Annotated in this window: 163 protein-coding genes and 3 pseudogenes; 65 read left to right on the top strand and 101 right to left on the bottom strand. The window is 73.7% G+C overall.

Features of this window, described 5'->3' with window-relative positions; translation table 11 throughout:
* The first annotated feature begins 209 nt into the window (after positions 1-209).
* Both ACZ51D_RS28850 and ACZ51D_RS28845 read left to right on the top strand, forming a co-directional pair.
* Positions 210-431 (top strand): type II toxin-antitoxin system VapB family antitoxin, encoded by a 222-nt coding sequence (locus ACZ51D_RS28850; protein WP_360499202.1) that lies wholly within the window; start codon positions 210-212, stop codon positions 429-431.
* On the top strand, positions 428-838 hold the full coding sequence (locus tag ACZ51D_RS28845; protein ID WP_465663858.1) for a PIN domain-containing protein: 411 nt from the start codon (positions 428-430) through the stop codon (positions 836-838). Before ACZ51D_RS28850 ends, ACZ51D_RS28845 begins: the two co-directional genes overlap by 4 nt.
* Positions 839-853: 15 nt before the next feature.
* On the opposite strand, the gene ACZ51D_RS28840 is transcribed toward ACZ51D_RS28845, so the two are convergent.
* From ACZ51D_RS28840 to ACZ51D_RS28790, 11 genes are all read right to left on the bottom strand, one after another.
* Entirely contained in the window at positions 854-1582 is a 729-nt protein-coding gene (locus ACZ51D_RS28840; RefSeq protein ID WP_465618508.1) for a sirohydrochlorin chelatase, read from the bottom strand.
* Positions 1583-1592: 10 nt separating this feature from the next.
* Positions 1593-2519, bottom strand: a complete 927-nt coding sequence (locus ACZ51D_RS28835; RefSeq protein ID WP_465618510.1) for an ABC transporter permease — start codon at positions 2517-2519, stop codon at positions 1593-1595.
* The gene (locus ACZ51D_RS28830) at positions 2506-3309 is read right to left on the bottom strand and encodes an ABC transporter ATP-binding protein (protein WP_465618512.1); all 804 of its coding nucleotides are present in this window, start codon (positions 3307-3309) and stop codon (positions 2506-2508) included. Before ACZ51D_RS28830 ends, ACZ51D_RS28835 begins: the two co-directional genes overlap by 14 nt.
* Positions 3310-3449: 140 nt before the next feature.
* Positions 3450-4610, bottom strand: coding sequence for an ABC transporter substrate-binding protein (locus ACZ51D_RS28825; RefSeq protein ID WP_465618514.1), 1161 nt, complete (start codon positions 4608-4610; stop codon positions 3450-3452).
* Between the two features lie 245 nt (positions 4611-4855).
* Positions 4856-6175: a sulfate adenylyltransferase subunit 1 gene (locus tag ACZ51D_RS28820; protein ID WP_465618516.1), complete on the bottom strand. Its 1320-nt coding sequence runs from the start codon at positions 6173-6175 to the stop codon at positions 4856-4858.
* Positions 6175-7113 carry a sulfate adenylyltransferase subunit CysD gene (gene cysD, locus ACZ51D_RS28815; protein WP_465618518.1) on the bottom strand — a complete coding sequence of 313 codons (939 nt, stop codon included), beginning with the start codon at positions 7111-7113 and terminating at the stop codon, positions 6175-6177. Before cysD ends, ACZ51D_RS28820 begins: the two co-directional genes overlap by 1 nt.
* On the bottom strand, positions 7110-7691 hold the full coding sequence (cysC, locus tag ACZ51D_RS28810; RefSeq protein WP_465618785.1) for an adenylyl-sulfate kinase: 582 nt from the start codon (positions 7689-7691) through the stop codon (positions 7110-7112). Before cysC ends, cysD begins: the two co-directional genes overlap by 4 nt.
* 78 nt (positions 7692-7769) lie before the next feature.
* Positions 7770-8471 carry a phosphoadenylyl-sulfate reductase gene (locus tag ACZ51D_RS28805; protein WP_465663857.1) on the bottom strand — a complete coding sequence of 234 codons (702 nt, stop codon included), beginning with the start codon at positions 8469-8471 and terminating at the stop codon, positions 7770-7772.
* Complete coding sequence (locus tag ACZ51D_RS28800) at positions 8452-8634, bottom strand: eL43 family ribosomal protein (RefSeq protein ID WP_360499220.1); 183 nt, start codon at positions 8632-8634, stop codon at positions 8452-8454. Before ACZ51D_RS28800 ends, ACZ51D_RS28805 begins: the two co-directional genes overlap by 20 nt.
* Complete coding sequence (locus ACZ51D_RS28795) at positions 8631-10355, bottom strand: nitrite/sulfite reductase (protein ID WP_465663856.1); 1725 nt, start codon at positions 10353-10355, stop codon at positions 8631-8633. The genes ACZ51D_RS28800 and ACZ51D_RS28795 overlap by 4 nt, the downstream gene beginning before the upstream one ends.
* A 198-nt stretch (positions 10356-10553) precedes the next feature.
* Positions 10554-10637, bottom strand: a complete 84-nt coding sequence (locus ACZ51D_RS28790) for a putative leader peptide (RefSeq protein WP_310593185.1) — start codon at positions 10635-10637, stop codon at positions 10554-10556.
* A 177-nt stretch (positions 10638-10814) separates the two neighbouring features.
* On the opposite strand from ACZ51D_RS28790, the gene ACZ51D_RS28785 reads away from it, so the two are divergent.
* Positions 10815-12164 carry a YihY/virulence factor BrkB family protein gene (locus tag ACZ51D_RS28785; protein ID WP_465618524.1) on the top strand — a complete coding sequence of 450 codons (1350 nt, stop codon included), beginning with the start codon at positions 10815-10817 and terminating at the stop codon, positions 12162-12164.
* A gap of 122 nt (positions 12165-12286) precedes the next feature.
* On the opposite strand, the gene ACZ51D_RS28780 is transcribed toward ACZ51D_RS28785, so the two are convergent.
* Positions 12287-13786 carry an FtsW/RodA/SpoVE family cell cycle protein gene (locus ACZ51D_RS28780; protein WP_465618526.1) on the bottom strand — a complete coding sequence of 500 codons (1500 nt, stop codon included), beginning with the start codon at positions 13784-13786 and terminating at the stop codon, positions 12287-12289.
* A 242-nt stretch (positions 13787-14028) separates the two neighbouring features.
* On the opposite strand from ACZ51D_RS28780, the gene ACZ51D_RS28775 reads away from it, so the two are divergent.
* Together ACZ51D_RS28775 and rsgA are read left to right on the top strand one after the other, a co-directional pair.
* Positions 14029-15102: a cytochrome c oxidase assembly protein gene (locus tag ACZ51D_RS28775; protein ID WP_465663855.1), complete on the top strand. Its 1074-nt coding sequence runs from the start codon at positions 14029-14031 to the stop codon at positions 15100-15102.
* 358 nt (positions 15103-15460) lie between these two features.
* Positions 15461-16579: a ribosome small subunit-dependent GTPase A gene (rsgA, locus tag ACZ51D_RS28770; RefSeq protein ID WP_465618787.1), complete on the top strand. Its 1119-nt coding sequence runs from the start codon at positions 15461-15463 to the stop codon at positions 16577-16579.
* Positions 16580-16662: 83 nt separating this feature from the next.
* Here rsgA and ACZ51D_RS28765 read toward each other — a convergent pair whose 3' ends face one another.
* Positions 16663-17157, bottom strand: a complete 495-nt coding sequence (locus tag ACZ51D_RS28765) for an ASCH domain-containing protein (RefSeq protein ID WP_465618530.1) — start codon at positions 17155-17157, stop codon at positions 16663-16665.
* 92 nt (positions 17158-17249) lie between these two features.
* Here ACZ51D_RS28765 and ACZ51D_RS28760 point away from each other — a divergent pair, with 92 nt between their 5' ends.
* Together ACZ51D_RS28760 and ACZ51D_RS28755 are read left to right on the top strand one after the other, a co-directional pair.
* Positions 17250-18818 (top strand): DNA-3-methyladenine glycosylase 2 family protein, encoded by a 1569-nt coding sequence (locus tag ACZ51D_RS28760; protein ID WP_465618532.1) that lies wholly within the window; start codon positions 17250-17252, stop codon positions 18816-18818.
* Positions 18815-19369 carry a methylated-DNA--[protein]-cysteine S-methyltransferase gene (locus ACZ51D_RS28755; protein WP_465663854.1) on the top strand — a complete coding sequence of 185 codons (555 nt, stop codon included), beginning with the start codon at positions 18815-18817 and terminating at the stop codon, positions 19367-19369. The genes ACZ51D_RS28760 and ACZ51D_RS28755 overlap by 4 nt, the downstream gene beginning before the upstream one ends.
* A 69-nt stretch (positions 19370-19438) precedes the next feature.
* Here ACZ51D_RS28755 and ACZ51D_RS28750 read toward each other — a convergent pair whose 3' ends face one another.
* On the bottom strand, positions 19439-19999 hold the full coding sequence (locus ACZ51D_RS28750; RefSeq protein ID WP_465618536.1) for a GNAT family N-acetyltransferase: 561 nt from the start codon (positions 19997-19999) through the stop codon (positions 19439-19441).
* A gap of 112 nt (positions 20000-20111) precedes the next feature.
* The gene (locus tag ACZ51D_RS28745) at positions 20112-20621 is read right to left on the bottom strand and encodes a MarR family winged helix-turn-helix transcriptional regulator (protein WP_465618538.1); all 510 of its coding nucleotides are present in this window, start codon (positions 20619-20621) and stop codon (positions 20112-20114) included.
* Positions 20622-20765: 144 nt separating this feature from the next.
* On the opposite strand from ACZ51D_RS28745, the gene ACZ51D_RS28740 reads away from it, so the two are divergent.
* The gene (locus tag ACZ51D_RS28740) at positions 20766-22451 is read left to right on the top strand and encodes an MFS transporter (protein WP_465663853.1); all 1686 of its coding nucleotides are present in this window, start codon (positions 20766-20768) and stop codon (positions 22449-22451) included.
* Here ACZ51D_RS28740 and ACZ51D_RS28735 read toward each other — a convergent pair.
* The 5 genes and pseudogenes from ACZ51D_RS28735 to ACZ51D_RS28715 all read right to left on the bottom strand — a co-directional run.
* A pseudogene (locus ACZ51D_RS28735) lies at positions 22409-22819 on the bottom strand (SMI1/KNR4 family protein); the annotation flags it as partial. The gene ACZ51D_RS28740 and the pseudogene ACZ51D_RS28735 sit on opposite strands and share 43 nt — an antisense overlap.
* The gene (gene pth / locus ACZ51D_RS28730; RefSeq protein WP_465663852.1) at positions 22806-23531 is read right to left on the bottom strand and encodes an aminoacyl-tRNA hydrolase; all 726 of its coding nucleotides are present in this window, start codon (positions 23529-23531) and stop codon (positions 22806-22808) included. The gene pth and the pseudogene ACZ51D_RS28735, both read right to left, overlap by 14 nt.
* A gap of 119 nt (positions 23532-23650) precedes the next feature.
* Complete coding sequence (locus ACZ51D_RS28725) at positions 23651-24280, bottom strand: DUF305 domain-containing protein (RefSeq protein WP_465663886.1); 630 nt, start codon at positions 24278-24280, stop codon at positions 23651-23653.
* A gap of 134 nt (positions 24281-24414) precedes the next feature.
* Positions 24415-25077, bottom strand: a complete 663-nt coding sequence (locus ACZ51D_RS28720) for a DUF3105 domain-containing protein (protein ID WP_360499241.1) — start codon at positions 25075-25077, stop codon at positions 24415-24417.
* Positions 25078-25180: 103 nt separating this feature from the next.
* On the bottom strand, positions 25181-25756 hold the full coding sequence (locus ACZ51D_RS28715; RefSeq protein WP_465618545.1) for a hypothetical protein: 576 nt from the start codon (positions 25754-25756) through the stop codon (positions 25181-25183).
* A gap of 329 nt (positions 25757-26085) precedes the next feature.
* On the opposite strand from ACZ51D_RS28715, the gene ACZ51D_RS28710 reads away from it, so the two are divergent.
* Positions 26086-27765 carry a hypothetical protein gene (locus ACZ51D_RS28710; protein ID WP_465663851.1) on the top strand — a complete coding sequence of 560 codons (1680 nt, stop codon included), beginning with the start codon at positions 26086-26088 and terminating at the stop codon, positions 27763-27765.
* 43 nt (positions 27766-27808) lie between these two features.
* Here the strand turns inward: ACZ51D_RS28710 and ACZ51D_RS28705 are convergent, their stop codons facing one another.
* The 4 genes from ACZ51D_RS28705 to ACZ51D_RS28690 form a co-directional block, all read right to left on the bottom strand.
* Positions 27809-28408 carry a TetR/AcrR family transcriptional regulator gene (locus ACZ51D_RS28705; protein ID WP_465663850.1) on the bottom strand — a complete coding sequence of 200 codons (600 nt, stop codon included), beginning with the start codon at positions 28406-28408 and terminating at the stop codon, positions 27809-27811.
* An 82-nt stretch (positions 28409-28490) separates the two neighbouring features.
* Positions 28491-29537 (bottom strand): agmatine deiminase family protein, encoded by a 1047-nt coding sequence (locus tag ACZ51D_RS28700; RefSeq protein WP_465663849.1) that lies wholly within the window; start codon positions 29535-29537, stop codon positions 28491-28493.
* A gap of 48 nt (positions 29538-29585) precedes the next feature.
* Positions 29586-31307, bottom strand: coding sequence for an urease subunit alpha (locus ACZ51D_RS28695; RefSeq protein ID WP_360499251.1), 1722 nt, complete (start codon positions 31305-31307; stop codon positions 29586-29588).
* Complete coding sequence (locus ACZ51D_RS28690) at positions 31304-32014, bottom strand: urease subunit gamma (protein WP_465618553.1); 711 nt, start codon at positions 32012-32014, stop codon at positions 31304-31306. The genes ACZ51D_RS28695 and ACZ51D_RS28690 overlap by 4 nt, the downstream gene beginning before the upstream one ends.
* 531 nt (positions 32015-32545) lie before the next feature.
* Between ACZ51D_RS28690 and ACZ51D_RS28685 the strand changes: the two genes are divergently transcribed.
* Positions 32546-33097, top strand: a complete 552-nt coding sequence (locus tag ACZ51D_RS28685; protein ID WP_465618555.1) for an ATP-binding protein — start codon at positions 32546-32548, stop codon at positions 33095-33097.
* 404 nt (positions 33098-33501) lie between these two features.
* Positions 33502-35790, top strand: a complete 2289-nt coding sequence (locus ACZ51D_RS28680) for an ATP-binding SpoIIE family protein phosphatase (RefSeq protein WP_465663848.1) — start codon at positions 33502-33504, stop codon at positions 35788-35790.
* A gap of 157 nt (positions 35791-35947) precedes the next feature.
* On the opposite strand, the gene ACZ51D_RS28675 is transcribed toward ACZ51D_RS28680, so the two are convergent.
* From ACZ51D_RS28675 to ACZ51D_RS28655, 5 genes are all read right to left on the bottom strand, one after another.
* On the bottom strand, positions 35948-37048 hold the full coding sequence (locus tag ACZ51D_RS28675; RefSeq protein ID WP_360499258.1) for a DUF2637 domain-containing protein: 1101 nt from the start codon (positions 37046-37048) through the stop codon (positions 35948-35950).
* 214 nt (positions 37049-37262) lie between these two features.
* Positions 37263-38258: a (2Fe-2S)-binding protein gene (locus tag ACZ51D_RS28670; RefSeq protein WP_465663847.1), complete on the bottom strand. Its 996-nt coding sequence runs from the start codon at positions 38256-38258 to the stop codon at positions 37263-37265.
* A gap of 166 nt (positions 38259-38424) precedes the next feature.
* Positions 38425-39267 (bottom strand): hypothetical protein, encoded by an 843-nt coding sequence (locus ACZ51D_RS28665; RefSeq protein WP_465663846.1) that lies wholly within the window; start codon positions 39265-39267, stop codon positions 38425-38427.
* Positions 39268-39492: 225 nt separating this feature from the next.
* Positions 39493-40347, bottom strand: a complete 855-nt coding sequence (locus ACZ51D_RS28660) for a hypothetical protein (protein ID WP_360499264.1) — start codon at positions 40345-40347, stop codon at positions 39493-39495.
* Between the two features lie 152 nt (positions 40348-40499).
* On the bottom strand, positions 40500-41132 hold the full coding sequence (locus ACZ51D_RS28655) for a nucleotidyltransferase family protein (protein ID WP_465618563.1): 633 nt from the start codon (positions 41130-41132) through the stop codon (positions 40500-40502).
* 129 nt (positions 41133-41261) lie between these two features.
* Between ACZ51D_RS28655 and moaA the strand changes: the two genes are divergently transcribed.
* Together moaA and ACZ51D_RS28645 are read left to right on the top strand one after the other, a co-directional pair.
* On the top strand, positions 41262-42257 hold the full coding sequence (gene moaA, locus ACZ51D_RS28650; protein ID WP_465618565.1) for a GTP 3',8-cyclase MoaA: 996 nt from the start codon (positions 41262-41264) through the stop codon (positions 42255-42257).
* Between the two features lie 165 nt (positions 42258-42422).
* Positions 42423-44000 (top strand): alpha/beta hydrolase, encoded by a 1578-nt coding sequence (locus tag ACZ51D_RS28645; RefSeq protein ID WP_360499270.1) that lies wholly within the window; start codon positions 42423-42425, stop codon positions 43998-44000.
* 99 nt (positions 44001-44099) lie between these two features.
* On the opposite strand, the gene ACZ51D_RS28640 is transcribed toward ACZ51D_RS28645, so the two are convergent.
* Both ACZ51D_RS28640 and ACZ51D_RS28635 read right to left on the bottom strand, forming a co-directional pair.
* Positions 44100-46403, bottom strand: coding sequence for a glycosyltransferase family 39 protein (locus ACZ51D_RS28640; RefSeq protein WP_465663845.1), 2304 nt, complete (start codon positions 46401-46403; stop codon positions 44100-44102).
* 310 nt (positions 46404-46713) lie between these two features.
* A complete protein-coding gene (locus ACZ51D_RS28635) occupies positions 46714-47835 on the bottom strand; it encodes an alpha/beta hydrolase (protein ID WP_465618569.1) in 1122 nt (373 codons plus the stop codon).
* A 170-nt stretch (positions 47836-48005) separates the two neighbouring features.
* Between ACZ51D_RS28635 and ACZ51D_RS28630 the strand changes: the two genes are divergently transcribed.
* From ACZ51D_RS28630 to ACZ51D_RS28620, 3 genes are all read left to right on the top strand, one after another.
* Positions 48006-48923 carry a hypothetical protein gene (locus ACZ51D_RS28630; RefSeq protein ID WP_465618571.1) on the top strand — a complete coding sequence of 306 codons (918 nt, stop codon included), beginning with the start codon at positions 48006-48008 and terminating at the stop codon, positions 48921-48923.
* A gap of 187 nt (positions 48924-49110) precedes the next feature.
* Positions 49111-50658, top strand: coding sequence for a putative Ig domain-containing protein (locus tag ACZ51D_RS28625; protein WP_465618573.1), 1548 nt, complete (start codon positions 49111-49113; stop codon positions 50656-50658).
* Positions 50659-50795: 137 nt separating this feature from the next.
* The gene (locus ACZ51D_RS28620; protein WP_465663844.1) at positions 50796-51461 is read left to right on the top strand and encodes an HAD family hydrolase; all 666 of its coding nucleotides are present in this window, start codon (positions 50796-50798) and stop codon (positions 51459-51461) included.
* 13 nt (positions 51462-51474) lie between these two features.
* On the opposite strand, the gene ACZ51D_RS28615 is transcribed toward ACZ51D_RS28620, so the two are convergent.
* The gene (locus tag ACZ51D_RS28615) at positions 51475-52209 is read right to left on the bottom strand and encodes an SDR family NAD(P)-dependent oxidoreductase (protein ID WP_360499282.1); all 735 of its coding nucleotides are present in this window, start codon (positions 52207-52209) and stop codon (positions 51475-51477) included.
* Between the two features lie 103 nt (positions 52210-52312).
* On the opposite strand from ACZ51D_RS28615, the gene ACZ51D_RS28610 reads away from it, so the two are divergent.
* The gene (locus tag ACZ51D_RS28610; protein WP_465663843.1) at positions 52313-53167 is read left to right on the top strand and encodes a helix-turn-helix transcriptional regulator; all 855 of its coding nucleotides are present in this window, start codon (positions 52313-52315) and stop codon (positions 53165-53167) included.
* Here ACZ51D_RS28610 and ACZ51D_RS28605 read toward each other — a convergent pair.
* A complete protein-coding gene (locus ACZ51D_RS28605) occupies positions 53143-53991 on the bottom strand; it encodes a LysR family transcriptional regulator (protein WP_360499286.1) in 849 nt (282 codons plus the stop codon). The genes ACZ51D_RS28610 and ACZ51D_RS28605 overlap by 25 nt on opposite strands.
* 123 nt (positions 53992-54114) lie before the next feature.
* On the opposite strand from ACZ51D_RS28605, the gene ACZ51D_RS28600 reads away from it, so the two are divergent.
* Complete coding sequence (locus ACZ51D_RS28600; protein ID WP_465663885.1) at positions 54115-54846, top strand: SDR family oxidoreductase; 732 nt, start codon at positions 54115-54117, stop codon at positions 54844-54846.
* A gap of 121 nt (positions 54847-54967) precedes the next feature.
* Positions 54968-55960, top strand: a complete 993-nt coding sequence (locus tag ACZ51D_RS28595) for an aminoglycoside phosphotransferase family protein (protein ID WP_465663842.1) — start codon at positions 54968-54970, stop codon at positions 55958-55960.
* Here ACZ51D_RS28595 and ACZ51D_RS28590 read toward each other — a convergent pair.
* Positions 55927-56733, bottom strand: coding sequence for a hypothetical protein (locus tag ACZ51D_RS28590; protein ID WP_465663841.1), 807 nt, complete (start codon positions 56731-56733; stop codon positions 55927-55929). The genes ACZ51D_RS28595 and ACZ51D_RS28590 overlap by 34 nt on opposite strands.
* Positions 56734-56804: 71 nt before the next feature.
* Here ACZ51D_RS28590 and ACZ51D_RS28585 point away from each other — a divergent pair, with 71 nt between their 5' ends.
* A complete protein-coding gene (locus ACZ51D_RS28585; RefSeq protein ID WP_360499292.1) occupies positions 56805-57113 on the top strand; it encodes a cupin domain-containing protein in 309 nt (102 codons plus the stop codon).
* 92 nt (positions 57114-57205) lie between these two features.
* On the opposite strand, the gene ACZ51D_RS28580 is transcribed toward ACZ51D_RS28585, so the two are convergent.
* The 4 genes from ACZ51D_RS28580 to ACZ51D_RS28565 all read right to left on the bottom strand — a co-directional run bounded on the left by ACZ51D_RS28580 (position 57206) and on the right by ACZ51D_RS28565 (position 61886).
* Positions 57206-57958, bottom strand: coding sequence for an alpha/beta hydrolase family protein (locus tag ACZ51D_RS28580; protein ID WP_465618585.1), 753 nt, complete (start codon positions 57956-57958; stop codon positions 57206-57208).
* Positions 57959-58172: 214 nt separating this feature from the next.
* Positions 58173-58868, bottom strand: coding sequence for an aspartate/glutamate racemase family protein (locus tag ACZ51D_RS28575; protein ID WP_465618587.1), 696 nt, complete (start codon positions 58866-58868; stop codon positions 58173-58175).
* Between the two features lie 54 nt (positions 58869-58922).
* Positions 58923-60785 (bottom strand): CocE/NonD family hydrolase, encoded by a 1863-nt coding sequence (locus ACZ51D_RS28570; protein WP_465618589.1) that lies wholly within the window; start codon positions 60783-60785, stop codon positions 58923-58925.
* A gap of 150 nt (positions 60786-60935) precedes the next feature.
* Complete coding sequence (locus ACZ51D_RS28565) at positions 60936-61886, bottom strand: hydrolase (RefSeq protein ID WP_465663840.1); 951 nt, start codon at positions 61884-61886, stop codon at positions 60936-60938.
* Positions 61887-62166: 280 nt separating this feature from the next.
* On the opposite strand from ACZ51D_RS28565, the gene nicT reads away from it, so the two are divergent.
* Positions 62167-63267 carry a Nickel transporter NicT gene (nicT, locus tag ACZ51D_RS28560; RefSeq protein ID WP_360499302.1) on the top strand — a complete coding sequence of 367 codons (1101 nt, stop codon included), beginning with the start codon at positions 62167-62169 and terminating at the stop codon, positions 63265-63267.
* 123 nt (positions 63268-63390) lie between these two features.
* Here the strand turns inward: nicT and ACZ51D_RS28555 are convergent, their stop codons facing one another.
* Positions 63391-64329 carry an SGNH/GDSL hydrolase family protein gene (locus ACZ51D_RS28555; RefSeq protein ID WP_465663839.1) on the bottom strand — a complete coding sequence of 313 codons (939 nt, stop codon included), beginning with the start codon at positions 64327-64329 and terminating at the stop codon, positions 63391-63393.
* Between the two features lie 335 nt (positions 64330-64664).
* On the opposite strand from ACZ51D_RS28555, the gene ACZ51D_RS28550 reads away from it, so the two are divergent.
* The 4 genes from ACZ51D_RS28550 to ACZ51D_RS28535 all read left to right on the top strand — a co-directional run bounded on the left by ACZ51D_RS28550 (position 64665) and on the right by ACZ51D_RS28535 (position 69090).
* Positions 64665-66320 carry an FAD-binding dehydrogenase gene (locus ACZ51D_RS28550; protein ID WP_360499306.1) on the top strand — a complete coding sequence of 552 codons (1656 nt, stop codon included), beginning with the start codon at positions 64665-64667 and terminating at the stop codon, positions 66318-66320.
* 97 nt (positions 66321-66417) lie between these two features.
* Positions 66418-66846 (top strand): (2Fe-2S) ferredoxin domain-containing protein, encoded by a 429-nt coding sequence (locus ACZ51D_RS28545; protein WP_465618597.1) that lies wholly within the window; start codon positions 66418-66420, stop codon positions 66844-66846.
* A 115-nt stretch (positions 66847-66961) separates the two neighbouring features.
* The gene (locus ACZ51D_RS28540) at positions 66962-67213 is read left to right on the top strand and encodes a hypothetical protein (protein WP_360499309.1); all 252 of its coding nucleotides are present in this window, start codon (positions 66962-66964) and stop codon (positions 67211-67213) included.
* Between the two features lie 209 nt (positions 67214-67422).
* Positions 67423-69090, top strand: coding sequence for a purple acid phosphatase family protein (locus tag ACZ51D_RS28535; protein ID WP_360499311.1), 1668 nt, complete (start codon positions 67423-67425; stop codon positions 69088-69090).
* Positions 69091-69162: 72 nt separating this feature from the next.
* On the opposite strand, the gene ACZ51D_RS28530 is transcribed toward ACZ51D_RS28535, so the two are convergent.
* Together ACZ51D_RS28530 and ACZ51D_RS28525 are read right to left on the bottom strand one after the other, a co-directional pair.
* On the bottom strand, positions 69163-69495 hold the full coding sequence (locus tag ACZ51D_RS28530) for a YnfA family protein (protein ID WP_360499313.1): 333 nt from the start codon (positions 69493-69495) through the stop codon (positions 69163-69165).
* A 21-nt stretch (positions 69496-69516) separates the two neighbouring features.
* Positions 69517-70731, bottom strand: coding sequence for a pyridoxal phosphate-dependent aminotransferase (locus tag ACZ51D_RS28525; protein WP_465663838.1), 1215 nt, complete (start codon positions 70729-70731; stop codon positions 69517-69519).
* A gap of 97 nt (positions 70732-70828) precedes the next feature.
* Here ACZ51D_RS28525 and ACZ51D_RS28520 point away from each other — a divergent pair.
* Together ACZ51D_RS28520 and ACZ51D_RS28515 are read left to right on the top strand one after the other, a co-directional pair.
* Positions 70829-71182: pseudogene (locus ACZ51D_RS28520) on the top strand (winged helix-turn-helix transcriptional regulator); the annotation flags it as partial.
* A gap of 324 nt (positions 71183-71506) precedes the next feature.
* Positions 71507-72292 carry an SGNH/GDSL hydrolase family protein gene (locus ACZ51D_RS28515; RefSeq protein ID WP_465618600.1) on the top strand — a complete coding sequence of 262 codons (786 nt, stop codon included), beginning with the start codon at positions 71507-71509 and terminating at the stop codon, positions 72290-72292.
* A 47-nt stretch (positions 72293-72339) separates the two neighbouring features.
* Here ACZ51D_RS28515 and ACZ51D_RS28510 read toward each other — a convergent pair whose 3' ends face one another.
* Positions 72340-72996 (bottom strand): GNAT family N-acetyltransferase, encoded by a 657-nt coding sequence (locus ACZ51D_RS28510; protein ID WP_465618602.1) that lies wholly within the window; start codon positions 72994-72996, stop codon positions 72340-72342.
* Between the two features lie 129 nt (positions 72997-73125).
* Here ACZ51D_RS28510 and ACZ51D_RS28505 point away from each other — a divergent pair.
* Positions 73126-73956, top strand: a pseudogene (locus tag ACZ51D_RS28505) (pentapeptide repeat-containing protein); the annotation flags it as partial.
* 163 nt (positions 73957-74119) lie between these two features.
* Here the strand turns inward: ACZ51D_RS28505 and ACZ51D_RS28500 are convergent.
* The 6 genes from ACZ51D_RS28500 to ACZ51D_RS28475 all read right to left on the bottom strand — a co-directional run bounded on the left by ACZ51D_RS28500 (position 74120) and on the right by ACZ51D_RS28475 (position 77603).
* Positions 74120-74680 (bottom strand): DinB family protein, encoded by a 561-nt coding sequence (locus tag ACZ51D_RS28500; RefSeq protein ID WP_465663837.1) that lies wholly within the window; start codon positions 74678-74680, stop codon positions 74120-74122.
* A gap of 103 nt (positions 74681-74783) precedes the next feature.
* Complete coding sequence (locus ACZ51D_RS28495) at positions 74784-75518, bottom strand: tyrosine-protein phosphatase (protein WP_465618606.1); 735 nt, start codon at positions 75516-75518, stop codon at positions 74784-74786.
* A 23-nt stretch (positions 75519-75541) separates the two neighbouring features.
* Positions 75542-76180 carry a TetR/AcrR family transcriptional regulator gene (locus tag ACZ51D_RS28490; protein WP_360499326.1) on the bottom strand — a complete coding sequence of 213 codons (639 nt, stop codon included), beginning with the start codon at positions 76178-76180 and terminating at the stop codon, positions 75542-75544.
* A gap of 69 nt (positions 76181-76249) precedes the next feature.
* Positions 76250-76573 carry a hypothetical protein gene (locus ACZ51D_RS28485; RefSeq protein WP_465618608.1) on the bottom strand — a complete coding sequence of 108 codons (324 nt, stop codon included), beginning with the start codon at positions 76571-76573 and terminating at the stop codon, positions 76250-76252.
* The gene (locus ACZ51D_RS28480) at positions 76570-77082 is read right to left on the bottom strand and encodes a DUF6232 family protein (protein WP_465663836.1); all 513 of its coding nucleotides are present in this window, start codon (positions 77080-77082) and stop codon (positions 76570-76572) included. Before ACZ51D_RS28480 ends, ACZ51D_RS28485 begins: the two co-directional genes overlap by 4 nt.
* 131 nt (positions 77083-77213) lie before the next feature.
* Positions 77214-77603: a RidA family protein gene (locus tag ACZ51D_RS28475; RefSeq protein ID WP_465663835.1), complete on the bottom strand. Its 390-nt coding sequence runs from the start codon at positions 77601-77603 to the stop codon at positions 77214-77216.
* Between the two features lie 72 nt (positions 77604-77675).
* On the opposite strand from ACZ51D_RS28475, the gene ACZ51D_RS28470 reads away from it, so the two are divergent.
* Positions 77676-78584, top strand: coding sequence for a LysR family transcriptional regulator (locus ACZ51D_RS28470; RefSeq protein ID WP_465663834.1), 909 nt, complete (start codon positions 77676-77678; stop codon positions 78582-78584).
* Positions 78585-78587: 3 nt separating this feature from the next.
* On the opposite strand, the gene ACZ51D_RS28465 is transcribed toward ACZ51D_RS28470, so the two are convergent.
* Positions 78588-79487, bottom strand: a complete 900-nt coding sequence (locus ACZ51D_RS28465) for an aminoglycoside phosphotransferase family protein (RefSeq protein WP_465618616.1) — start codon at positions 79485-79487, stop codon at positions 78588-78590.
* 74 nt (positions 79488-79561) lie between these two features.
* Between ACZ51D_RS28465 and ACZ51D_RS28460 the strand changes: the two genes are divergently transcribed.
* The gene (locus ACZ51D_RS28460; RefSeq protein WP_465618618.1) at positions 79562-80140 is read left to right on the top strand and encodes a hypothetical protein; all 579 of its coding nucleotides are present in this window, start codon (positions 79562-79564) and stop codon (positions 80138-80140) included.
* Here ACZ51D_RS28460 and ACZ51D_RS28455 read toward each other — a convergent pair.
* On the bottom strand, positions 80127-80519 hold the full coding sequence (locus ACZ51D_RS28455) for a PPOX class F420-dependent oxidoreductase (protein ID WP_360499340.1): 393 nt from the start codon (positions 80517-80519) through the stop codon (positions 80127-80129). The genes ACZ51D_RS28460 and ACZ51D_RS28455 overlap by 14 nt on opposite strands.
* Before the next feature lie 168 nt (positions 80520-80687).
* Here ACZ51D_RS28455 and ACZ51D_RS28450 point away from each other — a divergent pair, with 168 nt between their 5' ends.
* Complete coding sequence (locus ACZ51D_RS28450; protein ID WP_465618621.1) at positions 80688-83216, top strand: Tex family protein; 2529 nt, start codon at positions 80688-80690, stop codon at positions 83214-83216.
* A 140-nt stretch (positions 83217-83356) separates the two neighbouring features.
* On the opposite strand, the gene ACZ51D_RS28445 is transcribed toward ACZ51D_RS28450, so the two are convergent.
* The 6 genes from ACZ51D_RS28445 to ACZ51D_RS28420 form a co-directional block, all read right to left on the bottom strand.
* Positions 83357-83779 carry an SHOCT domain-containing protein gene (locus ACZ51D_RS28445; RefSeq protein WP_360499344.1) on the bottom strand — a complete coding sequence of 141 codons (423 nt, stop codon included), beginning with the start codon at positions 83777-83779 and terminating at the stop codon, positions 83357-83359.
* A 125-nt stretch (positions 83780-83904) separates the two neighbouring features.
* Complete coding sequence (locus ACZ51D_RS28440; protein ID WP_360499346.1) at positions 83905-84489, bottom strand: NUDIX hydrolase; 585 nt, start codon at positions 84487-84489, stop codon at positions 83905-83907.
* Positions 84486-85646 (bottom strand): type III polyketide synthase, encoded by a 1161-nt coding sequence (locus tag ACZ51D_RS28435; RefSeq protein ID WP_465663833.1) that lies wholly within the window; start codon positions 85644-85646, stop codon positions 84486-84488. Before ACZ51D_RS28435 ends, ACZ51D_RS28440 begins: the two co-directional genes overlap by 4 nt.
* A gap of 104 nt (positions 85647-85750) precedes the next feature.
* Complete coding sequence (locus ACZ51D_RS28430) at positions 85751-86956, bottom strand: cytochrome P450 (RefSeq protein ID WP_465663832.1); 1206 nt, start codon at positions 86954-86956, stop codon at positions 85751-85753.
* A gap of 185 nt (positions 86957-87141) precedes the next feature.
* Positions 87142-87843, bottom strand: a complete 702-nt coding sequence (locus tag ACZ51D_RS28425) for a response regulator (RefSeq protein ID WP_465618626.1) — start codon at positions 87841-87843, stop codon at positions 87142-87144.
* A gap of 71 nt (positions 87844-87914) precedes the next feature.
* On the bottom strand, positions 87915-88778 hold the full coding sequence (locus ACZ51D_RS28420) for a sensor histidine kinase (RefSeq protein ID WP_465618628.1): 864 nt from the start codon (positions 88776-88778) through the stop codon (positions 87915-87917).
* 118 nt (positions 88779-88896) lie between these two features.
* Between ACZ51D_RS28420 and ACZ51D_RS28415 the strand changes: the two genes are divergently transcribed.
* The 5 genes from ACZ51D_RS28415 (at position 88897) to ACZ51D_RS28395 (ending at position 94114) form a co-directional block, all read left to right on the top strand.
* Complete coding sequence (locus tag ACZ51D_RS28415; RefSeq protein WP_465618630.1) at positions 88897-89622, top strand: ABC transporter ATP-binding protein; 726 nt, start codon at positions 88897-88899, stop codon at positions 89620-89622.
* Between the two features lie 73 nt (positions 89623-89695).
* Positions 89696-92005, top strand: coding sequence for an ABC transporter permease (locus tag ACZ51D_RS28410; RefSeq protein ID WP_465663831.1), 2310 nt, complete (start codon positions 89696-89698; stop codon positions 92003-92005).
* A 107-nt stretch (positions 92006-92112) separates the two neighbouring features.
* Positions 92113-92355, top strand: a complete 243-nt coding sequence (locus ACZ51D_RS28405; RefSeq protein ID WP_465618634.1) for a hypothetical protein — start codon at positions 92113-92115, stop codon at positions 92353-92355.
* Positions 92356-92448: 93 nt separating this feature from the next.
* Positions 92449-93384 carry a hydroxymethylbilane synthase gene (gene hemC / locus ACZ51D_RS28400; RefSeq protein ID WP_465618636.1) on the top strand — a complete coding sequence of 312 codons (936 nt, stop codon included), beginning with the start codon at positions 92449-92451 and terminating at the stop codon, positions 93382-93384.
* A gap of 193 nt (positions 93385-93577) precedes the next feature.
* Positions 93578-94114: a hypothetical protein gene (locus tag ACZ51D_RS28395; protein WP_465663830.1), complete on the top strand. Its 537-nt coding sequence runs from the start codon at positions 93578-93580 to the stop codon at positions 94112-94114.
* A 58-nt stretch (positions 94115-94172) separates the two neighbouring features.
* Here ACZ51D_RS28395 and ACZ51D_RS28390 read toward each other — a convergent pair whose 3' ends face one another.
* Complete coding sequence (locus ACZ51D_RS28390) at positions 94173-94754, bottom strand: helix-turn-helix domain-containing protein (RefSeq protein WP_465618640.1); 582 nt, start codon at positions 94752-94754, stop codon at positions 94173-94175.
* 26 nt (positions 94755-94780) lie between these two features.
* On the opposite strand from ACZ51D_RS28390, the gene def reads away from it, so the two are divergent.
* Together def and ACZ51D_RS28380 are read left to right on the top strand one after the other, a co-directional pair.
* Positions 94781-95446, top strand: coding sequence for a peptide deformylase (def, locus tag ACZ51D_RS28385; RefSeq protein WP_465663884.1), 666 nt, complete (start codon positions 94781-94783; stop codon positions 95444-95446).
* 9 nt (positions 95447-95455) lie between these two features.
* On the top strand, positions 95456-96097 hold the full coding sequence (locus ACZ51D_RS28380) for a class I SAM-dependent methyltransferase (protein WP_465663829.1): 642 nt from the start codon (positions 95456-95458) through the stop codon (positions 96095-96097).
* Positions 96098-96333: 236 nt separating this feature from the next.
* Here ACZ51D_RS28380 and ACZ51D_RS28375 read toward each other — a convergent pair whose 3' ends face one another.
* On the bottom strand, positions 96334-97008 hold the full coding sequence (locus tag ACZ51D_RS28375) for a TetR/AcrR family transcriptional regulator (protein ID WP_465618644.1): 675 nt from the start codon (positions 97006-97008) through the stop codon (positions 96334-96336).
* Between the two features lie 110 nt (positions 97009-97118).
* On the opposite strand from ACZ51D_RS28375, the gene ACZ51D_RS28370 reads away from it, so the two are divergent.
* A complete protein-coding gene (locus ACZ51D_RS28370; protein ID WP_465663828.1) occupies positions 97119-97862 on the top strand; it encodes an SDR family oxidoreductase in 744 nt (247 codons plus the stop codon).
* A 108-nt stretch (positions 97863-97970) separates the two neighbouring features.
* On the opposite strand, the gene ACZ51D_RS28365 is transcribed toward ACZ51D_RS28370, so the two are convergent.
* From ACZ51D_RS28365 to ACZ51D_RS28355, 3 genes are all read right to left on the bottom strand, one after another.
* The gene (locus tag ACZ51D_RS28365) at positions 97971-99374 is read right to left on the bottom strand and encodes an SDR family NAD(P)-dependent oxidoreductase (RefSeq protein WP_465663827.1); all 1404 of its coding nucleotides are present in this window, start codon (positions 99372-99374) and stop codon (positions 97971-97973) included.
* 193 nt (positions 99375-99567) lie between these two features.
* Positions 99568-101094 (bottom strand): carbohydrate binding domain-containing protein, encoded by a 1527-nt coding sequence (locus ACZ51D_RS28360; protein ID WP_465663826.1) that lies wholly within the window; start codon positions 101092-101094, stop codon positions 99568-99570.
* 229 nt (positions 101095-101323) lie between these two features.
* Positions 101324-101920 (bottom strand): choice-of-anchor C family protein, encoded by a 597-nt coding sequence (locus tag ACZ51D_RS28355; RefSeq protein ID WP_465618652.1) that lies wholly within the window; start codon positions 101918-101920, stop codon positions 101324-101326.
* A gap of 429 nt (positions 101921-102349) precedes the next feature.
* Between ACZ51D_RS28355 and ACZ51D_RS28350 the strand changes: the two genes are divergently transcribed.
* Positions 102350-103303 carry an aldo/keto reductase gene (locus ACZ51D_RS28350; RefSeq protein WP_465663825.1) on the top strand — a complete coding sequence of 318 codons (954 nt, stop codon included), beginning with the start codon at positions 102350-102352 and terminating at the stop codon, positions 103301-103303.
* A 27-nt stretch (positions 103304-103330) separates the two neighbouring features.
* Here ACZ51D_RS28350 and ACZ51D_RS28345 read toward each other — a convergent pair whose 3' ends face one another.
* The 4 genes from ACZ51D_RS28345 to ACZ51D_RS28330 all read right to left on the bottom strand — a co-directional run bounded on the left by ACZ51D_RS28345 (position 103331) and on the right by ACZ51D_RS28330 (position 107926).
* Positions 103331-103990, bottom strand: a complete 660-nt coding sequence (locus tag ACZ51D_RS28345; RefSeq protein WP_465663824.1) for a GNAT family N-acetyltransferase — start codon at positions 103988-103990, stop codon at positions 103331-103333.
* A gap of 133 nt (positions 103991-104123) precedes the next feature.
* Positions 104124-104744, bottom strand: a complete 621-nt coding sequence (locus tag ACZ51D_RS28340) for a nitroreductase family protein (protein WP_465618792.1) — start codon at positions 104742-104744, stop codon at positions 104124-104126.
* 194 nt (positions 104745-104938) lie between these two features.
* The gene (locus ACZ51D_RS28335; protein WP_465663823.1) at positions 104939-106576 is read right to left on the bottom strand and encodes an ABC-F family ATP-binding cassette domain-containing protein; all 1638 of its coding nucleotides are present in this window, start codon (positions 106574-106576) and stop codon (positions 104939-104941) included.
* 126 nt (positions 106577-106702) lie between these two features.
* Positions 106703-107926: a trypsin-like serine peptidase gene (locus tag ACZ51D_RS28330; protein WP_465663822.1), complete on the bottom strand. Its 1224-nt coding sequence runs from the start codon at positions 107924-107926 to the stop codon at positions 106703-106705.
* A 484-nt stretch (positions 107927-108410) separates the two neighbouring features.
* On the opposite strand from ACZ51D_RS28330, the gene ACZ51D_RS28325 reads away from it, so the two are divergent.
* Complete coding sequence (locus tag ACZ51D_RS28325; RefSeq protein WP_465618662.1) at positions 108411-110018, top strand: ABC-F family ATP-binding cassette domain-containing protein; 1608 nt, start codon at positions 108411-108413, stop codon at positions 110016-110018.
* Between the two features lie 138 nt (positions 110019-110156).
* Here the strand turns inward: ACZ51D_RS28325 and ACZ51D_RS28320 are convergent, their stop codons facing one another.
* The 5 genes from ACZ51D_RS28320 to ACZ51D_RS28300 form a co-directional block, all read right to left on the bottom strand.
* On the bottom strand, positions 110157-110804 hold the full coding sequence (locus ACZ51D_RS28320) for a Pr6Pr family membrane protein (RefSeq protein WP_465618664.1): 648 nt from the start codon (positions 110802-110804) through the stop codon (positions 110157-110159).
* Between the two features lie 157 nt (positions 110805-110961).
* Positions 110962-111735: a response regulator transcription factor gene (locus ACZ51D_RS28315; protein WP_465663821.1), complete on the bottom strand. Its 774-nt coding sequence runs from the start codon at positions 111733-111735 to the stop codon at positions 110962-110964.
* Positions 111732-113003: a sensor histidine kinase gene (locus tag ACZ51D_RS28310; RefSeq protein WP_465618668.1), complete on the bottom strand. Its 1272-nt coding sequence runs from the start codon at positions 113001-113003 to the stop codon at positions 111732-111734. The genes ACZ51D_RS28315 and ACZ51D_RS28310 overlap by 4 nt, the downstream gene beginning before the upstream one ends.
* A complete protein-coding gene (locus ACZ51D_RS28305) occupies positions 113000-113980 on the bottom strand; it encodes a hypothetical protein (protein WP_465618670.1) in 981 nt (326 codons plus the stop codon). The genes ACZ51D_RS28310 and ACZ51D_RS28305 overlap by 4 nt, the downstream gene beginning before the upstream one ends.
* 160 nt (positions 113981-114140) lie before the next feature.
* Positions 114141-114698 (bottom strand): GNAT family N-acetyltransferase, encoded by a 558-nt coding sequence (locus tag ACZ51D_RS28300; protein WP_465663820.1) that lies wholly within the window; start codon positions 114696-114698, stop codon positions 114141-114143.
* Positions 114699-114994: 296 nt separating this feature from the next.
* Here ACZ51D_RS28300 and ACZ51D_RS28295 point away from each other — a divergent pair, with 296 nt between their 5' ends.
* From ACZ51D_RS28295 to ACZ51D_RS28280, 4 genes are all read left to right on the top strand, one after another.
* Complete coding sequence (locus ACZ51D_RS28295; RefSeq protein WP_465663883.1) at positions 114995-116197, top strand: CaiB/BaiF CoA transferase family protein; 1203 nt, start codon at positions 114995-114997, stop codon at positions 116195-116197.
* Between the two features lie 2 nt (positions 116198-116199).
* Positions 116200-117342, top strand: coding sequence for an acyl-CoA dehydrogenase family protein (locus ACZ51D_RS28290; protein WP_465618674.1), 1143 nt, complete (start codon positions 116200-116202; stop codon positions 117340-117342).
* 127 nt (positions 117343-117469) lie between these two features.
* Positions 117470-118684 (top strand): acetyl-CoA C-acetyltransferase, encoded by a 1215-nt coding sequence (locus tag ACZ51D_RS28285; protein WP_465663819.1) that lies wholly within the window; start codon positions 117470-117472, stop codon positions 118682-118684.
* 39 nt (positions 118685-118723) lie between these two features.
* Positions 118724-120925: a 3-hydroxyacyl-CoA dehydrogenase NAD-binding domain-containing protein gene (locus ACZ51D_RS28280; RefSeq protein WP_465663818.1), complete on the top strand. Its 2202-nt coding sequence runs from the start codon at positions 118724-118726 to the stop codon at positions 120923-120925.
* Positions 120926-120994: 69 nt separating this feature from the next.
* Here the strand turns inward: ACZ51D_RS28280 and ACZ51D_RS28275 are convergent, their stop codons facing one another.
* The 4 genes from ACZ51D_RS28275 to ACZ51D_RS28260 form a co-directional block, all read right to left on the bottom strand.
* Positions 120995-121762: a MerR family transcriptional regulator gene (locus ACZ51D_RS28275; protein WP_465663817.1), complete on the bottom strand. Its 768-nt coding sequence runs from the start codon at positions 121760-121762 to the stop codon at positions 120995-120997.
* A 556-nt stretch (positions 121763-122318) separates the two neighbouring features.
* Positions 122319-123362 carry an isopenicillin N synthase family dioxygenase gene (locus ACZ51D_RS28270; RefSeq protein WP_360509355.1) on the bottom strand — a complete coding sequence of 348 codons (1044 nt, stop codon included), beginning with the start codon at positions 123360-123362 and terminating at the stop codon, positions 122319-122321.
* 367 nt (positions 123363-123729) lie between these two features.
* On the bottom strand, positions 123730-124377 hold the full coding sequence (locus ACZ51D_RS28265) for a response regulator transcription factor (RefSeq protein WP_360509357.1): 648 nt from the start codon (positions 124375-124377) through the stop codon (positions 123730-123732).
* On the bottom strand, positions 124329-125780 hold the full coding sequence (locus tag ACZ51D_RS28260; RefSeq protein ID WP_465663816.1) for a sensor histidine kinase: 1452 nt from the start codon (positions 125778-125780) through the stop codon (positions 124329-124331). Before ACZ51D_RS28260 ends, ACZ51D_RS28265 begins: the two co-directional genes overlap by 49 nt.
* Positions 125781-126059: 279 nt before the next feature.
* Between ACZ51D_RS28260 and ACZ51D_RS28255 the strand changes: the two genes are divergently transcribed.
* The gene (locus tag ACZ51D_RS28255; RefSeq protein WP_465663815.1) at positions 126060-126773 is read left to right on the top strand and encodes an ABC transporter ATP-binding protein; all 714 of its coding nucleotides are present in this window, start codon (positions 126060-126062) and stop codon (positions 126771-126773) included.
* A 49-nt stretch (positions 126774-126822) separates the two neighbouring features.
* A complete protein-coding gene (locus tag ACZ51D_RS28250) occupies positions 126823-129216 on the top strand; it encodes an FtsX-like permease family protein (RefSeq protein WP_465663814.1) in 2394 nt (797 codons plus the stop codon).
* A 111-nt stretch (positions 129217-129327) separates the two neighbouring features.
* Here ACZ51D_RS28250 and ACZ51D_RS28245 read toward each other — a convergent pair whose 3' ends face one another.
* The 8 genes from ACZ51D_RS28245 to ACZ51D_RS28210 all read right to left on the bottom strand — a co-directional run bounded on the left by ACZ51D_RS28245 (position 129328) and on the right by ACZ51D_RS28210 (position 136540).
* Positions 129328-130086: a MerR family transcriptional regulator gene (locus ACZ51D_RS28245; protein WP_465663813.1), complete on the bottom strand. Its 759-nt coding sequence runs from the start codon at positions 130084-130086 to the stop codon at positions 129328-129330.
* 145 nt (positions 130087-130231) lie between these two features.
* Positions 130232-131236, bottom strand: coding sequence for a DUF2332 domain-containing protein (locus tag ACZ51D_RS28240; protein WP_465663812.1), 1005 nt, complete (start codon positions 131234-131236; stop codon positions 130232-130234).
* Positions 131237-131375: 139 nt separating this feature from the next.
* Complete coding sequence (locus ACZ51D_RS28235) at positions 131376-132497, bottom strand: SUKH-4 family immunity protein (protein WP_465618691.1); 1122 nt, start codon at positions 132495-132497, stop codon at positions 131376-131378.
* A 154-nt stretch (positions 132498-132651) separates the two neighbouring features.
* Positions 132652-133602, bottom strand: coding sequence for a hypothetical protein (locus ACZ51D_RS28230; RefSeq protein WP_465618693.1), 951 nt, complete (start codon positions 133600-133602; stop codon positions 132652-132654).
* A gap of 85 nt (positions 133603-133687) precedes the next feature.
* Positions 133688-134278: a DinB family protein gene (locus tag ACZ51D_RS28225; RefSeq protein ID WP_360508003.1), complete on the bottom strand. Its 591-nt coding sequence runs from the start codon at positions 134276-134278 to the stop codon at positions 133688-133690.
* A gap of 122 nt (positions 134279-134400) precedes the next feature.
* Entirely contained in the window at positions 134401-134973 is a 573-nt protein-coding gene (locus ACZ51D_RS28220) for a dihydrofolate reductase family protein (protein WP_360508005.1), read from the bottom strand.
* A 104-nt stretch (positions 134974-135077) separates the two neighbouring features.
* Complete coding sequence (locus tag ACZ51D_RS28215; protein WP_360508008.1) at positions 135078-135815, bottom strand: SRPBCC family protein; 738 nt, start codon at positions 135813-135815, stop codon at positions 135078-135080.
* Positions 135812-136540, bottom strand: a complete 729-nt coding sequence (locus ACZ51D_RS28210; protein WP_465663811.1) for an ArsR/SmtB family transcription factor — start codon at positions 136538-136540, stop codon at positions 135812-135814. The genes ACZ51D_RS28215 and ACZ51D_RS28210 overlap by 4 nt, the downstream gene beginning before the upstream one ends.
* A 269-nt stretch (positions 136541-136809) precedes the next feature.
* Here ACZ51D_RS28210 and ACZ51D_RS28205 point away from each other — a divergent pair, with 269 nt between their 5' ends.
* The 3 genes from ACZ51D_RS28205 to ACZ51D_RS28195 all read left to right on the top strand — a co-directional run bounded on the left by ACZ51D_RS28205 (position 136810) and on the right by ACZ51D_RS28195 (position 142730).
* Positions 136810-137580 carry a hypothetical protein gene (locus ACZ51D_RS28205; RefSeq protein ID WP_465663810.1) on the top strand — a complete coding sequence of 257 codons (771 nt, stop codon included), beginning with the start codon at positions 136810-136812 and terminating at the stop codon, positions 137578-137580.
* 1 nt (position 137581) lies between these two features.
* Positions 137582-139339, top strand: a complete 1758-nt coding sequence (locus tag ACZ51D_RS28200; protein ID WP_465618702.1) for a DNA polymerase Y family protein — start codon at positions 137582-137584, stop codon at positions 139337-139339.
* A gap of 91 nt (positions 139340-139430) precedes the next feature.
* On the top strand, positions 139431-142730 hold the full coding sequence (locus tag ACZ51D_RS28195) for an error-prone DNA polymerase (protein ID WP_465663809.1): 3300 nt from the start codon (positions 139431-139433) through the stop codon (positions 142728-142730).
* Between the two features lie 85 nt (positions 142731-142815).
* Here ACZ51D_RS28195 and ACZ51D_RS28190 read toward each other — a convergent pair whose 3' ends face one another.
* Together ACZ51D_RS28190 and ACZ51D_RS28185 are read right to left on the bottom strand one after the other, a co-directional pair.
* Positions 142816-143430, bottom strand: a complete 615-nt coding sequence (locus ACZ51D_RS28190; protein ID WP_465663808.1) for a hypothetical protein — start codon at positions 143428-143430, stop codon at positions 142816-142818.
* Between the two features lie 49 nt (positions 143431-143479).
* Positions 143480-144295, bottom strand: coding sequence for a TIGR03084 family metal-binding protein (locus ACZ51D_RS28185; RefSeq protein ID WP_360508025.1), 816 nt, complete (start codon positions 144293-144295; stop codon positions 143480-143482).
* A 147-nt stretch (positions 144296-144442) separates the two neighbouring features.
* On the opposite strand from ACZ51D_RS28185, the gene ACZ51D_RS28180 reads away from it, so the two are divergent.
* Positions 144443-145225 carry a helix-turn-helix transcriptional regulator gene (locus tag ACZ51D_RS28180; RefSeq protein ID WP_465618708.1) on the top strand — a complete coding sequence of 261 codons (783 nt, stop codon included), beginning with the start codon at positions 144443-144445 and terminating at the stop codon, positions 145223-145225.
* A gap of 76 nt (positions 145226-145301) precedes the next feature.
* On the opposite strand, the gene ACZ51D_RS28175 is transcribed toward ACZ51D_RS28180, so the two are convergent.
* From ACZ51D_RS28175 to ACZ51D_RS28165, 3 genes are all read right to left on the bottom strand, one after another.
* Positions 145302-146837 (bottom strand): AMP-binding protein, encoded by a 1536-nt coding sequence (locus ACZ51D_RS28175; RefSeq protein WP_465618710.1) that lies wholly within the window; start codon positions 146835-146837, stop codon positions 145302-145304.
* Positions 146838-146888: 51 nt separating this feature from the next.
* The gene (locus tag ACZ51D_RS28170; RefSeq protein ID WP_465618796.1) at positions 146889-147287 is read right to left on the bottom strand and encodes a MerR family transcriptional regulator; all 399 of its coding nucleotides are present in this window, start codon (positions 147285-147287) and stop codon (positions 146889-146891) included.
* Between the two features lie 62 nt (positions 147288-147349).
* On the bottom strand, positions 147350-148114 hold the full coding sequence (locus ACZ51D_RS28165) for an SDR family NAD(P)-dependent oxidoreductase (protein WP_465618712.1): 765 nt from the start codon (positions 148112-148114) through the stop codon (positions 147350-147352).
* Positions 148115-148189: 75 nt separating this feature from the next.
* On the opposite strand from ACZ51D_RS28165, the gene ACZ51D_RS28160 reads away from it, so the two are divergent.
* The 5 genes from ACZ51D_RS28160 to ACZ51D_RS28140 all read left to right on the top strand — a co-directional run bounded on the left by ACZ51D_RS28160 (position 148190) and on the right by ACZ51D_RS28140 (position 150768).
* The gene (locus tag ACZ51D_RS28160) at positions 148190-148438 is read left to right on the top strand and encodes a hypothetical protein (RefSeq protein ID WP_465663807.1); all 249 of its coding nucleotides are present in this window, start codon (positions 148190-148192) and stop codon (positions 148436-148438) included.
* 43 nt (positions 148439-148481) lie between these two features.
* Complete coding sequence (locus ACZ51D_RS28155) at positions 148482-148943, top strand: group II truncated hemoglobin (RefSeq protein WP_465618716.1); 462 nt, start codon at positions 148482-148484, stop codon at positions 148941-148943.
* Positions 148940-149491 (top strand): GNAT family N-acetyltransferase, encoded by a 552-nt coding sequence (locus ACZ51D_RS28150; RefSeq protein WP_360508042.1) that lies wholly within the window; start codon positions 148940-148942, stop codon positions 149489-149491. Before ACZ51D_RS28155 ends, ACZ51D_RS28150 begins: the two co-directional genes overlap by 4 nt.
* A 5-nt stretch (positions 149492-149496) precedes the next feature.
* Positions 149497-149883, top strand: a complete 387-nt coding sequence (locus ACZ51D_RS28145; RefSeq protein ID WP_465618718.1) for a VOC family protein — start codon at positions 149497-149499, stop codon at positions 149881-149883.
* A 237-nt stretch (positions 149884-150120) separates the two neighbouring features.
* Complete coding sequence (locus ACZ51D_RS28140; RefSeq protein WP_465663806.1) at positions 150121-150768, top strand: NAD(P)-dependent oxidoreductase; 648 nt, start codon at positions 150121-150123, stop codon at positions 150766-150768.
* Between the two features lie 34 nt (positions 150769-150802).
* Here ACZ51D_RS28140 and ACZ51D_RS28135 read toward each other — a convergent pair whose 3' ends face one another.
* A complete protein-coding gene (locus tag ACZ51D_RS28135) occupies positions 150803-151585 on the bottom strand; it encodes a dioxygenase family protein (protein ID WP_465618722.1) in 783 nt (260 codons plus the stop codon).
* Positions 151586-151711: 126 nt separating this feature from the next.
* On the opposite strand from ACZ51D_RS28135, the gene ACZ51D_RS28130 reads away from it, so the two are divergent.
* Positions 151712-152179, top strand: a complete 468-nt coding sequence (locus ACZ51D_RS28130) for a MarR family winged helix-turn-helix transcriptional regulator (protein ID WP_465618798.1) — start codon at positions 151712-151714, stop codon at positions 152177-152179.
* On the opposite strand, the gene ACZ51D_RS28125 is transcribed toward ACZ51D_RS28130, so the two are convergent.
* Positions 152176-153393 carry an RNA polymerase sigma factor gene (locus ACZ51D_RS28125; protein WP_465618724.1) on the bottom strand — a complete coding sequence of 406 codons (1218 nt, stop codon included), beginning with the start codon at positions 153391-153393 and terminating at the stop codon, positions 152176-152178. The genes ACZ51D_RS28130 and ACZ51D_RS28125 overlap by 4 nt on opposite strands.
* 175 nt (positions 153394-153568) lie before the next feature.
* Entirely contained in the window at positions 153569-153934 is a 366-nt protein-coding gene (locus tag ACZ51D_RS28120; protein WP_360507309.1) for a YciI family protein, read from the bottom strand.
* A 271-nt stretch (positions 153935-154205) separates the two neighbouring features.
* Between ACZ51D_RS28120 and ACZ51D_RS28115 the strand changes: the two genes are divergently transcribed.
* The 3 genes from ACZ51D_RS28115 (at position 154206) to ACZ51D_RS28105 (ending at position 156818) form a co-directional block, all read left to right on the top strand.
* On the top strand, positions 154206-154667 hold the full coding sequence (locus tag ACZ51D_RS28115) for a molybdopterin-dependent oxidoreductase (protein WP_465618726.1): 462 nt from the start codon (positions 154206-154208) through the stop codon (positions 154665-154667).
* A 355-nt stretch (positions 154668-155022) separates the two neighbouring features.
* Complete coding sequence (locus tag ACZ51D_RS28110) at positions 155023-155541, top strand: GNAT family N-acetyltransferase (protein WP_360507303.1); 519 nt, start codon at positions 155023-155025, stop codon at positions 155539-155541.
* A 239-nt stretch (positions 155542-155780) separates the two neighbouring features.
* Positions 155781-156818 carry a sphingomyelin phosphodiesterase gene (locus tag ACZ51D_RS28105; RefSeq protein ID WP_465663805.1) on the top strand — a complete coding sequence of 346 codons (1038 nt, stop codon included), beginning with the start codon at positions 155781-155783 and terminating at the stop codon, positions 156816-156818.
* A 78-nt stretch (positions 156819-156896) separates the two neighbouring features.
* Here the strand turns inward: ACZ51D_RS28105 and ACZ51D_RS28100 are convergent, their stop codons facing one another.
* The 7 genes from ACZ51D_RS28100 to ACZ51D_RS28070 all read right to left on the bottom strand — a co-directional run bounded on the left by ACZ51D_RS28100 (position 156897) and on the right by ACZ51D_RS28070 (position 163881).
* The gene (locus tag ACZ51D_RS28100) at positions 156897-157931 is read right to left on the bottom strand and encodes a LacI family DNA-binding transcriptional regulator (protein WP_465663804.1); all 1035 of its coding nucleotides are present in this window, start codon (positions 157929-157931) and stop codon (positions 156897-156899) included.
* A gap of 198 nt (positions 157932-158129) precedes the next feature.
* Complete coding sequence (locus ACZ51D_RS28095; RefSeq protein ID WP_465618732.1) at positions 158130-158909, bottom strand: GNAT family N-acetyltransferase; 780 nt, start codon at positions 158907-158909, stop codon at positions 158130-158132.
* A gap of 173 nt (positions 158910-159082) precedes the next feature.
* Complete coding sequence (locus ACZ51D_RS28090; RefSeq protein WP_465663803.1) at positions 159083-160177, bottom strand: WD40/YVTN/BNR-like repeat-containing protein; 1095 nt, start codon at positions 160175-160177, stop codon at positions 159083-159085.
* Between the two features lie 204 nt (positions 160178-160381).
* Positions 160382-161836: a dihydrolipoyl dehydrogenase family protein gene (locus tag ACZ51D_RS28085; protein WP_465618736.1), complete on the bottom strand. Its 1455-nt coding sequence runs from the start codon at positions 161834-161836 to the stop codon at positions 160382-160384.
* Entirely contained in the window at positions 161833-162288 is a 456-nt protein-coding gene (locus ACZ51D_RS28080) for an OsmC family protein (protein ID WP_360507286.1), read from the bottom strand. The genes ACZ51D_RS28085 and ACZ51D_RS28080 overlap by 4 nt, the downstream gene beginning before the upstream one ends.
* A 207-nt stretch (positions 162289-162495) precedes the next feature.
* Positions 162496-163230, bottom strand: coding sequence for an alpha/beta fold hydrolase (locus ACZ51D_RS28075; RefSeq protein ID WP_465663802.1), 735 nt, complete (start codon positions 163228-163230; stop codon positions 162496-162498).
* Between the two features lie 168 nt (positions 163231-163398).
* A complete protein-coding gene (locus ACZ51D_RS28070) occupies positions 163399-163881 on the bottom strand; it encodes a thioredoxin family protein (protein WP_360507281.1) in 483 nt (160 codons plus the stop codon).
* A gap of 103 nt (positions 163882-163984) precedes the next feature.
* On the opposite strand from ACZ51D_RS28070, the gene ACZ51D_RS28065 reads away from it, so the two are divergent.
* Genes ACZ51D_RS28065 through ACZ51D_RS28055 form a run of 3 tightly spaced genes read left to right on the top strand, consistent with a single transcriptional unit; the run spans position 163985 to position 165894 of the window.
* Positions 163985-164524: a hypothetical protein gene (locus ACZ51D_RS28065; RefSeq protein WP_360507278.1), complete on the top strand. Its 540-nt coding sequence runs from the start codon at positions 163985-163987 to the stop codon at positions 164522-164524.
* A gap of 3 nt (positions 164525-164527) precedes the next feature.
* The gene (locus ACZ51D_RS28060; protein ID WP_465663801.1) at positions 164528-165130 is read left to right on the top strand and encodes a sigma-70 family RNA polymerase sigma factor; all 603 of its coding nucleotides are present in this window, start codon (positions 164528-164530) and stop codon (positions 165128-165130) included.
* Positions 165127-165894, top strand: coding sequence for a zf-HC2 domain-containing protein (locus ACZ51D_RS28055; protein ID WP_465618742.1), 768 nt, complete (start codon positions 165127-165129; stop codon positions 165892-165894). Before ACZ51D_RS28060 ends, ACZ51D_RS28055 begins: the two co-directional genes overlap by 4 nt.
* Before the next feature lie 84 nt (positions 165895-165978).
* On the opposite strand, the gene ACZ51D_RS28050 is transcribed toward ACZ51D_RS28055, so the two are convergent.
* From ACZ51D_RS28050 to ACZ51D_RS28035, 4 genes are read right to left on the bottom strand one after another with little or no spacing between them, the layout of a single operon-like run.
* Entirely contained in the window at positions 165979-166692 is a 714-nt protein-coding gene (locus tag ACZ51D_RS28050; protein ID WP_360507270.1) for a hypothetical protein, read from the bottom strand.
* A complete protein-coding gene (locus ACZ51D_RS28045) occupies positions 166689-167318 on the bottom strand; it encodes a hypothetical protein (RefSeq protein ID WP_465618746.1) in 630 nt (209 codons plus the stop codon). The genes ACZ51D_RS28050 and ACZ51D_RS28045 overlap by 4 nt, the downstream gene beginning before the upstream one ends.
* Positions 167319-167359: 41 nt before the next feature.
* Positions 167360-167872: a DUF1990 family protein gene (locus tag ACZ51D_RS28040; protein WP_465618748.1), complete on the bottom strand. Its 513-nt coding sequence runs from the start codon at positions 167870-167872 to the stop codon at positions 167360-167362.
* The gene (locus ACZ51D_RS28035) at positions 167869-168747 is read right to left on the bottom strand and encodes a YndJ family protein (RefSeq protein ID WP_465663800.1); all 879 of its coding nucleotides are present in this window, start codon (positions 168745-168747) and stop codon (positions 167869-167871) included. Before ACZ51D_RS28035 ends, ACZ51D_RS28040 begins: the two co-directional genes overlap by 4 nt.
* A 167-nt stretch (positions 168748-168914) precedes the next feature.
* On the opposite strand from ACZ51D_RS28035, the gene ACZ51D_RS28030 reads away from it, so the two are divergent.
* Both ACZ51D_RS28030 and ACZ51D_RS28025 read left to right on the top strand, forming a co-directional pair.
* Positions 168915-169184 carry a DUF1876 domain-containing protein gene (locus ACZ51D_RS28030; protein ID WP_360507261.1) on the top strand — a complete coding sequence of 90 codons (270 nt, stop codon included), beginning with the start codon at positions 168915-168917 and terminating at the stop codon, positions 169182-169184.
* The gene (locus ACZ51D_RS28025) at positions 169181-169384 is read left to right on the top strand and encodes a hypothetical protein (RefSeq protein ID WP_360507258.1); all 204 of its coding nucleotides are present in this window, start codon (positions 169181-169183) and stop codon (positions 169382-169384) included. The genes ACZ51D_RS28030 and ACZ51D_RS28025 overlap by 4 nt, the downstream gene beginning before the upstream one ends.
* Positions 169385-169619 lie beyond the last annotated feature (235 nt).

The following is a 169619-nucleotide window of genomic DNA, read 5'->3' as shown; positions in this document are numbered from 1 at the left end:
CCACCGCCCCGCCCGACCAGAGTGGGCAGGCAACGGCCCCCCCCACCCCCCCGCCCACCCCCCGGCCCCCCCCCCCCCCCCCCCCCGGGCGCGCGCGCCCCCCGGCCGCGCGCGCCGTCGGTCCGGCCTGGTTCTGGTCCTCGCCCAGTGTGATGTTGGCGGAGTACAATTCCATGGACATCACCAACATCGATCGACGGAGGCGCCGAATGTCCGTGACCCAGATCGACATCGATGAAGAGGCGTTGGAGCGGGCGATGGCACTCGCCGGAGTGCGGACGAAGAAGGAAGCCGTCAATCTCGCGCTGCGCTACTACGCCGAGCGTCAGGAACGGGCGGCCCGCATCGGCAGGCACTTCGAGCGGGCTCGGAACTGGGAGGCCGTCGATCGCGCCGAGCGGCTGCACCAGGCCGAGAAGGACGCCCGGTGATCTACCTGCTCGACACCTCCGGGCTGGTCCGGCTGCTCCGTGATCCGAGCCTCCAGGCCGCTTGGTACGACGCGATCGACGCGGGGTCGATCGCGTCGTGCTATCCGCAGCGTGCCGAGTTCCTGTACACCGCGCGTGACGGTCGGGAGTACGACGAGATCTCCGAGATGTTCGCCGAGCTGTACCCGGACGTCTCGGTGCCGAAGGGCGCGGGGCGCTGGATCGACACGGCGCAACGACGGATGGCACTCGCCGGACAGCACCGCAGTGCATCTGCGGTGGACCTCATGATCGCGGCGACGGCCGCGCACCACCGACTCACGCTCCTCCACGATGATGCGGACTACCGCACCGTGGCGCGGTTCGCGTCCGACCTCAGCGAGCACAGCATCCTGGACCACACGTGAGGGAGGGCTCCCCGCTCAGGCGGTGAGCGCCGGGACGGCCGAGGTTGTGCGGCTCGCCTCGTCGTAGCGCTCCAGGAGCAGGGCCGCCAGCTCGGGGGCGGGGCCGAGGACGTCGGCCAGCACGTCCGCCCCTTCCGATGCCGCCGCGATGCGGTCGGGCAGGAGGCCGGGGGCCAGCAGGTAGGGGGCGACGGCGGTGTGCTCGGCGCCCGCGGCCCGGAGGGCGGCGAGGGCGTCGGGGACGCGGGGGCCGGCGGCGGAGGCGTAGGCGACCTCGACGGCGGCCCAGCCGCGGGTGCGCCGCCACTCGGCGGCGACCGCGCGGGTCGCGGCGTCGGCCGCCGGGTCGGAGGAGCCCGCGGCGGCGAGCACGACACCCGTACGGGCGCGGACGGCGGCCGAGCGCACGTCGACCCCGGCCTCGGCGAGGCGGCGGTCCAGGGCGGCGAGCAGCAGTGGGGAGGGGCCGAGCACGTCCGCGACCGGCAGCCGGGAGCCGGCGGCGCGCAGGGCGGCGGGGATGTCGTGCTTGGCGTGGAACGCCCGGTTGAGCAGCAGCGGGACGGCCACCGCGTCCGCCAGCCGTCCCACCACCTGCGGGATCCGCGGCGCGCAGTGGTCCAGGTACGCGGTGGCGACCTCGACGCCGGGCCGCCGGTCCCGCACCTCCTCGACGAGCGCGGCCACGGTCGCGGCGTGGCGCGGGTCGCGGCTGCCGTGGGCGATGAGGAGGAGGGCGGGCATCAGCGGGGCCTCACTTGCCGCCGGCCAGCAGGCCGCGGTTGCGCAGCACCCGGCGCTCGACCGGGGTGAACACCAGCAGCTCGATGGCGATGCCGACGAACAGGATCAGGATGATGCCGAGCAGGACCCCGGACATGTCGGAGAACTCGCGCTGGTCCTCCAGGAACCGGCCCAGGCCCCGGCCCAGGTCGGGGGAGGAGGCGACCAGTTCGGCGGCCATCAGCGAGCGCCAGGAGAACGCCCAGCCCTGCTTGAGCCCGGCCAGGTAGCCGGGCAGGGCGGCCGGGATCAGCACGTGCCGGGCGCCCGCCAGGCCGGTGGCACCGATGGTGCGCCCGGCCCGCAGGAACAGCGGCGGCACCTGGTCGATGCCGGCCACCAGCCCGTTGGCGATCGACGGGACGGCGCCCAGCAGGATCACCGCGTACATCATCGAGTCGTTGATGCCGAGCCAGATGACGGCGGCCGGCACCCAGGCGACCGAGGGCAGCGACTGCAGGCCCTGCAGGACCGGCCCGATCGCGGTGCGCACCGGCCTGACCCGGGCGACGACCAGTCCGATCGGGGTGCCGATCACCACGGCGAGCAGGAAGCCGGACAGGCCGCGCCAGACGCTGGTCCAGATGATCGAGAACAGCGTGCCCTGGTACCAGAGGTCCTGCGCGGAGTGCCACACGTCCGCCGGGCTGGGCAGCTTGTACGAGGAGGTGACGTGCAGGCTGTACGCCCCCTGCCACAGGGCGATCACCACGAGCACGCCGATCAGCGGCGGCAGCGCCTTGGTCCGCAGGGCCTCGCCGAGCGAGCCGCGCTGCGCCGTGACGGTGTCGAGGGCGTCCAGGCCCGCGCCGACGCCGGCGGTGTCGGTGGCGCCCTTCTCGGCCGCGTCGACCGTGCCGGTCTTGTCCAGGACGGGGGTGGTGTCAGTGCTGGCCATGGCGACGGATCTCCCCACGCAGTTCTTCGGTGATCTCGATGGACAGGTCGGCGACGCCCGCGGACTCGATGCGGCGCGGCTGCGGCAGGTCGATCCGCCATTCGCGGGCGACCCGGCCGGGGCGGGAGGAGAGCAGCACGACCCGCTGGGCCAGGCGCACCGCCTCGCGCACGTTGTGGGTGACGAAGAGGACGGACAGCTGCCGCTCGGCCCAGATCCGGGTGATCTCGTCGTGCAGCACGTCCCGGGTGATGGCGTCGAGCGCGGCGAACGGCTCGTCCATCAGCAGGACCTTGCTGCCCTGGGCGAGTGCCCGGGCCATCGCCACGCGCTGGCGCATGCCGCCGGACAGCTCGTGCACCCGCTTGCCGTACGAGCCCTTCAGGCGGACGAGTTCGAGCAGCCGCTCGGCCTCGGCGCGGCGCTCGGGACGGGGCAGGCCGGCCAGCTTGAGGGCGAGCTCGATGTTCTTCCCGGCGGTGAGCCAGGGGAACAGCGCGTGTTCCTGGAACATCAGGGCGGGGCGGCCGCCGGGCACCTCGATGCTGCCGGCGGTGGGCTTGTCGAGGCCGGCGACCAGGTTGAGCAGGGTGGACTTGCCGCAGCCCGAGGCGCCGAGCAGGGTGACGAACTCGCCGGGCGCGACGTCGAGGGTGATGTCGTCCAGGACGTGGGTCTGCGCGCCGGGGCGGCCGAAGGACTTGTGCACGTGCGAGATCCGGACGGCGGGCGCGCCGCCGAGGGCGTCGGCGCCGGGGGCGTCCGCCGAGGTGGTCAGTGCCAGTGTCATCCTGGGCACCTCCTGCGTGAGTGGTCTGCGGGGGCTGCGGGTCGGGGCCGGGGCCCGGGCCCCGCCCGTCCCGGTGGGCATCGATCGGGGATCGACCGGGCGGGCGGGGGCCGGACCGCGGAACTGGAGGGGCGGTGGCGCTACTTGGCGCCGAGCCCGGCGTCCGCCACGGCGGCCTGGCCCTGGGCGGCGAGGACCTTGTTCAGCAGGGTGAGGTCGTAGATGCCGTTCAGGCTGGGCTTCTTGAGGAGCCCGGCGGTGACGGCGTGGTCGGCCTCGGCCTGCAGGGTGTTCGCCAGCGGGTCGTCCAGGAAGTCGATGTCGGCCCAGGCCGGGTCGAGGACGGCGGGCTCCAGGGCGGTCCCGACCTCCTTCTTGATCGCCGCGTTGGCGTCGGCCTTGGCCTTGTCGGGGTCGGCCTTGATGAAGGCGTTGGTCTTCACCGAGCCGCGCAGCACGGCCTCCACCACGTCCGGGTGCTCCTTGAGGAACTTCTGCGAGACGATGATGTTGGTGATCACGAACTTCTTGTCCGGCCAGACGTCCTTCTCGTTGAGCAGGACCTTCGCGCCGAGCGTGACCAGCTTGGAGGCGGTCGGCTCGGGCACCCAGGCGCCGTCGATGGAGCCGGACTTGTAGGCGTCGGGGGTGACCTTGTTGTCGGTGCGCACCACCGAGACGTCGCCCGCGCCGGAGGCCGCGTCGACCTTGTAGCCCTTGCCCGCGAGGTAGTTGAGCAGTGCCACGTCCTGGGTGTTGCCCAGCTGCGGGGTGGCGATCTTCTTGCCCTTGAGGTCGTCGAGGGAGGAGATCTTGTCCGGGTTGACCACCAGCTTGACCCCGCCGGAGGCCGAACCGCTGATGATCTTCAGCGACTTGCCGTCGGACTTGGTGTAGCCGTTGATCGCCGGGGAGGGGCCGATCCAGCCGATGTCGATCGAGCCGGCGTTGAGCGCCTCGATCTCGGCCGGGCCCGCGTTGAAGACCTGGGTCTTCACCTGGGTGGCGCCCAACTCCTTCTGGAAGAGGCCCTCCTGGAGGCCGACCAGCGGGGTGCCGTGGGTCAGGTTGGCGAAGTAGCCGATCTTCACGGAGTCGGCGGAGAGCTTCGCGCCGGAATCCGCGGCGGTGGCGGCGCCGGCCTTGGTGTCGGAGGACTTGTCGTCGGCCTTGGAGCCGTAGCCGCAGGCCGACAGCAGCGCCACGGCGGCCAGGCCGGCCGTGGCGGCCGCGGCGGTACGTCTGATCCGGCCGGCGTTGGGGCGGGTGCGGGTATGCGAGGGTGCCGGGTTCGGTGCCATGGTGGAGTCCTGTTCGCGGACGGACCGTCAGGAAGCGGTCTCGGGCGGATGGTTCGGAAGGTGGTGCGCGCGGCAGCCAAGTGCCGGGGCAAGCCGGGCGGCTGTGGGGGAAGACAGCCCGGTGACAGGGCGTTCTCAGCCCTGTCGGCCCGCACATCGGGTCAGGCCGCCCTGGCCGCTGCCGAGGGCGCCGCTGCCGATGCGGCCGCCTTCCTTGTCCATGCCCGAGAACGCCTCGCTGGGCATCAGACCCAGTCCTCCTCGTCGGGTACGTCGGTGGTGCGTACGGTCTCGAAGGCCTCGCCCACCATGCCGGCGGTGAGGGTGGTGCCGTCGGCCGGGTCGATCAGCAGGAACGAGCCGGTGCGACGGTTGTCCGAGTAGCTGTCCAGGGCCAGCGGCTCGGCGGTGCGCAGCTTCACGTGGCCGATGTCGTTGACGTTCAACCCCTCGTCGCCGGAGCGCTGTTCGAGGGTGTCGATGTCGATCCGGTAGGAGATCTCCTTGACGAGCGCGCGCACGGTGCGGGTGGTGTGCTTGAGCAGCACCTTGTCCCCGGCGCGCAGCGGGCGCTCGTTGAGGTGGCTGACGGTGGCCTCGATGTCCTTGGTGGGGACGGCCGTTGCCCCGGCCGCGATGAGGTCGCCGCGGGAGATGTCGAGGTCGTCGGCGAGCCGGACGGTGACGGACTGCGGGGCCCAGGCGATGTCCGTCCGGCGGCCGAGCGCGTCGATCCCGGCGACGGTGCTGGTGAGGCCCGACGGCAGGACGGTGACCGGGTCGCCGACGCGCAGCACGCCGGAGGCCAGCTGGCCGGCGTAGCCGCGGTAGTCGGGGTGTTCCTCGGTCTGCGGGCGGATCACGTACTGGACGGGGAAGCGGGCCGGTTCGGCGCTCGGGTCGCTGCCGACCGGCACCGTCTCCAGGTGTTCGAGCAGGGTCGGGCCGCCGTACCAGTCCATGTGCGCGGAGGGCTCGACGACGTTGTCCCCGGCGAGGGCGGAGATCGGGACGGCGAGCACGTCGCCCACGCCGAGCGAGGCGGCGTAGGCGGTGAACTCGGCGGCGATGGCGGCGAACACGGGCTCGGCGTAGTCGACGAGGTCCATCTTGTTGACGGCGAGCACGACGTGCGGCACCCGCAGCAGCGCGGCGACGGCGGCGTGCCGGCGGGTCTGCTCGACCACGCCGTTGCGGGCGTCGACCAGGACGACGGCGAGTTCGGCGGTGGAGGCGCCGGTCACCATGTTGCGGGTGTACTGCACGTGCCCGGGGGTGTCGGCGAGGATGAACCGCCGCCGGGGGGTGGCGAAGTAGCGGTAGGCGACGTCGATGGTGATGCCCTGCTCGCGCTCGGCGCGCAGGCCGTCGGTGAGCAGCGCGAGGTCGGGCGCCTCCTGGCCGCGGTTGCGGGAGGCGTGCTCGACTGCCTCCAGCTGGTCGGCGAGCACCGACTTGGAGTCGTGCAGCAGGCGGCCGACCAGGGTGGACTTGCCGTCGTCGACGGAGCCGGCGGTGGCGAAGCGCAGCAGGGAGGTGGCGGTGTTCTCGATGGTCGTGCTCATTAGAAGTACCCCTCGCGCTTGCGGTCTTCCATCGCGGCCTCGGACAGCTTGTCGTCGGCGCGGGTGGCGCCGCGCTCGGTGAGGCGGCTGGCGGCGATCTCGGCGATCACGGCCTGGATGGTGGTGGCGTCGGAGTCGACGGCGCCGGTGCAGGACATGTCGCCGACGGTGCGGTAGCGGATCAGCCGCCGCTGGACGGGCTCGCTGTCCTTGGGGCCGCCCCACTCGCCGGCGGTCAGCCACATGCCGCCGCGCGAGAAGACGTCCCGCTCGTGCGCGTAGTAGATCTCCGGGAGCTCGATGCCCTCGCGCTCGATGTACTGCCAGACGTCCAGCTCGGTCCAGTTGGACAGCGGGAAGACCCGCACGTGCTCGCCGACGGCGTGCCGCCCGTTGTAGAGCGACCACAGTTCGGGGCGCTGGCGGCGCGGGTCCCAGGCGCCGAACTCGTCGCGCAGCGAGAAGACGCGCTCCTTGGCGCGGGCCTTCTCCTCGTCGCGGCGGCCGCCGCCGAAGACCGCGTCGAAGCGGCCCTTCTCGATGGCGTCCAGCAGCGGCACGGTCTGCAGCGGGTTGCGGGTGCCGTCCGGGCGCTCGCGCAGCCGGCCGTCGTCGATGAAGTCCTGGACGTGGGCGACGTGCAGGCGCAGGTTGTGCTCCGCGACGACGCGGTCGCGGTAGGCGATGACCTCGGGGAAGTTGTGCCCGGTGTCGACGTGCAGGAGGGAGAAGGGCACCGGCGCGGGCGCGAAGGCCTTGAGCGCCAGGTGCAGCATGAGGATGGAGTCCTTGCCGCCGGAGAAGAGGATCACCGGGCGCTCGAACTCCCCCGCGACCTCGCGGAAGATGTGCACCGACTCGGCCTCCAGCGCGTCCAGGTGGGACAGCGCGAACGGGTTGTCGTCGGTGTAGACCGGGCTGTCGGTCGCGGTGGTCATGCCAGACCCCTCTCGGTCAGGAAGGCGTGCAGTTCGGCGGCGGAGTCGGCCACCGCGCGGCCCTGTGTCTGGATCCGCAGTTCCGGGTCCTGCGGCGCCTCGTACGGGTCGTCCACGCCGGTGAGACCGGAGATCTCGCCGGCCGCCTGCTTGGCGTACAGGCCCTTGACGTCGCGCTCGGCGCACAGCTCGACCGGGGTCGCGACGTGGATCTCCAGGAACTCGGTGCCGGCCGCGGCGTGCCGCTCGCGCACGGCGGTGCGGGAGTCGGCGAACGGGGCGATCACCGGGGCGAGCACCTTGACGCCGTTGGCGGCGAGCTTCTCGGCGACGAAGCCGATCCGGGTGACGTTGGTGTGCCGGTCCTCGCGGGAGAAGCCGAGGCCCTTGGAGAGGAACTCGCGGATCTCGTCGCCGTCCAGGACCTCGACCCGGTGGCCCTCGGCGCGCAGCCGCTCGGCCAGCGCGAAGGCCAGCGTGGTCTTGCCGGCGCTCGGCAGCCCGGTCAGCCACACGGTGGCGCCGCGCTCGCAGGGGCCGGCCGTGCGGGCCGCCTCTGCGGCTCCATCGGCGGCCAGGGTGTGAGCTGTCACGGGGTCTTCCTCACTCGGTAGTCGACGGTACGTGTGTGTCCGGCGGGCTCGCCTGGCGGTGCGTCAGAGGTGGATGCCGCACTCGGTCTTGCCGGAGCCGGACCAGCGGCCGGCCCGGGCGTCCTCGCCCTCCGCGGGCTTGCGGGTGCAGGACAGCGGGGAGCAGCCGATCGAGGTGTAGCCCTCCCACAGCAGCGGGTTGAGCAGCACGCCGTTGGCGGCGACGTAGGCGTCCACGTCCTCCTGCGTCCACCGGGCGATCGGGGCGATCTTGACCTTGCGGCGCTTGGGGTCCCAGGAGACCACCGGGGTGTTCGCCCGGGTCGGCGACTCGTCGCGGCGCAGCCCGGTGGCCCAGGCGTCGTACCCGCCGAGGCCGCGGTTCAGCGGCTCGACCTTGCGCAGCGAGCAGCACAGGTCCGGGTCGCGGTCGTGCAGGTTCGGCCCGTACTCGGCGTCCTGCTCGGCCACGGTCTTCAGCGGGGTGAGCGTGATGACGTTGACCGGCATGGTCGCGGCCACCGCGTCACGGGTGCCGATGGTCTCCGGGAAGTGGTAGCCGGTGTCCAGGAACACCACGTCCACGCCGGGGAGCACCGAGGAGGCGAGGTGGGCGACGACCGCGTCCTCCATCGAGGAGGTGACGCAGAACCGCTTGCCGAAGGTGTCGGCGGCCCACCGCAGGATCTCCTGCGGGGTCGCCTCCTCCAGCTCGCGGCCGGCCCGGACGGCTGCCGCCTCGTGGTCAGTCGCGGTGCTGCTCATGGGACGTACCCCCGTGGTCGGTCGGTGACAGCAGGCCGAGGAACTTCAACTGGAAGGCCCGGCGGCACCCGTGGCATTCCCAGGCGCCGTGTCCGGCCTCGGAGGGGCGCAGGTCCTCTTCCCCGCAGTACGGGCAGAAGAACGGTGCTGCTCGCTCACTCATGACAGCTGCTCCTCGGTCGCCCGGGTCGCCCACTGGGCGAAGCGCTCGCCCTCGGTGCGGTCGGCCTGGTAGCGGGTCAGCAGGCGCTCGACGTAGTCGGGCAGGCCGGCGCTGGTGACCTTGAGGCCGCGGACCTTGCGGCCGAAGCCGGCCTCCAGGCCGAGCGCCCCGCCGAGGTGCACCTGGTAGCCCTCGACCTGGTCGCCGTTGTCGTCGGTGACCAGCTGGCCCTTGAGGCCGATGTCGGCGACCTGGATGCGGGCGCAGGCGTTCGGGCAGCCGTTGATGTTGATGGTCAGCGGCTCGGTGAACTCCGGCAGGCGCTGCTCCAGTTCGTCGATGAGCGTGCGGCCGCGCTCCTTGGTCTCGACGATGGCGAGCTTGCAGTACTCGATGCCGGTGCAGGCCATGGTGCCGCGGCGGAACGGCGACGGGGCGACGCGCAGGTCGAGCGCCTCCAGGCCGGCCACCACCGACTCGACGTGCTCCTCGGCGATGTCGAGGATCAGCATCTTCTGCTCGGCGGTGGTGCGCACCCGGTCGCTGCCGTGGGCGGCTGCGAGGTCGGCGATCTCGGCGAGCAGCTTGCCGTGGACCCGGCCGACGCGCGGCGCGAAGCCGATGTAGAACCGGCCGTCCTTCTGCCGGTGGACGCCGACGTGGTCGCGCCAGCGGGCGGCGGGCTCGGCGGGCGCGGGGCCGTCGACCAGCCGGTACTTGAGGTACTCGTCCTCCAGTACCTGGCGGAACTTCTCCACGCCCCAGTCGGCGACCAGGAACTTCAGCCGGGCGCGGTTGCGCAGACGGCGGTAGCCGTAGTCGCGGAAGATGCCGATGACGCCGCCGTAGACGTCCGCGACCTCGTCCAGCGGGACCCAGGCACCCAGCCGCACGCCCAGGCGCGGGTTGGTGGACAGGCCGCCGCCGACCCACAGGTCGAAGCCGGGCCCGTGCTCGGGGTGGACCACGCCGACGAAGGAGACGTCGTTGATCTCGTGCGCGACGTCCAGCAGCGGGGAGCCGGAGACCGCGCTCTTGAACTTGCGCGGCAGGTTGGAGAAGTCCGGGTTGCCGATGAAGCGGCGCTGGATCTCGTCGATGGCGGGGGTGCCGTCGATGATCTCGTCCTCGGCGACGCCGGCCACCGGGGAGCCGAGGATGACGCGCGGGGTGTCGCCGCAGGCCTCGGTGGTGGACAGGCCGACGGCCTCCAGCTTCTGCCAGATCGCGGGGACGTCCTCGATCCGGATCCAGTGGTACTGGATGTTCTGCCGGTCGGTCAGGTCGGCGGTACCGCGCGCGTACTGCTCGGAGACCTCGGCGACCGCCCGCAGCTGGGGGACGGTCAGCCGGCCGCCGTCGATGCGGACCCGGAGCATGAAGTACTCGGCGTCCAGCTCGTGCGGGTCGAGGATCGCGGTCTTGCCGCCGTCGATGCCCTCCTTGCGCTGGGTGTAGAGCCCCCACCAGCGCATCCGGCCGCGCAGGTCGGCGGGGTCGATCGAGTCGAAGCCGCGGTGCGCGTAGATCGTCTCAATACGTGTCCGCACATTGAGACCGTCGTCGTCCTTCTTGAACTGCTCGTTGGCGTTCAGAGGAGTGTGGTGGCCCATGCCCCACTGGCCCTCGCCGCGGTGGCGGGTCACCTTGCGGGCCGCGGCGGGGCGGCGCGCGGCGGGGCTGTCGGCCGTGGGCTCGACGGTCTCGGGGGAGGTGGCCATGGTGAAGTCCTTCGGGGCAGATGGCGCTGGTGCCAGGCGGGTCGCGGAGCGTGCTCAGCCGTGCGGTGCTGCTCTGACCTGCGGGTTTCTCAGGGCCTGGAGGGCAGTGACCGAGACCGGGCGGGCGCCTGCACATCCGCTGCGACGGGGATGGCGGGAACGGGTGGCGCCGGGTGCGGTGGTGCGGCGGGGGTGGGCTCAGGTCACCGGACAGATGGCGCTGGACACGCGAAGGAGATCGACGTGGAGTCGACCTACCAGGGTGGTTCCGGCGCTAGGCATGGCAAGAGATTCGCACGGCGCGGGACTCGCGGTCCACTAACATCCGCATACTGGACGCTGATGTTTCGTCATGTGGGACGGTCGGGAGTTCCCGCCGCTCCCGGCCCGGGTGCCCGGCCACACGCTTCCACCCCGGGGAGATCAACCGCGGGGCCACGGCCCGATACGGTTGGCCCTGTGCAAGCAGCAGGCGATACGAGCGGAACGAACCCCGAGCGGGCCTCCCGGCGCCGGGGCAAGGGCTCCCGGCGCGCGGCCAAACAGGCCACCTGGCGCCACACGGCGTGGGAGCTGGTCAAGGACACCACCAACACCTGCGTGGAGTACCGGGTCACCGGCCTCGCCGCGGAGGCGGCCTTCTTCACCCTGCTGTCGATCCCACCGCTGCTGCTCGGCCTGGCCGGCACCCTCGGCTACCTCGACGAGTTCCTCGGCGCGGGCACCATCGACCGGCTCAAGCACGACATCGTCTCGGCCTCCGGGACGGTCCTGTCGGACTCCTCCGTCAGGGAGGTCGTCGTCCCGCTGCTGAACCAGGTGTTCGACCACACCCGGCCCGACCTCGTCTCCATCGGCTTCCTGCTGTCGCTGTGGTCCGGCTCCCGGGCGCTCTACATCTTCATCGACACCATCACCGTCATGTACGGGCTCGACGGCAAGCGCGGCATCGTCAAGACCCGGCTGATGTCGCTCGGCCTCTACCTCGGCGCCCTGGTGATCGGCTCGCTGGTGCTGCCGCTGCTGATGGCCGGGCCCGGACTGGTGGAGAACGCCGTGCCGGGCATCGCCGGACTCGTCGGCGCCGCGTACTGGCCGGTCGCGATCGTGCTGCTGATCGTCTCGCTGACCACCCTCTACCACCTGGCCGTCCCGGTCTCGACCCCGTGGCGCGAGGACATCCCCGGCGCCCTCGTCGCCCTGGTGGTGCTGGTCTTCTGCAGCGTCGGCCTGCGGCTCTACCTGGTCAGCTCGGTCGAGGGCCCCTCGGTGTACGGCTCGCTGGCGGCACCGGTGGCCGTCCTGCTGTGGATCTTCGTGGTGGCCCTCGCGGTCCTCATCGGCGCCGCCATGAACGCCGCGATAGACCGGCGCTGGCCCACCCTGGAGACCGCCGACGCCCGCGCCGAGAACGAACGGGCCCACGAGGAGGCGGCCGCCGCCGTGGTCCGCGAGGTCGCCGCCCGGCGAGCCGTCGAACGGGCCCGGCGCGCCCGCGAACTCGGGCTCGCCGAGGGCGCCGAGGAGGAGTGGGGCGAGGACGACGGCGAGGACGTCGACGTGCCCTCCGAGTACCCGGAGCGGTGGGCCGACGTGCTGGCCGCCGACAACGTGCGCGGCCGGCTCACCGCCCGCGGCGGGCCGCACCACCGGCCCACCCCGCCGCCCCCGGACAGCGACCGGCCGTCCGGGCCCCTGCCGGGCGGGCCTGCGGGCGGGCCTCCGGCCGCAGGCCCGGGCGGTCCTCCCGGGCAGGAGCTGCCGGGGTACCCGCCGCGGCCGCCCCGGCCGCCGTGGGAGCAGCGGTAGGCAGGGGCGTGCGGTGCCAACGGACAGGGCCTCTCCCGCAGGTGCGGGGGAGGCCCTGTGCCGTGTCCGGCGGTCCCTGTGGTCGTGCGGTCACGTGGTCGGAAGGTCCGCCGGTCGGGCGGTCAGGTGGTGGCGGGGTTCGGGGGGTAGCCGTACTGCGGCGCCGCCGGGGTCGGCGTCGGGCTGGTGGGCGTCGGGCCGGCCGCCGCCGGGGCGGCCCGGACCGGGAACGGCTCGGTGGTGGGCTGGGCCGGCTCCAGCGCGGTGCGCCCGGAGGAGTCGCTCAGCTTGATCAGCAGCGCGACCATCAGCCAGTTCGCCAGCAGCGACGAACCGCCGGCCGCCAGGAACGGCAGCGCCTTGCCGGTCAGCGGGACCAGCCCGCTCACCCCGCCGACGACCACGAAGATCTGCAGCGCCAGGGCCGCCGACAGGCCGGTGGCCAGCAGCTTGCCGAACGGGTCGGTCAGGCCGATCGCGGTGCGCAGACCCCGCTGGATCAGCAGCACGTAGACCAGCAGCAAGGCCGTCACCCCGGCCAGGCCCAGCTCCTCGCCGATGGTGGTGAAGATGAAGTCGCTGCGCCCGGCGAAGCCGATCAGCCAGGGCCGCCCCGAGCCCAGGCCCGTCCCGGTCAGGTGCCCGGTGCCCAGGCTGAACAGCGCCTCGGCGGGCTGCTCGGAGATCGCCTTGTCGTGCACCGGCTTGTAGTAGTCGAGCGGGTGCAGCCACGCCTCGACGCGGCCGTGCACGTGCGGCTCCACGGTGCCGACCACCGCCGCGCCGCCGACCGCCATCAGCAGGCCGAGCACCACCCAGCTGGTGCGCTCGGTCGCCACGTACAGCATCACGATGAAGACGCCGAAGAAGATCAGCGAGGTGCCCAGGTCCCGTTCGAAGATCAGCACCAGCAGGCTGACCACCCAGATCGCCAGCACCGGCCCGGCGTGCCGGCCGCGCGGCAGGGTCATCCCCCAGACCTTGCGGCCGGCCAGCGCGAGCGCGTCCCGGGAGGCCATCAGGTAGCCCGCGAAGAAGATCGTGATCGCGACCTTCACGAACTCGTCCGGCTCGAAGGAGAGCCCGAACAGCCGGATCCAGCGCTTGGCGCCGAAGCTGTCGCTGGGCGAGGCCACCGGAGCGGCCAGCAGGATCAGCGCGCCCGCCATCAGCAGGTAGACGTAGCGCTGGAAGAAGCGGTGGTGCTTGACCAGCACGATCAGCGCGATCGCCGCCGCCACCGAGATGAACACCCACATCAGCTGGGCGGGCGCGGCCGGGAGCTTCTGGTAGTCGCCCTTGGCGCTGTGCGCGGCCTTGTAGCTGATGTCCAGCCGGTCCAGCAGCACCAGTCCGAAGCCGGTCAGGAAGACACCCAGCGGCAGGATCAGCGGGTCCGCGTACGGTGCGAACCGGCGCACCGCCAGATGCGCCGCCCCGGCGAGCGCGCCCAGCGACAGGCCGTGCACCAGCAGTCCGGGCGGCATCTTGCCGGTCAGCGCCAGATCGGCTTCGATGTGTCCCGCCAGACAGACGGCCACCGCGAGCGCCAGCAGGCCCAGCTCGATGTTGCGGTGGCGCGCGGCCAGCCGGCGGCCCTCGCCGCGTGCAGTGCTGTGCACCTCGTGTCGTCCCCTTGTCACCCACGTGGCGGGTATCGCCGACGGGCATCCTGCCAGACGTCCGGGTCGTCGCCGCGGTTGCGGAGCGACGGGGCCCGGGGCAGAACTTTGCCTGGGCAAAGCTTTGTTCGGGCCGGGTAAAGCTTTGTTCAGGACCGGGTATAGAGGTGGGCCCCGCGCGCGGCGGGCCGCCGGCGCGGCGACATCATGGCCGGGCGTCGCGGCGTCCGCCGCGGGGCCCGATGGCGATGGTGTGCACGGCTGCCGCCGCCTCGGCGGCGGCGGGTGCGAGCGAGGTGGGCGGACGGATGAACGGCGCGGTGGACGGCGCGGTCTCCGTACTCGCCTACCACGGACCGCCCGCGTGGCAGTGGTCCGACCTGGCCACCTCCTGGACGGCCGAACCGCTGGTGCTCACCCTCTCGGTGCTGCTCGGCGCCTGGTACCTCGCCGCGGTGCGCACCGTCCACCGGTCCGGCGGCGAGCGGTGGAAGCCCACCCGCAGCGCCGCGTTCCTCGGCGGACTGCTCCTGTGGATCTGGTGCACCTGCTCCGGCCTCGGCGTGTACGACCGGATCCTCTTCACCGACCGGGCCGTGCAGGTCGTCCTGCTGCTGATGGTCGTCCCGCTGCTGCTCGCGCTCGGCGCGCCCGTCTCGCTGCTGGTCGAGGCCGCGCCGCCGGCCCGCCGGGAGCGGATCCTGCGGGCGCTGCGCAGCCGCCCGTCCAAGGTGCTGATGTTCCCGGCCGTCTCCACCGCGCTGCTGATGGCACCGCCGTGGCTGCTCTACTTCACGCCCTGGTACGAGGAGTCGGTCTCCAGCGCGTTCGGGAACGTGCTGCTGCACCTGGCGCTGGTGCTGCTCGGCCTCGCCTACTTCTGGCCGCGGCTGCAGATCGACCCGGTCGGGCACGAGTACCCGCACCTGGTCGGGCTGTTCATCACCTTCGCCGAGGTGATCTTCGACGCGGGGCTCGGGATCGTGCTGATCTACGGCGGCCACCTGGTCGCCGAGCACTACTACGTGGCGCTCGGGCGGCCGTGGGGGCCGAGCCTGGCGCAGGACCAGACCTGGGGCGGCAACGCGTTCTGGGTGCTGGGGGACCTGGTCGGACTGCCGTTCCTGGCCGCGCTGGTGCGACGGATGGTCGTGCAGGGGCGGGAGGAGATCCGGGCCGTGGACGCCGAGCTGGACGCGCGCTTCGAGGCGGCGGCCGAGGAGGCGCGGGCCGAGGGGCGGCCGGAGGAGGAGGAGACGGGGATGCGGCCGTGGTGGCTGGACGACCCGAACCTCAAGCACCGGTACGGGGGATAGCGGCGGTACGGGGGGATGGCGCCGGTACGGGGACAGTCGCGGTACGGGGGCTTCCTGGCCTCTGTGGGGCGTATTTCCGCAGGTCAAAAATGGGTTGGCGCAGCCAGGGCGCTTCGCTAGCGTGTGACGTGTCCGGTTCGGAGGCCGTTGGGCCGCCCGAGGAGTAGAGAGCAGGAGGTGAACCCCGTGGTCGTTGTCGCCCCGATAGCTGCCCAGGGCAGTACTCGCGTTCACCTCCTTTTCCCGGCCGCCGGCTGAGCCCTTCGCGCCAGCCGTAGCTCGCCGGGACCATTGCTCCCGAAGGGCCACTGCGTTGACCAACGCTGCCTCCGTTCCGTCGTTCTCTCCTTCTCTTTCTCTGTCTTCTTTCTCCTCCGCCGAGGTCGGCACCGCTCCCTCCGAGGCCGGCTCCGCGCTGGCCGGCTACGGCTGGACGCCCGAGCTCGCGGAGCTGTTCACCCCGCTCGGCGAGGCCGGGCTGCTCCCGGCCCGGATCGTCCGGGTCGACCGCGGCCAGTGCGACGCCGTGATCGCCGACCCGGAGACGGGCGAGCCGCGCACCGTCCGCTTCGACACCCGGCCGGTCGGCGACGCCGACATGATCAACTGCCCGTGCACGGGCGACTGGGCGGCCGTGGACCTCCACGCCCAGCCGATGGCCGCCGTCGTCGCGCTGCTGCCGCGCTCCACCGCGATCATCCGCAAGGTGGCCGGCAAGCGCTCCGACGGTCAGGTGCTGGCGGCCAACGTCGACACCGTCCTGATCGCCTCCTCCCTCGCCACCGATCCCGACCTCGGGCGGATCGAGCGCTTCCTCGCCCTGGCCTGGGAGTCCGGCGCCGAACCACTCGTCGCCCTCACCAAGGCCGACCTTGTGGACGACGCCGACTTCATCCGGGCCGACGTCGAGGCGATCGCGCCCGGGGTCACGGTGGTCGTCGTGAGCGCCGAGACCGGCGAAGGCATGGACGTGCTGCGCGCCTGTACCCCCGGCACCACCGCGGTGATCGGCCAGTCCGGCGTCGGCAAGTCCACGCTCACCAACGCGCTGGCCGGCGCCGTGGTGATGACCGTCCAGGAGGCCCGCGAGGTCGACCAGAAGGGCCGCCACACCACGACCACCCGCGAGCTGATCCCGCTGTCCGGCGGGGGCGTCCTGATCGACACTCCCGGGCTGCGCGAGGTCGGCCTCTACGGTGGCGAGGGCGTGGACCTGGCTTTCGCCGACATCGCCGAGCTGGCCGAGGAGTGCCGCTTCCACGACTGCGGCCACCACACCGAGCCGGGCTGCGCGGTGCAGGCGGCGCTGGCCGACGGGACCCTGCCGCAGCGCCGGATGGAGAGCTACCTCAAGCTCCAGCGCGAGAACGAGTGGATCGCCTCGCGCTCGGACGCCCGGGTGGCCAAGGCCCGGCTGCAGAAGTGGAAGACGATCACCAAGTCGATGCGTGCCGTGGGAGGTCCGGTGAAGCGCTGACCCGTCGGAGCCGGCCGACTGCCGTCAATCGGCCGCTGTCGCGCTGCGGCGACGGTGGCCGGCCTCCGCCCGGCCCACCCGGCTCAGCGGAGGTCGGCCACCAGCCGGAAGCGCTGGAGGAGCACGGGGGTGGTGTCGTCCACGGTGAAGTCCGGGTCATCGAGGGCGGCGAGCATCTCCGGGCTCCGCCAGAACCCCTCGTGCACGGCGCGCCAGTCAGCCACGCTGGCGTACCCCTCGCCCTCGTCCAGGGCGTGCCGCAGGTCGACCTCGGAGAGCGGGACCACACGGACGTCCGTGGTCTCGATCACCGCGACCCGGCGGCCGTCCGAGTCGAGGACGGCGCCCCGCTCGCCGGGCTGCGGCAGGGGCTCGCCCTCGTGCTCGTAGCCGGCGACCAGCCCGGTGGTGCTGGTCTTGGCGCCGCTGAGGACGGCCGCGACCAGCTGGTCGCGCAGCGGGCCGGGGAACGCGAACTCCTCCGGGGGCAGGGCGACCACGCGCGGGTCGTCCGGGCCGGCGTAGGGGTGGCCGGTGTAGGGCCGGCCGGTGGGCCGGGCGCCTGGCTGCTCGCTCATGCGGCGAGCGTAGCCGCGGGCCGGCTGGAACGGCCGTGAATTTCGGGCCGGGCCGGGCCTGGGCGGGGGAGGGGGAGGGCCCCCGAACGGCGATGTCCGATTCCCGCCAGTCACCCCCCGCTCGATCCCGCAGACTGGACAACGTGATCGACGACGACATCCGGTACCGAGCCGTGGACAGCCGCGACGCCCGCTTCGACGGCGTCTTCTTCACGGCCGTCACCTCCACCGGCATCTACTGCCGACCAAGCTGCCCCGCCGTGACCCCCAAGCGGGTCAACTGCGTCTTCTACCCCAGCGCCGCGGCCGCCCAGGGCGCAGGCTTCCGTGCCTGCCGCCGCTGCCGCCCCGACTCGGTGCCGGGATCCCCCGAGTGGAACCACCGCGCCGACCTGGTCGGCCGCGCGATGCGACTGATCGGCGACGGCGTGGTGGACCGCGAGGGCGTCGCGGGTCTGGCCGGCCGCCTCGGTTACAGCTCCCGCCAGCTGCAGCGTCAGCTCACCGCCGAGCTCGGCGCGGGCCCGATCGCGCTGGCCCGCGCCCGTCGCGCCCAGACCGCCCGCCTCCTCCTGCAGACCACCGAGCTGTCCGTCACCGACATCGCGTTCGCGGCCGGCTTCGCCTCCGTCCGCCAGTTCAACGACACCGTGCGCGAGGTCTACGACCGTACGCCCAGCGGCCTGCGCGCCGAGGTCGCCGCCGGTCGCCGCACCGCGACCCCGGCCGGCGGCCTGACCCTGCGCCTCGCCTACCGCGGCGCGCTGGACAGCGACCACCTGATCGACTTCCTCGCCCTGCGCGCCATCCCCGGTGTGGAGGAGGTCGTCCCCGGCGCGCGCCCGGGCGTCCGGACCTACCGGCGCACCCTCGGGCTCCCGTACGGCCACGGCATCGCCGAGGTCGACGGCCTGGCGCCGGACGAGCCGCGCACCCGAGGCTGGCTGGACTGCCGGCTCTTCCTCGCCGACCTGCGCGACCTGCCGACCGCCGTCCAACGGCTGCGCATCCTCTTCGACCTGGACGCCGACCCGCTCGCGGTCGACGAGCAGCTCGGCGCCGACCCGGTGCTCGGTCCGCTGGTCCGCGAGCGCCCCGGACTGCGCTCGCCCGGCCACGTGGACCCGCACGAACTCGCCGTCCGCGCCGTCCTCGGCCAGCAGGTCAGCGTCGGCGCGGCCCGTACCCTGGCGGGCCGGCTCGCCGAGAAGTACGGCACCGCACTGCCCGAGCCCAGCGGCGGCCTGCGGCTGCTCTTCCCGACCGCGGCGGTCCTGGCCACGGCAGAGGCGGAGGACTTCGCGATGCCCGCCGCCCGCCGCCGCGCGCTCACCGGCCTGTGCGCGGCCCTGGCGGAGGGCGTGGTGAGCCTCGACAGCGGGGTCGACCGGGAGGAGGCCGCGACCCGGCTGCTGGCCCTGCCCGGCATCGGCCCCTGGACGGTCGGCTACCTGCGGATGCGGGCCCTCGCCGACCCCGATGTCTTCCTCCCGAGCGACGTGGGAGTCAAGCACGGCCTCGTCCGGCTCGGCGTCCCCGGCGACCCGAAGTCCGCCGCCCGCGCGGCCGAGGCCTGGGCCCCGTGGCGCTCCTACGCGGTCCACCGGCTGTGGGCCGGCCCCGCGACCACCAGCACCGGAACGGAGAACGAACGAGCATGAGCACCACCGTCCCCACTGCCACCGCCCACACCGGCACCGCCCACACCGGCACCGTCTACACCACCATGGAGAGCCCCTTCGGCCGGCTGCTGCTCAGCGGTGTCCTGCCCGAGGACGGCGGGCCGGCCGCGCTGGCCACCGTCACGGCGCCGGGCCAGAAGTACGCGCTGGCCGAACCCGCCGACGACTGGGTCCTCGACCCGGAGGCGCTCGCCGAGCCGGTCGCCCAGCTGACCGCCTACTTCGCCGGCGAGCGCACCGGCTTCGACCTGCCGCTCGCGCCGGTCGGCACCGAGTTCCGCCGCCGGATCTGGGCCGCGCTGGACGAGATCCCGTACGGCACGACCGTCACCTACGGCGAACTCGCCGAGCTGGCCGGGCAGGAGCCGCGGATGGTCCGCGCGGTCGGCGGCGCGGTGGGCGCCAACCCGCTGCTGATCGTGCGCCCCTGCCACCGGGTGCTCGGCGCCAACGGCTCGCTCACCGGCTTCGCGGCGGGCGTGGACCGCAAGCGCCTGCTGCTGGAGCTGGAGAGCGGCACCCTGTTCTGACCGCCGGCCCGATCGCTCCGGACCGATCGCTCCGGACCGATCACTCCGGACCGATCACTCCTGAGGTGATCACTCCGAACTGCGCAGGTCCACCCGCCAGTTGTGGCTGCGCATGAACCGCCCGGGCGGGAACTCGAACTCCGTCTCGCCGAGCAGCGTGAACCCGGCCTTCGCGCAGACCGCGTTGGAGGCGGGGTTGTCCACCGACGGGAAGGCGTGCAGGTACCGGTGGGCCGCCTCGCGGCGGGCGGCCGCGACCGCGGCGCGGGTGGCGGCGACGGCGATGCCCCGGCCCTGGAAGCCGGGCAGCACGTTCCAGCCCATCTCGTGGACGGTCTCGCCCTCCCAGGTCCGGGTGCCGTAGCCGACCGTGCCAACCGACTCGCCGTCGACTGCCCCGCCGTCGACTGTCCCGTCCCCGACCGCCGCGTCCTCGGGCAGCAACACGATCCGGTACATGCAGCCGAGGCCGGACGGGACGAAGTCCAGGTAGCGGCCGTGCCGGACGAGCAGCTGCTCCTCGGTCTCCGGGCCGCCGACGTGCGTCTTCATCTCCGGTGTGTTGACCCGGCGCAGCAGCGCGAGGTCGGCGTCCGTCCAGGGCTCGATGTGTACCCGTGCTGTGGTCATGCCGGCGACGGTAGCGGCAGGACCGGGCCGTTGACCAACGGGTTTGTCCACCGGTCGGCACCGGCGGCACCGGCGGCACCGGCCGGGACGGGGCGAGCCGGTCGACGCCGGTTCAGCCCTGTTCGGTGCCGGTCCCCGGCTGTTGCGCGAGGGCCCGGGCGAGCTGCTCCAGGGCGGGCAGGGCGTTGACGACCGCCGCGCGGTCGGCGGGTTCGAGGGCGCCGAGCGCGGTGGCGATGCGGCGCTCGTGCGCCTGCTGCCAGTCGTCGAGCTGGCGCCGTCCGGCCGGGGTGAGGGCGATCCGGGCGGTGCGGCGGTCGCCGGGGTCGGCCTGGCGGTCCACGAAGCCGGCTTCGAGCAGCTTGCCGACCAGTCCGCTGACGGTGTTGGGGGCGAGCCGCTGACGGGCGGCCAGTTCGCCGACCCGCAGTGGTGCGGCGGCGAGGGTCTGGAGGAGTTCGACCTGCGCCATCGGCAGGGACTCCCACGGGTAGTCGGTGCGGATGCTGCTGCGCAGTGCGCGGCGCAGCCGGGTCACGGTGTCGGTCAGTTGCCGGGCGTGCTCGACCGCCGGGTCGGGGCTTGTGATGGCGGGGTCGGGAACGTGTGGTGACGACGGCATGGCGGACAGCGTATCTCCTGGTACGGGGCGTGCCGGGGGCGCGGTCCGTCCCTCGGGCGCGGTGTGGACGCCCCGCGAGACGCTTCGTATCGCAGGACGACCTGCTCGTAGAAAGAACATGTCTGCATCCGATATATTCGTCCCATGAACGCCACCGCCCTTGCCGCCCGACTGCTCACCGAGCGGCCCCGGCCCCGCGGCATCGCCGGGTGGCGCCACGCCCACTGGCTGGCTGTCGGCACGGTCTGCCTCGGCGCCTTCCTCGGCCAGCTCGACGCCAGCGTCATCGCCCTGGTCTTCCCCGCCATCGGCCACCACTTCGACGCGGGCTTCGCCGCCGTCGAATGGGTCGCCCTCGCCTACCTGCTCGTCCTGGTCGCCCTGCTGGCCCCGATCGGCCGACTGTCCGACCTGGCCGGCCGCAAGACGATGTACATCGGCGGCTTCGCCGTCTTCGGCCTCTCCTCGCTCGGCGCCGGATTCGCCGGCAGCCTCTGGATCCTGGTCGGCTGCCGGGCCGTCCAGGCCGTCGGCGCCGCGATGATGCAGGCCAACAGCGTCGCGCTGGTCGCCCGCGGCGTCCCGGAGCACGCGATGCGGCGCGCGCTCGGCATCCAGGCCTCCGCCCAGGGCCTCGGGCTGGCGCTGGGGCCCAGCCTCGGCGGCCTGCTGGTCGAACACGCCTCGTGGCGCTGGGTGTTCTGGGTCAACGTGCCGATCGCCGTGTTCGGCATCCTGGCCGGCTGGTACCTGCTGCCCCGCACCCGGACGGACGGCGTGGGCCCCGTTCCCAACCCCCGGACGCGCCCCACGGCCCGTCCGCACCGCGACGACGCCCGCTTCGACCTGCCCGGCATGCTGCTGCTCACCGGCGCGACCACGTCGCTGCTGCTCGCCCTGTCCACCGCCTCCGGCCTTCCGCTGCCCGGCTGGGTCGTCGCCGTCCTGCTGCTCGCCGCCGCCGTGCTCACGGTGGCGCTGGTGCGCCAGGAGCGGCGGGCCGCCCGGCCGATCCTGGCACCCGGCCTGGTCAACACCCCGGGCGTGCGGTCCGGCCTGGTGGTCGCGCTGATCGGCTACCTGCTGCTGTTCTGCCCGCTCGTGCTGGGCCCCGTGCTGCTCACCGGCGCGGGTGTGTCGACGGCCGGCGCGGGCCTGCTGGTCACCCTGCTGCCCGCCGCGTTCGCCTTCGCCGCGACGGTCGGCGGCGGGCTGCTGCCCCGGGACTGGTCGGATGCGACCAGGTGCCGCTTCGGCGCAGCCGTGGCGGCGGGCGGGCTGCTGCTGTTCGCCCTGCTGCCGGCCTCGACCGTGTCGGCGGCCCCGCTGCTGGTCGCCGGGTACGGGCTGGGCCTGCTGCTGCCGGCCAACAACGCGCTGGTGATGCGGGCGATCCCTGCGGAGTGTTCGGCGGTCGGCGGCGGCATGGTGAACATGGCGCGCAGCCTCGGTACGGCGCTCGGCATGGCACTGTCCGTCCTCGGCGTCCACCTGGCAGGCGCGGCGTCCGGTGGGCGGACGGTGCTCCTCCTCCTCGCGGCGGTCGCGGCCGCGGCCGCACTCCTCACCCGGCCGGCCCGCGGTCCGCTCCGCAGACATCGGGCCGTGCCCGGTCCCGGGGCTCCCGGGGCTCCCGGGGCTCCCGGGGCGTTCGAGGCACCCGGGGTGCCCGGGGTGCCCGGGGTGCCCGGTGATCCTCATTCGAAGTCGTCGGCTGCGGTGAGGCCTTCGAGGAACGAGCGGAAGTCCGGCGCGAGCGGCAGCTCCCGGCCGAGGTCCGCCTCGAACCAGGTGACGGACGGTTCCCGGTCCCGGCCGCGCTCCCGGTAGTCCAGCCCGATCCAGCACGGTCCCTCACCCGAGAGCAGGACCACCGGGGAGGGCAGGCCCCACTCCGTGACCAGGTACGGGCTGTCGAGCAGGGACAGCGCTCCCGCGCGCCGGCCGATGCCCATCAGCCAGTCGAACGGGACGTGGTCGGCGCTCCACGAGGTCGGCCGACTGGTGGGGAAGGCGTTCCGGTCCTCCGCGACCCCGCCGCCGTCGCGGTGGTGCAGCAGGTCGAGCAGGGCGGCCGGAAGCGTGACGCCGAGCAGCCGCTGGGCCTCCGCGACCGCTTCGGCGGTCAGGGCCGACTGCGCGTCGTCCTCGGCCCCGGCGTCCCACAGGGAACACCGGAAGTCGTCACCGCGCGCCATGGTCGGTCTCCGTGCCACGGCCCGCTTCCGCGCCGTGACCGGTCTCAGGGACGGGGCGGGCGTTCAGGGCGTCCTGGGCCCGGTTCAGGCCGCGCCGCACCAGGGTCTCCAGGGCGTCCGCGCAACGGTCCAACTCGCCGGGCATGGCCGTGAGTTCGTCGTCCGAGAACTTCTTCAGCACGAAGTCGCCGACGCTCTGCCCCTTCGGCGGCCGGCCGATGCCGAACCGCAGTCGGACGAAGTCGCGGGTGCCGAGCACCTCGCCCACCGAGCGCACCCCGTTGTGGCCGCCGGGCCCGCCGCCGCGCTTGAGCCTGGCGGAGCCGAACGCGAAGTCCAGGTCGTCCTGCACGACCACCAGCCGCTCCACCGGCACGCCGTAGCGGCGCAGCAGCGCGGCCACCGGGCGGCCGGACAGGTTGATGAACCACAGCGGCTTGGCGAGCAGCACCGGCCGGCCGTCGACCGCGATCTCCGCGACCAGGGTGGCGATGCCGTGCCACCGGAACCGGGCGCCGTGCCGCTCGGCCAGCCGGTCGACGGCCAGGAAGCCCGCGTTGTGCCGGGTCTGCCGGAACCACGGTCCGGGGTTGCCCAGTCCGGCGATCAGCCAGGGTGCGCGGGGTGCGCGGGGTGCGCGGGGTGCGCCGGGTGCGTCGGGTGCGTCGGGTGCGTCGGGTGCGGCAGGTGCGTCGGGTGCGTCGGGGGTCATGCGAGGTCTCCGCAGGGGGTGGGAACGGCGGACGGCCGGGGCGCGGCGGGGACGGTGCGGGACCGTCGGCTGCGCCCCGGCCGTCCGGGGAACGAGAGCGGTGGGAGTGGTGAGCCGGTTCAGGACGCGGGCACGCCGGGGGCGGCGCCGCGCTCCGTGAGCATGTCGGTCATCAGCTGCAGCTCCGAGGTCTGGGCGATCACCATCGACTGCGCGAGCCGCTTCTCGGTGTCGTTCCTGGCCAGGTCCACGTAACCCTGGGCCATCTCGACGCCGCCCTTGTGGTGCTCGATCATCAGCTGCAGGTAGAACACCTCGGCGTCCCGCCCGCTGAGCGAACGCAGCTTCGCGATCTGGGTGTTGGTGGCCATGCCGGGCATCAGCGAACCGTCGTGCGCCTGGTGGTCGTGGCCCATCTGCATCCACGCCATCGGCTTGGCGCCCGAGTGCTGTGTCAGCCCCCACTGGTCCAGCCAGCCCATCATCATGCCGCGCTGGTTGGCCTGGGTGTTGATGATGTCGAAGGCGAGGGTGCGGGTCGGCTCGTCGCTCGTGCGGTCCCGGACGACGAACGACAGGTCCACCGCCTGCTGGTGGTGGGTCGCCATGTCGCGGGCGAACCCGGCCTCGGGCGAGTCGTCCGCGGGGACCGACAGCGCGGTGCCGGAGGCGGAGGTCCCGCTTGCCACCAGGGCCGGCACCCCGAGCGCCAGCGCCACGGCGGCGGCCAGCGCGGCCGGCCACCACATGCGCCGACGGCGCGGGGCCGCGCCCCCGCCGTCCTCGGCGGTGACGGCTCCGGTGACGGCCTCCGCAGCCGGGTCCACGGCCGTCTCCACGCCGTTCTCGGCCGCGGCCGCCTGGGGACGGCCCGCGTCGGCGGTCACATCTGCCCCATGGTGCAGGAGGCGCCCGGCTCCTGGGTCTGCTTGCCCTGGACGTACTTGGTGAAGAACTGGTTCACCCGGGGGTCGCTGGCGCTGTCCACGACCAGCTGGGTGCTCCAGGCGTTCAGGGTGATGGTGCCCTGCTCGTCCGGGTACGGGCTCATCAGCGAGTACGGGGTGGCCTTGACCTTGTCGGTCAGGGTCTTGATGTCGTCCGGGGTGGCCTTGCCGTTGTACGTCACCCAGACCGCGCCGTGCTCCAGCGAGTGGACGGCACGCTCGTTCTCGACCGGCTGGTCGTAGACGTGGCCCATGCAGTCCAGCCAGACCGCGTTGTGGTCGCCGCCGACCGGCGGGGTCATCGGGTAGGTGACCTTCTCCTTGACGTGGTTGCGGGTCAGGTCGCCGAAGGTCTTCACACCCGGGATGTCCGCGTTGGCGGCGGCTTCCTTGTCCTTCTTCTTCTGGTTCTGGTCCATGACGACCCAGGTGCCGGTGGCTATCGCGGCGATCACCAGCACACCGGCCACCACCGAAGCGACGACCTTGTTACGGCGGTCGCGGCGCTGCTCGGCGGCGCGCAGCTCGGCGATCCGGGCGCGGCGGTCGAGGCCGACCTGCTTGCCGCCGGACTTGTTGGACTGCTTGGCGGAACCCATGGTGGTGTCCTTGTCTCCGCCGCGCACAAGGTCGGTGGCGGCGGTCAGCTGGAGAGTGAGGCAGGGCGGATCCGTCGGCGGCTGGGCCGGCGGTGGGTTCCGCTCAGGACCGGTGGACCTGGAGTTCGTGCAGGTCGGGCGCCGGGTGCGAACCGTCCAGCAGGCCCGCGGGCACCACCCGGGGCAGCGCCTCGGGCGCGGCCGGGGTCACGGGTGACACGGCGGGCTGCGGCTGCGGCGGCGGATTCGGCAGCTGGGCGTCCTGCGGGCAGTACGGGTGGCTGGTGCAGCCGTTGTTGCGCGGGGGCTGGCCGTCGGCGGTGCAGAGGATCCAGTGCCCCTGCTCCTCGGCGATCCGCTGCTGGTCGGAGGCCTTCGAGGCCTTGCCGACCTCGGCGAGCTTCGCGGCCTTGGCGGGCTTGGTGGCCTGCTCGGCGTGGCCCGTGTGGGGCGCTTGTCCGGTCGCGACCTGGACGCTGACGACGCTGACGACGGTGAGGGCACTGGCCGGGGCGGCGGCCGGCACCGGACGGGCAGGCCCGTCCACCGCCTTCGCCGGACCCGCGCAGGGCAGCATCGACAACAGGGCGGCGAGCAGCAGGACCAACAGCGCACCCACCGGGCGGCCCGCCGGTGCGGCCCTCCCCGGTCGGGGTGAGCTGGGGGCCGACGCGGTCATGCGCACATTTAATCAGCCGAACGAGTGAAGCGATGCCCCCCACCGGCCCTCATTTTCGGGGGTCGGAACGCCCGGATGTCCAGGAAACACCCTGCTCCGGGCACATCCGGCAAGCACGGACGGAACGGAAGCGGGCCGGGCGGTGACGTCCCCGGTGAAGCGACCGGGCGCGGGCGACGAACCGGCTGGTCGGCGCGGTGGCCGGGATGTTCCGGTGGGTGACCGGTTGTCGCCGAAACCCGGACAGGGCCGTTGCACTTGGAGAACAATGACGTCGAGCCCGGCCCGCCGGGGGCGGCGCGACCACGGACCGAGGCAGGAGCCGCCAGATGAGCAAGCAGGGTGCACCCGCACAGCCGCACCGGCCCGACGACGGCTGGTGGGACACCGTCTACGACGGCCCGGCGGGCACCCTCCCGGACACCCCGCACGCCGACCCGGGGGACGGCAGCGTCGACGACTGGTTCGACACGGCGGCAGGGCTCATCGGGCAGCAGCGGTCGGCGGAGCCGGAGCCGGAGCCGGCCCCGGCTCCGGCGGCGGCGGAGGGTGAGCCGGAGCCCGCGCAGGACGGCCGCGACAGCCTCGACGACTGGTTCGACACGGCGGTCGGCGTGATCGACGGACCAGACGTGATCGACGGACCGGAGGGGATCGGGCGTCAGCGGACGCCCATGGAGACCCACCAGTTCCCGGCGCCTTCCTTCGCCGACGACGCGCCGAGGGCGGCGGCGGAGACGCCGGAGCCGGAGCCGGAGCCGGAGGAGGCGGCTGTTCCGCTCTCGCTGGAGAAGAACACCCCGCCGTCAGCCCCCGGGCCCGTCGTCGCCGAGGTTCCGGAACCTCCGGAGGTTCCGGAGGTTGCCGAGGTTTCAGAGGTTGCCGAGGTGCCTGAAGCGCCCGAGGCGGTGGCCGAGGCGCCCGAAGGACCCGAGGTACTCGAGGCAGCCACCCCCGACCCGACCCCCGAACCCGAGCCCGACCACGCACCGGCGCCCGAATCCGACCCGGCACCGGCACCGGCACCGGCACCTGTCACCGCCACCGTCCCCGACCCCCGCCTGGCCGTCCGCGCGCCGCTCGCCGACGGCGGGGCCACTGTCCCGCACGTCGGCGAACGCCCCCCGACCTACGGGCCCGAGCCGACGGCCGTACCGGAGGCGGACCCGGGCTCGCTGCGCTCGCTCGCCCCGGACACCGTGCTGGAGGGCGCGCAGTACGGGCCGTCCGTCCTGCGCGCCGTGTCCGTCCGGGGCGACTCCGCGCGCTACCGGGGCGAACCGCGCCGCGACTCCCTCCTGGTCACCCGCTTCGGCGACGGGCCCGACGGACTGCTGCTCGCCGTGCTCGGCGGCTTCGACCGGACGGGCGGCGCCGAGGACGACACGGTCACCGCGGAGGCCGTCGCCACCGCCGCCGGTGAGGCCTGCCGCCAACTCGCCGCCGCGATCGGGCGCAGCCGGGCCGGACTGGCCGCCGACCTGCGCGACGGTGCCCGGGACCGGCTCCGCTACGGGCTCCAGCGGCTGGCCACCGGAGCCGTCGCCCCGCTGCGCGCGCTGGCACCCCGGGCGGAGGGGGACGACAGCCCGTCGCCGGCCTCGCTGCACTGCCTGATGGTGTCGCTCGACCCGGCGGCGGGCTATCGCGCGGCCTTCGGTGTCGGCCCGGGCGGCCTGTACCTGCTGCGTTCCGGCCACTGGATCGACGCGTACGCGGCCCGGCTCCTGCACCACCCGGACGGCCAGCCGCCGGCGCCCGAGGCCCCGGTCCCGGACCCGCGCCCGTTCCGCTTCCGGCTCGTTCCCGCCACGCCGGGCGACATCCTGCTCCTCTGCACCCCCGGCCTGGCCCGCCCGATCGCCGACGAACCGGCCGTCGCCCATTTCCTCTCCACCCACTGGGCCCACCCGCACACCCCGGGCACCGTCGACTTCCTGCGCCAGGTCCAGGTCCGCGCCAAGGGTTACGCCGACGACCGCACCGCGGCCGCCGTCTGGACCGAGTGACGGTGGACCGGTCTGCCTATTTCGCCCCGGGAGCGGCCGCGGCTCAGGTGCGGAGGAGGATGCCGGTGACGGCGGTGGCCTGGGTGAGGGCGGCTGGGGGGTGGGAGTCGGGGAGGCCGATGGCGATGGGGACGGCGAGGCCGTCGAGGAGGGCGCGGATCTGGGTGGCGCGGTCGGCGGCGGGGCCCGGGGTGAAGTGGCCGGTGGCGGTGCCCTGTTCGATGAGGGTCACCAGGTCGGCCTGCCAGGGGGCTTCGATCTCCTGCTGTCCCCGGCGGATCTCGGCGCTCGCGGGGGAGCGGCCCCAGACTTCGACCCAGAGGATCCAGCGCGGGTCCCCCGCTCCCTCGGGCAGGTAGAGGCGCAGGTAGGCGTCGAGGCGCTGCCAGGGGTCGAGGGTGTGGTCGGCGAGGGTGTCGCGGCGGCGGGCGCCGAGCTGGTCCTCGCTCCAGCGGAGGGTTTCCAGCAGGAGCTGGTCCTTGCTGCCGAAGTAGTAGAGCAGGTGTCCGGCGCTCATCTGGAGCTGTTTGCCGAGTCCGGCCATGGTGAGCTTGGCGAGCCCGTGTTCGGCGATCGCGGCCCGGGCGGTGGCGAAGACCTCCTCGCGGGGGCGTGCGGGCCGGCGCGGGCGGGGGTCGGCCATGTGCGGTGCTCTCCCTGGGTGGAACGGTAGTTCGAAGGCTGCCGGAGCGGGGCGGTGGGCCCCGCTCCGGCAGCCCCGGGGGTCAGGCCTTGGGCTGCTGCTGGGTGATGCAGTGGATGCCGCCGCCGTTGGCGAAGATCTCGCGGGCGTCGACGAGTTCGACGGTGCGGCCCGGGTAGGCGCGGCCGAGGATGGCGGCGGCCTCCTGGTCGCGCGGGTCGGCGAAGGCGCACAGGATCACGGCGCCGTTGGCCACGTAGTGGTTGATGTAGGAGTAGTCGACCGGTTCGCCGTCCTCGTCCAGCAGGACGGTGGGGGCGGGCAGTTCGACGACCTCCAGCGGCCGGCCCTGGGCGTCCGTCGAGGCGCGCAGGACGGCGACGAGTTCCCGGCAGACCTCGTGGTCCGGGTGGGACGGGTCGGGCTGCACGTGGGCGACCACGACGCCGGGGCGCACGAAGGAGGCGACGATGTCGATGTGCCCGCGGGTGCCGAACTCGTCGTAGTCGCGGGTGAGTCCGCGCGGCAGCCAGATCGCCTTGGTGGTGCCGAGGAAGGCATGCAGCTCGGCCTCGACCTCCTCCTTGGTCCAGTCGGCGTTGCGGCCCTCGCCGAGCTGGACGGTCTCGGTGAGCAGCACCGTGCCCTCGCCGTCGACGTGGATGCCGCCGCCCTCGTTGATCAGCCGGGAGGCGAAGCGCTGAACCTCCGTCAGTTCGCCGATGTGCTCGGCGATGTGCTGGTCCTTGTCCCAGCGGGCCCAGGACTGCGCACCCCAGCCGTTGAAGATCCAGTCGGCGGCGGCCAGCGAGCCCTTGCCGTCGATCAGGAAGGACGGGCCGATGTCGCGCATCCACGCGTCGTTGAGCGGGCGCTCGACGATCTCGACCCGCTCGGAGACGTACTTGCGGGCCTCAGCCGTCTCACCGGTGTTGACGACCAGCGTCACCGGCTCGTACCGGACGATGGTGTCGGCGACGGCGGCCCAGGCCTCGCGGCCGGCGTGCAGCGCCTCGGGGGTGTCGAAGGTGGGGTTGGCGGTCGGGAAGGCCATCCAGGTGCGGTCGTGCGGGTGCCACTCGGCGGGCATCCGGTAGCCGAGGGAGGCGGGCGTGGGGGTGGTCATCATCAAGTCCTATGGGGGAGATCGGGGGAGATCCGGGGAGATCCGGGGCGATCAGAGGAAGTAGAGACGGCTGAGCGAGACGCTGTCGGCCGGTTCGGAGCGCAGCGGTGAGCCGTCCAGCGAGACCAGCCCGGTCTCGGTGACCTCGACGTGGCCGACCCGGGCGTTGCGCACCATGTCGCGCGGCCCGATGCCGCGGGTGCCCCGGACGCCGACGCGGCGGCGGCGGGTGGGCAGCCCGTCGGCGGGGCGGTCGAGGTAGGCGCCGTCGGCGGCGGCCTGGGCGACGAAGGCCACCGAGATGTCGGCGGCGGTCGCGCCGTGGGCGCCGAACTGCGGCCCCAGGACGAGCGGTTCGCAGCGGTCGGTGGAGGCGTTGGGGTCGCCGACCACGCCGTACGCGGGGAAGCCGGCCTTGAGGACGAGCTGCGGCTTGGCCCCGAAGTGGTCCGGGCGCCACAGCACGATGTCGGCGAGCTTGCCGATCTCGATCGAGCCGACCTCGTGCGAGAGGCCGTGCGCGATGGCCGGGTTGATGGTGAGCTTGGCGATGTAGCGCAGTACGCGCTCGTTGTCGTCGCCGGTCTCCGTCGTCCCGTACGAGCCGGTGCCGTCGAGCGGGCCGAGTTCGGCCTTCATCTTCCCGGCCATGGCGAAGGTGCGGCGCACCGTCTCGCCGGCCCGGCCCATGCCCTGGGCGTCGGAGGAGGTGATCCCGATGACTCCGAGGTCGTGCAGCACGTCCTCGGCGCCCATGGTGCCGGCCCGGATGCGGTCGCGGGCCATCGCCGCGTCGCCGGGCAGGTCGACCTTGAGGTCGTGCGCGGAGACGATCATGCCGAAGTGCTCGCCGAGGGCGTCCCGGCCGAACGGCAGCGTCGGGTTGGTGGAGGAGCCGATGACGTTCGGCACGCCCGCCATCTTCAGCACGTTGGGGACGTGACCGCCGCCGCAGCCCTCGATGTGGAAGGCGTGGATGGTCCGGCCCTCCAGCACCTTCAGGGTGTCCTCGACGGAGAGGCACTCGTTCAGGCCGTCGGTGTGCAGGGCGACCTGGACGTCGTACTCCTCGGCGACCCGCAGCGCGGTGTCCAGCGCGCGGGTGTGCGCGCCCATGTCCTCGTGCACCTTGAAGCCGGACGCGCCGCCCTCGGCCAGCGCCTCGACCAGCGGGGCCGGGTCGGAGGACGAACCGCGGCCCAGGAAGCCGATGTTGACCGGCCAGGCGTCGAAGGCGTTGAACGCGTGGCGCAGCGCCCACGGCGAGTTGACGCCGACGCCCCAGACCGGGCCGAACTCCTGGCCGATGATCGTGGTGACCCCGGAGGCCAGCGAGGCCTCCATGATCCGCGGCGAGAGCAGGTGGACGTGGGTGTCGATGGCGCCCGCGGTGGCGATCATGCCCTCGCCGGAGACGATCGTGGTGCCGGTGCCGACGACCACGTCCACCCCGTCCAGGGTGTCCGGGTTGCCGGCCCGCCCGATCGAGGCGATCCGGCCGCCGATCAGGCCGATCGAGGTCTTGCGGATGCCCTGGACCGCGTCGATCACCAGCACGTTGCTGATCACGACGTCGCAGGTGTCGCGGACGGCGGCGGGCTTGAGGTGCAGGCCGTCGCGGGCGGTCTTGCCGAAGCCGGCCAGGAACTCGTCGCCGGGCGCCTGGGAGTCGGACTCGACGCGGACGATCAGACCGCTGTCGCCGAGCCGGATCCGGTCCCCGGCGCGCGGGCCGTGCACGGAGATGTAGTCATGGGGGGTGATCGCCGTCATGAGGGCACCTCCGCGTCGTCGAAGCTGGTCAGGTAGCCGGTCGCGCGGGCCTTGGCCAGGGCGGCCTCCTTCGCGCCGGGCGCGTCCAGGGGCCCGTCCACGAGCCCCGCGAAGCCGATCGCGACCCGCTCGCCGCCGATCGGCACCAGGCCGACCTCGACGGTGGCGCCCGGGTCGAAGCGCACCGAGGAACCCGCCGGGACGGCCAGGTGGGTGCCGTAGGCGGCGGCGCGGTCGAAGGCCAGGCGCGGGTTGGCCTCGAAGAAGTGGAAGTGCGAGGTGACCGAGATCGGCACCTCGGAGGTGTTGTGGACGGGGAGCAGCAGCGTCTCCTCGACCGGGTCGTAACCGGCGCCGTCGCCGATCAGCGCGCCGCCGGGGGCCTCGTCGCCGAGCGAGCCGGCGCCCTGGAACGGGTCGTTGACGACGGCGAGGCGGGTGCCGTCGTCGAAGACGGCCTCGACCTGGACGACGGTGACCACGTCGGGCACGCCGGGCAGTACGTCGTCGGCGGTCAGCACGGAGCGGCCGGCCTCGATGGCCTCGGCCAGGCGCCGGCCGTCGCGGGCGGCCTCGCAGACGGCGTCCGCGATCAGGGCGGTGGCCTCGGGGATGTTGAGGCGTACGCCCCGGGCTCGGCGGGCGCGGGCCAGTTCGGCTGCTGTGAAGATCAGCAGCCGGTCCCGCTCGGTGGGGGTCAGTCGCACGGTTCCTCGCTCGCGGTCGCCGGGGGAGGGGGTCGGCTCGGGGGCCGGGGGGCTTCCCGGGGGTGATGTTAGAACGGCGTTCAAACATCTCGGGCCATTGAACCCGGCCCGGGGCGCCCTGTCCAGCGTTGCCGGTCCGCGCGGGTTCGGCTTCCTGGGCGGCGGATGGGGGTGAGAGGCGGCGGCCGGGGTGACGGGCGGGGGTGACGGGCAGGGCGGAAGGGGAGGGGGCGCGGGCGGGAGCAGGGTCGGGGGCGCGGGGTCGGGGGCGCGGCCCGTACGGGCGCCGGGTGTGCGCGGGATCGAGTGGCGGCGGCTTCGAAATCGCCTCTGTGCTTCGCAAACCTGTCCGGCGCGGGCAGTTGGATCACGCGGACCTCCCCGTGCCCCTTTCACCCCACGTGATCGGACGCACACTGTTGCAAACGCCGTCAACTGGGCATGAGGATGGTGGTCAGATCGAGGGGGCCACCCGGCCGGCGGGGGATCCGGAGGCGGGGGCCCGGATTTCAGGGCGGGGGCATTGTGGTGATGGACGGTCAGTCGCGATTCCCGCGGCAGCGGACGAGTTCGGGCGACGCCTACCGGTCCGGCCCGGTCCAGGGTGCGGTCGGCAACACCGGGACGGTCGGCGCCACCGGCACCGCCGGGGCCACCGGGACGGCCCTGCCGGGCACACCGGCCCCCGGGTGCGCGCTGCACCGCCGGCTGCACCTGACGCTCGACCCGGCCGACCTGGTCGCGGTCGGCTCGGTCCGGCGACGACTGCGCTCGGCGCTGGACCGCTGGGGGGTGCCGGAGCTGTCCGACACCGCCGAGCTGCTCTCCTCCGAGCTGGTCACCAACGCGCTGCTGCACACCACCAAGGGCGCGGTCTTCGACGCGGTGCTCGGCTCGGACCACCGGCTGCGCATCGAGGTGCAGGACGGCACGAGCAGGCTGCCCGGGCGCCGCCGCGCCCCGGAGGCCGAGTACGCGACCTCGGGGCGCGGCCTGCTGCTGGTGGAGGCGCTCGCGGACTCCTGGGGCGTGCAGCTGAGAGGCGACGGCAAGGTCACCTGGTTCGAACTCGCGTTGCCCTGAGCCCGGCCGCCGCGGCCGTACGATTGTTCGCGGCCGATTGATTCGCCGGCGAAGGAAGCCCTGAACAGAAGGCGGAGCGGAAGATTTCCGGACCGTTGGCATTGCCGCTCGGCGGAACATTGGCCAGGATGGTGGGAATGTGTGTCCACGTGCGGGAAGTAGCGGGGAGACCGTACCTCGACTGACCACCGTCCGTCGGCACCGTCCTATCCAGCACGACCCATCACACCGCCACGCGGCCCGTCCGAACGGTCGGCGCGGTCCGCCACGGCAGCGGCAGGAGCAGCATGCCCACTGAGCCCGAGTCGCCGGGGCCGGCGCTTCCTCCCGGCGCGTCCGCCGTAGAGCCGCGAGCCGTGGAGCCCAGAACCGCAGAGCCGCGAGCCGTGGAGCCGTCGCGAGCCGTGGAGTCCGCAACCATCGAGTCGACCCTCCCCGAGCAGCCGACCGTCCCCGAGCCGTGGAGCCCCGGACAGCCCCTCGTCGGCCCCACCACCGCCGGGACGGGCCGGGCCCGGCCGCCCGCGCAGTCGACCCGGCGAAGCCCCGCGGTGCGCCCGTCGCCGAGCCTCGCCGCCGCCCGGCTGGCCCCCGTGCTGACCGGCGGACTGCCGCCCGCCTCCGCCGACTCCATGCCGGACTGGCTGGAGCCCGCGATGGCTGCCAACGGCATCGGGTCCTTCGACTGGGACATCCGCCGCGACGTCCTGGAGGGCGACCAGCGGGCCTGCACGATCATCGGCCTGGACGGCCCGGGGCAGGCCCGCTTCGACCGCACCGCCACCTCCTTCCTGGCCCTGCTGCACCCCGAGGACGCGCCGGTGGTGCGTCGCCGGGTCGAGCGCGCGGTCGCCGAGCTCGGCCAGTGCGGCGCCTACTACCGCACCGTCGGGCCGAACGGCACCATGCGCGCGGTGCGTTTCCGCGGCCGGGTGCTCGCGGACGCCTTCGGCCGCGCCTCCCGGATGGTCGGCTTCGTCTGGGACGCCACCGTCGAGCTGCACAAGCGCGACCTCGCCGACCGGATGGCCCTGCTGCGCGAGGACCGCTCCCGGTTCATCAAGGAGGCGGCGCGCGCCCTCTCCGAAGCCGTCACCGTCCGTGACGTGGCCCGGGTGTTCACCGAGCTGCCGCTGCCCGGCCTGCCGCCGGACGGCCTGGTGCTGGCCTCCTTCGAGGCCGGACGGGCCCGGATCCTCGGCGCCTTCGGCTACCGCGCCGACGCGCTGGCGGTCTGGGACCGCACCGTGCTGCCCGCCGGCCACCCGGCCGCCGAGGCGCTGCGGCACCGCGCGCCGGTGTTCGTCTCGACCCGCGAGGAGTTCCGCGCCGGCTACCCCGAGGTGTGGGGGCCGACCAGCCGCACCGGCCGCGGCTCCTGGGCGTACCTGCCGCTGGTGGCCAGCGGCCGGGCGATCGGCGTCTGCGTGGTCAGCTTCGACGACGAGCGCGAGCTGGACGCGGACGAGCGCACCCTGCTGTCCACCCTGGGCGGGCTGGTCGCCCAGTCGCTGGCCCGGGCCCGGCTGCACGACGCCGAGCACGAGCTGGCGGCCGGCCTGCAGCGGGTGATGCTGCCGCGCACCGTCCCCTCCGTGCCGGGCGTGACCACCGCCGTGCGCTACCTCGCGGCCGGCTCCGGCCTGCAGATCGGCGGCGACTGGTACGACGTGGTGCCGCTGCCCGGCGGGCACGTCGGCCTGGTGATCGGCGACGTCCAGGGGCACGACGTGCACGCCGCCGGGATCATGGGCCAGCTGCGGATCGCGCTGCGCGCCTACGCGGCCGAGGGCCACCCGCCCGCCGCCGTGATGGCCCGCGCCTCCCGCTTCCTCGCCGACCTGGACACCGACCACTTCGCGACCTGCACCTACGCTGAGGTCAACGTGGACTACGGCGTGGTCTACGCGGTCCGGGCCGGCCACCTCGACCCGGTGGTGCGCCGCGCGGACGGCACCGCCGCCGTGGTGCCGGTGGCCGGCGGGCTGCCGCTGGGCATCGATCCGGACCAGGAGTACCGGGTCACCCGGTTCAGCCTGGACCCGGGCGAGACCGTGCTGCTCTGTACCGACGGCCTGGTCGAGGCACGCGGCATGGACCTGGACGAGGGCATCGCCCGGCTCACCCAGGTGCTCGCCCGCCCGCTGCCGCCCGCCGGGGAGGCGGCCCGCGACCCGCTGGACGAGCTGGCCGAGCGGATCGCCTCCCAGGCCGCCGACTCCAGCGAGCGCGAGGACGACATAGCGCTGCTGCTCCTGCGCTGGGACGGCCCGGCGGGCGGGCTCGCCGCCCAGCAGCTGCGCCGCCGGATCGGCCAGGCCGACCTGGCGCGGGTCGCCGAGGTGCGGGCCGAGCTGCGTGACGCGCTGCGCCGCTGGGGCGTCGCCGAGTTCATCGACACCGCCGAACTGCTCTCCTCCGAGCTGGTCACCAACGCCATCCGGCACACCGACCGGGACGCCATGTTCACCGCCCGGCTCTACCGGGAGCCCGAGGAGGACGGCGGGCGGGCCCGGCTGCGGGTCGAGGTGGAGGACGAGTCGGACCTGTGGCCGACCCGCCGGACCCCGGGGGAGCAGGCCTCCTCAGGCCGCGGGCTGATGCTGGTCGAGGCGCTCGCGGACTCCTGGGGCGTGGAGCCCCGCGGGTCCGGCAAGCGGATGTGGTTCGAGCTCAGCGGGGCGGCGGCCTGAACACCCGCGGGGCCCGGGCAACCGGGGTGGCCTGAGCAACCGAGCGGCCTGAGCACCCGGGGCGCCCCGGGTGCTCAGGCCGCTCGGGCGCCGACGCTCCTGCGGGAGTGCCGACGGCGCCTGGCGGATCATCGGGCCCCGGGGCGTCGACAGGGCGTCAGCCGAACTGCTGCTCCAGGTCCTTCAGCTTGCGCTCCAGCGAGTCCAGCCGGGGCAGCGTGACGGTGTCCTCCTCCAGGGTGAGGTCGATGGTGCGCCGCTCCGGGCGGGCCGGCAGGCCGGGCTGGACCACGGTGCCCTCGGCGGGCTCGACCTCGGCGGGCTCGACCTCGCGTGGAGCGGCGGGCCGTTCCACCTCGGGGCGGCCCGCCCGGCGCCGTCCGGTGGCGGCGGGCCGGTCGGCCCCGGGCCCGTCGGCTATGGCGGGCTCCGAGCCGGACTCCAGCTGCCGCGCGGCGCCGCCGCCGCGGCGCCAGGTGCTGTGGGATCGGTTGATCGCCCGGATCTCGGCCCGCTCGCGGCGCCCGGCCAGCCTGCGGCGCTCCTTGTCCAGGGCGCGCTCCCGCTTGTCGTCGCGGACCTCCTCGACCGCCTCGTCCAGGCTGCGCACGCCCTCCAGGAGCATCAGCGACCAGGCCGCGTAGGTCTCGCGCGGGGCGCGCAGCCAGCGGACGATGCGGATCTGTGGCAGCGGCCGGGGGACCAGCCCCTGTTCGCGCAGCGCGGCCCGGCGGGTCTGCTTCAGCGCCCGGTCGAACAGGACCGCCGCCGAGAGGGACATGCCGGAGAAGAACTGCGGGGACCCGGCGTGGCCGAAGCCGCGTGGTGCGTGCACCCAGTTGAACCAGGCCGAGGCGCCCGCGAAGATCCAGACCAGCAGCCGTGAGCCGAACGCCGCGTCGCCGTGGCTGGCCTCGCGGACGGCGAGCACCGAGCAGAACATCGCGGCGCCGTCGAGCCCGAAGGGGACGAGGTACTCCCAGCCCCCGGAGAGGTTGAGGTTCTGTACGCCGAAGCCGACCAGCCCGTGGAAGGAGAGCGCGGCGGCGACGGCGGCGCAGCAGAACAGCAGCGTGTACGAGGCGGCGCCGTACAGGGATTCCTTGCGGCGGCGCCGTTCCTCGGCGCGCTCCCAGGAATCCGCGCCGGTGGCGTTGACGGATCCCCGGTTGCGGAGCAGGGCCACCAGGAGCGCGCTGACCAGTAGCCCCGCGACTACGGTGACGGCCCACCCGAGCGGTATGTCGGACAATTTCATCGCCGGAACCAGCCTCGCTTTCCTGCGTCGCGTTCCTGCGTCGTGATGGCGGGGACCATCATGGCCGATGCTCGGCGGACGAATGGCCGATTCGCCGTCAATGCGCTGGGGAGAGGGATTTCTGACGCGGCAGCAAAACGATTGTCTGATAAATCTGAAGCAGATTGTTCCTGGAATTCCGGGCTTTCCGGATCTGGATTCGGACGAATGTTCGTCAACTCCGCGTGACGCGTGGGCAGCCGCCGCACATCTCCTGCGGTTCCACGGTGTAGACGAGGCAGCAGCTGGCCCGGGCCCGGTCCGTACTCGAAGCGTCGACGCATCCGGGCGCCGGGGGCGCGAAGCCGGCGCCCGGGGTGAAGGGGGCCGGGGCGGGGGCGGGGCCGCCGTCCGCGCCGGGCGTGCACGCGGGCCTGCCGGGCGCCAGCAGCGCGGACAGCTCGGCGCGCGCCCGCTCCGCCTCCCCGAGCAGCCCGCCCGCGTGGCAGAGCCCCTCCACCACCGCGTCCGTGGCCATCGCCCACAGCACCCGGGGTCCACGCCGCGCCTCCGGGCGGAAGGCGGCCAGCACCGGCGTCAGGAACCCGCCCAGCGCGCACCGCAGTTCGGCGGCCAGCGCGTCCTCATCCGGCGCCGTACGGGCCTGCGGCGCGGCGGCCGCCGGGTCGTCCGGCAGACAGACGAACGCCGTCGGGCGGACCGTCAGCTCCATCGCGCCGGGCCGCCGGCGCAGCGAGACGTCCCCGAGGGCGAGCAGCGGGACGCGCCGCTGCAGGAACCACGGCAGCGTGAACAGCAGCGAGACCGGCCAGACGAAGCGGTGCAGCCCGAAGCCGGCCGCGACGTCCGGGCGCAGCGGCCGCCCGTAGCGGGCGAGGCCCTGCCGGGCGTCATGGGCGATCAGCTCGCGCACCGCCTCGGGGCGGGCGGCCAGGTCGGCGGCGGGCAGCCAGCCGCCGCCGCGTCGGGGCGGGGCGCAGCGCACGCTCAGGACGGGGGTGAGCCCGGCCAGCCGGTGGTACGCGGGGGCGCCCGGGGCGTCGAGTGGTGCGGCGGGGGTGGGGGTGGGCGCGGTGGTGCTGCGGGGAGTCGGTGGGGTGGGGGCGGGTCGGGGGCTGGTCGGCGAGGGGGAGGCCGGCGCGGGGGTGTGCGCCCCGGGGGTGCGGGGGGCGCACGGCGTGGGGCCGGGCCTGGCGCTGCTCGCGGTCATGGGTGGGCCCCATCGGGTCGACCGGGGCCGCCCATGGACCGCCCGGCGGTGCCCGGCGGCGCGGTGGTGCGTGCCGGGCGCGGCCGGACCGGGGCATGGCGGTGCCCGGGGAACGGCAAGGCGACCCGGCCGGGGCACTGCTCGCCCCGGCCAGGTTAGGCTCACCTTAGCTGATTGTTCCCTGGGTTTCGCTGGTGGTGCGCCCGTCCGGGGGAGGCCCCGGCGCGCGGGCGGCGCCCAGCTGGCGTGCGAGCCAGACCGGGACCCCGCCCAGGGCGTGCACCAGCCGGGTCGCCTCGGCGCGCAGCCGGGCGGCCTCGTCCGGTTCGGACACCTCGGCGAGCGCCGCGAGCGCCGGAGCCACCCCCACCGTGAAGCCGAGTTGCTCGCGCAGCCGCAGGGAGGCGTCGAAGGCCTCGCGGGCGTTGGCGCGGTCCCCACGGGAGAGCGCCAGCGCGCCCAGGTGACGCCAGGTGTACGAGCGCAGCAGTTCGTCCCCGCGCTCGCCGGCGCCCTCGTGCGCCCGGCGGTAGGCGATCCAGGCGGCACCGCGGTCGCGTAGCAGGTTCTCGGCGACCAGGCCGCGTCGGAAGTCCAGCAGTGGGCGGCCGGGCGCGTCCGGCGGCAGCAGGGCCGAGGTGCGGCCGAGTGCGGCCTGGGCCTCGTCCAGCCGGTCCCGCGGCCCGAGCACACTCGCCACGTACGCGAGGAAGCCGCGGGCGCAGGCGGCGGCCGCGCGCTGTTCGGTGCCGGCCGCCAGTGCCTCCGCCAGGCGTAACGCCTGCTCCGCCTGGGTCCAGTGCGTGGCGGTGAACAGGCACTGCTCGATGAGGAGTTCGGCCCGTCCGAGGGCCGCTGCCGGGTCCTGTTCGGCGGCCGGGCGCAACAGTTCGGCTGCCTCCTGCCAGCACCCCCGGGACCTCAGTCGCCACACGGTGTCGCCCGGCTCCTCCGCTGCTGCCCGCCCCCGCCCGTTCGGGCCGCTCGGGCCCCATCCGTGCTCTGACAACGCCACCTCCTTGTGTGCGCCATCCAGCAGGGCACGGACCTGCCCCTGGGGCCCTGCCGCCACGACCGTGCGCATGGCAACGGCAGGGCGAAAGGCCCGCGCTGTGGCGGCAATTCAACACGGGGGTGAGCTTGTGCACCAGATCACGAGCGAAGGTTGTTGATTTTGAGGAAGAAATGATCTAGGGGTGCGCGGGCGAAACGATCCGGCGGGGCATCCGGTCGGTCAGGAGGTCCAGCCGGTCTCCATCAGGGCCTCGGCGGCGCCGTTCGCGGGCTGCGGCACACCTGCCAGATCCAGGCTGAACAGGGCGACCAGCAGCTGCTCGCCGCGCACGGTGGCCTGGTGCGAATAGCCCGCGAGAGTGAACATCGCGGCGGCCATCTCCTCGGCGTGCAGGGTCTGCAGCCACAGGCACTCGACCGCCTTCACGTCGGCCGGTTCGGTCCAGGTGTCGACCTGGGCGACCATCCGGCCGCCCAGCAGGGTGACCCCGTCGCGCTCCTGCGCCTCGGTCAGCTCCAGGTCGTCGAAGCCGAGCCACTCCAGGTAGCGGGCGGCGGTGATCACCGCGTCCTGCGAGGTACGCACCGGGTTCGGGCGGAAGGGCGTGCGGTGGCGGAACGGGCGGGAGCGGCCGGTGGAGGCGCCGGGCGGCGCGGGCGGGGCGGGCGCCGGCGCGCCCAGCGGGTGGGCCGGGTGGGGGCGGGAGGCCTGCGGGCCGGGGGCGGCGAGCGGGGCGGCCGTACCGCTGCCCAGCCGGGTGGCACGGTCCACCGGCAGCCGGACGGTGGCGCCGCAGTTGCAGGTGAACTCGGGCTGCGGCCACTGGTCGGAGCGGCCGCAGTGCGGGCAGCGCATGCTCAGCCAGGAGTCCTCCCAGGAACGGAAGCGCACCTGCACCGGCACCCCGCCGCGCAGCAGCGGCACCTTGAGCGAGGCACCGCAGGGGCAGGGCAGCGAGGGCGGCTCGTACAGGTGCTCGCGGCGGCAGGCGGGGCAACGGATCGCCCGGGCGCCACCGCCCGCCCCCGGCCGCGTGGGGTCGTGTCCGGTGAAGTCGTCGGGCAGTCCGGCCATCGCGGGCTCCGTCCGTCGGTGTCGGGTGGGTGGGACGATTCCCATGCTCCCCGAAATGTCCGGCGCTGGGCGCGGAATGGGGCAATCCTCAGGGACGGATCAGGGGTCGCCGACCGTCAGGGGCGAGGCGGCCTCCGTCCCGAGGAGGACGGTCACCCGGCGGACCAGCGGGCCAGGTCGGCGGGGGTGTCCAGGTCGTCCGGGACGGCGACGTCGGCGCACTCGACGAGGACGACCTCCGCCGCGTGCGCCGCCAGGAGGGCGCGGGCGCCGGCGTCGCCGGAGGCGCCCGCGGCCGCCTCGGCGAAGTGCCGGGCGCCGATCAGCACCGGGTGGCCGCGCCGCCCGTCGTAGGCCGCCGCGGCCAGCTCGGCGCCCGCCCGGTGCGCGGCCAGCAGCCGGGCCACGGCGGCCGGGGTGACGCCCGGGGTGTCCACCAGCATGACGAGCACCGCCGAGGCCTCGGGCGCCACGGCGGCCAGGCCGGCCCGCAGCGAGGAGCCCATGCCGCCCGCCCAGTCCGGGTTGGCCACCAGACGGCAGCCCGGCAGGTGGGCGGTGGCCCTGACCCGCTCGCCCGCCGCGCCCAGCACCACCGTGACGTCCGCGCAGCCGCCGGCCCGGACCACCGCCACCGCGTGCTCCACCAGCGGTCGGCCCGCGTACCGGATCAGCGCCTTGGGGCGTCCGCCGAGGCGCCGCCCGCCCCCGGCGGCGAGCACGAGGGCGGCGACCGGGGCGGGGCCGACCGGGTGCGGGCAAGCGGGCGTCGGCGCAGTCTGCATGGGCCCAGCCTGCCGCCCCCGGACGGGGTCGCGCATTGTGTGAATCCACAAGGCGAAGCCGCAGGTGGCGGCCGCTCCCCGGCGGTTCGGCCGCTGGTCCTGCGGGCTCCCGCCGCCTGTACTGGGTCGATGAACACCGCACCGCGCCCGCTGGTGGACCGTTTCGGTCGGGTCCACACCGATCTGCGGGTCTCGTTGACCGACCGCTGCAACCTGCGCTGCACCTACTGCATGCCGGCGGAGGGCCTCGACTGGCTCGCCCGGGCCGAGGTGCTCGGCGACGACGAGGTGGTGCGGCTGGTGCGGATCGCCGTCGAGCGGCTGGGGATCGCGTCGGTCCGGCTGACGGGCGGCGAGCCGCTGCTGCGGCGGGGACTGCCCGGGCTGGTCGGCCGGATCGCCGAGCTGGGCGCCGACGTGTCGCTGACGACCAACGGGATCGGCCTGGCACGGACGGCGGTCGCCCTGCGCGAGGCCGGTCTGGGGCGGGTGAACGTCAGCCTGGACACGCTGCGGCCCGAGCGCTTCGCCGCGATCACCCGGCGGGACCGGCTGGCCGACGTGCTGGCGGGGTTGGCCGCGGCGAAGGCGGCGGGGCTGGGCCCGGTGAAGGTCAACGCGGTGCCGGTGCGCGGGGTGAACGAGGACGAGATCGTCGCCCTGGCCGAATTCGCCGTCGAGCACGGCTACCTGATGCGGTTCATCGAGTCCATGCCGCTGGACGCGCAAGGGGCGTGGGACCGGGCCGCGATGGTGACGGCGGAGGAGATCCTGGCCGCGCTGGGGGAGCGGTTCGACCTGGTGCCGGTGGGGCGGCACGGCAGCGCGCCGGCGGAGGAGTGGCGGATCGCGGGGACGGACGCGGTGGTCGGGGTGATCGCCTCGGTGACCAGGCCGTTCTGCGGCGGCTGCGACCGGGTCCGGCTGACGGCCGACGGGCAGTTGCGCAACTGCCTGTTCGCGACGGAGGAGTCCGACCTGCGCGCCCTGCTGCGCGGCGGGGCGGACGACGCGGCGATCGAGGCGGCCTGGCGGGCCTCGGTGACGGGCAAGGGGCCCGGACACGCCATCGGGAGCGCGGACTTCGTCCGGCCGGACCGTCCGATGTCCGCGATCGGCGGCTGACACCCCCGGGGGGGCGGGTTCGCCGTTCGGGGCTCGCGGTGGGCGGTGTGGGGCTCGCGGTGTGGGGCTCGCGCTGCGCGGTGCGACCCGGATCCGGGGTGGGTGCGGTGCGACCCGGATTCGAGGCGGGTGCGGGTCGGATGGTATTCGTGGGCAGTGGCCCCGATGATCTCCCGCTTCCCTCGTCCCGCCCGGTTCCCCCGGCGCGCCCTGTCCGCCCTCGCCGTCGCCGCCGTGCTCGCCCTCGTGGGCGGCTGCACCGGCGCCGGCGGCGCGGGCAGTACCGGCAGCCGGCCGCCCCTCGACCAACTGGTCGCCGCCACCGCCACCCCGGCCCTGCGCGCGCTCTACAGCCAGCGGATCGACTGGCGGACCTGCCCCGACGAGGACGACGGCGACCAGGACGCGCCGACCATCCAGTGCGCCACCCTCACCGTCCCGCTGGACTACACCGACCCCGGCGGCCGCACCATCGGCGTCGCCCTCGTCCGGTTGCCCGCCGCCGACCGGGACCGGCGGATCGGCGCCCTCTTCGTCAACCCCGGAGGTCCCGGCAACTCCGGTATCAGCATGGTCCGTTGGGACTGGAAGACCTACCAGGGGCTGCACGGCCGCTTCGACCTGGTCGGCTTCGACCCGCGCGGCGCCGGAGCCACCACCCCCGTCCACTGCCTGGACGACCACACCCGCGACGAGTGGAACGCCACCGACGACCCGGCCTACGACCACGGCCGGATCCTCGCCGACGCCTGCCGGACGAACCACCCCGACCTGCTGTCGCACGTCGCCACCCGCGACACCGCCCGCGACCTCGACGTCCTGCGCGGCGCCCTCGGCGAAGCCAAGCTGGACTTCCTCGGCCTCTCCTACGGCACCCACCTCGGCGCGCTCTACGCCGAGGAGTTCCCCGACCGCACCGGCCGCCTCGTCCTCGACGGCGCCGTCGAGCACGGCACCGACCCGATGCAGCTCGACGTCGAACAGGCCGTCGCCGGCGAGGCCGCGTTCCGGGCCTTCGCCACCTCCTGCGCCACCGACGACGGAAAGGACTGCCCGTTCGGCGCCGACCCGGCCGCCGCCCCGCGCCGCCTCGCCGCCTTCCTCGACGGCCTGCACAAGCACCCGCTGCACGCCACCGACGGCCGCACCCTCACCGCCGCCCTCGGCTGGACCGCCACCCTCAACGTGCTCTACGACGGCCACCGCTCCTGGTACCGGCTGCAGGACGCCCTCACCCCGGCCGTCACCCGGGGCGACGCGGACGCCCTGCTCGCACTCGCCGACGGCGCCAACGGACGCGGCGAGGACGGGCACTATGCGACCGTCGCGGACGCCTACGCGGCCATCTCCTGCGCCGACCTCCCGCCGCCCACCCAGGCGGAGCTGAGCGCGGCCCTCGCCGACCTCGCCGGCCAGGCCCCGCTGACCAGCCGGCACAACCCCCTGGTCACCCTGCTCGCCCCCGACTGCCGCCCCTGGCCGTACCGCTCGACCGAACACCCGCACTCGATCCTGGCGCCCGGCAGCGCCCCGATCCTGGTCGTCGGCTCCACCGAGGACCCGGTCACCCCGTACCCGTGGGCGCAGCGGCTGGCGGCCGGTCTGGAGCACGGCGTGCTGCTCACCCGCGAGGGCGACGGGCACACCGCGTACGACAAGAGCTCCTGCGTCCGGACGGCCATCGCCGCGTTCCTGGAGGACGGCCGGATGCCGGCGGCGGGGACGCACTGCCCGTCCGACTGAGCGGCTCCGGCGCGCCCGGGGACGGGAAAGGCCGCGACAAGGGGGCGTGCCGCGCGAACGCGGCACGCCCCCTCGGGGATCGGAGACCGGGGACCGGAGTCAGGAGGTCGGGGCCGTCAGGTCGTAGAAGGTGGCCGAACCGACCGTCTTGACGGTGAAGTGGGCGGCCACCCAGGACTCGATCCGGGCGTTCTCCGACTCCTGCTGCTCACCGCCGGCCGCACTGCCGGCCCTACTGCCGCCCGCACTGCCGCCCGCGCCGCCGAAGCCGCCGCGGGAACCGCCGGCGATGAACCAGTGGACCTTGCCCTCCTGGACGTACTTCTGGAAGCCCGCCAGGCTCAGCGAGGGATCCGTGCCGTTGAAGCCGCCGAGGGCCATCACCGGCTCACCGGTGGCGAGTTGGTAGCTCGCGGCGTTCTGCGAGCCGACGGTCGCGGCCGCCCAGGTGTAGTGGTCGGCGTTCTCCTTGAGCAGGGCGGCGGCCTCGTCGCTCACCCTGGTGCCGCCGAGCAGGCCGCCCATGCCGCCACCGCCCATGCCGCCGGGGAAGCCACCGCCCATGCCGCCGGGGGCCGTGCCCTCGGGGCCGGCCGCGCCGGGAGCGCCGGGGAAGGTGCCATTGCCGCCGGCGGTGCCGTTGCCACCGTTGCCGCCGGCGGTACCGCGCTCGTGGCCTCCGTTCGCGTGGTCGGAGCCGGAACCGTTGCCGCTACCGGAGCCCGAACCGCCGCCCATGCCGCCGGGGAACCCGCCGGGGAAGCCCCCGCCGTTCTGCCCGCGCGGAGCCTGGCCGCCGGGGAAGCCCTGCTGTCCGCCCTGTCCGCCCTGTCCGCCCTGTCCGCCTTGCCCACCCTGGCCGAACCAGCGGCCGTTGCCGCCGCCGCCCGGGAAGCCCTTGCCGCCGCCCTTGCGTCCGCCACCGCCGCCCGGCCCGAACGCGCCCTGCACGCCCGGTCCGGCGGTCACGATCGAGCCGGTGTGCGCCGTGTTGACGGTGTCCACCGCGTACGCCGCCGGGCCGCCGAGCGCCGCCGCCAGGCCCACCAGGCCCGCCACCGAGGCGATCCGCGCGCCGACCCGGCCGGAGGCCCGCCCGGCGAGCTGCCCGCCGACCAGGGCGACCGCCGCCGCCAGCCCGCCGACCAGCACCGCCCAGCGCAGCCACGGCAGGAAGCCCGGGCTGCGGCCGAGCAGCACGAACGCCCAGACCGCCGTCACCGCGAGCGTCCCGGCCAGCACCAGCGCCCACGGCAGCCGGTGCCGCGCCCGCCACAGCCCGTCCACGCCCATGCCGACCAGGGCCGCGACGGCCGGGGCCAGCGCCACCGTGTAGTACTGGTGGAAGATCCCGGACATGAAGCTGAAGATCAGCGCGGTGGAGAGCAGCCAGCCGCCCCAGACCAGGAACGCGGCGCGGGCGCTGTCGGCGCGGGCGTAGCGGCGCGTCGCCCAGAGGCCGACCAGCAGCAGGATCAGCGCGGCCGGCATCAGCCAGGCGATCTGCCCACCGATGTCGGTGCCGAACAGCCGGGTCAGGCCGGTCGAGCCCCAGCCGCGGCCGCCGCCGCGCATCGCGCCGCCCGGCAGGTCGAGCCCGACCGGGAGCCGTCCGCCGCCGCCCACGCTGCCGCGCTCGTTGCCGTCCACCCGGCCGAGGCCGTTGTAGCCGAAGGTCAGCGACAGGAAGCTGTTGTCCTGCGAGCCGCCGACGTACGGGCGGGCCGACGCGGGCAGCAGCTCGACGATCGCGACCCACCAGCCGCCCGAGACCAGCAGCGCCACGCCCGCGAGCAGCATCTGCCGCACCCGCCGCCAGAAGCCGGTGGGCGCCACGACCAGGTAGATCACCGCGAAGGCGGGCAGGACCAGGAACGCCGCGAGGGTCTTGGTGAGGAAGGCGAAGCCGAACATCGCCCCGGTGAACAGCAGCCACCGGGTGCCCGCGGCCTCGATCGCCCGCACCATCCCGTACGCGGCCAGGGTCAGCAGCAGCACCAGCAGCGCGTCCGGGTTGTTGAAGCGGAACATCAGCGCCGCCACCGGGGTGAGTGCCATCGCGGCGCCCGCCAGCAGGCCGCCGAGCGGGGAGAAGCGGCGGCGCACCGTGGCGTACAGGACGCCGACGGTGGCCGCGCCCATCAGCGCCTGCGGGGCCAGCACCGACCAGGAGGAGAGGCCGAAGACCCGCGCCGAGAGCACCATCGGCCACAGCGAGGCCGGCGGCTTGTCGACAGTGATGAAGTTCCCGGCGTCGGAGGAGCCGAAGAAGAAGGCCTTCCAGCTCTGGGTGCCGGCCTGGACGGCGGCCGAGTAGAAGGCGTTGGCCCAGCCGGAGGCGCTCAGTCCCCACAGGTAGAGGACGGCCGTCGCGGCCAGCAGCGCCAGCAGGGCCGGGCGCACCCAGCGCGGGTCGTCCGCGCGCCCGCGCCAGGCGCGGGCCGGGAGGGTGCGCAGCCGGCCGGACCAGGAGGCGGGCCCTTGGGGCCGGCGGGCGGCAGGGACTGCTCGGGGAAGAGCGGTGCCGGGTCCGGTCGGTCGGGGCCCGGCTGCGACACCTCCGGCGGCGGGTGGTTCGCAGCCTCGGGCCACGGGTCGCCGGCCGGAGGGGAGTAGCTGCTCGTGGTCATGCGCCATACGCTGCGTGGCGCGGCTGAGAGAACCGTGAGACGGGGCTGTGAGGCGGGTGTGATCTGCCGGGTTGCCGGCTCGGCTACGCGGCGGCGGGCATGGTGATGTGCTTGCCCAGCCACTCCAGGGCCGGGGGGATCTCCCGGGTCCAGGTGTGGAAGTTGTGGCCGGCGGTGTCCAGGGTGATGGTGGACATCTTGGTGGGGGCCTTGAAGGCGGCGACCATGGCCTTGGTCTCGTCGAAGTTGTTCTCGTCGTTGGCAGTGGTCAGCAGCAGCGAGACCGGCGCGGCCGGCTGGTTCTTCAGCCGCCACAGCAGGTCGTTCTCCTGCTTCAGCTGGGCGCTGCCGCCGAACAGGTCGCCGGTGGTCTCGTCGTGGGCGGCGCTGTAGTAGCCGGAGAGGGCGACCGCCGCGGGGTAGGAGTCGGGCTTGCGCAGCGCGAACTTGAGCGCGCAGTAGCCGCCGGTGGAGTTGCCGATCACGGCCCGGTTGGCCGGGTCGGTGCCGATCCGGTAGGTGGTGGCGAGGGCCTTGGGCAGGTCGCTGGTGAAGAAGGTCTCCACCTGCGGGCCGTTCGGCACGTCCACGCACTCGGTGTCCCGGTTGCCGACGAGCGTGGGCCGGGCCATCACCAGGATGGTCGGCGGCAGCTTCTTCTCCTCGATCGCGGCGAGGGTCGACGCCGGGTACTGCATCAGCGAGATCAGCTTCTCCGGGATGCCCGGGTAGCCGGTGAGCACCAGGGCCATCGGGAACCGCTGCTTGGTGTAGTCCGGCTGGAAGTACTGCGGCGGCAGGTAGACGTACGCCTCGGTGCTCAGACCGCTGCCCGCCCCTTTGACGGCGATCTGCTGGATCATCCCCGACCGCTCCGGGTCCGAGCCCTGGGAGGAGTAGAACTTCTGCTCGCCGGTGACGGCCACCCCGGAGGCGTTCGGCGTGTGGTCGACCACCGTGCCGAGCTTGCCGCTGGTGCCGAGCAGGTCGGTCCAGGAGCTGTAGAAGCCGAAGTAGCCGTTCGCGATCAGGCCCATCGCGACCAGCACCGAGACCTGGGTGGCCAGGAAGGCGCCGATCCGGCCCAGCCAGGACTTCCAGCCCTTCCCGCCGAACCGCGGCCAGAGCCACATGGTGGCGGCGAAGACGACGATCGCGATGACCGAGGTGATGATCTGGAGGGGGAGTCCGGTGAGGCTGAGCACGTGCCCGATCGTAGTTGACCCTGACGGGCGGGCCGGGGCGGGCCCTTCCGATGATCGTTCGAAACGGGTTGACCGGGGTCGTTCGTACTCGGCAGCATGTCGTCCCGGATGCGCGTGGGGAGCGCGCACTGGATGACATCAGGGGTGGGTTCGTGAGGTCTTCGGGGTCCGTGTTCAGGTCCGGCCTGGCCGTCGGCGGAGTGCTGCTGCTCGTGGCGTGTTCGGGCGGCGGGGGCGGAGGGACTGCCGCGCCGAGTGCGTCGGCGACGCCAAGCGCTTCGGCGACGCCGTACGGTACGACGCTCGACCAGGTCCTCGGACCGATCAACACCGGGCTGGCGAAGGTGGCGGCGGCCAAGACCACGAACGAGGTCGGTACGGCGCTCGCGGCCGTCGAGTCCAGCGCCGACCGCGCCTCCCGCAACCTGAACGCCGCCGGCACGCCCGCCGGAGCCGAGACCACGCGCACCGAACTGGTGAACGGACTGAACGCGCTCTCCTCCGAGGCGTTGACGATCCGCGTCGACCTCAACGACAAGAAGTTCTGCACTGTCGATGTCGTTCAGGCCCAGCTCGGTGCCGGCCAGGGGCTGGTGGCGGTCCCGGCCGCCCTGGCCAAGCTGGCAACGGCCGGCTACCAGGCCACCTTCACCGTCCCGGACCTGCCCAAGCCGCAGCCGCAGCCGCGGACCCTGGAGAACGGCACCATGGTCCGAGAAGGTGAGCAGAACGGCCTGGGCACGCTGAAGGTCGTCAACAACGAAGCGGAGGACGTGGTCTTCTCCATCGCGCGGGACGGGCAGTCCGTCGCCTCGGTGTACTCGGCCAAGGGGCAGCAGGTCACCGTCGAGGGCATCACGGACGGCACGTACGACTTCTACTACACCAGCGGTTCGGACTGGGACTCCGGGGCGAAGGTGTTCACCCGGAGCTGCCGGTACGTCAAGTTCTCGACGCCGAAGGACTTCAAGGTCGAGAAGACCTCCTCCGGGAGGACCGCGACCACCTGGACGATCACCCTCAACCCGGCGCGGCCCGGAAACGGGAAGACCGAGTGGTCGGATGTGAACTCCGTCCCGCAGCCGTAGCAGGCAGCAGCCGTAGCACGTAACGGGCATACCGGGACGGGTGGTTACTGCGGGGTGGCACAACAGGCCATGACGAGTGGCGAGTTCGGGCAGAACGGTTGACCCCCTTGAAGTGGCCATGGCACTTTCGTGCGGCGTGGGCGTCGGCGACCAGTCGTACACCCCGCGATCCCCCACAAGGAGAGCCATGTTCAAGAGACTTGTCGCGGTGGCCGGCACGAGCGCCGTCGTCGCGGGCGGGCTGGCCTTCGCGGCCGCCCCCGCGCACGCCACCCAGGCGGCCGACCTGACGTCCACCATCGCCCTGAGCAACTGCTCCGCCTCGCTGGTCCGTTACCCCACCTCGGTGGCCGGCGACCGGGCGCTGATGCTCACCAACGGGCACTGCCTGCCGACCATGCCCTCGGCCGGCCAGGTCATCCAGAACGCCAGCGCCAGCCGCAGCGGCACCCTGCTCGACGGCGCCGGCAACAGCCTGGGCACCGTCCAGGCCGACAAGGTGCTCTACGCGACGATGACCGGCACCGACGTCGCGCTCTACCAACTCACCGACACCTACGGCTCGATCACCTCCAAGTACGGGGCCACCGCGCTCACCGTCAGCGACACGCACCCGGTCGACGGCGCCGCGATGTACATACCCTCCTCGTACTGGAAGCAGGTCTGGAACTGCTCCGTCAACGGGTTCGTGCCCACCCTCCGCGAGGACGAGTGGACCTGGCACGACTCGCTGCGCTACAGCTCCGGCTGCAACACCACACACGGCACCTCCGGCTCGCCGATCATCGACTCCGCCAGTGGGCGGATCGTCGGCATCAACAACACCGGCAACGACGACGGTGCGATGTGCACCCTCAACAACCCGTGCGAGGTGGCCGCCGACGGCACCACCAAGGCCGTCAAGGGCCAGAGCTACGGCGAGGAGACCTACTGGTTCACCACCTGCCTGAACTCCACCCGGGCCATCGACCTCAACGTCGCCGGCTGCCTGCTCACCAAGCCCGCCGGCAGCGGCGCCGTCTCGGTGACCAGCCCCGGTGACCAGTCGACCGCCGTCGGCGGCTCGGTGAACCTGCAGATCAACGCGTCCGGCGGCACCGCTCCGCTGTCGTACTCGGCCACCGGCCTGCCCGCGGGCCTGGCCATCAACGCCTCGACCGGCGCGATCACCGGCACCACGACCACCGGCGGCGCCTACCCGGTGACCGTCACGGTGAAGGACTCGGCCGGCAAGACCGCCACCGCGAGCTTCACCTGGAACGTCATCGGCAGCGAAGGCTCGTGCATCCCGGCGCAGCTGCTCGGCAACCCGGGCTTCGAGACCGGTTCGGCGGCGCCGTGGACGGCGAGCTCCGGCGTGGTCGACAACAGCTCCAGCCAGGCCGCGCACGGCGGTTCCTGGAAGGCGTGGATGGACGGCTACGGCTCCTCCCACACCGACACGGTGTCGCAGACCGTGAGCATTCCGACGGGTTGCAAGGCGACGCTGAGCTTCTGGCTGCACGTCGACACCGCGGAGTCGGGCACCACCGCGTACGACAAGCTGACCGTGTCGGTGAACGGCACCGCGCTGAAGACGTACTCCAACGTCGACGCCGCGGCGGGCTACCAGCAGCGCACCTTCGACCTGTCGTCCTACGCGGGCCAGAGCGTCACCCTGAAGTTCAACGCGGTCGAGGACTCCTCGCTGCAGACGAGCTTCGTGATCGACGACACCTCCGTCCAGACCGCCTGACGCGGCACCCCGGCCGCGCAGCCCGGCCCCCGGTCCGCCGGGGCCGGGCTGCGCGGTCTTCCGCCGCAACTCCAGGACCGGGAAAGCCCCTTGGGTCGGGCCCCGTTCGTGGACGGCCGCCGCCGTATGCTGTCCGGGTGATCAAGCCGATTGAGCTGGTGATATTCGACTGTGACGGCGTGCTGGTGGACAGCGAGGTGATCGCCGTGCGGGTGCTGGTGCGGCTGGGGGAGGAACTGGGCTGGCCGCTGACCGAGGCCGAGGCGATCGAGCGGTTCGTCGGGCGGTCGGAGGCGGTCAACAACGCGCTGGTGGCCGAGCGGCTCGGGGCGGAGACGGCGGCGGTGTGGGGCAAGCGGTTCCACGAGCTGCACGCCGAGGCCGTGGACGCCGGGCTGACCCCGGTGGACGGCCTGCCGGAGGCGCTCGACGCGATCGGCCTGCCCGCGTGTGTGGCCTCCAGCGGTGCGCACGAGAAGATGCGGCACACCCTGGGCCGGACCGGACTCTACGAGCGCTTCGCCGGGCGGATCTTCAGCGCCACCGAGGTCGAGCACGGCAAGCCCGCGCCCGACCTGTTCCTGCACGCCGCGCGGAGCATGGGCGTCGACCCGGCGGCCTGCGTCGTGGTCGAGGACAGTGCGCCCGGCGTCACGGCCGCCCGCGCCGCCGGGATGCGATCGCTCGGCTACGCGGGCGGCGTCACGGCGGCGGAGCGGCTGGCCGGGCCGGGCACGGTCGTCTTCCACGACATGCGCGAGCTGCCGGGGCTGATCGCGGCCGGCGCGGTTCAGCCGGTCTAGTCACCAGGGGTGGTCACCAGGAGTGGTGGCCACCCTCGGCGTGGAAGAACCGGCCGGTCGGCCCGGCGGCCGCCTCGCCGAGCTGCCGGGCGATCCGCCGGCCGCCCTCCTCGACGGTGGCGAGGCCGCTGTGCTCGTTGAGGTCGGTCGCGCAGTAGCCCGGCTCCAGAGAGCTGACCTTGACGGCGGAATCGCGCAGCGCCCGGGCGTAGACCAGGGTGACGGCGTTCAGCGCCGCCTTGGAGGAGTTGTAGGCGAGCAGGGTCGCGTGCTCCCAGACCGGGGAGTCCGGGTCGGCCAGGAAGGCGAAGCTGGCGAGGCCGCTGGAGACGTTGCCGATCAGCCCGGCCGGTGACTTCCGCAGCAGCGGCAGCATGGCGTTGGTGACGGCGATGACGCCGAAGACGTTGGTCTCGTAGGTCTCGCGCACGGCCTCGACCGGCAGCTCCTCCGGCGTGCGCCGCCAGTCCCGGGCGATGCCCGCGTTGTTGACCAGGGTGTCCAGTCGGCCGTACTCGGCGGCGATCAGCTCGGCCGCGGCGGCGACGGTCGTCGGGTCGGTCACGTCCAGGCGGACGAAGCGGGCGTCCAGGCCCTCGGCGGCGAGCCCGGCGGCGGCCGCTTCACCGCGCTCCGGGTCGCGGGCGCCGATCAGCACGGTGTGCCCGGCGCGGGCGAGTTCCCCGGCGGTGGCCAGGCCGATGCCCTTGTTGGCGCCGGTGATCAGGACGATGCGGTTGGTGTTCATGGCCCCACCCTGGCCCGGTGGCGCCGGGGCCGGGAGAGCACTGTCGAGGGTGGTATCGGCGGTCCCATGGTGGCCGGGCACGTGGTCGGGCCAGACTGGGGCCGTGGAAAACGTGGACCGGGCGGAGCTGGCCGCCTTCCTGCGGGGTTGGCGCGCCCGCATCCAGCCCGCCGACGTCGGCCTGCCGGCCGGCGGACGGCGCCGCACCCCGGGCCTGCGCCGCCAGGAGGTCGCGCAGCTCGCGGGGATGTCGGTGGAGTACTACATCCGGCTGGAACAGGGCCGGGGGCCGCGGCCGTCCCGCCAGATGATCGGGGCGATCAGCCGGGCCCTGCGGCTGTCCGAGGACGAGACCGCCCACCTGCACCACCTGGTCGGCGAGCCGCCGCTGCCCCCGAGCACGCTGTCCCGGGACGTCCGGCCGGGCATCCTGCACCTGCTCGACCGGCTGGACGACACCCCGGCCATGGTCTGCAGCGCCGCCCGCGACATCCTCGCCTGGAACCCCATGGCGGCCGCCCTGCTCGGTGACTTCTCCGCCCCGCCGCCCGGCGAGCGCAACCTGATCTGGCGCTTCTTCACCGACCCGGACACCCGCGCCCGCCACGACGCCTCAGGCCAGGCCGAGTTCGGCCGCCGCGCGGTCGCCGACCTGCGGTCCGCCGCCGCCCGCTACCCCGCCGACAGCGCCCTGCGCGCCCTGGTCGAGCGGCTGCTCGCGGCCGACGCCGAGTTCCGGGAGCTGTGGGCGCGGCAGGACGTGGAGGTCCGCCGCTCGACCCGCAAGCGGATCCTCCACCCGGTGGTCGGCCCGCTCGACCTCGACTGCGAGGCGCTGCACGACCCGCACCGGGACCAGTGGACGATCTTCTACACCGCGGCCCCCGGGACGCCGTCGCACACGGCGCTGCGACTGCTGAAGGTGGTGGGCAGTCAGGACCTGGCCGTGCGGGAGTGAGCGGGTGCGTCCGCGGCGGGCCGGCGCAGGGTGGCGGTGGCGATGGCCAGGAAGTCCGGTACGGGGCCGGTGCCACCGCCCTCCGGGACCGCCAGGCAGGTCTCGACGGGCAGCGAGTCGGTGACCGGCAGGTAGACCAGGTCGGGACGGGAGTACGAGCCCGTGACGCTGAGCGGGACCAGTGCGATGCCCTGCCCGGAGGCGATCAGCTCGAACTTCTCGTCCAGGGAGGACGTCCGACGCTTCCTGGCGTCGAGGATCGGCTCACCGTCGAGGTCGGCCGAGGTGAGGGCACGGCGGCCGGCCAGCGGATGCGTCACCGGCAGGCAGGCCACCTTGGCCTCCTGGCCGATCGGGACGGTGCGCAGCCCCGTGTCGTCGAACGGCCGCCGCAGGTAGCCGACGTGCGCGCGGCCGTCGCGCAGCGGGGCGTCCTGCTCCCACCAGCGCAGCGGGAGGACGTCGACCCCGATGTCCGGGTGGCGCGCGGTGAACGCCCGGATCGCCTCCGACACGTGCAGGCCGGGCGAGAAGGCGACGACCAGCCGCTGTTCGCCGCGCGCGGCCTCCTGGACGCGCCGCAGGGCGGTGTCCACCGTGGCGGTGATCCGCTGCGCCTCCTCGCGCAACTGCCGTCCGGCAGCGGTCAGTTCGACACTGCGGGTGGTCCGGGTGAACAGCAGAAAGCCCAACTCCCGCTCGAACGCCCGGATCTGCCGGCTGAGGACCGGCTGCGCGATGAACAGCTCCTGGGCCGCCCGGCCGAACTGTCGGTGCTCGGCCACCGCGAGGAAGTAGCGGAGCTTGCGCAGGTCCAGATCCATGCCCGCACGGTATCAATGCGTGCGGAAGGGTATTGGACGCCCGGCCCCGGCCGCTCGGAGACTCGACCCATGACCGACACCCACTCCACGGCCGACACCCGTTCCACGGCCGACACGCACTCCATGGCCGACACCCGCCTCGCGGCGGACACCCACGTCGCCGCCGAACCGCGCAGGACAGCCCTCGTCATCGGCGCCTCCCGCACCCTGGGTCTCGGGATCGCCGCCGAGTACCTCCGCCGCGGCTGGGACGTCATCGGCACCGTGCGCGGCAGTCGCCGCACCGGCTTGCACGACCTGGCGGACTCCGCCGACGGGCGGCTGACCGTCGAGCAGTTGGAGATGACCGACCCGGAGCAGATCGCGGCCCTGCGCGACCGGCTGGCCCGGCGCACCCTCGACCTGCTCTTCGTCAACGCCGCCGTCGCCCGCGGCGACCTGCCGATCGGCGAGGTGCCGACGGAGATGTTCACCGAGGTGATGGCCACCAACGCGCTCGGCCCGATGCGCGTCGTGGAGACCCTCGGCCCGCTGGTCGCGCCGACCGGGGCCATCGGGGTGATGTCCTCCGACCAGGGGAGCATCGCCCTGAACACCGAGGGCGGGCAGGACCTGTACCGGGCGAGCAAGTCCGCGCTGAATCAGCTGATGCGCTGCTACGCCGTCCGTCAGGCCGGGAGCGCGCGCAGCCTGCTGCTGATGGACCCGGGCTGGGTGCGGACCGAACTCGGCGGCATGGAAGCGGAGTTGAGCGTGGAGGAGAGCGTTCCCGGCGTGGTGGGGACGATCGAGCGCCACCGCGGCGAGCCGGGGCTCCGGTTCCTGGACCACGAGGGCAAGGACGTGGCCTGGTAGCCGGTGCCCTGGAAGCCGGTGGCCTGGCGGTTGGCAGCCGGTGGCCGGTGGCCGGTGGCCTGGTGGCCGCGCGGGCTAATTCGGTTGCCCGGGCCGATGGTTGCTGGCAGGGTCGGGCGCCATGCCTTCCTCCCGCACGATGCACGCCGGCGAACTCGCCATCGACGACGCCCTGGTCCGCCGGATGGTCGCCGCGCAGTTCCCGTACTGGGCGGCCCTGCCGGTCGAGGCGGTCGCCGCGGCCGGGACCAGCAACGCGATGTACCGGCTGGGTGCGGACCTGGTGGTGCGCATCCCGCGGATCCCGGGAGCCGTCGAGGACATCGAGAAGGAGTGCGTCTGGCTGCGGCGCCTGGCCCCGGAGCTTCCGGTCGCGGTGCCCCTACCGTTGGCCCGGAGCGGGCCGGTGGACGGCTGCCCGTGGCCCTGGTCGGTCCTCCGCTGGCTCGACGGTGCGAACCCGGTGGTCGGGCAGGTGGCCGAACCGGCCCTGCTGGCCGCCGACTTGGCGGCCTTCGTGACCGCCATGCGCCGGGTGGACCCGGCCGACGGCCCCGCTTCCTACCGCAGCGAGTCCCTGCCGGAGCGGGACGGCGCGGTCCGGGCGGCGATCGCGGCCCTGGCGGACGTCATCGACACCGGGGCTGCGACCGGCGCCTGGGAGGACGCACTCCGGGCCCCCGGGCATCCCGGCCCGCCGGTGTGGATCCACGCCGACCTGCAGCCCGGCAACCTGCTGCTGGACGGGCGCGGTCGGCTGAGCGCCGTCATCGACTTCGGCTGCGCGGGCCTCGGCGACCCGGCCGTGGACCTGATCGCCGCCTGGTACGTGCTCCCCGTGGCGGCCCGTGCCGCCTTCCGGGCGGGCGTGGCCGCCGACGACGCGACCTGGGCGCGCGGCCGGGGCTGGGCGATGTCCGTCGCGCTGATGGAGCTGGCCTACTACCGCGAGACCAGCCCGCGGATGACGGGCATCGCCCGGTACGTGATCGGCGAGGTGCTGGCCGATCACGCCTCCCGGGCCGATCACGCCTCGGGAACCGATCGTGCCTCGGGTACCGGTCGTGCCTCGGGTACCGCTCACGCCTCCCCGGCCGGCAGCCGCCACTCGTAGGGGAACAGTTCCTCCGCCCAGCCGGGGGAGTCGGCGGTCGCAGCGTCGGGGGTGCGCAGGAGGCAGCGGTGGCGCAGGAGTTCGCGCCGTTCGGCAGGGGTGAGCAGGCGCTCGTCGGGCCCGAGGTCCTTGTAGTGGCCGAGGTCGGGGCGGCCGTCGACCGAGCCGTCCTCGGTGACGTTGAGGTGGTCGCCCTCGGGGGTGCGGTAGTCGAGGCGGAGGTCCGTGCGCCACTGGGAGTTGCCGCCCCAGCCGTGGGACAGGTCGTGCGTGGGCCGGTCGGCCCGGCGGAAGGTCCAGTAGAGCGGGGAGCGGTCCGCCACCCCGCGCTCGGCGTGCGCCGCACCGGCCCGGATCCGTACCCCGGCGCGGTTGAACAGCAGCTCGCCCAGCATCAGCCCCGGGTGGCGGACCGCCAGGACTTCGATCGGCGCCTGCGGGTCCTCGGCCTGCTCGACCTCGACGATCTCGTGCAGGAACGGGTCGAAGGGCGCGGCGTCCTCGAACGGCGTCATGCCGAGCGCGGTGAACAGGCCGAGGTACGAGGGCAGTTGCGGGTCGAGCAGCAGGACATCGGCGACCCGGCCGAGGGCGTAGAGCTCCCACAGCAGCCCCTGGCCGTCCTCGTCGCCCCACCAGGGGTGGTGGGTCGAGGCGGCCCGGAGCCGCTCGGCGTAGCCGCCGGCCCCTTCCCGGGCGAGCCAGGGGCCGATGACGTCCTCGGGCGGGCCGTCGGTGTCGAGCAGGGCCTCGTACAGTGCGCGAGCGTTCACCCCGGCGATCCTGGCAGATTTTACGAAACGGTCAACCAACGTCCGGGCCGCCCCGGGTAGCGTCCGGGGCCATGAGCGTGGTCGATGTGAACGAGCGGGCGGCGCGGCTGCCCGAGGCCTGGCACTCCCAGGTGCTGGGGCGGGTCGGGGCTGCGGCGGTGAAGGTGCTGCGGATGGACGGGCGGGAGCTGGCGCCGGAGGTGCACGGGACGGCCGAGGTGCTGTTCGTCGCCGAGGGGTGCCTCGAACTGCTCCTGGACGGCGAGGAGTCGACCGTACGGGCCGGCGAGCTGTGCGTCGTGCCGGCGGGCGCGCGGCACGCCGTCCGGGCGGGCAGCCGGGGGACCCTGCTGATCGTGGAGGTGGCGGTGGAGGGGTGATCGCCGCCCCGGGGCCGGCCTTCCGGGCTTCCCGGCTTCCGGGGGGCCTGCGGGGCCGGGCGCCCGGCCGGGGTGGCCGGGCGCCGGTGGGGTCACGTCCGGCTGGTGAGGTGGCGGGCGAGGAATCGGGCGCCGCTGTCGGCCTCGAAGCGGGGGAGCTCCTTGTGCTTGCCCGCGTTCACGTGCAGGGACTTCTCCTTGGAGGCGAAGGCGTCGAACAGCGCGAGACCGTCCTCGCGGGAGATGTGCTCGTCGTCCCACTGCAGGGCGAACTCGATCGGGATGGTGATCCGCTTCGCCTGCTCGGCCAGGACCTCGGGCCAGTGCTGGCCGAAGACGGCGGCGGTGATCCGGGGCTCGCCCGCCACGAAGGGGATGCCGATCGCGGTGCCCATGTTGATGCCCCAGTAGCCGACCGGCCCGTCGGTGCCGATCTCGGGGAGCTGCTGGAGGGCGTCCAGGGTCGCGTGGTACTCGGGCACGGCGAGCTTCGCCAGGTGGTCGTTGTAGCGGACGACGATGGGGCCTTCGGGCTCGCCGGCCGCCCGCACCCGGAACATCTCGGCGATTTCCGCCTCGTCGTGTGCCGTGCGCGGTCGGTCGCCGTGGCCGGGTGCGTCGATGACGGCGACGTGGAAGCCGTAACCGTGGACGAGGAGCCGGGCGCGGCCCGACATCGCGGGGTGCTTCTTGTGGTTGCCGCCGCCGTGTCCCATCAGGACCAGCGGGGCGCGGTCGGTGCCGGTGGCCGGGGACCAGAGCACGCCGGGGACGTCGCCCACGGTGAAGTCGCGCTCGCGGATGCCGTTCGCGGTGGAATCGGCGGTGAACTGGAAAGCAGACATGGTTGGTGCCTTTCGGAAGGGCCTTGAGGAAGGAAGGCGCTCCCGGCGACGGCTACGTCAGTCGCCGACCGTGACGAAGAGGGGGAGCACCCACGGGGATACAGCCTTCACGGGTCTCACCTCCTCTGACGGTGTCTCGGTCAGGGAAGATCTTGTACCTCGAACGCCGCCCCGTGCAAGCCCCTTTCCTGCCCGCTCTCCTGCCCGTTTCCCGTCACCGGTCGCCGAGGGCGGCGGCCACGGCAGCCTCCGCATGCAGACGAGCGGTGGGGAACACCGGGACCGGGCTGTCCTCCGGCCGGACCAGGAGTTCGATCTCGGTGCAGCCGAGCACGATCCCCTCCGCGCCCGCCGCCACCAGCTCTTCGATCACCCGCCGGTAGGCGGCCCGTGATTCGTCGCGGACCACGCCGACGCACAGTTCCTCGTAGATCACCCGGTGGACCAGGGCGCGGGAGTCGGCTTCGGGAACGAGGACGTCCAGGCCGTGCGAGGCCAACCGCCCCCGGTAGAAGTCCTGTTCCATGGTGAAGGCCGTCCCCAGCAGCCCGATCCGCTGTGCGCCGGCCGCCCGTACGGCCAGCGCGGTGGCGTCGGCCAGGTGCAGAAGGGGGACGGCGACCGCGGCCGCGACCTGGTCGGCGACCTTGTGCATGGTGTTGGTGCAGATCAGCAGCAACTCCGCGCCCGCCGCCTCCAGGGACCGCGCCGCGGCCGCCAGGACCTCGCCGGCCTCGTCCCAGCGCCCAGCCGCCTGCAGCTGCTCGATGGCGGCGAAGTCGACCGAGTAGAGCACGAGTTGCGCGGAGTGCAGCCCGCCGAGCCGGTCGCGGGTGAGTTCGTTCAGCAGGCGGTAGTACTCGGCGGTGGATTCCCAGCTCATGCCGCCGATGAGGCCGATGGTCTTCATGGCGTCATTTATAAGGGAATCCGCGAAAGGAAGACAACTCCATAAGACTATCTTTTAGGTTCTCTCCCTGGGTACCCGGTGCTGCCACTCGCGGCTGAACACCACCGACCCGGCCTCCAGCGCCCGCAGCTGCACGATGCTGAGGAAGTGCCCGGCGTCGCAGCGCAGTTGGGCGCGGGTCTGGACGGTGACGTCCCAGCCGATGTCGGGGCGCTCCAGCCGTACGGTGTGGTCGGTGCGGGCCTGGGCGCTGAGCGGGGTGTCGGTGAGGACGCGGTAGGCGGTGACGGTGTGCTCGTCGCGGACCAGGCCGTCGGGGTGGGTGCGGGTGCCGTCGGTGGCGGGGGAGAGTTCGGTGCGCCACTCGTGGCGGCCGATGTCGTGGATGGTGAGGTGCTCGGGCCGGGCGGTGAGCGGCTCGGTGAGGTGGATGTCGAGCGGATCGGGCAGTGCCGGGGTCTCGAAGGTGATGGGCGTGGCGCCGACGTCGGCGGCGAGGTGGCGGACGGGCAGGCTCAGGGTGGACCGGGACGGGTCGAGGGCGTATCCGGCGGCCTCCGCCGGGGGCCACACCCACGGCCAGTAGACGGAGGAGAAGGCGAGCCGAAGCCGGTGCCCGGCCGGGACCGTCCGGCCGCAGGCGGCCAGCTCCACCTCGGCGTCCGGCCCGGCGTCGGGCGGGGCGATCAGGACACCCCGGGTGACCAGCTCCGAGGTGCCGTCCGGGCCGACCGCGCAGAGCCGGACCGCCACCAGCGGCGCGGGCCCGCCCTCGCGCAGCCGTAGCCGTACCGTCGGGGCGCCGAGCAGCTCGACCGGCTCGGGCAGCGGCTGGGAGTCGAAGCAGACCGAGCGGCCGTCCTCCTCGCGCTGGTCGGGCGGCTGGTCGGCGGGGCGGCCGCGCGGGAGGTAGGCGCCGGCGTTGAGGCCGGTGTGCTGCGGGGAGCGGACGTGGACGTAGCGGTCGTCGGAGGCGGTGCCGGCGGTGCGCAGCGGCCCGTCCAGGCCGTAGTGGATCTCGCGGACGTCGGGGGAGGGCCAGGCGTCGTCGCCGGCCCAGCGGGTGCTGATCCAGCTGCGCAGGGCGGGTTCCTTGGTGGCACCGGTGTCGACGCCGCGCAGCCAGTGGTCCCACCAGCGCAGGGTCTCGGGCAGGGCGTCCTCGGGCAGGCCGTGCGGCCAGGGGCCGATCAGGGCGCGCGCGGTGGGGGACTCGGCGAGCAGGCGCAGCACGAAGGAGCAGGACGGGTCGCCCCAGCCGGCGATCGCGAAGGTGGGGACGGAGATCGGCACGGTGCTCTCCCCGGCGGCGAGCCAGGTGTCGACGGGCGGCTCCAGGGTCTCCAGCCGGGTCAGCCAGCGGCCGCGCCAGGCGTCGCCGACGTGGCGCGGGTCCGGGGGCAGGGCGGCGTCGGCGACCAGGGCGGTGAGCCGGGTGTGCAGGTCGGCGGCGAGCACGGCGCCGCCGAGCCGGTGGCCGCCCTCGGGGCAGACGGTGACCACGGCGCCGACGGTCTCCGGCACCCGGGCGGCCAGGCGCAGCGCGGTGGTGCCCGCGGCGCCGACGCCGAGCAGGCCGACCCGGCCACTGGCGTGGGGGCGGCGGGCGAGCCAGTCGACCACGGTGGCGCCGTCGACCAGCTCCTGTTCGCCGCCGGGCTCGCCGGGGGTGCCGGCGGAGTTGCCGTGCCCGCGGGTGTCGACCCGCAGGACGGCGTAGCCGTGGCCGGCGTACCAGGGGTGGCGGCGGGCGTCCTCGGCTGCGGTCCGGTCGGTGAGGCGGCCGCCGGAGTACTCCAGCAGCGCCGGGACGGGCTCGTCGTCGACCGGCCGCCACAGCCGGCCGGCCAGCAGCGTGCCGTCGGGCAGCGGGATGCGGACGTCCTCGCGGGTGGTGTGGAAGGGGTACGACGGCATGGCCGCTCCCATCGGGTCCCGGGCCGGGTGGGCGCCGGCGGGCCCGCGGCGCGCGGGTCGTACGGGTGTCCGTACGTGCGCGCCGCGGGCGTCGGCATTCCGACCCTAGGGGAGGAACCGGTCGTTTTCCTGGCGAGGGCCCCTCGGCGGTTACGCCTTGCTCAGCCAGGCGGTGGCGTTGAGGGCGAGGGCGGCGTCGGTGCCGGCCGGGTCGTCCCAGCCGTTGAAGAGGGTGTTGCCGGACTGGCCGGTGCCGTCGTCGATCGGGGAGCTGTCGCCCCAGATGGCGACCCGGCCGGAGCCGAAGGTGCTGGTGACGAAGAAGGCGCCGGTGTTGCCGCTGTAGCCGGTCCGGTAGACCAGGCCCTTGACCGAGGGGTTGTCGGCGGGCTTCAGGGTGAAGGTGGTGCCGTTGCGCAGGATGGAGCCGGTGACGGTGCCGAAGGAGCCGTTCAGGACGGGGTCGGTGGCGTCGTTGACCGCGCGCGGGTTGTCGGTGGTGATGTTGAGCAGGTCGACCGAGAAGCCGAAGGGGTCGTTGTTGTTGACCCCGTTGCTGGTCAGCAGGTCGTTGATGATCTTCGGCGAGTCCCAGCCGTCGTTGTTGCGGTCGCTGTTGTTGTGGTCGGAGATCAGGAAGAGTCCGCCGCCGTTCTGGACGAACTTCATGACCGCGGTCTTCTCGGCCGCGCTGAGCCGGATGTTGGGCTCCGGGACGACGAAGGTGTCGAAGTTGGCGAGGTCGAGCGCGCCGCCGGTGCCGTAGGTGATGGTCGAGCCGGCCGGGAGGGTCTTGAGGCTGTACTGGCCGGTCTTCTGGAGGGCGACGCCCCAGGCGGACAGCGCGCCGGTCCAGCTCTTCTCGGTGGTGGGGCTGGGGTTCTGGGCGAGCGGGTCGGGCTGGCTGGTGCTGATGATCCAGTCGGCGTTGCCGGCGGTCTCGGCCTTGCTGTTGTCGAACAGCACCCGGTGCGGGGTGGCGCTCACCGAGGTGGTCGTGGTGGCCGGGGCGGCGGTGGCGGCCGGGGCGAGGGTGGTGAGACCGGCCGCGAGCAGCGCCGCGCCGGAGAGGGCCGCGACGGTTCGAATACGGATCGTCATGTGCCGTTCCTCCGTGGGGAGTTGAGGTGTTCGGCGCCCGAGTTTTCGCGCGTAGAACGGGAGTATCCGCGCGTAGAGCGGTCGGAGAAAGGCCCGGGAGGTGACGAAGCCCTGTACGGATCGTGGGGATCTCGAGGTGGGCAGAAACCAGACCGTAATTGCGCATGACTTGCAACTGCGCGTGTCCAGGCGGAAAGATGGCCCAGCTCTGCCCGCTGCACCGACCGGCTCTGCCCGCTCCGCCGAACAGCTCTGCCCGCTCCGCCGAAAGGACCCGATGATGACCGCCCCTCGCTGGCGCGACCGGCTCACCCGTGAGGAGTGGATCCGCCTGGCCGGAATGGGCGGGTTCATCCTCGCGCTGCACGTCGTCGGCTGGTTCACCCTGCTCGCGCTCGTCGCACCCGAGCACTACACCGTCGGCGGCCAGGTATTCGGCGCGGGCATGGGCCTGACCGCCTACACCCTCGGCATGCGGCACGCCTTCGACGCCGACCACATCGCCGCCATCGACAACACCACCCGCAAGCTGATGGGCCAGGGCAAGCGGCCGCTGTCGGTCGGCTTCTGGTTCTCGCTCGGGCACTCCTCGATCGTCTTCGGCCTCTGCGCGCTGCTGGCCTTCGGCATCCGCTCGCTGGCCGGCCAGGTGGAGTCCGACGACTCGACGCTGCACGAGATGACGGGCCTGATCGGCGTCACCGTCTCCGGCACCTTCCTGCTGCTCCTCGGCCTGATCAACCTGGGCGCCTTCAACGGCATCCTCAAGGTCTTCCGCAAGATGCGGGTGGGCGAGTACGACGAGGCCGAGCTGGAGCGCCAGCTGGAGCGGCGCGGGCTGATGAACCGCATCCTCGGCCGGGTGACCAGGGCCGTCACCAAGCCCTGGCACATGTACCCGGTGGGCCTGCTGTTCGGCCTGGGCTTCGACACCGCCACGGAGGTGTCCCTGCTGGTGCTGGCGGGCGGCGCGGCGGCCTTCTCGCTGCCCTGGTACGCGCTGCTCACACTGCCGATCCTGTTCGCGGCCGGGATGAGCCTGCTGGACACCATCGACGGCTCGTTCATGAACTTCGCCTACGAGTGGGCCTTCTCCAAGCCGGTCCGCAAGATCTACTACAACCTGACCGTCACCGGGCTGTCGGTGCTGGTCGCGCTGGTCATCGGCTCGGTCGAGCTGATCGGCCTGCTCGGCGAGAAGCTGGACATCACCAGCGGGCCGATCGCCTGGATCGGCTCGCTGGACCTCAACTTCGTCGGCTACGCGATCGTCGGGCTGTTCGTGCTCACCTGGGCGGCGGCGATCGCCTACTGGAAGTTCGGCAACGTCGAGGAGAAGTGGTCGGCCGGGCTGGCCGCCGCCTCGGCCGAGTCCGACTGACGCACAAGCCGAGCAGCGCACGGGTGAAGCAACGCGCGGCCCGAACCGAGGGGCCGGTGACCGGGGTCTGGTCACCGGCCCCTCGGGGCTTTCCGGGAGCGGGACGGGCCCTGGGGACGGGTCCTACCGCAGCGCGGCGAGCACCGCGTCCGCCATCACCTTCTCGCCGGTCGCGTTCGGGTGGAACGGCACGGCGGGCGAGCCGGGCAGCGTGCCCTCGATCCAGCGGTCGTCCGAGCAGACGTCGTGTCCGAGGGTCGGAGTGGCGGTGTCGACGTAGGTCGCGCCGCCCGCGGCCGCGGTGGCCCTGAGCGCGGCGTTCAGCTTGTCGAGCACGCCGTGCATGTACTCGACGTCGCCGGGGGTGACGGGCTGGCGCAGCACGCAGGACGAGCCGTCGGCGGGCAGCACGGACGGGTAACCGACCAGCAGTACCTTGGCCTTGGGGGCCTTGCTGTGGATGCGCTGGAGGGTGTCGGCGATCTGCGGGGCGATAGTGGTGGTGATCCGCTCGGCCAGGTCGTCGTTGCCGTACCGCCAGGACCACGTGCTCCAGTCCCAGTAACCGTGGTGGTACACGTCCTTGCACGGCGTTCCGAGCGGGTTGACGACGGCGCCGGCGATGCAGGTGGCGACCAGTTCGCCGAGTCCGAGGTCGCTGGCCGCGAGGTCGTTGCCGCCGATCCCGAGGGTGACCAGGTCGGTGTCGGGGGTCACCGCGCCCAGCTGGGGGTCGTTGACCTTGATGAACGCGTCGTACTGGGGTTGCGTCATCGCCTTGACCTTGGCGGCGGCGCAGGTCACGTCGGTGTACGCGCCGGCCTTGAGGGCGGCGGCGACCAAGTGGCCGTAGTTGTGGTCGGAGCGCAGGCAGAGGCCGGCCGACTGGCCGGGTACGCCGGCGCCGGCGGCGTAGGAGTCGCCGAGTGCCACGAGGTGCTTCGGGGCGGGCGTGGCGGCCTGGGCGCTGGTGGAGGTGAGTGCCAGGGCGGCGCCGAGGGCGACCGCGGCGAGCGCGGTGGAATTGCGGAGGTGCCGGGAATTCCGGGCAGGGCGGAGCACGGTTCCTCCTGGGGGAGAGAAACGACGGGTGGGGGTGGTGCCGAGCCGGGCCACAGCTACTCGCAGGTAAGTTACTGCCAGGTTTCGTGGGCGTCCATGGTTTGCGCAGAAATTGCCGAAATTCCGTCAGATGGAGTCGCGTGACATTTCGAATTTCGCTCCACCGTGTATCGGAGGTATTTCCGAAACGGTGTGGAGCGGAATTCATGCACGCGGTTGTCACCAACCGGTCGACCAATGGTTGACCGAACGTCACCGCAGGCCGCAGTATCGGGCGCACAGCGACGGCGGTGCCCCCACCCGCCGCCACCGCGAGCCGCGACGGAGGACTGCGCATGGCCCTGGACGCCGACGTCATCGTCATCGGAGCGGGACTCGCCGGCCTCGCCGCCACCGCCGAACTCGCCGACGCCGGACGGAAGGTGATCCTGCTCGACCAGGAACCGGCGGCCTCGCTCGGCGGACAGGCGCACTGGTCCTTCGGCGGCCTCTTCCTGGTCGACTCGCCCGAGCAGCGCCGGATGCGGATCCGCGACTCGCACGCCCTCGCCTGGCAGGACTGGCTCGGCACCGCCGGCTTCGACCGCCCCGAAGACGCCTGGCCCCGCCGCTGGGCCGAGGCCTACGTCGACTTCGCGGCGGGCGAGAAGCGGTCCTGGCTGCGCGGAATGGGCGTGCGGTTCTTCCCGGTGGTCGGCTGGGCCGAGCGCGGCGGCTTCCTCGCCGACGGGCCCGGCAACTCGGTGCCGCGCTTCCACATCACCTGGGGCACCGGCCCGGGACTGCTGGCGCCCTTCGTCCGCCGGGTCCGCGACGCCGCCGCGCGCGGACTGGTCGACCTGCGCTTCCGACACCGCGTCACCGGACTGACCGCCACCGCGGGCGCCGTCGACACCGTCACCGGCGAGGTGCTGGAGCCCAGCCCGGCCCCCCGCGGCGAGGCCAGCTCCCGCGAGGTCGCCGGACACTTCGAACTGCGCGCCCAAGCCGTCGTCGTCACCTCCGGCGGCATCGGCGGCAACCACGACCTGGTCCGCAAGGCCTGGCCCGCCCGGCTCGGCACCCCGCCCGCCAGAATGCTCTCCGGCGTGCCCGCGCACGTCGACGGCCTGATGCTGGACATCGCCGGCGCCGCCGGGGCCAGCCTGATCAACGGCGACCGGATGTGGCACTACACCGAGGGCATCGAGAACTTCGATCCGATCTGGGCCCGCCACGGCATCCGGATCCTCCCCGGCCCGTCCTCGCTCTGGCTGGACGCGCGCGGCCGACGGCTGCCCGTCCCGCTGTTCCCCGGCTTCGACACCCTCGGGACACTCGAACACATCATGTCCACCGGGTACGAGTACACCTGGTTCGTGCTCAACCAGCGCATCATCGAGAAGGAGTTCACCCTCTCCGGCTCCGAACAGAACCCCGACCTGACCGGGAAATCCGTGCGCGGCGTGCTCGGCCGCGCCCTGCCCGGCGCCCCCGGACCGGTCCGCGGCCACCTGCGGCACGGCCGGGACTTCGTCGTCGCCGGCAACCTCGCCGACCTCGCCCGGGGCATGAACGCCAAGACCCGCGAGCCGCTGATCGACCCCGACGAGCTGCGCCGCACCGTCGAGGACCGCGACCGGCAGCTGGCCAACCCCTTCGCCAAGGACCTCCAGGTCACCGCCATCCACGGCGCCCGCCGCTACCTCGGCGACAAGCTCGTCCGCACCGCCGCCCCGCACCGCGTCCTCGACCCCGACGCCGCCCCGCTGATCGCCGTCCGGCTCAACATCCTGACCCGCAAGTCGCTGGGCGGGCTCGAGACCGACCTGTCCTCGCGGGTGCTGCGGCCGGACGGGGAGGTGCTGCCGGGGCTGTACGCGGCGGGCGAGGCGGCGGGCTTCGGCGGCGGGGGCGTGCACGGCTACCGCTCGCTGGAGGGGACGTTCCTCGGCGGGTGCCTGTTCTCGGGCCGTACGGCGGGGCGGGCCGCGGCCCGGGCGGTGGGATGACGGACGCCGGGGCAGCGGGCGGTGGGGGAGCGGCTCGGCCCCGGGGATACAGTGCGGGTGCAGAGCGCGCCGCCGACCACGAGGGGTACCAGAACCGATGAGCCGCCGAGACCGCGACCGCGACGGCGCCCAGGGCCACGACCGGAAGCGGGGCGCCGGCTCCCCGGTGACCGTCACGGTCTGCCGCGGCTGCTGCTGCGGCACCGAGGCGAAGCACCCCGGCGTGGACCACGCGGGGCAGTACGAGCGGCTGCGGACGGCGGTGGGAGAAGCGGGCCGGGTCCGGGCCGTCAAGTGCCTGGACGTGTGCAGCCAGTCCAACGTGGTGGTGGTCGGCCCTTCCGGTGAGGGCCGGGCCGCGGGCGGGCGGCCGGTCTGGCTCGGCTTCGTGCTGATGGACGAGATGATCGACGACATAGCGACCTGGGTGCGCGCGGGCGGCCCCGGCCTCGCCGACCCGCCCGGTCTGCTCGACCTCCAGCTGATCTCGGTCTCCCGCCGGGTCCGTGAGGCCCTGCCGGAGTGACTTCGGGGCCGGAATCCTGATCGATTGTCAGATCGTCGGCTCCGGGGTGGTTCGGCGGCCCGCACCACTACCATGACCGGTGGCGTCGAGCCGTTCCGCGCGAGGGAGGAAGACGATGACGACGGTCTGTCGGATCTGCGCGGGCACCGGCCGGACCGCCGGCCTCAGCTGCCGGACCTGCCAGGGCACCGGCACCACCGAGGTGGGCGGCGGGGGCGGCAACTGCTTCCTGTGTGACGGCACCGGGGAGTACGTGCGTTACCGGGTGGACGCGACCGGCGCCAAGCACGCCTACCGGGACGAGATCTGCCGCACCTGCGACGGCACCGGCAACCGGACCGCCACGCAGTGGGACGAACCCTCCTGACCCTCCGGCACGTTCCCCCCTCGCCGTGGTATCCGTCGACATCCGCTCAGGTGGCGCAGCCGGTGGCGGTCATGATCCGGCGTCGGATCGACGCGGACATGCCCTTTACCGAACCATGGTCGAACATTGGCGTTCGAATGGGGGACACGCTGCGACCCGTTCACCGCGCGTCCGCGTGCGATCCACGCGCCGCTGACAGAGTCCCGCGCATGGATATCCCCAACATGGGCGTGCCGGCCAAGCTTGCCGACCGCATGAGCACGGCCGAGCAGCACGAGTACCTGCGGGCCCGCTTCTCCCGCCGCCGGATGCTGCGTGCCGGTGCCGTGACCGTCGGCGCCGTCGCCGTCGGCGGCGCCCTGGGCGGCGGCACCGCCTTCGCGGCGCCGGCCGGCCCGCAGCTGCTGACGGGCGGCACGACGGACGGGATCGACGGTTCGCTGGTCGCGCCGGTCGGTCGCCACCTCCAGTTCGGCCCCGAGCCGGACACCCAGTTCCGGGTCTCCTGGCAGGTCCCGGCGCCGGTCAAGAAGCCGTTCCTGCGCTTCGGCAAGACCCCCTGGGAGCTCAGCCACAAGGTGCAGGCCGAGGTCCGCGCCCTGCACACCCCGGCGCTGACCCCCGGCAGCCAGCCGGTGGACCAGTACTACCTGCACGTGGCGCTGGAGGACCTGCACCCCGACACCACGTACTACTACGGTGTCGGCCACGAGGGCTTCGACCCCGCCTCGCAGCAGCAGATCTCCACCCTGCACACCTTCCGCACCGCGCCGTCTCGCGACCACCGCTGGGGCAAGGTGTACGAGCCGTTCACCTTCACCGCCTTCGGCGACCAGGGCGTCAGCTCGCACGCGGCGGGCAACGACCACATCATCAAGGCCCAGAAGCCGGCCTTCCACCTGCACGCCGGCGACATCTGCTACGCCGACCCGGCCGGTTCCGGCACCGACCCGGACAAGTCCGTCTACAACGCGAAGACCTGGGACGACTTCCTGGTCCAGACCGAGACGGTCGCCGCCGAGATCCCGTGGATGGTCGCCTACGGCAACCACGACGTCGAGGCCTGGTACTCGCCCAACGGCTACGGCGGCGAGAACACCCGCTTCTTCCTGCCGAACAACGGCCCGGACCCGCGCACCGTGCCCGGCGTCTACACCTTCCGCTACAAGAACGTCGGCGTCATCTCCCTGGACGCCAACGACGTCTCCTACGAGATCCCGGCCAACCTGGGCCTCTCGGCGGGCAAGCAGACCAAGTGGCTGGAGCGCACCCTCAAGGACCTGCGCAACGACGAGACCATCGACTTCGTCGTGGTCTTCTTCCACCACTGCGCCTTCTCCACCACCGTCGCGCACGCCTCCGAGGGCGGCGTCCGCGAGGCCTGGGTGCCGCTGTTCGAGAAGTACCGGGTGGACCTGGTCATCAACGGCCACAACCACATCTACGAGCGCACCGACGCCATCCTGGGCAACAAGGTCTCGAAGCAGGTGCCGAGCGGCGCCACCATCGAGCCCGAGAAGGACGGTGTGGTCTACGTGACCGCGGGCGCGGCCGGCCGCAGCCTGTACAAGTTCGACGTGCCGGACACCTACGAGGGGCACGAGAACCACCGGGACGAGGTCGCCACCTACTACTGGGGCAAGGGCCGGGTGAAGACCCCCGAGACCATCCAGTGGTCGCGGGTGCGCTACACCGGCTACTCCTTCATCAAGGTCGACGTCACCCCGGCGCACCTGGGTCAGAAGTCGGTCATGAAGGTCACCGCGCTGGCCGAGGACGGCACGCAGATCGACAACTACTCGATCCTGCGCAAGGTCGGCGAGGGCTGGGACTCCGGCCGCGACGACGACGGCGAGGGCGGCGGCTGGGGCTGGTAGTCCCGGGCGGTCGTGACGGTGCCCCGGGGTCGGAACTCCGACCCCGGGGCACCGGCGTCGGCTCTCCGGTGCTCAGCGCCGGGGGCCGTACATGATGACGGCGACCCCGGCCAGGCAGATCAGCGCGCCCACCACGTCGTAGCGGGTCGGCCGGAAGCCGTCCACGGCCACGCCCCACAGCAGTGAGCCGGCCACGAACACCCCGCCGTACGCGGCCAGCACCCGGCCGAAGGCGCTGTCCGGCTGCAGCGCCGCGACGAAGCCGTACGCGCCGAGCGCCACCACTCCCAACCCGGCCAGCCACCAGGGCCGTTGCTCGCGCACGCTCTGCCAGACCAGCCAGCAGCCGCCGATCTCGGCGAGCGCGGCGAGGACGAACAGGGCGACGGAGCGCAGGACGGTCATGACCGGTGAGCGTACGTGCTGTCAGCCCTGCCGGTACGTCGTCAGGAAGCGGCCGATCCGGTTGACGGCGGTCTCCAGGTCGTCGGCGCGGGGCAGGGTGACGAAGCGGAAGTGGTCCGGGCGGGGCCAGTTGAAGCCGGTGCCCTGGACGACGTGGATCTTCTCGCGCAGCAGCAGGTCCAGCACGAACTGCTCGTCGTCGACGATCCGGTGCACCGCCGGGTCCAGCTTGGCGAAGGCGTACAGGGCGCCCTTGGGCTTGACGCAGCTGACGCCGGGGATCTCGTTGAGCGCCTTGACCGCGATGTCGCGCTGCTCGGTGAGCCGGCCGCCGGGCAGCACCAGGTCGTTGATGGACTGGTGGCCGCCGAGCGCGGCCTGGACGGCGTACTGGGCGGGCACGTTGGGGCACAGCCGCATGCCGGAGAGCATGGTGAGGCCCTCCAGGTAGTCGGTGGCGTGCTGCTTGGGCCCGGAGACGACCAGCCAGCCGCTGCGGAAGCCGGCCACCCGGTAGGACTTGGAGAGGCCGTTGAAGGTGAGGGTGAGCACGTCGTCGGCGAGGGCGGCGAGGCAGTGGTGCTCGGTGCCGTCGTAGAGGATCTTGTCGTAGATCTCGTCGGCCAGGACCATCAGCTGGTGGCGGCGGGCCAGGTCGAGGATGCCCTCCAGCAGTTCCTTCGGGTAGACCGCGCCGGTGGGGTTGTTGGGGTTGATGACGACGATCGCCTTGGTGCGGGGGGTGATCTTGGCGGCGATGTCGTCCAGGTCCGGGTACCACTCGGCCTCTTCGTCGCACAGGTAGTGCACGGCCTTGCCGCCGGCCAGTCGGACCACGGCGGTCCAGAGCGGGTAGTCGGGCATCGGCACGAGCACCTCGTCGCCGTCGTCCACCAGCGCGGTGACGGACATCTGGATCAGCTCGGAGGCGCCGTTGCCGAGGTAGACGTCGTTGACGGTGACGCCCTGGACCCCGCGCTGCTGGTAGTACTGCACCACGGCGCGGCGGGCCGGCAGGATGCCGCGCGAGTCGCTGTAGCCGTGCGCCTTGGGCAGGTTGCGGATGATGTCCTGGATGATCTCCTCGGGCGCCTCGAAGCCGAACGGTGCCGGGTTGCCGGTGTTCAGCCGGAGGACGGTGTGCCCGGCCTCCTCCAGGGCGTTGGCCTGGTCGACCACCGGGCCCCGGATCTCGTAGCACACGTCATTCAGCTTGCTGGACTGTCGAAACTCCACCTGCGGCCTCCCGACCGTCACCACCGCTCCGTTGCTTCTGCTTTGTTCTACCAAGTTGGCACTTGGAAAGTCCAACCTTTTGGCTATGCTGATCCACATGTCACGCCGAAGCTACGACCAGTACTGCGCCGTCGCCCGCGCCCTGGACGCGGTGGGGGAACGCTGGAGCCTCCTGATCGTCCGTGAACTCCTCGGCGGCCCCCGCCGCTACACCGACCTGCACGCCGACCTGCCCGGAGTCTCCACCGACATCCTGGCCGCCCGGCTCAAGCAACTGGAGGGCGAGGGGCTGGCCACGCGGCGGCGACTGGAACGACCGGCCAACGCGACGGTCTACGAGCTGACCGAGCGCGGGCGCGAACTGCGGCCGGTCATCGAGGCGCTGGGGGAGTGGGGCCTGACCGCCCTCGGCGAGCAGCGGCCCACCGACGCCGTGCGCGAGCACTGGTTCACGCCCCGCAAGGCGGGGGACGAGGCGGCGGCGGTCGCGGGCTGACGACCCGGCGCGGCGAGGCGCGGCGAGGCGGTCCGGGCGGGCGGTCCGGGGAGGTGTGGTGCGGGGGGTGCGGGGCGGCGGCAAGGCCCCCGTCGCCGGCCGCCGCCCCGTGGCCCCAGGGTGGCGCGGGCCGATAAACGAACGCTCGACGCGCGATGAGCGCCGAGGTCAGGGACCTCCCCGCAGGGCCCTGACGCGGGACCTCCCCGCAGGGCCGCGCAGGCGCACACGTACGATCGTCGGACCGCGAAGCCGTCCCAGGAGAGCGGAGGCCAGCCCGTGCCCACCCCCTATCGCAGCTACGTCGACTACGTCGCCCTCGGTGACTCCTTCACCGAAGGCATGTGCGACGACCTGCTGCCCGACGGCCACTACCGCGGCTGGGCCGACCGGGTCGCCTCGGCACTGGCGGCGGAGCACACCGACGGCCACTTCCGCTACGCCAACCTCGCCGTCCGCGGCAAGCTCATCGGCCAGATCCACGACGAGCAGCTCGCCCCGGCCGCCGCCATGGGCGCCGACCTGGTCACCCTGGCCGGCGGCCTCAACGACGTGCTGCGCCCCGGCTGCGACATCGACCGGGTCGAACGGCTGCTCGGCGACTGCGCCCGCGAACTGCGGGCCACCGGCGCCACCGTCGTCCTGTTCACCAGCACCGACCCCACCCGCAGGATGGCGGGCGGCGCCCGGCTGCTGCCCACCATCCTGCGGATGAAGGCCTTCGTGCAGGAACTCGGCCGGCAGGACGGCTTCGCCGTGGTCGACCTCTTCTCCGCGCCCTGCTTCGACGATCGCCGCATGTGGGCCGAGGACCGGCTGCACCTCTCGCCGGAAGGCCACCGGCGGGTCGCCGAGGGCGTGCTGGAGGCGCTCGGCCGCCCCGCCTCCTTCGACTGGCGCGCCCCGCTGCCCGTCGCCGCCCCGCCCGGCCGCGCCGAGCGCCTGCGCGCCGACGCCCGCTGGCTGCGCACCCACCTCGGCCCGTGGATCGGCCGCCGCCTGACCGGCCGCTCCTCCGGCGACGGCCGCCCGCCGAAGCGGGCCGAGCTGCTGCCGTACTCGTAGCGGCTGCCTTCAAGCTCCCGCCTGCGGGGCGAGTTCGAAGGCAGCCCCTAGGCCGCAGCCGGCTTCGGCTCCAGGACCAGGCTCGCCATCGGGGCGTGGGTGGTCCAGCCGAGCGCGGTGTAGAGCGCCTGTCCCTCCGGGGTGCCGACCAGTACGCCGGTGCGCGCGCCCCGCTCGTACGCGGCGGACTGCAGCGTCCGCATCACGAGGGCGCCCAGGCCCCGGCGGCGGAACTCGGGCACCGTGGTGATCTGGTCGGGGACGGCCACCGGGCCGGCCAGGCCCGCCTGGCCGCGGGCCGCCGGATGCCCGGCCTCGGTGCGCACCAGCGTCCGGAGCACTCCGCCGCGCTCCCAGATGGTCACGGTGTGGCCGGCCGGGGGCTCGGGCCGCTCGGGGGCGAGCGGGACGCTCATCAGGAAGCCCGGCGCGTCCAGCCGCCACTGCGGGCCCAGCCAGGGGCGCACGGTGTCGCCCTCGGCGAACAGCTTCAGCCAGGTGGTCGGCGCGGTGGTGGCCTCGGCGATCTTGCGGACCTCGGCCTCGGTCGGCTCGGGCAGCACGTGCCGGCCCACCTCCCCGACCGGCGCGCCGACGTCGATGCTCCAGCCCCAGGGCTGGTCCACCGGCTCGGCGGAGCCGCGCGAGACGGCCCAGCCCGAGATCCACATCCGGACCAGTTCCCTGATGCCCGGCTCCGTCATGATGCCCACCCTTTGCATGTAATAGTCACTTGTGCAGTTCATACCTTACAGGCGGTTCGGGTGGTCTGCCCAGTAGGATTTCGGGGTTCACGGCGCCGCACCGGCGCCCAGTTGGAAGGACCCCGGAACGTGCGCGAGACCCAGCCGCCGCAGGACCCCACGGCGGCCGCGCCGACCCCGCTCCAGTCCGACTGCGGCAGCTGCTTCGGGCTCTGCTGCGCCGCCCTGCCGTTCACCGCCGGCACCGACTTCGCCATGAACAAGTCCGCCGGCACCCCCTGCCGCAACCTGCAGACCGACTTCAGCTGCGGCATCCACGCGCGGCTGCGCGAGAGCGGCTTCCCGGGCTGCACCGTCTACGACTGCTTCGGCGCCGGGCAGCGGGTCTCCCAGGTGACCTTCGGCGGCCGCAGCTGGCGCGAGGAGCCGGACAGCGCCGGGCCGATGTTCGAGGTCTTCCCGATCGTGCGGCAGCTGCACGAACTCCTCCAGTACCTCACCGAGGCGCTCACCTTCGAGCCCGCCCGCCCCCTCTATGCCGAGCTGCGACAGGCCCTGGAAGAGACCGACCGGCTGGCCGGCGGCACCCCCGAGGAGATCCTCGCCGTCGACGTCCCGGCCCATCGGCAGCGCGTCAGCGAGCTCCTGCTGCGCGCCGGCGAACTCGTCCGCGCCGCCGTCCCGCGCCGCCGCGAACACCGCGGCGGCGACTTCTTCGGCGCCCGCCTGCGCGGCGCCGACCTGCGGGGCGCCAACCTGCGCGGGGCGCTCCTGGTGGCCGCCGACCTCGCCGGCGCCGACCTGCGGCTGGCCGACCTGATCGGCGCCGACCTGCGCGACACCAACCTGGCCGGAGCCGACCTCAGTACGGCCCTCTTCCTCACCCAGGCCCAGCTCCACGCCGCCCGCGGCGACGCCGCCACCCGCCTCCCGGCCGGCCTCACCCGCCCCGCCCACTGGCCCACCACGGCGCTGCCGGTGGCGGCCCCGGCGGCCAAGCCCCGGTCCCGGTCCGGTTCCGGGTCTGGTGCCGGGTCCGGGTCCGGGTCCGAGGCCGGTTCCGGTTCCGGCAAGTCCGGCGGCCGGCCGGCCCGGGGGCGTCGCCACTAGAGCGGCCCAGGGGCTACTGGCCCACCCGGCCGTCGACGCACTCGCGCAGCAGGTCGGCGTGCCCGCAGTGCCGGGCGTACTCCTCGACCCGGTGCAGCAGCACCTCCCGGATCGCGATCCCGCCCTTCCCGACCCGCTCGCCCAGGTCGGCGTACCCCGCCAGCGCGGCGTCCGTCGCGGCCTGCTCGCGTTCGAGGTCCCGGAACGAGGCCTCCACCACGGCCTGTTCGGCCACCGCCCCCTCGAAGTCGGCGTCCCGCGTGCCGTAGAGCTTGGGCAGCGGCTCGTCCTCGGTGAGCCAGTTGCGCCAGTCCCGCTCGACCTCGGCCAGGTGCCGGACCAGCCCGAGCAGGGACATCGTCGACGGCGGGACCGAGCGGCGGGCCAGCTGTTCGGCGTCCAGGCCCTCGCACTTCATCCGCAGGGTCAGCCGGTAGTTCGTCAGGTAGTCCTCCAGCGTCCCGAGTTCGCCGTCGGGGCTGGGGCCTTCGCTGTTGCGGGGGTCGGCGTCCGGGTCGGCCCACATGTCGGGGTAGACGCTCGCCTCGGTCCATCGCGCGGGTTGCTCGGTCATACCGTGCATGGTTGTCGCAACCGCCCCTGCCCGCCACCGAGTTATCGCCGCGGGCGCACGGGAAGTCGGCCGGTCCGACTTCCCGTGCGGGCAACGGCGCGGCTCAGTCGGTGAGCAGGCGGGCGCGCAGATCGGCGACCCGGTCACGGTCGATGCCGAGGGTGCCGGTGAGGTAGCCGTCGACGGAGCCGTAGCGGGCGGCGAGGTCGGCGAGGGTGAGGCGGATGACGGTCTCCGGGGCGCGGCCGTAGCCGGGCCAGCGCAGGACGCGGTCGGGGTGGGCGGCGTGCCAGTCGGCGACGAAGTGCGGGGTGGCGAGCTCGGTGAGGGCGAAGTCGGCGGCGATGTCGTCCTCGGCGACGCCCAGCAGGGTGAGCAGCAGGGCGGCGATGAGCCCGGTGCGGTCCTTGCCGGAGGCGCAGTGGAAGACGACCGGGGCGTCGGCGGCCGCGATCACGTCCAGGACCTGGCGGATCTCCTTCACCCCGTCCTCGGCGACCTCGGCGAAGCGGTCGGCGAGGTAGCGCCAGGGGTCGAGCTCCGGGTCGATCTCGGCCTGGTCGTAGGGGCGGTGCTCGATCGACAGGTTGTGGTATTCCAGTCCGTCGACGTCGGGCACCCGGCCCTTGGCGGCGATCTCCCAGGGGTAGCGGAGGTCGATCACGGTCCGGACGCCGAGGGCCCGGAGCTTGTCGAGGTCGGCGGGCGAGGTGAGCTTGCCGAGCGAGTCGGAGCGGTAGAGCAGGCCCCACCGTACGGACCGTCCTCCGGCGGCCGGATAGCCCCCCAGGTCGCGGAAGTTGTGCAGGGCATCGAAGGTGTGGTGACGCGTCGTCATGCGCGGCACTCTAGGACAGGCCGCTAGCCGGCGGCGGGCCGGCCGTAGCCGTGGGCGAGGAGGTCGAAGGCGCGGGTGGCGTCGCCGGCGGCCTCGGCGTGCAGGTCGTCGGGGGTGCGGCCGTCCTGGATGCGGCGCCAGTTGTGCAGGGCGAGGACGCGCTGGGTGGCGGTGACCTGGGCGGCGAGCAGTGCGGCGGTGAGCTCGCGGGGCTCGGGGAGGTCGGGGGCCTCGCGCAGGGCGTCGGCCAGGGACCGTTCGGCGCGGGCCACGTACTCGCCGACCCGGGCGGCCAGGCTCGGGGTGCCGTAGACGAGGGCGGTGAAGGCGAGGACGGCGGGGTGGTCGTTGAGACCGGTGACGGGGTCGCGCCGGGTCAGGCCGGTCAGGAAGTCCCGGAGCAGGGCGTCGAGCACCGGTTCGCCGGCGAGCCGGTTGCGGACGACCTCGGCGGCCTGTTCCTGGTGGTCGGCGAAGCGGTGGACGACCAGGTCCTCCTTGCTGGGGAAGTAGGAGAACAGGGTCGGCTTGGAGACCTCGGCGGCCGCCGCGACCTCCGCCACCGACACCTGGTCGAAGCCGTGCTCCAGGAAGAGCGCGATGGCCGCCTCGGAGATGGCCCGCCGGGTCTGCTCCTTCTTGCGCTCACGCAGTCCGCTCATGCCGTCAGGCTAGCAGAAACCTTGACTCGGGAAGGGTTTTGACCCGGTCGCCCTGTCGGCGCGGCGCCGTCAGGAGTTGATCGACTCCAGGATCCGGCGGATCGACTCCACCACCGGGGCGCCCGCCGTCACCAGGGAGGCGACGCCGGAGATGTTCCGCAGCGCGCGGCGCAGGACGGACGGCGGCGTGCCGGTGCCGTCGCCGATGGCCTCCAGTGACTCGTCCAGCACCTCGCGGTCCTCCGCCGGGACCTGCCCGCGCAACGCGTGCACGGCGGCGACGAGTTCGCGCATCGCCGCCCGGGGGTCGGCCGGGGCCTGGTGCTTGACGATGCCGATGTTGTGGTCGCCGTGCTGGGTGACGGAGTCGCCGAAGTGGATGTCGCCGCTCATCGGCCGACCTGCTTCCCTGTGTTGTGGTTGCCGTACTGGTTGATCCGGTCTCCGATGTGGACGTTCTCCACCTGGAGGGCGAACTCGGCCTGGGGGTTGTCGATCGCGTCCATGATCATCTGGATCAGGTCGCCGATCTGCCGCGGGTCGTGGCTCACCACCGCGGTGGTCGAGGAGTTGGAGGTCTCGATGACCAGCTTGTACAGCGCCCGCTGGCGCAGCCTGGCGACCAGGCGGTAGACGATGAAGACCAGACCGACGAGCACCAGCAAACCGGGGACGACCGCCGCCTGCGACTTCTCGAGGGAGTTCTGGACGAGCGCGCCGAGGGTGGCGGTGGCGAACACCAGCGCGAACAGCTGCCGGACGAACCGGATGATCGTCCGCGAGCGCTTGGGCGGCCACCAGACCAGCTGCCGCGCCCGGGCGATGTGCTGGAGCGGGTACGCGTCGCCACCGATCCACAGCACCCGCCGGCTCACGCTGACGTCGATCACGTTCCGTGCCAAGTCCGTTCCCCCTGCCCCTAGTGGCACAGGAACCATAGCAACCGACGCCGACATCGTGACGTGGAGTCAAGAGGGCGGCTCAGGAGGGAGAGTCAGGAGGGCGGGTCAGGAGGGAAAGTCAGAAGGGCGGGTCAGGACGCCGCCCGACGGGCGGTGACTTCGATCTCGATCCGCATCCGGGGGTCGGCGAGCCCGCACACCTGCATCGTGGCGGCCGGGCGGACGTCGCCGAAGCAGCGGCGCAGGACCGGCCAGCAGGGCTCGAAGTCCGCGCGCTCGGGCAGCAGGTAGCGCACCCGGACCACGTCGGTGAAGCCGCAGCCCGCCTCGGCCAGCGCGGCCGCGATGTTGCGCAGGCACTGCTCGGCCTGCTCGACCACGTCCTCGGAGATGGTCATGGCCGTGTAGTCGAACCCGGTCGTCCCGGACACGTGGACCCAGTCGCCGTCCACCACGGCACGGGCGTAGCCGATCTGCTCCTCGAAGGTCGAACCGCTGAGGATCGCGCGTCGCTCTGTCATGCCGGGAACGCTAGGTGGGCTGCGGGGATACGTCCAACACTCCGAGCGGGATGATCTGATATCCCTGGAGGTATGGAGCGCCCCGAACTCCCCCTCCTGCAGCTGCACGCCTTCGCCGTGCTCGCCGAGGAACTGCACTTCGGCCACGCCGCCGCCCGCCTCGGCATCGCCCAGCCGCCGCTGAGCCAGCAGATCCGGCGACTGGAGGAGAAGGTCGGCCACCCGCTGTTCCGGCGCGACCCCGGCGGCGTCGCCCTCACCCCGGCCGGCCGCGAACTCCTGCCCGCCGCACGGCGGGCCCTGACCGACCTCGCGGACGCGCTGGCCGCCGCCCGCGCCGTCGGCAGCGGCGAGGCCGGCCGGCTGCGGATCGGCTTCTCCGCCTCCCTCGCCCTGACCGTCCTGCCCGGCCTGCTGGACACCTTCCGGCAGCGCCGGCCCGCCGTGCACCTGGACGTGCGCGAGATGACCAGCGCGCCGCAGCTCGCCGCGCTGCACGACCGGAGCATCGACGTGGGGCTGCTGCGCGAACCGCCGACGGACGAGCCGGAGCTGCGCTTCCGGACGATCCTCACCGAGCCGTTCGTGGCCGTGCTGCCGGCGCACCATCCGCAGGCCCGCCGACGGACCGCCCGGCTCGCGGAGTTGGCGGACGAGCCGTTCGTGCTGCTGCCCCGGGAGGACGGGCCGCAGCTGTACGACCGGATCACCGGCCTGTGCGCCGGGGCGGGCTTCACCCCGCGGATCGGGCAGCACGCGGTGGAGTGGCAGACGGTGTGCGCGCTGGTCGGGGCCGGACTGGGCGTCTCGCTGGCCCCGGCGAGCATCCGGCGGATCCGCCTGCGGGGCGTCGCCTTCCGCCGCGTCGAGCCCGGCACCGCCCGCACCCGGGTCGCCGTCGCCTGGCGTGCCAACGACCCCAACCCCCTGGTGCGCCACCTGCTCGCGGCCGTCGACGAGGAGCAGCAGGCGGAGCCCTAGGCTCTAGACGCTGCGGTCGGCGAGCACCTCGCGGACGACGTGGCGGGCGTTGGCGGTCAGGGCTTGGTCGGTGTGCCGGTAGTACGGGATCGTCACCAGGGCGATCGAGAAGGCCCAGGCGCGGCCGCGGGCCCACATGGCGTCGTCGGCGCGCAGGGCGGCGCGGAAGGCGGGGCGGGCGGCGGCGGGCAGCAGGTTCCAGGCGGCGATCAGGTCGGCGGTCGGGTCGCCGACGCCCATCAGGGCGAAGTCGATGACCGCGGCGAGCCGGCCGGTCCGGGAGACCAGCAGGTTGCCGGGGGTGAGGTCGCCGTGCATCCAGACCGGCGGTCCGGCGTAGTCGGGCAGGCGCAGGGCCTTGTCCCACAGGGCGGTTGCGGCCGCGGTGTCGATGGAGCCGGCGAGCTGGGCGATGGCCGCGCGGGTCGCGCCGTCCCGGGAGGCGAGCGGGACGCTGCGGTGGCCGGCCGGGGCGTCGGTCGGGTTGACGGTGCGCAGGGCGTTGACGAAGCCGGCCAGGTCGCGGGCGAGCGCGTCGGGCGCGGCGAGGACGCCGACCGCGGGGTTGACGCCGTCGATCCAGTGCCGCACCGACCACTCCCACGGGTAGCCCGCGGCGGGCCGGCCGATCGCGAGCGGGGCGGGGACCGGCCGCGGCAGCCGTGGTGCCAGCCGGGGCAGCCACTGGTGCTCCCGGCGGACGTCTCCGGCCGCCCACTCCACCCGGGGCAGCCGGACGGCGAGTTCGGGCCCGAGGCGGAACATCGCGTTGTCCGTCCCGGCGGAGCCGACCGGCGTGATGGGAAGGCGCTCCCACTGCGGGAACTGGGCGGAGATCAGGCGTCTCACCAGGGCCGCGTCGACCACCGGCTCGTTGGGGTGCATCCGGGTGGCAGCGCACATGCCCGGCAGCGTACAGCTCCGGCCGTTTTCGTTCAGGCGTATTCCCGAAGTGTGCGGACTTATAGGCTGACGGCATGGTGATCAGTCAGCGGACGCCGGGAGAACGCCGGGCCCTGCACGCGGCCCTGGCCGTGCTGGCGCTGCTCGTCCTGCTCGGTGCGGTCGGGCAATACAGCGAGCGCCCGGGCGGCCTGCTGGTGCTGCGCGACTGGTTCGACCGGCCGCTGCTGCTGTGCACCGTCGCGCTGCCGCTGCTGCTGGTGGTGCTGTACTGCGTCACCTGGTCGGCCTGGATCCGGGTGGTCCTGGGCGTCGGCGTGCTGCTGACGGCCGCGGCGACGGTGCCGCTGTGGATCTTCCTCGACGACCCGCGGTCCACCGCGACGCGGCCGGCACCCGACCGCTCCGACCGGCGGATCGTCCGGCAGGAGGAGCCCGGGATGCTCAGCACCGCCCAGTGGGTCTTCGTCGACCAGGGCACCGGCCTGACCACCCGCCGCTGGCAGGTCGCCTACGCGGGCTTCCGGTACGGCGACGGGGTCGACGCCGCCTGGGACGGCCCGGACCGGATCAGGCTGACCTACGGCAGCCGGACGACGGTGATCGACCTCGCCGCCGACGGCCGGCCCGACGGCTCGCTCACACTGGAGTGACCCGCACCCCGACCGTGCCGCCCTTGCCGAAGCGCAGCACGTTCGCGGTCAGCGCGATCGCGCACAGCAGCCCGTACTTGCGCCGCAGCAGCTTGCGGTAGGCGGGCGCCCGGGCCGGGTCGAGCACGGCGGTGGCCGGGACCTGGGCGCCGAGCAGGTTGCCGCGGATGTCGCTCGGGCCGACCAGCACGTCGGAGCGGTTGCGCAGGCGCTTGACCTTGCCGGTCTTCGTCACGGTGGTGAAGACCAGCGCGTCGCCGTCCCGCGCGACCCAGACCGGGGTGGCGACCGGGGTGCCGTTCCTCCGGTAGGTGGTGAACAGCAGGTACTTGGCGGCGGCGAGCCGCTCCACCTCGGCGGCAGCGTCCAGAGTGTCCATGCCCGCCAGCCTAGGAAGCGGCAACTGGGCATCGCTTGAGCCTTCTTGGGGCCGCCGGCCGGGCACGCCACGCCCGGCCGCCCCGGGTACGGCCGGGCGTCGTCGTCGGCACCTGCCAGAATGCAGGGCGTAACGGCGAAAGCACTGAAGGAGAAGGTGACCGGCTTCGTGACCACGCCAGCCGAACAGGTGGCCCGCCAGGCCCAACAGGCGATCGAGCGCAAGATCGCCGAGGAACTGGGCGTCCGCGAGGGGCAGGTGAAGGCGGCCGTCGACTTGCTCGACGGCGGCTCGACCGTTCCCTTCGTGGCCCGCTACCGCAAGGAGGTCACCGGCTCCCTCGACGACGCCCAGCTGCGCAGCCTGGAGGAGCGGCTGCGCTACCTGCGCGAACTGGAGGAACGCCGGGCGGCCGTCCTGGAGTCGATCGAGTCCCAGGGCAAGCTGGACGACGCGCTGCGCGCCCGGGTGCTGGCCGCCGACTCCAAGGCCCGGCTGGAGGACATCTACCTGCCGTTCAAGCCGAAGCGGCGCACCAAGGCGCAGATCGCCCGCGAGGCGGGGCTGGAGCCGCTGGCCGACACCCTGCTCGCCGACCCCTCGCAGGATCCGACGGCGCTCGCCGGCGGGTACCTCAACGAGTCGGTGGCGGACGCCCCGGCGGCCCTGGAGGGCGCCCGGGCGATCCTGGTCGAGCGCTTCGGCGAGGACGCCGACCTGGTCGGCTCGCTGCGCGAGCGGATGTGGACCCGCGGCCGCGTGGTCGCCACGGTCCGCGCCGGCAAGGAGCAGGACGGCGCCAAGTTCGCCGACTACTTCGACTTCTCCGAGCCGTTCACCAAGCTCCCCTCGCACCGCATCCTGGCGATGCTGCGCGGCGAGAAGGAGGAGGTGCTCGACCTCGAACTCTCGCCCTACGACGGCGAGTCCGAGGGTGACCTGCCCGGCGAGAACGACTACGAGCAGCGGATCGCCGCCCGCTTCGGCATCGCCGACCGCGGCCGCCCGGCCGACAAGTGGCTCGGCGACACCGTCCGCTGGGCCTGGCGCACCCGGATCCTGGTGCGCCTCGGCATCGACCAGCGCGCCCGGCTGCGCGCCGAGGCCGAGGACGAGGCGGTGCGCGTCTTCGCCGCCAACCTGCGCGACCTGCTGCTCGCCGCCCCGGCCGGCACCCGCGCCACCATGGGCCTGGACCCGGGCTTCCGCACCGGTGTGAAGGTCGCCGTGGTGGACGCCACCGGCAAGGTCGTCGCGTACGACACGATCTACCCGCACCAGCCCGCCAACAAGTGGGACGCGGCCCTGCACACCCTGGCGGCGCTGGCGAAGAAGCACGACGTCGACCTGGTCGCGATCGGCAACGGCACCGCCTCCCGGGAGACCGACAAGCTCGCCGAGGACCTGATCAAGCGCCACCCCGAGCTGAACCTCACCAAGGCGATGGTCAGCGAGGCCGGCGCCTCGGTCTACTCGGCCTCCGCGTTCGCCTCGCAGGAGCTGCCGGAGCTGGACGTGTCGATCCGCGGCGCGGTCTCGATCGCCCGCCGTCTCCAGGACCCGCTGGCCGAACTGGTCAAGATCGACCCCAAGTCGATCGGCGTCGGCCAGTACCAGCACGACCTGAGCGAGGTGAAGCTCTCCCGCTCGCTGGACGCCGTGGTCGAGGACTGCGTCAACGCCGTCGGCGTGGACGTCAACACCGCCTCGGCGCCGCTGCTCACCCGGGTCTCCGGGATCACCGGCACGCTCGCCGACAACATCGTCGCCCACCGCGACGCCAACGGCCCGTTCCACACCCGCAAGCAGCTCAAGGACGTCGCCCGGCTCGGCCCCAAGGCCTTCGAGCAGTGCGCGGGCTTCCTGCGCATCCCCGGCGGCGAGGACCCGCTGGACGCCTCCAGCGTGCACCCCGAGGCCTACCCGGTGGTGCGCCGCATCCTCGCCGCGACCGGCGGGGAACTGCGCGAGCTGATCGGCAACGGCGCCGCGCTGCGGGCGCTGAAGCCCGGCGACTTCGCGGACGACACCTTCGGCGTCCCGACCGTCACCGACATCCTCGGCGAACTGGACAAGCCCGGCCGCGACCCGCGCCCGGCCTTCCGCACCGCGGTCTTCAAGGAGGGCGTCGACAAGATCGGCGACCTGGAGGTCGGCATGGTGCTGGAGGGCGTGGTCACCAATGTCGCCGCCTTCGGCGCCTTCGTGGACGTGGGCGTCCACCAGGACGGGCTGGTGCACGTCTCGGCGCTGTCCAGGAACTTCGTCAAGGACCCGCGCGAGGTGGTCAAGCCCGGCGACATCGTGAAGGTCCGGGTGCTCACGGTGGACGTGCCGCGCAAGCGGATCGGGCTCACCCTGCGGCTGGACGACGAGGTCGGGCGCGAGCGCGGCGACCGGGGCGGCGACCGCGGTGACCGTGCGGACCGGGGCGAGCGGCAGGCCCGTCCGCCGCGCCAGGAGCGGCGCGGCAGCGGGCAGGGCGGCCAGGGCGGCCAGGGCGGCCAGGGTAACCAGGGTGGTCAGGGCGGACGCGGTGGCCAGGACCGGCGCGGTGGCGGCCAGGGCGGTCAGGGTGGCGGCGGCGCGGCACCGGCCAACAGTGCCATGGCGGACGCGCTGCGCCGGGCCGGCCTGACCGGTGGCGGCGCCGGCGGCGCCGGCGGCGCGGGCGACCGGCGCTCCGGGCGGCGCTGAACCGGCGCTGACCGGCACTCCGGGCGGCGCTGAACCGGTGCTGACCGGCCGGGTGAACGAAGGCGGGGCCGGTGGACGTTCGCGCGTCCACCGGCCCCGCCGTCGTGCCGGTCGCAGTGCCCGTCGCAGTGCGGTGCCGGTCAGACCAGGAGTTTGTCCTTGGCCTTCTGGTACTCCTCGTCGGAGATGGCGCCCTTCTCCTTGAGGGCCGCGAGTTTCGCCAGGTCGTCGACGTGGCTGCCGCCGCCGGCGGTCGGCTCCGTCCCGGCCGCGTCCCGGATGTAGGACTTGAACGCGGCTTCGGACCGTTGCGCCTGCTCGATGTCGCGTGTGCTCATCGATTGCCCGCGTGCGATCAGGTACGCGAGGATGCCGATCAGCGGCAGGAAGATCACCAGGACCAGCCAGCCGGCCTTGCCCCAGCCGCTGAGGTCGTGGCTGCGGAAGATGTCCGTGATGATCTTGAACAGCAGGAAGAACCAGAGGATCCAGAGGAACAGCTCCAGCATCGTCCAGAAGATGTTGAGCACCGGGTAGTCCACGGCCAGCGATGTGGTGTCCATGGATGAGTCATATCACCACAAAACGGACATCGTCGCCCGATGCTCCGCCGTTCCAGTGGTCTTCCCCGACCGCGGGAATACCTCGGCCGGGCGACGGCCTCGGCCCGGTCAGGGCCGGCTCGGCCTCAGCCCCGTCCGGCCCGGCCCCGCAGTTCGACCGCCAGGCCGATCAGCTCGCCCCACCAGGCGTCGTGCCCGCTCAGCAGCAGCCGCTGCGCCTCGGCGACGGGGACCGTACGGACCTCGACCACCTGCTCGCCGTCCGCCGGGTTGGTCGGCGAGGACTCCAGCACGACCTCGCCCCAGCCCCACAGCCAGGCCTTCTCCGGGTGTGGCTGCCACGGCCGGTACGGCACCGGATCGTCGGTGCGGCAGCGGTGCGCGCCCAGCCAGCCCGGCTCGCCGAGCAGCCGGGCGCCCGCCTCCTCGCGCAGTTCGCGCTCCAGGCAGGAGGCGACGCTCTCGTCCTGCTCGCGGGTGCCGCCGGGCAGGAACCAGTGGTCCCGGTCGTCCCGGCAGAGCACCACCTCGCCGTCCGCGAAACCGACCAGGTGGATGTTGGTGACCAGTGAGTCCGGCGGCATCTCGATGGAGAACTGCGCGTCGTACCGTCCCCAGCTCCAGTGCTGCGGCGCGTGCAACGCCGGGAAGCGGGCGGCGAGTTCGGCGGCTCTGGCGGAGGTGTCGGTGCGGTCCGTGGTGTCGGTCATTCGGTGATCGTAGTGCCGGTCGGGAAACGGCGGGGAGCGGTCGGATGGACGAGGGCGATGTCGGACGTGGAGATGGCGCGCGGCCGGCGCGGGCGCAGCGTGTCGGTCGGTGCGCCGACCCAACTCCCCAGCGAGATCTCGGCGGTGATGCCCGGTCCGAAGCCGGCGATCAGTCCGGTGGTGCCCTCGGAGACGCCGCCGTCGTTGAACAGCCGGGCGAGGGCGTCGAAGACGACGGCGCTGGCGATGTTGCCGCGCTCGGTGAGCGTCGCGCGGCTGTAGCGGAAGGTGGCCGGCTCCAGGTTGAGGAAGCGGCACAGGTCGTCCAGGATGCGTGGGCCGCCGGCGTGCACGATGTAGAAGCCGAGCCCGGAGACGTCCCAGCCGTGCTCGCCGGCCAGGCCGCGCAGTGCGGGCGCGAGCATCTCCATCGTGCCGGGCACCCGCCGGTCCAGCTGGAAGTGGAAGCCGGTGTCCCTCACCCCGTACGAGATCCAGTCCTCGGTGCCCGGGACGAGGTGCGAGCCGTTGCGCTCGATCTGCACGCCGCGCCCGCCGTGCCCGCGCATCACCACGGCGGCCACCGCGTCCCCGAACAGGCCGTTGGAGAGCAGTGAGCCCACGCCGAGGTCGGTCGGCTGGTAGCAGAGCGAGCAGAACTCGCAGGCGACGATGAGCACGTTGGCGCCCGGGTAGGCGCGGCAGAAGTCGTGCGCGCGGTTGACGGCGGCGCCGCCGGCCGCGCAGCCGAGCTGGGCGATGGGCACCTGGCGGGTGTCGGAGCGGAAGCCCATGGTGTTGATCAGCCATGCGGTCATCGACGGCATCATGAAGCCGGTGCAGGACACGTAGACCATCAGGTCGATGTCCCGGGCGGTCAACTCGGCGTACTCGAGGGCGCGTTCGATCGCCTCGGGGACGCGGCGCTTGGCCTCGCGCTCGTACACCTCGTTGCGGACGGTGAAGCCCGGGTGGGTGAGGGTCCGCTCGATCGGCTGGACCAGGTGCCGGGTCCGCACCCCGGTGTTCTCGATCAGCCGCAGGGCCAGGCCGAGTTCGGGGTGGCCGGCGTGCAGGGTGCGGGCCAGGGCGAGGGTCTCGTCGAGGGTGATGACGTGCTCGGGTACGGCGATGGCGGGGCGGCAGAGTGTTGCCATGGGCGTGGGTCTCCCCTGGGGGCCTGCGGGCAGGCCGGTGGATGCCTGGAACGGTACGGGCGCGGCGGCGGTGGCGGGCGCGGCGGTGGCGGGCGGGGGAGCTGCTACCAGGCCACCGGCAGGGTGCGCGGGAACCGCCAGATCGAGCCGGAGTCCCAGTCGAGGTCGGCGGGTTCGGCGGCCAGCCGCAGGTCGGGGAAGCGCCGCAGCAGGGTGCCGATGGCGACCTGCAGCTCCATCCGGGCGAGGTGCGAGCCGAGGCAGTGGTGCTGGCCGTAGCCGAAGGCCATGTGGGTGGGCTCGCCGCGGTCGAGGTCCAGCTCGTCGGGGCGCTCGTAGACCGCCGGGTCTCGGTTGGCGGTCAGGTAGGAGACGTGCACCGCCTCGCCGGCCCGGATCAGCACCCTGCCCAGCTCGACGTCCTCGGTGGCGACCCGGGCGATGCCGACGCCCTGGCGGAACGGGATGAAGCGCAGCAGCTCCTCCAGGGCGCGCGGCAGCAGGTCGGGCTGGGCGCGGAGCTTGGCGAGCTGCTCGGGGTGGGTGAGCAGGGTGTAGGTGATGTTGCCGAGCTGGTAGGTGCTGGTGTCGTGGCCGGTGACCAGCAGGACCATCGCCATGACGGTCAGTTCGTCGGCGTCGAGCAGTTCGTCGCCGTCGCGGGCAGTGGCGAGGGCGCTGATCAGGTCCTCGCCGGGGTCGGCGCGGCGGGCGGCGGTCAGCTCGCTGAAGTAGCCGCGCAGGGCGGCCTTGGCGGCTTCCTGGCCGTCCCGGCTGGCCGGGCCCATCCGCATCATCGCGACGGCGTGGCCGCGGAGTTCGGCGCGGTCGGCTTCGGGGATGTCCAGCAGCTCGCAGATGGTGGTGAGCGGGAGCCGGGCGGCCAGGAAGTGCATCAGGTCGGCGGGGGAGCCGTGCTCCGCCATCTCGTCGTAATAGCCGTCGACGGTCCGCTGGGTGGCGGGGCGCATCCGCTCGACCTGGCGGTTGGTGAAGCCCTGGGCGACCAGTCGGCGGAGCCGGTTGTGGGCGGGCGGGTCCATCAGGTTGATCGCCTCGGACTGGGCGATCGGGGCGGGCGTCATCCGGGGCAGGTCGCGGCCGATGCCCGCGGCGCGGCTGAAGCGGCGGTCGGTGGTGACCACCCGGACGTCCTCGTAGCGGGTGGCCAGCCAGGCCTCGCCCTCGCCGTGCGGCAGCCGGATCCGGGCGATCGGGGCCTCGGTGAGCAGCCGCTTGAGGAGGGGGTCGAACTCCAGGCCGTCGGTGTGGTGGAAGGGGCAGTCCCACACGAGGGGAGTGGTGGTCACGGGCCTGTCCAATGGTCTTCGTCATGCCGGGTGATGCCGCCCGCGGTGGATCTTCCGTTCGGGCGCGGACATGCAGATGTTGCCCCATGAACTGGCAAAACGGGGGATTCGACGTGGAGTTAGCTCTAATGAGTGAGATGAATGATTGTCATGTGAACTGCCGTATTTGTGAGGCGAGTTGATGGTCAGCCGCCGCCGCCCCGTGCGACCAGCCCGGTCTCGTAGGCGAGGACCACCGCCTGCGCCCGGTCGCGCAGGTTCAGCTTGGCGAAGATCCGGGCCACGTGCGTCTTCACCGTCGACTCGCTGAGGGTGAGTTCGCGCGCCAACTCGGTGTTGGAGAGCCCGCGTCCGAGCAGGGCGAGCACCTCCGCCTCGCGCGGGGTGAGCGGGGCGAGGTCGCGGTGCAGCGGCGGGCCGTCGGCACCGGGAGCCGGACGCGGGGCGCCGGCCGCGAAGCGCTCGACCAGCCGTCGGGTGATCGAGGGCGCGAGCAGGGCGTCCCCGGTGTCCACCAGCCGTACGGCGGCGGCGAGGTGGGCGGAGGTGACGTCCTTGAGCAGGAAGCCGCTGGCCCCGGCGGACAGGGCGGCGTAGACGTAGTGGTCGAGGTCGAAGGTGGTCAGCATGATCACCCGGCAGTCCGGTACCCGGGCGAGGATGCGCCGGGCGGCCTCCAGGCCGTCCATGCCGGGCATCCGGATGTCCAGCAGGGCGACGTCCGGCCGGTGCAGGACGGCGGCGGCCACCGCCCCGGCGCCGTCGCCGGCCTCGGCGACCACGTCGATGCCGCGCGCGGTCAGGATCATCCGGAAGCCGGTGCGGACCAGCTCCTGGTCGTCGGCGATCACCACCCGGGGGCGGCGCTCCTGGTGCTCTTCCTCCACGGTGCCCTCCGTCGTCTGCTCCGTCGTCTGCTCCGTCGTCTGCCCGGTCGCCCGCGCTGTCGCCCGCTCCGTCACGGCCGGTCCAGCGGGATGCGGGCGCGGACCCGGTAGCCGCCGCCGAGCCGGCGCCGGGCGTCCAGGTCCCCGCCGTACACGGCGACGCGCTCGCGCAGGCCGATCAGCCCGCGCCCGGCGCCGTCGGCCGGCCGCGGTGCCGGGGCGGGCGCGCCGGGCGGGGCACCGGACAGCACGCTCGGCCCGCTGTTCAGCACCTCGACCCGCAGGAAGTGGTCCGCGTAGCGCACCGTCACCTCCGCCGTCACCCCGTCCCCGTGCTTGAGCGCGTTGGTCAGCGCTTCCTGGACGATCCGGTACGCCGTCACGTCGATGCCGGCGGGCAGCGGCCGGGGCTCGCCGGAGATCCGGACCTCGACCGGCAGCCCGGCGAAGGCGAACCGGTCGATCAGCGGGCTCAGCCGGCCCAGGCTCGGCTGCGGCGCGAGGTCCTCCCCGTCCGCCTCCTCGCTGCCGTCCGCGGCGGGGGCGAGCAGGCCGAGCAGGTGCCGCAGTTCGGTCATCGCGTCCCGCCCGGCGGCCTCGACGGCGCCCATCGCCGCCGCCGCCTCCTCGGGCATGGTGGCCAGCACCTCGCGCGCCGCCCCGGCCTGCACCACCATCAGACTCACGTTGTGGCTGACGATGTCGTGCAACTCGGCGGCGATCCGAGCCCGTTCGGCGTCCACGGCGGTACGGGCGGCGCTCTCGCGCTCCCGTTCCAGCAGCCAGCCGCGCTCGCCGATGGCCGCCCGGTGCAGCCGCCGCGCCCGGGCCAGCGCCACGGCCAGCCAGCCCGCGCCCACGCCCGCCGTCCCCGCCACCGCGACGGCGGCCCACTCCAACCCCGTTCCCCACACGGCACCAGCTTCCCAGGTCACGGCATGATCCACATCATCCGGGAGTGCCGGGCCCGTACATCCCCGGTACTACGGCCGCCCGCGGTTACACCTCGGGTGGGACGTACCGGCGGGGCGCCCGCGCCTACCGTCGTCCACCATGAGCAACGACCACGACGGGACCTCCCGGCCGGACGACGCGCAGGTCGTCGTCGAGCTGTCCGGGGTCCACAAGGAGTTCGGCGACGCCAGGGCCCTCGACGGCGTCGACCTGCGGATCCGGGCGGGCGAGGCGGTCGCCGTGATGGGCCCCTCGGGGTGCGGCAAGTCCACCCTGCTGAACATGGTGGCCGGCCTGGACCGGCCCACCTCCGGCACCGTCCGGGTCCAGGGACAGGACCTCGGGCAACTGAACGAGACCGGCCTGGCCCTCTTCCGCCGCCGACACGTCGGCATGATCTTCCAGTTCTTCAACCTGATCGACGACCTCCCGGCCCTCGACAACGTCGCCCTGGCCGCCCAGCTGACCGGCACCACCGCCCGCCAGGCCCGCCGCCGCGCCCTGGAACTGCTGGACGAACTCGGCGTCGCCCACCGCAAGGACGTCTACCCGGCCGCGCTCAGCGGCGGCGAGCGCCAGCGGGTCGCGGTGGCCCGGGCCCTGATGAACCGTCCGGCCCTGCTGCTGGCCGACGAGCCGACCGGCGCGCTGGACAGCCGCTCCGGCGAGCAGGTGATGGACCTGCTGATCGACCTCAACCAGATCGGCCAGACCCTGCTGATCGTCACCCACGACCCCAACCTGGCCACCCGCTGCGCCAGCCGGCTGGTCGAGGTCGCGGACGGCAAGGTGGCGCGCGAGCGGATGCTGGAGGCCCAGTCGTGAGCGAGCGAAGCGAGGGAACCGTCAAGAGGTGCGTGTTGCGCGAAGCGCCCGCCGAGCGCAGCGAGGTGGGCGCATGAGCGGGGCCGTCTGGCGGGCGTCGCGGGCGGCGGTGAAGCGCCGCCGGGTGCAGACCATCGTGATCGGCCTGGTCGTCTTCTGCTCCACCGCGACCGTGCTGCTCGCCCTCGCGGTGATCAGCGCCGCCCGGGCCCCGTTCGACGCCGCCTTCGAGGCCGAGCACGGCGCCCACGTCAGCGCCGTCTTCGACCCGGCCAAGGCCTCGGCGGACCAACTGGCCGCCACCGCCCACCGGCCGGGCGTCGAGGCCGCCGCCGGGCCCTTCGACCAGGCCGTGGTGACCATCCCCACCGACTGGGCCGGCCACCCGCCGGGCCCGCTGACCCTGGTCGGCCGGCCCGACCCGGCGGCCGCGCCGGTGGACCGCGCGGAACTGCTGTCCGGCCGCTGGGCCACCGCACCCGGGGAGATGGTCATGGCCACGGCCGGGGGCTCCGCAGAGGGAGTCATCGGCACGTCGATCACCACCGGCACCGGGCTCAAGCTCACCATCGTGGGCTCCGCGTCCACGATGAGCCAGTCCGCCGGCGGCTGGGTCACCCCCCAGCAGGCGGCCGCCCTGCACCCCACCGGCCGGCAGATGCTCTACCGTTTCACCGACGCGGGCACCGAACAGCAGCTCACCACCTCGCTCGCCAACGCCACCGAGGGCCTGCCCGGGGACGCCGTCGCCAGCGGGCAGTCCTACCTGGTGCTCAAGCAGGCCTTCTCGGCGGGCGCCGACGCCTACCTGCCGCTGATGACGGTCTTCGGCGTGCTCGGCCTGATCGTCGCCGCGCTGATCATCGGCAACGTGGTCAGTGGTGCGGTGGTCTCCGGCTACCGGCACATCGGGGTGCTGAAGTCGATCGGCTTCACCCCGCGCCAGGTGGTCACGGTCTACCTGACCATGGTCTCGGTGCCCGCCGTCGTCGGCACCGTCCTCGGTACGGCGGCCGGCTGGGCGGCCGCGTACCCGATCCTGCTGACCGCGTTCAGCGGGATCGCGACCGGCACCGCCGTGATCGAACCGGCCGGCTGGCTGCCGGTCGCGACCCTGCTCGGCGTCCCGTTGCTGGTCGCGCTCGCCGCCTTCGTCCCCGCCTCGCGGGCCCGCCGGCTCTCCGCCGCCGAGGCCATCTCGGCCGGCAGCGCGCCGCGCGGCGGGCGCGGCCTCAAGGTCCAGCGTTGGCTGAGCGGCACCCGGCTGCCGCGCGCCGTCAGCCTCGGCCTCGGCCAGCCCTTCGCCCGCCCGGCCCGCACCGCGCTGACCATGGCGGCGATCGCACTCGGCGTGGTCACCGTGACCGTGACCACAGGGGTGACCGGCACCCTGGCCAAGTCCATGACCGCGTCCGACACGTACACCCACATCAACGTGCAGACCGGTGCCTTCTCGGACAACAAGGTCGCGCCCCGGCTGACCCAGGAGCAGACCGAGGCGATGCTGCACGCCACCCCCGGCGCCGACCGGGTCTCCGTCCGCGGCCTCCTCCGGGTCGCCGTCGCGGGCCAGCCGCAGCTGGTCTTCGCCAACTTCTACGGCGGCGACGCCATGGTCGACCACCGGCGGCTCGACGTGGTCGAGGGCCGCCCGGCGACCGGGCTGGGCGAGGCCGAGGTCGGACCGGCCTTCCTCGACCAGCACGGGCTCAAGCTCGGCGACAAGGTCACCCTGCTGCTGGACGGCCGGCAGACCACCGTCACCATCGTCGGCGAGGAGGCCCAGGGCAACGCCAACGCGCTCACCTCCAACGCCGCCACCGCAGCTCTGCTCACCTCCGACCCGCACGTGGTCGAGTACGACGTACGGCTCGCCCCCGGCACCGACGCCAGGGCCTACCGGGACGCGGTCTCGGCGGCCGACCCGAGCCTGTCGACCTCGGTGGTCACCGCGGGCACGGAAGGGTCGATCGTCGCGATCCAGTCCTTCACCACGATCTTCACCGTCCTGCTGTCGGTGGTCGCCGCGCTAGGCGTCTTCAACACGCTGCTGCTCACCATCCGCGAGCGCCGCCGCGACCTCGGCATGCTCAAGTCGATCGGGATGACGCCCCGGCAGGTCGTCGCCATGACCATCACCTCGGTGGCCTGGCAGGGCGTGGCCAGCGGGATCATCGGCATCCCGGTCGGGATCCTGGTGCACCGGGTGATCGTCGAGAACGTCCGGATCATCCACTTCACGGACTCGATGATCGACGTCTGGGGCGCCCCGCTGCTGGCCGCCCTCGCCCTCGCGGGAATCGCGATCGCCGTCCTCGGCGCGCTCGTCCCGGCCCGCTCGGCGGCCCGGCTGCCGATCGCGGAGGTGCTGCACAACGAGTGAGGTTCTGCACAACGAGTGAGGTTCTGCGGGAGCGGACGGCCGGGCGAGGAACCGCCCGGCCGTCCGTCGCGTCCCAACTCCCGTCGACACCCGGGGAGATGAGGCGAGTGCCCGTCAGCCGTAACGGATTGGGCCCGAGGGCGGCCGCCACGCTCGGCGGCGTCGTGCTGTTCCGACTCGGGCAGAGCCTGCCGCTGCCCGGCGTCGACCCGGCGGTCCTGCGGCGGGTCGCGGACCGCACCCAGCCGGCCGACCAACTGCGCGGCCTGGCGCGGCCGACGGGTACCGGTTCAGCGGCGCGAGCCTGCTGGTGGCGGCCGGTACGGCGCTCGGTGCGGTCGGGCAGCTGATGCGGGACGTCCAGCGGGCGGCGGTGCCGCGCCGTGTCGCCGAGTGGGCGAGGCACCCCCGGTCGAGACCGTATGGGCGCCTATCATCGCGCCATGGCCACCGCTGAGCTGATCCGCATCGTCTCCCGCTCCTCGCCCATGGCACTCGCCCAGGTCGACCGGGTCCGCGCCGAACTCGCCGCGCTGCACCCGGACCTGCGTACCGAGGTGGTGCCGGTCACCACCTCGGGCGACCGCTGGACCGGGGACCTCGCCGCCCTGGGCGGCAAGGGCGCTTTCACCAAGGAGGTCGACGCCGCGCTGCTCGCCGGGGAAGCCGACGTCGCCGTGCACTGCCTCAAGGACGTGCCCGCCGACCGCCCGCTGCCCGCCGGCACCGTCTTCGCCGCCTACCTGCGCCGGGACGACATCCGCGACGCCCTCGTCCACCCCGGCGGCCTGACCCTGGCCGAACTCCCGCCCGGTACCCGGATCGGCACCTCCTCCGTCCGCCGCACCGCCCAACTCGCCGCCGCCCACCCGCACCTGGAATGCGTACCGATCCGCGGCAACGCCAACAGCCGGCTCGCCAAGCTCGAGGCCGGCACCGTCGACGCCCTGCTGCTCGCCGTCTCCGGCCTGGAGCGGATCGGCGAGCAGGCACGGATCACCGAGGTCCTCGGCATCGAGGCGATGTGCCCGCCGATCGGCGCCGGGACCCTCGTCCTGCAGTGCCGCGAGGACGACACCGCGACCATCGACGCCGTCACCACGCTCGGCCACCACGACACCTGGCGCGAGGCGGCGGCCGAGCGGATGTTCCTGCACGTGCTGCAGGGCCACTGCAACAGCCCGATCGCCGGCTACGCCAAGGCCGAGCCGGACGGCCGGCTCTCCCTGCGCGGCCGGGTCTTCACCCCGGACGGCAAGCGGGTGCTGGACGCCCACGAGTGGGCGGGCGCGCTCAGCCCGGAGGACCTGGGGACCTCGGTGGCCCTGGCGCTCAAGCGGCAGGGGGCGCAGGAGCTGATCACCTCGATCGCGCACTGAATCGCTCACTGGATCGCGCACCGAACCGCGTACTGGATCGCGCACGGCGCGCGGCCGTGCGCCCGTTCCGCGGCTGCTTCGTTCCAGTGGGTGTGATCGTCAGAGTGCGGCGGCGGCAGCGCCGGCAGCCCGGCCGAGGCAACACCTTTCCCGTCGCGAGAACCGAGCAGCCGCGTGGGGCGTCCGTTGAGGCGTGATCAGTGCGGTGATCGGCGGGATGCCGATGTTCTGGCCCGGGCTGCTGCTCTCGCTGGCGCCCGCGGCCCTGCTGAACCGGCCGGTGGGGCGGCTGTTGCGGGCCCACTGGGCGGTGGGCTTCATGCTGCTGCTCGGGCTCGGCGGGGTGGTCGTGGCGACGCTGCTGCCGGAGGCGTTCCGGCTCTCCGAGGACGCCGTCCGGCACTGCACCGTCGAGGGCGGGCGGCCGCGCTCGCCGTACGAGCTGCTGCACGTCCGGCACATCGAGCTCAAGCTGGCGACCTACGCCCCGGTCGGCTTCGCGGCCGCGCTGGCGGGGACCCGGCGGCGGGCGACGACGGCGCTGTTCGGCGCGGCGGCGCTGCCGTTCGCGGTGTCGGCGTTGCACTACGCGCTGCCGGTGATCGGGCGGACCTGCGATGTGCAGGACGTCTGGGACGGGGTGCAGGGGGTTGCCCTGGGCGCCGCGGCGGGGTTGCTGGTCGGGCCGGTGGTACGGGCGGTGGCCCGGCAGTCCTGGCGCCAGGCCTGAGCGTCGGTCACCGTCGCACGGGTAGCTCCTCGGTCACCGTTCCTCGGGCATCGCTCCCTCACCGTTCCTCGGGCAGCCCGTCGGGAAGCTCGTCGAGGAGCGGGAAGAGGCGGGTGACGGCGGCGACCGGGCGGGCGTCGGCGGGGCGGGCGGCCGGGTCGGCCTCGCGACGCCGGTAGCGGGCGAGGACCTGGCGGACGGCCTCGCCGACGGCCGAAAGCTCGTCGGGGGTCAGGTAGACGACGGCGCTGAAGGCCTCGTCGTGCTGCCAGTCGGCGGGGGCCTCGGCGCGCCGGGCGAGCCAGCGCCGGTAGCTCTCGTCCTCCAGGCCGCGGGCCAACGCGCCGAACTGGTCTTCCGTCCGGTCTTCCACCCGGCCTTGCGCCTGGTCGTCCGGGACGGGCTGCTGCTCGTGCGGCAGGCGCCACGGCCGGGCCCGCCCGTCGGTGGCCGGGGCCTCCTCGATCAGCCCGTGGCGGGCCAGCTGCCGCAGGTGGAAGGAGCACAGGCCGGAGCTGTAGCCGAGCCGGGCGGCCGCCTCGGTGGAGGTGAGGGTGCCGCGTTCCGCGAGCAGCTCGAGCAGCGCGGTGCGGACGGCGTGCTCGGGGAGGGCGCCGGTTCTGATGAGGTCTTCGGTCACTTTGCAAAGTCTGCTACTTTGCAAAGCTGACAGCAAGCCGTGCCACCCCCGAAGGAGCACCCGTGTCCGAGCTGCGCGAACGCCCGACCGTTCTGCGGATCACCGAAGTGGGGGAGGAGATCCTGCGCCGCACCTGCCGCCCGGCGACCGAGGACGACTTCGGCAGCGAGCGCCTGGCCCGGCTGATCGACTCCATGTTCGCCACCATGTACGTCGCCGACGGCTGCGGCCTCGCCGCCAACCAGGTGGACGTGGACCTGCGCCTGTTCGTCTACGACTGCCCCGACGACGACGGCGTCCGGCACGTCGGCCACGTGCTCAACCCGGTGGTGGACGAGCAGGAACCCGGCCGCCGCCTGATCGAGGACGCCGAGGGCTGCCTGTCCGTGCCGGGGGCGGACACCCGGCTCGCGCGGCCGGCCCACGCGGTCGTGCGCGGCGTCGACCAGCACGGCAATCCCGTCACCATCGAGGGCACGGGGTACTTCGCCCGCTGCCTCCAGCACGAGACCGACCACCTGAACGGCCACCTGTACCTCGACCGGCTCTCCGCCCGGGACCGGAAGCGGATGATGAAGCAGACCGCCGACCGGCGCGAGAAGGTGTTCGCCGAGCGGGCCACCAGGGCCGCCAAGGCCGCCAGGGCCGCCGAGGCCACCGAGACAGCCGAGGCCGCCGAGGCCGGGCGTTAGGGCGACGCGGTGACCGACCCCGCCCACCTCGCCGCCGTCCGGGAGTCGTACGACACCGTCGCCGCCGACTACGTCCGCCTGGTCGTCCCGCCGGAGGGCATGGACCCGGTGTCCAGGGCGATGCTCGCCGCCTTCGCCGAACTGGTCCGGGCTTCGGGCGGCGGCGAGGTCGCGGACCTCGGGTGCGGCCCGGGGCGGGTGACGGCGTACCTGGACGGTCTGGGGCTGTCGGCCTTCGGCGTGGACGTCTCGGGCGAGATGGTCGCGCTCGCCCGCCGCGCGTACCCCGAACTCCGGTTCCGGCAGGGCACGATGACCGCCCTCGACCTCCCCGACGGCGCCCTCGGCGGCATCCTCGCCTGGTACTCCGTCCACCACACCCCGCCCGAGCTGCTGCCCGCACTGTTCGCCGGGTTCCACCGCGCCCTCGCGCCCGGCGGCCACCTCCTCCTCGGCGGCCACATCGGCGACGCCCGACTGCACCCGGCGACGGGCTACGGCCACCCGGTCTCGTACACCTCCCACCTCGTCCCGGCCGACCGGCTGGTCGAGCTGCTGGCCGGGGCCGGCTTCACCGTCACCACCCGGCTGGAACAGCCCTGCCCGGGCCACCCGGACCGCGGGTACGTCAGCCTGCTGGCGCACGGGTAGTCGGCTCCGTCAGGGGGCTCCTGCCACCAGCCGTTATGCTCCGGGGCCATCGCGCGGGAAGTCGGCGTGGCCGACTTCCCGCGCGCGTGCATCGCTGGGCCGGATGACTATGTAGACCGACCGTCATATCCGTGCCGCAAGTGTCGCGCGAGAAGTCGACCGGGCCGACTTCCTGTGGGTGTAGCTGCCCCTGGTGTGCGGGCGGGGGCTGGTGGTTCCGAAGGCTGAGGGCGCGGTCAGTCGCCCGCGTTCCCGGTGACCAGGGAATCGGCGAGCCGCTCCGCCGTGGCCGGGTCCAGTGGTCCGTGGCCGAGCAGGAAGCGGTACCAGAACACCCCGTAGACCTGGTCCACGATCAGCTCCAGGTCGGCGTTCCCGGCCAGTTCGCCGCGCTCGCGTCCCCGGGAGAGGAGTTCGCGCAGGGCGGTGCGGCGGGTGGCGGTGAAGGTCTGCATGAGCTCGGCGAGGTGCGGGTCGCGGGCGGCCTCGCGGGCGAGGGTGCGCAGGGCGGAGGCGGTGGTGCTGCGCTGGGCGGCGTCGAAGGTGGTGGCGACGAAGGCGCGCAGGTCGGTGCGCAGGGTGCCGGTGTCGGGGCCGTGGACGTCCTGGTCGGCGCGGTCGGTGAGGGCGTCGAGCAGGACGGCGCCCTTGGAGGGCCACCACCGGTAGACGGTCTGCTTGCCGACGCCGGCCGTACGCGCGATGGCGTCGATGGTGACGGGGGTGCCGTCGGAGTCGGCGAGCAGGTGGAGGGCGGCGTCGAGGATCGCCCGGTGGGCGGCCTCGTTGCGGCGGCGTCCGGTGTGCGGGCGCGTGGACGGGCCCCGCTCGGCCTGCTCGGTCGCCCGGTCGGCCTGCTCCGGCTGGTCAGCCTGCTCCGCGCGATCCGCTCGGGGTTCGGTCTCGCTCATGGTCGCCCTCTCTTCCTGCCCCGTTTTCTTGCCCCTGCTTGACAAGACTAGCAGTCTCGACAAACATCATTACCGGAACAGACGGTCTCGACAAGTTGAAAGGCCCCACCATGAGCACTGCGTCAAACCACTTCGCCGGACAGCACGTCGTCGTGATGGGCGGCAGCTCGGGCATCGGCGAGGCGGCCGCCACCGCCTTCGCGGCGGACGGCGCCGAGGTCGTGGTCACCGGCCGTGACCGCGAGCGGCTGGACGCCGCCGTCGCCCGGATCGGGGGCAAGATCACCGGCCGTCAGCTGGACGCGGCCGACCCCGCCGCCGTCGCCGCCTTCTTCGCCGAGGAGGGCACCGTGGACCACCTGGTCGTCGCGGTCAGCGGCGCGGCCGGCAGTGGCCCGTTCGCCCAGCTCGACCTGGCCGACCTCGCCACCGGCTTCGACGCCAAGTTCTGGCCGCAGGTCCGCGTCCTGCAGGCGGCGCTGCCGCACCTGCGCAACGACGGCTCGGTCACCCTGATCACCGCCGCCTCCGCCCGCGCCGCCATCCCCGGCACCGCAGGCCTGGCCGCGATCAACGGCGCGCTGGAGGCGATGGTCCCGCCGCTGGCCGTCGAGCTCGCCCCGCTGCGGGTCAACGCGGTCTCGCCCGGCGTCATCGACACCCCGTGGTGGGACCGTGTCCCGGCCGAGCAGCGCACCGCGCTCTTCGAGGGCCTCGCCGCCACCACCCCGGTCGGCCGGGTCGGCCGCGCCGAGGACGTCGCCCGGGCGATCCACATGCTGGCGGCCAACACCTTCGTGACGGGCGTGGTGTTCGACTGCACCGGTGGGGCCAACCTGCCCACCGGCCGCTGAGCCGGCGGCGGCCCGCTCCGGGGCGGCTTCCCGGGGCGGGCCGTTGTCACGGGTCCCACAGGTCTCACAGCTCCCTGGGGTGGCTGCTACGACAGGTGGGCCGTCACCTCACCACTCCGCCACCCGGTAGTCCTTGAGGAACACGCCCGACACCGGGTGCCCGGCCTCGCCCCGGACGATCGGGTCGTACACCCGGGCCGCGCCGTCCACGATGTCCAGCGGGGTGCGGAAGCCGTGGGCGGCGATCCGGGCCTTCTTGGGCGCCGGGTTCTCGTCGGTGATCCAGCCGGTGTCGACGGCGCACATGTGCACGCCCCGGGTGGCGAGTTCGGCGGCGCTGGTGCGGGTGAGCATGTTGAGCGCGGCCTTGGCCATGTTGGTGTGCGGGTGCCGGGCGGTCTTGTTGCGGACGGCGAACCGGCCCTCCACGGCCGTGACGTTGACGATGTAGCGGGCGGGCTGCGGGGAGGCGAGCAGCAGGGGCAGCAGCCGGTCGCAGAGCAGCGCCGGGGCCAGGGCGTTGACCAGCTGGGTCTCCAGGATCTCCGCCGGGTCGAGCGAACCGAGCGTGGCGGACCAGGAGTTGGCGGCGGCGAGGTCGGGCAGCAGCCCGGCCTCGTCCGTCAGGTCGAGCAGGGATCCCATGCCCGAGGGGAGTCGGGGCGTCCCGGCGAGCGGCCGGAACCCGGGGGCGTGGCCGATGGCCCGGCGGTCGGCGGCGGGCAGGGCGTCCTGCTCGCCGGCGGCCAGCAGTGCGTACGACTCGGGCGGGCGGCGCAGCGTCTGGGCGGCGTTGTTGACGAGGATGTCGAGTGGGCGTCCGTCGGCGCGCAACTGCTCGGTCAGGCCCAGGACTTGGCGCGGGTCGCGGAGGTCGATGCCGACCACGGTGAGGCGCTCCCACCAGCGCTCGCTGCCCTCGGCGGCGCGGAAGCGGCGGACGGTGTCCTGGGGGAAGCGGCTGGTGACGATGAGCTCGACGCCGTCGCGCAGCATCATCAGGGCGAGCTGGAAGCCGATCTTCACCCGCCCGCCGGTGAGCAGCGCGCGGCGCCCGTGCAGGTCGGTGGCGAGGGCTCGGCGGGCGGTGTTGTCGGCCGAGCAGTCCGGGCAGAGCATGTGGTAGAAGCCGTCGACCTGGCGGTAGGCCTGTTTGCAGACGTAGCACTTGCGCGGTATCCGCAGCTCGCCGACGGGCCCGCCGCCGGGTGCGAGCGGCGCGTCCTCGCGGCGGTGCCGGCCGCCGGTCGCGGTGGCGGCGAGCAGTGCGGCGTCGGCGTCCCGGAGGGCCTGCCGCGACTCCTGGCGGCGGCGCTTGCGGCTCTCCATCACGAAGGAGCTGAGCTGCCGCTCGGCGTGCAGCCGGGTGCGGTCGTGGGAGGGGAGTGCGCGGAGGCGGCCGAGGGTGCGGCTGAACGCGGCGAGTTCCTCGGTGGTGAGGCCGCCGGCGCAGGCGGCGTCGCTCGTCGGATGGATGGTGATCAGCTGGTTGTGGTCGTCCCGGACCGTCATGTCCGCTCCCTCGTGCCGTACAGGTGGGAGGGACAGTAGCCGACGGTCCGGGACGATGAGATGTCAATTTCCCCCGGGTGCTCGGCCGCAGTCGGGCGTGGGCGAACCGACCCGCAGTGCCGGTGGCCCTGACCCGGCCGGCGTTCCGGAGCCGGCACCCCGGAACGGTGATCAGCAGTCGGCAGCCCGCTGGTCAGCCCGGGTACTGGGCGAAGAGCTTCGCGAACTCGTACGGCTGCTGCGGGATGTTGGTGCACTTGGAGAGCGAGCCGCCGGTGCAGGCGTTGGCGTCCCGGGTGGCGTCCCAGAAGGCGAGCAGGCCGAGGTGGTTCTGCTTGGCGAAGGTCACCAACTGCTGGGCGGCGGCCTGGTTGTAGATCTGGTGGTCGTCGTTCTCGCCGATCATCGGGGTGACGCCGACCATGGCCCACAGCTGGGCGTCGGTCTTCGCCGGGTAGAGCGCCTTGAGCTGGCCGAACAGCGACTGGGCGGCCTGGACGGCGGCGTTGCCGTAGTCCGTTCCGCTCCGGTAGTAGTCCATCGCCATGATGTTGACCAGGTCGGTGTTCACTCCGGCGTCGCGGGCCGACTTGGCGATCGCGACGCCTTCGGCGGTCAGGCCCTCGGGCAGGACCGGCAGGGTGAAGGAGACCTTGAGGCCGGGGTGGGCCTGCTGCAGCCTGGCGAGCGCGGCGGAGCGGCGGTCGTTGGCGGCGGTGTCGGCGATCGCCGCGCCCTCGATGTCGAAGTCGACGTAGCGCAGGTCGTAGGCCTTCACCACAGCGTCGTACTCGGCGAACAGCGAGTCCACCGAGGTGCAGGCGGCGGCGAGTTCGGTGCCGCCGGCGCCGCCGAAGGAGACCTTGACGTCGCCGCCCGCCGCGCGCAGGGCGTCGACCTGGTCCTTGGCCCAACCGGTGCGCGGGTCGTAGGCGTTGAACCAGCTGGCCTTGCAGCCGACGCCGGTGACGAAGCCCATCGTGTAGCCCTTGAGGTGGCCGGCCTTGGCCAGGTCGGGCATGGACGGGGTGGGCCAGGCGCCCATGTCGATGTAGGGGGCGACCGGGAGCGGGACGTTCGGCGGCGGGGTGCTCGGGCCGCCGGTGGGCGTCGCGGTGGGCGTGCCGGTCGGGGTGGCGGTGGGCGTGCTCGAACTCGGCGGCGGGGTGCTGGGGCCCCCGCCGGGGCCGGTCAGCGTGATGTCGTCGGCCAGGTAGCCGCCCTGCCCGTACCAGCCGTGCAGGTACACGGTGATGCTGGTGGTGGCCGGGCCGGTGGTGAAACTGGTGGACAGCTGCTGCCAGTCGGCGCCGCCCGGGGTCCAGGTGGCCGGGTCGGTGACGCCGCTGCCGGTGGCGCCGAGGTAGACGTACTGGCCCCGCACCCAGGCCCTGAGGCTGTACGTGGTGCCGGGCCGGACGCTGACGGTCTGGCCGCACTGCGCGGTGTCGCTCGCGCTCACCGCCCCCTTCAGTGCGTACGTCCCGCTGTGCGCACCGGAGTTGACGACGCTCCCGGTGCCGGCGGAACAGCTCCAGGGGCTGGGCTCGGCGCTCTCCAGGCCGCCGTTGGCGAGCAGGTTGCCGTCGGCGGCCCCGGCGTTCCCGGCGAGGACGGCCAGGCCGCCGGCCGCCAGTGCGGTGGCGGCGGTGAGGCTCAGCAGGGTGGTCCGGCCGGTGGGGCGGCGGTGCGCGGGGGCGTGCTGGGGCGCGCTGGGCATGGGGGTGCCTCTCGGGACGTGGGGGCCGCCCGCGCCGCGAGGGGGGGGAGGCGCGGGGCGGGCGGCCTGGGGTGGTCCGGTGCGGGGGAGCGCGGTGCTGAGCATCAAACTGGACTAGACCAGCTGTGCACGTCAAGCACTTCCCGGCACCGGACGCCTCGCCGAGGGCAGGTTTTAGGAAGGGTTAAGGCGGGGCCCGGGACGGTGGCGGCCCCCGCGGGTCGGTCGGTCAGCCGCAGCAGGGCTTGCACTCCTTGACCTGCACGTTGTCGATCACCGGTCCGTACGCCCCCGCCACGGTGCTGGCGAAGGACAGCGTGGTGGACGAGTTCTGGGCGACGAAGCTGAACTGCCGCCCCACGTAGCCCATCGCGGCCCTGGTCTTGCCGGTGGAGTCGAAGGAGAAGTCCTGGAAGTCCTGACCGTCGATCAGGGCCCGGCCGGTCTTCAGCGCCAGGCCGCCCGCGGGGTTGGAGGCCAGCGCGTACGTCACCGAGTAGGTGGCGCCCGGGACGGTGGTGAAGGTCTGGGCGACGGTGCCGCTGCTGCCGCCGTTGAGGTCCAGCGACTGGTCGCCCTCGGCGGCCTGCCAGAAGCCCGCGCCGCTCAGGTCGACGCTGCCGCTGACGACCTGCCACGGGCCGATGACCTGGCCGGCGCTGAACTCGGTGAAGGCGTTCGCCGGGGCCTTGGGCGTCTCGAAGCTGCCGTCGTCGAAGTGACTGAGCGCGCGGTGCCCGCCGGCGGCCTGCGCCGGGACGGCGAGCGCGGTGGCGGCGGCCGCGAGCAGGGCGACGACGGTGACGCGGGTGCGCGAGAGCTGCATGGGTCCTCCCCGATGGGATGTGAGGTGTGAGGCGATGAGCCGATGATCGGCCGTGCACAGAGCGTCGACCGTCCCGGTGGGCCCTGCCAAGGCCGGACGGGCGGCGCCCGGTGGTGCGGGGTGCTCGCGCGCGGGCTCTCGCGCGCCGGTTTGGCGGAGGGGTACCTGTGATGACCCGGTGAAAGGTCCGGGGACGAACGACGGGGGGCTGACGGCCGGGTCTTCCTGCCTGGTGGTGAAACCGGAATCGTGCGCCCCGCCCGCACCCCCCGCGGTGAGCCGATGGCCGTACGAACGGACTTGACCTTGAGTGCACTCCAAGGTGAAAGCTGAAGGCGTTGATCACGCACCACCACGCGAATCACTGCGCGAACCGCCACACGAACCACGACACGAACCACCGCGAAGACAACACATGGGAGCACCGTCATGCGCAAGGCCTCGTTCGGTACCAAGGGCCCCGAGATCGGCGTCATCGGCCTCGGCTGCATGGGCATGACCTGGGCTTACGACGTGCAGAACCGGGACGACGAGAACTCCGTCCGGGTGATCCGGCAGGCGCTGGACCTCGGCGTCGGCCTGATCGACACCGCCGACATGTACGGCCCGTACACCAATGAGGAGGTCGTCGGCGCCGCCCTGGCCGGCCCGTACCGGGAGCGCGCCTTCCTGGCCACCAAGGTGGGCATCGTCCCGGGCGGCAACGGCCAGCAGGAGCGCGACGGCCGGCCCGAGCACGTGCGCCGCTCGATCGACGAGAGCCTGCGCCGCCTGGGCACCGACCACGTCGACCTCTACCAGCTGCACCGGGTCGACCCGCAGGTCCCGATCGAGGAGACCTGGGGCGCGTTCGCCGAGGTCGTCGCGGCGGGCAAGGCCCGGAGCATCGGCCTCTCCGAGGTGACCGTCGAGGAGATCAAGCGGGCGCAGTCGGTGCACCCGGTGGCCTCCGTGCAGAACGAGCTGTCCCTGTGGACCCGGGACGCGCTGGCCGAGGTCCTGCCGTACACCGAGGAGCAGGGCATCGCCGTCCTGCCGTTCTCCCCGCTCGGCCGGGGCTTCCTGACCGGCAGCATCGCCTCCTTCGACGAGCTGCCCGCCGACGACTTCCGCCGCCGGCTGCCGCGCTTCCAGCAGGACGCGCTGAAGGCGAACCTGGCGCTGGTCGGGAAGGTCCGGGAGGTCGCCGAGCGGATCGGTGCCACGCCCGCGCAGGTGGCGCTGGCCTGGGTGCTGGCGCAGGGCCGGTACGTCTTCCCGATCCCGGGCACCCGGACGCCGCGCTACCTGGTGGACAACGTGGGCGCGGCCGAGGTCGTGCTCTCGGCGGCCGACCTCGCCGAGCTGGACGCGCTGCCGGCGCCGACCGGCGGGCGCTACTGACCGGCGGGCGCTACCGGCCGGCGGGCGCTACCGGCCGTCCCGCACGGACCCGGTCCGTTCCTTGACCCACACCAGCTGCCGTCCGGTCTCGCCCGGAGCCCGGACGGCGGCCGCGGCGACCCGGTCCAGCCGGTAGCCGAGCTTGCGCGGGACGGCCGCGCTGGCGGCGTTCGCCCGGTCGCAGTGGATCTCGACCCGGGTGATCCCGGGCAGGGCCAGCGCGGCCTCGGTCAGCGCCCCGGCCGCGGTGGTGGCGATGCCCCGGCCGACGTGCCCGGCGCCGACCCAGTACCCGATCTCCAGTGCGCCCGGGCCGATCCGCCCGTGCAGGCCGACGGCGCCGATCACGGCGCCGGGTTCGGCGTCCAGGCCGACCAGGTACATGAAGTCGGTGCCGGCCTCCCAGGCGGCGGAGCCGGCCCGGGTGAGCTCGGCGGTCTGGGCCCGGGTCGGGGCCTCGGCCGCCCACTCCATCCAGGGCCGCAGGTGCTCCAGGTTGGCCCGGACGGCCCGGTTCAGCGCCACCGCGTGGGTGCTGCCGCGGCGGCGCAGCCAGAGACCGCCGGGCAGCCGCAGCAGCTCGGGCGGCCGCCCGGTGGTCACCTCGGCCGCCGCCCGCGCCCGGTCGGCCGTGCGCGCCTCTTCGACCGGGACGGAGTCACAGGACCGTGGCTGTGCTTGGCTCATGACGGCGATTATGTCCTTGGCCCGGACCTGTCACCATTCGGCCCGGTCGGAAGCCCCCTGATGGCGGGCGCGCACGGCGGAGGCCCCCGGCGCGCGGTCGCGGCCCCGGCGTACGGCCGCCGACCGGGGCGCGTCAGAGCCGGACCAGCACCTCGTCGAGCTCCTTGCGCCGCAGGTCCGGCACACGTGCTCCCTCGGCCGGGTAACCGACCGGAATCACGTACGCCGCCCGCTCCTCGGCCGGGCGGTCGCACACCTCGTTGAGGAACCTCATCGGGCTCGGTGTGTGGGTCAGCGTGGCCAGTCCGGCCTGGTGCAGCGAGGCCAGCAGCAGCCCGACCGCGATCCCCACCGACTCCTTGGTGTAGTACGGGCGCGGCGATCCGGGCCCCTTGTGCACCTCGAACACGACGATCACGGCCGGCGCGTCCTCCAGGAACGGCTTGCGCCAGTCGGTGCCGATCGGCGCCAGCGCGGCCAGCCACTCCTCCGACGCCCGGTGGCCGTAGAACTCGCGCTCCTCGGCCTCCGCGGCCTCGCGCAGCCGCCGCTTGCGCTCCGGGTCGGTGATCACCACGAACCGCCAGGGCTGGACGTGTGCGCCGCTGGGCGCGGTGCTCGCGGTCCGGACCGCCCACTCGACCACCCCGTCCGGGATCGGGCGGGTCGCGTAGTCGCGGACGGTCCGGCGCTGGGCCATCACCTCGTGGAAGGACCTGCTGCGGGCCTCGGCCTCGTGGGCCGGGACCGTCATGGGGGCGAGGGGGACGGTCGGGTGGGACGTCCCCGCCACGGTGCTCTCCGCCACGGTGCTCTCCGCCACGGGGCTCACCGCACTGTCGATGTCCGTGCTGTCGACGTCTGCGTCAACGTCTGTCCTGTCAACCATGGGCGACAGCACAGCACATGGCGGTCCCTCCGGGAAGAGGTAGAGACCAATAGTGGCCGCTACAGCTCGTGCACCCGCCCGTCCCGGACCTCGATCCGCCGGTTCACCGCGACGGTGTCCAGCATCCGCCGGTCGTGGGTGACCAGCAGCAGGGTGCCGGTGTACGAGCCGAGTGCGGACTCCAGCTGCTCGATCGCGGCCAGATCCAGGTGGTTGGTGGGCTCGTCCAGGACCAGCAGGTTGACCCCGCGGGCCTGCAGCAGCGCCAGCGCGGCCCGGGTGCGCTCGCCGGGGGAGAGGGTGCCGGCCGGGCGCATCACGTGCACCGCCTTCAGGCCGAACTTGGCCAGCAGGGTGCGCACGTCCTCCGGCGAGAGCTCCGGTACGGCGGCAGCGAAGGCCTCCGCCAGCGGCTCCCCGCCGAGGAACAGGCCGCGCGCCTGGTCCACCTCGCCGACCACCACGCCGGAGCCCAGCGAGCCGCTGCCGCCGTCGAGTTCGAGGCGGCCGAGCAGGGCGGCCAGCAGCGTGGACTTGCCCGCGCCGTTGGCGCCGGTGATGGCGACCCGGTCGGCCCAGTCGATCTGCAGGTCCACCGGGCCGAAGGCGAAGTCGCCGCGCCGGACCGTGGCCCCGTTCAGGGTGGCGACCACCGAGCCGGAGCGCGGCGCGGCGGCGATCTCCATCCGCAGCTCCCACTCCTTGCGGGGCTCCTCGACCACCTCCAGGCGCTCGATCATCCGCTGGGTCTGGCGGGCCTTGGAGGCCTGCTTCTCGGTGGACTCGGAGCGCATCGCGCGACCGATCTTGTCGTTGTCGGAGGACTTGCGGCGGGCGTTGCGCACGCCGTGCTCCATCCAGCCGCGCTGCATCCGGGCGCGGGCCTCCAGCCCGGCCTTGGTGTCGGCGTAGTCCTCGTAATCCTCGCGGGCGTGCCGGCGGGCCACCGACCGCTCCTCCAGGTACGCCTCGTAGCCGCCGCCGTACAGGTTGACCTGCTGCTGGTGCAGGTCCAGCTCCAGGACCTTGGTCACGGTGCGGGCCAGGAACTCGCGGTCGTGGCTGATCAGCACGGTGCCGGTGCGCAGGCCCTTGACGAAGGCCTCCAGCCGCTCCAGGCCGTCCAGGTCGAGGTCGTTGGTGGGCTCGTCGAGCAGGAAGACGTCGTAGCGGGAGAGCAGCAGCGAGGCGAGGCCGGCCCGGGCGGCCTGGCCGCCGGAGAGCGCGGTCATCGGCAGGTCGAGCGAGACCTTCAGCCCGAGGGAGTCGGCGACCTCCTCGGCCCGCTCCTCCAGGTCGGCGCCGCCGAGGTCCAGCCAGCGGTCCAGGCTCGCCGCGTACGCGTCGTCGGCGCCCGCCCGGCCCTCGACCAGGCCCTCGGTGGCCTCGTCCAGCGCGGCCTGGGCGGCCGCCACGCCGGTGCGGCGGGCCAGGAACGCGCGCACCGACTCGCCCTCGCGCCGCTCCGGCTCCTGCGGGAGGTGGCCGATGTTGGCACCGGCCGGGCTCAGCCGCAGCGAGCCGCCCTCGGGGGTGTCCAGGCCCGCCAGCAGCCGGAGCAGGGTCGACTTTCCGGCGCCGTTCACACCGACCAGGCCGATCACGTCGCCGGGGGCGATGACCAGGTCCAGGCCGGAGAAGAGGGTGCGTTCGCCGTGGCCGGCGCTGAGGTCCTTGACTACGAGTGTCGCGCTCATGATGGGCCCGATTGTAGGAGGAACAGGGCCGGCACCGGAAAAAGCCGGCCGGCAACGGAAAGGCCCGGGGGCCGCGGCTGTGGCAGCCGCGGCCCCCGGGACCGGTGGGGGATCATCCCCCGTGGATCACTTGGCCTTCTTCGAGAAGTAGTCGAACATGTGCTGGGCCACGTCCTCCAGGTACGGACCGGCCTCGTAGGTGTTCGCGCCGTTGCCGATGGAGGTGTCGCTGACCAGGGCTGGCTTGCCGTCCTTGGTCGCGTACCAGCCGCCGCCGCTGCTGCCGCCGGTCATGTTGCAGCCGATCAGCAGCATCGCCGGGCGGCTCGGGTCGCCGGTCTTCTTGGACGGCTTGCCGCCGTCGCAGTGCTCCAGCTCGACGCCGTCGAAGGGCTTGCCCTCCGGGAAGCCGTAGTTGGAGACGGCGGCCAGCTGGTCGCGCGGGGCGTTGAACCACAGCGGCACCGAGCCGCCGACGGTCTCCTCCAGCGACTTGCCGTTCGGGTCGGGGTTGGCGACCTTGATGATGCCGAAGTCGTACTGGCTCCACGGGCCGCCGTGCTCCGGGTCGGCCTCGGCGGTCCACTGCGGGGAGACCATGCCGGCGGTCGCGCCCCACTCGCCGTACGGCTCGGCGTCGTCCAGCTTGGACTTCTGCTTGTTGCCGTTGCTCAGCACGCCGTTGCTGTTGAAGGCCGGGGCGAAGGTGATGTCGGTGTAGTACTTGTTGCCCTTGCCGCCGTGCAGGCAGTGGCTCGCGGTCCACACCAGGTTGCTCTTGCCCGGGTTGGCCGGGTCGGAGACGACGGTGCCGGAGCACACGTAGTCGTCGTTGCCGTCCTTGAAGAAGAGCTTGCCGTTGACGTGCATGTTCTTCGGGAACGGGTGCGCCACGGGCTTCGCCGGGACCATGGCGGGCATCTGGTCCGGGCCGACCGGCGGCTGGGCGGCGGTGGGCTGGGCCGGGGCCGGGGCGGCGCTGGTGGGCTGCGCGGTCGGCTGGGCGGGCGCCTGCGTCGGGTCCTGGGCCGGGGCCTGGGGCAGCGGCTTCGGCTTGGCCTCCAGCAGCTTCTGCAGGGTCCAGTAGCCCTTGACCGCCGGGGTGATGACGTTCGCCTGGGCCCACTTGTCCCAGTCCTCGGGCTTCCAGGTCTTCAGCTCTTCGAGCGTCGGAAGCTTGATCGGCGCCGCGCCCGGCTTGCCGGAGGCGCTGGCCGCGACGGAGGGGGCCGTGGTCTGGGCGCCGGCCGGGTCGCTGTTGTCCGGTCCGCACGCGGTGGCGACCACCATGGTCAGTGCGGCGACGGAGGCGCCCAGGACGGCACGGCTCGGCCGGGATATCGGTGACATGAGTTCAAATCCCCCTGTTGACTACCGCCATACGGCCCGTTCCGCGGGTACGGCTGCACTTCGCCGCAGGTATGGCGGTGAGGAGTCTGCCATGTGGATAAGGAACTCCTTACACCCACCCCTGACCGGGACGAGGCTGTCACCGGATTGGCACGGGATCGGCACGGAGCCTCCGTCGGGGCCTCGTCGGGATCCCGTCGCGGCCGGAAAATCGGTTGCACACGTTCCCCGGTGTGCCTAGCGTGGTTCGGGTCATCAGCCAGACAAGGAGAAGGCCGTTGCTCTACTGAGGTCCCGGGACACCGCCCCGCCACGCAGGCCCTGCTGCCGCGTGGTGCGCGCGTGTGCGACCTCAGTCACGGCCCCGTGGCGATCCTCCGTGTGACGCCACCCCTTCGTCCCCCTCCGGCCGGACCGGTTCCGCACCAGCGGCGTCTCCCCGTGTTGCTCACCACCCCATCGGCAACCATCCCGGGAGGCCTTCATGGCACAACCCACCACCGCCGTCCTCTGCACCGACCTCGCGTTCGAGTGGCCCGACGGCAAGCCCGTCCTGGACGGCTTCCACCTCGCCGTGGGCCCCGGCCGCACCGGCCTGATCGGGCTCAACGGCGCGGGCAAGTCCACCCTGCTGCGGCTGATCGCCGGCGACCTCACCCCGACCGGCGGCACCGTCCGGGTCGACGGCGAACTCGGCTACCTGCCACAGGGCCTGACACTCGACACCACCCTGCGAGTGGACGAGGCACTCGGCATCCGGGCCGCCCGCGAGGCCCTGCACGCCATCGAGTCCGGCGACACCGACCAGCGCCACTTCGACGCCGTCGGCGACGACTGGGACGTCGAGGAGCGCGCCCGCGCCACGCTCGACCGGCTCGGCCTGCGCCGCCTCGGCCTCGACCGCACCACCGGCGAACTCTCCGGCGGCGAGGCGGTGCTGCTGCGGCTGGCCGCCCTGCTGATGGCCCGCCCCGACGTCCTGCTGCTGGACGAACCCACCAACAACCTCGACCGGGCCGCCCGCGAGCGGCTCTACGAGACGGTGGCCGGCTGGCACGGCGTGATGCTGATCGTCAGCCACGACCGCGAACTGCTGCAGCACGTCGACCAGATCGCCGACCTGCGGGACGGCGACGTCACCTGGTACGGCGGCAACTTCGCCGACTACGAGCGCACCCTCACCGCCCAGCAGGAGACCGCCGAGCGGCTGCTGCGCAACGCCGAGGCCGATGTCCAGCGCCAGAAGCGGGACTTGGTCGAGGCCCGGAGCCGGCTGGACCGCAGCGCCGCGTACGGCAGGAAGCGCTCGGTCACCCGCAACGACCCGCACATCTTCGCCGGGATGCTCAAACGCAAGGGCCAGGAGACCGCCGGGCGGCTCCAGGGCATGCACACCGAGCGGCTGGAGGACGCCAAGGCACGGCTCAGCGCGGCCGAGGAAGCGGTACGCGACGACGCCGAGATCCGGATCGACCTGCCGCGCACCGAGGTCCCGGCCGGGCGCACCGTCCTCACCCTGCAGAAGGTCCGGCTGCCGCACGGCGGCACCGCCGACCTCGACCTGCGCGGCCCCGAACGGATCGCCCTGGTCGGCCGCAACGGGGCCGGCAAGTCCACCCTGCTGCGCGCCATCGCGGGCGAACTCGCCCCACTGGAAGGAGAGATCACCACCCCGGTGCCGCTGCGGCACCTCCCGCAGCGGCTCGACCTGCTGGACGACGAGCTCAGCGTCGTCCAGAACGTCAAACTGTTCGCCCCGGCCGCCGGGGACAACGCGATCCGCGCCCGGCTCGCCCGCTTCCTGTTCCGCGGCGCCCGGGCCGACCAGCCGGCTGCCACCCTCTCCGGCGGCGAGCGGTTCCGCGCCACGCTGGCTGCCCTGCTGCTGGCCGACCCGCCGCCGCAGCTGCTGCTGCTCGACGAGCCGACCAACAACCTGGACCTCGCCAGCGTCCACCAGCTCACCCAGGCGCTGGCCGCCTACCGGGGCGCGCTGATCGTGGCCAGCCACGACCTGCCGTTCCTGCGCGGCCTGGGCGTGACGAGGTGGCTGGAGCTGGACGGCGACCTGCGGGCGGTGGATCCGATGTAGCGGACACCGATGTAGCGAACACCGCTCCGCCGGGGCAGCAGAGAAGCCGGGGCGGCTGGGGCGAGCACCTGGCGGCTGGGGCGAGAACCCGGCGGCCGGGCTCAGGGACGAGTCCCTGAGCCCGGCCGCCGGACGTGCCTACGCTCGGGCGGGCTTGAGCTTGCCCGCGACCAGTGTCCCGAGCCGGTCCAGCCCGACGACGAGGGCGGCGAGCACGACGAACTCGACGGTCAACTGGGCGATCTGGCCCCAGACGTAGCCGTAGCCCTTGGTGGTCGGGTCGAAGAAGAAGTACGGGTACGGCAGTGGGTAGTCGGCGAACAGGGCGTTGCGGGCGAGCACGATCGCCGCGTAGCCGAGCGGGAAGGCCAGCCAGAGTGGGATGTCCTTCCAGGCCGCCGCGTTGCGCGGCTTCAGCACCAGCCAGTCGACGATCACCATCACCGGTGTCACGTAGTGCAGGAAGAACGAGGACCAGTGCGCCAGCTTGTCCGGCCCGCTGACCAGCCCGGGCAGGGGGCTGGCGCCGTGCTGCAGCAGGACGTGCGAGACGAGCCCGGTGATCAGGATGTACAGGGTGGCGGCGCCGCGCAGCCGGGGCGCGGGCGCGTCCACGGTGCCGCGCTGGATCATCCAGTACACCGCTCCGATGAAGTAGCCGAGCACGATCACGTTGCTCTGCACGGTGAAGTACACCAGCGGTGCCGTCCCGAGGGTCAGGCCGAGGCCCGCCGAGAGCACGATTCCCATGCGCCACCACAGCGCGGGTCGGGTCCGGACTGTCATGCGGCCACCAGTTCGTTTCAGGCGATACGGGAGGTATCGGACGGCTGAGGGGAAAATCGCACTCTACTCGCTGGTACGGGCGAGGTGGAACCTGTGTGCGACCCCTGCGGAGCTCAGGCCGGCACCTCAGGCCGGACGCTGCGGCCGGAAGTACGACTCAGGCCGGCAGTACGAACCCGGACTCGTACGCCGCGATGACCGCCTGGGTGCGATCCCGCGCGCCGAGCTTGGCGAGCACACTGCCGACGTGGGTCTTCACCGTCTCCTGGCTCACCACCAGCCGAGCGGCGATCTCGCCGTTGTTGAGCCCGGTGGCCATCAGCCGCAGCACCTGCCCCTCCCGTTCGGTCAGTCGCCCGATCGGCCCCCGCTCGACTGCGGCCTCCCTGTGGCGGTCCGTGCCGTGGCGCACCGCGAGTTCGCGGACGGCCGCCGGGAAGAGCAGCGAGTCCCCGCGCGCGACCAGCCGTACCGCCTGCACCATCTCCTCCGCCCGGGCCCGCTTCAGCAGGAACCCGGCGGCGCCCGCGCGCAGCGCGTCGTACACGTGGTCGTCGTGCTCGAAGGTGGTGACCACCAGGATCCTCGGCGGCTCGGCCATGCCGCCGACCAGCTGCTCGGTGGCCCGGATCCCGTTGATGCCGGGCATCCGGACGTCCATCAGTACGACGTCCGGCCGCAGTTCGCGCACCAGCGGGACGACCTCGGCGCCGTCGGCGGCCTCGCCGACCACGGTGAGGTCGGGCTCGGCGTCGATCACCACCCGCAGGCCCATCCGGACCAGCCGTTCGTCGTCGGCGATCACCACCCGGATGCCGTCCTCGCGGCCGTCCTTGCCGTCGTCCGCGCGGCGGTCCTCGCGCCCGTCCCCGCTTTCGCGCTCGCCGCTGTTCCTGCCGTGTCCGCCGTTCACCGTGTCCCCGTCTCTCATCGTGCGGTCCCTCCCACCGGCAGCCAGACGGCCAGCCGCCACGTCGTTCCGTCCGCGCTCGGCCCGGCGGTGCTGCCGCCGCGCAGGGCCGTCGCGCGCTCCCCGATCCCGCGCAGCCCGCGCCCGCCACCGGGGCGGCTCGGGCGGGCGGGGCCCAGCGGGTTGGTCAGTTCGATCTCCAGCCGGCCGTCGGCCAGGCCGACCCGCAGCCCGGCCGGGGCCGGCCCGGCGTGCCGCAGCACGTTGGTCAGGCCCTCCTGCACGATCCGGTACGCCTCGCGGGAGACCGGGGCAGGCAGGCCGGTCAGGCCGGGGGCCAAGTCGGCGTCCACCGCCACCCCGGTGCGGGCGAGTTGGCGCAGCAGGTCGTCCAGCCCGGCGAGGGTGGGTCCGGCCGGTCCGGCGGCCTCCGGGTCCTCCTCGCGCAGCAGGCCGAGCACGGTGTCGAGTTCGGCGACGGCCGCCCGCGCGGTCTCCTCGATCGCCTGCAGCGCCTCGGCGGCGAAGTCGGGGTTGGTGCGCAGCACCCGGGCGGCCGCCGAGGCCTGGATGCCGACGGCGCTGAGCGCGTGCCCGACCGAGTCGTGCAGTTCGCGGGCCAGCCGGTTGCGCTGGGCGAGCATGGTGGCCCGGCGCTCGGCGGCGGCCAGCCGCTCCTCCGGGGTGGGGCCGAGCAGGGCGGGTGCCCAGCGGGCTAGCAGTGCGCCGCAGGCGGCGTTGGTGAGGACGATCAGCAGCAGGACGGCGATGCCGAGGGTGGGGCCGGTGAACATCCAGCCGGGGAACCGGTCCTCCCAGAAGCGGATGAGGTCCTGGGCTCCGCCGAACGAGAAGATCAGTACCACCGCGAACGGCGTCCCGGCCAGTGTCATCCCGGCGACCACCCCGCCGAAGAACAGGTGGAGCACGAACCAGAGCGCGGTGCGCCACCGGGCGGGCCACGAGCGGGCCGGCCCGGTGGCCAGCTCCTCCGGTCGGGGGGCCGTGCACAGCGCCCGCGCGGCCGCGCCCTCCAGCCCCCGGACCGTGGGCACCAGCGCGGTGACGGCGGCCATCGGCAGCGAGGTGAACAGCGAGAGGACCTGCAGCAGCACCTGCCGGCCGGGCGCCTGGTCGGTGTTGAGCGCCCCGAGCATCACCACCGAGAGCAGCCAGTACGGCATCAGCAGCGCGGCGCCCAGCACCAGGTGTGCCCAGCGCAGCCGGGCCCGCCGCCCGAACACCGCCTCCACCGCACGCCGCAGCCGCGTGCCCGCCCCCGTGATCACCCGGGTGACTTTACGTCAGGGGCGCCGGCCCGGGCTCCCCGTTCGGTCAGCGCCATCGCCCCGACGACCAGTACCAGCACCCCGGTCATCACCTGGGCGGTCTGCACCAGGGGCATCAGCCCGGGCACGGCCATCCGCAGGTCGCTCACCCGGGTCGTGGTCGCTCCGAAGGCCACCATCTGCCAGCTGCCCCAGCTGAACAGCGAGCCGGCCGCGGTCCAGACCGCCAGCAGCGGGCCGAGCAGCCGCCGCCGCGGCCGGATCCGGAAGACCAGGACCAGCAGCGCCGTCGCCGCGGCCACCGCCATCACGGCGAACACCCCGTCCATCACCGCCGCGCCCCGGTTCCCGTCCTCCGTCATCGCGATCGGCATGCCGGCGGTGCCGCCCGCCGCCCAGTACGCCCGGGCCGCCGCGACGCCGGCGGCGAGCAGCGCGGCGACACAGGCGAGGGCGCGCTGCACGGTCAGTGTGGGGGAGTCCGGCAGGTCGCCGATCCGTTCCTTGAGCAGCCCGGCCCAGCGCTGCCGGGCGTACAGGGCGAAGGCGGTGATCAGCGCGAGTCCCTGCACCGTGAACCCGCCGTACACGACGAGGAAGACCCAGTCGCCGAGGCCCTTGTCGTTCGGGTCGGCGCTGTGCTCCGGACCCAGCACCAGGGCGCTCAGCAGGAACAGCGGCAGCGCCACCAGGATGGTGCCGAGCAGCCCGGTCGCCACCCACATGGGGAACGCCACCAGCCCGGCCGGCGCCCGCCGCCCCCACGGCCGCACGAAGGCCAGCGCCAGGGCGACGGCGATCGCGTCCATCCCGAAGGTGAGCAGGTTCAGCAGCCAGAGCTTGTGCATCGAGCCGGGATCGTCCGCCCCCACCGGATGGCCGGTCAGCCAGAGCAGCTTGAGCGTCAGGTAGGGCCCTGTCGCCGCCACCGCCGTCCATGCCGCTCCGGCCCGTACGACGCCTTCGTTGATCCTCATGCCTCCACGGTCGCGTCCCGCCCAGGCCGCGGTCCTCCGCCCGGGGCGGGATCCGTCTCCCCCCGGTGGGGGATCTTCGGCTCAGACCGTCAGACCGTCAGACCGTCAGACCGTCAGGCGGTCAGGCGGTCAGGCGGTCAGCCGTCAGAGCGTCAGAGCATCAGGCCATCCGGTGGATCAGCCGGTCCTCGTCGTCGACCCGGCCGTCCGGGTCCGCCACCAGTCCGAGCCGCTCGGCGAGCCGGCGGGATGGCAGGTTGTCGGCCCGGATCAGCGCGACCACCGGGATGCCGGGGAACCGCGGCCGCCCCTCCGCCATCGCCGCGCGCGCCGCCTCGGCCGCGTACCCCTGGCCCCAGGCGGACGGCCGGAACCGGTAGTAGAGGTTGAACACCCGCTCCCCGTCCAGCGTGTGCAGGTACAGCCCGGCGAACCCGATGATCACCTCCGGCTCCTCCCGCGTCGACACCGCGCAGTACCCCACGCCGTCCCGCACCCAGTCGGCCACGAAACCGTCCAAGGCCTCCTGGGCCGCCGCGATGTCCCGCTGCGGCCCGTGCGGGTTGTACCGGTTGGTCTCCGGATCCCCGTGGACGGCGAACATGGCCCCCGCGTCCCCCTGCTGCGGCTGCGTGAGCACCAGCCGTTCGGAGACGGCGACGACCGTGCGGGCAGGGTGCTGGGCATGAGGCTGGGCAGGGTGCTGGGCAGTGGTCATGACGCTTTCCCCGTTGTCTGTTTGTCTGTCTGCCGTAATGGCTGACTCGCACCCTAGGCCATTACGGCGACAGGCGTCCGACACTTTTTCCCCGGATCCCTTTCGCCGGCCGCACGCTGGGCTGCACGCGTGCGGTGCGGGGCGGCGCGGGTGGCGGTGGAGGTCTTGTTACCGGCGGGTCGCTTGCCTATCATCCCGAGTGTTACAGCTTTACTGTCAAACCCCGAAGGGTTCTGCGGCCAGTGCGTGACACGAGCAGTCCGGTGGGCGAGGGCGCCCGGGGCCCGTTGGCGGGTGTGCGAGTGGTGGAACTCGCCGGAATCGGGCCGGGGCCGTTCGCGGCGATGCTGCTGGGAGACCTCGGGGCGGACGTGGTGCGGGTCGACCGCCCCGAGCCGTCGCCGCTCGGAACCGACCCGGCGTACGACCTCAGCAACCGCAACAAGCGCTCGGTGCTGGTCGACCTGAAGTCGCCCGAAGGGCCCGGGCTGGTGCTGGACCTGGTGGAGCGGGCCGATCTGCTGATCGAGGGCTACCGGCCGGGTGTCGCCGAGCGGCTCGGGGTCGGGCCGCAGGCGTGCCTGGCGCGCAATCCGGCGCTGGTGTACGGGCGGATGACCGGCTGGGGGCAGCAGGGCCCCCGGGCCGCGACCGCCGGACACGACCTCGGATACGCAGCGGTGGCCGGGGTGCTGGGGCTGGTGGCGGCCCCCGGGGGCGCCGACGAGGCACCCGGGATCCCGGCCAACCTGCTGGGCGACTACGCGGGCGGCTCGCTCTACCTGGTCGTCGGCCTGCTCGCCGGGCTGCACCACGCCCGGGCCACCGGCACGGGCCAGGTGGTGGACGCCGCGATCGTCGACGGCGCGGCACACCTCGGCAGCATGCTGTGGGGCCTGCTCGCGGCCGGCCACTGGCAGGACCGCCGTGGCGTCAACCTGCTGGACGGCGGCGCGCCGTTCTACGCCGTCTACCGAGCGGCCGACGGCGGACACCTGGCCGTCGGCGCGCTGGAACCGCGCTTCTACGCCGAATTCGCCCGGCTGCTGGAACTCGGCCCGGACGCGCCCGGTCAGTACGACCTCGACCGCTGGCCCGAACTGCGCGCCCGGATCGCCGCCCGCTTCGCCACCCGGACCAGGGCCGATTGGGAGGCCGTCTTCGCGGGCTCCGACGCCTGCGTGGAACCAGTGCTGACGATGCATCAGGCGGCGGGCGACGGACACCTGTCGGCGCGCGGGACGTACGTCGAGGTGGACGGCGTCACCCAGCCCGCCCCCGCCCCGCGCTTCTCCGCCACCCCCGGCGCGCTGCGCCGCCCGCCGGCCCGCCCCGGCGCGGACACTGCCGAGGTGGCCCGGGACTGGGCCGTGCCATCCCTCACCTCCGGGGCGGACGGCTCGGAGGCAGACAACCCCGCAGTGGGCACCCCCGAGGCAGACAACCCCGAGGCAGACACCTTCGAGGCGGGCAACTCCGCAGCAGAGCAAGGAGAGTAGCGTTGCAGCGCGAGATCTTCACCGAGCAGCACGACGACTTCCGGGCCGCCGTACGGGCCTTCCTCGCCAAGGAGGTGCTGCCGCACTACGACCGCTGGGAGAAGGCCGGCATCGTCGACCGCTCCGCCTGGGTCGCGGCCGGCCGCCAGGGCCTGCTCGGCCTCGCCGTCCCCGAGGAGTACGGCGGTGGCGGCACGCCGGACTTCCGCTACGCCGCCGTGCTGGCCGAGGAGTTCGCCCGGGCCGGCGCCTCCGGGCTGGCGATCGGCCTGCACAACGACATCATCGGCCCCTACCTCACCTCCCTCGCCACCGAGGAGCAGAAGCGTCGCTGGCTGCCCGGGTTCTGCTCCGGCGAGCTGATCACCGCGATCGCGATGACCGAGCCCGGCACCGGCTCCGACCTGCAGGGCATCCGCACCCAGGCGGTCGACCAGGGCGACCACTTCCTGCTCAACGGCGCCAAGACCTTCATCTCCAACGGCATCCTCGCCGACCTCGTCATCGTGGTCGCCCGCACCACCCCCGAGGGCGGCGCGCACGGCCTGAGCCTGCTGGCCGTCGAACGCGGGATGCCCGGCTTCGAGCGCGGCCGCAACCTCGACAAGATCGGCCAGAAGGCCCAGGACACCGCCGAGTTGTTCTTCGAGGACGTCCGGGTGCCGAAGGAGAACCTGATCGGCGAGCTCAACGGCGGCTTCGTCCACCTGATGCAGAACCTCGCCCAGGAGCGGCTCACCATCGCCGCCTCGGCGATCGCCGGCGCCGAGTACCTGGTCGAGATCACCACCGACTACGTCAAGCAGCGCGAGGCCTTCGGCCGACCGCTCGCCAAGCTGCAGCACGTCCGCTTCGAGATCGCCGAGCTGGCCACCGAGTGCGCCGTCACCCGGGCTTTCGTCGACCGCTGCATCACCGAGCACAACCGCTACGCGCTCACCCCGGCCGACGCTTCGATGGCCAAGTGGTGGGCCACCGAACTGCAGAAGCGCACCGCCGACCGCTGCCTCCAACTGCACGGAGGATACGGGTACATGAGCGAGTTCCCGGTCGCCCGGGCGTTCACCGACGGCCGCATCCAGACCATCTACGGCGGCACCACCGAGATCATGAAGGAGATCGTGGGCCGCTCCATCCTCGGCTGACCCCCTCCGCCGAGCCCCTGCCCCGCCGAGGCCCCGCCCCGCCCCGCCCGCCTCGAAGCCCGAAGTCCGAAGCTCGAGCCCGAACCCCGAAGTCCGAAGTCCGAAGCCCCCGAAAGGCATTCCCATCGTGACCACCGAAGCGTACGTCTACGACGCGATCCGCACCCCGCGCGGCCGGGGCAAGGCCAACGGCTCGCTGCACGGCACCAAGCCGATCGACCTGGTCGTCGGCCTGATCCACGAACTGCGCAGCCGCTTCCCCGGCTTGGACCCGGCCGCGATCGACGACATCGTGCTCGGCGTGGTCAGCCCGGTCGGCGACCAGGGCTCCGACATCGCCCGGATCGCCGCCGTCGCGGCCGGTCTGCCCGACACCGTCGCCGGCGTCCAGGAGAACCGCTTCTGCGCCTCCGGTCTGGAAGCCGTCAACCTGGCCGCCGCCAAGGTCCGTTCGGGCTGGGAGGACCTGATCCTGGCCGGCGGCGTGGAGTCGATGTCCCGGGTCAAGATGGCCTCCGACGGCGGCGCCTGGTTCGCCGACCCGATGACCGCCTACGAGACCAACTTCGTCCCGCAGGGCATCGGCGCCGACCTGATCGCCACCATCGAAGGCCTCTCCCGCACCGACGTGGACGCCTTCGCCGCCGAGTCCCAGGCCCGCGCCGCCAAGGCCCAGGCGGACGGCCTGTTCGACCGCTCGGTGGTCCCGGTGCGCGACCGCAGCGGCCTCGTCGTGCTGGAGCGCGACGAGTTCATCCGCCCCGGCACCACCGTGGAGACCCTGGCCGGCCTCAAGCCCTCCTTCGCCGCCATCGGCGAGGCCGGCGGCTTCGACGCCGTCGCCCTGCAGAAGTACCACTGGGTGGAGGCCATCGACCACGTCCACCACGCGGGCAACTCCTCCGGCATCGTGGACGGCGCCGCCCTCGTCGCCATCGGCAACCGCGAGGTCGGCGAGCGGTACGGGCTGCGCCCGCGCGCCCGGATCGTCTCCGCCGCCGTCTCCGGTTCCGAGCCCACCATCATGCTCACCGGCCCCGCCCCGGCCACCCACAAGGCGCTCGCCAAGGCCGGGCTCACCGCCGCCGACATCGACCTGGTCGAGATCAACGAGGCCTTCGCCGCCGTCGCGCTCCGCTTCATCCGCGAACTCGGCTTCCGCCACGACCAGGTGAACGTCAACGGCGGCGCGATCGCCCTCGGCCACCCGCTCGGCGCCACCGGCGCGATGCTGCTCGGCACCGTCATCGACGAACTCGAGCGGCGCGACCTGCGCTACGGCCTGATCACCCTGTGCGTGGGCGGTGGCATGGGCATCGCCACCATCGTCGAGCGCATCTGAGTCCGGCCCCCGGTAGACCTGGCAGACCTGGAGAACTTCATGAGCGACACCACCACCATCCGCTGGGAGCAGGACCAGGACGGCGTGGTCACCCTCGTCCTCGACGACCCCACCCAGTCCGTCAACACCATGAACGAGGCCTTCACCGCCGACTTCGAGACCGTCGTCGGGCGGCTGGCCGCACTCGGGGACGCCCTGCGCGGCGTGGTGATCACCTCCGGCAAGAAGACCTTCTTCGCCGGCGGAGACCTGCGGATGCTCTCCGCCGCCCGCCCCGAGGACGCCGAGGCCGTCTTCGAGAAGTCCATGCGGATCAAGCGCGCGCTGCGCACGCTGGAGACCCTCGGCAAGCCGGTCGTCGCCGCCGTCAACGGCAGCGCGCTCGGCGGCGGCCTGGAGATCACCCTCGCCTGCCACCACCGCATCGCGCTGAACACCCCGGCGAGCCGGATCGGCCTGCCCGAGGTCACCCTCGGCCTGCTGCCGGGCGGCGGAGGAGTGGTCCGTACGGTGCGGCTGTTCGGCATCACCGACGCCCTGCTGAAGTTCCTGCTGCAGGGCCGCCAGTACCGCCCGGCGCAGGCGCTGGAACACGGACTGGTGCACGAACTCGTCGACACCCCCGAGGAGTTGACCACCCGGGCGCGCGCCTGGATCGAGGCCAACCCGACCGCCGTCCAGCCCTGGGACGTCAAGGGGTACAAGGTCCCCGGCGGCACCCCCGCCACCCCGGCCTTCGCCGCCAACCTGCCCGCCTTCCCGGCCAACCTGCGCAAGCAGCTGAACGGCGCGCCCTACCCGGCCCCGCGCAACGTCCTGGCCGCCGCGGTGGAGAGCGCCCAGGTCGACGTCGACACCGCGATGGTGATCGAGGCCCGCTACTTCACCGAACTGGCCTGCGGCCAGACCAGCAAGAACATGATCCAGGCGCTGTTCTTCGACATGCAGGCGGTCAACTCCGGTGCCGGGCGCCCCAAGGGCATCGAGCGGCGGCCGGTCCGCAAGGTCGCCGTGCTCGGCGCCGGGATGATGGGCGCGGGCATCGCCTACGCCTGCGCCAAGGCCGGCCTCGACGTCGTCCTCAAGGACACGACCGTCGAGGCCGCCGAGCGCGGAAAGGCCTACTCCGAAGGGCTGTTGAACAAGGCCATCGCGCGCGGCCGCTCCACCGAGGCCAAGCGCGACGAACTGCTCGCCCGGATCACCCCCACCGGCGACGCCGCCGACCTGGCCGGCTGCGACACGGTGATCGAGGCGGTCTTCGAGAACACCGAACTCAAGCACAAGGTGTTCCAGGAGATCGAGGACGTCGTCACCCCCGACGCGCTGCTCTGCTCCAACACCTCCACCCTGCCGATCGGCCTGCTCGCCGAAGGCGTCCGGCGCACCGGCGACTTCATCGGCCTGCACTTCTTCTCGCCGGTCGACAAGATGCGGCTGGTGGAGATCGTCCGCGGCCCGCAGACCGGCGACGAGGCCCTCGCCCGCGCCTTCGACCTGGTCCGGCAGATCGACAAGACCCCGATCGTGGTCAACGACTCGCGCGGTTTCTTCACCTCGCGGGTGATCGGCCAGTTCCTCAACGAGGGCGTCGCCATGGTCGGCGAGGGCATCCACCCCGCCTCCATCGAGCAGGCCGCCGCCCAGGCCGGCTACCCCGCCAAGGTGCTCTCCCTGATGGACGAGCTCACCCTCACCCTGCCGCGCAAGATCCGCGACGAGTACCGGCGCTCGGTCGAGGCCGCCGGCGGCACCTGGACGCCGCACCCGGCCGACGCGGTCGTGGACCGGATGGTCGACGAGTTCGCCCGCCCGGGACGCAGCGGCGGCGCGGGCTTCTACGAGTACGGCGAGGACGGCAAGCGCGGGCGGCTCTGGCCCGGGCTGCTGGAGCACTTCTCCGGCTCCGGCTCCGGCTCCGGCTCGGACGGCTCGGGCGGCGCCGAGGTGCCCTTCGAGGACCTCAAGGAGCGGATGCTGTTCAGCGAGGCGCTGGACTCGGTGCGCTGCCTCGAGGAAGGCGTGCTGACCTCGGTCGCCGATGCCAACGTGGGCTCGATCCTCGGCATCGGCTTCCCGGCCTGGACCGGCGGCGTGTTCCAGTACATCAACGGCTACGAAGGCGGACCGGCCGGGTTCGCGGCCCGCGCCCGGGAACTCGCCGCCGCCTACGGCGAGCGGTTCGCGCCGCCGGCGCTGCTGGAGCGGATCGCCGCGGAGGGGCGGACGTTCACGGACTGACCCGGGGTGCTGCCCGGGTTCCGGGTGAGGCCGTGTCCAGCACGGCCTCACCCGGCTCCTGGCGTTCTCCTAGCTCGGCTCCTCGCTCGGCTCCTGGTCCAGTTCCTGGTCGAGTTCCTGGCCCAGTTCCTCCCGCAGGGAGCGCTGGAACGCCGTCACCAGCGCCTGCGCCACCATCGGCTGGATGTGGTCCGTCAACGCCTTCATCCGGGCCAGCTCCTCCGGTGCCGGCTCGCTCTCCCGGTACGGCTTCCACACCGTCTCCCGGAACAGCCGCTGCAACTCCCGTGCCGTCGCCCGGCTGTGCTCCAGCACCACCGCCCGGGCGGCCAGCAGCGTCTCCAGCGGGATCGGCACGTCCAGGATCCGCACACCCAGCGGCAACAGGCCCGGATCCACCCGGAACATCTCCGGGTCGTCGGTCCGCTCCAACGCCCCCATCGCCGCCAGTCGCTCCACCTGCGCCTCCGACAGCCCCCGACCGGCCCGCCGCTCCAGCTGCGCCCGCCCCAGCTCCTCGGCGGCCTCAGGTGTCCAGGACGCCACCAGCGCCCGGTGGATCGCCAGATCCAGCGGCGTACTGTCCTCCGGCAACCGCGCCAGGTACCGCTCGATCGCCGCCAGCGTCAGCCCCTGCCGCTGCAACTCCTCGATCAGCCCCAGCCGGTCCAGGTGCGCCGCCCCGTACAGCCCCACCCGCCGCGGCCCCAACTCCGGCGGCGGCAGCAAACCCTTCGTCCCGTAGAACCGCACGGTCCGCACGGTCACCCCAGCCCGCGCCGCCAGCTCGTCCACCGTCAGCCGAACCCCGCCCGTCACGGCGCCGTGCTCCCCCATGTGCTTCCCTCCCGCGCTGGCACACTCCTGCTGTGACAGCAGCAGTGTGACAGTGCGGCCGGTGGCGGTCCACCGGCGGACCGCCACCGGCCGCCCGTCGTGGTGGCCCGCCGGTGGCCGCTGGCTGCCGCTGCCGCTGGCGCGCCGAGAGCCGGGATGCCGACGGATGCCGGGGCGGCTGGGTGCGGACCGGGTGCCGAGGGCGGCCGGATGCCGGCCGGCCGCCGGCGGGATGTCCGCGGAATGCGCGTCCCCGGGCCGGTGTCGTGGCAGCGGTCAGGGCTGCTCGCCGGGCCGAACATCGGCAGGTTGAGCAGGCGCGAAGGGCGGGGAGGAGGATCCTCCACCGCGGGGCCGGGTACGTCGACGCCCCGGCCCGTCGCGTCAGGGCGTCGCCTGACCCACCCGGGGGCGCCGCCGGGGTGGGTCAAGGGGAGTCGGGTGCCGACGGGTGGGCTCGGGGTGCGCCCGGGTGTAGCCCGCCCACTCGTTGGGGCCGAACCGGGTCTCCCAGGGTCTCTCTGGGTCTCCCCGGTTCTCGCCGGCGCCGCCCGGGTCAGGCGAGGGCGGCGTGGTGGCGGCGGGTGACTTCGGGGTGGGCCCGGGTGTAGCCCTTCCACTCGTTGAGGCCGAAATCGGCGAAGAGGGGGTTGTCCGGGTCCTCGGTGGCGCCGGGGGCGTGGTGGGCGAGCGGGAAGTCCAGCGGCGCGATGTGGGCGTCGAGGCGCGGGTTGTAGAAGAACGGGACGGAGAAGCGCTCGCGGGCTCCGGGCGGGCTGACCACGCGGTGGTTGGTGGCCTTGAGGTAGCCGTCCGTGGCCACTTCCAGCAGCTCGCCGAGGTTGACGACGAAGGCGCCGTCGAGCGGCGGGATGTTCAGGAAGGTGCCGTCCTGGCGTTCGACCTGGAGGCCGCCGACGGTGTCCTGGAGCAGCAGGGTGATGAAGCCGTAGTCCTTGTGGGCGCCGACGCCCTGGCCGGCGCCGTCCGGGGCGGTGCCGGGGTAGCGGACCAGCTTGAGGCGCAGGTGGGGGTGGCCCGCGAAGGCTTCGTCGTAGAAGTCGGGGCTGGCGCCGATCGAGGTGAGGAGTTCGTGCAGCAGCCGGCGGGCGACCCCGCCGAGGTGGTCGATCCAGCCGAGTGCGGCGGTGCGCAGTTCGGGGAGCGCCTCGGGCCACTGGTTGGGGCCCTCCAGCCACCAGTACGGGGGCTCGCCGGTGCCGGGGACGTGCGGGGGCAGCTCGGCGCCGATGTCGAGCTGGTCGCGCCAGTCCTGGCTGCCGCCGGTGCGCTCGTCGCCGGTGCGGGTGTAGCCCCGGTAGTGCGGGGAGTTGAGGTTGCTCACGGCGAGCCGGTCGGCTTCGGGGAGGGCGAAGAAGGCGCGCATGGCCTGGGTGAGCGCGGCCGTCTCCTGCGGGGTGACGCCGTGGCCGACGAGCTGGAAGAAGCCGACGCCGGTGGCCGCGGCGCGGAGCTCGTCATGCAGGCGGCGGCGGTCCTGCGGGCTGCCGTCGGCGAGCGAGAGGTCGATCACCGGGAGGGCGTCCGCGAGGGTGGAGCCGGATCCGGTTTCGGATATGGGGGTGTGCTGCTGCGTCATGTGTGACATCCGCTGGGTCTCGTCCCGGCCGGGCCCGGTGGTCGACCGGGGGCGCCGGAGCAGTGCCTGGTGCGGCGGGTGCTCGGGGGCCGGGAGGCGGGGGCGGCCGGGTGGGGCCGCCGTTGAGGTGGTTGGAGCGAGGTTCAGCCGGAGCGTCGACAGGACATGCTGGTCACGCGGAGCAGGTCCACGTGGCGGCGGCGAACAAGGATGAGCACGGCACCAGCCTAGATGACCGGTTCGGCGGTGGGCGAGCCCCCTGCGGCGGAGGGCCGCCCATCACTTGTCGGTGATCTGTCAAATGAGGTTTGCTCGATCGCGGCGTGCTGCGATCGGCGTCCCCTTGCAGGTGGTGTTGCGTCCCCTTTCAGGAATTGTTGAGGTACGCCAGGACGGCCAGCACCCGGCGGTTGTCGTCGTCGGAGGGCTGCAGGTCGAGCCGGACGAAGATCGACGCGGTGTGCTTGGCGACCGCCCGTTCGGTGATCACCAACTGCTGGGCGATGGCCGCGTTGGAGCGGCCCTCCGCCATCAGTGCCAGCACCTGCCGCTCGCGCGGGGAGAGGGTGGAGACCGGGCCGGCCGAGGAGTTGTGGGTGAGCAGCCGGGTGATCACCTCCGGATCCATCGCGGTACCGCCCTGGGCGACCCGTCGGACGGCGTCGATGAACTGGTCGCCGTCCATCACCCGGTCCTTGAGCAGGTAGCCGATCCCGCCGGTGCTGCCGGCCAGCAGCTCGCGCGCGTACAGCTGCTCCACGAACTGCGACAGCACCAGGACGGGCAGGCCCTGGTGGGCCTGGCGGGCGGCCAGCGCGGCCCGCAGCCCCTCGTCGGTGAAGCTCGGCGGCAGCCGGACGTCGACCACGGCGATGTCGGGCCGGTCGGCGGCCACCGCGGCGAGCAACTGGTCGCCGTTCTCGACCGCCGCGGTGACCTTCATGCCGTTGGCCTCCAGCAGCCGGGTCAGGCCGTCCCGGAGGAGGAAGAGGTCTTCGGCGATGACAACGCGCACGGGATCTCCAGGTTCACGATGGTCGGACCACCGGAGGGGCTGCTGATCGCGAGCACCCCGTCGAAGGCGGCCAGTCGGCGTTCGGTTCCGCTGAGGCCGGTGCCCCGGGACGGGTCGGCGCCGCCGTGCCCGTCGTCGGTGACCGATATCCGCAGCAGCCCGTCACTGTGCCCTATCTCGATCCATACGTGCGAGGCGCCCGCGTGTTTCACCACGTTGGCGAGCAGTTCGGTGACCGCGAAGTAGGCGGCGGACTCCACCGGGGCGGGCGTCCGCCCCGGCAGGGCGCCGGTGAAGGTGACCGGCAGCGGCAGGTCCAGCGCCGTCGCCTGCACCGCGTCGGCCAGTCCGCGGTCGGCGAGCACCGGGGGGTGGATGCCGCGGACCAGGTCCCTCAGCTCGCTCAGCGCCTTCACCGAGGACGTCCGGGCCTCGGCCAGCAGCGGGCCGAGGGCGTCCGGGTCGTCCTTCAGCTGCTCGGCCACGGTCAGCAGCATGCCCAGGGCCACCAGCCGGGCCTGCGCCCCGTCGTGCAGGTCCCGCTCGATCCGGCGCAGCTCGGCGGCCCCGGCGTCGATGGTGTCCGCCCTGGTCCGCGCCAGGTGGCTGACCTGGCGGGTGAGTTCGGCCCGCCGGGAGGGGCCCAGCAGGGCCCGGGCGGCCCGCTCGTGGACCCGCAGGACCGGCGGGGAGGCCCACAGGGCGGCCGCCGGTGCAACCCACAGGCCCATCCCGTAGACGATGCCCAGCGGGAAGAACGGCCCGTTCCGGCCGAAGACCTCCAGGGCGAGCGGGGCCACCAGGACGATCACGGCGGTGAGCAGCACCGCGCAGCCGGTGAGCAGCGCCCAGGCGAGGTCCCGCCAGACCGCCGGGTCGGTCAGCCAGCCGCCGGCCCGCAGCCGCTGCCAGGGGCCGGCGGCGCCGGGCGGGCGGCGGTACGGCACCGGGACGGGCCGCCCGCTCCACTTCCCGACCACCCGCCTGGTCTCCGTCGCGATCCAGCGCGCGCCGAACAGTGCGAGCACCAGCAGTGAGGGCGCCAGCCAGAGGGAGACGGACCGGCCGCCGGGCGCGGCGCCGCCGTAGAGGTGCGTCGCCATCACCGCGAGCGCGCCCGGGGCGAACAGGGCGGCCCCGACCGCCCGGCCGCCGCCCCCGGTGGCCCAGCACAGCGCCCAGAGGGCGACCGGCCCCAGCGGCACCGTCAGGATGAACGGGCCGCCCGGCCCGAACCTCCCGGCCTCGTCGGGGCCGAACAGCGCGGCGGCCAGCAGGAGCGGACCGGCCAGCAGCGAGACCAGGCCCGTCACGGCCAGCGTCACCACGTACCAGGCGCGCACGCCGTCCACGCAGGCCCGGCTTACCCGGTCCACCACTCCCGTGTGCACTTCCGTCGTCATGACGCGCCCCCTCGCCGTCCCGGAGCCCCCGTCCGGAGGCCTCGAAGCACTCGGCTCCGGAGCCCTCGCGGACCCCGGTTCCGATCTGTCGGTGGCTCAGTCTGCCTGGCCGGGGCGGTCGGTGCTCTAGGCCTGAACACCCAGTTCGGGGTGTATCTGAATACACCTGGGAGAGGCCGTCCAGACGGCTGTCCGCACCCCGGCCGCGATTCGTAGCGTCATGTCCCGTCAGCCGGCCCCGGGTCTCCCCGGTGCCGGACCCCGAACCGTGGAGGGCCCGTGAACGCGCCGATCATCCGGATCCGCGGCGTCAGCAAGACGTACGACCGATCCGACGCCGCCCGCCCCGCCCTGGCCGGCCTCGACCTGGAGGTACGGGCCGGCGAGGCGCTGGCCGTGCTCGGTCGCTCCGGCAGCGGCAAGTCCACCCTGCTGAACCTGATCGCCGGCCTCGACCGCCCGAGCGAGGGCGCGGTGGAGGTCGACGGCGTGGCCGTCCACGAACTCGGCGAGGCCGCGCTGGCCGAGTACCGGCGCCGGCGGATCGGCATGGTGTTCCAGTTCTTCAACCTGCTGGACGACCTGAACGTCGAGGACAACGTGCTGCTCCCGGCCCAGCTCGCCGGGATGCGGCGCGACCAGGCCCGCGCCCGGGCCGATGAGCTGCTGGAGCGGCTGGGGGTGGCCCGGCACGCCAAGGCCTTCCCGGGCCGGCTCTCCGGCGGCGAGCGCCAGCGGGTCGCGGTGGCCCGGGCGCTGATGAACCGTCCGCCGCTGCTGCTGGCCGACGAGCCCACCGGCGCGCTGGACACCGCCTCGGCCGCCGACGTCCGCGACCTGCTGCGCGGGCTCAACGCGGAGGGCCAGACGATCCTGCTGGTCACCCATGACACCACGCTCGCCGACTCCTGCGCGGACCGGACGATCGAACTGCTCGACGGCCGGCTGGTGCGGGACACCGCGGCGGTACCGGCCCCCGGGAGCGCGCTGTGAACGAGCGGCTGAACGAGCGGCGGAGCGAGTGGCGGAGCGGGGTGGACGCATGAGTGCGCTCGGCAAGGTGGTCCGGGCGGGGGTGGGCCGCAAGCGGGTGCAGACCCTGGTCATGGTGCTCACCACGATGATGTCCGTGACGGCGTGCATCCTCGCGGTCGGGCTGCTGGTCGCCGCCCAGGGCCCGTACCAGCGGTCCTTCACCGCCCAGCACGGAGCGCACCTCAATGCGCTGTACGACTCGGCCAAGGCGAGCCCCGCCCAGCTCGCCGCGGCCGCCCACGCGGCCGGTGTGACGGCCACGGCCGGCCCGTACCCGGCGGTCACCGTCCAGCCGCGCTCGGGGGAGGACACCGAGCTTCCGCCGCCCGGCAGCCTGCTCCCGCCGATGACCCTGGTCGGCCGGGCCCAGGACGGCCCGATGGACGGCCTGCGGATCACCATGGGCCGCTGGGTCGCGGGCCCGGGCGAAGTGGTGTTCCTGGACGGCCACTCCCCGCTGACCGTCGGTGACAGCATGCAGTTCCCGGACCTGCCCGGGCACCCGACGCTCAAGGTGGTCGGGCTCGCCGCCTCCGTCTCCTGGAGCGCGGACGGCTGGGTCGCCCCCGAGCAGGTCGCCGGGCTGACCGCGCCCGGCACCACCCCCGCCGCCCAGTACCTCTACCGCTTCGCCCACGCCGACACCGACGCCGAGGCGGAGGCCGACCACGCCGCGCTCGCCGCCGCGGTGCCGGCCGGCGCGCTCACCAAGGCGACCTCCTACCGGCCCGCCCAGGAGGAGGCCAACCGGACGGCCTCGACCTTCGTCCCGTTCGTCACGGCCTTCGGGGTGCTCGGCCTCGCCATGTCGGTGCTGATCATCGGCGTGGTGGTCAGCGGCGCCGTCACCGCCGCGACCCGGCGGATCGGCATCCTCAAGTCCCTGGGCTTCACGCCGGCCCAGGTCGCGCGCGCCTACGTCGGGCAGGCCCTGATCCCCGCCGGGATCGGCACGGCGCTCGGCGTGCTCGGCGGCAACCTGCTCTCCGTACCGGTCCTCGGCATTGCCCATAAGGCCCTGCGCGGCGGCCTGCTCGGCATCCCGCTCTGGGTGGACCTCGCCGTCACGGCGGCGGCCCTGGCCGCCGTGACGGGCACCGCCCTGGTGCCGGCGCTGCGGGCCGGACGACTGCGCACGGTGGAGGCGCTCACGGTCGGCCGGACGGCGCCGGGCGCCAAACGGGCCGCCGCCCAGGGCGACCGGGGCCGGGCCGCGTCGGCAGGCCTCCTGACGAGGGTTCGGAACGGGATCGGCCGACTTCCGGTGCCGCGCTCGCTGAGCCTCGGACTGGCGAGCCCGCTCAACCGACCGGCCCGGTCCGCGACCACGGGGGCCGCGGTGGTGCTCGGCACGGCCGGGGTCACCCTCTGCGTCGGCCTGACGCTCTCGCTCGGCCTCCTCCAGGACGGCCTGGAGGCCGGGCGCGCCGGCAAGGTCGTGGTCCAGACCCCGATGGAGGGCACCGCGAAGTCCGCCGACGGCGTGGACGAGGCGGCCGTGGCCCGGGCGATCGGCGCCCGCCCGGGCACCCGGGCCTGGTACAGCAGCGTCCCGACGCCGGTGTCCGTGGCCGGGAACACCGGGCGCTCCGAGATGGTCGCGTTCACCGGCGACGTCTCGTGGAGCGGCTACCAGCTGGTCTCCGGCCGCTGGTTCGACGGCCCCGGCGAGATCGTGGTCGGATCGGCCTACCTGCGCGCCAACCAGGCGAAGGTCGGCGACACCGTGACCCTCACCGACCACGGGCGCACCACCCCGGCGAAGATCACCGGCGAGGTCCTGGCCACCAACGACTTCGTCTTCCTGGACCGGGCCGCACTGGCCCCGCTCGGCGGCGCCGTCGCCGCCGAGGCGATCTCCTTCCACATCGACCTCACCCCCGGCACCGACGCGAAGGCGTACGCCGACGCGCTCGACAGTGCGGTCCAGCCGATGGGACTGAGCGCCGAGCCCGGCGAGCAGCACATCAACGTCGTGGTGCTGGCGATGAACACCCTGGCCGGGACGCTCACGCTGCTGCTCTCGGTGGTCGCGGGGCTCGGGGTGCTCAACACGGTGCTGCTGGACACCCGGGAGCGGGTGCACGACCTCGGGGTGCTCAGAGCGCTCGGAATGTCGCCCCGGCAGACCGTCGGCATGGTGCTCACCTCGGTCTGCGGCAGCGGGCTGGTGGCCGGGCTGATCGGGGTGCCGATCGGGATCGCGGTGCACCACCAGGTGATGCCCGCGATGGCCCGCGCCGCCGGGATCGGCGTGCCCGACGCGGACCTCGGCGTCTTCGACCCGTCGGTGGTGGGGCCGCTGATACTCGGCGGCCTGGTGCTGGCCCTGCTCGGCGCCGCCCTCCCCGCCACCTGGGCGGCCCGGACCCGGACGGTCACGGCGCTGCGGACGGAGTGACGGCGGCGGGCCGTTCCTGAGGCGGCCGCTCCCGCGGGGCTGGTCCCCCGCAGGAGCGGCCCGCCCAGAGGCAACCGCGCCCAGGGACAACCGCGCTCAGGACAACCGCGCTCAGGAGAGCCGCGCCGCCGCGTACGCCTCCATGGCGGCCCGCTGGTACGCGGCCAGGCCCGGGGCGATGGCCTCGTACGCGGCGCGCCACTGCTCGTTCTCGGTGCAGGAACGCGCCATCGCGCGGTACTCCTCCACCGAGACCGACCGGATCGTGCCGAGCAGCCGGTACTCCTCGTCGATCATGCTCTGCACGGGCTCGGCGCCGGCCGGGTGGCCGGACGCCACCAGCTCGGCCAGCCGGACCATGCGCGCGGTCCGCTCGCGCTGCCCGGCCGCGATCTCGTCCGGGCTCATCGCGGCGGTCGCACGCCGGGCCGCCTCGGCGTGCTCGGGGAAGTCGCGCAGGCCGGCGTCGACATCGGCGGGCTGGATGCCCTCGAACAGGTTCTCGGGGCGGTTGATGGTCATGAGTGTGCCGTCCTTCCGGGAGCGTTCCAGGTCGGCGATCGTGCGGGAAACGGTGGCGGCCAGGGCGTCCAGCCGGTCGCGTTCGGCGACCAGCTGCCGGTGGTGGCCCCGCAGGGCGTGCAACTCGTCCACCTGCTCGCCCAGGATCCGGGCGATCTCGGTCAGCCCCACGCCCAGCGCCCGCAGTACGAGGATCTGCTGCAGTTGCAGCAACTGCCGCTCCTCGTAGTAGCGGTGGCCGTTGGTGCCGATCCGGGCCGGGGGAAGCAGTCCGATCTCGTCGTAGTGCCGCAGCGTCCGGGCGGTCACCCCGGACATCCGGGCGACCTCCGCAATCGGCCAGGCCATGGCCGCCTCCCTCGCTTCCGGGTCCCCACGTTCGTCGTACCGGGGCCGGTTCCTCCGGCCCCGGTACGACGGTAGAAGCTGCCGCTGCGGCAGCTTCAAGCCCGGACTTCCGGGGCTGCCCGCGACCCCGTCCCAGCCCGGCCGGCTACGCCTCGCCGAACCAGTCCAGGGACTGTCCGTGCGGCCCGGTGAAGGCCACCGGCCGCTCGTCCAGGGCGAGCGCGAACAGCCCGGATCCGGCCGGGGCCGGTCGGGGCAGGCGCCGGGAGACGGTCGGCACCACGGAGACCGCCTCGTTGGAGATCCAGTGCCCGGGCAGCTCGCGCATGGTCACCGCGAACTCCTCCCGCGCCTCCGGCGGCAGGTACGCGAGCACGGCGCTGTGGAACACCACCGGCGTCGCCCCCGTCGGCACCCGCTCCACCAATTCCCGTACCGTCGCGTTGAGATCGCCGCGCACCAGCAGCGGCGGCTCGGCCCGGGCGACCCGGACGGCGCCGCGCAGTCGGTCCAGCCGGTGGGTCTGCTCCGGCCAGACCAGCGACTCCAGCCAGCGCATGTCCTCCTCGGCCCGGACATCCAGCGGGTTGAGGTCGACCCCGGCCCGCCACACCACCTCGGGCAGCCGCTCCGGCAGGAACGCGGGGAGCGGCACCGGCCCGCTCACCGCGCAGTCCAGCGTCACCGGGCTCGCCGCGTCGCCGAACTCGGCCGGCGGGGCGCCCACCCCGTCCGCGGGCAGGTAGCGGTAGCGGTACCGGTCCGGGTACAGGCAGAGCCCGGCCGAGGCGCCCACCTCGATCAGCGCGAGCGGCTGCGGCAGGGTCGCCAGCAGCGGCAGCAGGGTGGCGCAGCGGCCCGACTCGTTGGTCTGGGTCAGGCGCTCCAGCATGGTGGCCGACACCTCGTCCCAGTGGGCCGTCACCCAGTCGCGGAAGGCCGGCCAGCCCTCCGACACCGGCCCGCCCAGGTGCCGGACGGCACCGAACAGCAGGTTCGGCTGTCGCTTCACGGCCGGCAGCCCGTCCAGCATCGCGCACAACTGCCCGTCCTCGGCGAGGTGCTCGGCCAGGTCCTGGTAGATCGCGGAGTTGCCGCGAGCCTCTCGCTCCGCGAACGCGCGGTAGAGGTCCCCCGTATCGCTGTGCATCTCTCTTGCACCCTTTCGAGTGATCGAATCGGCACAGCCTACGCCCGGCCCACCGCGCCCTCCGGCGCCCCTCCCGGCCGCGTTTCCCGCGGCCGGCACGCTGCCCCAGCGGTGGACAGCGCCGGCACCCCGCGCGCTGTCACCCCAGCATGCCGCCCATGTGCCCGTCCTCGGCGAGCAGCCGCCAGGAGCAGCCCGGCGAGGCGAAGGCTTCCGGGTCGACGGCCTCCACCAGCCGGTCCACCACCGTGCTCAGCAGTGACTGTGGGTCGAACACCGCCCAGGTGTCGTGGCCCCGGCCGTAGTCCCAGCGCTCCCACTCGGCGCGCAGCCGCTCGTACGTCCAGAGGGCGTAGAGCAGGGCGGACAGGTCGCGGTTCAGGTAGGCCTCGGGCTGGCCGTCGTCGTACCAGTCGGGCAGTTCGAGTCGGCCGGTGGCGCCGTCCAGGGCGATCGTGAGGTCCGTCGGCCAGTCCCCGAGGGCGATGAAGTCCCGCTGGTACGGCCGGTCCTCCTCGCCGTCGAAGTACTCCGGGTACGCCTCGCCCATGGTGACCAGCGGTTCCTCGCACACCCCGAACATCGCCCCGCCCAGCGGCAGCCCGACTTCGGTCAGCAGCCGCCGGGTCGGCTCGTGCACCAGGGCGGCGGGCAGGTACTCGGGCCGGAAGCGGTGCACCTGGCCGGGGCCGTCGTCCTCGTCCGTCAGCGCGGCGAGCTCCGCCACCAGCTCCGGGCCGACCTCGTACGCGGGCCCGCCCGGACCGCCCGGCAGCGCGCCCCAGCCCAGCGCGTGCACCAGCAGCGCGGTGCCCCAGTGCGCCGGTGGCGTGGAGTCGCTCGCGAACAGGCCCGGATCGACCTCCCGCATCCGCCGTTCGGCCTGCGCCATGACCTCGGCCACCACGGCCGGGCCGCGCCGCCCGTCCAGGGCCTCCGGCCGCCGGGCGGCCTCGGCGACCGCCTCGACCTCCCGTATCAGGCCGGCCAGCGTGGTCAGGTCGGAGGCCAGCGGATCCCGACGGGGGCCGCCGTTGTCCAGGAACACCTCACCGGTCGCCCCGTCCAGCAGCACCAGGTTGCCGACGGCGGCGAAGGGGGTGCAGTAGTCCGTCTCGCCGAGGACGAACAGCCGCTCCGCGTCCGCCGGGAACGGCCGCAGCACCCCGAACTCCAGGAACGCCCCCGCGGTCGGCAGCCCCTCCCGCGCCAGGAACTCCCGGCTCTCCGCGTGCACCACACCGTCCGGCAAACCCGCCACTTGCTCACACCCCACGAACCCCACCCTTCCCCGGCCCTGACCCCCCAGACCCTAGCGGCCCGGCCCGACATCGCCGCGCGGGTTTCGGGGCACACCCCCGGTCCGGCTGCTACACCTCCAGCTCCTGAACCGTCGGCTCCCGCACCTCCGGCCCCTACGCCGCTGCCGCCTGCGTTCCTGCCGCCGGGTCCACGTTCCAGTGCTCGGGCAGGTCCGCGTCGCAGAAGGCGCAGGCGTAGTGCTCCTCGCGGACGAGGTTGCACGCGGTGCACCGGGGGCAGCGGCGGAAGACCGCCGCGTACGTGAAGGCACCCGGGTGCGGCAGGCCGACGCGGGTGAGGGCGGCGGTCACGGCGGGCCAGGAGGTGGTGTCGGGGCAGTAGCCGGTGGAGTGGTTGCTGATCGTCTCGACTTCCCAGCCCCCGCCCGACCGCCGGAACCCGATCTCTCCGGCGCTCAGCACCAACCGCCCGCCCGCGCAGGCCACGTGCTCGCTGCGGCGCGGGGCGAGCAGCAGCGCGCCGCCCAGGTCGACCACGAAGGTGAACGGCTCCGCCAGTTCCTCCGCCGTCCGTCCGTCCACCCAGGCGGCGAACTCGTCCGCCGTCCGGACCGGTCGGCCGCCGGGCCCGGCGGCCGACCGCAGTTCCGGCGGCCCGACGTACCGGTACGCCCGGCCGAAGCCGTCCGCGACCTCCGCGGCGATGCCCCGCTCGGTCAGCCGTACCTTCCAGTACGCCATCTCGACGGCTGTCCCGTGGAGCCCGAAGTCCCTGAGTTCGGCGAGGAGTTCACGGGTCCGCTGCAGGGAGGACGCCGAGCCCTCGCGGAGCGTCCGCAGGGCCGCCAGCGGGTCGGTGAGCGATCCGGCGAGTCGGAGCCGGGCCGGCCCGTGGGTGGTCAGCAGTGCCTCGCGGACGTCCTCCGGTACCGTCGCCGGGCCCCAGTACTCGCAGAGGGTGGTGCCGCAGGGCGGGCAGGAGCTGTCGGCGTCCCACCACAACTCCCGCCCGTGCATCAGGAACTGCCCGACGCTGCGGATGGCGGTGCCCCCGCAGGCCCCGCATCGGACGGTCATCTGCACACCCTGTTCCGCACCGGTCATGCCCGACACCCTACGGCGATCACCGGGCGTGGCAGGGCGCCGGGACGAGGCCCTCCCCGGACGAGCCGGAGGGCGGGCGAGTGGGTCAGGCGAGCCCGCCGGCCTTGCGGGCCCCCTGCTCCACCCGGTCGTGGTGGGCCTGCCACCAGTCCGCGTCGCCCTCGGCGGTGTTGATGCCGTCGGGGCGCTGGCCGATGGCGCCGTCCACGAGCTCGCGGACCAGGTCGGCGTGGCCGACGTGGCGGTGGCATTCGGCGATCATGTGGACGAGGACCCGGTGCAGGGTCTGCTCGGGGCGGTCGCCGAACGGGAGTCGGCCGGTCGCCTCCAGCGGCAGGGCCTCGATGGTGGCGTCCGAGTGCGCCCAGACCCGCCGGTAGCGCCCGACGATCTCCTGGGTGGTCTCGTCCGGCCGCGCCCACAGGTCGGCGTTCGGCTCGGTGTCGCCGGTGAACCACAGCGGGGTCGGCTCGGGGAAGGGGCGCCCGAAGGTGTCGCCGAAGTACATCGCCTCGGCTCCGGTGAGGTGCTTGACCAGGCCCAGCAGGTTGGTCCCGGTGGGGGAGAGCGGGCGGCGCAGGTCGTATTCGGAGAGGCCGTCGAGCTTCCAGAGCAGCGCGTCGCGGGCGTCCTGGAGGTAGATCCGGAGGTCGGTCTTGTCGTCCGTCACAGTCATGGGACCAGTCTGTTGATCGCCGGAGGCCTGTCCATCGATTTCCGGTGCCGGTCCGAGGTGTTCGACAGGTGCCCCCACAGGAAGAATTGACGAATCGTCAATCATCCCTGCGGGGGCGGAAGTCAGCGCACCACGTCGAAGACCTGCTTCTGCAGGCCGTTGCTGTAGACCTCGTGCTCGACCAGCTTCAGCTTCTGGGCGTCCTTGTCCGTGGTGCTGAACAGGCGCTTGCCCGCGCCGAGCAGCAGGGGGAAGACGATCAGGTGGTAGCGGTCGATCAGGCCGGCGTCCGAGAGGGCCCGGTTCAGGGCGGCGCTGCCGTGGACGATGATCGGGCCGCCCTCGGTCTCCTTCAGGGCGGCGACCTCGTCGAGCGAGCGCAGGATGCTGGTCTCGCCCCAGTTCGACACCAGGTCGTCGTTGGTGAGGGTGGTGGAGACGACGTACTTGGGCAGGGCCTTGTAGCGGGCGAATTCCGCCATGTCCGGCCACACCGGGCTGAACGCCTGGTAGCTGACCCGGCCCAGCAGCATCGCGCCGGCCTCCTCCTGCTCCCGGCCCTTGATCTCGAAGGCCTCGGGGACGAACTCGATGTCCTTGAAGGTCCATCCGGAGTTCCGGTAGCCGGGCTCGCCGCCGGGGGAGTCGACGACGCCGTCGAGCGAGATGAAGGCGGTGCTGATCAGGGTGCGCATCGGTGGTTCCTCTGTTCCTCGTTCTCGTGTCTGTTCGGGTGGTTCGGGCGCTCAGGCGTGGCGCTCAGGTGTCCGAGCCCGCAAGGGCGCTCAGGCTCGGGCCTTCAGGCGAGGAGCCCGGTCAGCCACCGCTGCCAGGCGGCTTCGGCCCCCTCCGGCGCCGGGCCGAAGAGGTGGTGGAACATCAGCACCAGGCCGGAGCCGTGGTGGAAGGCGTAGAGCCCGTCGGCGGTGCGGACCTCGAAGCGCTCGTCGTCCGACCAGACCACCTCGCCGTCCAGTGGCGGCAGGCCGGCCGGTTCGGCGTGGGCCCGTGCGCCCACGGCGACCGGGAGGGGCAGTGACAGGGCGCCGGCGAGGACCGTCCGGACCTCCGGCTCCGGCCGTCCGGCGGACGGTGCCGCAGCGAAGACCGGGACGGCGGTGCGTCCCGGGAAGTGGGCGAGGTACTCGCGGAGCGTGTGGAGGTGGAAGGGCCAGCCGCGGCGCAGCGCGTCGTACTCGTCCTGCCAGTCGTCGCCGAGCAGGCCGCTGTGGACGACGCGGAGCACGGTGGAGCCGCCGTCCCGGCCCTCGATCAGGTACTCGAAGGCCATGAAGCGGCCGTCCTCGGCGGTGGCCGTGCGGGTGGCCAGGCGCTTGCCGGGTTCGTAGGCGGTGATCACCGCCTCTTCGCGGTGGCCTCCGGTCTCCATGGTGGCGGTGCCGCCTTCGCGCGGGTCCAGCTCGTTGCGGCCCATGAACCAGGAGTCGATCCCCGGCCCGGTGGCGATCGCCTCCCAGACCTGCTCCGGGCTCGCCGGCAGGGCGGTCTCCAGCTCGATCTCGAACGGGTGGGTCATCGTGGGTCCTCCTGTTCCGGGGCGGCCCCGGTCGTTTCTGCGGCGGTCCCGGCGGTCCCGGCGGTCCCGGCGGTCCCGGCGGTGCCGGTCGTTTCTGCCGGGGTCCCGGCCGGCTCCGGCGCGGTGGCGGGCGGCGCCGCCTGCGCGGCCGCGGGGATCTGGTGGAGTCCGACGATCACCCGGTGGCTGCGGCCTCCGGGGGCGGACTCGTTGTGGTAGCGGCTGACGAGGGTCGCCACGGCCTGGGCCAGGTCCTCGGCGAAGGCGGTCCGGTCGGCCGCGGAGGCGAACCGCACCTGGGCGTCGATGCCGAAGGTGGCGACCCGCCGCCGGGCCCGGGCGGCGCCGGTCAGCAGGCTTCCGACCTCCTGCACCAGCCGGGAGCCCAGGGCCAGCAGCCAGCGGGCGGAGAGCTGGTCGGGGGAGCGGTCGGGGTCCGGGCTGACGGCGGCCAGGACGCCGGGGGAGATCACGTAGGAGGCCGCGGTGGCGCGGTACACCCGTTCGGTGACGTTGCCCTTGCGGCGCTCCTCGGCGAGTTCGACGAGTCCGTGCCGCTCCAGTTCCTTCAGGTGGTAGTTGACCTTCTGTCGGGGCAGGGCCAGGCGGCCGGCCAGCATGGCGGCCGAGCCGGGTTCGGCCAGGGCGGCGAGGATTCGGGCCCGGATCGGGTCCAGGGACGCCTCGGCCGCGGCGGGGTCTTCGATCACAGCGACGTCCAGCACCCCTCCAGGATCCGCCCGACAAAAAAATTTGTCAAGGAAAAAAGACTTGTCGGTAGCCCGGTCGGCCGAGTGATATCGCCCGTCCGGCCCCACGCCTCCGCCCGCCCGTCGGCCGCGCCTGCCGCGACCTGGCACGGAGAGTGACGGGAGGGGCTACCGGGTCGGACTTGAATCTTTACGAACGGATGTTCGATCCTGGGGTTGTGCCCGTTTTCGAATCTGTTTTCGAATCCACCGCCGAGCAGCCCGCACGACCCGTGCTCCGGCCGGTGGCGCTCCCGGCTGCCGTGCCGGGGGAGCCGGGCGACGGACAGGAGGCGCAGGCCCGGGGCCTGCTGCCAGTGCCACCCGCGCTACGGGAGGTCCTGCCGGACGGCGGGCTGCGACGCGGCACCGCGGTGTCGGTGGCGGGCGGGGACACCGGGCTGCTGCTGGCCCTCGCAGCCGGGGTACGGGAGACCGAGGGCGGCTGGGCGGCGGCGGTCGGGCTGCCGGACCTCGGGCTGGCCGCCGCCGAGGGATACGGGCTGGACCTGCGCCGACTGCTGGTCGCGGACGACCCGGGGCCGCACTGGGCCGAGGTGGTGTCGGTGCTGGCCGGCGCGGTCGAACTGGTCATGCTGCGTCCGGACGGGCCGGTGCCGCCGAAGCTGGCCGCCCGGCTGGCGGCGGTACTGCGGCGCAGCGGCTGTGTGCTGCTGGTGGCCGGACCGTGGCCGGGCGCGGCGCTGCGGCTGGGAGTGCGGTCCGGGCGCTGGTTCGGACTGGGCGACGGCTACGGGCAGCTCGTCGGCCGGCAGGTCGAGGTGGTGGCCGAGGGCCGCGGCTCGGCGGTGCGCGGCCGGACCGCCCGGCTCTGGCTGCCGGACGAGCACGGCGCGGTGCGCCCGCTTCAGGAACGGCCGCTCCTGGAACGTCCATTCCAGGAACGTCCATTCCAGGAACGCTCGTTCCAAGAGCGTCCGGCCCAGGAGCAGCCGCAGCTGCAGCTGCAGCCCGTGACGGAACCGGCGGCACCACACGTCGCGGCGGTGGTCTGAGATGCCCGGGAACGAGTGGTCCGAGGTGCCCGGGAACGAGGTGTCCAGGGGCGAGGTGCCCGGGAGCGAGCTGTCCGGGACCGCCGAGGACCGAACCCCCCGGGTGCTCGTGGTCTGGTGCCCGGACTGGCCGGTGGCGGCCGTCACCGGCGACGACCCGGTGGCGGTGACCGAGGGCGGGCGGATCCTCGCCTGCTCGGCGGGCGCCCGGGCGGCCGGGGTGCGGCAGGGGCAGCGGCTCAAGCTGGCCCAGCGGCTCTGCCCGGAGCTGGAGCTGCGCGATCGCGACCCGGAGGCGGAGACCCGCCGCTTCGAGCCGGTGGTCGCGGCGGTGGAGGCGTTCACACCCCGGGTGGAGGTGATCCGTCCCGGTCTGTGCGCGATCCCGGTGAAGGGTCCGGGCCGCTACTTCGGCGGCGAGGAGGCGCTGGCCGCCAAGGTCCGTACGGCGGTGGCGGACGCTCTCGGGCGGCCGCCCGTCCCGGACGCCGTCCCGGGCGCGGTGACCCCCCGGGCCCCCAAGGCCCCGGCGACCCCCGAGGCCCCGGCGACCCCCGAGACCCCTGATACCCCCGAGGCTCCCGAGACCCCTGACGCAGCGCCGCCGAACACCCCCCACGCCCAGGTCGGTGTCGCCGACGGCCTGTTCGCCGCCGTGCTCGCCGCCCGTGCAGGCGTGCTGGTCCCGGCGGGCCGGACGGCGGAGTTCCTCTCCCCGTACCCGGTGAGCGCGCTGGGCGACGAGGCGCCGGCGGAGCTGCTCGGGCGGCTCGGCCTGCCCACCGTCGGGGCGTTCGCCGCGCTGCCGCCCGAGGCGGTCGCGGACCGTTTTGGCCCGTCCGGGACGGCCGCGCACCGGCTGGCCCGCGGGTTGCAACCGCGCCCGCTGGTGCCGCGCGACCAGGAGCCGGACCTCGCCGTCGAGCAGCGCTTCGACCCGCCGGAGCCACTGGCCGAGCCGCTGGTGTTCGTCGCCCGCACGCTGGCCGAGGCGTTGCACCGGCGGCTGGCCGGGGCCGGGCTGACCTGCCGCCGGGTGGCCGTCGAGGTGGCCTGCGCGGACGGCCGGACGGCCTCCCGGCTGTGGCGCCACGAGGGCCGGCTGTCGGCGACGGCGCTGGCCGAGCGGGTCCGCTGGCAGCTGCAGGCCTGGCAGGGTGCGGGCGTCTTCGCGGCCGCCGACGAGGGCCCCGACACCGGTTTCGTCCTGCTTCGCCTGGCGCCCGACGGCCTCTCCCCGGACCAGGGCCGCCAGTTGGCGCTGTGGGGCCAGGCCGTCGCCGACGACCGGGTGGAGCGTGCGGTCGCCCGGGTGCAGGCGGTGCTCGGGCACGCCGGGTTGCGCCGGATCGAACCGGCCGGGGGGCGCGGGCCGGGGGAGCAGGCGGTCAAGGTGCCGTGGGGCGAGCCGTACGGGGCGGCGGTGCCAGCCGACGCGCCCTGGCCGGGGCGGCTGCCGGAGGTGTGGCCGGCTGTGGTGCTGCGGGAGCCCACGCCGGTGCGGGTGCTGGATGAGGCCGGGCTGCCGGTCACGGTGGACGGCCGGGCGGGGGTGTCGGCCCGGCCGGCCCTGGTCGTGGTCCGGGGGCGGGAGGAGCCGGTGGACGGCTGGACCGGGCCCTGGCCGGCGGTCGAGTACTGGTGGGACCAGGCGCTCGCCCGCCGCCGGGCGCGGTTCCAGGTCGTGGTGGGCGGCGGCCGGGCGTTGCTGCTCACCGTGGAGGGGGGTGCGTGGTACCTGGAGGCCGGCTACGACTAGCGGCCCCGGGGCCCGAAAGCCGGAGACCGAAAGCCGGAACCCGGAGCAGGGGGGAGCAGGACGAGCACGAGAACGACGAAGGCGACCCCCGATGGGCTTCACCAGCCACCCCACCCTCCCCTGGAGCGAGCTGCACCGCCGACTGACCGGCGCGGCGCCGGACCGTACGCCCGCGGCGCCGGACCGTACGGTCATCCCGCTGCGCCGCCCCGGTCCGGAGGACCCCCCGGCCGCTCCGAAGAGCTCCGCCGAACCCTGGGCCGAGCTGCACGTCCACTCCGCCTTCAGCTTCCTGGACGGCGCCAGCGACCCGGAGGACCTGGTCGCCGAGGCGGCCCGGCTGGGTGTGGAGACCCTCGCGATCACCGATCACGACGGCCTGTACGGCGCCGTCCGGCTCGCCGAGGCGGCCCGGGGCACCGGTGTGGCCACCGTGTTCGGCGCCGAGCTGACCCTCCGCCACGAAGCGGCCGGACACTCCCCGGGGGCGACCGGACACCCGGAGCGCGAGCACCTGGAGACCGAGCACCTGCTGGTCCTCGCCCGCGACCCGGCCGGCTACCGCCGCCTCTCCGCCGCGATCGCCGCCGCCCAGCTGGCCGGCGGCGCGAAGGGCCGCCCGGTGTACGACCTCGCGGCGCTGGCCCAGGCGCACGGCGGCCACTGGGCGGTGCTCACCGGCTGCCGCCTCGGCCGGGTCCCCGCCGCCCTCGCCGGGAAGCGCGGCGCCGATCCGGGCGCGGCCGAGCAGCGACTGCGCACCCTCACCGAGGCGTTCGGCCGCGAGAACGTGTACGTCGAACTGATCGACCAGTGGCTGCCCGGCGACGACCGGCGCAACGACGCCCTCGCCGCGCTCGCCGCCGGGCACGGGCTGACCGCCGTCGCCTCCACCAACGCCCACCACGCCGGCCCCGCCCAGGGCCGCCTCGCGCAGAGCCTCGCCGCGCTGCACGAGCGCCGCACCCTGCAGGACGCGGTGGGCTGGACCCGGGCGGCCGGCACCGCGCACCTGCGCTCGGGCCGCGAGATGGCCGGTCGGCTGGCCCGCTTCCCGGGCGTGCAGCGGGCCACCGTCGAACTCGGCCGGGCCTGCGCCTTCGACTTCGCCGCACTGGACCCGGAGCTGCCGGGCTTCCCCGTCCCCGAGGGCGGGACCGAGATCGGCCACCTGCGCGCCCTGGTCGCGTCCGGAGGCCCGGCCCGCTTCGGCCCCGGCAACGCCGCCGCCCGCCGCCAGCTCGCCAAGGAGCTGGACGTGATCGAGGACCTCGACCTGGCCGGCTACTTCCTGATCGTGCACGACATCGTGGACTTCTGCCGGAGCCGGGAGATCTGGTGCCAGGGCCGCGGCTCGGCCGCCAACTCCGCGGTCTGCTACGCCCTCGGGATCACCGCCGTCGACCCGATCCACTACAAGCTGCTGTTCGAACGCTTCCTCTCCACCGCCCGGGACGGGCCGCCCGACATCGACCTGGACATCGAGAACCGCCGCCGCGAGGAGGTCATCCAGTACGTCTACGGCCGTTACGGGCGCGAGCACGCCGCGCAGGTCGCCAATGTGATCACCTACCGGCCCCGGCTGGCGATCCGCGACGCCGCCCGGGTGCTCGGCTACCCGCAGGGGCAGGTGGACGCGTTCAGTCGGCAGACCGACTTCCGCTCCGCCCCCGGCGCGGATGCCGTCATCCCCGCCGACGTGCTCTCGCTCGCCACCCAACTCCACGGCCTGCCGCGCCACTTGGGCATCCACTCGGGCGGTATGGTGCTCACCAAGGAGCCGATCGGCGAGGTCTGCCCGACCGAGTGGGCCCGGATGCCCGGGCGCTCCGTCCTGCAGTGGGACAAGGAGTCCACCGCCGGTGCCGGACTGGTGAAGATCGACCTGCTCGGCCTCGGCATGCTCGCCGCACTGCACGACGCCTGTGAGCTGGTCGCGGAACACCACGGCCTGCGCCACGACCTGGCCACCATCCCGGACGACGACAAGGGCGTGTACGCGATGCTGCGCCGGGCCGACACCGTCGGCGTGTTCCAGGTCGAGTCCCGCGCGCAGATGGCGACCCTGCCCCGGCTCAAGCCGGACCACTTCTACGACCTGGTGGTCGAGGTCGCACTGATCCGCCCCGGCCCGATCCAGGGCGGATCCGTCCACCCGTACCTGCGCCGCCGCGCCGGGGCGGAGCCGCCCGGCTGCCCGCACCCGCTGATGGAGAACGCGCTCGGCAAGACCCTCGGGGTGCCGCTGTTCCAGGAGCAGATGATGCAACTCGCCATCGACTGCGCCGGGTTCAGCCCCGCCGAGGCCGACCGGCTGCGGCAGGCGATGGGCGCCAAGCGCTCGCACGAGCGGGTCGCCCGGCTGCGCGAGCGGCTGCTGGGCGGGATGGCCGAGCGCGGCATCCCGCCGGAGGTCGCCGAGGACGTCTACGGCAAGATCGAGGCCTTCTCCAACTACGGCTTCCCGGAGAGCCACGCGATCAGCTTCGCCTACCTGGTGTACGCCAGCGCCTGGCTCAAGTACCACTTCCCCGCGGCCTTCACCTGCGCCCTGCTGGCCAACCAGCCGATGGGCTTCTACTCGCCGCTCAGCCTGGTCGCGGACGTCCGGCGGCACGGCGTGCGGGTGCGCGGGGTGGACGTCAACGCCAGCGGGGCGCGCCCCACCCTGGAGCCGTACCGGGGGCCGACCCCGAAGCCGCCGCTGACCGCCGGCCGCCCGCAGCCGGCCATCCGGCTCGGCCTGGAGACCGTCCGAGGCATCGGCACCCCGCAGGCCGAGACGATCGTGGCCGGACAGCCGTACGCCGACCTGGAGGACTTCGCCCGCCGCACCGGCCTGCCCGCGCCCGTCCTGGAGGCACTGGCGACGGCGGGCGCCTTCGACTGCTTCGGTCTGACGAGACGTCAGGCGCTGTGGACCGCAGGGGCGTTCGCCGGGATCTCGGCCGAACTGATCCCCGGCACCACGCCCGGCACCGAGGCGCCGGACCTGCCCGGCATGAGCCCGGTCGAGGAGACCATCGCCGACCTGTGGGCCACCGGAACCTCCGCCACCAGCCACCCGCTCCAGCACCTGCGCACCCAGCTGGAACGCGGCGGAGCGCTGTCGGCCGCCCAGCTCCCGGACGTGCCACCGGGGACGGCGGTGGTGATCGGCGGCCTGGTCACCCACCGGCAGCGGCCGCCGACGGCCGGCGGGGTGCTCTTCCTCAGCCTGGAGGACGAGACCGGCCTGATCAACGTGATCTGCAACCGCCCGGTCTGGGAGTCCCAGCGCCGCACCGCCCTGGACCGGGCCGGACTGCTGGTCCACGGCCACATCGAGCGCGACCGGGGTGCCACCAACCTGATCGCCACCCGGCTCGCCCCGCTGCGGATCGGCCTCTGATCGGCCCACCGAACGGATCGGCCCACCGAACGGATCGGTTCACCGAACGGATCGGTTCACCGAACGGATCGGCTCCCCGAATGCATCAGCCCGCCGGGTAGCCGATCTCCGCGAGGTCCTCGGCCAGTTCGTCCAGGTCCGTCTCCGCGTTGAGCGCCGCCACCACGGCCGGGGTGAGCGGGCGCAGCGCCAGGACGTGCCCGATCGCGGTGAGGTCCAGCGCCTGCTCCGGCTCGAAGTAGTCCTCGGCCCACTGCCGGTAGGCCTCGGCCGACCCGTCGGCGAGCAGCTCGAACAGGTGGTCCGCGCCGCGCTCGGCCGCCGCACCCCGCCAGGAGTCGTCGCCCTGGCCGCGCCAGAAGCAGCGGGTGACCGTCGGCCCGTCCTCGTCTCCGAGGGCGGGCTCCTCGGCGAAGCGGCGGAACTCCTCGGGCACGGCCGCGAGCAGCTCCGGGGCGTTGGGCGCCTCGTGGTCGAAGGCCCGCCCGTAGGCGCCGACGGGGGAGAAGATCACGCACCAGTCGTCGCCCTGGCCGTTGCGCATCGAGGCCAGCTCCTCGCCCTCGTCCCAACGGGAGTCGAAGGAGTGGTACCGCGACTCCCAGTCGTCCGGGCTGAGGATCGCGTCGAGCATGGCGAGGCCGCGGCAGCGGTCGCGCAGGGCAGGGACGTCGGGCAGGCGGCTGAGCAGGTCGTTCATGCCCGCCATTGTCCCCGAAAGGCCCGACACCCCTGACGGCCGGGGCCGTTCAGGCGCCGGAGGCCGGCTGCCGCCCCTTGCCGGGAGGCCCCGCGAAGGTCTGGGCGATCGGCAGCCAGGCGGTGGCGACCGGGCCGGTGGCGGTCAGGGCCAGGTCGTCGCGGTGGCGGCGCTGGGTCACCAGCAGGCAGAAGTCCAGGGCGGGGCCGGTGACCACGTCCGTGGCGTCGGCCGGTCCGAGGGGCCACGAACTCCCGTCGGGGGCGGTCAGTTCGAGCCGGACCGGGGCCTCCGGCGCGGGTAGCCCGTGTGCGGCGAAGGCGAAGCCCAGGGTGCGCAGGCCCAGATGGGCGATGTGCCGCAGCCGGTCGGTGGGCTCCCGGGCCGCGCCGAGGGCGTCCGCGACGTCCTGGCCGTGCGCCCAGGTCTCCATCAGCCGGGCGGTGACCATCGAGGTGGGCTTCATCGGCGGGCCGAACCAGGGCAGCCGGACGTCGGCGGGGGCGGCGGCCAGGGCGGCCTGCACCTCCTCCCGGCCGGTGCGCCAGCGGTCGAGCAAGGCGTCGGGCTCGGCGGCCGCGCCCTCCCGGGCACCCTCCTCGACGGGGTCGGCCCCGGCGGCCAGGAGCTCGGTGAAGCGGCCGCCGAGCGAGGCGGTGAAGCCCTCCGGGTCGCGGGCGGCCAGCGCGGTCCAGCCGTCGGTCCAGGCCAGATGGGCGATCTGGTGTGCGACCGTCCAGCCTTCGGCGGGGGTCGGCCGAGCCCAGTCCTCGGCCGGCAGTCCGGCCACCAGCGCGTCCAGGACGGCGGTCTCGGCCCGCAGGTCGGCCAACAGGCCGCGCAGGACGGCGTTCGGGTCGGTCATCGTCTTCCCTCCGGGGCACGGCAGTTGCTACCCGTCGGTAGCCTGCGCCCGCACCCTATGCCCGGCGGGCCGACGGCGTCCGCCACTCCACGAAACACCCACGTCAGGACTCTCGCCACCGGCCGTACCGCGTGTGACAATTCCGCGATGACCAGGGCTGCGGACTCCCTCGCCGCTGCGCGACCCGTCGACGACGCCGCGCGACCCGAAGGCGACCCCGACGTCGCCGTGCGGGCCGCCGAGCTGGTGCGGGACGCCGTGCTCGGCGACCTCGCGCGGCGGGTGGTGGCGGAGTGCGGCGTGGATGTCGGGCTGGTCGGGGTGCCGGAGCCGCTGCCCGGGCGTGGGAAGGGCGGCGAGGGCATGGTGCTGCGCCACTGGGCCGGCACCCGGGCGGACCTGCTGCACAACGTGGCGGTTCCGGCCGGGCTCGGTCTCGGCGGACGCGCGCTCGCCGAGCGCGCGCCCACCTGGGTGCCCGACTACCGTGCGGCGACGACCATCTCGCACCAGTACGACCCGGCCGTCGCCGCCGAGGACCTGTACGCGATGCTGACCGTCCCGCTGATGGACGGCGACACCGTGCACGGCGTGGTGTACGCCTCGGTGCGCGCCGTCGTCCCGTTCGGGGACGTCCGGATCTCCGCCGTCGGCACCTTGGCCCGGGCCGCCGCCCGGGCGCTCGCCGGGGCCGCCGCCTGGAGCCGCGCCAAGCCCCGGCCGGCCGCCCCCGTACGGCCGTTGACCCCGCGCGAGCACGAGGTGCTGCGCTGGGCGGCGACCGGCCGGACCAACCCGGAGATCGCCGCCCGACTGGGCCTGACCTGCAACACCGTGACCGGCTACCTCAAGTCCGCGATGCACAAGCTCGGTGTCCGCAACCGGACCGAACTCGCCCTGGCGGCCAGGGAATCAGGCCTCGTGCACTGAGTCGCCGCCAAGCCGCTGCCGAGCCGCTGCCGAGCCGCCGCACCAGGTGGGCCGCCGGATCACGTGAGCCGCCGGATCAGTTGACCTGGCGCTCCCGCCCGGTCCAGTACGGCTCGCGCAGCCGGAACTTCTGCAGCTTCCCGGTGGCGGTGCGCGGCAGCGCGTCCCGGAACTCCACTGAGGTGGGCGACTTGTAGCCGGCCAGCCGCTGCTTGCAGTGCGCGATCAACTCGGCTTCGCTGACCGGCCCGTGGCCCTCCCGGAGGACCACCAGCGCCTTCACCGTCTCGCCCCACTTCTCGTGCGGCACCCCGATCACCGCGGCCTCGGCGACTGACGGGTGGCTGTACAGGCAGTCCTCCACCTCGATCGAGGAGACGTTCTCCCCGCCGCTGATGATGACGTCCTTCTTCCGGTCCGAGATGGTCAGTTGGCCGTCCACGAGGGTGCCGCCGTCGCCGGTGTGGAACCACTCGTCGCGCAGCGCCTCGGCGGTCGCCTCCGGCTGCTGCCAGTAGCCGTCCAGCACGGTGTTGGAGCGCACGAGCACCTCGCCCTGGCCGTCGACCCGCAGCTGGGTGCCGAGCGCCGGGGCGCCGGCCTGCACCAGCTTCTCGGCCCGCTCGGCCGCCGGCAGCGCGTCCCACTCGGCCCGCGAGCGGTTCACCGTGACGATCGGCGCGGTCTCGGTCAGGCCGTAGAGCTGCATGAACTCCCAGCCCAGCTGCTCCTCGACCTGCTGGACCACCGAGGTCGGCGGCGGGGCGCCGGCCACGATCATCCGCACCCGGTCGCGGCCCGGCACCGGGCCGTCCCAGTCGGCGGCCGCGTCCAGCACCATCTGGACCACGGCGGGCGCACCGGACAGGAAGGTCACCCCGTGCCGCTCGACCCGGCGCAGGATCTCCGCGCCGTCCACCTTGCGCAGCACGATGTGCCGGGCGCCGAGCCCGGTGAGGGAGAACGGCAGGCCCCAGCCGTTGGCGTGGAACATCGGCAGGGTGTGCAGGTAGACGTCCCGGTCGTTGGCGCCGTAGTGCAGGCCCATCAGCGTCGCGTTCAGCCAGACGTTGCGGTGGGTGAGCTGAACGCCCTTGGGGCGGGCGGTGGTTCCGCTGGTGTAGTTGATGGTGGCGGTGTCGTTCTCGGAGACCGCGTACCGCCGGGGGGAGTTGTCGAAGTCGTACAGCAGGGCGTCGCTGTCCGCGCCGATCACGAACTTGTGCTTGGCCACCACCCCGCTCAGCGCGTCGGCGAGTTCGGGGTCGACCAGGAGGACGGAGGCGCCGCTCTGCTCGACGATGTACGACACCTCCTCGGCCTTCAGCCGGAAGTTCACCGGCACCAGCACCCGGCCGTGCCCGCTCACGCCGAAGAAGGAGGTGAGCAGCCGCGCCGAGTTGTGCGAGACGACCGCGACCCGCTCGCCGGGCCCGACGCCCAGCCGGTCCAGCCCGGCCGCCTGGGCCCGGGCGAGTTCGGCGACACGGCGGTAGCTCAGCTCGCCCCAGGATTCGGCAGGCTGCACCGGCTCGTCGACGATGCCGACCCGGTCGCCGTAGACCAGCTCGGCCCGGTCGAGGAAGTCCATCACGGAGAGTGGAATCTGCATGCGCCTACTGTCCTCTCCCACCTGCTCCCTGCACACCCCCGATCGGGGGTGTCACCCTTCCGCAGCACCTCCGGTCGCCGTCGGGGCGGTCGCTCCGGTCGCTTCGGGAGCGGCCGCCAGGGCCGCCGCCAGCCGGTCCCGCGCCTCGGTCTGGGCGGCGATCCGGCGCTCAAGCACCGCCAGCCGCTCCCGGGCGACCGCCAGCACCCGCTCGGACGGCCGGTTCGCCAGCACGTCCCCGTCCAGGCAGCCGAGCAGCGGCCGGACGTCGTCCAGGGTGAGCCCGGCACCCACCAGCGCGCGGATGTTGCGCACCCGGGCGGCCGCCGACTCCGCGTAGTCGCGGTAGCCGTTCGGCTCGCGCTCGGAGTCGATCAGCCCGGCCTGCTCGTAGTGCCGCAGCGCCCGGACCGTCGCGCCCGTCGCCCGCGCCAGCTCGCCGATCCGCACCCGTACGGCCCCCATCGTCCCTGCACCGGGCATCGCTTCACCGGTTGCCACTTCACCGGTCGTCACTGCACCAGCGCGCCCCCGTCGACGGACAACACTACGCCGGTCACGAACGAGGCCTGCGGCGAGGCGAGTTGCACGATCGCCCAGGCCACCTCCGCCGGGTGGCCGATCCGGCCCAACGGGGTGTGCGCGAGCTGCCAGGCCCGCAGCGCCGCCAGCCGCTCGGGGCCGTGCCCCGCGTGCTCGCCGATGGGCGTCTCGATCGCCCCCGGTGCCACCGCCACCACCCGGACCCCGCGCGGGGCCAGCTCCACCGCCCAACTGCGGGTCACCGTCTCCAGTGCGGCCTTGCTCGCCGCGTACACCGAGCCGGAGGGCCAGCCGCGCTGCCCGACGGCGGTGCTGACGTTGACCACCACGCCCCGGCTGTGCGCCAACGCCGGCAGCGCGGCCTGCCCGAGCAGCACCGGGGCGACCAGGTTGGTGGCCAGCAGCGCCTCGACGCCGTCCCGGGTGTACCCGCCGAGCTGCCCGCCGCTGCCGGTGATGCCCGCGTTGTTGACCAGTACGTCCAGCCGCCCGAACCGTTCCAGCGCCGCCCGGACGATCGCCTCCGGCGCGTCCGGCCCGGTCACGTCGACGGCCAGCGGTTCGATCAGCGACGGGTACGCGGCTGCCGTCTCTGCCAGCGGCTCCGGCCGCCGCCCGACCGCCAGCACCCGCGCCCCTTCGGCCGCGAAGGCCCGCGCGGTCTCCCGCCCGATCCCCGTTCCGGCGCCGGTGACCACCACGCCCCGACCCTCTGCTGCGTTCACAGTGTCCATGGGGCAACCCTCCGACCCTGCCGCCAGCGGCAGGGTCAAGCGGGAGTGTCGGAGCCGACCGTCAGAATGCGGCGCATGACCGACCACGACACCGTGCCCGCACCCGTACCCGCACCCGCACCCGCTGCCGAGGAGGACACCCCGCTGACCGTCCGGGCCGCCGCCCACGGCCTGCCGGTGGTGCGGCGCGGCGTTGTCCCGCCGAACGTCCGGGAGGCGTACGCCCGTTCCCTGGCCGGGGGACAGGAGCCGAGCCCTCCACTTGCTGAGCCCGACGCGAACAACGGGCCCGCAGCGCCTGCCGAGCCGCCGCCCGCCTGCTAGGAAGGTCGCAACGCACGGTCAACCACCTACGGGGAGCACACCCATGAGCGACCAACGGCCCGAGAGCCTCTACGACGCCGTCGGCGGCATCGACGCCCTGCGCCGCCTCAGCCACACCTTTTACCGGGGCGTCCTCGCCGACCCGCTGCTCGCGCCCGTCTTCGCCGACTTCACCCCCACCCACATCGAGCACGTCGCCGTCTGGCTGGCCGAGGTCTTCGGCGGCCCGACCGCCTTCACCGACGAGCTCGGCGGCCACCAGGCCCTGCTGCACGCCCACCTGGGCCTGGAGATCACCGAGGAACAGCGGCTGCGCTGGATGGAGCTGATGGCCGAGGCCGTCCGCCAGGAGCTGCCGGCCGACGAACTGCTGCGCCGCCGGGTGCTGGAGTACTTCGACTGGGGCACGAAGATCGCCGAGGATGTCTCCGCCTCCCCGGCCGGCACCGACCTCGGCGAGCCCGGCCCGACCCCGCGCTGGAACTGGGAGGGGCTGGAGAAATGACCGTCACCGCGCACCCGACGGCCGACGGCCTGCAGCTGCGCCCCTTCGAGGACGCCGACGCGCCGGCCCTGATCGAGGCCTACCGGGACGAGACGCTGCGCCGCTTCACCCGCAACCCGGTGGACAGCGCCGAAGGGGCCGCGCACTGGCTGGCCGCGCAGCACGAGGGCCGCGCGGCCGGCACCCGGTACGCCTTCGCCGTCCTGGACGCCGGCGAGCTGGTCGGCAACGTCGTGCTCAAGCGCGGCACCCCGGGCGGGGAGACGGCCGAGGTGGGGTACTGGACGGCGGGCCCGGCGCGCGGCCGGGGCGTGGCCCCGCGCGCGGTGGAGGCCCTCACCGCCTGGGCCTTCGCCGCCTTCGCCGAGGACGGCCTGTGTCGGATCGACCTGCTGCACGAGGGCGACAACCACGCCTCGTGCCGGGTCGCGGAGAAGAGCGGCTACGCGTTCACGGAGGTCGTCCCGGCCTTCCCGCCGTACCCGAGGGACGGCCACCGGCATTCCCGGAAACGGCTGGACGGATCCGGACGACGCAGTTCAGAGTAGGGCGCATGGCTTCTCTGGCACGGCATGTGACGATCGACTGCGCCGACCCGCACGCCCTGGCCACGTTCTGGGCGCAGGCACTGGACGGCACCCTGGGCGAGGACGACAACCCGGGTGACGAGGAGGCACTGGTGGACTCGGCCGGCGCCTCGCTGCTGTTCATCCGGGTGCCCGACGGGAAGTCGGCGAAGAACCGGGTCCACCTCGACCTGCAGCCGCAGGACCGCAGCCGGGACGAGGAGGTGGAACGCCTGGTCGCCCTGGGCGCCACCGTGCTGGCCGACCGCCGCACCCCGGACGGCAAGGGCTGGTTCACCCTGGCCGACCCCGAGGGCAACGAGTTCTGCGTCGAGCGCAGCAAGGCCGAGCGCGCCGCCACCGGGGACGCGTAGCCGTCCGGCTGTACCGGCCACTGGCCCATGGCCGCCCGTCAGTCCCACGAGGACGTGCGCGGGCGGCCGTTCCGTTCTCTCGGCCGTTCCTTCGGCCGCTCGTCGAACGCAGCTGCGCCAAGCCGTCACACGACAGGCCCAAGCCCCGGGCCGGCGCCGGGGATCCGCCCGATAATCGACCCTGTCCGACGCCCTTCGGCACACGCAGCCCCCACCGAGCCACCAGGCAGGTACCCCATGGCCAGGATCGCCGTGATCGGCGCCAACGGCAGCATCGGCAGTGCGGTCGTCGCGGAGGCGGCGGCACGTGGCCACGAGGTCACCGCCGTGGTCCGGGATCCGGACCGCTACCGGGGCGGGGCCGCCGCCGTGGAGCGCGGGGACGTGCTGGACCCGGCGGACGTGGCCCGGGTGGCGGCCGGCCGCGACGTCCTGGTGAGCGCCGTCGGCGGCGGTGACGGCCCGGGCCACCTGGCGCTGATCGAGCCCGCCGCCCGCGCCCTGGTCGAGGGCCTGCGCAGGCTCGACGGCGCGGCGCCCCGGCTGATCGCGGTCGGCGGTGCGGGCAGTCTGGAGACCGCGCCGGGCGTGCGGGTCTGGGACACCCCGGGGCTGCCCGAGACGGTCCTGCAGATCATGCACGCGCACGGCGCGGCGCTGGACTACTACCGGACGGTCTCCGACCTCCGTTGGACGGTGCTCAGCCCGGCCGCCGAGATCGGCCCGGGGGAGCGGACCGGCCGCTACCGCACCGGCCTGGAGCAGCTGCTCACCGACGCCGAGGGGCGCAGCCGGATCTCGGTGCCGGACTACGCGGTCGTCCTGGTGGACGAGATCGAGCAGCCCGAGCACATCGGCGAGCGCTTCACCTGCTGCTCGCTGTGATCCGTTGCTGCTCGCTGTGATCCGTCGAGTCCGTTCAGCCCAGCTGGATCGAGCGCTTGGCCAGTCCCATCCAGAACCCGTCGATGACGCTGCGCTGGCTGTCCAGGTCGGCCTCGCCGGCGCCGAGGGTGACGAACAGCGGGGCGAAGTGCTCGGTGCGCGGGTGGGCGAGCCGCCCGGCGGGGGCCTTGTGCTCGAAGTCGAGCAGTGCGTCCAGGTCGTGGGCGGCCAGGGCGCGCCGGCCCCAGTCGTCGAACTCGGCCATCACCGAGGTGACCCGGCCGTCGTTGCTGAGTGCCCGCAGGTTGTGGGTGAAGAAGCCGCTGCCGACGATCAGCACGCCCTCGTCGCGCAGCGGGGCGAGCTTGCGGCCGAGCTCCAGCAGCCGCTGCGGGTCGAGGGTGGGCAGCGAGACCTGGAGCACCGGGACGTCGGCGTCCGGGTACATCTCCACCAGGGGGACGTACGCGCCGTGGTCGAGTCCGCGGTCGGGGATGTCCTGGACGGGCGTGCCGGGGGCGCGCAGCAGCTTGCGCACGCGCTCGGCGAGCTCCGGCGCGCCGGGGGCGGCGTACCGGACCCGGTAGTAGTGCTCGGGGAAGCCCCAGAAGTCGTAGACCAGCGGTGTGGTGGTGACGGCGCCGAGGGCGAGCGGCGCCTCCTCCCAGTGGGCGGAGACCATCAGCACGGCCTTGGGCCGGGGCAGGTCGGCGGACCAGGCGGCCAGCTCGCCCGGCCAGATCGGGTCGTCGGCCAGCGGCGGAGCGCCGTGCGACAGGTACAGAGCGGGCATGCGCTCGGGGGCCGCGGTGCTCATGGCGTCCTCCTCGGGACCGGTGGGACCGTTCGTCCGATGGTAGTTCAAATTTGAACGTCTACTCCGATCGACGGTACACCTTTGTTCGAATTTGAACAACAGGAGTAGGCTTCATCCATGTCCTCACTGAACGAACCCCGCTGGCTGGACCCGGACGAGATGGCCGCCTGGCGGGGCTTCGTCACCGCGAGCAACCTGCTGAACCGCCGGCTGGAGCGCCAGCTCAAGGAGGACTCCGGCCTCTCGCACCAGCAGTACGAGATCCTGGTGCACCTGTCCGCCGCCCCCGGCGACTCGCTGCGGATGACCGAACTCGCCGACAAGCTGGTCACCTCCAAGAGCGGCCTGACCTACCAGGTCACCCAGCTGGAGCGGATGGGCCTGGTCTCCCGCCGCTCCTGTCCCAGCGACGTACGCGGCGTCTTCGCCGAACTCACCGACCAGGGACGGGAGATGCTGCGCCAGGCCGCGCCCGGGCACGTCGCCCTGGTCCGCGAGCTGCTGATCGACGTGCTCACCCGCGACCAGCTGGCCGTCCTCGCCGAGGGTCTCGGCGAGGTCAGCGCCCGGCTGCGCCTGGACGAAACCCCCTAGTCTTCCTCGGGCACCCAAAGCCCCCCGAGGCCCGCGGCCCGCTCCCGCAGCAGCTCCCGCTCCCGCTCGTTGCGGGTCAGTTCCGCCGCCCGCTCGAACTCCGCCCGGGCCTCGTCCGCCCGCCCCAGCCGGGCCAGCAGATCGCCCCGCACGCTCGGCAGCAGGTGGTAGCCGCGCAGCGCCGGCTCCGCCGCCAACGCGTCCACCAACTCCAGTGCGGCGGCCGGACCCCGGGCCATCGAGACGGCCACCGCCCGGTTCAGCGCCACCACCGGGGACGGCGACAGCGCCAGCAGCCGCTCGTACAGTGTGGCGATGGTCGCCCAGTCGGTGTCCGCGTAGCGCCGCGCCTTCGCGTGGCAGGCGGCGATCGCGGCCTGCACCGAGTACGGCCCGGTACCCGCCCGCTGCAGGGCGTCGAAGCCGCGCCGGATCAGCAGCCCGTCCCAGCGGGCCCGGTTCTGGTCCGCCAGCAGCACCGGCCGGCCGTCCGGGCCGGTCCGGACGGCCGTGCGCGAGGCCTGGAACTCCAGCAGCGCGGCCAGCCCGTGCACCTCCGGCTCGGCCGGCATCAGCGCGGCCAGCACCCGGGCCAGCCGCAGCGCGTCCTCACACAGCTGGGGGCGGAGCAGGTCGTCCCCCGTCGTCGCCGAGTACCCCTCGTTGAAGATCAGATAGATGACCTCCAGCACCGACGACAGCCGCCGCGCCCGGTCCTCCCCGTACGGCACCTCGAACGGCACCGCCGCCTTCGCCAGCGCCCGCTTCGCCCGGACGATCCGCTGCGCCACCGTCGGCTCGGGCACCAGGAAGGCGCGGGCGATCTCCGGGGTGGTCAGCCCGCCGAGCAGTCGGAGGGTGAGGGCGATCCGCGCCTCCGCCGACAGGACCGGGTGGCAGGCGGTGAAGATCAGCCGCAGCAGGTCGTCGTCGATGTCGTCCGGCTCGACCGGCTCCGGGGGCGCCACGTCCTCCGCCGACCGCCCCACCTCGGCGAGTTTGCGGGCGTAGACCTCCCGGCGGCGGACCAGGTCGATCGCCCGGTGCTTGGCGGTGGCCGTCAGCCAGGCGCCCGGATTGTCCGGGACGCCCTCCTGCGGCCACCGCTCCAGCGCGGCCACCAGCGCGTCCTGCGCCAGCTCCTCGGCGATGCCCACGTCCCGGACGATCCGGGCCACCCCGGCGATGATCCGCGCGGACTCGATCCGGAACACCGTCTCGACGGCCGCCGCCGCGGTCCTGGCTGGCGCAGCGCCGTCCGGCGTAGTGCCGTTCGTCGTAGTGCCGCCCGGCGTAGTGCCGTTCGTCGCAGTGCCGTTTCTCGCAGCCCTCTCCGTCACGGCGACCCATCAGAGCAGCCGACGGCGGGGGAGGCAAACGCACTCACCGTTACGGCTGGGGCATTTCCTCGATCTGCCGGACCTCCGCCTCGACGCTCCACCCCGCCGGGTGGGTCTGCAGGAAGCGCCGGGTCCACTCCAGGGCTTCGGCCTGGTCCTTGCACTGCAGGATGGCGTAACCGCCGACGACCTCCTTGGTCTCGGTGAACGGCCCGTCGGTGTAGCCGACCTTCCCGTCGTTCCAGGTCACCCGGGTGCCCTGGGAGGTCGGGGTCAGCCCGGCGGTCTCCAGCATCACCCCGGCCTTGGTGATCTCCTCGAACAGGGCCCCCATCCGCTGCTCGAAGCTCGGGTCCGGCTCCCAGTCGGCGCGGGCCTGCTCGTCGATCCGGATCAGTGTCATGAAGCGCGGCATGGTGACTCCTCGGTCGGTCGGGCGGGGCCTCTCCCCGCCTCTCACCCCTGCGTCGAACGGGCCGGCGCCGGATCGACACCCGCCACGAAGATTTTCCGCAGGTTCCGCGCCCGAGGGTCAGCCGCAGCGCAGATTCGATCAGAACAGGGGATCGGTCGTCGCAATTGCGATGAATATCCGCCTCCAGCCTGGCAACTGCGAATGTCCGAGCGGTCCCTCGGGTAGTCCTCTTCCCGGGCCGCGGCGCAGCGGCCCGGGAAGAGGGAGCACCATGACCCCGGCGAGGCCCACCGTCCGGCTGCACGGCCACCTCGAGCGGCCCGCCGAGCTGACCGTCGACCAGCTGCGCGTCCTCCCCGCCCACCGGGTCGTGGTCAGCTTCGACTGCCGGACCGAGGGCGAGCAGCGGCACGGCTACGAGGGCCCGGCACTGCTGGACGTACTGCGCGAGGCCCGGCCCCGGATCGACTTCTCCGGCCGCAAGCAGCGGCTGCGCTTCCTGCTCTCCGTGGTCGGCGCCGACGGCCACCGGGCGGTGGTCTCCTGGGCCGAGATCGACCCGGACTTCGGCGGCCGGCGGATCCTGCTGGCCACCAGCATGGACGGCGCGCCGCTGGACGCCGTCGGCCCGCAGCTGGTCGTCCCGGACGACCACTGCGGTGCCCGCTACGTCAGTGCCGTCACCACCGTCTGGCTCGGCCCCCTCGGCGACCCGGCGCACCCCACCGCGTAACGCGCCGCAGCGCACGTCGCACCCCGGAAGAGCTCCAGCGCGATGCGGTACGGCCCGGCCTTGCCCGCGTAGTGGGCGAGCAGGTGCCGCAGCATCGGCAGCCGCCCGTCGCCCGGGGGGCCTGCGCCGGGGCGGCCGCGACGTTCCGCATGCCGTACGCGGGTGCGTCGAACTCGGCCTGTGCCCAGCTCCGGGCCCAGTTCTTTCGGATCATGACCACGGCGGCGTAGCCGAGGATGCCCGACAGACCGAGGACGAGGTGGGTCACGGCGCAGCATCATCCCTGGTCGCGGGGGTCCGGGCAATGCGGTAAAAGCACTCGCCGGAGCCGGGTTTCCGTGCCAACATGCCCCATATGGGGACGATTCTGCACGGCGCCCTGGTCACGCTGCGACCGGCCACCACCGACGACATCCCGGCCCTGGCGGCCATCCGCGGCACGCCGGAGGTGTTCGCCCGCTGGCGGGGCGGTGACGACCTGCCCGCCGAGGTCGCCAACGACCTGGAATCACCCGACACGGAGACGTTCGCGATCGACCTGGGCGGCCAGGTGGTCGGCGCCATCCAGTGGTACGCCAACAACGACGACGAGTACCGGCACGCCGGGATGGACCTCTACCTCGATCCGACGGTGCACGGCCTGGGTCTGGGGACGGACGCGGTGCGCACCATGGCCCGGTACCTGGTGCACGACCACCACTACCACCGGCTGGTGATCGACCCGGCCGCGGACAACCTCGCCGCGATCCGCTGCTACACCAAGGTCGGCTTCCGTACGGTCGGCACCATGCGCCAGTACGAGCGCGGTTCGGACGGCACCTGGCACGACAACCTGCTGATGGATCTGCTCGCGGACGAACTGCTCGACGGCTGACGGCGGTTCGCGCGGGCCCGGCGGGCGGCGCGTGGGCGGTGCAAGGGTGTACAGACATCTTGTCGCCTACCCGCCCAGACCTGTACAGACATCTCGCGGCCACATGATCGGCCGGAACTGATCTCCTGGCGTTCTTCCCGACGTACCGATCGGTAGCTAGCGTTCGTCCGCCAGTCCCCGACCGCCGGCCACCCCGGCGCCGGGCCCCGCAGGGTAGACGAATCCCCAGGAGAACGCCCATGCTCTCGCGTCGCACGGCCACCGCCCTCACCTCGGCGGCCGCCGCCGCACTGCTGGTCGGCGGCACCGCCCCGGCCGCCACCGCCGGCACCCCGGCGAGCCCCACCACGCTGTCCGTCTTCGCCTTCAACGTCGACCTCGGCACCGCCGTCGTCGACAGCACCCAGAACGAGCAGGCCGCCCGTCGCACGCCGGTGATCGAGCAGATCGTCCGTCAGCACAACGCCGATGTCGTCATCCTGGACGAGCAGTTCAACAACAGCTCGACCGCCGACATCAACGCCAAGCTCGCCGACCTCTACCCGTACCGCACCCCGGTGGTCGGCGGCACCTGCTCCGGCGGCGGCTGGACGGGCATCAGCGGCAACTGCTCCAACTCGTGGTTCGTCATCAACGGCGGCACGATGATCCTCTCCAAGTACCCGATCGCCGCCCAGTACGCCCACGTCTTCGCCAACTCGACGTACGGGACCTGGGACTACCACGCCAACAAGGGCGCGGCGCTGGTCAAGGTGACCAAGAACGGCAGCGCCGCCTGGGTGGTCGGCACCCACCTCCAGGCCGACGAGTCGGACGTCTCCACCGACACCACCCAGTCCACCCGGCTCGGCCAGCTCTCCGAGATCCGCGCCTGGGTGGACGGGATCGTCGGCAGCGGCGCGCCGGTGCTGATCGGCGGCGACCTCAACGTCGAGTACGTCCACGGCCAGGGCCGCGGCGACTACACCAACGCCCAGAACGCGGTGAACGGCGTGCTCGGCACTCCGGCCACCGACCCGGGCCAGAACCTGACCACCATGGACTGCTCGGTCTCCGCCTGGTGCCAGTACATGTCCGGCGTCGAGACCTTCCCCAAGGACTACCGGGACGACCTCGACTACATCGGCTACCTCAACGCCCCGGGCCGCCCGGTGCCGATCGGGATGTCGACCGTGAAGGTCGACTTCGACCCGCAGGCGGGCTGGGCACCGGGGCAGCTCGACACCAACGCGCCCAGCGACCACTACCCGGTCGAGGCCACCTTCCAGCTGAACTGACGCCCGGCGGCCGAACCGACGCGCGGTGCTGAACTGACGCGCGGTGCTGAACTGACGCCCGGCGAGGTCGAGCAGCGGTCAGTCCAGGGCCGCCCGGTCCGGTGCCGGGCAGCCGCAGGAGCGCCGCACCACCAGTCGGGCCGGGAAGGTCCGGGCGCCGGTGGCGCGGCGCTCGGCCCCGCCGAGGACGAGCTCCAGCGCGGCGCGGGCCATCTCGTCCTGCGCGGTGGTGACGGTGGTCAGCGCGGGCCCGGCGATCACCGCCTCGGCGATGTCGTCGAAGCCGGCCACCGAGAGGTCCTCCGGCACCCGGATCCCCAGGTCGTCGGCGGCCCGCAGCAGGCCGATCGCCTGGTCGTCCGTCGCGCAGAACACGGCGGACGGCCGGTCGGGGCGGGCCAGCAGGGCGAGCGCCTCGGCGTGCGCCCGGACGCGGTCGAACGGCGCCGGGGTGAGCCGCCCCTCGGTGGGCAGCCCGGCGTCCTCCATGGCGGCGACCCAGCCGGCCGTCCGCCCGGTGACCGGGTCGTGCGGGCTGAGCGCGCGGGTGCCGCCGAAGCAGTGCACCTCGGCGTGCCCGTGCCCGAGCAGGTGGCGGACCACCTCGCGGGCGCCGCCCTCGTCGTCCGCGACCACGGCGACGCCGTCGGCGCTCTCCGCACGGTGGTGCAGCAGCACGACCGGGGTGCCGTCGGCCACGTCGAAGCCGGTCAGCCCGGGGGTGGCCGGGTCCTGGGTGACCAGGATCAGGCCGTCCACCTGCATCCCGAGGAAGGCCCGGATGTAGTGCGCCTCCCGCTCGTCGGCGTAGTCGGAGTTGCCGATCAGCAGCAGCCGGCCGTGCTCGGCGGCGGCCTGTTCGACGGCGTGCGCGAGCCCGGCGAAGAACGGCTGCCGGGCGTCCGGCACGACCATCCCGAGCAGGTTGGTCCGCCGCCGCGCCATCGCCTGGGCGACCCGGTTGGGCCGGTAGCCGAGCTCCTCGACCGCCGCGAGCACCCGCGCCCGGGTCGCCGGCGCCACCGGCCGCGGCCCGTCGTTGATCACATAACTCACGACCGCCGTGGACGTCCCCGCCGCCCGCGCCACATCGTCCCGTGTCACCCTTGCCATGACCGTTGAGCCTACACACCGCCTCCGACCAGCCGGTTTCCCGTGGGTCCGGCGGTCCCCGATCGGCTTGCCGAAGTCGGCCCGGCCGTCACTGTCCCGGCTGTGAGAACCCCCGGCCGTGAGAACCCCCGGCCGTGAGCAGCCCCGGCCGTGAGCAGCCCCGGCCGTGAGCAGCCCCGGTCCTGAGCGCACCCGGGCTCAGTCGGCGTCCGGGACGAGCACCGTCAGCGAGGTCTCCTGCAGCAGGAAGCCCAGCGACTCGTAGAGGCGGCGGGCCGGGTTGCCGTCGGTCACCGCCAGGTGCAGGTCGGCGATCCCGCGCGCGGCGGCGTCCGCGACCGCCCGGCGCAGCAGGTCGGCGCCGAGGCCGCGGTAGCCGCGCTGTGGGTGGCGGAAGACCTCGGCGACCCACGGCCGGCCGTCGCGGTCGGTCAGGATCACCCCGGCGACCACGCGGTCCTCGGCGTCCACGGCGAGCAGGCTGGACGGCAGGACCGGGCCGATGGCCTTCCCGGCGAGCAGCAGGCCGAGTCGGTCGGAGAGCGCCTGGGCGTCGTCGCCCGGGAAGCGGTCGACGTGCCCGGGCCCGAAGGCGGCCCGCCAGGCCTCGAACAGCTCCTCGGGCGCCCGGTCGCAGGGCACCGCCCGCAGGCCGTCGCGCAGTCCCCCGCGCAGGCCGTCGGGCAGCGGCGCCCCGGCCCAGTCGGCGGGCGGGGGGTCGGCGCGCAGGTCCCGGCGGAAGGTGTGGGCGTGCCGCAGGACCGTCGCGCCGTCCGCCGCCAGGCGCTGCCCGAGTTCGGGGCTGCCGGAGACCACCCACCCGGGCAGCTCGGCCCGGATGAACCCGGCCGCGTCCACCGACTCGTCCAGCACCTGCAGCAGGTCGGCCCAGGGCAGGCCCTCCCGCTCGCCCGGCTGGTAGCGCAGTACCGGATTGCCGTCGCCGTCGTGCCTGACCACCCAGTCGGCCTCAGCCATGGCCCACCCCTTTTCGCGAGTTCGCCGGAGATCGTTCGTCGGCGGCTCATGCTGGCCAGAACCGGGCGCTCGGGGCAACCGGTTTTCCGGCAGCGGGCTTCGGGACAGCGGGATTCGGGACAGCGGACTTGGGGGCGGCAGGCCGTCGGGAAGCGCGGCGGCCGGCGCCGGGCTCAGGCCACCACCGCGGCGCGGACGCAGAGCACGTCCGGCAGGTGGGAGATCAGCAGCGACCAGTTCTCGCCCTCGTCCCGGCTGCCGTACACGTCGCCGGTCCGGTTGCCGAAGTAGATCCCGGCCGGGTCGGCGTCGTCGGTGCGCAGGGCGTCGCGCAGCACGATGCCGTAGTGGTCCTCGCCGGGCAGGCCGTCGGCGAGCTGCTGCCAGCTGGTGCCGCCGTCGGTGGTGCGGAAGACCCGGCAGCGGCGGCCGGGCGGGATGCGGTCGTCGGAGCCGCCGAGCGGGAAGAGGTAGGCGGTGTCGCCCCGGCGGGGGTGGGCGGCGACGGCGAAGCCGAACTCGGCGGGCAGCCCGTCGACGATCGAGCGCCAGCTGGCGCCCCAGTCGTCGCTGCGGTAGACGCCGCCGTGGTTCTGCAGGTAGAGCCGGTCGGGGTTGACCGGGTCCGGGGCGATCTTGTGCACGCACTGGCCGAACTCGGGGTACTGGCTCTCCTGCGGGAGGAACTCGGCGCGCAGCCCGGTGTTGGAGGGCTCCCAGCTGTCGCCGCCGTCCTTGCTGCGGTAGACGCCGCCGCTGGAGACGGCGACCAGCAGCCGTTGCGGGTCGTGCGAGTCGGTGAGGATGGTGTGCAGGCCCTGGCCGCCGTAGCCGGCGCCCCACTGCGGCCGCTGGGGGTGTTCCCAGAGCGACTCCACCAGGGCGAACGTCTCGCCGCCGTCGGTGGAGCGGAACAGCGCGGCGGGCTCGGTGCCCGCGTAGACGACGCCGGGGGCCTCGCCGCCGGCGGGCTGCAGCTGCCAGACCCGGGTGAGCGAGGCGCCGGTGGACTCGGGGAAGCGGATGGCCGGCTGCGGCGGCTCGTACCAGTGCGCGCCGAGGTCGTCGGAGCGCCAGACCGAGGGCCCCCAGTGGCTGCTGTCGGCGCCGACCAGGATTCTGGTGCGGCCCTCGCGGCGGTCGACGGAGACGGAGTAGATCGCGTTCATCGGGAAGTGCGGCCCGCTGAACTCCCACGTCAGCCGGTCGCGGCTGCGGCCGAGAAAGAGGCCCTTCTCGGTTCCGACGGCCAACAGCACTTCGGTCATGCCTCACACCACCCTGGTCACGAGCGCGGCCCCCGGGACGGCCCCCGACTGCCAGTGTCCCGCCGTCCACCGGTGGTCACATCTCGCCGCGCCGTTCACCCGGGAGGCCGTCCTTGACCCGGAAGGCCGTTCGCCCGGCCGGGGGCCGCACTTGCGGCCAGGGGCCCTACCCCCGGCCAGGGGCCCTACCCCCGGCCAGGGGCCCTACCCCCGGCAGCCCTCCAGCAGCCGCAGCCAGACCTCGCTGATCGTCGGGTACGCGGGCACCGCGTGCCAGAGCCGGTCGATGGGCACCTCGCCGACCACCGCGACGGTCGCCGAGTGCAGCAGTTCGGCCACGCCGGGGCCGACCAGGGAGGCGCCGACGAGCACCTGGCGGTCCAGGTCGAAGACCACCCGGGCCCGGCCGCGGTAGTCGTCGCCGTACAGCGAGGCCCCGGCGACGGCGCCGAGGTCGTGGTCGACGGTCTTGACCCGCAGCCCGGCCTCCTCGGCGGCGGCCAGGGTCAGGCCGACGGCGGCGACTTCCGGTTGCGTGAACACGACCTGCGGCGCGCCCGCGAGGTCGGCGGACGCGGCGTGCGCGCCCCAGCGCGCGGTGTCCAGCGGGCGCCCCTGGGCGCGGGCGGCGATCGCCGCGCCCGCGATCCGGGCCTGGTACTTGCCCTGGTGGGTGAGCAGCGCCCGGTGGTTGACGTCCCCGGCGGCGTACAGCCACTCGCCGTCCACGCCGAGCACCGTGCAGCTGTCGTCCACCTCCAGCCAGTCGCCCGGCTTCAGCCCGACCTGCTCCAGCCCGATGTCGGCGGTGCGCGGGGCCCGGCCGGTCGCGTACAGCACCTCGTCGGCGGTCAGCTCCGCGCCGTCCTCCGCGCCGCTCCTGAGCGTCAGGGTCACCGGCCCGGAGCCGTCCGCCCGCTGCACCCCGGTGACCTCGGTGCCGAAACGGACGTCCACCCCGGCCTTGCGCAGGCCCTCGGCGACCAGCTCGCCCGCGAACGGCTCCATCCGCGGCAGCAGCCCCTCGCCGCGAACCAGCAGCACCACCTCGGCGCCGAGCGCCCGCCAGGCGGCGGCCATCTCCACCCCGACCACCCCGCCGCCGACCACCGCCAGCCGCCCGGGCACGGCCGGCGAGCCGGTGGCCTCCCGGTTGGTCCACGGGAGGGCCTCGGTCAGCCCCGGCACGTGCCCGGGCAGCACCGGACGGCTGCCGGTGGACACCACGACGGCGTGCCGGGCGGTGAGCACCCGCTCGCTGCCGTCCTCGGCCTCCACCGTCACCGTCCGCTCGCCGGCCAGCCGGCCGTGGCCGCGGACCAGGTCGATGCCGGTGTCCCGCAGCCACCGCACCTGGCCGTCGTCGCTCCAGTGCGAGGCGAAGGAGTCCCGCCGGGCCAGCACCGCGGCCGGGTCCAGCCGTCCGTCGCCGACCGCCTCCCGGGAGCCGGCCACCGCGCGGGCGTCGGCCAGCGCGGCCGACGGGCGCAGCAGCGCCTTGCTCGGCATGCAGGCCCAGTACGAGCACTCGCCGCCGACCAGCTCGGCCTCCACGATCACCGTGCGCAGCCCGGCGGCGACCGTCCGGTCCGCCACGTTCTCGCCGGTCGGGCCGGCCCCCAGGACGATGACGTCGTACTCCTCGGCGGTGCTGGTCATGCCCGGTCCTCCGTGGTCTCGATGGCCACCCCGGCCCGCAGGGCGAGGGTGACGGGCGTGCGTTCGCAGATGTCGAGCAGTCGGGCGCGCTGGGCCCCGTCCAGGTCGCCGGTCAGGGCGACCCGGCGGGAGATCCGGCCCCGGCTGCCGTCCGTTTCGTACCCGAGCCTCACCCGGACCGCCTGCAGCGGCCACTTCTTGCGGTCGGCGTACATTCGCAGGGTGATCGCGGTGCAGGAGCCGAGGGAGGCGAGCAGCAGCGCGAACGGTTCCGGCCCGCTGTCCGAGCCGCCGCGCCGCACCGGCTCGTCCGAGGTCAGCGCGTGGGTGCCGGCCTTGACGTCCACGTGGTACGGCGGGTCGGCGGCGCTCCCGGTGACCAGCGCGGTGGTGACCCGTCCGAACTCGGGCCCGGCGGCAGGCGGTTCGGTACGGCCGGTCTGCTCGCTCATGAGTCTCGCTCTCCGCTCGGGTACGGCGTTGGGCCCATCCTGCCGGGTCGGGCGTGCCTTCGCGACGGTCGGACACGCGCAGGACGCGCAGGGGACACGCCCGTGCACGCGGGGGACAGGCCTGCGCACGCGGGGGCACCCAAGACACGCGGGGGCACCCCAGGACACACGGGGGACGGGCCCGGGCATGGGGGACAGGCCGGGGGCTCAGATCGCGGCGAGCTCCGCGAGCACCGCCGCCGTGTCGGCCGGACGGGAGAACATCGGCCAGTGCCCGGTGGGCAGTTCGCGCAGTTCCCAGTTCGGCGCGGCCATCCCGGCGAAGTACGGGTGGCCCGCCGCGATCAGCTCGCGGACCTGGGAGAGCGGGAAGGAACAGGACACCAGCGCGTGCGGCAGGGCGGCCCCGGCGCCGGTCAGCCGGAGCTCGTCCCGGTACACCCCGGCCGGGTGCGGGGTGGCGAGGGAGCGGACCCGCGCCAGGGTGGCCTCGTCCAGGCCCCCCAGGCCGGCGCCGTGGGTGTCCAGGTACTCCCAGGACGGCATCGGGAACCGGCCGTCGACCACCGAGGCCTCGGCCATCTGCCGGTAGTCGGGCTGCCAGAGGTCGTGGAGCGCGGAGCCGTCGACCAGCGGGACGCTGTCCAGGTAGACCACCCGGCGGATCCGCTCCGGCATCCGGTCCGCGAGCCCGCCCACCGGGGCGCAGGCGCCGCTGTGGGCGACCAGCACGACGTCCCACAGGTCCTCGCGGACCAGCAGGTCGGCCAGGTCGGCGATGTGCTCCTCCAAGCCGAACTCGCCGGACTCGGCCGCCCGTTCGGCCACCCCGGGCAGGCTCACCGGGTGGACGCGGTGCCCGGCGGCGCGCAGCGGCGCGGCCACCTCGTCCCAGGCCCAGGCACCGAGCCAGAACCCGGGGACCAGTACGAACGTGCTCATGGCGGATCACTCCTTCGTCGGCGGGGCCTCCGCGGAGGCCGCTGTCACCGACGACTCTAGGAGCGGATCCCGATCGGCACCCGCGGCGTGGTCCCGGAAGCGGGGGAGCGGGCACGGCGGGGGCCCGGGGGGACGACGCTCCCCGGGCCCCCGCCGACCGCTCGCGGCTCAGGCCTGGCCGCCGGCCGCCTGCTCCTCGGCGACCTTGCGCTTCACCTCGGCCATGTCCAGGTTGCGGGCCTGGCCGATCAGGTCCTCGAACACCGCCTCCGGCAGCGCGCCGGCCTGCGAGAAGACGAGCACGCCCTCACGGATGATCGCCAGTGTCGGGATCGACTGGATGCCGAACGCGGAGGCGAGCTCCTGCTGCGCCTCGGTGTCCACCTTGGCGAAGACCAGGTCGGAGTGGCGCTCGGCCGCCTTCTCGTACACCGGGGCGAACTGGCGGCAGGGACCGCACCACCCGGCCCAGAAGTCGATGAAGACGAAGTCCTTGCCCTCCGGGCCGGGGACGATGTCGTCGAAGTTCTCCTTGGTCAGCTCGACCGTGCTGCTCATCTCGCGATTCCTTCCCTTCCGGAGGCTGCGGTACAGGCCATGTGCCCGCGACAACGGTGCTGCTCGGCACCGTATTCCGGGGGTGTCCGGCATTCCGTGGCCGTCCTGCGGCCATCCGGCGCCCGGCATTGAGCAACCGGCCGCCACCGCCCGTACAGAAGGGTGTCCAGTCCGTTCAGACCGCGGGAGGCACCCCATGCGCAGCACACCCCGCACCCGCCGGGCCGCCGTGCTGGCCGCCTCCGGCATCGCGGTGGCCGCCCTGATCGCCGGCTGCGGGTCGTCCGGAGGAAGCAAGTCCAGTACGCCGAGCATGTCGGGCAGCCCGACCGCCCCGGCGAGCGCGACCCTGCAGACCGCCACCGACCCCAAGCTGGGCACGATCGTCACCGACAGCGCCGGCTTCACGCTCTACCGCTTCGACCAGGACGAGAGCAACCCGCCGGAGTCCTACTGCAACGGCAGCTGTGCCACGACCTGGCCGCCCGAGCACGTCAACGGCGACGTCACGGTCAAGGGCATCGACAGCAAGCTGGTCGGCACGGTCACCCGCTCCGACGGCACCAAGCAGGTCACCGTCAACGGCTGGCCGGTCTACCGCTACTCGCCGGACGCCAAGCCCGGCGACACCAAGGGCCAGGGCGTGGGCGGCACCTGGTTCGCGGTGACCCCGAGCGGTGGCAAGGCGGGCACCGGCACGAACTCCAACCCGATGCCCAGCACCCCGGGCTACTGACCGATGTCGACCGCCCTCGACCAGGAGGCCCGGGTGCGCAACGATGAAGTGGTGACCGAGGAGCACCCCGTCGACGGCACGGCCGACCACGGCACGAGGGCGTCCGACGAGGAGTTGATGCGCGCCCTGTACCACGAGCACGCCGGTCCGCTCTTCGGCTTCGTGCTCCACCTGGTCGCCGGCGACCGGCAGCGGGCCGAGGACGTCGTCCAGGAGACGCTGGTCCGCGCCTGGCGCAACATCCACCGCCTCGACCCGGCGGCGGGCTCGCTGCGGCCCTGGCTGGTCACGGTCGCCCGGCGGATCGTGATCGACGAGCACCGAAGCGCCCGGGCCAGGCCCCGCGAGGTGGACGCGTCGGCCCTGGAACTGCTGCCCGCCGAGGACGAGCTCGACCGGGCACTGCGGATGATGACCGTCGCGGACGCGCTCGGCGACCTCTCGCCGGCGCACCGCGAGATCATCGTCGAGACCTATCTGAAGGGCCGCACGGCCAACGAGGCGGCCGCCGAACTCGACATCCCGGCCGGGACCGTACGGTCGCGGGTGTTCTACGCACTGCGCTCGCTCAGGCTCGCGCTGGAGGAACGGGGAGTGACATCGTGACCAAGCGCCCCGACCCCGAGCCCGGCCGCCCGGAGCACATTCCCGGCGGGCCGGACGGCGTGCCCGGCGGCCCGGAGCACACCGACGCCGGCGCCTACGTCCTCGGCCTGCTGGAGCCCGCCGAGCGCGCCGCCTTCGAACGGCACCTGGCCGACTGCCCGCAGTGCGCCGAGCAGGTGTCCGAACTCGGCTTCGTTGAACCACTGTTGGCCGAGTACGCGGCCTCCGCGACGGCCGCCGGGCTGGACCCGGCCGGCCCCGCCCCGCACCCGGACCCGCGGCTCCTGGACCGGCTGGTCGCCGAGGTCGGCACCGTCCGGCGGCGGGGCCGGGTGCGGCGACTCGTCCTGGCCCTGGCCGCGACCGCGATGGTGGCGGCGGGCCCCGCCGTCACGGCCGCGGTGCTCACCGCCGACAGCACCCCCGCCGTGGTCGCCGTGGCCGAGCAGTTCAGCGCCACCGACCAGGCCACCGGCGCGCACGCCACCGTCGGCGTGGACGGCACCACCTGGGGCAGTCGGGTCAGCATGCAACTCTCCGGTGTCCAGGGCCCGTTGACCTGCAGTCTGGTCGCCGTCTCGCACAGCGGCGGACAGCAGACGGTGAACACCTGGACCGTCCCGGCGAGCGGCTACGGGGACCACGGCGGCGTGCTGCGCACCACCGGCGGCGCGGCCCTCCAGCCGGGCGACATCGACCACTTCGAGGTGCGGGTCCAGACCACCGGCGCCCTCCTGGTCGCCGTCCCCGCCCACCAGGCCTGACCCGCCTCCCCGCCCACGAGGGCCCGACCTGCCCCGCCTCCCCGACCCGCCCCCCGCCTACGCGGCCCGCCTACGCGGCACGACTCAGTACGGCCCGTGCACGTAGTGGTACGCGGCCAGCCGCTCGATCCGGGCCGTCCCCCGGACCCCGGGCCAGTGCGGATTCGGCTCGCCGGTGCCGGACATGTGCTCCCGCCGCCACGTGCGGCTCCAGCCGACCCGGAGCGTCGGCTCGAAGCTGTGCCAACGCCCGCACGGGCAGGGCGTCAGCACCCGCGCGCAGGAGCGGCACAGCTCGGCGTGGCCGTCGCAGCTCGGAAGTGACACCGGCGGGCCCTCCTCCCCGCAGGCCGGGCAGCCGGGCAGCTCGGCGCCGTCCAGCAGCGCGTTCTGCCGCCGGACGTAGTCGGGCAGGCTCAACGGCGGGTGCAGAAAGGGGTCGTGGTGCCACGCCGTGTCCGGCGAGCCCCACCGGTAGCGGTACCGGTCCCACCACGGCGTCACCGGCGGCTCCCGCAGTCCGGCCCGCTTCTGCGCCCGGCGCTGCGCCCGGTACTCCTCGGCCCGGGCCCGCCACAGCTCCCGCGCCTCGTGGAGCTCCTCCACCGCCCGGAGCAGCGAGTCCGGGTCCGTCTCCAGGTACCGGGGCATCCGGGCACTGACGGTGAGGTGGTGGTACGTCGCCCGCAGGCCGTAGGGGGCGAAGCAAGTCAGGCAGGTCCGCAGCGCGCTGTGCCGCCGGTACAGCGGGAGGGAGGTGTCGTGCACCCGGGCTCGGTGGGTGTGGAAGCTGGTCATGCCGGTGGCTCCAGGTCCAGTGCCCGGGCGAGGGCGGCGGTGACGGCGGCGGCGTGGTCGGGCAGCTGCCGCTCGGCCCAACCCGTCGCCAGGGCCAGGAAGTCGCGCAGGTCCTGTTCGGCGCCGGCGAGCAGCCGGCGCAACTCGTCCAGCGACAGCTCGATGACCGGGCTGTCCGCGTCCTCGGCGTCCTGGGTGAGCCGGACGACCCGGCCGACGCACTCGGCCCGGGCGTCCGGGTCGTGGCCGAACCAGGCCGTGCCCGTGCCGTCGGCCACGGTCAGCCACTGGCGCCACTCCTCCAGGCCGGTGCAGCAGCCCGGTTGGAAGACGGCGCCGGTGGCGGGGTCGGTCACCCGGAACCCGCCGGGGGCGAAGAGGTCCGGCATGGTGAGCAGCCCGTGCAGGAAGGCGCCCAGCGGATCCTCCGGGCGCGGACCGCGCTCGTCGTCCTCGTCGGGGTCGACGTCGTTGCAGTCGGTGAGCCGCCACACCGCCGTGCCCACCTCGGCCGGCGTCAACTCCCCGTTCAGCACCAGGTATCCCCAGGGCTGCTGCTCGCCCGTGGGCCAGAGCGCGAAGTCGTCGGGGGCGAAGATCTCCAGGACCGGCTGCATCGACATCATCCGGCGATCATGCCGGAGGGCGGCTGCGCCGGGCACGGCATTTACGCCGCGTCCGCCGCGATCCCGGCCGGCACCCGCCCGCAGCGCCGGGCGAAGGCGCGGTGGGCGAGCGGGAGCAGCGGGCCGGCCAGCCGGGCGTACCGGGCGACGGGTCGGCTGAAGGCGGTGACGGTGAACCAGACCGCCTGGTCCGGCCCCATCTCGACCAGGAAGGTCTCCTCGCCGCGGGCCGGATGGCCGTGCCGCGTCCCGTGGGTGAAGCCGTAGCGGTCCGGGCCGTCGACGGCGGTCAGGACCCGGTTCGGGGCGCCGACCCGCAGCGGGCCGACGCCGATCGCGCAGTGGACGGCGACGCCGGGGGCCGCCTGGTCCGCCTCGGCGTCGATCCGTACGCCCGCCAGCCGGTGCATCCGCCAGCCGAGCAGGGCGGCTCCGGCGACCCCGAGTGCGGCGTGGCCGTGGCCGATCAGCGCCCGGTGCCGCAGGTGGTGGTAGCCGTCGGGCAGTGCGCCGGTGGCGCTGGCGCCCTGTTCGGGGTAGCTGTAGTCGTTCACCGGTGGGCCTTCGGGGTGTTGAGCCGGCGCCAGGCGAGGAGGGCGCAGAGGGCGAAGCCGAGCGCGTTGCCGACGCCGTGGGTGGCGGCCATCCAGGTCAGGGTGGGGTGGGGGAGTCCGGCGGCCCGGCCGAGGGCCCACCAGAGGGCGAGCACCATGGTGAGCGCGAGGACGGCCGAGGAGAGGGCGAACAGTCGGGCGGTGGCGGCGTCGCCGCCGCGGGGGCGCAGCTCGCGCCAGGTGACCAGGCCGACCAGCCACATGCCCGTGGTCAGCACGAGGGCCCCGGCGAACTGCCACCAGTCGCCGAGGAAGTACCCGGCCAGCACCAGCAGGGTGCCCGCCGGGACGCTGAGCGCCGCGCAGCGGGCCGCGGTGGAGGTCGCGGCGGAGGGCGCGGTGGAGCCGAGGCCTGCGGCCGGGGCGGCGGCGCGGCAGACCAGCCCGGCGACCAGGGCGGCGGTGAAGCCGGCGTAGTGGAAGTGCGGGACGGTGAGCGCCAGGACGTGCGGCTCGAAGCCGAACAGCGGGTAGCCGGAGCGTTCGGCGACCAGGGCGACCCCGGCCACCGAGGGCGCGGCGAGCGCGGTGAGCACGGCGATCTCGGCGGGCGCCAGCGAGCGGGTGCGGGCCAGCCGCAGCGGCGCGTGCAGGGCGATGACCAGGGTGCCCAGGGCGTAGACGGTGGCGGGCCCGGCGGCGAGGCCGCCGCGCGGCAGCCAGAGCGAGAGCGCGCCGGGTACGGCGGCGAGTGGCCAGAAGCGGCGGACCCGGGCGAGCCCGGGTTCGTCGATCAGGGCGAGGCCGAGCGGGACGACGGCGCCCATGCCGAGCAGGACCAGCAGGTCCACCAGTTCGGTGGTGCCCTTGCCCATGGCGGACACACCCCCCTTGAACGCGTTCAAATGAGCTTCGCGGCCGACTCTACGCCGCTGACTTGAACGCGTTCAACCTGCCCCCGACGGAGGCCCGGTCCCGGCTGCCTGGTGTTCACGGTGGGTGCGGCGCACTCTGGAGGAGTAACCGATGGAGGTGATCCGCCATGCAGACTCTGGTCGGTTGGCACATCGACATGGAGTTCCGTGAGGACGGTCCGCGCACCAGCGCCGCCGCCCTGCTCCGGCTCGGCGACGGGACCGAACTGCGCGCCCACGGCTACAGCAGCCGCCACCCCTCCGACCCGGACCAGCTACGGGTCGGCGAAGAGGTCGCGGGCGCCCGCGCGCTCAACGACCTCGCCTCCCAACTGCTCACCAAGGCCCACGGTGAGATCCAGGAGGTCAGCCCGATCCCGACCCACCCGCTGACGTGAGTGCCCCGCACCCGGACGGCGGCGGCACCGGACCGGCGCCGTCCCGTCCACGGATCCCGCTGATCTGCCCGCGCTGCGGGCACGAACAGCAGGTCGTGCCCGGCGGTCCGGACCGGGCGATCAAGGTCGTCCACGTCGGGACCGGCCGCGAGGCCTGCGAGCCCGGGGACCTGGCGCGGGCGCCGGACGACGACACCTGAGCCGCCGGGGCCCGGGCTGTCGAGCCCCGAGCCGCAGGCCCCCGGGCGAACCCGACGCCGACGCCGACGCCGACAACGCCGTGCGCCGGAAACGCCGTGGGGCGGGGCCCCCGCCCCCCGGGCCCGCCCCCCGCCGGGGGGGGGGGCCGGGGGGCCGGGGGTGGTTTTACAATTACGGCCCCGCCGCCGCCCCACCCCCCCCCCCCCCCCCCGCGACAACCGGTGTGGGGGGGTG

Source organism: Kitasatospora sp. NPDC033851, from assembly GCF_055576085.1.
The sequence above is the reverse complement of the archived record's forward strand: the minus strand, read 5'-3'. Positions and strand labels throughout refer to the sequence as shown.

Excerpts from the sequence above, each read along its gene's own strand:
- ACZ51D_RS28315 (WP_465663821.1), bottom strand. The coding sequence starts at position 111,735 with ATGAGAGACGGGGACACGGTGAACGGCGGACACGGCAGGAACAGCGGC.
- ACZ51D_RS28410 (WP_465663831.1), top strand. The coding sequence starts at position 89,696 with ATGAGCGGGGCCGTCTGGCGGGCGTCGCGGGCGGCGGTGAAGCGCCGC.
- ACZ51D_RS28585 (WP_360499292.1), top strand. The coding sequence starts at position 56,805 with ATGAGCGTGGTCGATGTGAACGAGCGGGCGGCGCGGCTGCCCGAGGCC.
- ACZ51D_RS28460 (WP_465618618.1), top strand. The coding sequence starts at position 79,562 with ATGGTGATCAGTCAGCGGACGCCGGGAGAACGCCGGGCCCTGCACGCG.
- ACZ51D_RS28540 (WP_360499309.1), top strand. The coding sequence starts at position 66,962 with ATGACGACGGTCTGTCGGATCTGCGCGGGCACCGGCCGGACCGCCGGC.
- ACZ51D_RS28200 (WP_465618702.1), top strand. The coding sequence starts at position 137,582 with ATGCCCGGGAACGAGTGGTCCGAGGTGCCCGGGAACGAGGTGTCCAGG.
- ACZ51D_RS28260 (WP_465663816.1), bottom strand. The coding sequence starts at position 125,780 with ATGACGACGGAAGTGCACACGGGAGTGGTGGACCGGGTAAGCCGGGCC.
- ACZ51D_RS28775 (WP_465663855.1), top strand. The coding sequence starts at position 14,029 with ATGGCGATGGTGTGCACGGCTGCCGCCGCCTCGGCGGCGGCGGGTGCG.
- ACZ51D_RS28075 (WP_465663802.1), bottom strand. The coding sequence starts at position 163,230 with ATGAGCACGTTCGTACTGGTCCCCGGGTTCTGGCTCGGTGCCTGGGCC.
- ACZ51D_RS28080 (WP_360507286.1), bottom strand. The coding sequence starts at position 162,288 with ATGAGCGAGCAGACCGGCCGTACCGAACCGCCTGCCGCCGGGCCCGAG.
- ACZ51D_RS28510 (WP_465618602.1), bottom strand. The coding sequence starts at position 72,996 with ATGACGGAGCCGGGCATCAGGGAACTGGTCCGGATGTGGATCTCGGGC.
- ACZ51D_RS28145 (WP_465618718.1), top strand. The coding sequence starts at position 149,497 with ATGGCTTCTCTGGCACGGCATGTGACGATCGACTGCGCCGACCCGCAC.
- ACZ51D_RS28625 (WP_465618573.1), top strand. The coding sequence starts at position 49,111 with ATGTTCAAGAGACTTGTCGCGGTGGCCGGCACGAGCGCCGTCGTCGCG.
- ACZ51D_RS28675 (WP_360499258.1), bottom strand. The coding sequence starts at position 37,048 with ATGAAATTGTCCGACATACCGCTCGGGTGGGCCGTCACCGTAGTCGCG.
- ACZ51D_RS28545 (WP_465618597.1), top strand. The coding sequence starts at position 66,418 with ATGAGCCGCCGAGACCGCGACCGCGACGGCGCCCAGGGCCACGACCGG.
- ACZ51D_RS28840 (WP_465618508.1), bottom strand. The coding sequence starts at position 1,582 with ATGCCCGCCCTCCTCCTCATCGCCCACGGCAGCCGCGACCCGCGCCAC.
- ACZ51D_RS28500 (WP_465663837.1), bottom strand. The coding sequence starts at position 74,680 with ATGACCGAGCAACCCGCGCGATGGACCGAGGCGAGCGTCTACCCCGAC.
- ACZ51D_RS28790 (WP_310593185.1), bottom strand. The coding sequence starts at position 10,637 with ATGCCTAGCGCCGGAACCACCCTGGTAGGTCGACTCCACGTCGATCTC.
- ACZ51D_RS28345 (WP_465663824.1), bottom strand. The coding sequence starts at position 103,990 with ATGAGCCAAGCACAGCCACGGTCCTGTGACTCCGTCCCGGTCGAAGAG.
- ACZ51D_RS28685 (WP_465618555.1), top strand. The coding sequence starts at position 32,546 with ATGGACGGTCAGTCGCGATTCCCGCGGCAGCGGACGAGTTCGGGCGAC.
- ACZ51D_RS28765 (WP_465618530.1), bottom strand. The coding sequence starts at position 17,157 with ATGAGCGAGCAGCCAGGCGCCCGGCCCACCGGCCGGCCCTACACCGGC.
- ACZ51D_RS28580 (WP_465618585.1), bottom strand. The coding sequence starts at position 57,958 with ATGTCTGCTTTCCAGTTCACCGCCGATTCCACCGCGAACGGCATCCGC.
- ACZ51D_RS28695 (WP_360499251.1), bottom strand. The coding sequence starts at position 31,307 with ATGACGGCGATCACCCCCCATGACTACATCTCCGTGCACGGCCCGCGC.
- ACZ51D_RS28455 (WP_360499340.1), bottom strand. The coding sequence starts at position 80,519 with ATGGACACTCTGGACGCTGCCGCCGAGGTGGAGCGGCTCGCCGCCGCC.
- ACZ51D_RS28035 (WP_465663800.1), bottom strand. The coding sequence starts at position 168,747 with ATGGGCAAGGGCACCACCGAACTGGTGGACCTGCTGGTCCTGCTCGGC.
- ACZ51D_RS28615 (WP_360499282.1), bottom strand. The coding sequence starts at position 52,209 with ATGAACACCAACCGCATCGTCCTGATCACCGGCGCCAACAAGGGCATC.
- ACZ51D_RS28325 (WP_465618662.1), top strand. The coding sequence starts at position 108,411 with ATGGCACAACCCACCACCGCCGTCCTCTGCACCGACCTCGCGTTCGAG.
- ACZ51D_RS28495 (WP_465618606.1), bottom strand. The coding sequence starts at position 75,518 with ATGACGACGCGTCACCACACCTTCGATGCCCTGCACAACTTCCGCGAC.
- ACZ51D_RS28320 (WP_465618664.1), bottom strand. The coding sequence starts at position 110,804 with ATGACAGTCCGGACCCGACCCGCGCTGTGGTGGCGCATGGGAATCGTG.
- ACZ51D_RS28800 (WP_360499220.1), bottom strand. The coding sequence starts at position 8,634 with ATGAGTGAGCGAGCAGCACCGTTCTTCTGCCCGTACTGCGGGGAAGAG.
- ACZ51D_RS28030 (WP_360507261.1), top strand. The coding sequence starts at position 168,915 with ATGCAGACTCTGGTCGGTTGGCACATCGACATGGAGTTCCGTGAGGAC.
- ACZ51D_RS28335 (WP_465663823.1), bottom strand. The coding sequence starts at position 106,576 with ATGAGCGCGACACTCGTAGTCAAGGACCTCAGCGCCGGCCACGGCGAA.
- ACZ51D_RS28570 (WP_465618589.1), bottom strand. The coding sequence starts at position 60,785 with ATGCCGTCGTACCCCTTCCACACCACCCGCGAGGACGTCCGCATCCCG.
- ACZ51D_RS28360 (WP_465663826.1), bottom strand. The coding sequence starts at position 101,094 with ATGCCCAGCGCGCCCCAGCACGCCCCCGCGCACCGCCGCCCCACCGGC.
- ACZ51D_RS28225 (WP_360508003.1), bottom strand. The coding sequence starts at position 134,278 with ATGACTGTGACGGACGACAAGACCGACCTCCGGATCTACCTCCAGGAC.
- moaA (WP_465618565.1), top strand. The coding sequence starts at position 41,262 with ATGAACACCGCACCGCGCCCGCTGGTGGACCGTTTCGGTCGGGTCCAC.
- ACZ51D_RS28245 (WP_465663813.1), bottom strand. The coding sequence starts at position 130,086 with ATGGCCTGGCCGATTGCGGAGGTCGCCCGGATGTCCGGGGTGACCGCC.
- ACZ51D_RS28155 (WP_465618716.1), top strand. The coding sequence starts at position 148,482 with ATGAGCGACCAACGGCCCGAGAGCCTCTACGACGCCGTCGGCGGCATC.
- ACZ51D_RS28575 (WP_465618587.1), bottom strand. The coding sequence starts at position 58,868 with ATGAAGACCATCGGCCTCATCGGCGGCATGAGCTGGGAATCCACCGCC.
- ACZ51D_RS28095 (WP_465618732.1), bottom strand. The coding sequence starts at position 158,909 with ATGGCTGAGGCCGACTGGGTGGTCAGGCACGACGGCGACGGCAATCCG.
- ACZ51D_RS28085 (WP_465618736.1), bottom strand. The coding sequence starts at position 161,836 with ATGACCAGCACCGCCGAGGAGTACGACGTCATCGTCCTGGGGGCCGGC.
- ACZ51D_RS28165 (WP_465618712.1), bottom strand. The coding sequence starts at position 148,114 with ATGGACACTGTGAACGCAGCAGAGGGTCGGGGCGTGGTGGTCACCGGC.
- ACZ51D_RS28180 (WP_465618708.1), top strand. The coding sequence starts at position 144,443 with ATGACCAGGGCTGCGGACTCCCTCGCCGCTGCGCGACCCGTCGACGAC.
- ACZ51D_RS28710 (WP_465663851.1), top strand. The coding sequence starts at position 26,086 with ATGAGCAAGCAGGGTGCACCCGCACAGCCGCACCGGCCCGACGACGGC.
- ACZ51D_RS28645 (WP_360499270.1), top strand. The coding sequence starts at position 42,423 with ATGATCTCCCGCTTCCCTCGTCCCGCCCGGTTCCCCCGGCGCGCCCTG.
- ACZ51D_RS28475 (WP_465663835.1), bottom strand. The coding sequence starts at position 77,603 with ATGACAGAGCGACGCGCGATCCTCAGCGGTTCGACCTTCGAGGAGCAG.
- ACZ51D_RS28105 (WP_465663805.1), top strand. The coding sequence starts at position 155,781 with ATGCTCTCGCGTCGCACGGCCACCGCCCTCACCTCGGCGGCCGCCGCC.
- ACZ51D_RS28605 (WP_360499286.1), bottom strand. The coding sequence starts at position 53,991 with ATGGATCTGGACCTGCGCAAGCTCCGCTACTTCCTCGCGGTGGCCGAG.
- ACZ51D_RS28175 (WP_465618710.1), bottom strand. The coding sequence starts at position 146,837 with ATGCAGATTCCACTCTCCGTGATGGACTTCCTCGACCGGGCCGAGCTG.
- ACZ51D_RS28700 (WP_465663849.1), bottom strand. The coding sequence starts at position 29,537 with ATGATGACCACCCCCACGCCCGCCTCCCTCGGCTACCGGATGCCCGCC.
- ACZ51D_RS28440 (WP_360499346.1), bottom strand. The coding sequence starts at position 84,489 with ATGACCGACACCACGGACCGCACCGACACCTCCGCCAGAGCCGCCGAA.
- ACZ51D_RS28275 (WP_465663817.1), bottom strand. The coding sequence starts at position 121,762 with ATGGGGGAGCACGGCGCCGTGACGGGCGGGGTTCGGCTGACGGTGGAC.
- ACZ51D_RS28365 (WP_465663827.1), bottom strand. The coding sequence starts at position 99,374 with ATGACGGTCCGGGACGACCACAACCAGCTGATCACCATCCATCCGACG.
- cysD (WP_465618518.1), bottom strand. The coding sequence starts at position 7,113 with ATGACCACCGCGACCGACAGCCCGGTCTACACCGACGACAACCCGTTC.
- ACZ51D_RS28370 (WP_465663828.1), top strand. The coding sequence starts at position 97,119 with ATGAGCACTGCGTCAAACCACTTCGCCGGACAGCACGTCGTCGTGATG.
- ACZ51D_RS28835 (WP_465618510.1), bottom strand. The coding sequence starts at position 2,519 with ATGGCCAGCACTGACACCACCCCCGTCCTGGACAAGACCGGCACGGTC.
- ACZ51D_RS28115 (WP_465618726.1), top strand. The coding sequence starts at position 154,206 with ATGACCCCGGCGAGGCCCACCGTCCGGCTGCACGGCCACCTCGAGCGG.
- ACZ51D_RS28720 (WP_360499241.1), bottom strand. The coding sequence starts at position 25,077 with ATGGGTTCCGCCAAGCAGTCCAACAAGTCCGGCGGCAAGCAGGTCGGC.
- ACZ51D_RS28435 (WP_465663833.1), bottom strand. The coding sequence starts at position 85,646 with ATGGCAACACTCTGCCGCCCCGCCATCGCCGTACCCGAGCACGTCATC.
- ACZ51D_RS28195 (WP_465663809.1), top strand. The coding sequence starts at position 139,431 with ATGGGCTTCACCAGCCACCCCACCCTCCCCTGGAGCGAGCTGCACCGC.
- ACZ51D_RS28065 (WP_360507278.1), top strand. The coding sequence starts at position 163,985 with ATGCGCAGCACACCCCGCACCCGCCGGGCCGCCGTGCTGGCCGCCTCC.
- ACZ51D_RS28725 (WP_465663886.1), bottom strand. The coding sequence starts at position 24,280 with ATGTGGTGGCCGGCCGCGCTGGCCGCCGCCGTGGCGCTGGCGCTCGGG.
- ACZ51D_RS28330 (WP_465663822.1), bottom strand. The coding sequence starts at position 107,926 with ATGTCACCGATATCCCGGCCGAGCCGTGCCGTCCTGGGCGCCTCCGTC.
- ACZ51D_RS28230 (WP_465618693.1), bottom strand. The coding sequence starts at position 133,602 with ATGACCGGTGCGGAACAGGGTGTGCAGATGACCGTCCGATGCGGGGCC.
- nicT (WP_360499302.1), top strand. The coding sequence starts at position 62,167 with ATGACCGCCCCTCGCTGGCGCGACCGGCTCACCCGTGAGGAGTGGATC.
- ACZ51D_RS28715 (WP_465618545.1), bottom strand. The coding sequence starts at position 25,756 with ATGACCGCGTCGGCCCCCAGCTCACCCCGACCGGGGAGGGCCGCACCG.
- ACZ51D_RS28595 (WP_465663842.1), top strand. The coding sequence starts at position 54,968 with ATGCCTTCCTCCCGCACGATGCACGCCGGCGAACTCGCCATCGACGAC.
- ACZ51D_RS28805 (WP_465663857.1), bottom strand. The coding sequence starts at position 8,471 with ATGAGCAGCACCGCGACTGACCACGAGGCGGCAGCCGTCCGGGCCGGC.
- ACZ51D_RS28355 (WP_465618652.1), bottom strand. The coding sequence starts at position 101,920 with ATGCAGCTCTCGCGCACCCGCGTCACCGTCGTCGCCCTGCTCGCGGCC.
- ACZ51D_RS28820 (WP_465618516.1), bottom strand. The coding sequence starts at position 6,175 with ATGAGCACGACCATCGAGAACACCGCCACCTCCCTGCTGCGCTTCGCC.
- ACZ51D_RS28375 (WP_465618644.1), bottom strand. The coding sequence starts at position 97,008 with ATGAGCGAGACCGAACCCCGAGCGGATCGCGCGGAGCAGGCTGACCAG.
- ACZ51D_RS28185 (WP_360508025.1), bottom strand. The coding sequence starts at position 144,295 with ATGACCGACCCGAACGCCGTCCTGCGCGGCCTGTTGGCCGACCTGCGG.
- ACZ51D_RS28190 (WP_465663808.1), bottom strand. The coding sequence starts at position 143,430 with ATGAACGACCTGCTCAGCCGCCTGCCCGACGTCCCTGCCCTGCGCGAC.
- ACZ51D_RS28670 (WP_465663847.1), bottom strand. The coding sequence starts at position 38,258 with ATGACCGCGAGCAGCGCCAGGCCCGGCCCCACGCCGTGCGCCCCCCGC.
- ACZ51D_RS28215 (WP_360508008.1), bottom strand. The coding sequence starts at position 135,815 with ATGACCCACCCGTTCGAGATCGAGCTGGAGACCGCCCTGCCGGCGAGC.
- ACZ51D_RS28535 (WP_360499311.1), top strand. The coding sequence starts at position 67,423 with ATGGATATCCCCAACATGGGCGTGCCGGCCAAGCTTGCCGACCGCATG.
- ACZ51D_RS28530 (WP_360499313.1), bottom strand. The coding sequence starts at position 69,495 with ATGACCGTCCTGCGCTCCGTCGCCCTGTTCGTCCTCGCCGCGCTCGCC.
- ACZ51D_RS28795 (WP_465663856.1), bottom strand. The coding sequence starts at position 10,355 with ATGGCCACCTCCCCCGAGACCGTCGAGCCCACGGCCGACAGCCCCGCC.
- ACZ51D_RS28340 (WP_465618792.1), bottom strand. The coding sequence starts at position 104,744 with ATGACGGTCCCGGCCCACGAGGCCGAGGCCCGCAGCAGGTCCTTCCAC.
- ACZ51D_RS28415 (WP_465618630.1), top strand. The coding sequence starts at position 88,897 with ATGAGCAACGACCACGACGGGACCTCCCGGCCGGACGACGCGCAGGTC.
- ACZ51D_RS28550 (WP_360499306.1), top strand. The coding sequence starts at position 64,665 with ATGGCCCTGGACGCCGACGTCATCGTCATCGGAGCGGGACTCGCCGGC.
- ACZ51D_RS28660 (WP_360499264.1), bottom strand. The coding sequence starts at position 40,347 with ATGGCCGGACTGCCCGACGACTTCACCGGACACGACCCCACGCGGCCG.
- ACZ51D_RS28140 (WP_465663806.1), top strand. The coding sequence starts at position 150,121 with ATGGCCAGGATCGCCGTGATCGGCGCCAACGGCAGCATCGGCAGTGCG.
- ACZ51D_RS28470 (WP_465663834.1), top strand. The coding sequence starts at position 77,676 with ATGGAGCGCCCCGAACTCCCCCTCCTGCAGCTGCACGCCTTCGCCGTG.
- pth (WP_465663852.1), bottom strand. The coding sequence starts at position 23,531 with ATGACCCCCGACGCACCCGACGCACCTGCCGCACCCGACGCACCCGAC.
- ACZ51D_RS28755 (WP_465663854.1), top strand. The coding sequence starts at position 18,815 with ATGAGCACCACCGTCCCCACTGCCACCGCCCACACCGGCACCGCCCAC.
- ACZ51D_RS28110 (WP_360507303.1), top strand. The coding sequence starts at position 155,023 with ATGGGGACGATTCTGCACGGCGCCCTGGTCACGCTGCGACCGGCCACC.
- hemC (WP_465618636.1), top strand. The coding sequence starts at position 92,449 with ATGGCCACCGCTGAGCTGATCCGCATCGTCTCCCGCTCCTCGCCCATG.
- ACZ51D_RS28220 (WP_360508005.1), bottom strand. The coding sequence starts at position 134,973 with ATGCGCACCCTGATCAGCACCGCCTTCATCTCGCTCGACGGCGTCGTC.
- ACZ51D_RS28300 (WP_465663820.1), bottom strand. The coding sequence starts at position 114,698 with ATGACCACTGCCCAGCACCCTGCCCAGCCTCATGCCCAGCACCCTGCC.
- ACZ51D_RS28060 (WP_465663801.1), top strand. The coding sequence starts at position 164,528 with ATGTCGACCGCCCTCGACCAGGAGGCCCGGGTGCGCAACGATGAAGTG.
- ACZ51D_RS28350 (WP_465663825.1), top strand. The coding sequence starts at position 102,350 with ATGCGCAAGGCCTCGTTCGGTACCAAGGGCCCCGAGATCGGCGTCATC.
- ACZ51D_RS28045 (WP_465618746.1), bottom strand. The coding sequence starts at position 167,318 with ATGATGTCGATGCAGCCGGTCCTGGAGATCTTCGCCCCCGACGACTTC.
- ACZ51D_RS28305 (WP_465618670.1), bottom strand. The coding sequence starts at position 113,980 with ATGAGGATCAACGAAGGCGTCGTACGGGCCGGAGCGGCATGGACGGCG.
- ACZ51D_RS28160 (WP_465663807.1), top strand. The coding sequence starts at position 148,190 with ATGACCGACCACGACACCGTGCCCGCACCCGTACCCGCACCCGCACCC.
- ACZ51D_RS28280 (WP_465663818.1), top strand. The coding sequence starts at position 118,724 with ATGAGCGACACCACCACCATCCGCTGGGAGCAGGACCAGGACGGCGTG.
- ACZ51D_RS28750 (WP_465618536.1), bottom strand. The coding sequence starts at position 19,999 with ATGACCACAGCACGGGTACACATCGAGCCCTGGACGGACGCCGACCTC.
- ACZ51D_RS28150 (WP_360508042.1), top strand. The coding sequence starts at position 148,940 with ATGACCGTCACCGCGCACCCGACGGCCGACGGCCTGCAGCTGCGCCCC.
- ACZ51D_RS28600 (WP_465663885.1), top strand. The coding sequence starts at position 54,115 with ATGGCCGACACCCGCCTCGCGGCGGACACCCACGTCGCCGCCGAACCG.
- ACZ51D_RS28830 (WP_465618512.1), bottom strand. The coding sequence starts at position 3,309 with ATGACACTGGCACTGACCACCTCGGCGGACGCCCCCGGCGCCGACGCC.
- ACZ51D_RS28100 (WP_465663804.1), bottom strand. The coding sequence starts at position 157,931 with ATGGCAAGGGTGACACGGGACGATGTGGCGCGGGCGGCGGGGACGTCC.
- ACZ51D_RS28850 (WP_360499202.1), top strand. The coding sequence starts at position 210 with ATGTCCGTGACCCAGATCGACATCGATGAAGAGGCGTTGGAGCGGGCG.
- ACZ51D_RS28565 (WP_465663840.1), bottom strand. The coding sequence starts at position 61,886 with ATGACGATCCGTATTCGAACCGTCGCGGCCCTCTCCGGCGCGGCGCTG.
- ACZ51D_RS28070 (WP_360507281.1), bottom strand. The coding sequence starts at position 163,881 with ATGCCGGACACCCCCGGAATACGGTGCCGAGCAGCACCGTTGTCGCGG.
- ACZ51D_RS28485 (WP_465618608.1), bottom strand. The coding sequence starts at position 76,573 with ATGAGCGGCGACATCCACTTCGGCGACTCCGTCACCCAGCACGGCGAC.
- ACZ51D_RS28250 (WP_465663814.1), top strand. The coding sequence starts at position 126,823 with ATGAGTGCGCTCGGCAAGGTGGTCCGGGCGGGGGTGGGCCGCAAGCGG.
- ACZ51D_RS28705 (WP_465663850.1), bottom strand. The coding sequence starts at position 28,408 with ATGGCCGACCCCCGCCCGCGCCGGCCCGCACGCCCCCGCGAGGAGGTC.
- ACZ51D_RS28050 (WP_360507270.1), bottom strand. The coding sequence starts at position 166,692 with ATGACCAGCTTCCACACCCACCGAGCCCGGGTGCACGACACCTCCCTC.
- ACZ51D_RS28825 (WP_465618514.1), bottom strand. The coding sequence starts at position 4,610 with ATGGCACCGAACCCGGCACCCTCGCATACCCGCACCCGCCCCAACGCC.
- ACZ51D_RS28465 (WP_465618616.1), bottom strand. The coding sequence starts at position 79,487 with ATGTGCGCTGCCACCCGGATGCACCCCAACGAGCCGGTGGTCGACGCG.
- ACZ51D_RS28090 (WP_465663803.1), bottom strand. The coding sequence starts at position 160,177 with ATGACCGAAGTGCTGTTGGCCGTCGGAACCGAGAAGGGCCTCTTTCTC.
- ACZ51D_RS28120 (WP_360507309.1), bottom strand. The coding sequence starts at position 153,934 with ATGCCGCGCTTCATGACACTGATCCGGATCGACGAGCAGGCCCGCGCC.
- ACZ51D_RS28135 (WP_465618722.1), bottom strand. The coding sequence starts at position 151,585 with ATGAGCACCGCGGCCCCCGAGCGCATGCCCGCTCTGTACCTGTCGCAC.
- ACZ51D_RS28270 (WP_360509355.1), bottom strand. The coding sequence starts at position 123,362 with ATGACGCAGCAGCACACCCCCATATCCGAAACCGGATCCGGCTCCACC.
- ACZ51D_RS28240 (WP_465663812.1), bottom strand. The coding sequence starts at position 131,236 with ATGCACAGCGATACGGGGGACCTCTACCGCGCGTTCGCGGAGCGAGAG.
- ACZ51D_RS28740 (WP_465663853.1), top strand. The coding sequence starts at position 20,766 with ATGAACGCCACCGCCCTTGCCGCCCGACTGCTCACCGAGCGGCCCCGG.
- ACZ51D_RS28655 (WP_465618563.1), bottom strand. The coding sequence starts at position 41,132 with ATGCAGACTGCGCCGACGCCCGCTTGCCCGCACCCGGTCGGCCCCGCC.
- ACZ51D_RS28490 (WP_360499326.1), bottom strand. The coding sequence starts at position 76,180 with ATGAGCGGACTGCGTGAGCGCAAGAAGGAGCAGACCCGGCGGGCCATC.
- ACZ51D_RS28760 (WP_465618532.1), top strand. The coding sequence starts at position 17,250 with ATGTCCGATTCCCGCCAGTCACCCCCCGCTCGATCCCGCAGACTGGAC.
- ACZ51D_RS28445 (WP_360499344.1), bottom strand. The coding sequence starts at position 83,779 with ATGGACACCACATCGCTGGCCGTGGACTACCCGGTGCTCAACATCTTC.
- ACZ51D_RS28745 (WP_465618538.1), bottom strand. The coding sequence starts at position 20,621 with ATGCCGTCGTCACCACACGTTCCCGACCCCGCCATCACAAGCCCCGAC.